Source organism: Pseudomonas sp. S2_F03, from assembly GCF_054668335.1.
In genome coordinates this window covers 6,197,702-6,378,265 of the sequence record NZ_CP162759.1, presented here as the reverse complement: position 1 = coordinate 6,378,265, position 180,564 = coordinate 6,197,702, and the positions used below count along the sequence as shown (strand labels likewise).

Genomic DNA, 180,564 nt, shown 5'->3' with positions numbered 1-180,564 from the left:
GTTTGCCCAATCGCGTCTTGCTGGCTGATCGCATCGAGCAGGCCATGTCCAAGGTCAAGGAGCAGGGTGGCTATTTTGCGCTGATGTTCATCGACCGGGACGGTTTCGAACCGGTCAACGATGCTTTTGGCCACCACATGGGCTGATCAGTTGTTGCGCGAAGTCGGCTTGCGCCTGCGTGAAGATTTCCGTAGCCAGGACATCGTTGGCGCGCATCGGCGGCGATGAATTTGTGCTGCTGGTACGGCTCGCCGAGCCGGATGACGCGCTCGGCCTGGCGGCGCGTCAGGGTGGGGTTGATCGCGCGCTCGTTCCGGGTGGCTGAAAATGACTTGCAGATTTCCGCCAGCGTCGGCATCGCGTTATACCCAGGTAACGGCCGGAACGCCCAGGATTTGCTGATGAACGCTGATGCGGCGATGTACCACGCCAAGGGCGCCGGTAAAAACGGCCACAGCTTCTTCGACGCGTCGATGAACAGCAACGCGCGCAAACAGCTGCAATTGTTGCAATACCTGCGCAATGCGCTCGATCAGGAACGAAACAGCCTCGATTACCAGCCCAGTTCGACGCCGGTAATGGCCGGCCGGTGAGCGCCGAAGAGCTGCTGCGGTGGGAACACCCGACACGGGGCATGATGCTGCCGGACACTTTTATTGATCTGGCGGAAAAGACCGGGCTGATCGTGCAGCTTGGCGAGTGGGTGCTCAACGAAGCCTGCCGTCAGATGCGCGAATGGTATGTGCAGGGTTACACCGACTGGCGGATCGCGGTGAACCTCTCGGCGTTGCAGTTCTGCCATGCAGGCCTGGTTCAAAGTGTGGCCGAGGCCCTGAGCTTGCACCGGCTGCCGGCCAATAGCCTCGACCCTGGAAATCACCGAAACCACCGCCATGAGCGATGCGGACGCCAGCATGCACGATGATGCAGGACTCTCAATCATGGGCGTCGACCTGTCCATCGATGATTTCGGGACGGGCAGTTCGAGCTCGATGCGCACTCTGCGCCTGCCTGCTAATGAGTGGAAGTTGGACCGTGGGTTTGTCCGTGACCTGAACACGACAGCGACGACGCGGCGATTGTCTCGGCGATTATCGTACTCGGTCAGGCCCTGGGCTTGCGGATCGTCGTCGAAGGTGTCGAAACCGGCGTGCAGCAGAACTTCCTGATCAAACTGGTGTGATTCGTTGCAAGGCTATCTGCTGGGGCACGCGCAGCCGGCCGACCGATTCATGGTGGACATCCGGCGCGCAGAGAAACTGTCGACGGCCTGAAGATCTCACTGTCTGTAATGAGCTGCCGAACGCCAGGCTGCGATGGGCGCGAAGCTGTCGTGAAATCTGGCGGCGCGGTAGTCTCAGAAAGACCGCGTGTATCTGGGGTTACGACTGCTGCGCAGCCGGACGCAGCCTCGCAGGCTCGGCAGCTGCTACGGACGGTAGTGTGGCGTGGTGTTGGTAATGTCTGGTTGATGTGTGACCATGCAAAAGCCGGGTATGACGGCTATCCGATTTCCGATTGCTTACGCTGGAATGGGGAACGCCTACATGGACAAAGTCATCGTCATCACCGGTGGCGGTCGCGGTATCGGTGCCGCTACTGCTCGGTTGGCCGCCAGGCAGGGATATCGGGTTGGTATAAAGCTACCAATCTGGACGAGACCGCCGCGCAAAGCGTGCTGGAGCGAGTTCGAGCACTGGCGCTCCGGGCCATTGCGGTGCGCGCAGATGTCAGCGTTGAAGATGAGCGATCGCGCTGTTCCACCGGGTGGACACCGAACTGGTCGTGGTTACGGCACTGGTGAACAACGCCGGCACAGTCGGGCTCAATCCCAATCGACGAAATGTCCGAATTCCGCATTCTCAAAATCCTCAAGACCAACGACCTGGCACCGATCCTTTGCGCCAAGCACGCGGTCCTGCGCATGTCACCCAAACACGGCGGACAGGGTGGCAGCATCGTTAACGTGTCTTCGGTGGCCTCGCGTTTGGGCTCGCCCAACGAGTACGTGGATTACGCCGCGTCCAAAGGTGCGCTGGACAGCTTCACCATCGGCTTGTCCAAGGAGATTGCGGGCGAGGGCATTCGCGTCACTGCCGTGCGGCCGGGCTTCATCTTCACCGACTTCCATGCCCTGAGCGGCGACCCGGACCGGATTGGCAAGCTGAATCGGCGATTCCGATGGCGCGCGGTGGACGCCCGGATGAAGTGGCTGAGGCGATTGTCTGGTTGTTGTCGGACAAGGCTTCTTATGCGACCGGGACGTTTGTTGATCTGGGGGGTGGAAGGTAGTAGCGAAAACCCGCAAAGTATCTTGCGGGTTTCCGCTTTATCTATTTTTGGATGCAATAATTTTTTTCACAAGTTCTTGTAGTCTTTCTGATAGGTCAAGAACAGTGAAGTCAGGTTCTGATTTACAGATAATTTTAGCAATGCGAACTTTATCAGCTTTTTTGAATAGTGTTCCGTCCTTTCTCTCGAAGTGTAAGATGTTAGAGAATTCGGATGTTGCGGGTCTTGGTGTTGAAAGGTGGTTTTGTAACAGTTCTTGATTGTACTGAGTATTGTAGGGTAAGGGATGTAGTTTTCAATTTCGCGACCGCGTGTGATCCAGCAAAGATTGCTGTTTTCAAGTCCGTTGATATTTTCTTCGATCTTGTTTTTTATTTTGGTTTTTGTGCTGTTGATTGTGTCGGAGTCGGACTGCATGTCACTGTCTATGATGAAGGCCAGGTTGCGATTTAGTGCCTTCACAGCGATCAATACATGACGTCTTCTTCGAAGTCTTCTGATTCATCTAGTGATAAATGACTGAGCAGGCGGCCTCCGTAAAACATAATTGAGTAGTCAATGCCTTCTTTTAATTTGTGTTTCGTGTCTTTTGTAAAGTTTGAGATCCAGTGGTTTAGGTAGATTCTGTCGGACGGACCTTCAACCCAAATGATAAAATTTGCTTGTAGTATGTCCGATGCTTTATATCCTAAATCTTGGACAAGGTTGGACTTTGAAGCCGAACAGAAGGCTGAGTTGATCGTTGTGCCTGTTTCGCTCTGTTTTACTTGAAATATTGCAGCGTCAGGCATGTCAATTATTGAGGCTGAGTGTGTTGCAATAAAATATTGATTTGTTGTTTCCTCTGCAAGATACCTCATTAGTCTGCGCTGCAAGGCGGGATGAAGATGGAGTTCCGGCTCTTCTATGCAAATGACACTGTTCTCAAGCAGAGTACAGGCTGCTGCCAAAATAATAATTTCGTGAATTCCAGTTGCCAGGGATTCCAGTGGCAACGTTTTCTTGTCCATAAATACAGATATTTCATTTTTATAGGATATCTGGATCCTGGCTGATCGTATTTTGCAACACGGAGCGTAAAAAGTTGTTTATTTTATCGAATGGTTCGTGTATGTCGATACCGAAACTGTTGGGATTCTGGAGTTCTGCTAGTTTTTTTATAAGTCCTGAGCCAGAGGACGTATCTGTAGCATCCTCCGTATTTATTTCTCTTATGGCAGGTATGAGGCATGCATCTTTTTTTATTGTGATTTTTGCGTGCGCCAAAAGAATTTGTATCCAGGAATCTAACGCATCTGAGGTCCGATTGTTTTTGGCTGCTGAACTCGTTTATCGTATTTGTTATTCTTTGAAGGTCGTCTCTTCGATAAGTTTTCGAAGGCGTCATTGAAGTTTTTATCAAGTAGTTGAATGCGACCTTTTTGAGTTCGGCGCGGTTTAGTCCAAATAAGGTCGTTTTCGTCAGCTAATGTTGTGAGTATGCTTTTGGAGAGCGCTCGAAACGCTTCGTGCGAGGCGATAGATGAGTTGTTTGCGTTGATTTCAGCTTCGATTAAGTCGTTTGCAGTAATGCAGCTCCCGATAGTGGGGATGGCGGATTTTGTTTCTATGTTTCTTTCTAGGTCGGCAATTGCAAACTCTGCTGCTTCTTCTCATGCTTTGCGTCGGTATTCAACTTTTCCAGGTATTTTGATATGAAGTATAAAACAGTGGATTTTCCTGAGTTGTTTGGGCCGACGAAAAAGTTGAACTGCTTGAATGGGCCTATTTTTTGAACGGTTGTACCGATGCCTTTGAAGTTGGAGAGTGCGACTCCTTTTAGGACTCTGTACTCCGGGCATGTTGATCTCTGGTGGTGTGTATAATGGCTGCTTAAGCTGTTAAGTAATAAATTGGCTTGGGCTAATTCTAAATGTACCGACTTTAATCTAGAGGTGCCACTGTTTTGATGGCGCTTTAAAACGACCGCACAATCCGCCCCAACGTCTCCATGGCTTTCTCCGCCGCCTCATTCCAAGGGCTGCCGTAATTCAAGCGGATGCAGTTGCGAAACCGCTGCGTCGGCGAAAAATCGGTCCCCGGCGCGATGCTGATGCCCTGCGCCAACGCCATCTGGAACAACTTCAGCGAATCCATCTGCGCCGGTAATTCCAGCTACAGGAAATAGCCGCCGGCCGTTTGGCTGACGCGGGTCTGTGCCGGAAAATAGCGGGCGATGGCGGCGAGCATGGCGTTTGCTGTTCTTCGAGGGCGTAACGCAGTTTGCGCAGGTGTCGGTCGTAACCACCGTGTTGCAGGTAATCGGCGATGGCTGCCTGCGCCGGCATCGAGGCGCACCAGTGAGGTCATGAGTTTCAAGCGTTCGATCTTCTGCGCATAACGCCCGGCCGCCACCCAACCGATGCGGTATCCGGGGGCCAGGCTTTTGGCGAACGAGCCGCAGTGCATCACCAACCCTTGCGTATCAAACGCCTTGGCCGGTTTCGGCGCCTGCTGACCGTAATACAGCTCGGCGTAGACATCATCTTCAATCAGCGGCACTTGATGACGGCGCAGCAACTCGACCAATTCCTGCTTTTTCGCCTCGGGCATGGTCGCGCCCATGGGGTTCTGGAAACTGGTCATGCACCAGCAGACTTTGATCGGATGACGTTCCAGCGTCTGAGCCAGCACACCCAGATCGATGCCGTCCCGAGGGTGCACCGGAATCTCCACGGCCTTGAGTTTCAACCGTTCCAGAATTTGCAGGCAGGCGTAGAACGCCGGCGCTTCAATGGCCACCAGGTCGCCGGGTTCAGTGACCGCTTGCAGGCACAGGTTCAAGGCTTCCAGCGCGCCGTTGGTAATCAACAGTTCTTCCATCGGCAGCATCAGCCCGCCGACCATGTAGCGCAGGGCGATTTGTCGACGCAATTGCGGGTTGCCCGGTGACATGTCGGTGACGACCATGCGCGGGTCCATTTCCCGGGGCAGCGCTGGCCAGCGAGCGCGACAGGCGTTGCAGCGGGAACAGGGAGGGGCTGGGAAAGGCGGAGCCGAACGCGACGGTATTGGGGTCCTTGATCGAGTCGAGCACCGAGAACACCAGTTCACTGACGTCGACTTCGGTGGACTCGTTGACCTGGCTGCTGATCACCGGCTCCGAAAACGGGCTCGGTGCGTGGGCGTTGACGAAGTAGCCGGAGCGCGGCCGGGCGCGGATCAGGCCTCAGCGTCTGGAGCAGGTAATAGGCCTGGAACACCGTGGACGGACTGACGCCGTAGGTTTGACTGGGCGTAGCGCACGGATGGCACGCGCTGGCCGGGACCGAGGACGCCGGAGCGGATCAGTTCGGCGATGTCGTCGGCGAATTTTTCGTAGCGTTTCATCTTGAGCCCGGATCGGTGTCATTTTTTGAAAGACCGCGGTGTCTTCATCGCGGGCAAGCCCGCTCCCACAGGTATTGCGATGTCCTTGTGGGGCGGGCATGCCCGCGAATGGCAGCTACCGCAGTCTAAGGATCAGCGGTTCATCGGCGCAACAAACCGGCTCTTCGCTTCGCTATAAATGTCCGGTTCATCACTGTCGACAACCCTGAACGTGATCGCCTGCGAGCTGCTGGCTGGCCGCTCCGTGGTCATCGCCACGCGACACCGGCACATCGACAATTTCGCCGGGCGCCAGGCTCAGCTGCGTTTTGCCCTGCAACTGAAAGCCGTCACCCTCGACCAGGGTCAAACGATAGTCCTGACGCTGCTGTGTTTTGTTGATGACCTTCAGGCTGTAAATGTTTTCGATCTGGCCCTGGCTGTTCTCGCGGAACAGCCCACGGTCCTTGCTCACGTCCAGCGACACCATTGGCCGCTCCACCAGCGCGAGGGCGAGGCGCCGATCATCACCAGCAGCACCGCCGTGTAACCGATCAGCCGTGGCCGTAGCAGGTGCGTCTTGCCACCCTGCAATTCATGCTCCGAGGTATAGCTGATCAGCCCGCGGGCGTAGCCCATTTTGTCCATGATCGAATCACAGGCGTCGATGCAGGCCGCGCAACCGATGCATTCCATCTGCAAGCCATCGCGAATGTCGATGCCGGTCGGGCAGACCTGCACGCACAACCTGACAATCGATGCAATCACCCAGGCCGACCTCGGCCGGTTTCACCTCACGTTTGCGCGGGCCACGATTTTCGCCTCGGGCAGCATCATAAGAAATGGTCAGGGTGTCCTTGTCGAACATCACGCTCTGGAACCGCGCATACGGACATGCATGTGCATGCACACGGCTTCACGCAACCAACCGGCGTTGATGTAAGTGGCGCCGGTAAAGAACAGCACCCAGAACAGGCTGACACCGCCCATATGCCAGGTCAGCAGTTCTTCGGCCAGCGGCCGGATCGGTGTGAAGTAGCCGACAAATGTCAGGCCGGTGAGCAGACTGATCGCCAGCCACAGCGTGTGCTTGGCTGAGCGGCGCAAGAGTTTGTTCAAGCCCCATGGCGCGGCTTGCAGCTTGATTCGCTGGTTGCGCTCGCCTTCGGTGATCTTCTCGCACCACATGAAGATCCAGGTCCAGGAACTCCTGCGGGCAGGTGTACCCGCACCAGACCCGGCCGGTGAACACGGTGATCGCAAACAGGCCGAATGCGGCGATGATCAGCAGGCGCCGAGAGCAGGATGAAATCCTGCGGCCAGAAGGTCGCGCCAAAGATGTGGAATTTGCTCCGGAAAGGTCCCAGAGCACCGCCTGGCGGTCGCCCCAGTTCAGCCACACCGTGCCGAAAAACAGTAAAAACAGAAAACCCGCACCGCTCAGGCGCAAGGTGCGGAACAGGCCGGTAAAACTGCGGGTATGGATCAAGTTGTCGCTGGACTTGGCCTTCAGCTGGACGCGAAGGCTCAAAGTCTGTACAGGGGCGCTTTCAACTAATCGGACGGGGATTCTATCGCTCATGGTCTGTCGCTCATCAGCCTCCATCAGGCCAGCGCACTATGAGCGTCGATCTGTTTGCATAACAGACTCAGGTATTGCAATAAAAAGCGGATCAGATGAGCGCTGACCCGCTACCTGCGACAACTTGAAGCACCTGCCACAGCAGGACGTGCATACGTAAATCAGACCGGCGCAGACGATGTTGATCAGCGTCAGTCCAAATCACCGAATCACTGTTGGTGGTCATCAAGTGCCGGCGACCGTCCACCGCGCCTGCTACGGTCAATGCATCGGCTTCTGCTTCGGTGATGTAGACGCGCTGTCCGTTCAGGTCGACGGCTGACATGGCTTTGTCCGAGTCAGTGATGATGGTGACGTCGGGGCACAGGCGAATTTCCTCGCCGTTTTCCAGGATAAAAAAGCAGGTCTGGTTTTCGATGCGCACGGTCATGGGGCAGGTCCTTTATTCAGCAGTACATGAACGTTAGGGCGCGCAGGACGACCATCGTTCGCTGCAACCGATTAGTGGTCAGCGCGGTCCACCCTCTAACAACTCAAAAGGACCACAGCATGAACGCCTGGTGGCATGAGGTTTGGGTGACGCTGCAAGCGGAGTTCGCCGACATCGGCGACGCCTCCCAACTGACGCGCATTAGCGTGCGCTTGCTGATGGCCGCTGTGCTGGGCGGCATCCTCGGCTTTGAGCGAGGCACAAGGGCAAGGCCGCCGGCGTCCGCACCCACATGCTGGTGGCGTTGGGGGCCGCGCTGTTCGTGCTGGTGCCGCAGATGTCCGGCGCCCAGGCCGACGCCATGAGCCGGGTGGTGCAGGGCGTCATTGCGCGGGATCGGTTTTCTGGGGGCTGGGACTATCCTGAAAAACACCGACGGCGACGAAGCCCACGTCAAAGGCCTCGACCACCGCCGCCGGGTTATGGATGACCGCCGCGATCGGCGTCTCGGCCGGTTTGGGACGTGAGGCGACGGCGCTGTTCAGTACGGTGTTGGCGTTGGCGATCTTTAGCGTGATGCCGAGGATTGTGCGGCTGATCGACAAGGATCACACCGGGTAATCATCGTTCCCACGCTCTGCGCGGGAACGATCACGGCTTCACAATCACCGGCGGCATTGTGCTCGGTGGTTCTTCCCGAGGCGGTGGCTGGGTGCCGGGTGGATCTTCCTCGGGTACTGGCTCCGGTTCGGTGGGTGGAATGACCGGGCTGTCGATGTTCGGATCAGGCGTTTCGGCGGGGATTGGAATACTCATTGTTGAAATCTCCGAGTGTCAGTCTGCGGTGGCACATGGCGTAACTCGTTAGCTTAAGTGGATTGACCTGCTGACGCGCGAATTGATTCCCCGGCAATCAGCCTGGGCAAATCACTCTGAACTTTTATCGAATCCGGTGGCTCCCAACCTAAGCGAATCCATTCAGGGAAACCCGGTACAAGAGCGTCCATGGGGCGTGAAGGAGCGATGCTCGATGACTGCGCAAAAACCGACAGAGCTGAACTACAACCCTCACATGCCGCTGTCGCAGGCGTTACTGCTGCCGCGAATCGCGATTGAAAACACCCAGCCGACCCTGGATGGCGGACAGTTCGCCGTCAAAGCCGTGGTGGGTCAGGACGTGGTGGTGTCCAGCAAAGTGTTTGCCGACGGTCACGACAAACTGGCGGTGCGGCTGCGCTGGCGCGCCGATGGCGATGACATCTGGCAAAGCGAAGTGATGGCCGACCAGGGCAACAATGGCTGGCAGGGCCAGTTCCGCGTCGAGCGTCAGGGGCGCTATCTGTTCTGCATCGAGGCCTGGATCGATCAGTTCGCCAGTTTCTGCTACGAACTGGAAAAGAAGCACGCAGCGCGAATCCCCGTCAGTCTTGAGTTGCAGGAAGGACGCACGCTGGTCCAGCAGGCCGCCGGGCGCAGCGAAGGCCTGTTAAGCGAACAATTGGCGGCGTTGCACCATGAGTTGTCCGGCCTGCTCGAAAACGAGCAGGTCGCGCTGTTTGTGCACCAACGTAGCGCCGAGCTGATGGCTCAGGCCGATCATCGCGCCTACGTGAGCCTGAGCCCGGAGTACCCGCTGGATGTCGAACGGGAGCTGGCGCAGTTCGCCAGTTGGTATGAGCTGTTCCCGCGCTCGATCACCGATGATCCGGCCCGACACGGCACGTTCAATGACGTGCACTCGCGGTTGCCGATGATTCAGGACATGGGATTCGACGTCCTGTATTTCCCGCCGATTCATCCCATCGGACGCAGCTACCGAAAAGGCCCGAACAACTCCCTGACTGCCGGTCCGGACGATCCGGGCAGTCCCTATGCCATCGGCAGCGAAGAGGGCGGGCATGAGGCGATTCACTCGCAACTGGGCACCCGCGAAGACTTCCGCCACCTGGTCGCCACGGCGGCGGACTACGGGATTGAAATCGCCCTCGATTTTGCGATTCAGTGTTCCCAGGACCACCCGTGGTTGCAGCAGCACCCGGGCTGGTTCAACTGGCGGCCGGACGGCACGATCAAATACGCCGAAAACCCGCCGAAGAAATACCAGGACATCGTTAACGTCGACTTCTACGCTAACGACGCCATCCCTAGCCTTTGGGTCGAACTGCGCGACATCGTGGTCGGTTGGGTTGAAGAGGGTGTGAAGATCTTTCGCGTCGACAACCCTCACACCAAACCGCTGCCGTTCTGGCAGTGGCTGATCGCCGATGTGCGGGCGCTGTACCCCGAGGTGATTTTCCTCGCGGAAGCCTTTACCACGCCGGCGATGATGGCGCGGCTGGGCAAGGTCGGCTATTCGCAGAGCTACACCTACTTCACCTGGCGCAATACCAAGCATGAGCTGGCGACGTATTTCACCGAGCTCAACGAGTCACCGTGGCGCGAATGCTACCGGCCGAATTTTTTCGTCAATACCCCGGACATCAACCCGTTTTTCCTGCATGAGTCGGGGCGCGCGGGCTTTCTGATCCGCGCGGCGCTGGCGACCATGGGGTCGGGTTTGTGGGGCATGTACTCGGGCTTCGAGTTGTGTGAGGCGGCATCAGTACCGGGCAAGAGAGGCTACCTCGACTCCGAGAAGTACGAAATCCGCCCGCGGGACTTCAATGCGCCGGGCAACATCATTGCCGAAATTGCCCAGCTCAACCGGATTCGTCGGCAAAACCCGGCGCTGCACACGCACCTGGGCTTAAAGGTCTATAACGCCTGGAACGACAACATTCTGTATTTCGGCAAACGCAGCGCGGACGGCGGCAACTTCATTTTGGTGGCGGTCAGCCTGGACCCACACAACGTTCCAGAAGCCACTTTCGAATTGCCGCTGTGGGAAATGGGCCTGCCCGATGACGCCAGCACCCAGGGCGAGGACTTGATGAACGGCCACCGCTGGACCTGGTATGGCAAGTACCAGTTCATGCGCATCGACTCCGGCGTATCAACCGTTCGGGATCTGGAGGATTACCGTCTAGCACGCAGAACCCTGTGGGAGCGAGCTTGCTCGCGATAGCAATTTGACAGACAGCACAGTTGTTGAATGTTCAATCGCCATCGCGAGCAGCTCGCTCCCACAGGTAATCATTGGGTTTGAGGCGGGTGATCGGCTCAGCGGCCTTTTCGAATTCAACAGGAGTTTCAAATGGCGAAGAAACCCAAGGCAGCCACGTTCATCAAAGACCCGCTCTGGTACAAGGACGCGGTGATCTATCAGGTTCACGTCAAATCGTTTTTCGACTCCAACAATGACGGGATCGGCGACTTTCCGGGCTTGATCGCCAAACTCGATTACATCGCCGACCTCGGCGTCAATACCATCTGGCTGTTGCCGTTCTACCCCTCGCCGCGCCGCGACGATGGCTACGACATCGCCGAGTACCGTGGCGTGCACGCCGATTACGGCACCATGGCCGACGCCAAACGCTTCATTGCCGAGGCGCACAAGCGTGGCCTGCGGGTGATTACCGAACTGGTCATCAACCACACCTCGGATCAGCACGCCTGGTTCCAGCGCGCACGCAAGGCCAAACCCGGCTCGGCGGCGCGAGGACTTCTACGTCTGGTCCGATGACGATCAAAAATACGACGGCACGCGCATCATCTTTCTCGACACCGAGAAATCCAACTGGACCTGGGACCCGGTCGCCGGCCAGTACTTCTGGCACCGTTCTACTCCACCAGCCCGACCTGAACTTCGATAACCCGCAAGTCATGAAAGCCGTGCTCTCGGTCATGCGCTACTGGCTCGACATGGGCATCGATGGTCTGCGCCTGGATGCCATCCCGTACCTGATCGAACGTGACGGCACCAACAACGAAAACCTCCCCGAAACCCATGATGTCTTAAAGCAGATTCGCGCCGAGATCGACGCCAATTACCCGGACCGCATGCTGTTGGCCGAAGCCAATCAATGGCCGGAAGACACCCAGTTGTATTTCGGCGACACCGACGCCAAGGGTTTGAACGGCGACGAGTGCCACATGGCCTTTCATTTTCCGTTGATGCCGCGCATGTACATGGCGCTGGCTCAGGAGGATCGCTTCCCGATCACCGACATCCTGCGCCAGACGCCGGAGATCCCGGCCAACTGTCAGTGGGCGATTTTCCTGCGCAATCACGATGAGCTGACCCTGGAAATGGTCACTGACAAGGAGCGCGATTACCTGTGGAATTACTACGCGGCCGACCGTCGGGCGCGGATCAACCTGGGGATTCGCCGGCGCCTCGCGCCCTTGGTGGAGCGCGATCGTCGTCGCGTGGAACTGCTCAACAGTTTGCTGCTGTCGATGCCGGGCACGCCGACCCTGTATTACGGCGATGAAATCGGCATGGGCGACAACATCTACCTCGGTGACCGTGACGGTGTGCGCACCCCCATGCAATGGTCGATCGACCGTAACGGCGGGTTTTCGCGCGCCGACCCGGCCAGCCTGGTGCTGCCGCCGATCATGGACCCGCAATACGGCTACCTGTCGGTCAACGTCGAATCTCAGGCGGGCGATCCGCACTCGTTGCTCAACTGGACCCGGCGCATGCTCGCCGTGCGCAAACAGTCCAAGGCGTTCGGGCGCGGTACGCTGAAAATGCTGTCGCCAAGCAATCGCCGGATTCTGGCCTACACCCGTGAATTCACCGGGGCCGATGGCAAACACGAAATCATCCTGTGTGTGGCCAACGTCTCGCGCAGCGCGCAAGCGGCAGAACTCGACCTGTCGGCCTACGTCGGCATGGTGCCGGTGGAGATGCTCGGCGGTAACGCCTTTCCACCGATTGGTCAGTTGAATTTCTTGCTGACGCTGGCTGCCTTACGACTTCTATTGGTTCGGGCTTGCAGCGGAAAACCAGATGCCGAGCTGGCACGTTGAACCGGCGCAGAGCCTGCCGGACTACACCACGCTGGTACTGAAGAAGCGCATGGAAGAACTGCTCGAGGCGCCGTCCCGTGGCACGCTGGAGCAAGGCATCCTGCCAAGCTGGCTGCAAAACCGCCGCTGGTTTGCCGGCAAGGACGCCGCCATCGAACAGGTCGGCCTGGCCTACGGCGTGCGTTTCGGCGATCCGCTGCACCCGGTGCTGCTGAGCGAAATCGAAGTGACGAGTGCCGGCCAGACCCATCTATCACGTTGCCGTTCGGCTTTATCCCCGAAGACCAGGTAGGGGCCGCGCTACCCCAGCAATTGGCCTTGTCGCGGGTGCGCGACGCCGGGCGCTAGGTGGGGTTGATCACCGACGCCTTTAGTCTTGAACACTTTGTCCGTGCAGTGTTGCGAGGCATGCACAACGACACAGTGCTGCCTTCGAGTGCGGGCGACATCCGGTTTGAACCGACCGCAGAGCTGGCGAAACTCGGTCTAACCGACGAATCCCCTGTGCGTTATCTGTCCGCCGAGCAATCCAACAGTTCGGTGGTGATCGGCAACAGCCTGGTGCTCAAACTGATCCGCAAACTCGCCTCGGGCGTGCACCGGAACTGGAAATGAGCGCGTACCTGACTAGACCGGGTTTGCAATATTTCGCCGTTGCTGGGCTCGGTGGTTCGCCGCGATGAACAAAGGCGAGGACACGTTGTTGATGATCGCTCAGGGCTATTTGAGCAATCAGGGCGATGCCTGGGAATGGACTCAGAACAACCTTGAACGCGCCTTGCGTGACGAGTTGGCCGACGCCGTGTCCGAGCAGGAGCAGCACTACAACGCACTCGGCGAGCTGAAGGATTTTGCCTGCATGCTCGGCCAGCGCCTCGGGGAATGCATCGGGTACTCGCGACCTCGACGAAAGACCCGGACTTCGCCCTTCCTGGTCACCACACAGAAAGAGGCGCTGGCCTCGGCCAAGGATGTGGCAGCGCAAATGGAACATGCACTGAAGTTGCTCAAGCGCCATCAAAATGAACTGAGCCCGGCGGACAAAGCCTTGGTCAGCCGTTTACTGGACAACAAAACCATCCTCGGCCATGTGCTGAACTCGGTAAAAAAGCCGCCGGTGGTTTGCGCATGCGTGTCCACGGTGATTTGCACCTGGGGCAGGTGCTGGTGATCAAGGGTGACGCCTACCTGATCGATTTCGAGGGCGAGCCGGCGCGGACGTTGCATGAACGTCGGGGTAAGCACAGCCATACAAGGATGTCAGTGGTGTGTTGCGCTCTTTCGATTACGCCGCTGCGATGACGATCAATGTGCACAACGTCGACAACACTGCGCAGGCACAGCTGCTGCTCGTCAACGGGTGGCCGAGCGCGACTTGATTGAAGCAAAACAGGCATTTGTCGACGCTTATCGGCTGGCGGCGAGCTAGTCTTCTTCATGCAGAAATGGCCAGATCCGGAAGGCGCGGACGCCGCGCTGGCGTTGTTCGGTCTGGAGAAGGCGGCCTGTGAAGTGGCGTATGAGGCCGAAAATCGACTCCACTTGGCTGCCGGTGCCCTTGCACGGCTCGTATGGATTATTGAGTGGAAGCCCAAACGCTTTTCCGATCTTGGTGGAGAGTAGTCATGAGTTTCTCGAACAAGGAACAGGGTCACGCCGCAGAAGGCGCTACTGTCCAGGTTACTCGGATATCGATGCGTTGGTGCGCGCCGAACATCGCGACCTCTTTGCAATTCTCGGTCCCCATGGCGACGGTGTCACGGCAGACATTCGCATTCGAGCCTATTTTGCCAGACGCGTTGAGCGTGCAGTGCTGTGGCCGGTGGGACAACGGGGAGGAACTCGGCAGCCTTGAAGCCACCCAGACCCCGGGATTGTTTGTCGGGCACTTCGACCGTGCGCAGGCGTACCTGTTGCGTACCCGCTGGGCCGGGGGCGAGAACAGGTGCGAGCGAAGACCCTACAGCTTCGGTTACATCGCTCGGCGAAATGGATTTGTACCTGTTCGCCGAAGGCAATCACCGTGACCTGGAGCAGCTGCCACGGTGCGCAGTAGAAACGGTCGATGGTGGCCGACGAAGCGTACCGTTCGCCGTGTGGGCCCAATGCCAAACGCGTTTCGGTGGTGGGTGATTTCAACAACTGGGATGGTCGCCGCTGCCGGATGCGCACTGCGTCATCCCACCGGGGTACCGGAGCTGTTGATTCCGCGTCTGCGAGCAGGCGAAGCCTACAAATACGAAATTCTCCACGGCACCCACGGTATCTACACTCAAGGCTGACGCCGATGGCGCTGCTACCACCTTGCCGCCAGACACCGCTTCGAAGGTCGCGTCACCACTGACCATCGACTGGCACGGATCAGGCGTGGATGCAGTAGCGGGGCGAACGTCAGCGCCCGACTGCGCCGCTGTCGATCTACGAATTGCACGCTGGTTCCTGGCAGTGAGACTGGATGATTTAGCGCAAGTCGCCCGCCAGTACACCCTGGCTCGAGTTGGGTGAGCGGCTGCAGTTCGCTATGTGAAGGATTTGGGGTTCACCCACATCGAGCTGATGCCGATCATGGAGCGACTCGTTCGGCGCGTTCGTGGGGTTATCAACTGCTTTCGCAATTCGCCCCGAGCGCGCGTGCATTGTTCACACCCGATGACTTTGCCGCGTTCGTCAACGCCTGCCATCTGGTTGAAAGCATGCGTTCTTCGATAAGGTGCCGGCCATTTTCCCACCGATGTCTATGGCCTGGCGCAGTTCGACGGCACGGCGCTGTACGAATACGGCAACCCGCTGGAAGGTTTTCATCAGGACTGGGACACGCTGATCTACAACCTGGGCCGCACCGAAGTGCACGGTTACATGCTGGCCTCCGGGAGGTTGCACTGGCTCAAGCATTTCCACGTCGATGGCCTGCGTGTCGATGTGCGGTGGCCTCTACGCTGGGACATCGCGACTACTCGCGCAAGGACGGCGAATGGGTGCCGAATTGCCATGGTGGTCGGGAAAACCTCGAAGCCATCGACTTTTGGCGCCATCTCAACGACGTGGTGGCACTGGAGGCGCCTGGGGCGCTGGTTATCGCCGAAGAATCCACGGCGTGGCCGGGTGTCAGCCAGAGTACGCAACAGGGCGGTTTGGGCTTTGCCTACAAGTGGAACATGGGCTGGATGCCGATTCGCTGCGTTACATCCAGCAGGATCCGGTGTACCGCGCGCATCACCACAACGAACTGAGTTTTGGCCTGGTGTACGCCTGGTCCGAGCGATCATCCTGCCGATTTCCACGACGAAGTGGTCCAGCGGCAAGCATTCGCTGATCGACAAGATGCCCGGTGATCGCTGGCAAAAGTTCGCCAATTTGCGCGCCTACTTGAGCTTCATGTGGACGCACCCTGGCAAGAAGCTGTTGTTCATGGGCTGTGAGTTCGGTCAGTGGCGCAGTGGAACCACGATCAGCAACTCGACTGGTACCTGCTGCAATACTCCGAGCACGGGGTGCAGAAACTGGTCGGCGACCTCAATCGGCTGTACCGCGAAGAACCGACGCTGCATGAGCAGGACGATGCCCTGAAGGCTTCCAGTGGCTGATTGGCGACGATGCGATCAACAGCGTCTACGCGTGGTTGCGCTGGAGCAAGGAGGGCAGGTGCCGGTGTTGGTCGTGGCCAACTTCACCCCGGTGCCGCGTGAGGGGTATCGCGTGGGCGTGCCGTTCGCCGGGCGCTGGACCGAAGTCATCAACAGCGATGCGGCGTTGTATGCCGGTTCCAACTACGGCAACAGTGGCGGGGCGTTCAGCGAGGAACACGCCGAGCCATGGGCAAGCACTGTCGTTGGTGTTGAACCTGCCACCGCTGGCGGTATTGATCTTGCGGCCGGAGGGTTGATCTGTCATCGCGGCAGCCACGCCGCAGGAGCGAGTTTGCCGTGATGAAGTACTTCAGTCGAAATCAAAGGTGACTGACATACCGCTATCGCGAGCAAGCTCGGTTCCTACAGGTGGTGACAGCCAAAACGACACAAACTTTTACCACCGCATCCGCACACCCAGACTCACAATCAACCCGTTCGAATCATTGTCATCCACATCACTGCTGTAATCGGCTGCCGACATAAAAGCTGACCGCAGGCGTGACTCTGGCCACCAGTCCCAAACCCACTTCGACCGTTGATGAATTTCGACTGCTGCTGATCTTGTCGACCTGGTCGAGCGTCACGGTATTGCCGGTGTACACGGTGTACCACAAGTTGGTTCGCACGTAGGGTTCGACGCTCCAGGCCGTTGATGTCGTAACTACCTCTCAATCGGGCGCCGACCCGACCGCTCCAGACGTCAGCTCGCTTGATGACGCATTGCCCGAGCCGGCGTACGGCGTATCCAGGTAATGCGCTGATTGATCAATTGCGCCTGCGGTTCAACCACCCAGTTCTCGGTCAAGCCAATCGGGAAGCCGCTTCCCACCGACAAGGTCATCCCGCTGCCTTCTCGTGGCTAGTCGTTCACCCTGTTCGTTGCGGCTGAAGCCGCTGACCCGGCCGCCGCTGGCAGTCAAATCCACATGCCAGCCTTGAGGGCCGATCAGGCTCCAGTAAGCGCCGAGGCTCTGGCCTTGCAGGTTAAGGGTGTCGTTGTTGGGGTCGGCCAGGGCTGGGCTGGTCAGCAAGCCGTTGCTGTCGCCTTGCAGGCGGGCTTGTGCCGCCGATCAGGCCGACTTCGGGTATGGCCGTTGCTGCTTGTGCAAGGTGAGGATCGCCGGGCCTTTGAGTTCAGGTGCTGCCTGGATCGAGAATCCCTGCGACAGGTAGTCGGTCTGCGCCTGCCGCGACGGTTTGCCATACACCTGATCCCAGGTTGAAGGGGCTACGTCTCTCGATGGTCAGGTGTGAGCTTGTTGTATCGGATGCGAGGCCGAAGTGGCCGGGATAGGACGACATGATGCTATTAGGCAAGGTCAGACACAGGAACTTCCTGGCGATACCACGGGGCGGTTTCTTGCCCGACCGGTCCCGCCTGGACCTCCAGGGTTGAGCACAGCAAGATAGAGCTGGAGGCAGTGCGAAAAGTGACTTTTATCTCTTGTTGGGTGAATGAAGTTTTCATGGGGGTCTACCTTGCAATCGCATGCGGTATCTCGCTGTGGCGTCTCTCCTACCCCCGAATGAGGGGCGACCGAGTGGATTGGGGCATGCGCTTTGGGCGCCCGGTTTGGCGGGTGTCTTGGGGATGCCCCTGATGGTACTTCGGGGTAGTAAGGTGTAGCTAAGAAGACCGTTGACAGTGCGTCAAGAAAATGGCCGATAAATTGTATGGGTATTTTGTGTGTTACAAGTGACTGATTTACGGCGCGTATCTAAGCGCTTGTTTGTTCGATAAACCGTCACAAACTCTCGTGTTGGCACTTTTTTGAGACACTCTGCCGGTTACCAACTGACCCTCGCACCTACGTTTACGGCCATCGCGCGCAGCTGATTGCTGTCGATGTTACTGCTGTAGTCTATGCCGCCATAAACGCTCACTGCTTTGGCGAGGGCTTAGACCATGCACGACTCCCAGGTCGGCCGAAGACGAACGCTGTTCAGTATCGATCCGTTCAGCACCGGCGAAGGTCACCGAGTCGGTGCCGGAAAAGGTGTGCCATAGATTGGCGCGCACACAAGGCTCCAGCGGTCGGCCACTGACTTCATAGCGCCCCTTGAATCTTGCACCGAGGCGACCGGTCCAGGCGTTGTCGGAATTGAATGAGACGTGGGAGACACCGTCATCCTGGCTGTCCAGCGAAACTTTGGTGGATGACTTGCGCCTGGGGTTCAATCACCCAATTACCCCCGATTGGAAAGGGGTAACCGGTTTCTGCTGATAACGTCAGCACATGACCGCGGTTATCCAACTTAAGACCCCGTTCGGAGTGCGCATCGCCGTCCAGCCGGGTGCCGCATGATGACGGTGTCGACGTACCAGCCCCGCAGGGTTAGTCAATGTCCAATACAGGCCATAACTGTCGCCTTCAACTTCTACGTTGCCAGCACGTTTGCCTTCGAACCCTTCGTTGAAACCGTCGACATCCCCCTGCAAACGCGTGTGACCGACAAAAAAACCTGGTGCGTTGGGACTGACCTCCGGGAGGTCTGCGAACTGTACCAGGTCGTTACCCACCTGGAAACCACTGAGCTGGCCGTGTCAGGCGTGGCGTCACGGTACCGGCCCGGGTCTGATCAAGGTTCTTGCCATAGGCTCGGCCCCAGCCAGCTGCCCAATGCCCCGGTTTCAGTGAGCAGCCGCTGATCACCTTGGCGATCATGGAAGGTGCCGAGTGCGCTCAGGGTCAGTTGTGCGGCGGCGGGCGGCAGTATCGACCAGACGGGAACTTCCTGGCGATAAAGCGGGATTGGTGCCGCACCCGATACAGCGGCTGGTAAAACCGGTAATGGAGGACTGCCCGCCGGTGCTTCGGCGGGCACGGGCGTTGCGACAACCGGAACGATGAGTTGCGGCAATGTCGGATCGGGGTTGGGTATGCGGCTATGGTGGCCGGGGCCACGACTGCCGAGCGCAAATACCAACTGTTTTCTGTGCCCGGTGTGACGCCGCCCTTGAACAGTCGGTAATCGAAGGCACCGGCCGACACCGAAGTCTTGAGCGCAAAGGCATCGGCGTTACTGACTGCCGTGCCGTGGGCCTGCACCAGTTGAATGCCGTTCTGTTGCGTCAGCCCACCGGTCCCGCCCAGGTTGCTGACAGTGATCAACGTGCTGCCGGTTATCGACCCATTGATTACCACCAGTTTGTCGCTGGGTGAACTGTCGTCACCCACCAAGCTTTGCAGCAGCATCTGGCCGCCGTTACCCGCGTAGCTGCCTTGCACGGTCAGCGTGTCATTGGTGCGGTTATTGCCGCTGCTCAGATCGAGGGTCCCTGCGTTATTCAACGTGGCAAGCTTTCCCGCGATAAAGGGCATCATGCTGCCTCTGAGCGGACGTCAGCGCTACTGCTGCTATCAATGTTGAACACGCCGGTGCCGCTGGCGCTGTCTCCCAGGACAAAAATGCCGGCAAGGTCCATTTTCGAACCGTTGCTCAGGTTGACCGACTCCCAGTTGGAGTAGCGCGCAGGGCCGGCGGTGGCGACGTGGTCGAAAGTCAGTACATCGTTGTCGTTGCCGCCATCGATTGCCGGGGTCAGGGCGAGGGTGCTTTCGGTCAGGTTGCGCAGGGTCACGCTGTCATTGCCGTCACCCATCAGGATGGCGGAACGGGATCCGCCGCCTTCCCAGAGCAGTTTGTCATTGCCGAAACTGGCGCGAACCTGGCCGACGATTTCCCCGCCTGTCACGGTAATGCTGTCATTGCCGCCGCTGACGCTGAGGTTGCCACCAATCCGCCCACCGGAAAGGATGATGGTGTCCTTGCCAAAACCGGTCACCAGATTGCCCAGGATCTGCCCACCCGACATGACATAGGTATTGTCGTCGAGCTTCATGTCGACCCGGCCGATGACTCCCCCGGTCATTTCTGCAAAGTCACCGTCACTTCGAACACGTCGACAATGGTGCCGCCGGTCATCAGGAATCGGTCGAACTCCGTCGCCTTGGCCAGGGACTTAATCCTGCCGCCATTCATGATGAACGTGTCAATGCCACTCTGTTGATGGACTTCGCCGGTAATTATCCCGTTGTCGATTTGCAGTGTATTGGCGCCAGTACCTTGATCGAGCACACCAGCAAGGGTGCCCGAGCGCATCAATACCTGAGTCACTACCTGCACCAAAGGTCACATTGCCATTAATGGTTCCAGTGCCATTGGCGGGAAGGTCAGGACGTTATTACCCGACAAATCGGTGAGTGGCCCGCTAATGCCACTGTCGCACACATAGTTGTCGTTGCCGGCGGTAGATATGAGTGAACAGGCCGCATCGGCGATTTGCGACCAGCCCACACATAGCCAGAACGTCAAGGCGCAGGCCGAATAACGGTAGTGGGTCGCTTCCATGTTCGTCTCCACGTATCGATCGGCGCCACGACACCGCTCACTGCGTGAGTGACAGCGTGTCAGGCGCCCTGGGCAGCGCGAATTGCGAGACGACATCGGTAATGCAGGGTCCGAACTGAAAAGTCTTTGGCAACAGTGGCTGCTACGGGTTGTGTATCCGAACGTGCAACGGATACGGATAGTTGCACCGTAACAACAGATGTTGAACGCCGCTACTGTCAGAAATAACAGGTAGGGGCGCGTATTTTCGTTCGAAGCAAGGACTTGAATGGAGCCCACCGGTCATTCAAAGGTGCACTTCCACCGCTAACGGCAGATGATCCGACAAATGCGTCCAGGGTTTGTTGCCGAGAATTCGTGGCTCATGGCTGCTGGCATTGCGCAGGTAAATCCGGTCCAGGCGCAGCAAGGGAAAGCGGGCGGGGTAGGTTTTGGCCGGGCGCCCATGGGCGCGTTCGAAGGCCTCATGCAAATAGTCGCGACGGGCGAGGGCGGCATTGCCTTGCAGCTGCCAGTCGTTGAAGTCGCCGGCGATGATCACCGGGGCCTGGTCGGGCAGGGACTCGAGCAATTGACACAGGAGCTGCAACTGCAACTGGCGATGGCTTTCGAGCAGGCTCAGGTGCACGCAAATCGCATGCACTTCTGCGTGCCCCGGCACTTCCAGCACGCAGTGCAACAACTCACGCGTCGTTCGGGGCCGGTGATCGATACGTCAAGGTTACGAAATTCACGGATCGGGTAATTCTGACAGCAATGGCATTGCCATGGTGGCCATTGGGGTAGACCGCATTGCGCCCATAGGCAAAGTCACTCCACATGCTGTCGGCGAGGAATTCGTATTGCGAGGTCTGCGGCCAGTTGTAGTAACGGGATGAATGCCGATCGTGTTCACCCACCACCTCCTGCAGGAACACAAGGTCGGCGCCTGTACTGCGCACCGCCTCGCGCAGCTCCGGGAGGATGAAACGCCGGTTGAGGGCGGTGAACCCCTTGTGAGTGTTGACCGTCAGCACCCTCAGGCGATGAATCGTCGGGGACGGGTGCAAGGCGGCCCGCTGCTCGGGATCGCTGGTCACGTTTGCTCCTCGAATCAGGACTGCTTATGCATGCGACTGATGTCGCTGCGGGCGTTCAGTGCCACTGCAATTTTGTAGCAGCTGTAGCAGGTGGCAGCAGGTGTAGCAGCTGTCGAGGCCTGCGAGGCTGCGTTCGGCTGCGTAGCGGTCGTAAAACCTGCACATGCGATCTTTATGAAACACCGCGCCGTCTGATTTCACGACTGCTTCGCAGCCGGACGCAGCCTCGCAGGCTCGACAGCTGCTACAGCTGCTACAGCTGCTACGGCTGCTACGGATTTCCAGATGAACACGATTTCGTAAGGCATACGTATGCGGTCCAGGATCACTCGGGGCAGCAGGGGGGCAATGCCCAGGGCCGGCTCGCCGTCGAGCTGGCTGGCATAGGCGTGGGTGGCGTGGCTTTTGCGCGCGACGGTCCAGGTGTCTAGGCGCACTTTGCGCGCTCGGTGCCAGGGCATCAGGCCGTGGTCGCGAGCCGGCCAGTGCCACGCCCAGACAGGCATTTCATGGAACGTCGCGCCGACCTGGCTCGCCGCGAGGGCACAGGCACGACCGACGGCGTTGTGATCAGACGTGCCGTCTTCGCGCCAGGTACTGAACACGACGTCGCCAGGGCGCAAGTAACGGGCAATGAATTGGGTCAGTTGCGTCTCGTGTTCGGGCCAGGGCGTTGTCGGTGAAGCCGCCACGAATCCATTTCAGGCTGTGCAACGGCAAGCCAAGCCGGCGCAAGGCTTCGACGCTTTCCTGACCACGAAACACGCTCAGGCGCTTCTCCGACCATTGTTGCGAACCCGGATGGGGAGCGCTGCCATCGGTGATCGAAATCAATTGCAGGGGATGTTCGAGGGTAGAGAGCAGTTGCAACAAGCCGCCACAGAAGACCACTTCATCGCCGGGATGCGGCGCGATCACCACGGCGCGGGCGCCGGTGGGGACTAGGGTCTGGGTGTTGATGACCGGGATATTGTCCAGCTGCAGCGCACTGTTCCAGATTTGTGCTGGCTGGCTGCTGTCGATGATGCAGACGGGTTTCATCGGGCCTACGTCCTTGTTCTGTTTGATGACAATTGTGCAACGCTCCGTACCCTGGATTGTCGGCAACAGAGTATTGCTCAAGTCACGCTGTTCGTCGCGTGACGGTTTCATCTAAGTCCGTTTATTTTTAGTCGACTTGTAGCCGATTGCGCAAAGGGTCGCCCAAACCTGCGCGTGCGTTACTCTTCGTCCTCATGCTGCAATTCGAACAGCAGCAGTGAGCGGGCGGTCACTGCAGTACTCGTGACCAGAACTCGAAACGTTCCTGCCCACGAATCGACGGTTGATTGGTATCGATCATGCAAGTCCAGAAGCCACCATCCGGCACTTCCGGTAATGTGAAGTTGACGATGTCGTGGTGCGCGTTGACCACCAGCAACAGGGTCACGTCCGCACCTTTTCGGCGGATGCCGGTTTCCTGGGCGCGGCCATCGAACAAGATCCCCAGGCACCGACCGTGGGCCTTCTCCCATTGTTCCTGGGACATTTCACCACCGTGCGGCGAGAGCCAGGTGACGTCCTTGACGCCAATGTCCTCGTTGTACTTGCCCACCAGGAAGCGCCCGCGACGCAGGATCGGGTAAGTCAGACGCAGCTTGATCAGGCGTTTGACGAATTTGAGCAAGGCCTTGCCGTCTTCGCTGAGGTCCAGTTGACCCAACCGATTTCGCTGTCCTGGCAATAGGCGTTGTTGTTGCCTTCCTGGGTCCGGGCGAATTCGTCGCCCGCGACCAACATCTCGGCGTGCCTTGGGACAGCAACAGCGTGGCGAAGAAATTGCGCATCTGTCGCTGGCGCAGCTCGTTGATCTCGGGGTCGTCGGTCGGGCCTTCAACGCCGTGATTCCAGGACAGGTTGTTGTTGCTGCCGTCCTGGTTATTCTCGTCGTTGGCTTCGTTGTGTTTGTCGTTGTACGACACCAGGTCGTTGAGGGTGAAACCGTCGTGGGCGTGATGAAGTTCAGCAGGAAACGGAGGGCGCCGGCCCCGCTGGTTGAACATCTCGCCCGAGGCGGTCATGCGGCTGGCGAAATCGGCGAGTTGGCCATCGTCACCTTTCCAGAACGCGCGCACGGTGTCGCGAAACTTGTCGTTCCATTCCACCAGCCCGGCGGAAAGTTGCCCACCTGATAGCCACCGGGGCCGCAGTCCCAGGGTTCGGCGATCATTTTCACCTGGCGCAGCACCGGATCCTGGCGGCAGGCCACGAGGAAACTGTGGCGCTCATCGAAACCGTCGTGGTAGCGACCGAGAATAGTCGCCAGGTCGAAGCGAAAGCCGTCGACGTGCATTTCCGAGGCCCAGTAGCGCAAGGAATCCGTGACCATTTGCAAGACGCACGGATGGCTCAGGTCCAGCGTGTTCCCGGTGCCGGAATCGTTGATGTAGAAGCGTTTGTCGTCGGGCTGCAAGCGGTAGTAGGGGACGTTGTCGATGCCGCGCATCGACAGGGTCGGCCCTTGTTCATTGCCCTCGGCGGTGTGGTTGTAGACCACGTCGAGGATCACTTCCAGATTGGCTGCGTGCAGGTGCGCGACCATTTCCTTGAACTCGGCAATCTTGCCGCTGGCCAGGTAGCGTGGGTCCGGGGCGAAGAAGGCAATGCTGTTGTAGCCCCCGTAATTGGTCATGCCTTTGTGCAGCAAGTGTTGATCGTTGACGAAGGCGTGGATCGGCAGCAATTCAACGGACGACACGCCGAGCTTGCGGATGTGCTCCAGCACATCATCGACCATCAACCCGGCAAAGGTACCGCGCACATTTTCGGGAACCGAGGGGTGTCGCATGCTGATGCCGCGCACGTAGGTTTCGTAGATGATCGTTTTATCCCACGGCACGCTCACGCGATGGTCGTGACCCCAGGTGTGCGCAGGGTCGATGACCTTGCATTTGGGCACAAAGGGCGCGCTGTCACGCTCATCGAAACTGAGGTCGGCGTCGGGGTGGCCGATGGTGTAGCCGAACAATGCTTCGGACCATTTCAACTGACCCGGACCAGTTGCTCGGCATACGGGTCGATCAGCCAGGCTATTGGGGTTGAAACGATGCCCATTGGCCGGGTCGTACGGGCCATAGACGCGATAGCCATAGATCAGCCCCGGATGGGCGTCGGGCAAGTAGCCATGGTAGATCTCATCGGTGTATTCAGGCAGCTCGATGCGTTCAAGTTCCACCTCGCCCGAGTCATCGAAAATGCACAGTTCGACCCTTGTGGCGTTGGCGGAAAACAACGCCGAAGTTGACCCCCAGACCATCCCAGGTTGCGCCCAGCGGGAAGGGCAGGCCTTCACGAATTCGCGAGGCCTCGGCGCGGGTTCTGGCGCGGCTTTCTTCTGGCGTGGTCATAGGTGCTCCTGCAAACGGGGATCAAGTTTTTCGAGGGACGAGCATGCCCAAAGTGGCGAGCGAACTCGCCACGTCATCGATCAAGGCAAAGCGCTTGGAACGTCAGGTGACCGGTGGCTTCTTCGACGCGCGAGGCTTCTTCTCCAGCGCTTTTTCTCCCGGCGGAATCACTTTCGACGCTGCAGCGGGCTTGGCCTTGGCTTTGGGTTTGGCATCGTTGGCTTTACCGCTCAGCGCGCCATTGGCCTTGCCGGCCGCAGGTTTCGCCGCGGCGGGTTTTGCCGCCGCGGGTTTCAGGTGATTTTCGGCACCGGGCTTCCGCTTCGGCCAGCTTGCGTGCCATCTCCCAGTGTCAGGCTTCTGGCTCCTCGGGTTTGCCCTCCGATTCCCAGATCTGATAGGCAGAATTCGCGAACGCGTTTATCGTCGGTACTCATCGCAATGCTCCTGAACTGAACTCAAGCTTGGGTAAAGAGTTGGATAAGAGATTGACCGGGACATCCCCCAGCGCGGCGCCGATGTTCAGCTCCTGTTTTTGTGACTGCGACGCTGGAAAAAGTCCCTTCAGATTTTCGTCAGAGCAGGCGAACGGCAATTTGACCCGTGTATCGCCCCACTGCGGCGCATCAATCCTGGGGTTGGGCACTGTTTTTCAGCAGTTCGGCGCAGCGTATCGGGCACGATCACGATGGCGCGTTTTCCTCCCCGCGCGGGCAAAGGCCAACACGCGATGAGCCTGGTTGCCGACCACTTCAGGAGGCTATGGTCCCTCGCGAAAACAGCTCGGCATCGGCCCGCAGGTTCAACACGTGGGCGATAAGTGTTTGCTTGATGCGCCCGTCACGCCAGTTCGCCAATAGTTCTGGCAGGTCCGCAGTTCGCTGAAGTGCTCCCTGAAGTGCCCGTTGACGGCTGCCGTAATCCACCGGCCGGCGGTTGTCCGGGTCGACCAGGGTAAAGTCCCAGAAGTCGTTGCCCTGATAGAGGTCCGGTACCCCCGGCACCGTCATTCGCAGCAAGGTTTGCGCCAATCCATTGAGTGCGCCGGATGTTGCAATCGCGTGAACCGCTTTATCGAGAGCCGCGCGCAGCCGTTCACCTTCGGGACGCCGAAAACAGACGCTGGATAAACACCTGCATGGCGTGTTCGTAGGTTCGTTCGGCGCGCTCCAGCTGCTTACGCAGCTTTGGCTTCGCGCAGGGCTTTTTGTTGCCACTGCCAGAGACGTTTCGCGTAGTCCTCCAGCGCCGGCTCATCGTCGCCGCGCAGGGTCAACGGCCAACTGCCGAGGATCGCCTGATAGAGGATTAATTCGTCGCCCGCCGTCGGCATCTGGTCGTCGTCGCGCAGTGGCCGGGCGAGCGTGCGCCACAGGGGACTTGGTCGGCATACCAGGTGCTGAGTTCGCTCAATACGGCCAGGCGAGCGCGGGTGTCTTCGCCGCGTTTGTGGTCGTGGGTGGCGGTGGCCAGCAAGTTGTCCGGGAAATCGGACAGGCGCTGGGTGCAGGCCGCGTGAAAGTCCGACACGGGGCGCTGAACTGTTCGGTGCTGAACCCTACGTCGTTGCGCGACAGCAGCACTGCCGAGCGATAAAACGCAGTGTCTTCGACCGCTTTGGCGGCGGCTGGTGACGTCAGTTGCTGAAAGCGCACGCAGGCGTGTTTGAGTATCTTGCGCTGACGCCCCACCGGACGCTTGCGCCAGGGCTCACCGCCGAGCCAGCGGGCCAGGCAATCGAGCACCGGGCCAATCGGCTTCGCTCAGGGTCGGCCGCGCGCCGTTCAGCGCCTGCTGGAAAAACACGTCGTCTTCAGTAGAGCGGCCACGGGGGCTTCGATATACGTGCGGTACACCGGGAAGTGCACGATCACCCTGCAACGCCCGGCGGATCGCACCGAGGGTCAGGTCGCGGGTCATCAGGTCGTCGCGGGCGACTTGCAGCAAGGCCTGGGCAACGCTTTCGAAATCACCGGCCAACGAACCATTGAGGATTTGCTGGCGCGCCAGTTGGGCCTCCTGGCCAAAGTCGGCGGGTCGTTCGCTGTAGCGCTGCCAGAGTTTGCCGAGGGAGAGGACGCCTTGCGGATCATGTTGTAGCAACGACACCTGGTTCATGAACTCATACCCGGTGGTGCCATCCACCGCCCAGTCGCGGTGCAGGTTTTCACCCTGGCCGAGGATTTTCTCGACGTAGATCGGCAGGTGTCGAGCCGGTGACAGGCGATTGACCCGACGTCGCAGTTTGCGCAGTAACCACGGGGATCGGCGAGGCCATCGATATGGTCGATGCGCAGGCCGTCAATCAGGCCTTGCGCCACCAGTTCGAAGATTTTCGCGTGGGTGGCCTCGAATACCGCCGGGCGCTCGACGCGCAAGCCGCCCAGTTCGTTGACATCGAAAAAGCGCCGCCAGTTGATGTCATCCGCCGCTGTGCGCCAGCTCGCCAGGCGATAGCTCTGGCGCTCAAGCAAGGCGTGCAAGCGCTGGAAGCCTTCGGGTGTGAGCGAGTCGTAGGCGCCGAGGTGTTGCTCGATCGACTGAAGCATCAGCGGGTCGCAGGCCAATTCGCGCAGCTCGGTTTTTAGCGGCACCGCCAGGCGATGAGCGTCGGTCTGGTAACTCAAAGTGGTAAAGCGTTCCGCCAACGATTTAAGCGGTTCGGCACCGGTTGTCAGTAGTTCGCCGAAGTGCATCGGGCAGATCCGGAAAGCGGTATCGTAATGCTGCACGTAAAAGCGGCCACCTTGCGCATCGAAACGCAGGGGCAGGGTGCCGTCCTGTAACGCGATGCCGTAGTCGCTGCCAAGGAAGGGCAGCAATAACTGGCCTTCCATCAATGGGTCCGGCGAGTGCCACTGAATGTCGAAGAACTCGCCGAATGGGCTCAAAGCGCCCCCATTCCAGCAAATCCAGCCACCAGGGATTATCCGCGCCACCCACGGCCATGTGGTTGGACACGATGTCGAGGATCAGCCCCATCCGCTGTGTGCGCAGGGCATCGACCAGACGCCGCAGCGCCGCCTCGCCACCCAGCTCGGGATTGACCGTTGTCGGGTCCACCACGTCGTAGCCATGCAGGGAGCCGGCGCGGGCGGCCAGCAAGGGCGAGGCATATACGTGGCTGATGCCCAGGCTGGCAAAGTACGGCACCAGCGGCACCGGCTTGATCCAGGGTGAAGCCTTTATGAAATTGCAGCCGCAGGGTTGCCCGCGGCGGTTGGATAAACACAGGCGTCATTGGTCACGCTCACCTGCCCGAGGCCGCGCACAGGCGAGCAGTTCCAGGCGCCGGGCCGCGTCCGGATCATCGAGCAGGGCCTCGCTGTCGCCGGGCAGGCGCCGTGACCAGTTCGGGTGAGTGTCGATAGTGCCGGGCAGGTTGGCCTGCTGTTCGATACCGAGGGCATCTTCCAGTGGCAGCAACACCAGTGGTGCGCGGGTATGCCCGAGAAACCGGATGCTGGCGTCGAGCACCTGATCGGTTTCGTAGGATTCTTCGCGAAGATTCTGCGGGTCTTGGCTCAACACCCGACGCAAGCCTTCACGTTCGCGCTCGCGATGTTGGCGCCACTCGATTTCGCCGTTGGCGTCGATCAGGCTGAGCCGGGCGTTCCAGTCAATGTCACGACCATGCCACCAGCCATTGAGCGTCGGCAAGTCATGGGTGCTGGTGGTCGCCAGCGCGTTGTCCGGCCAGTCGAGGATCGGCTTGAAGTGGGCGTTGTCCTGTTCGAACAGCAACACGCGCATGCCGAGGATAGAGCGCGCAATGAGTTTTTCCCGCAGGCCATCGGGCACGGTGCCGAGGTCTTCGCCCAGCACAATGGCTTGATGCCGATGGGATTCCAGCGTCAGGAGCCGCAGTAAATCGTCGACCGGGTAATACAGGTACGCGCCGTCGCTGGGGGGCGCGCCGTTGGGGATCACCCAGAGCCGTTGCAGGCCCATGATGTGGTCGATGCGCAAGCCGCCGGCGTGGGCGAAATTGGCGCGGAGCATTTCGATGAAGGCGCGAAACCCGTTGCGCACCAAGCCCTCGGGCGAAAACGCGGAGATGCCCCAGCCCTGGCCGGTACGGTTGAGGATGTCCGGCGGCGCACCCACGGTCAGCGAGGCGAGCAACTCGTCTCTGCCGGCTCCAGGCCTGACTGCCGCCGCCGTCGGCCCCCACCGCCAGGTCGGCGATCAGGCCAATGCTCATGCCGGCGCTCCGGGCGGCGGTTGGTGCGCGCTCCAGGCACCGGGTAATCAGCCACTGGCAGAAGGCGAAGAAGCCGATGCGTGCCGCGTTCCTCTTCAGCGAATTCGGCGAGGGCGGCGCTGCGCGGGTCGCGCCATTGCTCGGGCCACTCGCGCCAGTCGAGGCTTTCACCCAGGGCGGCGCGGTGCACTTGAAGGGCTTCGAAGCGACAGTGGTTTTCCAGCGCTTCGCCCGAGGCATGGCGAAAGCTGCTGAAGTCTTCATGCAGCGGGTGTTCGCCGTGGACAAAACCTTCGTACAACGCCAGCAATACACGATGCTTGGCTTGCGCGGCCACGGGCCAGTTAATCAGTGGCTGTTGTTCGAGCTGTTGCAGTTCGGTGGTCAGCCCGGTGGCGTCAATCGCCGCGCGCATCGCACGTTCACCGAGGACGGCTCCGGGTGCGGCGTACAGACTGTTGAGAAACAAGCGGCTGGACGGCGAATACGGGCTGTAGCGCTGGGTGTCGCTGCTGAACATGGCGTGCAACGGACTGATCGCCAACGCCTCGGCACCGCGTTCACCCGCCACCCGGGCGAGGTCCTCCAGCGCCTGGGTATCACCGAAACCGCCATCGCCGACACGGCGCAATGAGTACAGCTGCATAATCAGGCCCCAGGTACGTGGGATCGATTGTCGACGGCGTCGCCGACGCTGTAGCAACGGTCGGGCATCACCGCGAGGGTGAAGGATTGCCCGTCGATGCTGACGTGCTGGTAGCCGACCGGAATCAGCCCCGGCAGCACGGCCTGAGCGTCGAGTTTCAGGTAGATCCGCGAGCCGTCTTCGAGATGAATGTCGCAGGGCGTTTCGGCGCTCGAAGTACCGCGCCAGATCGAGGCCGCCACCGACGTCGACCGTCATCAGCGGCGGCGAGGTGGTGGGTTTGCTGGACGGTTTGCAGCTCTAGCAGGCTCGCATCGATTTCCTGGGCGCTGCCCGCCGGATGGCCGAGGTCAGTGAGGACCGCGCGCAACACCGACGGCGCTACTTTCTGTGGGCGACCATTGGCGTCGATCCAGTCGACGGCCAGGCCTGCGCGGCTGGCCAGTATTTCGGTTGCGCGTCGCTCATGGGCGCTCTCCATTCGAATCTGGCAAAGGGGCTGCGGCCGTGAGGCTGACGAGCGCGCAATACGGGGCAAGTTTGCCCTGGTGCAACAGGCCGGCCGAGTGAGGCGGGTGTTCGAACAGCAAGATCGTGTCGGCCTGTGGGTGTGGACCACCGGCGCGTCGCTGAGGTTCAGGTCAATGCGCAGCTCACTGCCATCGCCCAGTCGCCAGCGGGCGCTCACCGCCGCGTAGCCCAATACGTCGGTGCCTACTGCCTGGGTGCCGGGCAGGCGCGGGATGAGGTGCTGGTGGCGCAGCTGCAGCAGGCGCCGGTACAGCTCGTGGTGCTGGCAGTGCGCTGGCGCTTCGCTGCGGTTGCGAGGCTTGGAAGGTCTGCGGCGCATTGGGGTCGGGAATCTGTTCGCGCTGCTGCGGATCGGCAAAGGCACTGAACGCTGCGAATTCATTGCGCCGACCTTCGCGCACCTGTTCTGCAAGCTCGCCGTGGTGGCTGGTGAAAACAGGAACGGTGACTGTGCGCGAATTCGTCGCCCATGAACATCGGCGGGATCATCGGCGAGTCAGCGCAGCAGCAACACGGTGGCCGCATAAAGTGCATCAGGGGTGGGTCAATTGGTGCAAACCGTTCGCCTAACGCGCGGTTGCCGATCTGGTCATGGTTTTGCAGAAACAGCACATAGGCTGTCGGCGGCAAATGACTGTTGGGCTCGCCACGTGGCGTGCCGTGGCGGTTGATATGGCCCTGAAACACGAAGCCCTGGCTCAGGCAGCGAGCGAGTTGTTCGGTGGGTTGTTCAGCGTAATCGGCGTAGTAGGCGTCGGTTTCGCCGGTCAGCAACACATGCAGGGCGTTGTGGCCGTCATCGTTCCACTGTGCATCGAAGCCTTTTTCCAACAGGCTGGCCTGATTGTGTTCGTTTTCCACCATCAGCCACACATGGTGTGTGGGTTCGAGTTTGCTGGCGCACCCGTCGCGCCAGTTCTTCAAGGAAGTCCGGGCTTTCAATGGCGTGCACCGCGTCCAGGCGCAAACCGTCAAAGCGATATTCGAGCAGCCACATCAACGCGTTATCGATGAAAAAATCCCGCACCTCGTGCTGCCGAAAGTCGATCGCCGCGCCCCACGGTGTGTGCTTGTCGTCGCGGAAAAAGCCCCTGGCGTAATGATGCAGGTAATTGCCGTCCGGGCCGAAGTGGTTGTAGACCACGTCGAGAATCACCGCCAGGCCGAGGCCGTGGGCGGTGTCGATCAAGTGTTTGAGTTGCTCGGGCGAGCCATAGGACGCCTGGGCGGCGTAGAGGGAAACACCGTCGTACCCCAATTGAGCTCGCCGGGAAATCATGCGCCAATGGCATCAGTTCAATAGCCGTGATGCCGAGTTCAGCGAGGCGCGACAGGTGCTGCTCGACGGCGCTGTAACCGCCGAGTACACCGACGTGCAGCTGTAGATGATCGCTTCGTTCCATGGCCGACCTTGCCAGGTGTTGTGTTGCCATTGATAGGCCAGCGGATCGACCACCACGCTGTGGCTGTCGATATCGCCGGCCTGGGCGCGGGAGGCCGGGTCCGGCACCTCCAGCTCAGCCATCGATGTTGTAGCGGTAACGGGTGCCCGCGAGGCAGCGGGTCTTGATCACGAACCAACCATCCGCCTGAGGCAGCAGCGGCAAGGATTGTCCATTTTCCAGTTCGACACTGACGTAAAACGCATCAGGCGCCCACAAGGCAAAACGCGTGTGCTCTGCGTCCAGCATGATTGCGCCGGGCCAGGTCTCAAGGGTCCGTAACGGCATCGTTGAAAACCTCTTCTCTTATTGTCGGCCCGGATTTACCCAAGGCCTTCGCCACAAGCTGTTCGTAGAGTTCGGCGTAGGGTTCCACTGCCTTGCACCAGTTGAAGGGGCTGCCATCGCCCGGCAACGCATCGCATGCAGCAGGTCGGGGAAGGCGAACACCTTGAATGCACGGCTCAGGGCTTCCTGGTAACTCTCGACGGAGGATTCGTCGAACAGGAACCCGGTGACGCCGTTTTCAATGGTGTCGGCCAGGCCGCCGGTATTGCGCGCCACCGGTAACGAGCCGAAACGCTGGGCGTACATCTGGCTCAAGCCGCAGGGTTCATAACGCGAAGGCATCAGCAGGAAATCGCTGCCGGCGAACATGCGACGGGCGTCAGTTTCGTTGAAGCCGATGCGCACGCCGATCTGCCCCGGAAAACGCAAGGCCAGCTCACGCATGGCTTGTTCTTCTTCCGGTTCGCCACGGCCGATGATTGCAATCTGGCCGCCGGATTTGACGATGTATTCGGAGACCGCTTCGGTCAGGTCCAGGCCTTTTTGATAGACCAGCCGCGAGACCACCGCAAACAGCGGACCCTCGGAGTCTTCCAGGCCAAACAGTTCGCGGACGTGCGCAGCGTTGACCGCTTTGCCGTCCCAGTCGCCAATGCTGAACGGGCAGAACAGGTGGGCGTCGGTGGCCGCGTCCCAACTCTCATCGATACCGTTGGGAATGCCACTGAGCAGGCCTTGCTGGGTCTTGGCGGCAAGAAAACCATCGAGACCGCAGCCGAAGGCCGGCGTGGTGATTTCCTGGGCGTAAGTGGCGCTGACGGTGGTGATGTGGCTCGAATACGCCATGCCGGCCTTGAGGAACGACATCTTGCCGTAGAACTCCATGCCTTCCTGTTGCAGGGCGTGTGCGGGTATGCCGAGTTCAGGGCACGAACCCAGACTGGTCACGCCCTGGTAGGCCAGGTTATGGATGGTGAACAACGTTGGCGTACGCTGCCCGCGCCAGTGCATGTAGGCCGGCGCCAGGCCCGCAGGCCAGTCATGGGCGTGCACCAGATCCGGGCACCAGTGAATTTGCGCGAGATTGGCAGCGATATCGGCGGCGGCGAGGCCCAGGCGGGCGAAGCGAATGTGGTTATCTGGCCAGTCACGGCCATTGTTGGCGCCGTACGGCGAACCTTCGCGCTCGTAGAGCTCAGGGCAGATCAGCACATAAATGACCAGACCGTCCGGCATGTCCATGCGCCCGATCTTGCAGGGCGGCAGTGCGGCGTGCCCACCCAGTTCACCAATGATATGAATCGGGTTTTCGCTGTGCAGCACTTGCGGGTAACCGGGAATGAGTACCCGCACATCGTGCAGGTGCGACATGGCGCGAGGCAGCGCGGCGGAAACGTCGCCCAAGCCACCGGTTTTCACCAGATCGGCAATTTCGGAGGTGACGAACAACACTTTTTTTCTGTTTGGATTCTGACTGGCAGCTGGTGTCAGCGTCTTGGTCCCGGGGACGCTGATCGATTGCGCGCTCGGTGCATTGACGGCGCTCGATTCGCCGACCTGCTGATGAGCACGTTCTCCCTGAATATCTAAAGCCGCACTAATCATATGAATCTCCCGTGGTGTTGATCTAATGCTTAGGTCTGGCACAAAGGGGGTGGCCCTATCCTGTGGCCGGGCGCAAACGCGCACGCATCGTGGCAAATGCTGCCCAATGCGTTGAAGCAGATGGGTGGAGGGGCCGTTGCAAGGAATGCACCAGTCGCTGTAGCCCTACCTTTAACCTGACCCATGGCCAGGACCGAAAGTTTCGAGTTTTTTACAGCCAGATGACCGACCGGTTTTACCTCGCGAAAATGAGTCTAGGCCAGATCCTAGAGCGGGGCGGGTCAAGTGGTGAAATTGTTCGACAATCGGTTTCTAGAGGGTAAAAGAACAACGTCCGGAAGGGGCAAACGCACCGACGAAGTGCAGGTTTATTTTTGGGGGTGGGTCAAAACGGGACTGGTGAGTCACGGAAATGGGCGTGGGGGCGAGATGGTGCACTGTTGCGGTGCGTTCAGTTTGTATTTTTTATGTCGGTTTTTATGGCTTTCGCGGGCAAGCCCGCTCCCACACGATTTTGTGAACGCTACAAATCAATTGTGGGAGCGGGCTTGCCCGCGATGAACGATAACTCGGTCTCAGGTGAGCTGCCGGATTGGATTACCCACCGACCATGCCTGAACATCCTCGATCATCTGCGAAAAGAACAAATGGTAGTTCTGTCGGCTCACATACCCGACATGCGGCGTCGCCAGCACGTTCTCCAGGGTCCTGAACGGATGATGTTCAGGCAGTGGCTCCACTTCGAACACATCCAGTGCCGCCCCCGCCAACCGATTCTTCTGCAACGCCTTGATCAGCGCCGCCTCATCGACAATCGGCCCGCGCGCGGTGTTGACCAGCAGTGCCGTGGGTTTCATCCAGTCCAGCGCCTGTGCGTCGACCAGGCCCCGGCTGCGCTCACTGAGCACCAGATGCACCGACAACACATCCGCTTGTTCGAACAGTTCCTGCTTGCTGACATAGGTCACGCCGACTTCGGCTGCCGCGTCACTGGTCAGGTTCTCGCTCCAGGCAATCACCCGCATGCCGAACACTTGCCCGAACTGCGCGACGCGCTTGCCGATGCTGCCCAGTCCCAGGATTGCCAGGGTTTTGCCGTGCAAATCACCGCCGAGCCCTTGCTGCCATTGGCCGGCGCGCAAGGCGTTGGCTTCGACCACGAGGTTGCGAGTGGCGGCCATGATCAGCGCCCAGGTCAGTTCTGGCGCGGCATGTTTGTAGCTGTCCGTGCCGCAGACCTGAATCCCCAGCGCAGCCGCCGCTTTGAAATCCAGCGCCGCGTTGCGCATGCCGCCGGTTACCAGCAGTTTGAGTTTCGGCAGCCGCCGCAGCAGGTCTTCATCGAACCGGGTGCGTTCGCGCATCACGCAGATCACCTCATAGGCGCCCAGACGCTCGGCCAGGGTTTCATTGTCGGCCGGGTAGTCATGGACAAAACTCACCTCGCCGACGTTTTCCAGCACCGACCATTCCACCACTTCGCGAGCGACATCCTGCCAGTCATCGATCACCGCAATTTGCACAGTCATCCGCCTTACCTCATCAATGAACAGGGTTGGTTTTGTTCAGCCAGTCGAGCAAGGCCTTGTGGAATTGAGCCGGTTCTTCCATCTGCGGCGCGTGGCCCATGCCGGGAAATTCAATCAGGGTCGACTGCGGAATCAGTTTCGCCACTTCCTTGCCCAGTACGTCGTAGTGACCGAGTCTGGCCTTGACCTCTGGCGAGGCAATGTCACTGCCGATGGCGGTAGTGTCGGACGTCCCGATCAGCAACAGCGTGGGCATCTTCAGGTCTTTGAATTCGTAATACACCGGTTGGGTGAAGATCATGTCGTAGATCAGCGCCGAGTTCCACGCGACCTGTGTATGCCCCGGGCCTTTGTTCAGGCCGGCGAGCATGTCGACCCAGCGATCGAACTCTGGCTTCCAGCGGCCACCGTAGTAGGTGTTGCGCTCATAGGTGCGGATACCGTCGGCATTGAGCTGCAGTTCGCGCGCGTACCATTGATCGACCGTGCGGTAGGGCACGCCAAGGGCTTTCCAGTCTTCCAGGCCTATGGGATTGACCAGCGCCAGTTGTTCGACTTGATCGGGATATTGCAACGCATAGCGGGTGGCGAGCATGCCACCGGTGGAATGGCCGAGGAGACTGGCCTTCTGAATGCCCAGGGCCTTGAGCAGTTGTTGGGTGTTGGTTGCCAGTTGCTGGAAGCTGTACTGATAGTGATCGGGCTTGCTGGAGGTGCAGAAACCGATCTGGTCCGGTGCGATGACGCGATAGCCGGCCTCGCTGAGGGCTTTGATCGAACTGTCCCAGGTTGCGCCGCAGAAGTTCTTGCCGTGCATCAGGACGACGCTGCGCCCGTTGGCCTTGCCGTGGGCGGCGACGTCCATGTAGCCCATTTGCAGGGATTTGCCTTGGGACTCAAAGGCGAAATGCTTGACGGTGTAGGGGTATTCGAAGCCTTGCAATTCAGGGCCGTATTCCGGTCCTTCGGCATGGGCGGTAAGGGGCAGTGCGGCGGTCAACAGCAGGCTGGGCAGCCAGCGGGAGAGGGCGAGGGGCATGGGTGAACTCCGTAGAAAATCCGCCGATGCTGAATCGACATGATTAGCGCGACATTAAACACAGGCAATCGCCGCGCCTGATCGTTCAACCCACCCAGCCCAACGTGGCCAGGGCCAGCACGCCATAGCGGGCGCCTTTGGCCAGGGTCACGATCACCAGGAATCGCCCCAGGGGTTCACGCATGACGCCAGCCACCAGCGTCAGCGGGTCACCGATGATCGGGACCCAACTCAGCAACAAGGACCAATGGCCGTAACGCTGATAGTGTTTTCGTGCCTGTTCCAGATGACCAGGGCTGACCGGAAACCAGCGCCGGTCGCGAAAGCGTTCGATGCCGCGCCCCAGCCACCAGTTCACCAGCGAACCAAGCACATTGCCCAGTGTGGCGACGGCCAACAGCGACCAGAGCCAATAGCGGTCGCTGAGCAACAACCCCACCAGCACTGCCTCGGACTGCAACGGCAGCAGCGTCGCGGCACCGAACGCCGCGAAGAACAGCCCGAGGTAAGCCCCCGACATCAATGGGCGGGGTAATCCGCCACCACGACATCCGTGCCGTCCTTTTTCAGGCCGATCACTTGATAGGCATCGCTCATGCCGTCCATTTCCATCCCGGGCGAACCCATGGGCATGCCAGGGGCTGCAACACCGAGCAGATCGTCACGCTTGCTCAACGCCAGCACCTGATCCGCCGGGACATGGCCTTCGACGAACTTGCCGTTGATCAATGCGGTATGACACGACGCCAGACGCGGCGGCACACCGTGCTGTTGTTTGAATTCGCTCATGTTGGTTTCGACATGGTCTTCAACCTTGAACCCGTTGGCTTCAAGGTGGCTGATCCATTTTTTGCAACAGCCGCAGTTGGCGTCGCGGTGAACTTCGATGGGGATCAGGTCGGCGGCCTGGGCCAGGGAGGAGATGAGAAGGGCGCTCAGGGCGGCCAGACGCAGGTGGGTTCGCATGGGAGGGATCTCGACTCGGGTGACGGTCAAAAAAGACGCATTTTGACCAGTTTAGCCACGGATGAGGGAGGAGAGTGTTTCTAAGTAATGCAGAAATAACTGCACAGACAATGCAAAACCTGTAGGAGCCGAGCTTGCTCGCGATAGCGGTGTGTTGGCCAGCATAATTGTTGACTGACACACCGCTATCGCGAGCAAGCTCGGCTCCTACAGGTACAGGTACAGGTACAGGTACAGGTACAGGTTCGGGTTCGGGTTCAATTCAAGGTTCAGGCAATCACCGAACCTTGAACCGCCCCATGATCGAGCTCACCCGCGCATTGGCTTCCAGCAATTGCCGGGTATTGAGCTCGCTGGCCTGACCACTCTTCACCAGTTCTTCCACCATGTGGCGGATCTGCACCATGCTGCGGTTGATCTCTTCGGTGACCGCACTTTGTTGCGAGGCGGCGGTGGCGATCTGGGTGCTCAGGCTGTTGATGTGGCTGACGGAACCGGCCATTTCATCCAGGCCGGAGTTGACCCGTGCTGTCGCATCGGCGGCGGACTGGCAACTGGCCTGGGTGTTTTCCATCGCACTGACCGATGAGCTGACACCTTGGGTCAGGCGCGTCAGCATTTCATTGATCTGCGAGGTGCTGTCCTGGGTGCGGCCGGCGAGGGCGCGGACTTCATCGGCAACCACCGCAAAGCCCCGTCCTTGTTCACCGGCCCGCGCGGCTTCGATGGCCGCGTTGAGCGCCAGCAGGTTGGTTTGCCCGGCGATGGCACCAATGACCCCGAGAATCTCGGTGATGCGTTGGGCGTCCTGCTGCATGCTTTCAACCTTGTGGGTGGCGCTCGCCACCTCTTCGATCAATGCAATCACGCTGCTGGACGCTTCGCCGACCACTACCCGCGAACGGTCGGCGTTTTCGTTGGCGCGCTTGGTGAAAGCGGCCGTCTCGGCAGCGTTTTGCGCGACGCTTTCAGCGGTCGAACTCATTTCGGTGATGGCGGTGACGGTCTGATCGGTTTCCGAGGCATGACGCACCAGAATCTGACTGGTATGCGCCGAGGTACGTTGCAGATTGTCGAGGCTGGAAGCCATTGCGCCGGTGGCCTGGGTCACTTCACCGATCATGTTCTGCAAGTAGACAAGAAACGCGTTGACCGAATGACCGATGGCGCCCAGTTCGTCTTCGGCGCGAATGATGATGCGCTTGGTCAGGTCAGCGTCGCCGGTCGACAGCGCATCGATATTGCCCTTGAGGATTTTCAAGCGCTGGACCAGTTGGCGGATCGCGTAGATCTGCAGCATTGCCAGCAGGATCACCATCGGAATTTGCAACAGGCTCAATGTGCTCAGGACGTCATCGCGCTGGGCGGTGATCAGTTTGGTCGGCAAGGCCGTGGCGAGAAACCACGGCGAGCCTTCGATCGGGCGCATGAAGAAGGTGCTGTCTTCACCGTTGTTATCAAATTCGACGCGCTGCGACGGGTCGCGGTTTTGCAGGCCGGCTTTCACTAGGTTGGCGAACGGCGAGTTGCCTGCCAGTTCACTGATGTTTTTCAGGACAATCGGGCCGCTGATGCGCGAACTGTTGCTGATGATCTTGCCATCGGCTTCGACGATCAGCATTTCAGCGCCGAGGTCTTTCTCCTTGCGTGCGATCAGGTCGTTGAAGAAGCCCAGCGTCACGTCGATGGTCGAAACACCGTACGCCACGCCATTTTTCTGAATGGCCATGGCGCAGTTGGTGCGTGGCTCGGCGCTGGCGTCATCTTTGTAGGCTGCCGCCCAGGCGCATTGGCCTCGCGGTGTTTGCATGCCGCCCTTGTACCAGGCCTGGTCGTAATAGTTCGGCGCGGCGTCGCTGTTCCAGAAGGCATTGGCCGCCAGCTTGCCCGAGGCGTCGCGGTGCCAGAAAGTGCTGAACTTGTTTCGTCCGGCTTCGCGCTGGCCGGGCAATGGCCAGATCCCGCCACCGAACACTTTCAATTCACCGTACTGATCCACCAGGCCTGGCAACACCGTGTCAATGGCGGCGCTGTCGAGCAAAGGAATGGTTTGGGTAATGCTGCGCTGCTGGGCCTGAACCTTGTTCAGTTCACCCTGAATTTGCTGGGCGACTTCGGCGATGCGATTGAGGGCGACCTGTTCCTCGGTATGGCGCAGTTTAGGCGCAACCAACTGGCTGATGCCGGCCACCGTCAGGCCAAACAGCAGCAGGATAAACAGCACCAGAAATAGTGTGTAGCGACCCTGAATCGTACGGAATGGGGGCATGGGACCGGTCCTTGTGTGCAGCACTTTTATTATTGGGCTTGGATTAAGCGGCGGTGCTTCGTCGGGCTATCGGCCTGCGCAGGGATAGCTTTAGGTACGACCGTCCAAGGTTGGGAGGTGTGATAGCGAGGCGTCAGGCACTGAGCGTATCGAGTCTGAAATAAACGAACTAACCAAGACGTACAAAGAGCCTGTTCAGTTGTTCATACGCTTTATGGACAGTGTGTTTAGAGCAATAAAACTAAACACTTGATCGTTTGTATCTGAAATGTACGGAAATTGTAAAAATATGGAATAAGTTGTTGGTGTGGCCAGTTGCCACGCCGATACTCGCCGACTTTAAACTCGGTCGGACAAGGAGTTGTTTATGGTGACGCAGTCGGGAGTTCAGTCATGACTATCGGCTATACCGGGGGCTGGACGGCCAAGGCCGGTCTGCTGATTCAGAACACAGGTAGCAACGGCAAGCCTGTAGACGCAAAACGCCAGGGTCAAGCAGATGCTGGCATTGGTGGGCACCAATCCCAACGCGCTGAATACGGCGAAAATGGATGAACAAAAACTGCATAGAAACGTTAAAGGCTTCGACCCGGCCAATGTTTCGTCGAAACAACTGGGCAATCTCGCCGCCTTCTTACGAGGCAGAGGGCTTATTTCTGATATCACCTCGATGACATTGATGAACGCCGGTGACAAGTTTGACCGGTTCGGGGTACAGAACGACCCGGATGCGAAGTTTAATGCGCTGGAATACTTTGCCACCCAACTGGACACCATCCAGAACAACAGCATCAAAGGTGACAAGTACGCCGTTGGCCTGATCCCGGAATACAAGACGGCTATTTACGTGCTGCAGAACTTGCACACTTATGGCAAAGGCAACGGAACCACGGTCCCTACGGACAAGGGCGTCAACGCCAAGGCATGATCGGTTGCCGGCCCGTTCCGGACAACGAACGGGCCGGCAATGTTGTCAGCGGTCAAGCAACTTCATGACTTCCTCCGGGTAGCGCAAGCCTGCCGTCGCATTTGCCGGAAAGATTCCTTCCAGCGCTTGCAACTCGTCGCGGCTGAGTTTTACCTCCAGGGCGGCGACGTTTTCTTCAAGGTATTTACGCTGCTTGGTCCCTGGAATCGGAATCAGGTAGTCACCTTGCGCCAGTACCCAGGCCAACGCCAACTGACCGGCTGTCACGCCTTTGTCTGCCGCCAATGTCTGTACCTGCTGCACCAGCAACAGATTCTTCGCAAAGTTTTCGCCTTGGAAACGCGGACTGAAACGCCGGTAGTCGTCTGCCGCGAAGTCATCCGGGCTTTTTAACGCACCCGTCAGAAAGCCGCGCCCCAATGGACTGTAGGGCACAAACGCGACGCCCAATCGCTGGCACGCGGCCAGGCAACCGTTCTCTTCCTGATCGCGACTCCACAACGAATACTCACTTTGCAGCGCACTGATGGGATGCACCTTGTGCGCCCGTTCCAGCGTGGCGACCGAGGCCTCGCTCAAACCGAGGTAACGCACCTTGCCGGCCTTGACCAACTCGGCCATGGCGCCGACGGTTTCTTCGATGGCCACCTGCGGATCGATCCGGTGCTGGTAATACAAATCCAGGGTTTCCACGCCGAGGCGTTTGAGGGTGCCGTCGATAGACGTGCGAATGTATTCCGGCCGTCCATTGACGCCCCGTGCCGTGGGGTTGGACGGGTCGCGAACGATCCCGAATTTGCTCGCCAGAAACACCTGCTCGCGTTTGCCGACAATGGCTTTGCCAATCAATGCTTCGTTGGTGTGAGGGCCGTACATGTCGGCGGTGTCGAGCAGGTTGATCCCCAATTCGAGCGCACGATGCAGGGTGGCAGTGGCCTCACGGATGTCCACGCCCGTGGTGTAGAAATCGGTCATGCCCATGCAGCCGAGGCCAATGGCGGAGACTTGCGGGCCGTTTTTGCCCAATTGACGTGTTTGCATGAAATCAACTCCCTGTGGTGTGAGCGCACAGTGTCGACCTCGACAGAAACAAGATAAACCGGCTAAAACTGCTATCACTGTTCGTAAAATCTAAATAATCAGCAAGAGCGCCACAGCAATGGACCGTTTCAACGCCATGCGCGTATTTACCCGAATCGTCGAGCTCGGCGGGTTTGCCAAAGCGGCCGACAGCCTGCAATTACCCCGGGCATCGGTGACTGTTTTGATCAAGCAACTTGAAGCGCATCTCGGGGTGCAACTGCTGCAACGTACTACGCGACAGATCAGCCTGACCCTCGACGGTGCGGCGTATTACCCCCGTTGTGTGCGATTGTTGGCAGACCTTGAGGAAACCGAAGCGGTATTTTCCGCCGCACGGAACAACCCCAAAGGGCTGCTGCGTGTGGACATGCCGGCGGGGATAGGGCGCTTGATGGTGATTCCGAAGCTGCCCGAATTCACCCGCCGTTATCCGTTGATCGAACTGGAGCTCGGGTTGAACGACCGTCCCGTCGATCTGATTCGCGAAGGTGTCGATTGCGTGTTGCGCGGTGGCCAGGCACTGGACGATTCATTGGTGGCACGGCCATTGGTCATGCTGGATCAGGTCACGTGTGCCAGCCCGGACTATTTGCAACGCCACGGAACGCCTCAGTGTCTGGAAGACCTCGAAGGGCATCGGATGGTGGAGTACTTCTCCGCGAGCACCGGCAAGCGTTTCGGGCTCGAATTCCAGCTCGGCGATCAAGTACAGCTCATGGATTTACCCAAACAAGTGTCGGTGAACAGTGCCGACGGCTATCTGGCCTCCTGTGAGGCCGGGTATGGGCTGATTCAGACGCCGTATTACCACGTCGCCCGCCAACTCGAGGAAGGGCGACTGTGTGAAGTGCTCGCGAACGTGCCGCCACCGGTGATGCCGTTGACGGCGCTGTATCCGCCTCACCGCCAGTTGTCTCGGCGGGTGAGGGTGTTTGTCGACTGGCTGGTGGAGCTTTGCGCGCAGCCGGGGCTTAACGTTTACAAGAAGGACTCAAGCGGCTGAACACGCGGTGTCCAGTGCCCCGACGTTGCGCTGCAAGTCGTCGTGCAACTGTTGCATGTCCGGGCAATGCAGGCTGAGGTGGCGTGGCCTCGCCCCTCGATGAAACAGGGCGAACCATCCATGGTCGCCGGGAGCGGGCATCAACCCGGTGAAGGTGAAACCGAGCATCGTCATTCGCTGCAGGTCCTCGGTGAAGTGCTGTGACAACTGGAGTTTGGCGCAAATCAGCCAATGGCCGGGCAGCCGCCAGAGCTGGTCCAGCAGGCGCTCGTTCAAGCGGTGAATGACGATGACGTAGCGTTGATAGTGTTGCCGGATTTGCAACGGCATCGAAGGTGGCGATGCCATGAGCTGGCACGTCCCGAACACCGCGCTCAAACGCTGCATCAACCTGCGGCAACTCTCCGGCCATGCGAGGTCGGGAAGGGGGCGAGCGTGTTCTTCCACCGCGTAGCAACCGATCACGATGGTTTCCGGCAGAGGCGCGGTGAGTGGTGACGGCGCGTAGTCGGGAAGCAGTCCCGTGCTGTGAAAGCCAATGCCGAACGCCATGCGCTGCGTGTAGGGATGGTGCGTCACTTGTTTGATCAGGATGCGCTTGACCCCTTTGCTTGCGACAGGAACAGCAATTCCCGACTCAGATGTGTCGAGATTCCTCGCCCTTGCGCGGCCGGATGGACCACGCTGAGGGCCAGTTCAGTGGTATCTGAGAGCGTGTCATGGCATAACGCGGCGTGTCCCAGAACACGTTCGCCGTCCACCGCCAGCATGGATGTCCAGTGGCCGTCGGCGTTGTGCTGGCTGATCATGTTCGGCAGATAAACATCCGGTCGAGCGTAATGATCCCCGTAGACCTCGCGAAACAACTGGCTTACGGCGCTCCCATCACCGGGTTGGTAGCGGCGATAAACAAGCTTGAACATCACATACGCTCCGTAACGGGGGTGTCGTATACCCGCAGGTCCAGGACCCGCATCTGTTTGCCGGAGCGCGGGTGAAGTTTCAAATCAGTGACCGCGCAGGACAATACGCGCAAAGTCAGCAGCCCCGCGCGATTCAGTTCCTCAATGCCGGGATAGTGGGCGACCAGCGCTTCATACAGCGCGTTGCAGGTGGGGACGGTGGCGGTTGAATGCATGTCAGGTACCCACCTCACCGTCACGATATCCCTGCATTCTTCTTGCTCGATCACCAACTGCCATTGCTCACTGGAAGCGACACGCTGCAGGATCTGCAGGATTTCGTCGACCAGAAAGGTCAGCGAACCGACCCGAACCCGCTGACTGAGGGCGCTACGTCCCTTGAGTGCAAATTTGCGCATCGGCGTCGTGGCTGGCTCACGCCAACAAGCACGATCGCCCACCGGATAACGCAAAAGTGGCATGAGTCGGCGCGTCAGGTTGGTGACCACCAGCAAACCGGTGCGATCACATTCCTCAATGACTTCCCCGGTGAGTTCATCGACGATTTCCAGCAATGTGTGCGGTTCAAACGTCCGATGCTCACCCAAGGCGCAATCACGGGCGCTGGCCCCGATCAGGCCGGCATCGACGCTGGCGTAGCCGGCGGAGGCAATACGCACATTGGGAAGCACTGCCTCGAGCATGGCAATTTGCGAGGGAAACAGACTTTCGCCGGCATATAGCAACGTTTCAACCCCCGGCAGGACTCGATGATGCTGGTGCAGGTAGGCGGCAAATCGCAACAATTGCGCGGGTACGCCGGCCAACACGTTGATCCGGTGTTTATCAACCGCATCGGTCAGCACATCCATATCGACGTTTCCCGTGAAGGGGAACTCGCAGATGGATTTTTTGATGTGCGCGAGTGAGTCGTGGAAAAACACAAAGCTGGCGTAGAGGTCGCCGGAAAAGAACAGATTGGCGACGCGGTCACCGTTCTCCAGTTGGGCAGAAACACTGGCACCGAATGTGCTCACCAGCGTCTGCCATTCGCTGTTGGTATAAACACTCAGTTTGCCATGGCTGGTCGATCCACCGGTTTTGAATACCAGCCCGTCCTCGACTTTACCTGTCAGCACGCCCCAATGATTCAAATCGTTACTGTCTGCCCAATAATCAGCCGTATTGGTCAAGGGCAGGTTTTTTAACGTTATTTCTTGTGTCGGTAAGTGTTGCAGATATTTACGAAAAAAATTTGAGTGCTGCCTTACATATGGCACGAGTTGTTCAAGCGAATAAATTGAATTCACTGGGTTCTCTATCTATCAGGTGTTTCAGGATTAAAAGACATGCCGCTGTCAAATAGCGATCTATTTATGTTCGTTTATCAATGATCAACGGAGTTTTGCCACTGTGTGTGTTTCTTGTGAAGGCCGATTCAGCACACTCCGTGAACTTCCACCGTTAAAAATGAATCGTTCACCGCGTTAGCCAAAGATTCATCAGTCAACAGATTGTGTAGAACTTCATCGGTGTCTGAATTCACCAGAACGCGCAGCCGTTCCATACCGTCCGGCGCATGGTCCAGGATGATTTGAATCGGTCGGCCGACGCTGTCTTGCAACGCCTGCGGTGAAATGAATTGTGTGCCGATCCGCAGCAACTTGCCGTGGCGCTGAAGCAATCTCGAATCGCGGCGACTCGAGCCCGCAAGGGCAAGCTCCGGGTACCCAGCGACCGGTATCGCCCACGTCATACCGGTGCACATCCTGACCTTCCCGCGCCCGGGAAGTGAACAGTAAACGACCGACCTCATCGGCCCGAACCGGCACATCCTGTTCGATGTGTACGATCTCCAGGTGCTGGGTATCGCACATCAAATGAAACACCCCATTGGCCGTCGCGGCGCAGGCATGTCCAAGAGGGCCTGCGTCGACCGAGCCATAGATCGCCGAGCGAGTCTTTACCACCCCACAACTTTCCATCAGCCGCAGGCTGGCCTCCGCCGGGTGTTCGCCGCCGAGGAACACTTTGTCAATGCCGCCATAAGCCTGAAGAAGCTCCTGTTCATTGAAGAACAAGCGGTGCAAGGTGCTCGGCATGCCGATCAGCACGGTGACGTGGTGGTCCACGATCATCCGGGCTATTTCGCTGAAGTCGTCATTCGGCGGTGCCCCCATCGGGAAGTGGGTCACACCCATTTGTTCAAGAATCGTGGAAAAGCTGAAAAAACCGCCGTACAAGTTTCCCGCCGTAAAACAGGTTCATCACCCGGTCCGTAGCAGGATTTAGGCCTGCGGCAAACATGCCATCGGCGGCTGCGCGCATCTGTCGCTGGAAGTCGCGATAACTGAATCCCGCCAACGCCGGTGTGCCGCTGCTTCCTCCCGAACGAAAGTAAAGCTGTGCCGCGGCACTGACTGGCTGAGTCATGAACGCGTTTTTATCCATGATCGGGGCTTGGCGTATGTCGGGTTGCGCAGGTCGCGCGTCGAGTGTCGCCCGGCAGGTCGCCGCGTCCGGTGACAAGCTCACCGAGAGGCGACGACTCAGGCGCGACAGGGCGTAGACGCCGTCATGCGGCTCACCGGTGTAGCCATCGTGAATAAACCCGCAACGCGCAATGCGCGTGACCCCGGCGCTGACCAACGTGCGCACCAGAAGGGGAGTTTGTGTGGGAGAACATATCAATGCACAGCTCTGCAGCACGGTGCGCCACGGCAATAACGCCTCGGCGATCAAGTGTTGCGGCACCGGTTTAAGTAGCAGCGTGCGAAACAACGGCGACGGCGCCAACGTTTGATCGTGCTCCCAGATGATTCGCCATCCGGCGCCGGCCCAGACCTGACCGACCTTGTCAGCAAAGCACTGCTCCAGCCGGGCCATGGCGGTTCGGGTGATGATTTCCGAAGCTTCCTGATCTGTCGGTACCAGCGCCGGCCACTGCGGGGCGCGACGATTGAACGCTTCGACCAGTCGTTCACCCAGGTCCTGCAAGACACCCGGGTCGCAGCTGTCGACGAGCAACCATTGCGGGCTGGAGCAGGCCTGTTGATCCAGACTGCAACCTCGTCCACCAACGCATCCAGCATTGGAACAGTGGCCGCGTCTGGCGACAGGTAGGCGAAACTGATTCTGTGCCCCCAGTCGATCCAGCGACAGCCGGCGCGCAGGTGCTGGCGAATGGCCTGAAGGGCCATTTCACCCCCCAGGCCGACACACCATCAGCGTGAGCGCAAAGTTGAGGGATCTGCGCGGTGCTGACAGGCAAGACCGCAATGAAATCGGCCAGTTTGCCACTGTTGTCGCACTGCACCAGGGCGGCGAGCAGTCGCGCAGTCAATCCTTCATCACTGGCGCTGGGGCGCAGCCAGTTGATGTTGCCGGCCAGCAGGCTTTCGACGACCGCGCAGAACGCCAGCATCGGGGCATTGCCCGGTGTCACATGAACCACCAGCCCCAGTGGGTGCCAGCTTTCAAAACTCGTTTGCCGGTAGTCGATTCGGCGTAGCGAGCGTGGTTGAGCGCCCAGTTCTCGCTCAAGCTTTGTACTGAGATTTTCGCGTTGGCAGAAGTCGATTAGCCCTTGGTGTTGTTCTTCATCGAGGGGTAGATCAAGCCGAATGGTCTGTAATCGCAACGCAAAACGAGCGGCGGTTTCGATCACGGTGTCACTGTCGATCGGCCCACTCAGCAGGCGTGGCAGTTGTTGGTGTAGACGCTCAAGCGTTGACTCAAGGGGGACATCGTCACGCAGTTGGCCATTGATCAAATACATGTCACACCCCTCCAATAAGTTCGGACGCGGCCATCGCGCAGCTTCGGCTGGCAGAGGTTCCGGCGCGTCCATGCAGTTCAAACCAGTCGGTCGCCAGGCCGCACCCGCAGGTTACGCCGGGGTGTAGCGTTGCCAGATCGTTCATCACTGCGGCATGCGCCGGGCTTGAAGAAATGTACGGCGACACAAACCCAAGCAAGCCGCGCTGGCCATAAGGCTGGACGCTGAAATCAGTGGGGTTGCGTACGAAGACTTTTGAATACACCGGCACATGGAAGTGCTGGTGAGCACACTGGACGTAGGGCACGGCGTGTTCGACGGCACCAAAGCCATCCCGGCAGCGGGACAACTCGATACCCAGTTGGCAATTGATTCGCTCATACAGCTGTGACAGAGGAATCTGCTGTGCGGCCTGGGTTTTCCAGCCACCACCGAGAAACACCAATGACTCGGCTGGTAGTTTGAGGTCCGCGATGCCGGTGTCGATCATGTGTTGCAGCGCGTGGGCAGGAACGCCGGAAATCCGAGAATGCGCACGGGCAAACCTTCTTCGGCGAATTCCTGCAAGGCGCGGACGATGCCAAACAGATCAAACGCGTGGCCACTGCCAGTCAGGCGCAATCCGTAAACGACCCGGTTGGACGGGCGCATAACTGCATAAAAACTGATCGGTGTAGGCGGTTCCCAGACTGATGGTCGCTTCGGGTTCATAGCTCAAAAGCAAGTAGTTGCAGGGGCTGTCGGGGGTGTCCCAGCCGTAATGTCGGAAAATGTGGTTCACCATGCCTTGGGCTGCGGCCATGCTTCGCGTGTCATAGCGCATCCGGCTTTTTTGGCCGCTGGTGCCTGACGATGTCAGCTCCAGCGCGCCTTCGCCCGACGGTCCCAATAGTAAATGGCGTTTGAAGAAGTTGGCGAAAACCGGCGGCAGTCTTGACCAGTCATCCATCGACATTAACGCCTTGGCATCCAGTCCATTGGCGTGCAGCCAGCGTTCATAGCCAGGTGTGTGCTGGCAATGGAACAGACTGATTTCGCTCATCGCCCGATCGAACAGGCCGTCTGGCACCGAATCCAGACAATAGGGTTTCGTTAGCGCGCACAGCGCATCGGTGTGAGGTAAATGGATCATCAAAAGACCTTTGCTCAGGGATCAGGCGGCAATCGCGACAGCGTTGCGCCGGAAAAGAAATCGCAGGGGCCATAGGCACAGGAGCCCCGCGATACCCGCCATCAGGGAGAAGGATTCATGGCTGCTGCCAGGCGCCGGGCGGCTGCGAGAATTGACCCGCCGCTGCCCATGACCATGATCGAGAGCATGCCCACCATGGCCGAGACCAGGCCTTTGCTGTCGTCGCTGGTAAATAACGCCAGGCGATACAGTGCGGCATTGCTCATGCCCAGGCCGACGGCGTATAGCCCCAGGCACGCGATCAACCAGGGAGTCGACGCACCGAAGGCGCTGAGGATGACCAATGCGATGAGCCCTGCGCACAACGGCCAGAGCGCGTATCGAATCAACTGTGGGATGTCAGTCTTGGCGATCAATCGGTTGAGTATCAGGTTGCCGACAATGACGGCAGCAAATACCGGGATCTGCCACAGTCCGTATTCAAGCGGCGATAACCCCAGGTTCTGCATCAGCAACACCGGTGCCAGCCCTATCCAGGCAATCAAGGGCAGGCCTCATGATACCCAGCGCGACAGTGGCGTTCAGGAATCGCCGGTTGTTGAGCAACGCCGCATAGCGACGAACAGTGCCGCGCCATTCAAACGGCACAGCCACCAGGCGCACACCGTCATGGCGCAATGTGCCCACGGTTTCCGGCATGAACAGGTAAAGCCCCGACCAGACCATTACGCCACCGAATCCCAGCAGTAAAAACAGCTCCCGCCACGTCAGCCACTCTAATAACAGGCTGCCAAGCAACGGCCCAAGGAGGGGAGAAAGCAGTGCGACGTTGCCCAGCAGCGCCATGATTTTTACCGCGTCGGCTTCGCAGAACACTTCTTGCAAGGCGGGATAGCTGACAGCAATGACAAACCCCAGGCCCAGGCCCTGGATCAGGCGTAAACCGTTGAACGCATAAATGCTTTGCACACCGAAGGCAGCGCTACACGCCAGAGCGAATACCGCACAGCCGATGAGTAACATTTTGCGGCGACCGAAGTGGTCGGAGAGAGGCCCGATAAGCCATTGCAAAAGTATGCCTCCCGCCAAATACAGATTGAAGGCGAAAGGAACATGTCGGGCACTGGCGTTCAGTTCATGGGTGACGGTCAACATGGCGGGCATGATCATGTCACTGGCCATATAAGTGAGTAGTTCGAATAATGTTATTGCGAAGCAAAAGCCAAGCAAATGATGTGGACTTATATTTATCAATGGCTTGTCCATGGCTTTCCTGTTTTCGCTGCAAGTTGAATAGCGGACTATCGTTTTGCGCAATAAGAGTATCCAGCGAACAGGGGTACTTCCAATCAACGATTGAGACTTAAGGTTTCAAAAATTTTCACTATGTTGCAATGCGCGTTGCGAGGGGGTAGGGGTAAATAATTTGTACGAAAATGCCGCAATAAGGGCGGGCATTAGCTCGGCGATTATGGGAAGTTTCCTACATGTAAAATGAAAAAATGGATACCCTTCGAGCCAGTTGGAAGTTATCGATGTTGATAATAACCAGGTCCGCCACGGTCATAGTGGTGGTCGCCGTGCCAGCCACCATGGGGGAAAACGATGCAGCCACTCAAGGCCAGGAGTGCAAGCAGGGGAATCAGCTGTGTGATTCGACGAAACATTTCAAAATCCTCATGGTTACGCCGCTATGGAGCCAAAACTCGTCATCGGCTGTAACATGAGACTCCGTTTGCAGCGCATCATCCCCGCAGAAAGGTAGGGGGTTGGCATGCATTCGGATACAAAGTGGATACTTTTACAGGTTCAGGAACTGGCAATGACTCAATCGCAACGTTTGAAATACTCGATTTTGATCGCTCTGCTCGTGCTGGGGATCATGTTCGGCCTTTCGTATTTGCAAAATGAAGGTGTCATCACTGAGAAGGTGTTTCAGTACATCGCCATCGGCGTGGCGGTGATCGTGGTGGTGATGAATGGCGTGATGCGTCGCAAGGTCAAGCCTTGAGCGATGCATCTGGAGCTGAGGGCTCGCGATGGAGCATGGCTATGGCGTGCGGATGCAGGCTGTAGCTTTTGTCCGGATTGAGCATGATCACGCCTTCGCTGCACAATCGTTTCAACACTTCTCGCACACTGAGGAAGGACAGGGGAATATCCAGGTCCATCAACTGGCTGTGTACACCGCGCACGCCAAGGCTGCGTTCGTTTTCGGCGGCGACCAGCAAGGCGTCGATCACTTTCAGGCGAATCAGGCTGGTTCGCAGGCCAAAGCTTTTAAGCAGCAATCTGATCCGTTCATTGACATGGTGCTCACCGCGTTGCTCGAAAATTGCGGTGCCCATGGCAGGGCTTGTGGGCGCGTTGCTACCGTCCGTTGGCAGATGCGAGTTGTACATGCAAAAACTCCTTTTCCGAACCGGCCAGGAAATGTGATGGGTGCTTTCATTCATTGAGTTGAACGAGCCCGACAAATAATGAGGGCCGGAATGTAGAAAATTTGTCGGCAGTATGTGAGTGGCATGTGATGACGGTCATCTGGAATGCCGTTGCCGGGTCACTTTTTTGTCTTTTGTTTTCGCACGAGGATTCTGTGCCGCACTCCAAAAGTGCGCCTGGAGGGTCAACCCGGCGCGACCACACCTGCCACAGGATTGCGGCCTTCAGCTTTTGGGGGCTTGTTGCGGAATGGAATTGATGACCGGGTTACCGTCCTGGTTTCGGGTCAGGTAAACCGGTAGCACCTTGGGCAGAGATGCCACCAGGTTGTTCAGGTCCTTGATGTTGTAGATACCGCCAAGGCGGATCTGGCCGGTGCGGTGATCGGCCACCGTGACGGGTTTGCTCAGGTAACGATTGATCAGCGGCAAGACATCGATGAGCGCCAGATCATCGACGATGAGTTTGCCACTGCGCCAGGCCAGGGCATTATCGCCGGAAGAGGTTTGACTGATTTGCGGTGTGTAGTCGCCCTCGCTGTAGCGCGCTTGCATGGCGGGCCCCAGAGATAAACCATTGCCGGGAAGGTCATCGTTACTGGTGACCAGCAACGAACCTTCGATCAGGTTCACACGGACCTGATCTTCGTACATCCAGACATTGAATCGGGTGCCGGTCACCCGAACTCTGCCGCTGGCGGCCTTGACGACAAACGGGTGCACCGTGTCAGGGTGGACGCTGAAGAAGGCTTCGCCTTTTTTCAACGTCACCCGACGTTGATCCTTGTAGTGGCTGAACGTCAACTCACTGCCAAGGTTCAGTTCAACCTGGGTGCCGTCGCTCAGGGTGACCTGACGGACCGTGTCGCTGGCTTCAAAATGCTGGTACGAATCAGGGAACCACCCCAAGTTCCAGCCGCTGAAAGCCACGAGCGGCAGCACCACTGCGCAAAACGCGACGGCGATGCCGACACGGCGCCACGGCATGGCGGGTCTGGAGCGAGCAGCGGGGTCGTCCGCTTTGGAGCGCGGTAACTCCCCTGCGACCTCCCAGATCTCCAGCATGGCCTCGTACTCAATCGCATGCAGCGGATGAACGTCACGCCATTGTTCGAAGGCGACCCGCTCCTGGGCCGTGCAGTCGATAGCGTGCAGACGCAAGCACCAGTGCGCTGCGGCATCGGTGATCGCGTCATATTTGGCTGGCAGTGGAGAATTGTCGGTCATTGACTCGTCCTGATTTCCGGCATTCTAACTGCCGTCATGGCAATTAACTATCAATTGAGTTTTTCAGGTCAGGGGGCATTGACGTGAAGTTGTCGTCCCAAATGACCGATCAACCAGGCGATGCTGTCGGCGTTACTCAGCTGTACCTTAAGCCGGACCAGGGGATCTTTCTTGAAGGTATGACGGGCGCCGCTGAGGTTTTCTGCGCCGGTCAACTTTAAAACATGATCTTTGACCCGCCGAGTATCTTCATGAGACGTATTACCCAGTTCCTCCCACTCGCCGGTATCAGGGTCAGGGGTCATGAATAGCTGGGTATAGGGTGTCTTGACTGAAAGCCCGGTGCTTTGAGCCTCGGACAACGCGGTTTTGAGCATTTTGGCAATCGTGGTGGACGTCCCTATCAGATCCGCGAATGGACGGCTGACATCGAGGTAGGCAATGTCTTCAGCCTTGCAGGCGATGTGTGACAGCTCATGAATAATCGTCATCGCACGGCTATGCGCACCGATAGGGAATTGCCTGTCGCGCAGGTGCTGGCGGTAGTGTTCGAAGCCGGGACTGAAGAACTTTTCAACCAGGTGTAGCTTTCGCTTCGCATCCTTAGGCGCGATGAAGGCAAACGCATCCGTCGCGCCGACCATCCGGCCGACCACAAAACGATCGGAGTCGGGCTTCCTGAGCGTGGGGTCGAGCAAGGCTGCAAACACCTCGGTCACGGTTTTTTCCAACTGTTCCACGTGCGCGGGCAATACATGCTCTATGCCGATAAAGTCGGTGACGATCTGATGAACCGGGGTCTGGGTCTCTTCGGAATTCTTCAGCAAGTGCAGATTGCGAAAGCAGGTCCAGGCATAGGTAGTGGCCTGGTCCAGTGCCTCTTCGATCTGACGCGCCTTGTACGGAAACCTTTGTCGGATTTGCACCATTCCACTGGCGTCGATGTTCATGCCGCCCCACACCGCCATGGCCGTATCCAATCGGTCGAGAAGGCTGAAGTGGGGCTGTGACGTTTTCCGGTCAAGGCCCCATTGTTTCGCTGTGTTTTGGAGTAATAGAGGGCCACGGATCTGGTTACCTGCAATGCGCCAGCGAGTGCCATGCCTGGCGACCGCAAACACCTTTCCTTCAACGGGGGCGTAATGTTTTGCGGTTTTTGGATGGGTATAGAGTCCACGCGATGCGTCCAGGGTCAGTGAACCCAGGTCGACTTCGATGCTTTCATGGCGCTTCAAGTGCGTGCGTTCAGGGCCGGTGATGTCGACGTCATGCCATTTGAATTCGGGGGCGGGCGCCTGCGGCACAGTGGAATCCGGCGTCGAAGGTATCTTGCTTTGAAACGCCTGCGATTGCCGTAACGATGCCAGTTGAGCAATGCCGCTGATGAACGCTCTTATCGCCGCGCCCCACTTATGCGTCTGAAGGTCTTCAGCGGATTGCTTGATGTCGCGGTAACTGCGCCACACGGTGATGGGGTAAGTGAGTTTTCCCATGAAAAACGAGACGGTCTCGTGCAGGTCTTCGCTCAGCACGTGCTTGATGGTCGCCCATTCACCGTGTTTTTTGTCGTCGGCCTGACAACCGAGCAATCGACCCAACAGCGCCGCATTGTCATTGAACAACTGGCTGAACAGGTGCCCATTGATCGGATTGGACGCCAGTATTACCTCGCTGGTGCGGGGTTCGGAAGACGTTGCTGCTCGAGTGCCACGGTTGTGAGTGATTGCCATCCGGTATTCCAGCAGTGTCCGGTCGGGTTGCGGCAGGTGTGTGAGTAGCCAGTCGAGCAGCGGTCCCCGCGCTTTCAACTCCGCCAGCAGTTGCCCTTCGTTTTCATATTCCTTGATCCCGTGAAGAGGGCTGTGTGGCGCGACAAGGACTTGGGGCATTGCGCTATCTGTTGCCGAACCGATCAAGTAGACACCCGCAACCTTGATCGTCTGTGCCGGCTTGATCCCCAGGAATTCCAGCGGACGAATGATTGCGTGGGCACCGTCGACTGCCGCGCGGGCGATGGCGTCGGGCATGTCCATGATTTGCCGGACCAGATCAAATCCCGATTCACTCAGGCGTTCCTGCAGTTTTTCCGTGTGGGCGTAATGCATCAGTTGCCAGGGCAGTTGTCGGTAAAAGCGTTTTCTGCGATCGGCATTGGCCGGGGTATCTGCAAGGGCTTCGTTCAGTATTTTCTGCTGTTGCTCACCCGATTTCAGGTTTCGTATCAGTTCGTTGATGTAGCGCTCGTCCATCTCCTTGGGAATCACGGTGTTATCAAGCGATTCCAGATTGAATCGGGCCTGGTCCAGTTCCTTGAAAGGCGTCAATGCAAAGTCGGTGAGGGTTTGAGTACGGGGCGACGAAGTGGGGCGTGCGCTGATCCGGATCAGGACCTTGTCCGGGTCGATATTGAAATCGTCTGTCTTGAGTTGTTTTTCCAGTTCAGCGTGAGCCGTGCGCTGCAGTGACTGTAGGCCCGTGAGGTAATCCTGGTCGTCCTTGACGCAATCGAGGTATTGCTGCAGCAGTTCCCCGTGCAGCACCAGATCTTTAAGGGACGCCTTGGCCAGCCATGCCGGCAGTTTTTGTTGAGTCGTCAGTGACAGGGCAATCTCCGTCGCACGGCGCAATCCCGTCAGCGGCTGTCGTAACGCCACCAGGTTCAGCAGGTCGGTCAGTGGCGCGGAAGGGAGTGGCGTGGCCAGTGCGCGAGTGATAAACGTCTGGTCGAGATGGACATGGGGCTTTTGAAGGTGATCGAGAAAATGCCCGTGTATCTGCTGAAGTGGCGCCCGTGTGTAACGTCTGCCCGGTAATCGTTCGCTACGGCTGAGGTTCTCCAAAAGGGTCAAGCGCAACGTGTCGTCATTTAGGCGATGATCGAGCTCGGCATGTAATCGAGGCAGTGCCTCGAAGGCTTCGAATCCCAATGCCGGCGTCCACAAGATGGCCTTGCCCGAATGCTTCGGGTCCAGGCCACCGCGTTCGGTCAGCACAAAACAACTGGCCAGTTTCATAGGGGCGGCCACGCCGCTTACCTGCAGCGCCAGGGAAAACACCTGCGGCAAAAAACCGTTCAATGCGGCTCGCTGCAAATGCACCGGGCTGTCGAGCACGGTTTTGATGATGGCCTGTTCCGCCGATCCCAAGGTCCTTGCGACCGTGCGCAGGTTCAACTCAGTGCGCAACGCCGTTGACAGGGTCTGGGTAAAACTTGATTGCAAGTTCTCCACGGACGAACTGACAAGGCTCTGTACCTGGGTGAGGGTGCGCAGGCCTGGGGGAATGGCCGGATGCTTGTCCAGGAGTTGATCAAGCGCCTGCGCAACCGAATCAAGCCGCACCAGCCCTTCCTTGGCCGACTCGGCTCGTACGGTCACCGGTTGCGCACTCCAGCGCTGGTCGACCCGTGTACTCCAGCGGCCGGCAGCGTCGAAGGCCAGCAGGCGGTCGTCGATCAGACCACGGACATCCAGTGCACTATCGAGCAAGGCATAGGGCGACAGCGTGCCTTCGCTTTCACGGTAACGGCTCAAGGCATGACTGAGGTTGTCGCGTTGCTTGTCGATGATGGTGGTCATGATGTCTTCAAATGCCGGCTGCACGACGGGGGCGCCTTCAATCAAGCGTTCATCGGGCGGCAGGCCCAGAAACGTGGTGCGTTCCTCCAGCGACATGAAGTTGAGCAAGGTGTCTTCATATCCCTCGCTTTTGAGCATGTTCAGCACGATTTTTTTGACTGCCGACAGTGTGTCAGCGGCTTCAATGCCACGAGACGGGGTGTACAGAAAAGCCAATGTGTCGGCGCCTCCAATCATCAAGGCCGAGGCCAGTTCCACGTAATGCTTGAAGGGGGCGGTCACCCGCACTTTTTCAATGCTCAGAGCATCCGTGGGCGCGAGGCTGAGGTTCATCAGTTGCAGGTACTCCTGCGTCGTCAACGTGCCCTCCTGGCGCTGGAGTAGAAGCTTATGGTGGAACGTATCGCGCAAGCCTTCGCTGAAAAACGCCCGGCGCGACAGACCATTGCTCATGGCGGTGTTCCAGAACACATCGAGCTGGCTGTGCAAGTGAGGCGTGAAACTGTGGGCGATTTCTTTTACCGCGCTTTCCCACGCCAGGTTATCGGCATCGCTGCTCAGGCCGTGTCCGGGATGGGCAAAGAGCCTGGAGTCGCCCGCAGGCCACTGGTTGGCCAGGTAAAAGTGAAGGAGGGCGTCATTGAGCGATAGCGACGTTATCGTGTGCCGGGGTTCACGTTCGTCGAAGGCCGAAGGGGTACTGACAAAACTCTTCAGTCGCGTCAGACGCTGGTCCAGGGCCGGAAACGGTTTGTGCAACACGTTTTTCAAAGTGCCATCGAGCATTGATTGCAGCGTTGGCAGGTTGAGCAACTGGTCCATCATGGTCTGGATGTTCTGTTCCTGGTTGCGTTCAAGCCGGACCTGTTGGTCTTGAAACACCGCGCCCGGGATTTCTGTCGTGGAAATATCAGCTGCCGCGGTGGCAGATAGCGCGCGGCGTTGATCGATAGTGAGAAAGCGTAACAACTCACGTTTGCCAGGGTTCGACGCCAGCCATTCCTTGAGCTTGCTTTTGAGGTCGTCCATGTCCGCGAACTTGACCAACCCCTTTCCACGGCGTGTAAAGCGTGACTTCGCCATCATCCGGGCGACTCATGGCAAAAGTGCCAGCCAATGGAATATCCGGCGTGCCCGGCCTGTTCAGTAGCAGCAGGTAAACGTGCATAGGGTCTTTTTGCGCGATACGGGCGACCTCGGTCGCCAAATACACGCTCTTCAACCACTTCAGGTCGTCAAGGGTGAAGTTCAGTGCTTTTTCGCGGTCACCGGGCTGGCGGGCGGAGGAGGCGCGTTCTGCCTCGTCGAAAAAATAAGGGGCGGAGGGATCAATCATCGTTCTTCCTCGATTTGCCGCGATCGGTTGGCAATCGCTGACTATTGGCTGGAGGAAAACGATACGGTCAGTCGACAGGTTGCGTGCGGTACATATTGCTTGAACCAATCAGGTGGCCGAGGCTTGACAGGACGCCGGTACAGCAGCGCTTAATCGGCGACTCTTTTGGGTTGCCTTGCAACCTTGTTTCACCCTGTTGCCCGTACTCAATAATAAAACTGGAGCTTCAGATGACCGCATCGCCCGAAATGGCCGTCAGTTCGAACACCCAAACGCTCGATTTCGACGCGCTCGTTCAATTGCTCGAACAGATTTTTGTACGCCACGGCACCTCTGCCGAGGTCGCTGGAACCCTGGCTCGCAACTGCGCCGGCGCCGAGCGCGATGGTGCTCACAGTCACGGTGTGTTTCGTATTCCCGGTTATGTCTCGACCCTGAAAAGCGGTTGGGTCAATGGCCAGGCCGTGCCGGTGGTAGAAGACGTTGCCTCGGGGTTCGTCAGCGTCGATGCCGGCAATGGTTTTGCCCAACCGGCGCTGGCGGCGGCACGCGCACTGTTGGTGGAAAAGGCCCGCAGTGCCGGCATTGCGGTGCTGGCGATTCGCAACTCGCACCATTTCGCCGCCTTGTGGCCGGACGTCGAACCCTTTGCCTATGAAGGGCTGGTGGCGCTGAGCGTGGTCAACAGCATGACCTGCGTGGTGCCGCACGGCGCCGATCGTCCGCTGTTCGGCACCAACCCGATTGCGTTCGCCGCCCCCCGGGCCGATGGCGAGCCGATTGTCTTTGACCTTGCCACCAGTGCCATTGCCCATGGCGATGTGCAGATTGCAGCACGCAAGGGGGAGCGCTTGCCGGCGGGCATGGGCGTGGACAGTCTGGGCCAGCCGACACAGGACCCGAAAGCGATTCTCGAAGGCGGCGCATTGCTGCCCTTTGGCGGGCACAAAGGGTCGGCACTGTCGATGATGGTGGAACTGTTGGCGGCAGCGCTGACTGGCGGCAATTTTTCCTTTGAGTTCGATTGGTCTAATCACCCGGGCGCCAAGACTCCCTGGACTGGCCAATTGCTGATCGTGATCGATCCAAGCAAGTCGGCCGGGCAAAATTTTGCCGAACGCAGTCAGGAACTGGTGCGGCAGATGCACGGCGTGGGCCTCAAGCGCCTTCCGGGTGATCGACGCCACCAGCAACGGGCCAAGTCCGTTGCTCAAGGCATTTCGCTGGACGCCGAGACGCTGGCGAACCTGCGAGCACTCGCGCAGTAACAAGGAAACGACAATCCTGTAGCAAGCTGGCGAAGCCTGCGTCCGGCTGCGCAGCAGTCGTAAAATCAAACGATACGGTGTTTCAGGACATCCGCGTGTATAGGATTTACGACTGCTGCGCAGCCGGACGCAGGCTGCGCCAGCTGCTACAAACCTGTAAGGCAGGCATGAAAAAGGCGAGCGCAATGCTCGCCTTTTTGCTGTTTAACCCAGCACCGTTTAACGTCGACCCAACAACAATCCGACCACCAGCCCGAACCCGGCAGAGATGGCGACGGTTTGCCATGGGTGACCACCAATGTAGGTTTCGGTGGCGTCGACGGCGGGTTGGGCCCGGTCGCGCGCACGGCTGACGGAGTCCCGTGCCTGCTGAAGTTTCAAGGCGATTTGCTCACGCAGGGTCTCTGCGTCATCGCCGACCAGCGCGGCGCTGCTGTTGAGCAGCTTTTCCGACTCTTCGATCAGCGTTGCCAGCTCGCTGAATGCCAGGTCCTTGATTTGCTCTTCGGCCAATTGTGCGGCGGTTTTGCGAGCCATTGAGGTACTCCTTGCAGGTAAGTGGACAGTGAACAATGGAGTCTGGCGGCAACGAAAAAGTTGCAGTGAATGTTTCCGATGAGCCTACAGGATGGAAAATCCCGAGTCGGACATTTCGTCCTACAGTGTAAGATGTCGCCTATTTTACGCAGCAGGAAATTCCCATGAGCTTCAATCTGGCCGACAAACCCCTCGCCGAGCGCGCGGCGCTGGAAGATGAAAAGTCCCGTCTGTTCGACCTCTGGCAAAGCAACCTGGGCAAATCCAAGGGGAGGCGGCGCGGTTGTTCGGTGAGCGCGCCAAGCGTAAAGGCAAGTGGGCTGAGTGGGTCCGGGCCGAACTCGACGCAATGTCACCACCGGAATACGCCAACATGGTGCGCAGTGAAATCAACCGCCTCATGGCCGCCAACAAGTAAGGCCGTTTTTCAGGCAAAACACGCGACAATCGCCTCACGCACTTTCAACACCACCGGGTCGAGCTGAGTGCTAGTACGCCAGCCCAGTTCGATCGGGTAACGCGGCAACGCCAAAGGGCAGGGCAGCAACGCCAGGCCACTGAGCGCCGCGATGCTTTGCGCGGCGTGCGCCGGAATGGTCGCCACCGCCTGACTGCCCTTGAGCAGATGGGGCAACGCGGCAAAGTGCGTGGTCGACGCACACACCCGCCGACTGAGCCCCAGTGCCGCCAGCCCTTCATCGGTGATACCGATAAAACCACCGGACGACACCAGGATGTGATCGCGGGCAACAAACTCCTCAAGACTGATGATGGATTGCCCTTCGGTCAGGCTGGCGCGATCCACCAGGCACCTGTATCCGCCTTCACCCAATACCTGACGACTGAGCAACCGTTCGGCGAATCCACCGGCGGTGATCGCCAGATCGATGCTGCGTTCCATCAACGCATGGGCGACGATCTGGCTGTGGGTTTGCCGGAAGATCAGCCGCAGCTTCGGTGCGGTACGCGCCACTTCTTCGATCAATCGCCGGCCATAGGCGATTTCAAAATCATCCGACATCCCCACCGTTACGGAGCGACCTTCGTAATGATTGGCCGCCGGATCGACCATGGCCAGGCTCTGACGGCATTTGTTCAATGGCGTCGCTGACCACCGGTTTCAGTTGGTTGGCCTTGAGCGTCGGTGCCAGTCCACGTCCGGTGCGCACAAACAATGGATCGCCATACACCTCGCGTAGTCGACGCAACGCGGCACTGACCGCTGATTGCGTCACGCCCAGGCGTAAGGCCGCGCGGCTGGCGCTGGACTCCTCATGCAACGCTTCGAAGACTTTGAGCAAGTTGAGATCGACGGTGGCGATATTCATAGGGTTCATATCATTCAGCAGCGAATCGGGCTTTATTCATGATCCCGTGGCGCCGGAGAATGAGCAACACCTGATGCCAATGGAGTCACTGCGATGCCCAAGTCAATTGTTGCCGCGCTGCAAATCGGCTCCTTGCCCGGTGGCAAGGCCGACACCCTGGAGCAGATTCTTGCCTGGGAAAACGCCATTGCCGAATCCGGCGCCCAATTGGTGGTGATGCCCGAAGCATTGCTGGGTGGATACCCCAAGGGCGAAGGGTTTGGTACGCAACTGGGTTATCGGCTGCCGGAAGGTCGTGAAGCATTTGCCCGCTATTTCGCCAACGCCATCGATGTGCCTGGCGCCGAGACTGAAGCCCTGGCCGGTTTGTCGGCGCGTACCGGGGCCAATCTGGTGGTCGGCGTCATTGAACGCTCAGGCAGTACGCTGCATTGCACGGCGCTGTATTTCGACCCGCAGGCCGGGCTCGTGGCCAAACACCGCAAGTTGATGCCCACCGGCACCGAACGGCTGATCTGGGGCAAGGGCGATGGCTCGACGTTGCCGGTGATCGACAGTCAGGTCGGGCGCATTGGCGCGGTGGTGTGCTGGGAAAACATGATGCCGCTGCTGCGCACTGCGATGTACGCCAAAGGCATCGAGGTGTGGTGTGCGCCGACGGTAGACGAGCGCGAGATGTGGCAGGTCAGCATGCGTCACATCGCCCATGAAGGCCGCTGCTTTGTGGTCAGCGCTTGCCAGGTCCAGGATTCACCGCAAGCCTTGGGCGTGGACATCGCCAACTGGCCGGCGGATCGGCCACTGATTGCCGGTGGCAGCGTCATTGTCGGCCCGATGGGCGATATCCTGGCCGGGCCGCTGCGTGACGGCGCCGGTTTGCTCACGGCGCATATCGACACCGACGATTTGATCCGCGCGCGATATGACTACGACGTGGTCGGGCACTATGCGCGCCCGGATGTGTTTGAGCTCACCGTCGATGAACGACCTAAGCCCGGCGTACGCTTCACCTCGTAATATCGGGGTTTTCCATGACCTGAAGGATCGAGGCTTCCGGGTCGAAATCGTCTTCTTCCAGCTCGATGAACTCCTCGGGCAGGAAGATGTTCAACACGATGGCGCACAACGCCCCGACGGTAATCGGCGATTCAAAAATGTTATGCAACGCCATCGGTAACTCGCGCAACACCTCTGGCACCGCCGCCACACCCAGGCCCATGCCGAGGGAAATCGCCACGATCAGCATGTTGCGTCGATGTAGGCCGGCTTCGGCGAGAATCTTGATCCCGGCCACTGCCACGGTGCCGAACATCACCAGCTCGGCGCCGCCAAGCACGGGTTTTGGCATCAGTTGCAGCACCGCGCCGATCATCGGGAACAACCCCAGCAGCACCAGCAAACCGGCGATGAAAAACGCCACGTAACGACTGGCGACGCCGGTGAGCTGGATCACGCCGTTGTTCTGCGCAAACGTGACCATCGGCATGCTGTTGAACACCGCCGCCATGGCCGAGTTGAGGCCATCGGCGAGCAGGCCGGATTTGATCCGGCGAATGTAGACCGGGCCTTTGACCGGTTGCCGGGAAATCATCGAGTTGGCGGTCAGGTCACCGGCGGCCTCGAGGGGCGACACCAGGAAAATCACCGCAACCGGCACAAACGCGACCCAATCGAAGTTAAAACCGTACTTGAACGGCACCGGCACGCTCATCAGCGGAACATCGGGCAGGCTGGCGAAACTGACGTCGCCCATCAGCCAGGCCACGACATAGCCCAACGTCAGGCCGATGACGATCGCACCGAGGCGCAGGAACGGCACATCGACCCGGTTCAACAGCACAATTGTGCCGAGCACCAGCGCCGCCAGCGCCAAGTGGCTGGCCGCGCCGAGGTCCGGTGCACCGAAGCCGCCGGCGATGTCGGTCATGGCCACTTTGATCAGCGACAAGCCCATGAGGGTGATGATGGTGCCGGTCACCACCGGGGTGATGAGCATCCGCAGTTTGCCGATGAACTGGCTCAGCACCACTTCAATGAACGCCGCAAAAGCACACGCCAAAGATCGTCGAGAGGATTTCGTCGGTGCCGCCGCCCCGTGCCTTGACCATGAACCCGGCACTGAGAATCACACTGATGAACGAGAAACTGGTGCCTTGCAGGCACAGCAAGCCGGAGCCGATCGGGCCAAAGCGCCGTGCTTGGACAAAGGTGCCCAGGCCGGAAACGAACAGCGCCATGCTGATCAGGTAGGGCACTTCACTTTGCAGGCCGAGCGCACCGCCCATGATCAGGGTCGGGGTGATGATGCCGACAAAACTCGCCAACACATGTTGCAGGGCGGCGAATACCGTCGCGGTCAGGTGCGGGCGGTCGTTGAGGCCGTAGATCAGGTCGTTGTTGCGCAAGGCGGGGGCTTTTTCAGAGGCGGTCATGATGGTTTGCGTGCCAAAAGGCGGGCCGGGTCGGAAAATGGAGGCGCAGGATGCCAGCAGCGGACAGCGAGGGCAACGCACAATAACTGCCTGAAAGGTCGGGTTTTCTCGTTCCCATGCTCCGCGTGGGAACGATCATCGCTGGGAATTCATTCAAATGCAGCGAGCAGGTCTTCTTCAAAGGCCTTCTGCGCATCGCCCGGTACCACGGCGCGGTGACGGGCCAGGTGGAACGCCACCTCAAAGCTCAAATCACCTTCTCGCACGGCGCGAAGCAAACCTTTGTCTTCCCAGCTGCGGGCAAAGTGATCAGGCAAGTAGCCCACGTGTTTGCCCGACAGAATGAAGGCGAGGGTGCCTTCGACTTGCTCGGAGCGCGCCGAGCACAATTTGCCTTGAAACGGCTCGTCACTGCGCAAAACGGTAGGGGTGATCGACTCGGTCACAGGCGTGCAGGGCGTCGTCGCTCGGCGCGTCATCGGTGAACAACGGATGGCCGGCGGCGCAATACAAATGCTGGGTTTCAGTGAACATTTCGCGGTAGTCAAAGGCGCCCTGCACCTGTGAAAAATAGCCGATGGCCAGGTCAAGTCGTTGTTGTAGCAGCAGGCGTTCCATTTCGCCGGGCATGGCGCTGATCAACTCGATGCGCACCGATTCGTCTCGCTCACGAAAGCGTCGGATCGCATCGGCCACCCGCTGCAGCACCGATTGATCGAGGGCCTCGGACAGGCCCAGGCGCACTTCGCCGATCAATCGGCCCGCCACGCCATTGGATTGATGACGAAACGCTTCGATGGACTCAAACAACCCGCGCGTCGCGGTCAACAGCTGCTCACCCTTGGGCGTGATCTTGAACCCGCCCTTGCCACGACTGCACAAGCGATAACCGAGCCGGGTTTCGAGCCTGGCCATTTGCTGGCTGATGCTCGACTGGCTCAAACCCAGCTCACCTTGGGCCGCGCTGAAACCGCCGCACTCCACCACACGGACAAACAGGCGCAGCAGTTGCAGGTCGAGGTCGTGAAGTTGCCCGAGCATCAAACATTACTCCGCCATAAAGTCAGGTTAACAAACTTGGTATTTCGCCAATGTATCCGAGCGAGCACGCTGCATCCACTTCCCCTGGTCAGGTGCTCGTCATGGTTCCCGTCTTCAAGCTGTGTTTACCCGCGCTGTTCCTCGCCATGGCCGCCTCGGCCCAGGCCGAGGAAAAGACTCTCAATCTCTACAGTTGGGCCGATTACGTGGCGCCCGAAACCTTGCAGCGGTTCGAGCAGGAAACCGGTATTCACGTGCGCTACGACACCTTCGACTCCTCCGAAGTGCTGGAAACCAAGCTGCTGACCGGCGGCAGCGGTTATGACGTGGTGGTGCCATCGTCCAGCGTGCTGGCCCGTGGGCTGGCGGCAGGGGCGCTGAAGGAAATCCTCCATGAAGGCCTGAAGGGTTACGCCAACCTCGACCCCGATTTGCTGGAGAAACTCGCCGCCGTCGACCCCGGTAACCGCTACGGCGTGCCTTATACCTGGGGCACATTGGGTTTGAGGATGAACGTGCAAGCGGTCCAGCAGCGTTTGCCGAACGTGCCGCTCAATAGCCTGGACTTGCTGTTCAAACCGCAATACGCCAGCAAACTGAAAGACTGCGGCATCGCCATTCTCGATTCGCCGCAAGAGGTGATCGGCCTGGCGCTGCATTATCTGGGTAAAGATCCCTACAGCACCGACAAGGCGGATCTGGCTGCCGCCGAGGCGTTGCTGCATCAATTGCAACCGAATGTGCTGTACGTCGCCACCGGCCGGCAGATCAGCGATCTGGCCAATGGCAGCGTTTGCCTGGCGCTGACCTACAACGGTGATGCCAGCATGGCGGCCGATCAGGCGCACAAGGCCAACAAACCGTTCGAAGTGGTCTACCGGATTCCGAAGGAGGGCACGCTGGTCTGGCAGGACAACCTGGCGATCCCCAAGGACGCACCGCACCCCGAAGCTGCCCGGGCATTTATCGAGTTCATGTTGCGCCCCGAATCCGTCGCGGCGCTGACCAACACGCTGTTTTTCGCCACGGCCAACCAGGCGGCAACGCCGCTGGTGGATGAAGCCGTGCGCACCGACCCGGACATCTTTCCGTTGCCCGAGATGCGCGAACGCTTGTACGCCGACCAAAGCATGAGCCTCAAGGATCTGCGCCAGCGCACACGTCTGTGGACCACGTTCCGTAGCCATCAATAATAAAAAGGAGATCACCATGGACGTCCCGATGCAAAACGACCAGGCCATGACCCGCGACAGCCTCTATGGGACTGCCGCCGAAAGCACCTACGCCGGCATCACCAGTTACATGCGCCGTCGCTACAGCCGTGACTTGCGCGGTGTTGACGTCGCGGTCAGCGGTGTCCCGTTCGACACCGCCACCAGCAACCGTCCCGGCGCACGCTTCGGGCCACGCGGGATTCGGGCGGCCTCGACCGGGATTGCCTGGGAACGTCACTGGCCCTGGACGTTCGATCCGTTCGATCACTTGGCTGTCATCGACTACGGCGATTGCGACTTCGATTACGGCTCACCACACACGATCCCGGAAAGCATCGAGACCCACGCGGAGCACATATTGAACAGCGGCAGCGCGATGCTGACCTTTGGCGGGGACCACTTCATTACCTATCCGCTGCTCAAGGCCCATGCGCGCAAGCATGGTGCGTTGTCGCTGATCCATTTCGACGCCCACAGCGACACGTGGCCGGACGAGGACGGCAAGCGGGTCGACCACGGCACCATGTTCTGGCATGCGGCCAGGGAAGGGCTGGTGGATCCATCGCGCTCGGTGCAGATCGGTTTGCGCACCACCAACGACGATCACCAGGGTTTTCAGGTGCTGGATGCGCGTCAGGTGCATCGCCAGGGCTGCGAAGCGATCGTCGAGGCGATCCGGGCGAGGGTAGGGGATAACCCGGTGTACCTGACGTTCGATATCGATTGCCTCGACCCGGCGTTCGCCCCGGGCACCGGGACGCCGGTGTGCGGTGGCTTGAGCACGGTGCAAGCGCTGGAAATTCTGGGCGGGTTGCGCGGGATCAATCTGGTAGGAATGGACGTGGTGGAAGTCGCACCGGCCTACGATCACGCCGACATTACCTCACTGGCGGCGGCGACATTGGCGATGGAAATGCTGTGTTTGTATGCGGCCCGCCACAAGGTTGACCTGTAAACACAAATTGAAATGTGGGAGCGGGCTTGCTCGCGAAGGCAGAGTCTCAGCCGGTACAAATGCTGACTGACACACCGCCTTCGCGAGCAAGCCCGCTCCCACATTTAATCACTGTCAGGCCACCGGGATGATCGGCAGGTCGAGGGTTTGGTCACCGCTAAACCGTGAAAACGATCCGGCAAGTGTTTCGTGCGGCACACCTTTGGCCACATCGCTGACGCCATCCAGTCGCGCCAATTGATCCACGCTCAGTTGCACATTCAGCGCATCGAGCGTCGCGTCCAGTTGCTCACGGGTGCGCGACCCCAGAATCGGAATCAGCGCGGTAGTCGAACGCTGGGCTTTTGCGCGCAACCAGGCAATGGCTACGTGCGTCGGGTTGGCCTCCAGCTCGGCCGCAACGGCGAGCAACGTGTCAAGGAGGGCTGTTTCGCGGGCGCCTTTTTCCGCGTGGATCAGGATGCCGAGTTTGTTCCCGCGGTTGTCGCCATCGTTGGAGCGGTACTTGCCGGTGAGGAACCCGCCACCCAGCGGCGACCATAACGTCGCGGCCAGCCCCAAGGCTTCGGCCATCGGAAGTTGTTCACGCTCGGCGGTACGTTCGGCCAGGCTGTATTCCACTTGAATCGCCGTAATGGGTGCAAAACCGCGCACCTCGGCCAACACGTCGGCGCGGGCGATGCGCCATGCCGGAAAGTTTGACAGCCCGGCGTAATGGATCTTGCCGGCGCGCACCAGGTCGTCGAAGCCGCGCAGGATTTCTTCCATCGGTGTCACGCCATCGCTCATGTGCGCCCAGAACACGTCCAGGTGATCGGTTTTGAGCCGCTTCAGGCTTTCTTCGACGGCGCGAACCATGTTTTTGCGGTTGTTGCCAGTGTGGGAAATGCTCGCCGACGGTGTCGTCCCCAAGGTGTATTTGCTGGCGATGACCAGGCGATCGCGCTCTGCTGCGATAAATTCGCTGAGCATCACTTCAGATTGGCCGGCCTGATAGCCGTTGGCGGTGTCGATGAAATTGCCGCCGGCTTCCAGGTAGCCGTCGAAAATACGCTTGGCTTCGTCACGTTCCGCGCCATGCCCCCAACCGGTGCCGAAGTTACCGGCGCCCAGCGCCAGTTCCGAAACGCGCAAGCCGGTTTTGCGACCAAAAACTTTGTAATGCATGGGGTGACTCCTGAAGGAAAAACGCCGGGATTTAATATAGATGTTTTGCGACATGTATTAAATATGATGCCGATAATCTATGGCGTCAACACGCTTTTCCATGGAGGCCAAACAAGCGACCAACGGACCCACTCGCTGCTGCCACTTTCTGACAGGGGCCTCTGCTAAGCTCCGACAACTTTTTCAGAAAGAGCCTGCCCATCGTGTCGCGAACCACTCGTCTACTCACGTTGTTGCAAGTGCTGCGGGGCAAGAGTCGGCCGGTGACGGCGGCAACGCTCGCCAGCGAACTGGAGATTTCCGAGCGCACGCTGTACCGCGATATCGCCGAACTGACGGCGCTTGGCGCACCGATTTTCGGCGAAGCAGGGGTCGGTTATGTGCTGCGCAGCGGTCTGTTTCTGCCGCCCTTGATGCTCAATGCCGACGAAACCGAAGCCATCGTGCTGGGTTTGCGCTACGTCGATCAGCGCGGTGACGAGGTGTTGAGCAAAGCGGCAGCCGACGCCTTGGCCAAGATTGCCGCCGTACTGGCCCCTGAAGCCCAGGACGCGTTGCGCAACCCGACGGTGCTGCCGGGCCCGCCCGGTTATGGCTATCCGGAAAATGCCGTGCCGTTGGGCGTGTTTCGCCAGGCCATCCGCGACCAGTCCAAGCTGAGCATCGACTACGCAGACGCCAACAAGGTGCCTAGTCAACGGCTGATCTGGCCGCTGGCGTTGGGGTTTCTCAATGAAGTGCGGATCATTGTTGCCTGGTGCGAATTACGCAGTGCCTATCGGACCTTTCGCACCGACCGGATTTCGGCCGCCAATGAGCAGGGCGAGCGATATCCGGGGCGGCGTAGTGACTTGCTGCGTATCTGGCGCAAGCAGATGCAACTGGATGAGGCCGGGCGTTTCACTCCTGACAAGAACTGACACAGGCTTGTTTTAGCATGGCTCCAGAATCAACTGACAAGGAGCCGCAAACATGTCCAATCCCGCCTCTTCACTGGCGCCCGCCATCGCTGCTTACATTGCCGCCGCCAATGCGCATGACACCTCCAGGGTCGCCAGTTTTTTTGCCGAGGACGCCAATGTGTTCGATGAGGGTCAGCACCAGATCGGCACCCGCGCGATTGCCCAATGGATGGAAGACACCGCGCAGCGCTATCAACCCCGGGTCGAGGTGCTGGATGTGCAGCAGCGCACGGGCAAAGTGCTGGTACACAACCTGATCTCCGGTACGTTTCCCGGCAGCCCGCTTGAGTTGCGTTACGTGTTCCGCCTTAACGATCAGGGCAAGATCGCCCGGCTGGACATCTCTGTAGCAGCTGCCGAGTTTGCGTTCGTGCTGTAGCAGCTGCCGAGCCTGCGAGGCTGCGTTCGGCGACGCAGTCGTCGTAAACCCTGCGAATGCGGTTTTCCTGTTACACCGCAGAGCCTGATTTCACGACGACTGCGTCGCCGAACGCAGCCTCGCAGGCTCGGCAGCTGCTACAGCCCGTGTGCGGCGTTCGGCAGTGGTTACAGATCGGACGTATACTCCCGCGCATGAATGTCGACTCTCCGTTAAGCGCCTGGCAACACGCCGTTGAACACTTGGGTTTCGTCCAGGACGAAGCCCAGGAACACGCGGTGTGGGCGCTGCAAAAATGCCACGAAGCGTTGCTTGAAGGTCACACGCCAATCACTGGCGTCTACCTTTGGGGCCGGTCGGGCGCGGCAAAACCTGGTTGATGGATCAGTTCTATCAAAACCTGCGCGTGCCGGCCCGGCGTCAACACCTCCACCATTTCATGGGCTGGGTGCACCAGCGGTCGTTTCAACTGACTGGCACCGCCGACCCCTTGAAGGCGTTGGCGCGCGAGTTGAGCGAGGAAGTGCGGGTGCTGTGTTTTGACGAGCTGTTCGTCAACGATATCGGCGACGCGATCATTCTCGGGCGCTTGTTCCGAGTGATGTTCGAGCAAGGCATGGTGATGGTGTGTACGTCCAATCAGCCGCCGGATCAGCTCTATGCCGATGGCTTCAATCGTGACCGCTTCGTGCCCGCCATTGAGGCGATCAAGCAACACATGCAGGTGATCGCCGTGGAAGGCAGCGAAGATCATCGCCTGCATCCGGGCACCGCCTTGCAGCGTTACTGGGTGACCGATGCCGCGCATCCCGACGCGCTCGGCGACGTGGTTCAAGGCGTTGACCGTCGGCCAGACAGTGTCCAGCGAGCCGGTCACGGTTGGCTACCGTTGCGTCAATGTCGTTCAAGCCAGTGCCAGCGTGCTGTGGTGTCGTTATACCGACCTGTGCGAGCAGCCTTTTTCGGCGATGGACTTCATGGCGCTGCGAGACACCTACAGCGCTATCCTGTTGAGTGAAGTGCCGAACCTCAGCGCCCAAAAAACGTGAAGGACGTATCGCCCGAGGCACCGAAGACGGTGTCGAGCGCGTCGTGGCGGGGGACCGTGAGTTGCCGCAACTGTCAGTCAACGACGATGGCGTGCGGCGTTTCATTGCGCTGGTGGACGAGTGCTACGACCGCAAGGTGCCGCTGTACCTCGAAGCGCAGGTGCCGATGGAGGCCCTGTACACGCAGGGGTATCTGGAGTTCCCGTTCCGCCGCACCTTGAGCCGGTTACAGGAAATGCAGCTAAAGCGTTTTGCCGACGCTTGATACTTGGGAGCCGCGATCATGCATCAGCCCTTGTCTCATCACTTGCTGACCATGGCTTATCAAAATGCCTGGGCCAACCATCGACTCGCCAACGCTTGGCGTCAATTGAGTCCGGCGGAACTGGCGGCGCCACGCGTCAGCTTCTTCCCCAGTCTTATTGCCACCCTTAATCACATCCTGACGTGCGACTGGTTTTACGTGGATGCGCTGGAACGCGAATTGCGCGGTGACGATCCGCACCCCGATTGCGACGTGTTTTTCAAAGTGGATGAGCCGTTCACCCTCGGCGCAGATCTCAAGCGTGAGCAATCACTGGTGGACAATCGACTGATCGCTTACTGCGAGCAACTGCGCGATGCAGATTTGGGGCGAGTCGTGACCATTGCCCGGGACACACCGCAACACGACAGCCGTCTGCGCTTGTTGTCTCATCTGTTTGAACACCAGATTCATCATCGCGGCCAGGTCCATGCCATGCTCAGTGGCACCTCGGTCGCACCGCCTCAATTGGACGAGTTTTTCTGTGCCGGCGAGTCGGGGCTGAGAGCGGCGGACTTTGCCGAGTTGGGATGGGCCGAGACGCTGATATGGGGTGTTTGAGGCAGGTTCAGGTTGTCGATGATGACGACTCGCGATACTGTCCATCGACTTCGCGGCGCGAGTGACGCGCCGGAACCACTTGATGGGATAGCGACAATGGAAATGGAATCCGCAGACATTCTTGTACTTCAGGCCAGCTATACCAACCCGGTGCATGCCGAAGCCATTGGCGTGGTGCTCAATGCCTATGCCCAAGACCCGATGGGCGGAGGGCATTCGTTGCCCGAAGATATTCTGCAGCAGTTGCCGGGGGAGCTGGCCAAGCGTCCCCACGCCTTCAGTGTATTGGCCTTTGTCGACGGTGCACCGGCGGGGCTGGTCAACTGCTTCGAAGGCTTTTCGACCTTTGCCTGCCGACCGCTGGTCAACGTTCACGACGTGTCGGTGGTGCCGCAGTTTCGTGGCCTGGGCCTGAGCCAGAAAATGCTGCAAAAAGTTGAAGACATTGCCCGCCAGCGTGGCTGCTGCAAGATCACTCTGGAAGTTCTTGGAAGGTAACGCCGTCGCGCAAGCGTCTTACGGCAAGTTCGGTTTTGCCGCCGGCATGTTCGACCCGGCCCATGGCCGCATGCTGTTCTGGACCAAGAACCTTTAACCGGGGGGCACTTGAACGCGTTCGAGCAGGCATAAAAAGGGCGTCCATCAGGACGCCCGGCTGGCTTCGATTACTTCGGTCTGGTAGGATTCGGTCATTTGTGCGGTTTGATCGCTGGGAACGCGAAGTTCAATGTTTTTGACCTCAAAGCCATTTGCCTTTTGCTGCGCGAGATGCAAAGTCTCGTAGTAATACTGCATGCGTTCGGAGCCGTATTCTGCAAAGGCAGTGGCAGAGCCGAACGTCATCAGGCCAGCAACGATCAGGGTCGTATATTTCATGGGTGCCTCCCATTACGGGTTCAGGGCCTTTCGTCCATGAAGCTATGTCGCACGGACATTATCTGCCGATTCCGTCAAATGGGAATGAGCACGCCAGAGCCGGGCGCCCGTGATTGAAAAGGGGGAGGAGGAACTGCGCGATGCGCAACAAAAGGCCGGAACCGGCCCCTGAATGGATCTACTGTTTAACGACGGCTGGAGCCACTTTAGGCTTCATCAAACTGAAGTCGATCAGCGGACGGGCCTCACGCTCGTAAGGGTTGCCGATCATCAGTGGGCGCGGCTTGAAGCTGTCACTGACCAGGCTCTTGCTGCGGTCCAGTTCATCAGCACTCAACCCGGCCAGGTCGGCCCAGGTGTGAATCAGTTGCGAGCTGCTGTAAGGCCGGCTCAGGTCGGCGGCAAAGCTCCAGTCATGGTTTTCACGCCATTTCGGCGAAGCCCAGGCCATGAACGGAATGGTGTACATCGGTGCAGTCGGCTTGTTCTCGTTGCGCCCGAGGGTGCTGTGCCCCACGGAGTCAAACACATCTTCGCCGTGGTCGGAGAGGTACAGCAGGAAGCCGTTCGGGTCGGACTTGGCGTAGTCCTTGATCAGGCTCGATACGACGAAGTCGTTGTACAACACGGCATTGTCATAGCTGTTGTAGGTCGGCACCTGATCGTCGCGCACGCCGTCCGGCACGCCTTTGCGGTCGGTGAACTTGTCGAACGTCGGCGGGTAACGGTACTGGTAGCTCATGTGCGTACCGAGCAAATGCACAACGATCAGCTTGCGCGGTGCGGCATCGGCCAGGGCCTCTTGTTGAACGGCTCGATGACATCGCCGTCGTACTGGGCGGCGTTCTGATTGCGGTTGTTGTTCAGGTACACCTGCTCGTCGGCCTGCTCGGAGAAGGTTGTCAGCATGGTGTTGCGCTTGGTCATGGTCTGCTGGTTGGTGATCCAGAACGTCTTGTAGCCCGCCTGTTTCATCATGCTGACCAGCGACGGCGTAGACAGGTAAAGGTCCGGGTGTTCTTCGTCGGCGAAAGTCAGCACCTGCTGCAACGCCTCGATGGTGTAAGGGCGTGGGGTGATGACGTTGTCGAAGACCGCCAGTTGATCTTTAAGCTTGTCCAGCTCCGGCGTGGTCTCGCGCGGGTAACCGTAGAGGCTCATGCGCTGACGGTTGGTGGACTCGCCGATCACCAGCACCAGGGTCGCGGGCTGGTTGGCCATCGTGTCCGCCAGGTTTTTCAACGGGGGATCTTGCTTGCGCTGTGCAGCATGTCTTGCATGCCTGCCAGGGTTTCCAGGTAGCGGTGATAGGCCACGGCCATCTGCCAAGGCACGGCGGGCTCGATGCGGGTTTCGAACTTATCGAAACCTTCCGCGAAACTGCCGGTGCGCGCGGTCTGTTTGACCAGCGGGTAACCGACCACGGCGATCACGATCGCCGTCGCGGCAACCAGTGCCTGCCAGCGCGGCAGGACCACCGGGCGCAAGCGGGTCCACAGGAAATAAGCGAACAGCGTATGGGCAAGGAATGCCGCGACCATCCACCAGGCAAAATACTGGGTCATGTACTCGCCGGCTTCAGAGATGTTCGATTCGAACATGATGAAGATGACGCTCTGGGAAAATTCCTGTTGGTAGATAAAGAAATAACCCAGGCTGGCCATCGAACAGGCCCACAGCACGACGCCGATCACTGCCGCCATCACACGCGTCTGTTTAGGGAACAACAGCATCGGTGCAAGCCAGATGGCGCTCATCACAAAGGCCTGGCGAAACCCGGTAAAACCCGAGGTGCCGGTCAGTTGAATGAGTAATTGAGTGATACCGGAAAAATACCAGAAGAACAGGAATAACCAGAGAAGTCCTGCCCAATCGAAACCTATCGCAGACGTGTTGCTGCGTTTAAACAATGCCATTCAACGCTCCAGCCAGAAATCACTTCAACGTCGAACCATCCATTGCCGACGAACAGAAACCACCCGAAAACCGAGCGGCAATAAGGGGGCGGCAGTATCAATAGGCAAATGTGAAAAAATTGTGAAAAACGAGGAGCAAAACGAGATCGGAAACAGTTCGAGACTGTTTCCGAATCACCTGAACAGATCAGGCGTGGGGGGCGCGCTGGGTGACGGGCAGGGGTGGTGATTGGGTGCCTTGAGTCAACTGGCGCAGTTGCGCAAGTTCCTGCTTCAAGAGGTCGCGCTCTTCTTTCAACTGACGCAATTCATCACGACGGATCGTGACGTAAAGGGTTTGTGCTGGCCGTGCTGCGTGTACTGTGCCCATTGCTCACCTCGCAAATGGTTGACTCAACTGTAGAACCGCCCCTGCAATCAGGTGCTGATCTACTATCGGCGCTGATTTTGATTTCTTTTGCCCCTCAAGGGAACTTTTTTATTTTTCATGGTCGTTGTGTCTTCGGCGCGATTACCGACGTTATCCATCAGGATCGGGCACAATGCCCGGAAACTATGTGCCAACGCTCTGGACTAACCCCATGAGTCACGTTGGGCTATACCTTTGACACACTTTATTTGTAGTAGGGAGCATCAGCACATGCAACTCGGGATCATTGGACTGGGCCGCATGGGCGGCAATATTGCGCGGCGCCTGATGCTCAATGGGCATACCACTGTCGTTTACGACCGCAATACCGCCTTCATCGACACCTTGACTGCCGAGGGCGCCAAGGGCGCCGCAGACTTGCCAGCCCTGGTGGCTGGCCTGGCCAAACCACGAGCGGTCTGGGTCATGTTGCCGGCCGGCGCACCGACCGAAGACACCATCGACACCCTGAGCACCTTGCTCGAAGCCGGCGACACCATCATCGACGGCGGCAACACCTTCTATAAGGACGACATCCGCCGAGCGAAAACCTTGTCGGAAAAAGGCCTGCACTACATCGACGTTGGTACTTCCGGCGGCGTCTGGGGCCTGGAACGCGGCTACTGCATGATGATCGGCGGCGATGCCGAGGTGGTTAAGCGCCTTGATCCGCTGTTCGATACCCTGGCACCTGGCATGGGTGATATCCCGCGCACCAAGGACCGCAAGTCCGATGACGATCGCGCCGAACGTGGCTACATCCACGCCGGCCCCGCAGGTGCAGGGGCACTTCGTGAAGATGATCCACAACGGCATCGAGTACGGGATGATGCAGGCCTTCGCCGAAGGTTTCGATATCCTCAAAACCAAGTCCAGCACCAACCTGCCGGAAGATCAGCGCTTTGATCTGAACGTCGGCGACATCGCCGAAGTCTGGCGTCGTGGCAGCGTGGTGTCGTCCTGGCTGCTCGACCTGACGGCCGACGCGCTGGCCAGCGATCCGAAACTCGACGGTTTTTCCGGTTCCGTGGCTGACAGCGGTGAAGGTCGCTGGACCATCGAAGCCGCCATGGAGCAATCGGTGCCGGTGCCGGTACTGTCGAACTCGCTGTTCTCGCGCTACCGTTCGCGTGGGCAAGGCACCTTTGGTGACAAGATTCTCTCGGCCCAGCGCTTCGGCTTCGGCGGCCATGTGGAGACTGCGAAAAAATGACCCACGCGATCCGCAAGAAATCCAAGGCAGAACCCGCACCGCCCACCACGTTATTCCTGTTCGGTGCCCACGGTGACCTGGTCAAGCGCCTGCTGATGCCGGCGTTGTACAACCTGAGTCGCGATGGTTTTCTGGGGATGGCTTGCGGATCATCGGCGTGGATCACAACGCCATTACTGACGAAGCCTTCGCCCGCAAACTCGAAGATTTCATTCGAAGCGAAATGGCGGCCAAGTCGGGCAAGGGCGATCAAGCCCTTGACCCGCAGGTGTGGGCCAAACTGGCCAAAGGCATCAGCTACGTCCAGGGCGACTTCCTGGACGACAGCATTTATCAAGCGCTGGCGGCGAAAATCGCCGCCAGCGGCACTGGCAATGCGGTGTTCTACCTGGCCACCGCGCCACGTTTCTTCAGCGAAGTGGTGCGTCGCCTCGGCGCCGCAGGCTTGCTGGTGGAAACACCCGAAGCCTTCAGAAGGGTGGTCATCGAAAAGCCGTTCGGGTCCGATCTGCAAACCGCGCAAGCCTTGAATGCCTGCTTGCTCAAAGTGATGACGGAAAACCAGATCTACCGGATCGATCACTACCTGGGCAAGGAAACCGTACAGAACATTCTGATCAGCCGGTTTTCCAACAGCCTGTTCGAAGCGTTCTGGAACAATCATTACATCGACCACGTGCAAATCACTGCCGCCGAAACCGTCGGCGTGGAAACCCGTGGCAGTTTTTATGAACACACCGGCGCCCTGCGGGACATGGTGCCCAACCACCTGTTCCAGCTCCTGGCGATGGTGGCAATGGAACCGCCAGCGGCGTTTGGCGCCGATGCGGTACGCGGTGAAAAAGCCAAGTCGTGGGGGCCATTCGCCCCTGGTCTACCGAAGACGCCCGAGCCAATTCGATTCGCGGTCAATACGCCACGGGCGAAGTCGACGGCAAGCCGTTGCCGGGGTATCGCCAGGAAAACAACGTGGCGCCCGACAGCAACACCGAAACCTATGTCGCGCTCAAAGTCATGATCGACAACTGGCGCTGGGTCGGCGTGCCGTTCTACCTGCGCACGGGCAAACGCATGAGCGTGCGCGACACCGAGATTGTCATCTGTTTCAAACCGGCGCCGTATGCCCAATTTCGCGACACCGAGGTCGATGAGTTGCAACCGACCTATCTGCGGATCCAGATCCAGCCCAACGAAGGCATGTGGTTCGACCTGTTGGCCAAACGACCGGGCCCGGCCTTGAACATGGCCAATATCGAGCTGGGTTTTGCCTATAAGGATTTCTTCGAAATGCAGCCGTCCACCGGCTACGAAACGCTGATCTACGACTGCCTGACGGGCGATCAGACGCTGTTCCAGCGTGCCGACAATATCGAGAATGGCTGGCGCGCTGTGCAGCCGTTCCTCGATGCCTGGCAGCAGGACGCAACGGTCCAGAGTTACGCGGCCGGCGAAGACGGCCCGGCAGCCGCCGACGAGCTGCTGGCCCGTGACGGTCGCGTTTGGCACAGCCTCGGATGAAGGGGGAAACGCAGCAGCCCATCCGTTTTCTGCTCAGTGACATGGACGGCACCTTGCTGCTGCCTGATCACACGCTCAGCCAGCGCACCATTGCGGCGGTACGTTCGCTGCGCGAGGCGGGCGTGCTGTTCAGCCTGGCCACCGGGCGCCCGCCCAAAGCGATGTTGCAGCAGATCGAAGCGTTGGGTGTCGATCTGCCGACGGCGGCGTTCAATGGCGGCACGATCGTCAATCCGGACGGGAGTTTGCTGGTTGCCCATTACTTGCCGGCGACGGCTGCGCTCACCACATTGACGCTGTTCGCCGATCTGCCGGACATTGAGGTCTGGGTGTTCAGCGGCGGCGACTGGCTGCTGAAGGATGCAAACGGCCCCATGGTTCCCCGGGAACAGCATGGCCTAGGGTATCCGCCCGTAGTGGTGGAGAGTTTTGAACCTTGCCTGGAGCGCATCGACAAGATTGTCGCGGCGAGTAACAACACCGGGTTGCTGATCGAACTGGAAGCGCAATTGCTGGCCAATGTCGCAGGTCAGGCCCAGGTCTCGCGCTCACAACCGGTGTATCTGGACGTGACCGCGATGCAGGCGAACAAGGGTGCGGCGCTGGCGACACTGGCCGAACATCTCGGGGTGCCGCTGCAACAGACCGCCGCGCTGGGTGATGGCGGCAATGACCCGGCGATGTTTCCATCGCGCCGGGCTGTCGATTGCCATGGGGCAGGCAGAGGAGGCCGTCAAGCGCCAGGCTGACGTGGTCACCGGGCCTAACACCGAAGACGGTGCTGCCCAGGCGATCGAGCGCTATATCCTCCCTCGCTGACTGACTCCTACAGTTTTTGTTCTGTGTTACAGCCAGAAACTCACCGCATACCAGCCCAACACACCCATCACCACGGTGTACGGCAACGCCATCCACACCATGCAGCCGTACGACAGGCGAATCAGCGGGGCAATTGCCGAGGTCAGCAAAAACAGAAACGCGGCTTGTCCATTAGGCGTCGCCACGCTGGGCAGGTTCGTCCCGGTATTGATCGCAATGGCCAGTGTCTCGAATTGTTCACGGCTCATGTGGCCGGAGATGAACGCGCGTTTCACTTCGGTGATGTAAATGGTCGCCACAAACACGTTGTCACTGATGGCTGACAGCAAGCCATTGGCGATAAACAACATGCCCGGTTGCTGGTCGGCCGGCAGTGCCAGTACCCACTGGATCAGCGGGGTGAACAATTGCTGGTCGTGAATCACCGCGACCACCGCAAAAAACACCACCAGTAACGCGGTGAAGGGCATGGCGTCCTTGAAGCGCGTTGCCGATACGGTGCTCGTCGGTGATGCCGGTGAAGGCCGTGATCAACACGATCACCATCAAGCCGATCAGGCCGACTTCCGCGATGTGAAACGCCAACCCTGCAATCAGGATCAACGCGGCGGCACCTTGCACCAGTAAGGCGGCACGCTGGCGCGAAGTGCGCTCGGCGTTGTTTCGGCGGCAAAGTTGGCCAGCACCGCCCGAACGTTGTCCGGCAGCAGCGTGCCGTAGCCGAACCAGCGCAGTTTTTCCAGGAGCACGCAGGTCAACAAACCGGCGGCCAGTACCGGCAGTGAGACGGGGGCAACTTTCAAAAAGAAATCGGAGAAATGCCAGCCCATCTCATGGCCGATCAGCAGGTTCTGCGGTTCACCCACCAGTGTGCAGACACCGCCTAACGCCGGGCCGACGGCACCGTGCATCAAAAGACTGCGCAGAAAGGCACGGAACTGTTCGAGGTCGCCATGGTGAAGCGTGGGCAATTGCTGGTCATCGCTGTACTCGCTGTCCTGGCGAGGATCATTGCCCGAGGCAACGCGGTGATACACCGAATAAAACCCCACGGCCGCACTGATAATCACCGCGGTCACGGTCAATGCGTCAAAGAAGGCCGAGAGGAATGCCGAGAGAAAGCAGAACATCAACGACAACAGCGCCTTGAGCGAACCCCCAGCAACAAGCGCGAAAACAGAAACAGCAGCAGGTCTTTCATGAAGTAGATGCCGGCCACCATGAACATCAACAACAGGATGACCGGAAAGTTATGCACCAGTTCGTCATAAAGCGCCTGTGCCGTGGTCATTTTTAGCAGCAGGGCTTCAATCAGCAGCAACCCGCCGGGCATCAGCGGGTAACACTTGAGTGCCATGGCCAGGGTAAAGATGAACTCCAGCACCAGCAGCCAACCGGCCGCAACGGGGCCGACCGTCCACAGCACCAGTGCGTTGAGAATCAGGAAACCGAGAATGCTCGCCTTGTACCAGCGAGGTGAGTGGCCGAGAAAGTTGTGCGCGAACGCCTGGGCCATTGAACCGGACATCGGCTACTCCTTGTTTAAAGAAGCGCGCAACTTGCCGTAACAAGATGGGAATATCAAGTCCGGGAAAGGTAATGGATTACCCGAGATAGCGCACCACAACGGCCTTGTAGTTGCCATCCAGCGAATAACCGCCTACGACGATTCTTCCATCAGCTTGAACCGCTACCGACATAGCGGTATCCAGGCTGCGTCCCAGGCGGGTGCGAACCCAGCAGGTGCCTTCGGCGAAACCGGGGTCCAACTGCCCACCGGGTAAATACCGGGCTAAAGGAAGTCGGCTTCGACGCCGCCGTTAGTGGCGCCAACTGCCAGCACTCGACCATCACCCTGGTGCAGGGCAGCGGTCCATTGGCAACCGCTGCGACCGACTTTCAGTAGTTGTGGCTGGCCGCCGTTGCAGTGAACATCGGGGCGGCCATTGCTGTGTATTTTGAAGGCCAGGCAGTGCATCGGGTCGCGGCTGCTGCCAAAGCACAGCAGGTCGCCATTTTCCATCTCGATGATCTGGTTGACCTGAGCACCGCGCTCTTCAGCCCTGAACGACATAAAGCCATCCACGGCGAAAGAGTCATCCAGACGGCCATCGGGGAGGTAGCGCGCCAGTAAACCTTCAACGGGGAAATTAATCGATCCACCGACCATGATCCGGCCGTCTCGTTGCACCATGAGGCTACTGAGCCAGGAGTTCATCAGCAGGTGCCGGACGATGACAAAGCCGCGGCCATTGAAGGACGTATCCAATTGGCCATGGCGGGTAAGGCGTATCAACAGGCCGACATGATCGGCCAATTCAAAATGGTGGTTGGCAAGCAGCAGGATCCCGCCGTCAGCCAGCACTTGGACGTCGCAGGCTTCGGCGCCTGGAACGCCAGGGGGAAGCCAGACATCGCGGGTGCCCAGGGACAAGTTTCCCGGCAGGCGAATGACACTGATCCCATTGTCACCAAAATGCCTGACCGGGTGACCTTGGGAATCGAACAGCGCCAAGGCTGGAAGCGTTCGGTGAGTGTCTTCATAGTGCAGCCCGGCCACCAGAATGTGTCCGTTGGCCAACAGATGCACTTTGCCCGCCATGGCTTCGAAGCCGCGCTGGAACTGCCCGATAACGCTGCCGTTATGGCCAAATGCAAGGTCCGCCGAACCGTCTTCCAGTAAACGGGCCAGGCCAAAGCAGTTACCACCTCGCAGGCCAACCGTCGCCGCCACCAGCACGCGGCCACTGGCGTCAATTTCCACGCTGTTGGCGATACTTGACGTACTCCCGGCGAAATACACCTGGGCTTTACCGCGGGCGGCGAAACTATTATCGAGATCGCCAGCCATGTACCGCGATACAGGTAGGGCAAAAGCAGTCTGGTGTGGCATGCGCGCCTCTCCTTGCGAGCTGTCCGAAACCCGGGGGCGGGAGGGCAACTGCCTGTGTGAAACATTCAATCCCTGAATGGGTAATCACACAACTGTCATAACTAACAGGCGGAGGGTCGCACTGTGCCAGAACAGTGTCTTTTCGAACCAAAGACAAGTGCGCCAAGTAATTCGAGGCGAAAAAGTTAGAGTGTTGGATGCGCTGTAACTGTTAAAACAGCCAACTAAAAGAAGGCAGGGGGCGGACTACGTTGAAGTAGTCCGCAGAGACCCTTAGTGCGGCATGGACCATGATTGCAGCTGATAACCTTTCTCGCTCAACTCGGCGCGGGCCTGCTGCAGCAGGTGTTCGAGTTGCGCAGGGTCGGAATACTCGCTGCTAGGGATTTGGGCGCGGCTAATGTGGGTGTTGGTGCGGTCGATGATGGTGATGCTGAGCTCACCATTGCCGTCTTGTGGGGCCCAGGCCACGCATTGGAAAGGTTTAAAAGCGCGGTCGGCAATCAAAAGAGCTTCGTTGATACGGAGCGGGGCGGTCATAGGATTTTCTCTCTGTGTGCCCAATCAAGTGATCTGCCGTCGGTTGGGCTTACCGTTCGGCTGGTTACTTGTACTGATGCCCCCAACATGGGGTCAGGTCACACACAAACAAAAGAAATTTCAACTTTCTTTCATATACTCAATGCAGGGGTATTGATTTGAAAGCTGAATGAAAGGTTCAACTCGTTAGGTCACTAACCAAGTCGTTCTTATAACTGTTTAAGCAGCCTCTCTATAGTCAATCGATACAAGGGTGTGTCAAATTCTTGCTAATGTTACAGCCAAGTCCGCCAAATGACTGTTTTTACTAATATTTCCTAAAATTTGGCGCCAAGGAACAGTCATGATCGAAGCGCCTGCGTTACGACGTCTGTTAGTAGTAGACCCCTGTGACGACTGCCATCGTCTGTTACCGGGTTTGCGCTCGGTGGGGTGGGATGTTGATAGCTGTTCCCTGGAGAACGCCGCCGATAGAACCTGCGACGTCGGCCTGTTGCGATTACAGCCCTTTCATCTGGAACGTCCCGAAGCCGTCAAAGAACTGATCAGCCGCAGCGGCACCGAGTGGATTGCGGTCCTTAACCAGGAAGTCCTGCGCTTGCAGAATGTCGGGGACTTCGTGTGCGAATGGTTTTTCGACTTCCATACTTTGCCCTTTGACGTCTCTCGGGTTCAGGTCACGCTGGGGCGGGCATTCGGCATGGCGCGCCTGCGTGGGCAGGGCACGATTCACATCGATCAGCCAGAACACGAACTACTGGGCGACAGCAAACCGATTCGCGAACTTCGCAAGTTGCTGAGCAAATTGGCGCCGACCGAATCACCGGTTTTGATCCGCGGTGAAAGCGGCACGGGCAAGGAGTTGGTCGCGCGCACGCTGCACCGACAGTCCCAGCGTCACAGCAAACCCTTTGTGGCGATCAACTGCGGTGCGATTCCAGAACATTTGATCCAGTCCGAGTTGTTTGGCCATGAAAAAGGCGCCTTCACCGGCGCTCACCAGCGCAAGGTCGGGCGGATAGAAGCCGCGAACGGCGGCACGTTATTCCTTGATGAAATCGGCGATTTACCGCTGGAACTGCAAGCCAATCTGTTGCGTTTCCTACAGGAAAAACACATCGAACGCGTAGGTGGGAGTCAGCCGATTCCGGTGGATGTGCGGGTTTTGGCGGCGACGCACGTCGACCTTGAGGCCGCCATTGAGAAGAAGCGTTTTCGTGAAGATTTATATTACCGCCTGAACGTCCTGCAAGTGGTGACGGCACCTCTGCGTGAACGTCACGGCGACCTGTCGATGCTGGCCAACCACTTTTCCCATTTCTACAGCCACGAAACCGGCCGACGGCCTCGCAGTTTCAGCGAAGACGCACTGATTGCCATGGGCAAACATGATTGGCCGGGCAATGTCCGTGAACTGGCCAATCGGGTGCGCCGCGGGTTGGTACTCGCCGAGGGGCGGCAGATCGAAGCGCGAGACTTGGGGTTGATCAGCCAGCAAGCCTTTGCCACCCCCATGGGCACCCTCGAAGACTACAAGACCCGTGCCGAGCGCCAGGCACTGTGCGATGTACTCAATCGGCACAGTGACAACCTGAGCGTTGCCGCCAGGGTCCTGGGCGTTTCCAGACCGACTTTCTACCGATTGCTGCACAAGCACCAGATCCGCTAGGGCGCGGTGAAACGAAAAGGCCCGCTGCGATTGACGTCGCAGCGGGCCTTTTCCTTGGGCTTGAAACAGTTAGAAGTAGTAAGGGAATTTCAGGCTGAACTGGAAGTCCGGGGCATCGTCCGTCATGCCCATGGACAGGTTGGGTACGATGGTCAGGTTGTCGGTAGCCGCAATGGTCATGCCGATGTTGAAATAACCGGCGTTGGCATCGCTGGCGACCACGGATTCCCAGTCACCCCCATCCTGTTTCAGCTTGCTTCTGCGTTGCACCAGGTCAGACACCGAGAACGACATACTCATCTTTTCGTTCAGCGCGAACGCAATACCGGCGCCGATCTGGAAGCTGTCGCCGATTTGTACTTTGCCTGGCGTTTTCTGGTTGACGGTAGCGCTGATGTCGTCGAAGGACTCTTCGAAGTTGTGGGTGTAAGACAAGCTGCCGAACAACACCGCCGGATCGAAGGTTTTGACCAGCGAAATACCCGGGGTGACCGACCAGACGCCGTTGCCGGTTGGCAGGGTGTCAGGCACGAACAGGTTGGTGTTGGCATCGGTCTGACGCAGCTTGATCCCGAACGGGTCCTTGCCTGTCGGCGCCTTGACCCGCAAGGTGACAACGGCATCCGGGGTATTCACCGATTCGTCCAAGAACTTGTAGGCAATCCCGAAGTTCACGTCGCCAATCGTCGGGTCTCTGGTGACAGTGTCTTCGGTTGTAACGTTGGCCGCGCCCTGGTTGCCGCCGCCGGACTGGTAAGTCGACTCGCGGTAAATCACCGGCACGTTCAGGTCGAACTGCCAGCGGTTGTTGTAGTTGTAGCGACCGGTGAGATCGAGTGTCCAGGTATCGGCCTTGATCCGGTCGAGGTTGATGTTGCCCAGGAAGATCGAGTCCAGTGCCAGGAAACCGTTGAGGATCAGCTGGCGGGTGTCGTATCGGGAGTAAGTGATCCCGGTCTCGACGCTGAATTTGCCGCCGCCAAAGAACCCGCTGGCTTCGTCATACAGGTTGGACACACTCTGTGCCGGTTGTGAATCGTCGGCCAGCGACTGGCCATAAGAACTGCCGCTGCCCCCGGCTGCACCCCCCGATGCCGCTGCTGCGCCGGTCCCTGCGGCCACCGCGTTCCCTCTCATGTCGGCTGGCGACTTGGCCAGACGTTTCGGTGGGGAGCTGCGGGTTGATCCTCTACCTGGCGAACCCGTTGTTCGAGTACCGCCAGGGCTTTTTGTTGTACTTCGTATCGTTGCTTTAACTCCAGAAGTTCCTGCTTCAGGGCCTCTACGTCCGCGTTGGGTGCCGCTTGAAGCATGGCGGCCGGAAATAGAGCACTCAGACAAACTACTGCACGCAGTGATACTGATCGATACATGAATAAGCCGTCCCTTTAAACCCAATGATCGAGACTGAGCGTAGTTCAATATCCCCCCAAGGTACGGAGGGCGTTAAGTTGGGTCAGGTTGCAGTCCAATGCGCCAGCACTCGGGCCATTATTATTGAGTACTACGTTGAGTTGGGTAAGGTTGTTGACCAGGTTGCTGTTGCCCAGCAGCCGGGTGTTTTGTAGTAATCCTCCCTGGGCCACTTGCTGCAAAGCGTTGCCTTGATTGTTGTTGGCAGTGATGGCCATTTGAACGCCACCCCCAGTGGCAGTCACTGCCACGCTACCGGCGGCGTTGCTGCCGCTGATCGTTTGCCCGGCCAGCAAAGCCTGGCCCTGCCCCGGTACAAGCGCCGGTGCCTGGTTAGCTTCCTTCACATCGATCGAAACGTTGTTGTAAGCGGTGTTGCTATCGCCAGCTGCACGCACGCTTTGGGTAATGCCCTGGCTGGTGGCGAGTCCCGCGCCGCCGACTACATTGCCGGTGCCTTGTTCAGGTGTACCACCAGGACCGGAATTACCTGATTGTTTGATGGTTGATACATAGAATTCGGGTTTGATCGTTGCTGCCTGGATCTGCATGGACGTCGCCGCCCCGATGACGTCACCACTGGCATTGCGCCAGGTACTGCTCATTACAACGCCGAAGCTGATAATACGGCCCGGCATCACATAACGACCGCGCAACTGGGCGAGTTCCTGATCCTTTATTTCGATGGGCTTGAATCCATTGGCATAGCCTGATGCGCTCGCTGCCAGACAAACAGCGGCCAGCCAGTATGAGGTTTTCATCTGCTGCTCCCGGAGCATCCTGCTCCAATATCATCATTTGGCGATTAGAAGAAGTCGCTCTGTATGAAACCAAAATCCATCAACTCAGCATCTCTGACAGGGTTGAAGGTATCCAGCTTGTTCTTGGCTGTCAGCGGTACCGGTGGACTGCGTAATGCATTTGTTTTGTCGTAACCGGGACCTACGATAGCGAAGACTATGCCGTTCCAACCTTTGACAAAGTCATCATGGGAGTAGCGTTTGTGTCCGAGTACCGGGTCGCCGATGTAGACCCATTGCTTGTCCGCACGCTGCATCACCACGAAATGCTTGTATCCGCGAATTTCCATCAGTACCACCACCGGAATCGTTACTGCATCGAGCTTTTCAGGTGGGATCTTGTAGCCTCTGGCGCGCATGCCGATGCTTTCTATGTAGCGCTTCATGTCCAGCATGGAGAAACCTTGAGTACGAACAAGGTTCTGGTCAGCGTTGACCAGCATGCCTTTGATGATGTGCTCCTCATCGACGTCGAGCCAATAAGCCTGGCGTAACACCGTGGCCAGTGCGGCGGCGCCGCAGCTGAAATCGGTTTTCTGTTCGACGATGTCGGCAAACTTGCGCTCACGCAAACTCTGTACCTGCTTATAGACCAGCACGCCACCAGGCAGGGCGGCCACTGGCATCTGTGCGGCCTGAGTCAGGCCAGACAGGCAGAGTAGGGCGAAAAGGGCAGTCTTGCGCATGATCGATTACGCCTTTGCGGACTGTGGAAAAGCCCCGTTTCCGGGGCTTTCATTGCGATCGCGATTACAGGCAGGCTTTGCAACCTGCGGCGATGGACAGCGAGTTGCTTTGTTGGTTGCCGTTACCGGCCGATACGTTGGCTCCGCCATTACCGGAGAAGTTGTTCATCGAGTTGGTCATTGCAGCATTGTTGGTCACAGGGTTTTTCCAGCCGTCTGGGGTCAGCACTTGTTGAGTGGTAACACCGGCCAGGCCGAATACGCCGACTGCAACGAAGTCAGATTTGACTGTGCCATCGTCGTGACCGCCACCATGACCGCCCCCTCTGTTGTCATTACCATGGCCATGATCATGATCATCATCAGCAGGTTTAGACACTGCTTTGCCTGCTGCTACAAACCCGCCAGCAGCATGGAAGGTGCCTTTGAGCTCGTCTTTCTTGTAGGTCTGAGTGCCATAGTTAGACACGGAAAGACCACTGGAGGGTTGGTTAGCTTCAGCGGCTGCTGCGGCTACACGACCGCCGGATACAGCAATGGCCAGGTTGTTTTTCTGTTGGTTGAAATCGCCGGCGGTTACGTTGATGCCGATGTTGCCGGAACCACTGTTGCCTGCGTTGTTCAGGTTTGCGTTGTTGGTATTAGAGTAGTTGAGAACGGTGTTGCCGGTGTTGTTTTGAGTCGCGCTGGAAATAGCGACTGCGGAGCCGAAGATAAAGCTTTCGTCAGCAGTGGCCAAAGCGGCGGCGTTGTCTTGTTGGTTGCCGTCACCGGCTGCAACGTTGGCGCCCATGTTGCCGTTGGAGTTATTCAACGAGCTGTCAGCTCTAGCGTCGTTTTTGGTGCCTTGGTTCAATACCCCGTTGTCACTGCTGTCCTGTTGGTCCATCACAGTGGCGCCGGCACCGGCAGAGATTGAAAGCATTTCTTCAAAAGTAGGGTGCTTAGGCTGATGGTTGTTATGCCCGTTGCCGTGACCGTTGCCATGACCGTGATCATCATCACGACCGCCTGCTTGTGCTGCGATTGCCATCACTGCTGCGAGAGCGAAAACCAGTGGTTTTAAGGCCATTGTAGGTTTCATGGTGTTTCTCCGTGCTTATTAGTTGGTTAAGTGTTGGTACTTTCTAATCGCACTGCGTTTGGGTCAGTCAGCGACCCGGATGCTGAGGGTGTTAGCCATTCGGTTCCCCACCCCAGCACTCTGGTTCACCTGGATAATCCCCCGGCTGCCGGTGAAGGCCTGGTCGCTGGTAACGACCTGGCGACTGCCGGTTTGGGGTCCAGTTGCTCCTGAGTTTGGTAACAACGCCACGTTCTGCTGGGACAGGGCGCTATCGTCGACGCTCTGCGGTGCAGCACTGATGCTGACGCGCATTGCGTTGGCCATTTGGTTGTTGGCCCCGGCGCTCTGGTTAACGCCCAGTACACCGTTGCCATTACTGAAAGAGGTGCCACCGATCGTGGATGTAGCGTTCATCGAAGGGTTGGCGGGGGGTATCGATTTTCTGGTTGATGTGGGTGGACGCGCCGGCATTGGTGCCGATGGCGATAGCCCGGGTGTTGGTTTGTTGCAACTGATCCCCGGCCGCCTGGTTGACGTTGAAGTTGCCTTTGTACTGGACGCCGGAATCCTGGATGTTGGCGTTGTTCATGCTGGCGACGCCGGAGTCGGCCATGGCGCTTGCGCTGGCGAACAGGGCGAGGAAAATGAGGCTGCGATTCATGTCATTGACCTCCGGCCATTCTGGTCAGTGGGGCCAGGCCGGAGCTCATTGCCCGATTGATGGTTCCGGAAATCGCGGCACCACTGCCACCACCGTGACCGGCGCTCATACCAGGCATGCCGTTGGGGTTGGTGACGACGTTAAGGCCAGGCATGCTGTTCGTGGTTGGATTGATGTTGCCGCGAATGGATGAACCACTGGCCACGCTGGCGAACTCACCGTCGCTCAACTCAGTGTTGGTCATGGTTGTATTGATGCGTTCCGAAGGGTTGGCATTGACCGTGGTTGGATAGGGGTCTTTGCCGCCGTTACGGCCAATGGGGATAGGCTGGACATCGCGCTTGAGAGTAATGACGCCATTGCCATCGGCCTGAGCGTTCAGGCTGAGTACCGAACTGGCGGCACATCCGATCAGCAACAGGTATGAAATGCCTTTATTGAATGTCCCCACGGCAGCAATTCCTTCTTTTGTGGGCTGGCCCTAGTCAGCGTTGGGAAGGAGAGAGCGAAAGCTGTGCCGCTTTTTAATTGTTGTTTTAATTCAATGAGTTAGTCGTTTTTGAGAAGTGAGCGATACGTTTGCTGTTTCATGCGTGAGACAGCCAGGGCGAGGTTTTACTGACTAATCCCGACGCAAAGCTCTAGCACGGGGGTTTGCGCTGATGTGTTTCAACGGTTTAACAAGCACCATGACAAGATGATGAAGAGCGCTGAAACAGCCTGTTTGCGGGCAGATGAGTGTTTCAGGAGTGGACACCTTTTCCCCAAAACAGGGGGAATCACTGGGGAAATCACCCCAATGAAGGCTCAGCAATCCAGCAGGTGGCTCACCGCTTCAATCGCCTGAAACCGCCGTTGTGTCCAGCTTCCCTGAATAATCTGAAACGGCTGGCAGTGTTGTTCGAGCCAGGTCTGGGTCGACGTGAAAAATGCCAGGCGCTCACTCAGTTCGGGCTGACAACGCTGGCCGTCGTCCGTCCACTCGACCTGCTCCGGTGACAGCAGCAGGTGCAGATCGTAATGGCGGGCCAGCAACGCGGGCTCAAGCCATGCAGGGCAGTCGCCAAACAAGGTGTTGCTCCACAGGATATTGCTCAGCAAATGGGTGTCGAGAATTAAAAGTCGAGGCTGTCGGGAACGTGCTTCATCTTCCCATTGCAACTGGCCACGGGCGATCTCAGCAATATCGCCCAGGCAGGTGTCGCGGGGATTTTGTTCGATGAACCAACGCACGAATTCATCGACTCGCACGCCGCCAAAATGACCTTGTAACTCGGCCGCCAGCCAGCTCTTGCCGCTGGATTCGGGCCCCGTCAGCACCAGCACCTTCATGTGCGTAGCGCCGGGTCGGCCCGCCATTCACGCCAGCCTTGCACTGCCAGCAGCAGGAACAGTGCATAGAGGGCACAGGTGATGTACATGCCTTTGTAGATAAACAGCCCGACGAAAACCACATCGACGGCAATCCACAGTGGCCAGCATTGCACGCGTTTTTGCGCCATCCACATCTGTGCAACCAGACTGAAGCCGGTCAGTGCGGCGTCGAGCCAAGGCTGGGCGGCATCGGTCCAGTGCGCCATGGCGGCGCCCAACAGCGCACTGCCCAGCGCGCCGACCGCAAGGCCAAGGGCTACCGACTTGCCATCGAGGCGACTGACCTGCCGACCAGTTTTCGCCTCGCCTGCGCGGGTCCATTGCCACCAGCCATAGAGTTGCAGCGCGGCGTAGATCACTTGCAGGAGCATGTCCGAATACAGCTTTACCTCAAAAAAGATCCAGCTATAAAGCAGCACCATGACCAGACCGATCGGCCAGCACCAGGGGTTCTGTTTGACGGTCAGCCAGACGGCGATTACACCGAGGGCAGCGGCAAACAGTTCAAGCCCGGACATGGAGGTTCCTTGGGAAAGCGAAGTGGGGGCGGATTGTACCGGCACCCGCCGCCAAGTAGAACCAGCGCTGTAGCAGCTGTCGAGCAGCGCGAGGCTGCGTCCGGGGCCCCACGACGTGTCAGGACAGCCGCGTTCGCAGGTTTACGACGACTTCGTCACCGCCCGCAGCCGCCCGCAGCCGCCCGCAGCCTCGCGCTGCTCGATAGCTGCTACAGGGGGGTTACACGCGAAATTGCTTGAGCAACCCGTTCAACTGTTCGCTCAGGTCTTTCAATCGCACACTGGCCACGCTCGATTGTTGCGCCGCCAGCGCGGTGCTGTGGGACAACTGTGCAGCCTGGGTCACGTTCTGATTGATGTCTTCCACCACATGGGCTTGCTGCAACGTCGCACTGGCGATCGATGCGTTCAACCCGTTGAGGTTACGTAATGCCTGGCCGATTGCCGTTAAACTCGCACCGGCCAGCCCGGCCTGTTCAATGGTCAGTTGCGATGCCCGGCTACTGTCGCCGATAACCTTGACCGCCGCTTCCGAGTGGTTTTGCAGGCGCTCGATCATCGACTGGATCTCCGCTGTCGACTTCTGCGTGCGCTGGGCCAACAGGCGCACTTCATCGGCCGCCACCGCAAAACCACGCCCCTGTTCACCGGCCCGCGCAGCCTCGATGGCAGCGTTGAGGGCGAGCAGGTTGGTTTGTTCGGCGATGGAACGGATCACCTCCAGGACGCTGCCGATCTGCGTGCTTTCTGTGGCCAGGGTACGAATCACTTCCACGGCTTGATCGATGGTGCCGGACAGTTTGTCGATCTGCTGCAAGCTTCCGTCAATGTTGATCTGTCCCTGCTGCGCCTGAGACTCGGCATCGCGCATCTCGCTGGCCGCATGCTCGGCGTTCTTGGCCACATCCTGTACGCCGTAGGTCACTTCGTTGATCGCTGTGGCCACCAGCTCCATTTGCTGTGATTGCTGCTGACTGCGCTGCTGGGCCTGGGTGGCGTCATTGCCCAAGTCACTGGACGATTGCCCCAGGTCACTGGCGGACACCTGCAATTGGGTAATGACCTGGCGCAACTTGCTGGTAAAGGCATTGAAGTGTCGCGCCAATTGCGCCACCTCGTCGTTGCCATGGGTTTCTAGGCTGCGGGTCAGGTCACTTTCCCCGCTGGCGATATTGGCCATGGCATTCACCGTTTCCTGGAGCGGACGCACGATACTGCGCGCAATCAGCATGACCAGCAGGGCCATCACCAGGGCAATCACCACGCCGAGGGACGTCGCCTTCCAGACCTGGCCATAAAACTCCGCCTGCATGTCATCGATGTACACGCCCGACCCAATCACCCAGCCCCAGGGTTCGAAGAGTTTGACGTAGGAGGTTTTTTCTACCGGAGCACTGGCGCCTGGTTTCGGCCAGCGGTAATTGACCACGCCGGCGCCCTTAGCTTTGGCCACGGCGACCATTTCGTTAAACACCGCGAATCCGTCCGGGTCACGAATGGCCGACAGGTTCTGACCGTCGAGTTTGGGATTGGCCGGGTGCATGATCATCACCGGCGTCAGGTCGTTGATCCAGAAGTAGTCATTCTGGTCATAGCGCAACCCGCGAACCGCCGTCAGCGCCTGCTTTTGGGCGGCCTCACGGGTGAGGGTGCCCGCAGTCTCCAGGTCATGGTAGTAATTCAGAATGCCGCTGGCGGTCTGCACGACGTGCTGGGTTTTCTGGGCCTTGGCCTGATAAAGGTCGTCGTGAATCTGCTTGAGCATCAGCATGCCCAATGTCAGTAGCATCACCACCGACACGATCAAGATGAGCCACAAGCGCCGGCTGATCGACACACTGCGTAAGCTGTTCATAACGCTGTCACTCCGATTTCTTTTTCTTGTAATAAACGATTGCCAGCATCCAACCACGCTTTGCCGGTCGGGCATATGCGACCCAAGTCCTATTCCGCGGCAGCGTTATAAAGGCATGTCTGATAGGATTTCGGCCCCGCGCGGAAAAACCTGAATCCTTGCAGCTTTTCACGGAATTTTTACGGTTTCGTCTGGATCCTGTGCGCGCGGAACTTCAACTACGCTCAGCGCAATGAACGTTTTAAAAAACTAACGGGGCATGCCTGGGGGCATCGCTTCTTGGGGGATTGATGGATCTTTGGACCGCCTTTCAGGCATTGATACTTGGCGTAGTAGAAGGGCTGACGGAGTTTCTGCCCATTTCCAGTACCGGGCACCAAATCATCGTGGCCGACTTGCTCGACTTCGGTGGTGAACGCGCTATCGCGTTCAACATCATTATTCAATTGGGCGCGATCCTGGCGGTGGTGTGGGAATTTCGCCGCAAGATTCTCGATGTGGTCACGGGGTTGCCGACCCAACCGAGCGCTCGTCGATTCACGGCCAATCTGCTGATCGCATTCATGCCAGCCGTGGTGTTGGGGGTGATTTTCTCCGACTTGATTCACCACTACCTGTTCAACCCGATTACTGTCGCCACCGCGCTGGTTGTGGGCGGGATCATCATGTTGTGGGCCGAGAAGCGCCAACACGAAGTGCACGCCGAAACCGTTGACGAGATTACTTGGCAAGATGCGTTGAAAGTCGGTTTCGCTCAGTGCCTGGCAATGATTCCAGGTACATCGCGTTCCGGGTCGACCATCATCGGCGGGTTGCTGTTTGGCCTGTCGCGCAAGACCGCTACCGAGTTCTCGTTTTTCCTGGCGATGCCGACCATGGTCGCTGCGGCGGTGTACTCGGGCTTCAAATACCGTCACCTGTTCGTGCCTGCGGATTTCCCGGTGTTCGCGATTGGTTTCGTCACGGCGTTCATCTTCGCCATGATCGCGGTCCGTGGCTTGCTCAAGTTCATCGCCAGCCACAGCTACGCGGCGTTCGCCTGGTATCGCATCGTGTTCGGCCTGATCATTCTGGCCACTTGGCAATTTGGTTGGGTCGACTGGTCCGCGGCCAAGCCGCATGAGTGACGCCGGCACGCGCCACAACCCCGGGCGCAGGTCCGGGGGCGAGCACATTCAGCATCTACGACTCCAGCTGCTGGTTTTTGCAGCGCTGTGCGCGTTGCCGTTGGCAGGGTCGGTTTTGCTCTGGCTGCGCGGGGTGTCATTGATTCCGCTGGCGGCGTATGGGGGCGTCAGTGTGCTGGCGTTTTTCCTGTACTGGAGTGACAAGCGCAAGGCCCGCGCCGATACCTGGCGCACGCCGGAAAACGTCTTGCATGCGGTCGAACTGGCCGGCGGCTGGCCTGGCGCGTTGCTGGCTCAGCAAGTGTTCCGGCACAAGACTCGCAAAGTCTCGTTTCAGCTGTTGTTCTGGCTGATTGTGCTGTTGCATCAGGTGTTCTGGATCGATCAGCTGTTCCTCGGCGCCCACCTGTTGGCACTGTTTTAAAGCAGCAATCCAACCTGGGTACGCTTGGGCAACTTGCTCACCACCAGTTGGTGGGAACGTTGCAACAAGCCCTGCAGCTCTTCGGCGCCCAGCGGGTAGGGTGTTTGCATGATGATCCACTGGGCTCTCGCCAGATAGGGAGCCGGGTGGATGCCCGGTCGGTCGCAATGCCCCAGGAACAGGTCCTTGTCGACCTTGAAGGCCAGGGAGTCGCCGCGCAGGTTCTGCAACGCGAACATTTTGTTTCCGGCAATCGAAAACACCCGCACACCACCCCATTTATAGTCTTCCCGCGCACCCGGCAGCGCGAGACAGAACTGCGCGACATCCTCTTCGCTCATACGTCCAGCCTTCATATCAGTCGGTCCCCACAGGCTGTTGAATGATTCGATCAAATGGTCGAGCCAGGCGCGAACCGCCGGCATCACCCGCGCCGATGAGGGTAGACCGCTTGTAGCCAGCCGCCAGGCGATGACCAGTCGGGCAGCAATTGGACTAGCGAACCGGCTTCCAGCTCTTGCTCGCAATACATCATGGGCAGCAGGGTAAAGCCCTGGCCGGCGAGGGTGCAGGCCTTGCGCACTATGAAGTCATCGATACCCAATCGCGCTTCCAGGCTCAGCTCGACGCTTTTTCCCTGGAGATCGAGCAGGCGGATATGCACCATGCGGTCGGCTTCGAGGGCGCCCAGCACCGGCAGGTTTCTGAGGTCTTCGGGCTGGTTGATTTCACGTCCGTGCAAAAAATCCGGGGTGGCGACCATGGCCATTTGTGCCTGGCGCAGGCGACGGGTCACCAGCAACGGATCTTCGTCGCCCAGTTCACGCACGCGCAAGGCGACATCGACGCCTTCAGTCACCAGGTCGACCCGGCGATTGAGCAGCATGACTTCCAGTTGTACCTGCGGGTATTTGTCCAGAAATCGGGCAATGACCGTCGGCAGCATTTCATGCGCCAGGCCGACGGGACAGGACACCCGCAACCGCCCGCGCGGTTCGCTGGACATGCTGGCGACCGCTTCATCGGCCATTTCGGCTTCCAGCAGCATCGCCTGACAGTGGCGCAAGTAACGCTCGCCCACCGCCGTCAGCTTGAGTTGCCGAGTGGTGCGTTGCAGCAGGCGCGCGCCCAGGCGTTCTTCCAGCTCGGCAATCCGGCGCGACAAGCGGGATTTGGGAATCCCGAGCACGCGACCTGCCGCCGCGAAGCCGCCGGCTTCAACCACCTTGGCAAAATAGTAGAGATCATTGAGGTCTTGCATGACAGTTGCTCGACTGTTCTATCAGTGGGACGAACTATCGCATTGTTGCAGTCTAATCAGCTATTGGTTTCGCCTGTAGGATTCTCTCCATCAGATCGCCCCGTGGCGATCCTCACCTGGAGATCCCACATGAAACTGTTGCATATCGATTCAAGCATTCTTGGTGACAACTCGGCTTCCCGTCTGCTGAGCAGCGAAGTCGTTAAAGCCTGGCAAACTGCAGAGCCCAACGCCGTGGTCACCTACCGCGACCTGGCCGCCGATGCCATCAGCCATTTCTCCGCCACGACCCTGGTCGCCGCCGGTACTACCGCTGAACTGCGCAACGCCGCGCAACAGCACGAAGCCGAGCTGAGCGCCAAGACCCTGGCCGAATTCCTCGCCGCAGATGCCGTCGTGATCGCCGCGCCGATGTACAACTTCACCGTTCCGACCCAACTCAAGGCCTGGATCGATCGCATCGCCGTTGCCGGTCAGACCTTCCGTTACACCGAAGCCGGCCCTGAAGGCCTGTGCGGTGGCAAGAAGAGTCGTGATCGTTTCCACTTCCGGTGGCATGCATGCCGGTCAGGCCACGGGTGTGGCTCACGAAGAGTACTTGAAAGTGCTGTTCGGCTTCATCGGCATCACCGACATCGAGTTTGTCCGCGCCCACGGCCTGGCCTACGGTGACGAAGTTCGCACCAAAGCCATGAGCGATGCTCAAGCGCAAATCAGCGAGCAATTGTTCGCCGCCGCGTAAGCTTGCGTAAAGGCAGCAAACTGCTCAGGCAATACCCCAAAAAACTCTGTATTCTGGTCGCGCAAGTGCCAGATACGGAGTTTTTTGTTTCTGGCCGTTTCAGGTTGTGGCCCAGGTTATGCAATAACGGGTTAACGTTCCCGTTCTGCAATGACCTTGTTGGCCGCAAATGCTGGTACAAGGCCGCTGCCTCGATGATCCGAGGAGAACGGGCTTTCCGGTCAAGTAACAAAATGGTGGGGCATCCTTATGGTGCGTCTTTGTGCAACGTTACTGTTTTGCCTGCTCAGCAGCCTGAATTCAGTGCACGCCGCGCCTGCGCCACATCCTCACTGGAGCGTCGGCTTCCATGAGATGAGTTTTCTCGACCCCCTCGATTTGCAACCGATGCACGCCATCGCGTTCTATCCCTCCAGTGACAGGGAGCACACCAGTAAAATCGAGGGTTACACCGTCGAAGCCGGCGAAGACAGCGCTGTTGCCATCGGGCGCTTCCCGATGCTGATGCTGTCCCACGGCAACACCGGAACCCCGCTGGCCCTGCACGACCTCGCCACCTCGTTGGCGCGCAAGGTTTTGTGGTGGTCGCGGTGATCCATCCTGGCGACAACTCCAAAGACCACAGCCGCCTCGGTACGCTGAGTAACCTTTACGGCCGACCCATCCAGATTTCCGAAGCCATCACCGCTACCTTGGGTGATCGCATGCTCGCGCCATTCGTCAATGCCAATCAGGTCGGGGTGATTGGCTATTCGGCGGGCGGTGAGACGGCATTGATCCTGTCCGGCGCCACGCCTGACCTGGATCGACTGCGCCGTTATTGCCAGGAGCGCCCGGACGACCGCGATGCCTGCAACACCCAGGGCGAATTGATCGTCGACCGCGATGACCTTCAACCCGTGGCCGACCCGCGCGTGCATGCGTTGCTATTGATGGCGCCGCTGAGCTTGAAGTTCGGCCGTCACACCCTGGCCGATGTGCATGTGCCGGTGCTGCTTTACAGCGGCGACGGCGACAAACTGGTCGCGTTCGACAAGAACGCAGCGGCGCTTGCGCGCAAGTTGCCGATTGCCCCCGACTTCAAGTTGTTGGCCGGCGCGGGGCATTTCGTGTTCATGGCCCCGTGCAACGAAGAGCAGATCATTGCCATGCCAGCACTGTGTACCGACGCCGATGGGGTCGACCGCGAAGGCATCCATCGCGACATGATTTCCGAAGCCGGGCGATTCTTCTCCCGCACCCTGGGCATCGCAACCCGCGCAGGTCTGCAAACCGCGGATCAGTGAACACCGCAACCCCTGTAGCAGCTGGCGAAGCCTGCGTCCGGCTGCGTAGCAGTCGTAAAATCAGCCGCTAAGGTGTTTCAGGTAGACCGCGTTGTCAGGGTTTGCGACTGCTACGCAGCCGGACGCAGGCTTCGCCAGCTGCTACAGGATTGAGTGTTGGCTAGGCCATTGCGCGGCGTTTGAGTAGCAGCGTTAGACCCAACCCGGTTACCGACAACAACGCCGCGCTAAAGAATATCCACGTATACCCCAGGTTCAACGCCACCGCGCCCATCAATGGCCCGGCGATGGCCAGTGCCAGATCAAAAAACACCGCATAAGCACTCAAACCCGCGCCGCGACTGGAGTTGGGCACCTGTTTGATCGCTTCAACCCCCAGCGCCGGATAGACCAGCGACAAGCCAAAACCGGTCAGGCCCGCGCCGATCAGCGCATAGCCCGTCGAAGGCGCCAGCCACAGCAGCACCAGGCCCACGGTTTCAATGCTCATGCAGGCAATGGCCGAGGTGAATCCGCCGAAACGGCTGATGCTGGAGATGAACAACAGCCGCGCCAAAATAAAGCAGACACCGAACACGGTGAGGCAATACGCAGCACCGGCCCAACCACGGCTGACGTAATACAGGGTAATAAAGGTGGTCAGCGTGCCATAACCGATGGACGCCAGACTCAGGCTCGCACCAAACGGTGCGATGCGCCCGAACACCGCCCAAAAGGGCAGCCGCTCGCCACGAATCACCGGCACCGACGGTTTGTTGCGGATCAGCAGCAGCGCAGCGAGCGCCAACAGCGACAGCGCGATCCCCAAACTGGCGAAACCATACTCGGCGACCATCACCACCCCCAACGGCGCGCCGATGGCGATGGCACCGTAGGAGGCGATGCCGTTCCAGGAGATGGAGCGGGCGGTGTGCTCCGCCTGACCTGGCCCATGCACCAACTGATGGTGCCGACACCGATCAGGCCCTGGGCGATCCCAAGCAGCAAGCGACCGGCGATCAGGATCAACAGACTCACCAGCGGCATGCTCTGCAGCAACGTCGAAATCAGCGTCAACACGCCGCTCAGCACAATCCCCGACAACCCATAGACAATCGCCCGCTTGGTGCCAATGCTGTCCGACATTCGCCCAGCCATCGGCCGGCTGAGCAGGGTGGCCAGGTATTGCGAGCCAATGGTCAGCCCCGCGATGATCGCGCTGAAACCCAGTTGTTCATGAACATAGCCCGGCAACACCGCAATCGGCAGGCCGATGCAGAGGAAGGCAATAAAGGTATAAAAAACGATGGAGACGATCTGCAGGGTGATCGCCAGGGAGCTTTGCGGGGGTTGTTGCTGCGCGAGACATGGGGGCTCGTTCGCGGGCGGCGGTGGGAGAGCTGCATCATGGCGTGGGCTGCGAATAAAAGGAAGCAGGCTAACTATTTTGCCTGGCTTTTTTTACTTGTCTTTTCGGGCCCCTTCGCGAGCAAGCCCGCTCCCACATTTGACCGGGTTCTCCCTTTAAGAATGCGGACAAATGTGGGAGCGGGCTTACTCGCTGAAAGTTTCAGCACCAGAAAAATCCCCGGCCATGAAATGCAAAAAGCCCCGTCACAAGGACAGGGCTTTCAGTTGAAGCAGGGCAGCTATTTAGAACACTACACCCTGGCTGCGCAGGTAATCGTCATAGGTGCCGCTGAAATCGATCACGCCGCTAGGGCTGAGTTCGATAATGCGGGTCGCCAACGACGATACAAACTCACGGTCGTGGCTGACGAAGATCAGCGTGCCCGGGTAGTTCTCTAGCGCCAGGTTCAGCGCCTCGATGGATTCCATGTCCAAGTGGTTGGTCGGTTCGTCCATGATCAGCACGTTCGGCTTTTGCAGGATCAGCTTGCCGAACAGCATGCGACCTTGCTCACCACCGGAGATGACCTTGACCGACTTGAGGATCTCGTCGTTGGAGAACAGCATGCGACCGAGGGTGCCGCGAACGATTTGCTCGCCGCCCTGAGTCCACTGGCCCATCCAGTCGAACAGGTTGCAGTCGTCTTCGAAGTCGTGCGCGTGGTCTTGGGCGTAGTAGCCCAGTTCCGCGGCATCGGTCCACTTCACCAGTACCGGCATCCAGGGTCAGTTCGTTGACCAGGGTGCGCAGCAGGGTGGTTTTACCGATACCGTTCGGGCCGATGATCGCTACGCGCTCGCCCGCTTCAACCTGGAAGCTGAAGTCCTTGAACAGGGGCTTGCCGTCGAAGCCTTTGGCCATGCGCTCGACGATGACTGCTTGACGGTGCAGCTTCTTGGTTTGTTCAGGAAACGGATGAACGGGCTCACACGGCTCGAAGGCTTGACCTCGGCCAGCTGGATCTTGTCGATTGCCTTGGCGCGGGAGGTGGCCTGCTTGGCTTTCGAGGCGTTGGCCGAGAAGCGGCTGACGAACGATTGCAGTTCCGAGATCTGCGCCTTCTTCTTGGCGTTGTCCGACAGCAGTTGCTCGCGGGACTGGGTCGCTACGGTCATGTACTCGTCGTAGTTGCCCGGGAACAGACGCAGCTCGCCGTAATCCAGGTCAGCCATGTGGGTGCACACGCTGTTCAGGAAGTGACGGTCGTGAGAGATGATGATCATCAGGCTGGAGCGCTGGGTCAGAATGTTTTCCAGCCAGCGGATGGTGTTGATGTCCAGGTGGTTGGTCGGTTCGTCGAGCAACAGCACTTCAGGATCGGAGAACAGCGCCTGAGCCAGCAATACACGCAGTTTCCAGCCCTGGGGAAACCTCGCTCATCGGGCCAAAGTGTTGCTCGATGCCGATACCCAGGCCCAGCAACAGCTCGCCGGCACGGGATTCGGCGGTGTAGCCGTCCATTTCGGCGAATTCGGTTTCCAGCTCGGCCACGGCCATGCCGTCTTCTTCGGTCATTTCCGGCAGCGAGTAGATGCGATCGCGCTCGGCCTTGACCTTCCACAGCTCTTCGTGACCCATGATCACGGTATCGATCACGGTGAATTCTTCGTAGGCGAACTGGTCCTGGCGCAATTTACCCAGACGCACGTTCGGCTCGAGCATGACCTGGCCGCCGGACGGCTCGAGGTCGCCACCGAGGATTTTCATGAAAGTCGACTTGCCGCAACCGTTGGCGCCGATCAGGCCGTAGCGGTTACCCGCGCCGAACTTGACCGAAACGTTTTCGAATAGCGGCTTGGCGCCGAACTGCATCGTGATGTTAGCTGTAGAGATCAAAGGTTTTTCCTGCGAAGCATTCAGAGTAGCTAGGGTTGCGGCAGTACCGATTCAGTACCCGTTTCCGGTATTCAAACCACGGGAAATGCATCCCGGTCAGAAGCGGAAGGTCCATCTGGCAATAAGTGGACAGCAGCATATGGAGCGCTTGGCCCGAGTCGAAGTGCGCTGAGACGGGGTTCATTCCCGTCATCAACCAAGGGGGGCGCGTAATGTTTGGCGGCGATTGTACTGGTCTGGCTCTTTAAACGATAGGGCGTTGAGCCCGCTCGATCGCATTGACGGTATCCACCAACAGATTTTCACCGCTGGAAGCTAACTTTTTGTGACGACCAGTGGCTAAAATGCAATTTTTCAACACGATAACGACAGCCGGTACATGCCTGGCGACGATGCTACCAGGGCCGCCGTTTCGTTTTCACGTCCAACGTGTGATGGTTTTTGTGAAACTGATCATTGCCTTTATTTACCTGGTTTCCATTGCGTACGTGCACTTGCGTGGACGCGTGCGCCACAGGTTGGGCCGCCAGTTGAGTGATCACTCTTCGTTTCTGGCGCCACTCAATTGCTTTTTGTATCTGTTTTCGAAAATCCCCACCAAGCCGTATCTGGATCCAGCTGATTTCCCTGATCTGAGCCCGTTGCAGGCGCATTGGCAAGACATCCGCGCCGAAGGCCAGAACCTGTTGAAAGCCGGAGAGATCAAACGCTCTGATCAATACAACGACGTCGGCTTCAACTCGTTCTTCAAATCGGGCTGGAAACGTTTTTACCTGAAATGGTACGGCGACAGCCATCCTTCGGCGATGAAGCTCTGCCCGCGCACCACCGAATTGGTCCAGGGCATCGCTTCGATCAAGGCCGCGATGTTCGCAGAACTGCCACCGGGTTCCAGGCTGGTCCGTCATCGCGATCCTTATGCCGGTTCCTACCGTTATCACTTGGGCCTGGAAACGCCGAACGAAGCCGGTTGCTACATCAATGTCGACGGCCAGAACTACCATTGGCGCGATGGCGAAGCGGTGATGTTCGACGAAACCTTCATTCATTACGCCGAAAACACCACGCAGAAAAACCGCATCATTCTGTTTTGCGACATCGAGCGCCCGATGAAGTATCGCTGGGCGGCAGTGTTCAACGACTGGTTTAGCCGGACCGTGATGTCGGCGGCCGGTGCGCCAAACGATGCGGGTGACAGGACCGGCGGCATCAACCGCCTGTTCGACCGGATCTACATAATCCGCCTGCGTGGCAAAGCGTTGAAAAAGCGCAACCGCAAGCGTTACTACCTGGAAAAGTGGGCGATTTTTGCTGGGTTGCTCGTGCTGATTTTTCTGATCTGAAGGCCTGGCTAACCACGAGAAGTCCTAGTGGCTTTTTTCGGCGCCGTCGGTTTGGCTTTGGCGCTGCCCTTGCTACCCAGGCTACGTTTAAGCAATTCGGTCAGATCAATCACATCCGCTGTTTTGCGCGCCTCTTCACCGGTCGCTGTCTCGACATCCTCGATCTTGCCTTCATTGGCCTTTTTCTCGACCAGCGCCATGATCTTGTCTTCGAAGCTGTCGCGGTAGTCCTCAGGTTTCCAGTCGGCGCTCATGTCTTGCACCAGGCGTTTGGCCATATCGAGTTCACCCTTGGCCAGTTCGGGCTTGGTCACCTCGCTGCCCAGCTCGAGCGTATCGAGGCTGCGCACTTCGGCGGGCCAACGCAACATCACCAATACCATTGCCGACTCCAGCGGCATCAACGCCGCCAGGTGCTGACGTGTGTGCAGCACTACATGGGCGAGGGCGACTTTATTGGTTTTGCTCAACGTTTCGCGCAACAGCGCGTACACCTTGCCACCGCGTTTATCAGGGGCGAGGTAGTAGGGCGTATCGATGTTTTGCAGGGGGATCTGCTCACGGTCGACAAAGGAAAAGATGTCGATGGTTTGGGTGGATAAAGGGTGCGCCGATTTGATTTCCTCTTCGCTGAGGACCACGTACCGACCTTTTTCGTATTGCACACCTTTGACAATGTGCTCCTTGGTGACTTCTTTGCCGTTGACCTTGTTCACACGCTTGTACCCGACCGGCTCCATGCTGCGGCTGTCGAGCCAGTCGAAATCCACCCCTTGGGAGGATGTCGCCGAGACCAACGCCACAGGGATATGCACCAGCCCGAAACTGATTGCGCCTTTCCAGATTGCCCGTGCCATGGTCGTCTTCCCGAAAGTGATAATCAGGTGACCGGCGGCCTCACGCAAAAGTTTCAGCCGGTTGTGTGGCCCTGGCCGGGCGGCGTGGTCAACTCGTGTTACACCTTGTGAAGGAGGTTTTAGTTAACAAATCCGAACCTCGGGCGTAGCGTGCTATCGAAGACACTATCCACGTCGAGAGGCTCCCTCCATGAACAGATATGTGCTCGGCTGCACCACCCTGACGCTGAGTTGTTTGCTGAGCAGTCTGGCGTACGCATCGCCAGAGCAATCGTCATCATTGCTCCTGGCGCAAAGCCCGACGGGGGCTTCCAGCAATCCCTATAACAGCCCCATTCGCCGAGCCAACCCGAATAGCATGCAAGGCTCGCAATCCAGTGCCCCGGCCATTCGCGGGCCAAACACCATGCCGGTGCCACGGCCTCCGAGCCTGGATAACGGCGGCATCGGCAACCGTTATCCTTCGACCCCATCAACGCCCTCCAGCCCGCCGACATTCATTCCCAATCCACCTCCGCGCGATACAGGCACCAGTAACCGTTGAACCGGAACGATAAAAAAGGAAGCGTGCATGTTGCGTAAAACCCTACTGGCCACCTTGTGCGTCAGCGCCCTCATCACCGCTGCGGCCCCCGTGTTCGCGGCCACGACTCAGGATCTGCAAAGCGAGCAGGGCACCCTGCAAGTCACCACGCTCGCCAAGGGGCTGGAGCATCCATGGTCGCTGGCATTCCTGCCGGATCGCACGGGCATGCTGGTGACCGAGCGGCCCGGTCATCTGCGCGTCGTCAGCGTTGACGGGAAAATCTCCGACCCGATTGATGGTGTACCGAAGGTCTGGGCCAAGGGCCAGGGCGGCTTGCTGGATGTGGTGCTGTCCCCCGACTTCAAGCAAGACCGCACGGTTTACCTGTCGTATGCCGAAGGGGGCGGGGCGGGGGACAAGGCTGGCACGGCGGTAGGCCGGGGGCAATTGTCCGAAGACCTGAAAACCCTGAGGAATTTCCAGGTGATCTTCCGCCAGGAGCCGAAGCTTTCTGTCGGCAACCACTTCGGCTCACGATTGGTGTTCGACCGTGATGGCTATCTGTTCATCACGCTCGGTGAAAACAATGACCGGCCAACGGCTCAGGACCTCGACAAGCTGCAAGGCAAAGTCGTACGGATTTACCCGGACGGCAAAGTGCCGGACGACAATCCCTTTGTCGGTCAGGCAGGCGTACGTCCGGAAATCTGGTCCTATGGCCAGCGTAACCCGCAAGGCGCAGCGCTCAATCCATGGACCGGCGTTCTCTGGGAGAACGAACACGGACCTCAGGGCGGTGATGAATTGAACATCATCGAACGCGGGAAAAACTACGGCTGGCCGCTGGCAACCCACGGCATCAACTATTCGGGCCAGCCGATCCCCGAAGCCAAAGGCAAGTCCGCCGAAGGCACGGTGGCGCCGCATCATGTCTGGGAGAAGTCCCCGGGGTTGAGCGGACTGGCGTTCTACGACAGTGATCGATTCAAGGCCTGGCAGCACAACGCGTTCATCGGGGCGCTGGTCAGCCAGGAACTGATTCGCTTGCAGTTCGATGGCGACAAAGTGGTTCACGAAGAGCGATTGCTCGGTGAACTCAAGGCGCGAATCCGCGATGTGCGCCAAGGCCCGGATGGGTACTTGTATGTGTTGACCGATGAGGACAATGGCGCGCTGTACAAGGTGGGCCTGAAATAACCCCGGTGGTCGCACCGGCCCCTGTAGCAGCTGGCGCAGCCTGCGCCGGCCGGTCCGTGCTCGGGCGCAGCAGTCCTACAATCATCCAGACGAAAATTGGCCATTGACTTGCCATCAACCCAAGGCTAATTTCCAGCCATGACTTCCACCGTATTGCGCTGCCAGCCAAGCATTATTACCGCCATTCCTTATCTGGCGGGCTAGCTCACGACTGCAGCACCCAACCCGCCCTAGAGGCGGGTTTTTTACTTTCTGTCTCTCGGGCCCCGAACAACGCCAGGAGACGACCATGACCAGCACGCACGCCCAACAGACCTTGCTTGAGCACTATGTAAAAAAGATCCTCGCCGCGCCGGTGTACGAACTGGCGGTGCGCACGCCGTTGCAAGCGGCACCGGGGTTGTCCGAAGCCTTGGGCAATCAGGTCCTGCTCAAGCGCGAGGATTTGCAACCGACGTTCTCCTTCAAGATCCGGGGCGCCTACAACAAACTGGTTCAGCTCAGTGATGAGCAAAAAGCGCGTGGCGTGATCACCGCCTCGGCAGGCAATCATGCGCAAGGTGTGGCGCTGGCAGCGCGGGAGTTGGGGATTGCCGCGACCATCGTCATGCCGCGCACCACGCCGGAACTGAAAGTGCTCGGGGTTCGCAGTCGTGGGGCAGAGGCGGTGTTGCACGGTGAGAGTTTTCCGTTCGCCCTCGATCATGCGCTGGGCCTGGCCGAGCAAACCGGTCGCACCTTTGTTTCGCCCTTCGACGACCCGGATGTCATTGCCGGGCAAGGCACGGTGGCGATGGAGATCCTGCGCCAGCATCAAGGCCCGCTGGATGCGATCTTTGTGCCGGTGGGCGGTGGAGGTTTAATCGCCGGCATCGCCGCGTACGTCAAGTACCTGCGCCCTGAAGTGCGCATCATCGGCGTCGAGTCAGAACATTCGGCGTGTCTGGCCGCTGCACTGCAAGCAGATGAGCGAGTGGTCCTGCCGAATGTCGGCACCTTCGCCGATGGCGTGGCGGTGGCACAGATCGGCGCCTATGGCTTCGAAGTCTGCCGATTTTGCGTCGATGAGGTGATGACGGTCAGCAATGATGAGCTTTGCGCCGCGATCAAGAACATCTACGACGATACCCGCTCGATCACCGAACCGTCCGGCGCGCTGGCCGTCGCCGGGATCAAGAAGTACGTGGCGCAAACCGGTGCCCGGGGTCAAACGCTGGTGGCGATCGACTCGGGGGCCAACATCAACTTCGACAGTTTGCGCCACGTGGCCGAGCGTGCGGCATTGAGTGCCACACCGGCGTGAGGCCGGGTGTGGTTACTCCTGAACGGCGTTCTCGACCTTGCTCGACGCCGACCAGATCCGATAGCGGACTTCGATGTCTTTCGGCACGTAAAGCACGATCGGCAGCTTGCTGTTGTAACGCAACATGAAGCCGTCACCGACCACCGGCACGAAGTCTTTTTTGCTCTTGCCGTCAGGGCAGGCCATCAACGTGCTCATCGGCCCGATGACGTTTTCCAGTCGGTAGAACGGGTACCCCCAGCCTTCAAGGTTTTTTTCCTCAAGCATCCCGCCCAGCCGTTGGCGATTGCAGTCCACGGTCAGGGTTTTGCCGGCGAGGATTTCAACCTGAAAGTCGTCCTCTTTGGCTTGCGGGGCGAGGTGAATGACCTGGCGGGTAAAACCGCTTTCGGGTTTGGAAACGGAGCGACGGTTTCAAGCTTCGCGGCATGTGCCACGGTTGACAGTCCGGCAACGATTAGCCCGACAGCCGAAGTGAACGTCAAAGAACCCATGATGCCTCCTTGCTGGTGATGAAGTACGTGGCGGCATTCTTACTGCGCTCAAGGGTTAATGCAAACCCGTGGCGGCTTGTGTGCAGATTGCATGAGCGCCTTGGGTGCTTCTTGCGAATTGCACGGCGGTTTTTATAAGCCCTGGCGCTAAATCATTGATTTACCGATGAGCTGCACGGCGAAATTCGAGGCATGTTTTATGCTTCAGCTGTTGTTAAGCTGGCCGGGATGACACATGAGTCAGCGTCGATCGTTATTGGCAGTCTCACAAAGGAGAGGGTCGCCATGTTTCTTTCTGCCTTGGAACTTCGCAACATCATCGAAAGCAGTTTTTTACCTAAACGCTGCCAATGCACGCTGTCCCCAGAGTTGTTGATGACCGTCAAGGTGTATGCGGACGGTCAAACCGACGCGCTTGACCTGCACGTGACCGGGATCGATGCTTCGGCGCTTAATGGTTGTCGGGAAATCAACGAACTGATCGCCGAACTGCGCACCAAACAACAGTCCGTGGAAATCCCGCACAGAGTAAGCAGCGCTCTTTAGCCCACGGTTTCGAGTTCTACCGACAGGCGCCGGGTCTGAAGAAAGCCCAGGCCCAGCGCCAGCTCAACCAGGACCGCCAGCAATATGCCCGGCCCGGCGTGGCCATTGAGCCATTCACCGAAACCCAATGCGGCCAAACCGAAACAACCCACCATAAAACCGCTGCACAGCGCGCTGCGAGTCACCGACGGCGCCTCGTTTCGAACCCAATAGAAAATCAACCCCAGCGCCGCAAACACCACCGCGCTGCGCCGGGCGACAAGGCCTGTCGCCGTTGAATATTCAATTCCCCAGATCGCCAGCAACTCGTCCGGCATCAAGCCCCAGATCAACGCTAGCAATAGACACAAAGCGGCGGTGAACATCGACAACGTACGAAACGACAACTGCATGGCGAATCCTTGCGGCAGTGAGGGAGGCGCTAGAGCATAACGCCAGAACCCTCACAGTAAAACCGCCAGGTTTCGAATCAGAACTGTTCCGTCAGTTTTGATAACTGCACGCGTCGGAAAGCTTCCTGTAGGTGATTTCTTCAGGCTTGCCGGACGTGTCGATGTACTTCATATCAGCGGTGATCACTTTGCATTCGTCGGTCGTCGGCTCTGTCAGGGCCACGACTTTGCCCACGTTCAGCGGCATGCCGTAGTGATAGGGCACGGCTTGGGAAGAGGGTGTGTCGTTGGCCTGGGCAAGCCCGGCAAACGCAGTGCAGGTGAGGGCGGTGGCAATAATCAGAGCGCGGGTGTTCATGAGGCGATCTCCAGAGCGGGCGGAAAATCAGCTCGACATCAAGGCGTCGAACCTGCCGCACTGGGCATCAGAAGCGTCTGAGGGCGTGCGGTCGTGTTGAGTTTTAACCACGGCGTTAAGCGATGGTTAACCCACCTGAACGCCGCCTGTCGCGCGGGGTGTTTCTGTCGGATGTTTCGCCGGGTAATAAAGCGACGGCAGCTTCGGCTGGGTCCTACAAGCGTAGGTGACTTATCGACTTTCGCCTGCCGGGTGGGAGCGATTACTGTTTGGGCTCGCTGCAAAATCAGCGGTCGGGTTTGGTCACCTGAAGCAACGCACTTAAGTGTGCCATTATTCGCCCTGCGGACATCTACGTCCTCATGTCGAGTAGTTATGGCGGCTGTGTGCCGGACGCTTTCGAGCGAGCCGATGGTTGTTTCGGTTGACCAAGCCTGTACACAGTCCGCCTCCCACCGTTTGGTCACGGTGTTAGCGGTTTTTTTACAAACAACCGAGTAATTACTATGCCAACGTTCAAACCGTTTCCAGATCGTTATCGTTCACTCAACAGCGGTGTTACCGATTCAAGTCCTTTGGTAATCGACACCGAAGCCAACCCCCAAGACATTCTCGAAGCCGCGCTACAGCGAGTAAGAGCCTCCACTCAGCTACTTGAAACGCTTCATTGTCTATGTTTCAAACACAGCGATGTTCAAGATATTCCGCACATTACTCACGCGCTTTATCTGCTGACGCAGGATGGGTTTGACCTGTTAGCGGTTGCGCAGCAGCGGATGATGGGGTGGAAGGCGCCGGTCTGATCTTTACAGCAAAATCCAGCGCTTGTAGGCGCTGGATTTTTTCGTTTTGGATGGGAACTCAGTGATCACACTTAAGCGTCATTGGCGCCAAGCCTCAATACTCCCAAGGTGGTTCGTGAAAGCTATTCATTAAACTGTTGTCGCTCTTTCACTTCCAAGAGTCATAGGGCACACCAAACTTTTCGACGTAGGCTTTTGATTCATTGGAGAGTGACTCGTACTCACCGCCAGACTTACCTTCATACGGCCCACGTGGATCTATCACAGCTTTTACCGTAGTCACTTCGATCGGTGTCATGCACGGACCACCTACCCAGACTTTGGCAATACCTCCGGGGACCAGCCTTATACCGATTGACTGACGATAGCCAGTGATCCATTTCCCATCGGCAGCGCAGAAAACCTTTTCACCCTTAAGCATAATCTCCCGAGTAACCTCAGGGATTTTAATCACCATCAGGTAGGTTTGCGGTTCGACCAACGATTGCCAGCGGACATAGATCTGTTGGGGCAAGTCCGCCCCTGTCACACGTTTTCCGCCTCCGGCAGGCCCTCTTTTCGGCCAACCACGTGGATTGCCGGCGTTGTTGGGAGGCGATTGCATTGACGCGAAACCACTCGCAGCACGTGGAAACACATGGTTCTGAATGTCGGCGACATCGGCTGTTTCGATCCTGACCTCCATGTAATCAGGAGCCGAGAACCCCAGAGTCCATGCTTTGTAGGGCATTGAGCTGCTGCTAGCAAATGTGCAGCCACTGAGCAATAACGCGCAGAAGGTAGGTCGTAAATAATTAATCATTAGAGCGTCACCGCTCTGTCACTTCCAAGAATCATAGGGCACACCAAACATTTCGACGTAGGCTTTGGATTGGTCGGATAGCTTGTCGTACTTACCGCCAGACTTACCTTCATATGGGCCGCGTGGATCAACTACGGCTTTTACCTTGGTCACTTCTATCGCTGGCAGACACGACCCCATCACCCATATTTTGGCCATCCCGCCGGGCGCCAAATTGATAACCAACGCGTTGCGGTAGTCTGTAATCCACTTACCATCAAATGCGCAAAAAGCCTTTTCTTCCTTGCGCATGATCGCCCTTGTCGACTCGGGTACGTTGATCACCATTTGGTAAGTTTGCGGTTCGACAAGAGACTGCCAGCGTACATAAATCTTTTTTGGTAAGTCCGCCCCAGTTACATTCTTACCTTTGCCGATTCCTGGCTTTTCGGGCCACCCTCTAGGGTCGCCAGTGTTGTTAGGAGGTGTCTGTATGGCAGCAGTGCCACTCATCGCTCGCGGATAAACCTGCTCTTTGATATCGACTACATCGGCCGACTCGATCCACACTTCCATGTAATTCGGCGCCGAAAAGCCCAAGCGCCAGGATTTGTAAGGCAATGATTGGCTTTCGGCGAGCGCGCATCCGCTGAGCAGAAAAGCGGCGATAACCACACGTATAAAATTACTCATTAGGGTGCACCGTGCGCACGGAGTTTATGTCTGGTCGGTTGATGAAAACGATGTTCAGGTCGCTATTGTTTCGATTTTTAGCGGCGTTCCAGTTATCTGACAAATGAACGTAACGCCGGAACAACAGTTCTTCCTCCTGCGGAGTCAGTCCTGTTGTTTTACTTTTTCCCTGAGCATATGCCATCAGTTTTTCGGAAATGGGGACGAGTTCGGCAGGTAGCGCAAGCCTTGGATCGTCCTCTGGGATTTGTCGAAAAGGCACTCCATTTTTCACTGCCAACTCGCGCATTATTCGATAGTAAATTAAGGATAGATCGCTGCGAACTTCCCGTTGGCTGCTAACGGCGGCATAAACGTATTTCATATCTTTTCGGTTTTCTTTGCCCGTGGAACGAAACGGCACTTCCCACGTACGGATCTCCAACGGAAGGTTATATTGGGCCAATTGATCCTGAAGCCGCCTCAAGTCCTCTTGGGCAACCTTGTAACTGTTAGCTTCAACAAAAGGTGTCTTTTCGTCGACTGGGCTTTTACGCGGTTTGCTGAGCAGTATCCGTTCAATCGCTTTGGGTAAATAGCCGCCCCCCAGGTCCGAGTGCACGCCCGGCAAGCTAATATCGGCCGCCCCAAGACTGTTCAGGGCAAAGTTGTAACGCCGTTCATTTCGAGCAACCAATTGGACGACCTTTTTAGCCGCGTCTGGCGCCACAAAGATATTGATCCCGGGGTTATAGGCATTATTACCATTCAAGTCGCCAACCAGCGGATTGGCAATGGCGGCTACGGTGTCGTAAACGCCAATGAAATTTATAGAGACATCAGTATGCGGCTTCCAAGTAAAGCTATCCGCTAATCCGGCAGTACCGGTGGGAATTGCTTGGGCCAAAATACTTTTCTCACCCTTTAACACTTCGTTGGCAAAGTCCCTTGCCGCTGCGGAGCCACGACTGAACCCGAAGATATCGAACTCGATTTTCGCCACGCGCTTATCGGGATTGTTCTCTTGAAAGGGGCGAATCACCTCAGCAGTAGCGCCGGAGTTTCTTCAACTCGCGCCCTGACGCCTTGTGCGCCTAAGCCAGTGCCTTGAGAAAAAGTGGAGTCTTCTGCGGTACTGCTGGTACCGATCCCATCCACATAAATCGACAAATTCGCCTTTTGTGCATCGATAGGCAGCGAGTCATCTATTTGGTTATCGTAAAGGTCATACAGCCTGGCTACGTTGCTGACGTCATTCCCGTAACTGTTATCCGGCGAACTCCCCTTACCGTCATACCCATGAGCCGCACAGAACTTACGAATATCCTCAGCCGATTCCTCCAGGTTCACATCCGGCGCAAAGCAGCCAAACACTCGTTCGCTATTACTGCGGTTGTTCCCCGTACCATCAAAGAACACCCCAATCCGCAACGTAATATCTTCTAGCTCGACCTCTTCTTCCTCTTCCTCAAGTTCCTCTTCAGGATCATCCCCTGCAGCCGTTTTCACTGTCTTGGGCACGGAATCAGCAACAGCATTGAACTTGCCAACCGGCGGAGCACTCAGCACTTTCCCTGCCGCGGCGGCCGCAGCTGCGGCCGGTGTGATCGGCGCAAGAATCTGAATCCCGCTCCCCGCACCCGGCGCACCACCGGAGTTGGTCTTGACCTCAGCCCCGCTGATCGTCACACCCCCCGCATCCACCTTGACGAAACTCCCACCAGCCGTGGCCGTCAGTTCCATCCCGCCCTCAACCACAACCTTTTCCCCGGCGTTGTAGTGAATCTCCTCACCGGCCTCGACAAACTGCGCCGTCCCGACCTTCACATGCTGGGTCACGGCGACGGTCAGGTGGTCATCGGCTCGCGCTTCGGTCTTGCGGTCGAGGTGGGTGATGCGGTGTTCTTGAACTTTGAACTCGCTGTAAACATTGGCCTCAACCGTGTCGTGCCGCTCGTTGCCGATGCGGATTTTCTGGTCGTGCTCGATGTTTTCGTCCCAGTCGCGCTGGGCGTGGAGGTAGATCTGTTCCGCGCCTTTTTTGTCTTCGATGCGAAATTCGTTGTAGCCCTTGCCGCCCGGTGAGCTCAGGGTTTTGAAGGTGCTGCGGGTTTTGTTCGCCGGCAGGTCGTAGGGGACAACGTTTTCCTTGTGGTACAGGCAGCCGGTCACCAGCGGTTGGTCGGGGTCGCCTTCGAAGAAGCTGACCAGCACTTCCATGCCGACGCGCGGGATGGCGATGCCGCCGTAGGCACTGCCGGCCCAACCGGTGGCGACGCGCAGCCAGCAAGTGGTTTTATCGTTGGCCTGGCCGTCGCGGTCCCAGTGGAACTGGACTTTGACGCGACCGTATTCGTCGCAATGGATTTCTTCACCCGGCGGGCCGGTGACGATGGCGGTCTGGCTGCCCAGGACTTTCGGTTTCGGGTGTTCGAGGGCAGGGCGGTAGTGCGCGTCCCAGGGCGTGGCGAGGAAGCGGTTGCGGTAGCCCTGATGGAAATCGTCTTTGTTGTGGGTGACGTCGCTGGTGACGTTCTCGCCGAGTACCTGCGGCTGTTTGCCTTCATGGACGACTTCCAGCAGCAGCCAGAGGTCGTTCCACTCGGCGCGCGGGTGTTCGCTGAGGGCCATGAAGTGGCCGCTGACCAACGTGGGTTCGTCACCTTTGCCTTCGGCGAGTGCGTAGTCGCTGCGATGGCGTTCCAGGGCGCGGGTCGCCAGCTGTTTGCCACGCTCGCGGGTGAGGAAGAGGCCGGGGTAATCGTAGTCTTCGAGGTCCGGGGCGAACGCGGTCTTGGCGGCGCCCTCGGGCAGGATGCGCGGTTTTTCGAAGTCGTAGTCGCGGCGGCTGACGCGGGTGGTCCGGGTTTCCAGACGCAGGTTGAAACGTTTGATCACCGGTTTATCGGCGGCCATGCCAGAGTCTTGCTGGTAGGCCACGGGCGCCAGTTTGCGGAACACGGTCTGGTCATCGCCGAACACCAGTTTGTGGCCGCTGGCGCTGTGCTGGAAGTGGAAGTGAATGCCTTCTTCTTCGCACAGGCGCTGGATGAAATGCAGGTCCGACTCGTCGTACTGCACGCAGTAGTCGCGGTCGGGGTAGATCGCGCCGAGCTGGAAACTGTACGCGTCAGCCAGAATGCCGCGCGCTTCCAGCACCTGCGCGATGATCTTCGGCACGCTCAGTTGCTGGAAGATTTGCTGGTCGTGGTTGTGGCGCAGGTACGCCAGTTGCGGGCACAGGCTGATGCTGTAGCGGGTCAGTTTTTTACCCGAGTCGCCTTGCTCGATGCGATAGACCAGACCGTGGATGATGCCTTTGCCGGTCGCGCCGAAAGTCAGGCAGCCGGGCTTGTGCAGGATATCTTCGAGTTTCAGGTCGGGGCGGTTGCTGACCAGTTCGATGTCGAAACAGAACGGTTGGTTGAGGGCTTCGCGACCGACGAAACTGAGGACTTGCAGGTCGGCAGAAACGCCTTCCAGCGTGAGGGAAATATGGGTTGCGTTAGCGTCCAGCATGCCTTGAATTCCGTCCTTTGAATTAGCTGGGGCGGATGGTGCAGGATTAAACGGCCTCGTTCAAGGCGCAAATGGCGTAGGCGAGCGGCTCTCCAACCATCGGGAAAACCCTTAGTGGCACGGTTTGGACCAGTGAATCCGGGAGGTTTTTCGTTATGTTTTACTAGGATTTCTGGTGTCACAGTCTTGACGTGGCGACGAACCGAGAGGAGGCGGTGTGAGTGACACCGCCATCGCAAGCCCGCTCCCACATTGGGATTGTCGCCGACCACGAAAACTGTGCTCACCGCAAATCCCCTGTGGGAGCGGGCTTGCCCGCGATGCGGCCATCAGCTACGGCGAAGATCCAGTTGATGCCGATACGGCAAATCCGGCCCGGTCTTACTGCACGTCAACGCCGCCGCCTGCACTGCAAACTTCAGCATCGCATCAATCTGCTCGTGCCCAAGCTGCTTCAAACCCTCAATCGAATCCAGCTGCTGCTCGGTCAACCAGGTAATCAACGCCGCCTGGAACGTATCGCCAGCCCCCACCGTGTCAGCAATCTTCACGGTACTGGCCGGTACCGACCACGAACCATGAACACGGCTAAACACCGTTGCCCCTTCACCGCCCCGTGTCAGGAACACCAACTGACAGCGATGCTGCAACCAGCCTTCGATCACCCGTTGCGGATCTTCCTCGGGGTACAACAGACTCAAATCCTCATCGCTGACTTTGATCAGGTCCGCATACTCGACCAGCGTCGCGATCCGCGAACGCCACAGGTCGATGTTCGGTTCAGGATTGAGCCGCACGTTCGGGTCAAGGCTGATCAGGCGTTGACCGCTTTCGCGTTGCACCAGCGCCAGCAGCGTGTCGGCAATCGGCTGCACCACCAGCGAGAATGAGCCAACGTGCAAGCCGCGCACCTCGGGCCCCAGCGCCGGCAGGTGTTCGAGTGTCAATTGCCGATCCGCGCAACCTTCACCTCGAAAGCTGTAGTGCGGCGAGCCATTGGCGCCGACGGCAACCATTGCCAGCGTGCTTGGCGCGGCGAAATCCACCAGGTAATCGGCGCGTACGCCTTCACCCTGCAGCACTTGCTGCAAGCGTCGGCCGAGGTAGTCGGTGGACAGCCCGGCAAACAACGCCGACTCCACACCCAAACGGCGCAAACCGACCGCCACGTTGAACGGCGAACCGCCGGCAATCGCCTTGAAATTCACTTTTGAAGCCAGGCCGCTGGCGTCCTCTTCACTGAAGAAATCGAACAGCGCTTCGCCACACACCAAGTACATAGTTACTCACTCTTTAAAGGGTTGCGACATGCTGTCGATAGCGTTCATAGGCCTGCTCAAAGGCCTGCACATTGGTGGCAATCGGCAAGGTTTCGCTGGCCAGATCAAGCGTTACGCAGCGCTCGCACAGGTCGGCCAGGCTGTCCTCGTGCCCGTTTGCCCGGGATTTGCACCACGCCACCTGAATCGCCGCGCCAAGGGCGGCGGCTTCGCTTTGTTCGGTGCAGATGACAGGGGTGTTCATGATGTCGGCGACGATCTGTCGCCACACCGGACTCTTCGAGCCGCCGCCGATCAGGCAGATGCTGCGGCTTTGTAAGCCATTGTGCCGCAACAGGTCCAGTCCATAACGCAATCCGAAGGTCGTGCCTTCCACTACGGCACGGCACAGGTTTGCCTGGGTCAGGTTAGTCATCGTCAAGCCCAGCAGGCTGCCGGTGGCGTGGGGCAGGGCGGGGACGCGTTCGCCGTTAAGGAATGGCAGCATGCACACGCCTTCGGCTCCGATGGGGGCCTGCGCGACCCAATCGTTGAACTGTTGGATATCCAGGTCGAACAACTCGCGAATAGCACCCGTCGCGTTGGTCAGGTTCATGGTGCAAATCAACGGCAACCAACCACCGCTGGAAGAACAGAAGGTGGCGACCGAGGCGTCCGCGCTGACTTTGGGCTGATCGGCATAAGCGCACACCGTGCCCGATGAGCCGAGGCTCATGGTGATCGCGCCGGGCTTGATGTTGCCGGTACCAATCGCGCCCATCATGTTGTCGCCGCCACCGCTTGAAACCAGCGCTTGCGGGTTGATGCCCAAGTGTTCGGCGATGCTCGGCAACAACGTGCCGACGGCCTGGTGGGCGTCGATCAACTCCGGCAACGCGGCTTGCAGGCGGCCGCTGGGATCGATATCGCGCAGCAATTGCAAATCCCACTGACGGGTGCGTACGTTGAAATAACCGGTGCCGGAGGCGTCGCCGTATTCACTGCAACTGCGGCCGGTGAGCCAGAAGTTGAGGTAGTCGTGGGGCAGCAGGATGCGGGCGATGCGGGCGAACACGTGCGGGTGTTGCTCCTTGGTCCAGAGCAGCTTTGACACGGTGTAACCGGGTGCGATGACGACGCCGAGGCGCTCAAGCGAACCCTTTTCACCACCGAGATGCGCCAGCAGGCGATCGTTTTCCGGAGTGGATTCGGTGTCGCACCAGAGTTTGGCCGGACGCAGCACCTGGCCTTGATCGTCGAGCAGGACCAGACCATGTTGCTGGCCGGAAACGCCGATGCCGAGGATGTCCTGGCCGTCGACATTGGCTTCGCGCAGCGCATTTCGGGTGGCCAGGGTGAAGGCATGCAGCCACTGGCGGGTGTCTTGCTCACGGCGACCGTTGGCGTCGCTGATCAGGCTGTGGGCGGCGGCACCCTGACCCAGCACCTGGCCGCTGACCGAGTCGAGGACAATGGCTTTAGTGCCTTGGGTGCCGCAGTCGATGCCGAGAAATAATTGTTGATTTGCCATGAATGCCCCCTACAGATCGTCAAGCCAACACCCGCTCCAACGTCCGCGTCACACCCACGTCGCGCAAGCTGTTGCAACACCACTCGAATGCCGCCACAAACTCGGCCGAATGCGGGATCGCCGTGCCAAAAATCTCCTCGACCGCGAGCAATCGTTGGGTGATCAACACATCATCCGCTACCAGTGCCTGACAGAACGCCGCCCGTGGATCAGGGATCGAATAGGTATCGCCATTCTCATCCACACCCTTCAAATACAGGGCCCACGCCGCCACGACCAGCGCGGCCTGTTTGGTTTCGCGACCATCAGCAATCAAGCGGTTGATGGTCGGGAGGGTGAACTTGGGAAACTTCGACGAACCGTCCGAGCACACCCGCTCCAGTTGATCGGCAATGGCCTGGTTGGAGAAGCGCTGCACCAGCGTGTCTTTGTAGTCCGTCAGGTTAATCCCTGGCACGGGCGACAGCTGCGGGGTCACGTCCAGGTCCATGTAGGCGCGCATATAGCGCACGAACAGCGGGTCGTTCATGGTTTCGTGGACAAAACGGTAACCCTTGAGAAACCCCAGATAGGTCAGTGCCAGATGGCTGCCGTTGAGCAGTTTGATCTTCATCTCTTCATAAGGCGTGACGTCATCGGTGAACTGCACGCCGACCTTTTCCCACGCGGGGCGACCGTTGACGAACTTGTCTTCCAGCACCCATTGCACAAAGGGTTCGCAGACCACCGGCCAGGCATCGTCGACCGCGTGTTTGTCGGCCAGCTGCAGACGATGTGCGGTGCTGGTCATCGGCGTAATGCGGTCGACCATGGCGTTGGGAAAGCTCACATTGCGCTCGATCCAGTCGCGCAGATCGGCGTCGCGCAACGCGGCGAAGGCCAACAGAGCCTTGCGGGTGACCGCGCCGTTGTGGGGCAGGTTATCGCAGGACATCAGCGTGAACGCCGGCGTGCCGGCCGCTCTGCGCTGGGCCAGCGCCGCACACAGGAAGCCGAAGACGGTCGTCGGCGAATCCGGGTGCGCCAGGTCGTGCTGGATCTGCGGCAGATCGGCCATGAACTCGCCGGTACTGTCGTCGATGCAATAACCGCCCTCGGTGATGGTCAGCGAGACAATGCGGATGTCGGGGCTGGCGAGTTTATCGATCAGCGTTTGCGCACCGTCTTCAGCCAGCAGCATGTCGCGGATCGCACCGATGACCCGGACTTCGGTGTCATCGGTATCGCCCAGCTCAAACAGGGTGAACAGGTAGTCCTGCTCGTTGAGATCGTCCCGGGCGCGGCGGTCTTCGGCGCGCAGGCCGACCCCGCAAATGGCCCAGTCCAGCGCTTCGCCAGTATTCATCAACGCGTCGGTGTAATACGCCTGATGCGCGCGGTGGAAACCACCCACGCCAATGTGCGCGATGCCTTGGCGCGTGTCGCTCAGTGCATAGGCGGGCAGACCCACCCTCAGGCTTGAGGCGATGCAGATTCTGATTATTGAGTTTCATCACATAGTCTCGGGATCAGGCGGCGGCGCGCAGTGGGCGAGTGAGCGCCACGCCGTCGGCATCGAATAAATGGCAGTGTTCAGCGTCCAGGTGCAGGTTCAGGGTTTCGCCATAACGGCTGGCGAGGTCGCCACGCACGCGCAGGGTCAGGGCTTCACCGGACGTGGTCACGACGTGGCAGAAGGTGTCGCTGCCCAGGCGCTCGCTGACGTCGGCGGTGACCTGCAGCGTGCAGTCGCCGGTCTGCGCCAGTTCCAGATGTTCCGGACGAATGCCCAATGTCACAGCGCTGCCGACGCTGAGGGTCGCCGCGCTCAATGGCAGGCTGATGCGGGTTCCGGCGTCCAGCAGCACTTCGGTGTGCTGGCCCTCGATGTGGGTCACTTTGCCCTTGAGGAAGCCCATTTTCGGCGTGCCCAGGAACCCGGCGACAAACAGGTTGGCCGGCTGGTGATACAGGTCCAGCGGCGAGCCGACCTGTTCGATTTTGCCGCCATTGAGCACGACCACCTTGTCGGCCATGGTCATGGCCTCAACCTGGTCGTGGGTCACGTAAATCATCGTGGCTTGCAGTTCTTTGTGCAGGCGCAACAGTTCCAGGCGCATCTGCACCCGCAGGGCGGCGTCGAGGTTGGACAGCGGTTCGTCGAACAGGAATATTTTCGGGTTGCGCACAATCGCCCGGCCGATGGCCACGCGCTGACGCTGGCCGCCAGACAGCTGTTTCGGCTTGCGTTCGAGCATCGGCCCCAGTTCCAGGATGCGCGCCGCTTCGCCGACTTTCTTCTCGACTTCCGCTTTTGGCACGCCGGCCAGATCGAGGGCGAACGACATGTTTTTGCGCACGCTCATGTGCGGGTACAGGGCGTAGGTCTGAAACACCATCGCCAGGTCACGCTTGGCCGGGCTGACTTCGGTGATGTCGCGGCCATCGAGCTCTATGGTTCCGCCGCTGACTTCTTCCAGGCCGGCGATCAGCCGCAGCAGCGTGGACTTGCCGCAACCCGACGGACCGACGAACACCACGAACTCCTTGTCGTTCACTTCCAGGTCGATGCCTTTGATGATGGAAAAGCCTTCGAAGCCTTTTTGCAGATTCTTGATTTTCAGGTTGGCCATGGTGGCGCTCCTTTTGTGCTTATTCTTTGAGGGCTATTTCACGGCGCCGAACGACAGGCCGCGGACCAATTGTTTCTGGCTGATCCAGCCGAAAATCAGGATCGGCGCACAGGCCAGCGTCGACACCGCCGACAACTTGGCCCAGAACAACCCTTCGGGACTTGAGTACGAGGCGATCAATGCAGTCAGTGGCGCGGCTTTCGACGAGGTCAGGTTCAGCGACCAGAACGCCTCGTTCCAACACAGGATCAGCGACAGCAAAACGGTCGACGCCAGGCCACCCTTGGCGATGGGCAGCAGCACCCGGACCATTTCCTGCCACAGCGTGGCGCCGTCCAGGCGTGCGGCTTCGAGGATGTCTTTGGGGATGTCTTTGAAGTAGGTGTAAATCATCCAGACCACGATGGGCAGGTTGATCAGCGTGTAAATGACGATCAGCGCAATGCGCGTATCGAGCAGGCCAAAGCTTTTGGCCAGCAGGTAGATCGGCATCAACACGCCCACCGGCGGCAGCATTTTGGTGGAGAGCATCCACAGCAGCGTGCCTTTGGTGCGTTGGGTTTCATAGAACGCCATCGAGTAGGCCGCCGGCACCGCAATCAGCAGGCACAACGCGGTGGCGCTGAACGAAATCACCACCGAATTCCAGGCAAAGCTGAAGTAGTCACTGCGCTCATTGATGTGCAGGTAATTCTCCAGCGTCGGCGTGAAAATGAACTGCGGCGGTGTGGCAAATGCATCGATTTCGGTTTTGAAACTGGTCAGCACCATCCAGAAAATCGGGAAGAAGACCAGGATGGCGATGGCCCAGGCCAGGGTGCCGAGCAGCAGGCTTTGCAGGCGGCGGGATTGTTGAAGGGTCATGGCGCAGGCCTCAGGCTTTGTCTGTCAGGTTTTTGCCGATCATGCGCACCAGTACGATGGCCGCGATGTTGGCGATCACCACGGCGATCAAACCACCCGCCGAGGCCATGCCGACGTCGAACTGCACCAGCGCCTGGTTGTAGATCAGGTAGGCGAGGTTGGTCGAGGCGTAGCCGGGGCCGCCGTTGGTGGTGGTGAAAATTTCGGCGAACACCGAGAGCAGGAAGATGGTTTCGATCATCACCACCACCGCAATCGGTCGCGCCAGATGCGGCAGGGTCAGGTGCCAGAAGATCGCAATCGGCCCGGCACCGTCGAGGCGCGCCGCTTCTTTCTGTTCCTGATCGAGGGACTGCATGGCGGTCATCAGGATCAGGATCGCGAACGGCAGCCATTGCCACGACACAATGATGATGATCGACAGCAACGGGTAATGCGCCAGCCAGTCCACCGGTTGCGCGCCGAACAGTTTCCAGACGTAGGCGAGGATCCCCGACACCGGATGGAAAATCAGGTTCTTCCAGATCAGCGCACCGACGGTGGGCATGATGAAGAACGGCGAAATCAGCATCACCCGCACGATGCCGCGGCCCATGAATTCCGAGGCCTCAAGCAGTGCACCGATCAGCACGCCGAACACCACGCTGATCAGCAAGACGCTGCCTACCAGCAACAACGTATTGGTAGCGCCGGGCAGGAAGCCCGAATCCGTCAGGAAGTAAGTAAAGTTCTCCAGCCCGACGAACTCGTTTTCACCCGGACTAAGCAGGTTGTAGCGAATCGTCGAGAAGTAGACGGTCATGCCCAGCGGCACAATCATCCACAACAGCAACAAGGCCACTGAAGGGCTGACCAAAAACCAGCCGGGATTGGTCAACCGGCTTTTACGCACCGGTTGGGGCAGGTCCATGTGAGCTTTGGCAGTTGAAATATTCATGGCATTAAACCGATTAGTAACAGACATACGAAGATCGAAATGTGGGAGCGGGCTTGCTCGCGAAAGCGGTGTTCCAGTCGTTGAAGTAGCATCGGATGTACCGGCCTCTTCGCGAGCAAGCCCGCTCCCACATTTGATTGCGTCTAACCTGTAGGAGCGCAGCTTGCCCGCGATGGCGGCAACCCGGCGTCCCGACAATCAGGACATGACTACTTGGGATAACCAGCGCGCTTCATCTCGCGTTCGGTGGTTTGCTGGGCGGCAGCCAGGGCTTGATCAACGGTGGTTTGACCGATCAGCGCCGCTGAGAACGCCTTGCCAACCTGGGTGCCGATGCCTTGGAACTCAGGAATGGTCACCAACTGAATGCCGATATAAGGCACTGGTTTGAGCGTCGGTTTGCTCGGGTCCGCGGCCTTGAGCGATTCCAGCGTGATCTTGGCGAACGGCGCGGCGTTCATGTAGGACTCGCTGTAGGTCGAGGCTCGAGTGCCGGGCGGCACGTTGGCAATTCCGTCTTTTTCCGCGACCAGCGCGCCATATTCCTTGGAGGTGGCCCAGGCACTAAAGGTCTTCGCGGCGTCCTTGGCCTTGGAACTGGTCGGGATCGCCAGTGCCCATGAGTAAAGCCAGGCCGAGCCCTTGTCGGTGGTTTCATGCGGGGCATAAGTGAATCCGACGTGGTCAGCCACTTTGCTTTGCGTTTTGTCGGTGACGAAAGACCCGGCGACGCTGGCATCGACCCAGATCGCACACTTGCCGCTGTTGAACAGCGCCAGGTTTTCGTTGAAACCGTTACTGGAAGCACCCGGAGGGCCGGATTGCTTCATGGTTTCGACGTAGAAATTCAGGGCGTTTTTCCACTCAGGGCCGGTAAATTCCGGCTGCCACTTCTCATCAAACCAGCGTGCGCCATAGGCGTTGGCGACGGTGGTGATCAGCGCCATGTTCTCGCCCCAACCGGCCTTGCCGCGCAGGCAGATGCCGTACTGTTCTTTATCCTTGTTGGTGAGTTTGCTGGCGAATTCGCCGATCTGGGTCCAGGTCGGGTGCTCGGGCATGGTCAACCCGGCGTCCTTGAACAGGTCAGTGCGGTAATAAGTGATCGAGCTTTCGGCGTAGAACGGCAGGGCATACAGCGAGCCCTTGACCGACAGGCCTTCACGCACTGACGGGAAGACATCGTCGAGTGCATAGCCGGCCGGCAAATCCTTCATCGGCTCCAGCCAACCCTTGGCACCCCACAGTGCGGCTTCGTACATGCCGATGGTCAGCACGTCGAACTGCCCGCCCTGTGTCGCGATGTCGGTGGTCAGGCGTTGGCGCAGAACGTTTTCTTCGAGCACCACCCAATTGAGCTTGATGTCCGGGTGCTCGGCTTCGAAGGTTTTCGACAGCTTTTGCATGCGGATCATGTCGCTGTTGTTGACGGTGGCGATTGTCAGGGTCTGAGCGCCGAAGCTGACGCTGCTGAGGGTCATGCAGGTGAGGGCAAGCAGAGCTTTTACAGAAGGTTGCATCGAGCACTCCTTTTCTGCACCTCGAGGGTTACAGAAGGACAGTTATTGTTTTTGTGTCTTCCTGAGCAGGGAAGAATGTGCGCTGATTACAGCCTTCAATCGATGGAGTGACAAATCATCCATCGCACTTGAATTGATACTATTTTGCACTGGGATCTGGAAAGGAAGAATTCCGCACCAAGCGCCCTGTAGCAGCTGCCGAAGGCTGCGTTCGAGTGCGCAACACTCGTTAGGGCAGAGTACACGGTGTTACTGGAGGACCAGAGTTGCAGGTTTTGCGCCTGCTTTGCAGTCGAACGCAGCCTTCGGCAGCTGCTACAGGTCGGAACGTCAGTGCTGATTTTGCTCAGTAAGGCGTTGCACCGCCAACCGCCGGTAGTGCGACGGCGTCATGCCCTTCAGTTGCTGAAAACGTCGATTGAAGTTGGAAATATTGTTGAAACCCGACTCGAAGCACACATCGGTCACCGGTTTGTCGCCATCGGCCAGCAGCTCGCAGGATTTGCTGATACGCAGCCGATTGACGAATTCGATGAAGCAGCGCCCGGTGGCTTGTTTGAACACCCTGCTGAAGTACGTCGGCTTCATGCCCAGATGCTCGGCAACTTCCTCAAGCGGCAGCTCCCGGGCGTAATGGGCAAAAATGTAATCGACGGCGCGGTTGGTGCGATCGATGTTGTGTTCATCGGCCAATTGCGGTGTCGTTGCGCCCGACAGTAATTGATAGTCGTCGCATGCCGCCAGCAGCTCCAGCAGAATAAAAAAATGCCCGAGGCGAGTGACGCCTTGGGTGTCGGCAATGCGTTGCATCAGGGTCATGGCCTGGCGGATGGTGCGCTTGCCACGAAACTCGATACCGTACTGCGCGCGCTCCAGCAATGGCGCGAGGGTCTTGAGCTCGGCGAATACCTGATGGCCGCTTTCGAACAGTTCGTCCGTGAAGTTGACCAGCATGTCGCGTTTGGGCACCACTTCGTCTTCCGCGACCTGGCTGATCCAGTTGTGAGGCAGGTTGGGGCCGGTGAGGAATAGTGTCTCGGGATAGAAATTACCGATGTAGTCGCCGATGAACACCTTGCCGGAGCTGGCGACGATCAGGTGCAACTCGTATTCCTTGTGAAAATGCCAGCGCACCAGCGGGCAGGGGAAGCCGTGCTGACGATAGATGATGGACAGCCCGTTGTGGTCGTCCATCAATTCGTAGGAGGGGTCGGTCACGCGGGCTGTTCTGGTCATGTTTGGTTGCTTTTTTGTTATCGCGTTTCGGATCATGCCTCGTTTGCTGCCTGCGGTGCCAGCGTGGCGCGACGTTCGCTTATGCGGGTGTATGCAACCGGTGTCCGTAAACTGCCTTCATGCTGGTGGCGCCCCAGCAATAGCGAACGATATCCGTCTCTTCAAAGAAATCCAGTGCTGATGATGCTGCACCGGGTGACCCAATTGCCGGTGGTGTGGAACCAGTCATTGATTTGGTTTTTGATGTGCTGCGGGCCACCCAACAGCGAATAGCAGGTCGCCGGCAACGACCAAAGAAATGACTCGTAAGGTGCTTGCGCAAGGGTCGTTTCGATATGCGTTTGCAGTTCGCCGATGTCGGTGAACACCTTGCCGTTCCACTTGTGACGGATGTGCGGCCAGAAATACTCGCTGTTCAGCCCGGGATTTGCTTGAGCCGCCATGACGATGCGCCGCTGCGAGCTGGCGTGCTTGAGCTGTTCCACGGTACTGAAAGCATCCGCAGAACGGATCAAGCGCGTCCCCAGTCGTCGCATCAGCAAATCATTGAATTGTTGATAATCAAAAAGCTTTGAATCATCGCCCAATTGATGGAAGTCGAAAATGATGAACTCGTCCGGATTTTGAGTGAGGAACGTCGTCACCGCCTCGATCAACTCATCAAGAATGCGGTGGGACTGATAGCCGTTGTGGTGAAAGTAGTAGACCGGTGCTTGCGGGCCGGCGGTGCAGCCAAGGCGAATATCGAACGCCCGTGCGCCGTTGGCCAGTTGCCAGGCAAATGTGTCGGTCTGGCAGGTTGTCCAGTTGCCGAGTACCACTTCGTAGTTTGGCGCCCGTTCGTCCATCCCGGCATTATGCGTGCCGGGCCAAATAATATCGGTCAGCTTCAATCGACCTACATCCAGTACGTTGCTCATCCATTGTTTTTTGTCGAGTGGGGTTGCCGTGTTGCGGGTCATGAGAGTTCCTTGTTGTGGAGTCGCCCCATCCATGGGAAGACTTTCATGACCCAGCGTAGGAGTGCTTGGCCGCATTGCCAGTCACTGAAACAACTGCACAAAAATAGCCATTTAATGGCACTGCAACTAAGGCGTCCGGTTGCCAGCTTTTGTCAGGTTGACGGTTCGGCAATAAGAAACCAGTTGTGATTCGTCAAAGAAGTCGACATTGATAATGCTGCACTTTATCGCCCAGTCGCTGTTCTTTGGGTCAAACCAGGAATCAAGTTTTTCATGAATATCCACCGGGCCGCCAAGCGCACTGTAACTGGTGGCGGAAAGCGACCAGGGCGCCCAGGTTCCCGGTGGAAACTTCAGCACATCAACAATATGCTTTTCCAGTTCTGCGACATTGGTAATTGCGTTGCCAGTCCATTTGTGCTGTATCTGTTCGAGAAACACATCTTTATCAAGTGCCCTGTGCCAGGGTGCCGCGACTAACACGCGTTGTGCCGGACTGATGTTTTTAAGTTGAGCCAGACTCTTGGACCGGTTTTGGGTAGGGATGATGCGATCGCCGAGAAACCGTATCACCATGTCGTTGAAGTAAGCGAAATCAAAGTCATCGCCATCCAATGCATGGAAATCGAGGATGATGAATTCGTTGGGATTCTCTATAAGGAAACGCCTCACGTCAGTGACAAGATTGCCCAGGTTACGATTATTGCGGATACCATTGTGATGAAAGCGGAATTTCCCCAGCCCAGGGGCAGCGGCTTCGTAAATCAAGCGGATGTCGAGCGCCCGGGCGCCGTGGTTCAACTGGGTGTAAAACGATTCGTGCTGACAGGCCAGCCAGTGCGCTGGAAGCGGAAACCACGACGCTTTCCAGTCACTGCCCGCGTTATGGCTGCCCGGCAACGTTAATTGACTGAGCGACAAAGTATCAATAGCCGGCGTCGCGGACATCCAGTTTTTAAGTGCGTAGTTATTCTGAGCGATAGTATCCATTCAATGCATCCGTGCATAAGTTTGTTAGTTGGTTGGTTGTGCCGAACATCACTAATAAAGTTGATGTTCGGTCGCGCATTTATAGAGGGCGTGTCGGGCGCGGTCAATAAGGCGGGTTATGCAAAATGTTTGTTACTGGCAAAAATACTAAGATGGATTGCGGTTCTTGGCTTCAATCCATTGAGACATGTATTGGGTACTTTTATGGTGGTGATGGCGCAACATGCTGCCTATGAAGTTGTCGCGCCTAAGTTGAACCAGGTGCTGTTGGCAGTACAGCAACTTTTCGATGAGTGCGGGGCCATGTTCCGACTGTCGATAACGATCGGACAACAGCGTTTGCCCCTGGGATTGGGCGTCTGTCCAAAGCGCTTCGTCCTGGTACAGTCGAACCGCGCAATCGGCGAACGCCTGCGCTGTGCGGGTCACCGCGCCGGGCCAGCGGTGTTCGCCGTGCATGGCCTCGGCTCCGATTGGTGTAGTGATCGTCGGGGTTCCACATAACATGGCGTCGACAATCTTGCCTTTGATGCCTGCACCGAAGCGCAGGGCGCCAGGCAAATCCGCGCCGCCGACATGACTTTCAAGGCATCTGGCGCCCAGTTCATCACATGAAATCCTTGGGCGGCGTTGTGCAGCGCGGTCGCTTTGGGCGGGGTGTAGGCACCGTAAATGTGTAGTTGAGCCGTGGGCAGTTGCGCGCGGATCAGCGGCCAGATGGTGGTTTTCATCCAGAGCACTGCATCCCAATTCGGCGCGTGGCGAAAGTTACCGATACTCAAAAAGTGCGCACGGTCTGCAAGGGCACCGGTGGTGCACTGGGCAGATCGACCATCAACGGGCACCAGTGCAACACCTTGCGTGGCAGCTTGAACTGCTCGACCAGCAACTCGATTTCCACTTCGGAGATCATCAGGTTCAAGTCGCAACGATACAGCGCCGCGATCTCGCGTTTGGCCAGGTCGGTATCCGCCATCAGTTCGAACTCTTCACGCAGTGCCGGGGCAAACAATTCGCTGAAGTCATTGGCGTCATCGCGCTCTTTCAAACGCTCTTTAAGCCGCTGGTGCCGGGCGTGTCGCAGACTTTGCAAGTCCGAAGTCTCAAGTACTCGCAACGCGTTGGGGCAGTGCTTTTCAACACGCCAGCCAAATTGTTCTTCAATCATGAACTGGTCGAACAACACGATATCTGGTGCCAGTTCACTGATGAACGCGTCGAAACTGCTGTTGTTCAACTCGATGTCCACTTCGCGAATACCCAACGCAGTCAGGTCCGCGCGGTGTTCACCGGTACCGGCGGGGCTGCTGAAGGTAATGTCCCAGCCTTGCTGCAAGAATGTATCGAGGATTTGCATCACATGACCACTGGCCGCAGAAGAACGCGGCTCGGGCCAGACGTAACCAATGACCAGGACTTTGGTTGCGCGGGGCTGACTCATTAACGGGTATTCCTTGGTGCGGGTAAAGGGAAGGGGGGGCGAGACAATCAAGCCTGGCAGGCGAGTATGGATTTGACCTTGTCGCGCAACTGATCGATCGAGAACGGTTTTCCGATCATATGCATGCCATCAGGCACGTCGATGTTTTCGGCATAACCGCTGGCGAACAGGATTGGCAACTGCGGGCGCAGCTTACGCGCCTCATTGGCCAATTCCCGGCCGTCCATTACCGGCAAGCCGACATCGGTCATCATCAAATCAATGTATTGGTCTTCGTCGTTGAGAAATTCCAGGGCCTGTTCGCTGCCATCCGCCTCGAGCACGTTGAATTCCAGCTCCTCCAGCACGTCAACGATCAGCATGCGCACGATCGCATCGTCTTCGACGACTAAAATGATGGATGCCTTGGCGGACATAATGTGTGCTCTCAAAAGATGAGTTCAGGGGGCGCCGGTGGAAAGAAATCGTCGGGCTCATGCATGAGTAAGTGGCGGATCCCGACAAGTTCCCTACGCTGTGCAAAAAGAATAGCTGCGCGGCGGCCGGCAAGGATAACCGGTCCCTTTTAGGCTCGCGCAGCTAAATGCGGGGATTGCGCTTGATTCATGGCATATAGTTGGATCAATACGCCTTTTTGGGGCAAACTCCCTGATTTCGAACAGTTCGACAAGGCCTCCCCATGACCACTGCGTCTTCGGTTGATGAGCAACGATTCCGCAAACTCCTGAGCCGCAACGTCAGCCTGCCATTGGGTGTCGGTGTCATCAGTGCGGTGTTTTTTGTCTCACTGATCACTTATTTGTTGTCAGTGATCCAATGGGTCGATCACACCGACCGGGTGATCAATAACGCCAATGAAGCGGTAAAGCTGACAGTCGATCTGGAAACCGGTATGCGGGGTTACTTGCTCACCGGCGACGAGCATTTCCTCGACCCCTACGAGACAGCCAAGCCGAAAATCACGGTTGCGCTCAACACCTTGCTCGAACTCACGGCCGATAACCCGGTGCAGACCGATCGCTTGCGCCGGCTTCAAGCGTTGCAAACTGAATGGGCGAGCTATGCCCAGTCGATAATTGATTTGCAGCGTTCCAGTGGCGATTACCGCAGCGTGGTCAAGGCCGGTCGTGGCAAGCGACTGACCGACGAGATTCGCAAACAGTTCGAAGACGTGATCGACTCGGAGCAGCAATTGCGCACCGCGCGCAACGAAGAGGTGAGTAGAGCCACGATCTGGAGCATCTCCCTTTATCTGATATTCATCGCGACGATCAGCGGTTTGCTGGCTTACATCGGTCGTCGGGATTTGCTTGGCCTGTCGCAAAGTTACGCCGCGAATCTGGCCGCACAACACGCCAGCGCCCAGCGCCTGGAGCAGCAAGCCTGGCTGCGCAATGGCCAGACAGAACTTGCCGAGCAAGTACTGGGGCAGTTGAGCCTCAATCTGTTGGGTCGCAATATTCTGCAGTTCTGCGCGCAGTACCTGGGCACCGCCGTGGCCGCCATTTATGTGCGTGAAGATCATGGCGCGCTCAAGCGCATAGCCTCCTACGGTTTCTCTCGCGAGCAAGAAGAGCGAGATCAGCAGATTTACAGCGATGAAGGGATTGTCGGCCAGGTCGCCAACCAGGCTCGCCTGATTCGTCTGGATGACGTGCCGAGCAACTATTTCAAGGTCAGCTCCGGTCTGGGCGAAGGCTTGCCACACAGTGTGCTCGTGGTGCCGACCAGTGACGACGACCGGGTCAACGGTGTCATTGAACTGGGCTTCCTGCGACCGCTGACTGATCGTGACATCGAGTTGCTGGAGTTGATCGCTGGCAACATTGGCACCTCCATCGAGGCGGCTCGCTATCGCCAACGATTGCAGGAAGTGCTGGCCGAAGCCCAACAACTGAATGAAGAGCTGCAAGTCCAGCAAGAAGAGCTGAAATCCGCCAACGAAGAACTCGAAGAACAGTCACGGATTCTCAAGGAGTCCCAGGCCCACCTGGAAACCCAGCAGGTTGAACTGGAGCAGACCAACGAGCAACTGGCCGAGCAAGCGCAAATCCTCGCCGATCAGCGCGACGCCATGGACCAGAAAAACACCGAGCTGAACCAGGTGCAAGTCCAGCTTGAAGACCGCGCCGAAGAGCTGCAACGCTCCAGCAAGTACAAGTCCGAGTTTCTCGCCAACATGTCCCACGAACTGCGCACGCCGTTGAACAGCTCGTTGATCCTGGCCAAATTGCTCGCCGAAAATCCCCAGGAAAACCTGACTGTCGAGCAGGTGAAGTTTGCCGAGTCGATCTATTCCGCCGGTAATGACTTGCTCAATCTGATCAACGACATCCTCGACATTTCCAAAGTCGAGGCTGGCAAGCTGGAAATACGTCCCGAGAACACCAGTGTCGAGCGCCTCGTCGACGGCTTGCGCGGGATGTTCGAGCCGGTGGCGATGGACAAGGCGCTCGCGTTTCATGTCGAGTTGCAGCCCGGTTCGCCAAAGATGCTTTTCACCGACCGCCAGCGCCTGGAGCAAGTGATCAAGAACCTGCTGTCGAACGCTGTGAAATTTACGGAGAAAGGCTCGGTCAGCCTGTGCGTCGCGCCGCAGCCCAATAACGGCGTTGCCTTCGTCATTCGCGATTCAGGTATCGGTATCGCCGATGAACAGCAGGAAAGCATTTCTCGAGGCGTTCCGCCAGGCTGACGGCACCACCAATCGGCGTTACGGCGGCACAGGCCTGGGCTTGTCGATTTCAAGGGATCTGGCCGCGTTGCTCGGCGGCTCCATCAGCGTGGCCAGCGAACCGGGGCAGGGCAGCGTGTTCACGCTGGTCTTGCCTCAACAATACGTCGAGCCGACCGGGGAACCGGTTGAGCCCCTTAGGGCTTCAGCCGTTGCCATCGCCCACCGCGTGGCGCCAGCAGCACCGGTACCGGTGGCTGCCGTGGTTGATATTCCTCGCTTCAACGATGACCGCACCCAGGCGCCTTTCACGACTCGATGCATTCTGGTGGTGGAAGATGAGCCGAGCTTTGCGCACATCCTCTACGATCTCGCGCACGAACTGGGCTATCAATGCCTGGTCGCCCACGGTGCCGATGAGGGGTATGACCTGGCCAGGGAGTTCATTCCCGACGCCATTCTGCTGGACATGCGCCTGCCGGATCATTCCGGGCTGACCGTGTTGCAACGCTTGAAGGAACACGCCGAGACCCGCCACATTCCGGTTCACGTGATTTCGGTTGAAGACCGGGTCGAAGCCGCGATGCACATGGGTGCCATCGGTTACGCGGTCAAGCCGACTACCCGCGAAGAACTCAAGGATGTATTCGCCCGCCTCGAAGCCAAGCTGACCCAGAAGGTCAAGCGGGTGCTGCTGGTCGAAGACGACGATTTACAGCGCGACAGCATTGCCCTCCTGATTGGCGATGAAGACATCGAAATCACCGCCGTTGGCCTGGCTCAGGATGCGCTGGACCTGCTGCGCACGACGATTTTCGATTGCATGATCATCGACCTGAAGCTGCCGGACATGCTCGGCAACGATTTGCTCAAGCGCATGTCCACCGAGGACATCTGCTCGTTCCCGCCGGTGATTGTCTACACAGGGCGCAACCTGACCCGCGATGAAGAGGCTGAACTGCGCAAGTATTCGCGCTCGATCATCATCAAGGGTGCGCGCTCGCCCGAACGCTTGCTGGATGAGGTCACACTCTTTCTGCACAAGTCGAATCGAAGTTGTCCCATGAGCGGCAGAGGATGCTCAAGACCGCGCGCAGCCGCGACAAGGTCTTTGAGGGTCGCAAGGTGCTGCTGGTGGACGACGATGTTCGCAACATCTTTGCCCTCACCAGTGCGCTGGAGCAAAAGGGCGCCGTCGTGGTCATTGGCCGCAACGGTCATGAAGCCATTGAGAGACTGAATGAAGTCGAGGACATCGATCTGGTGTTGATGGACGTGATGATGCCGGAGATGGATGGCTTTGAAGCCACGATCGAGATCCGCAAGGACCCGCGCTGGCGCAAGTTGCCGATCATTGCGGTGACGGCCAAGGCCATGAAGGACGATCAGGAGCGCTGCTTGCAGGCGGGTGCTAACGATTATCTGGCCAAGCCCATCGACCTCGATCGGCTGTTCTCGCTGATTCGCGTGTGGTTACCGAAGATGGAACGCATTTAGTGGAACGCATTTATTCCGTGGAGCGAAACAGCGAAATCGAATTGCGCTTGTTGATCGAGGCGATTTACCTCAAGTACAGCTACGATTTTCGCGATTACTCCGGTGCTTCGATCAAGCGTCGGGTGAATCATGCGCTGGCACAATTTGAGTGCACTACCATCTCGGCCCTGCAAGAAAAGGTGCTGCACGACCCGAACGCGTTCATGCAGTTGCTGCAGTTGCTGACGATCCCGGTCAGCGAAATGTTTCGTGACCCATCGCATTTCCTGGCGATCCGCAAGGAAGTGGTGCCACTGCTCAAGACCTATCCCTCGATCAAGATCTGGATCGCGGGTTGCAGCACCGGTGAAGAGGTCTATTCGATGGCGATTCTGCTGCGCGAAGAAGGCCTGCTTGAGCGCACCATCATCTATGCCACCGACATCAACCCGCGCTCGCTGGAGAAGGCCAAGCAGGGGATTTTCTCCATGGAAAATGTCCGGGCCTACACTGCTAATTATCAGCAGGCAGGTGGCCAGCGTTCATTTGCCGATTACTACACGGCGGCCTATGGTTACGCCATTTTCGACAAGAGCCTGTGTGAGAACGTGACCTTTGCCGATCACAGCCTGGCGACGGACAGTGTCTTTTCAGAAACTCAATTAATTTCGTGTCGTAATGTATTGATTTATTTCAATAAAAAACTTCAGGATCGTGCATTCGGGTTGTTCCATGATTCCCTGTGCCATCGTGGCTTCCTGGTGCTGGGCAGCAAGGAAACACCGGATTTTTCGGCTTTCGGCCACCAGTTCGAGCCGCTGGTCAAACAAGAACGGATCTACCGCAAATCATGAAAAAGGCTGCAGTGTTTCCTTCCATCGAGGCCATCGTCATTGGCGCGTCGGCTGGCGGCGTGGAGGCGTTGCTCACGTTGCTCAGCCCGCTGCGTAAAGGTTTCGCGTTGCCGATCATCGTGGTGCTGCACTTGCCCGACGAACGCCGCAGCCTGTTGTCCGAGGTGTTTGCGCGCCGGGTTTCGATGCCCGTCGAAGAAGCCACCGATAAAACCCGGGTCAAATCCGGCACGCTGTATTTCGCCACACCCGGTTACCACTTGTCGGTAGAACAAGACCGCAGTTTTTCGTTGAGCCTGGAAGATCGCGTGCACCATTCGCGGCCCGCCATTGATTACTTGTTCGAGTCTGCTGCTGACGCCTACGGTCCGACCCTGGCCGCGGTGTTGCTGACGGGCGCCAATCGCGACGGAGCGGTTGGCCTGTCTCACGTTAAATATCACGGTGGGCTGACCATCGTGCAGGACCCGAATGAGGCGCAGGTAGCGACCATGCCCCAGGCTGCGCTGGATATTCAGCAGCCCGACCACATTCTCTCTATTGGCGGCATCGGCCGTCTGCTTGTCGAGCTGGAACCGAATAGCATGCTAAGTAACATCCAAGCCAAACTGCTGATCGTCGACGATCTGCCGGAGAACCTGTTGGCACTCGAAGCGCTGATCAAGCGTGAAGACCGGGTGGTCTATAAAGCCTTGTCTGCCGATGAAGCGTTGTCGCTGTTGTTGCAGCATGAATTCGCCGTGGCCATTCTCGATGTTCAGATGCCGGGCATGAATGGTTTCGAGTTGGCCGAGTTGATGCGCGGCACGGAGAAAACCAAAAACATTCCGATTGTGTTTGTCAGCGCTGCAGGTCGAGAACTGAACTACGCGTTCAAAGGCTACGAAAGCGGTGCCGTGGACTTCTTGCACAAGCCGTTGGACATTCACGCGGTCAAGAGCAAGGTCAATGTGTTTGTCGACCTGTATCGCCAGAGCAAGGCGATGAAACAGCAGGTCGAAGCGCTGGAGCAAAGCCGCCGCGAGCAGGAAGAACTGCTCAAACAGTTACAGCATACGCAGTTGAGATTGGAGCAAGCGGTGCGCATGCGCGATGACTTCATGTCTATCGTCGCCCATGAAGTGCGTACGCCGCTCAATGGCCTGATTCTCGAAACTCAGCTGCGCAAGATGCACCTGGCTCGGGACAACGCGTCGGCGTTCACCCTGGACAAGATGCACGCCATGGTCGACCGCGACGAGCGCCAGATCAAAAGCCTGATCCGCCTGATCGAAGACATGCTCGATGTGTCACGTATCCGCACTGGCAAGCTGTCGATCCGCCCGACAAAATTCGACCTGGTGCAACTGGTGGGCAATGTGTTGAAAAACTTTGCGCCGCAGGTCGATTCCGCCGAGTGTTCCACGCACTTTACGGCCGGGCAGCCAGTGGTCGGCAACTGGGATGAATTTCGTATCGAGCAAGTCATTTCAAATTTACTGACCAACGCCTTGCGTTATGGTGGCAAAAGCCAGATTGATGTGCGGGTTTATGCACAAGACGGTCAGGCGCGGGTTGAGGTGCAGGATCGAGGGATCGGTATCAGTGAAGAAAACCAGAAGCGTATTTTTCAGCAGTTCGAGCGTGTTTCAGCCAAGACCGTGGTCGCGGGGCTGGGGCTTGGGCTGTTTATTTCCGAACAAATTGTCGCCGCACATGGCGGCTCCATCGCCGTCGAGAGCAAAATCAACGAAGGCGCCTTATTTCGCGTTTGTCTGCCGCTTTAGGAAATGAGCCAGATAAACGCAACCTCTGAGCGACCCCAGGGTCGTATCAGCAGCTATTGACCGAACAAAGGCTTCCCATGAGTGAAGATGCACAAGACGTCGTACTGATCGTCGAAGATGATCCGTCTATTTTGATGGTCCTTTCGGCGTATTTGTCGGGCGAGGGTTACCGGGTACTGCAAGCGGAAAACGGCGAGCAGGCCTTTGAAATTCTGGCCAGCAAACCGCACCTGGACATGATGATCACCGACTTCCGCCTGCCGGGCGGGATTACCGGCGTACAGGTCGCGGAACCTGCGGTCAAGCTGCGCCCGGAGCTCAAGGTGATCTTTATCAGCGGCTATGCACAGGAAGTCCGCGAGACGGACAGCCCGATCACCAAAAAAGCGCCGATTCTGGACAAGCCGTTTGATCTGGATGTATTGCAAGAGCTCATGCAACAAATGCTTTCCTGAGCACCTTGCCATCGGCGGTCACGGTAGGGATCAGATGCTGATCATCTCCCGAACCTTGGCCGTCAGCAGATCAAAGGTAAAAGGTTTGGTGATCATCTGCATGCCAGGGTCCAGAAACCCTCCACGCACGGCCGCGTGTTCGGCATAGCCGGTGATGAACAGCACTTTTAGATCAGGTCGGTACTGCCGACCGATTTCCGCCAGTTGCCGGCCATTCATGCCCGGCAGCCCGACGTCACTGATCAACAGATCAATGCGTTGCGCCGAGTCGAGAATCGGCACCGCACTGTCGGCGTCGCCGGCTTCTACATAGGCGTAGCCCAATTCACTCAACACGGCACTGACCAGCACCCGGACCGCCGGATCGTCTTCGACAATCAGCACGGTTTCACCGTCCAGGGCGTGAGGGGCATGCTGGATGTCGATCAGGTTTTCCTCAGCCAGATCCCCGCTGTAACGCGGTAGAAACAGACTCACCGAGGTGCCGTGACCGACTTCGCTGTCGATCGTGACGTGACCGTGGGATTGTTTGCTGAATCCGTAAATCATCGACAACCCCAAACCGGTGCCCTGGCCAATCGGCTTGGTCGTAAAGAAAGGGTCAAAGGCCCGGCTGATGGTGCTTTCGGGCATGCCGCAACCGGTGTCGGTGACGCGCAACAACACGTAATCACCCGGTAGCAGATTGCCGTGAGCTGCAACGAACCGCGAGTCCAGTTGCTGATTTGAGGTGTTGACGATCAACGTGCCGCCTTCAGGCATGGCATCGCGGGCGTTGAGCACAAGGTTGAGCAGGGCACTTTCGAGTTGATTGGGATCGGCCTCGGCCACCCACAGGTCTTCGCTCAGTTGTATGTCCAGTTCAATGCTTTCGTTGATGCTGCGTTGCAGCAATTCGCCCATGGACGCTACGAGGGTGTTCATTTCAACGGGCTTGGAGTCCAGCGATTGGCGCCGCGAGAACGCCAGCAATCGATGGGTCAAACCGGCGGCGCGGTTGGCGGATGTCACGCCAAGGTCGATTAACCCGTCCAGGTCTTCGGTGCGCCCCCTCGCAAGGCGCCGACGCAGCAATTCAAGACTGCCGATGATGCCGGTCAGCATGTTATTGAAGTCATGGGCGATGCCGCCGGTAAGCTGTCCGACCGCTTCCATTTTCTGTGATTGCCTGAGAGCTTCTTCGTTGTGGCGCAGCTGTGCGGTGCGTTCCTCGACCTGTTGCTCAAGGGTTTCCAGGGTTGTTTGCAGGCGCAGCTCGCTTTGGCTCAGGTCAATCAAGCGGTCCCTGGCTTCATACTGTCGTCGTCGCCCGCGCAAGGCGGTGGCGACCAGGCTGATCAGGGTCACGGGATGGAAGGGGCGCTCCAGAAACGTTACGTTGCCCAGCTGCGCGCCCAGCCGAGAGGCGGGGTTTTGCTCCGGGCCGCCGTGGTGGGTCAGCAGTACGATCGGCAGGTCCGACCAGGCGGGTTGATGGTCGATCAAGCCCAGAAGGGGGTCAAGATCAGAGTCCAGCAAGGCTTCGGATGCAATCAGCAACAGCCCGGCGCCTTGCTCAAGTTCGTCGCACAGTGTGATCAAGTTGCGGGTGACGAGCCCTTCAAACCCGGCTTCATTGAGCATCATCAGGGCTATCTGGCTGTCGCGTCCCAGTGGCGCGAGGATGATCGCGCGCTCGGACATCGCCTCGATGGCCGTCACTTTTGATCTTCCCTGAGCAACGGGTTGCTGGCGCCCAGATAAGTGGGCACGCCACGCAACACGCCTTGAAACGCGTCCAGCGGTTCACCGATGGTCATGCCAAGGCTGCTGATGCGGTATTCGCGGATGGTCGACTCGTGGCTACCCGTACGTTTCTTGATGATCGAGATCGCCCGGCGAACCTTGCCCAGCGCTTCGAAATAGCGCAGCAGAATCACCGTGTCCGCCAGGTAAGTGATGTCGACCGGCGCCTGCATGTCGCCGACCAGCCCGTGTTGGGCCACCGTCATGAACGTCGCCGCACCCTGGCGATTGAGGTACAGCAGCAACTCGTGCATGTGCAGCACCAGCGCATTTTCCCCGGGCATCGCAGCCTGATAGCCGTTGATGCTGTCGATGACCACGGTTTTGATATGGCCTTCGTCGACGCAGCAGCGAACCCGGTGGGAGAACTCTCCGGGAGACAACTCGGCTGCATCCACTTGTTCGATCAGTAAATTGCCGGTGTCTTGCAGGGCCTGCAAATCAATACCCATGTTTTTCATGCGCTCGAACAACAGCCCCATTTCTTCATCGAATATGAACAACGCGGCTTTTTCACCGCGCGCCACGGCGGCGGCGGCGAAGATCATCGAAATCAGCGATTTGCCGGTACCGGCCGGGCCAAGGATCAGCGTGCTGGAGCCGGTTTCTATTCCGCCACCGAGCAGGGCGTCCATTTCCTTGATGCCGCTGGTCAACTGTTGCCGGGTGTAACGCCCGCGGTGCTCGGCGGCCACGAGGCGCGGGAACACATGCACGCCATCGCCCATGATGGTGAAGTCATGAAAACCGCCACGGTATTTTTGACCGCGATACTTCACCACGCGGATGCGACGGCGTTCGGCGCCGTAGTTGGGTGTCAGCTCTTCCAGGCGAATCACGCCGTGGGCGACGCTGTGTACGGTTTTATCGAGGGACTCGGTGGTCAAGTCATCCAGCAACAGCACCGTGGCGTCGTACCGCACAAAGTAGTGCTTGATCGCCAGAATCTGTCGGCGGTAACGCAACGAGCTTTGAGCCAGCAGGCGGATTTCAGACAGGCTGTCGAGCACCACGCGGGTCGGTTTGATCCGTTCAACCACTTCGAAAATCTGCTTGGTGGCTTCGCCCAGCTCAAGGTCCGAGGAGTACAACAGGCTTTGCTGCTGCTCGGCACTGAGCAGGCTTTCCGGTGGGGTCAGCTCGAAGATGTGGATGTTCTCATCCAGCTCCCAGCCGTGGGAACGCGCACCTTGGCGCAGTTCGCGCTCGGTTTCCGACAGCGTGATGTACAACGAGCGCTCGCCCGCCAGGGCGCCGGCTAACAAAAAATGCAAAGCGACGGTGGTTTTGCCGGTTCCGGGCTCACCCTCCAGCAAAAAAACATGCCCGCGGGACAAGCCACCGGCCAGGATGTCATCCAGGCCTTCGATGCCGGTGGCGGCTTTTGCACTGATGAACTCGTTAGATGTAGACAAAAAGAACCTCTCATAAACAGGGGAAGTGAGGCGCCAGGCTGAAGTGCCTGAACGGGCTGCCTGATCACTTGACCGCTGGCCGTGATGACGGTTCAACGTAATTTCGTGAGGGTTAAAGCCCTTGCTGCAACGCGGGATCATCCGGGTTGAGTTGTTCCAGTTGTGCCAGCAGGATTTGCACGTTCTGCAACTGTCCGCTTTCCTTCCAGTAGTTGATCAGCAGCACTCGCGCCTTGCGATCGGACGGGTGACGCTGGACGATTTCCTGTAACTGTTTTTGCGCAGCCTCCAGCTCTTGCTCAAGGTGCAAAGTGGTCGCCAGGTCGTAGCGATATTCCTTGTTGTCAGGCTCCAGCTCTACGGCTTTGGAGAGGCCGAGGAGGGCGAACTCACTCTGTCCGTGGTGCAGCAACCACAGCCCCAGGGCGTGTTGCAGATACGCTGAGTCGGGTTGCGCCTTTAACTGTTTCGCCAACAACTGGCGCGCGGCATCGCTTTGGCCTTGCCGGTCGAGCACGTCGATTTGCATCACCAGCGCCGGCAAATTGCCGGGTTCCAGCTGCAACGTGCGGTCCAGCGCCTCTTGTGCCTCTTTCAATTCGGCGTTGTGCAGGTGCAAGCGCGCCAATTGGTATTGGTTCTGCGCGCTGGGTGGCTGACTTTGAAGGGCCAATTCCCAGGCGTCGATGGCTTGCTCCAGCGGTCCGAAATACAACCCCAGCTCATCCGGCGACAGCCCCAGCAGGGTGTTGACGGCTGCAAAACGCACGCTTGGCTCGCTGTCGTCGAGCAACGGGCCGATCAGCAGGCTGCGTTGCCCCGCGGACACCAGGCCGCTAATGCTTTTGATCGCGGCGATCCGCACGTCTTCATTGGCATTTTGCAGGTCCGCATCCGCCAGTTTCAGGGCTTGCGGGCTTGGGTAATTGGGCAGTTCGGCATGCAGCCAGATACGCCGCTTGGCGGACAGGTCAGGGCGTGCCAGTTGTTGGTATAGCACCCGTGCGGCTCCCGGTTGACCGGTACGTGCCTGAGTCAGCGCTTCGCTGTAACCACGCTTGATCGCCTCCGGGACCTCAGGTGTGGTGCTGCGCAGGAGTAACCAGGCAATAAAGACGGTAAACAGCACACAGAGGCTGATAAGCAAATAGCGGCGGGGCTGGGGCATGCAGGAATCCAGGAGCTGGCAAGCTTTTGCAAAGCTGTCAGCTTCGGTCAGGTCGGGCTGTGAGTCAAACGCTGACTTGGCCCGGTGTCGACGATTTAGCCTACAGGGTACGTCGACATTGAAACCTGTCGAGGCTCTGAAGCAGTGACTACGCTTGCTAGAGATGACTCGACGAGTGTTCCCATGCAACCGCTGCTCCAATACTTCAAGGCAATGCTCAATCCCGGGCAAGCGGTGCTGCTGTTTGCCTTGAGAACCATCGCGGCCGGGTTGTTGACCCTGTATCTGGCGTTCCTGTTCGACCTCGACCAACCCAAGTGGTCGATCATGGCGGTGGTCATCGTCAGCCAACCTCTGGGTGGCATGGCACTGGCCCGCAGTTTCGGCCAGGTCATCGGCACCACAATGGGCGCTGCGGTGGCCGTCCTGATCATGGCGATCTTTCCCCAGGCGCCGCTGCCTTTCATCATTACCCTGGCCCTGTGGCTGGCGCTGTGCACCGCCGGTGGCACCTTGTTGCGCTACACCAGCTCCCAGGCATTTGTACTCAGTGGTTACACGGCTGTGGTGGTGGCGCTGTTGGCCATACCGGATCAGGACGGCACCTTTCTGCTGGCGATTACCCGTGTTACCGAGACGCTGCTGGCGGTGGCGTGCGTCTGCGTCGTCAGCCTGTTGACCGCGCGACCGGAGGCCGTAGCCCGGAGTTATTTCACCAAGATCGATCAAGTGATCAAATTACTGGCGACACACGCCGCAGCGGCGATTCGAACCGAAGAATCCGAAGCTGATTTCCACCGCCGGCAAATGCAGTTATTAGGCGAAATCAGCGCCCTGGAGGGATTGCGCCGGCACCTTTATTTCGACGCCCCCCGACTGCGTAGCGCCGATGGCCTGGTGCAACTGCTGGGAAACCAATTAGTGTTGCTTACCTCCCGGCTGACGGCCCTGCGTCACCAGCGTCAACTGCTGGCTGAGCGCTGGAAAGGTGATTTGCCCGAAGAAATACAGCGTTTGCGCGCCGAAGAACTTGCATTTCTTGATGAGCTGGCCCTCAAGGGACGCTCGCTTGCGCCCGATGATCGCCATCATTTTTCGGCATTGCAGCAGCGATTTGATGATCAGGCCTACAAGGCTGAACAACTGACTGAAGCCATGCCGGCGACGCTGCGCTCATTGGCGTGGGCGCTGCGCTGGGAGCAGGCGCGGATGCTGCAGCAACTGGAGCAGATTCTGGAGTTGAGCGACGCCATTCAGGAGGAACGCCAGGCCAGTTGCGTGTTTCGCGGGCAGGAAAACCCATTGCATCTGGATTACACCCTGGCAGCGATGAACGCGACCCGGGCATTTACCGCGTTGCTGGTCGCCGGGCTGATCTGGATCGAGACCGGTTGGGACGGTACGCGGGGCGCGATGATCCTGGTGGGGATCCTTTGCTCCCTGATGGCAACGTTCCCCAGGCCGCTCCTGGCGGCGCAAAGCTATGCAAGGGGGCTGGGCCTGGCGTTGGTGGTGTCGGCGCTCTATCAATTCATGCTGATACCCATGATCAGTGATTTCCAGCTATTGGCATTGCTGTTGGTACCGTTGTTGTATGCCGTTGCGGTGGGGCTTGCCACGCCTGCCACCACCGGGACAGGCATCGGTCTTGGGCTGACGACATTTCTGTTGTTTGGACCGCAAAACGTCGGGATAGGCCAGAACAGTGCGATCCAGTGGTTCGAGTTTGCCGGCGCATACATCAGCGCAACCGTCCTGGCCTTGAGCGTCTTCGCGTTGATTTTTCCGTTCAGGCCTGACTTACGGATTCGTCGGCTGTTCAAGGGGAATTGCGAGCAGGTCCACGCCTTGATGAAAACATCGGCCGCCGACGAACATCAATTTGCCTTCGAAAGCCGTATGGTCGATCGATTGACCATGATGTTGGGATTATTGCCGGCCACCAGCGACAAGTCTTCCGGGGAACTGTTTCAGGTCAGTCTCGGGTGCATGGCTTTGGGCGTTGCACTGAACCAACTCCGGCAGCAGGGGCAGGGCAACACGTTGTTGAGTTCGGAGCAACAGCAACGGTTGCTGACTGCGGTGCGCGATTGCGGAAGGTGGGTTGCCGGGCGGCCGGGGATAGACCTCAACCGGCTACTGGGGGATTTGCACACCTTGGGCGACGAGATGGACGATCTGCATCTGGTGGTTCACGAACAGCTGTGGTCGGTGTTCCGAATGCGCGTGGCACTGCTGATCGTCGAGTCGTTCATCCAGCGATATCGCGAGTACTTCCAACCTGTGGACACAGTAGGAGCGCCAGCCCTTGCCCATTGATTTTGAACTGGGTGGCGTGTATTTGCCGCCTATCGCTCAGGCACTGCTGTTGGCGCTGCCGATATTTCTGGCGCTGGATTGGGGCTTGCGTCGCCTCGGCGTGCTGCGTTTCGTCTGGCATGAAGCGTTGTTCGAGGGCGCGCTGTATGTCTGCGTATGCGCAACGTTGATTTTGCTGATGGGAGCCTGATGCCTTGAAGAAAAACCTTGCCCGATTCGCAACACTGGCTGTTGTACTGTTGGCCTTTCTACTGGGCTGGTTTGCCTGGCAGCATTACACCCGATCCCCCTGGACCCGGGATGCACGGGTTCGTGCTGATGTGGTGACCTTGTCTGCCGACGTGTCAGGGCGCATCGTCAAGTTGGCCGTTCAAGACAACCAGCATGTTGAAAAAGGCCAGTTGCTGCTGGAAATCGACCCGGCTCGCTACACCCTCGCGGTGGAGCATGCCAAACGGTCTGTGGAAGTAGCGAAGGCTTCGCTGGGGCAATCACAGGCGACGATTTCCGCCAGCGAGTCGCTGCTCAGGCAGCGACAGAGTGAGGAGCGTCGGCGCCGTACGCTAAAGGACCGCTCGGCGATCTCAGGGGAGGAGTGGGAAAAAGCCAACACCGACGTATCCGTGGCCGAGGCCGATCTACTGCGTAACCAGGCCAATCTGATTTTGGCCCAGGCTAACGTGCAACTGGCGATCGCGGCGTCGACTCAGTCTGAACTGGACTTGCAACGCACCCGGGTGGAATCGCCCGTCACGGGCTATGTCACCAACCTGCTGACCCGTCAGGGCGACTATGCGTCTGCTGGCGGCCCACTGTTGGCGCTGGTGGACAGCAATTCGTTTTATGTCAGCGGTTATTTTGAAGAGACCAAATTGCCACGGATCCGGCTGGGCGACCGGGTCAACATCGAATTGATGAGCGGCGAAGCCTTTGGCGGCACGGTGCAAAGCATTGCTTTCGCCATCGCCGACCGGGAAAACCTGCCCGGCGGGCGCTTGCTGGCCAACATTAACCCCAGTTACACCTGGGTCAAACTGGCGCAACGGGTGCCAGTGCGAATTGAGATTGACGCCGACTATCCCGGTAAAAACCTCCTGCGCGCGGGGACGACGGCCACGGTGAGCGTTCTGGAAAACCGCGAAGCCCGGGATCATCGGTAATCCTTGAAGCAAAAAAAAGCCCTGCGACCGAATGAGGCGCAGGGCTAAAAAATGGTTGATTGTGACCAACCAATGGAGCTCTTCAAAAAGCTTACTTGCTGGCGACCGTCTCGGGTTGCCAGCCACCGCCAAGGGCTTTGTAAATTGCGACAATGCCGCGATACAGATCGGTTTCGGCCAGGGCCTGGGAGTCTTCGGCCGCCAGTCGCTCGCGTTGGGCATCCAGCAGGACGAGGAAGTCGGTACCGCCTTCGCGGTAGCGAATTTCGGCCAGGTCGGCGGCGGCACGGCTCGATTCGCTTTGACGAATCAGTGAGATCAACCGCTGCTGAAGTTTGCCGTAATCGCTGAACGCATTTTCCGACTCTTCCAGCGCCAACAGCACTTGCTGCTCGTAAGTCGCCAGCGCGCCTTCGGCATCCGCATCGGCACCGCGCAAACGGGCCTTCACACTGCCCAGGTCAAACGCGGCCCAGGTGATGCTTGGGCCCAGCGCCCAGGCGTTGGCCGCCGAGGAACCGATTTGCGACCCGCGCCCGGCGGTAAAGCCGAGGAAACCGCTGAGGCTGACCCGGGGGAACAAATCAGCCTTGGCCACGCCGATGCGGGCGGTGGCAGACGCCAGTTTGCGCTCGGCGCTCAGGATGTCCGGGCGACGTTGCAGCAGTTCACCCGGATCACCAATCGGCAGCGCTTTGGCAATGGCCGGCAAATCTTTCGGGCTCAGGTCGACTGTCAGCTTTTCCGGACGCTCACCCAGCAGGGTGGCGATGCGGTTTTTCTGGCGAACCTGTTCGGCCTGCAGTTGCGGCACGCTGGCTTCGACGGACGCCAAACGTGCGTCGGCACGCTCCACGTCGAGCTGATCGCCGACGCCGGCATCACGCAGGCTGATGGTGATTTTGCGCGACTCTTGCTGGTTTTCCAGGTTGGCCAGGGCGATCTTTTCACGCAATTGCGCACCGCGCAGTCGACCGTAGGAATCCACCAGTTCGGCAATCATGGTGACTTGCAGTTGGTACAAATCGGCTTCGAACGCCTGTTGTTCCGCGTTGGCGGATTCCAGGTTGCGCTGGATCCGGCCAAACAGGTCGATCTCCCACGCCATGTCCAGGCCAAGGTCGTAGCGCTCACTGTTAACCCGGTCAGTGGTTTGGCCCGGGATTTGCCCCTTGCCCAGGTCACTGCTGACTCGGCTGGTGATGGTCGGCATCGCGTTGTTGCTGACATCATCGCGAATCGCCCGAGCCGCTTTCCAGCGTGCGAACGCCACGCGCAAATCCCGGTTGCCTTGAAGTGATTGTGTGACCAACTGGTTCAGGGTCGGGTCCTCGAACTGCTGCCACCAAATGCCTTCGAAGTGCGAGCGGTCGAAGTTTTTCTGACCGGCAGCACCATCGGTGGCGGCGGTGATGTTGGCCGGCTCCGTGGCTGGGGTCTTATAGTCCGGGCCGACCGCACAAGCACTCAGGGCCAGTGCCAGCAGGCTCGGCAGGAAAGCTTTAAAACTCATTGATGCGACTCCAGTTTCAGGGCCTTGGCCGCTTTGCGCGCTTCACCGCGTTCCACAAAGTTGCGAATCAATACGTAGAACACAGGCGTCAGCAACAGACCGAAGAAGGTCACCCCGAGCATCCCGGAGAACACCGCCACACCCATGGCGTGACGCATTTCGGCACCGGCACCGCTGGAGAACACCAGCGGCACAACACCCATGATGAACGCGAAGGAGGTCATCAGGATCGGACGCAGACGCAGACGGCAAGCTTCCAGCACCGCCGCGAGCGGGTTGAGGCCTTCCAGCTGTTTGTCCTTGGCAAACTCGACGATCAGAATCGCGTTCTTACAGGCCAGCCCCACCAGTACGATCAAGCCGATCTGGGTGAAGATGTTGTTGTCGCCGCCCGACGCGATCACACCGGTAATGGCCGACAGCAACGTCATTGGTACGATCAGGATCACCGCCAGTGGCAGGCTCCAGCTTTCGTACTGCGCCGCGAGTACCAGGAACGCCAGCAATACGCAGAGCGGGAACACGAACAGCGCAGTGTTGCCGGACAGAATCTGCTGGTAGGTCAGGTCGGTCCATTCGTAGGTCATGCCGTTTGGAAGTTCTTCCTTGAGCAGTTTCTCGATGGCTTTTTCCGCCTGGCCGGAGCTGTAGCCGGGGGCTGCCGCACCGTTGATTTCAGCGGTGATGAAGCCGTTGTAGTGCATCACGCGGTCTGGGCCCGAGGTGTCGCTGACCTTGATGAAGGTCGCCAGCGGGATCATCTCGCCTTTGTTGTTACGCACTTTCAGCTGGCCGATCTGGTCGGATTCGAGGCGGAACTGTTGCTCAGCCTGAACGTTGACCTGATAGGTACGACCGAAACGGTTGAAGTCGTTGGCATACAGCGAACCCAGGTAGATCTGCAGGGTGTCGAAGATGTCACTGACGGCGACGCCGTGGGTCTTGGCTTTTTCGCGGTCGATGGCAGCATCGACCTGGGGCACGTTCACGGTGTAGCTGGTGAACAGGCCGGCCAGTTCCGGCACGTTGTGGCTTTTGTTGATGATGTTCATGGTTTCTTTGTACAGCTCTTCGTAGCCCAGGTTGCCCCGGTCTTCGATTTGCAGGCGGAAACCACCGATGGTGCCCAGGCCTTGTACTGGTGGCGGCGGGAAGATCGCCATGTAGGCTTCTTGAATCCCGGCGAACTGACCGTTCAAGGCTCCGGCGATTGCACCCGCGGACATGCTCGGGTCTTTGCGCTCGTCGAAAGGTTTCAGGGTCACGAACACGATGCCGGCGTTAGGACTGTTGGTGAAGCCGTTGATCGACAGGCCCGGGAAGGCCACCGCACTTTCCACGCCAGGCTGTTTCAGGGCCAGGTCGGACATGCGCTTGATCACGTCTTCGGTACGGTCCAGGCTCGAGGCATCCGGTAGTTGAGCGAAGGCCACCAGGTATTGCTTGTCCTGGCCGGGTACGAAACCGGTCGGGGTGTTGGCGAAACCGAAGAAGGTCAACACCATCAGGCCCGCGTACAACAGCAGGGCGATGCCGCTGCTGCGGATAACCCGGCCCACCGTGCCGACGTAACCATGGCTGGCCTTCTCGAAGAAGCGATTGAACGGACGGAACAACCAGCCACCGAAGATCTTGTCGAGGACCTTGGAGAAACGGTCTTTCGGCGCGTCATGACTTTTCAGCAAGACGGCAGCCAGTGCTGGCGACAGGGTCAGCGAGTTGAACGCCGAGATCACGGTCGAGATCGCAATGGTCAAGGCGAATTGCTTGTAGAACTGGCCAGTGAGGCCCGAAATGAACGCGGCCGGGATAAACACAGCACACAGCACCAGCGCCGTGGCAATGATCGGACCGGTCACTTCACGCATGGCACGCTTGGTTGCTTCGACCGGCGTCAGTCCGAGTTCGATATTTCGCTCGACGTTCTCCACCACCACGATCGCATCGTCCACCACGATACCGATGGCCAGTACCAGGCCGAACAGCGACAGAGCGTTCAACGAGAAGCCGAACAGGTGCATGACGGCAAACGTACCAATCAGCGAAACCGGCACCGCTACCAACGGGATAATCGAGGCGCGCCAGGTTTGCAGGAACAGGATCACCACCAGCACCACGAGGATCAGCGCTTCGAAGAGGGTATGAACCACCGCTTCGATGGAACCGCGCACGAAGATCGTCGGGTCATAGACGATGCTGAAATCCATGCCTTCAGGGAAGTTCTTCTTCAGCTCGGCCATTTTTGCCCGAACTTCATTGGAAATTTCGATGGCGTTGGAGCCTGGACGCTGGAAGATCGGGATCGCCACGGCCGGTTGGTTGTTCAGCAAGGAACGCAGGGCGTACTGACTGGAACCCAGTTCGACGCGAGCAATGTCTTTGAGGCGAGTGATTTCACCGTTATCGCCGGAGCGAATGATGATGTTCTCGAACTCTTCCTCAGAAACCAGGCGACCTTGAGTGTTGACCGACAACTGGAAGGCGGTGGCATTCGGCGCAGGCGGCGCGCCCAGTGCACCGGCGGCCACTTGGCGGTTCTGTTCACGAATCGCGCTCACCACGTCGGTTGCCGTCAGGTTGCGCGAGGCGGTCTTGTTCGGATCGAGCCAGACCCGCAGCGAGTAATCGCCCATACCGAACAATTGCACGTCACCGACACCCCCCAGGCGCGCCAGCTCATCCTTGATGTTGAGCAGGGCGTAGTTGGAGAGGTAGAGCATGTCGTAGCGTTTGTCCGGCGAGGTCAAGTGCACAACCATCGTCAGGTCGGGCGAAGCCTTGTCGACGGTGATACCGATGCGCGTCACTTCTTCTGGAAGTTTGGGCTCGGTGCGGGTTACGCGGTTCTGCACCTGCACTTGCGCGTTGTCCAGGTCAGTGCCCAGCGCGAAGGTGATGGTGAGGGTGATTTTGCCATCGGCGGTGGACTGCGAGGACATGTACAGCATGTTCTCGACGCCGGTAATGGCTTGCTCCAACGGAGCGGCCACGGTTTCACCAATGACTTTAGGGTTGGCGCCCGGGAAGTTGGCACGGACCACAACGGTGGGCGGCACGACTTCCGGGTATTCGCTGATCGGCAACTGGAACAGCGAGATGGCGCCGGCGATCAGGATCAGCAGCGACAGCACCGCTGCGAAGATCGGCCGTGAAATGAAGAATTGAGAAAAATTCATCGGAGTTTTTGTCCCTTAACCGCGTGGGGTCGCAGCAGCCAGTTTCACAACCGAACCCGGCGCGACCTTGGCAGGTGCGACTTGGGGCAGGTTGCTGGCTTCCAGCGCTTGTCGTTGTTGAGCCAGGGCGGCGATGGTTTGTTCGCTGGCCATCGGGATCACTTCAGGGGTGACCGGCGAGCCAGGGCGAACCCGTTGCAGGCCCTTGACGATGACCGTGTCGTCCTTGTTCAGACCGCTACGCACGATGCGCAAACCTTCGATCTTCGGACCCAGTTCGATGGCGCGGTAGGCCGTTTTGTTGTCGGCATCCATCACCAGCACGAACTTTTTACCCAAGTCGGTACCCACTGCTTCGTCATTGATCAGCACGGCGGAATACGTGCCGCTGCCCACCAGTTTCAGGCGCGCATAAAGGCCCGGGGTGTAGCTGCCGTCGGTGTTGTCGAATACAGCGCGACCGCGGATGGTCCCGGTTTTCGGGTTGACCTGGTTGTCGATGAAGTTCATCACGCCCTGATGCGGGTTGCCGTCTTCGTTGGACAGGCCCATGTAAACCGGGGTGGTGGCGCCGCGTTTGCCTTGGCGGGCAAGCTGGGTGTACTTGAGGAATACGCGCTCGTCTGCGTCGAAGTAGGCGTAGACCTTATCGGTGGACACGACGCTGGTCAGCGGTGTGGTATCGGCGGTCACCAGGTTGCCGGCGGTGATTTCGGCACGGCTGACACGACCACTGATCGGGGCGGTGACGCGGGTGAAACTCAGGTTCAGTTTGGCCAGGTCCAGTTGCGCCTGAAGGGCACCGACGGCGGCGCGGGCTTCTTGAGCGGCACTGGTACGCGAATCGGCCAGTTCGGCAGAGATCGCGTTGCTGGTGCGCAGGCGTTCACCGCGCTGGGCTTCGTTTTCACTGCGAGTCGCATTGGCGCGGGATTGGGCGACCAGGGCTTCGAGGCGGCGGACCTCAGCCTGGAACGGACGCGGGTCGATCTGGAACAGCAAGTCGCCTTTCTTGACCAGTGCGCCTTCAGTGAACGCCACTTCATCAATCTGCCCGGAGACTCGTGGGCGAATTTCTACCGTTTCCGGGGCTTCCAGGCGCCCGGTAAATTCGTCCCACTCGTTGATCGGTTGTTCCAGCACCTTGGCGACACTGACTTTGGCCGCGGGCATGGTGGCGGCAGACTCCGGAGCCTTGCCGCAAGCGCTCATCACCACCACGGCCAGCAGGGCCAACGGGAAGCGCAAATGTTTGAGTGACTGTTCCATGGATGCATCCGCCAATGTATTGAGATGGGCGGATGATGAGCGGCGAGGGTGTATCTCACGAATCGAATGAAGCGAAGGTAACTATCATTCGGAATGATATGAGGCTCGGGCGAGCTCTCTAGCTTGCACCTTGCGTTGGTGAGCTATCAACGGGCTTGATGGAAATTCTGTGTTGCTGGAAAAGCATCAATCAGTCTTGAAACCGAGGTGAGGCTATCGCGGGCAAGCCTGGCTCCTACATATCGTGCAATGGCCCTGTAGGAGCAAGGCTTGCCTGCGATAGCGTCGGCGACATTCATACGTATGTCACGCCAGGCTGTCCGGATCCCCAAAAAACATCTGAATCCGTGAACGCAACCAGCGCTCGCCCGGGTCATTGTCCTGCGAGCCGCGCCAGGCCATGTGCAATTCAAAACTGCGCACCGGCAGCGGCGGATCTTCAGCCCGAACACCACCGGCAGCCGTCAGCGCGTCGGCCGTGTAGTCGGGCACTGTCGCGACGATATCCGTCCCGCTCAGCAGCGTGCTCAGGCCGTTGAACTGCGGCACCGCCAGTACGACATGCCGTTTGCGCCCGAGCTTTTCCAGTTCTTCATCTATAAAGCCGCTCAGGTCGCCAGCGAACGACACCAGCGCATGCGGTCGTGCACAGAAATCATCCAGGCTCAACGGCCCCGGCACTGTGTCGGCCCGCAACAGCTTCGGCATGCTGCGACGTAGTACTTTGCGCTTGGCGTTGGCCGGCAGGTCGGCGGTGTAGCTGACACCAATGGAGATCTCGCCCGAGGCCAGCAGGCTTGGCATCAGGATGTAATTGGCCCGGCGCACCACCAGGACGATGCCCGGTGCTTCGGCCCGCAGGCGCTTGAGCAGCATCGGCAGCAGGGCGAACTCGACATCGTCCGAAAGGCCGATGCGAAACACCGCGGTGCTGGTGGCCGGGTCGAATTCCGCCGCACGACTGACCGCGGTGGAAATCGAATCCAGTGCAGGGGAGAGCAGGGCGAAAATTTCTACCGCCCGGGCGGACGGCTCCATGCTGCGACCGGTGCGCACGAACAACGGATCATCGAACAGCCCACGCAGGCGCGAGAGCGCCGCACTGATGGCCGGCTGGCCGAGAAACAGTTTCTCTGCAGCGCGGGTTACGCTGCGTTCGTGCATCAATGTTTCGAAAACGATCAACAGGTTCAGGTCGACACGACGCAGGTCATTACGATTCATCTGGAGTCCTGGCAGAGTCATCAAGCTTGACGAGAGCGGCCATATGAGAACAATGGCCGGCATGAATCTTACGGGGAAAGGCTGCTACTCTGCACCGTGTAATTCAGTTTTTCCCGAAAGGCCGCTTCGATTTTCACGACATTTGACAATGTCGCCGGTGCTGCGGAATCAATGACAGGCATGTCGACTATTAATAGCCACTGATAGTCTTGGGTAGAAAGCCCGGATAGAGTTCATGGCATTAGAGGTTACTTTGACGAGGTTTGCGATGTCCCGCACGATCCGTTTTCACAAGTTTGGTCCAGCCGAGGTGCTCAAATGCGAAGAGCATGCGGCAGTGCTTCCTGCTCCGGGCGAAGTGCAGGTGCGCGTCGAGGCGATTGGCATCAGCTGGTATGACACGCTTTGGCGCCAGAATCTGGCCTCGTCCCACGCTCGTCTGCCTTCGGGCCTGGGCCAGGAAATGTCCGGCGTCGTTACGGCGCTCGGCGAGGGCGTGGATGACCTGGCAGTGGGTGACAAGGTCGCTAGCTTCCCGTCGCAAAGCCCGAACGATTATCCGGTGTACGGCGAGCAAATTGTTCTGCCTCGCTCGGCGCTGACCCGCTATCCCGATGTGCTGAACCCGATCGAAGCGGCCGTGCATTACACGCCGTTGCTGATTGCTTACTTTGCTTACGTCGATCTGTCACGCGTCAAGCCCGGGCAATTCGTCCTGGTGACCGACGCCAGCCATTGTGCCGGACCTTCGTTCGTCCAGCTTGGCAAGGCCTTGGGTGTACGCGTGATTGCTGCCACCAAAACGGCGGATGAGCGTGAGTACCTGTTGTCGCTCGGTGCCGAGAAAGTGATCGTCACCGAAGAAGAAGATCTGCTCATGCGGATCAACAAAATCACGGACAACCGCGGTGTGGATGTGGTGTTCGATGGTTTGGGCGGTCCGCAGATGTCGCTGCTCGGTGATGTGCTCGCCCCGCGTGGAAGCCTGGTGTTGTATGGCCTGCAGGGGGGCAACCAGACGCCGTTCCCGGCCTGTGCAGCGTTCCAGAAGAACATTCAGTTCTTTGTGCACTGTATCGGCAATTTCACCGGCAAGCCGGAACTGGGCATCATCCAGGACCAGGTCGCGCTGCAACGTGCCTTGCGTGACATCAACCAGTTGACCGCGGACCGCGTGCTGCTGCCGCTCAAGACTCGGGTCTTTCCGTTTTCCGAGTTTGTCGAAGCACATCGCTACATGGACGAATGCCCGTGCCGCGAGCGGGTGGCCCTCCAGGTCGAGCCTGTGTAACTCCCCGTTAAAAGTCCGTGCTTGCACGGACTTTTTCATTCCCTTGTCGAAAGCATGAGGCGTCCTGTCAATCCATGACGGGGCCGTTCAGCAACTGAACTGGTTTTTGCCCTCAATCGGTATCTTCTAATCATCATATAAGCCTTGATAATTGAATGATTACTTTCATCTCAAGGAATGAGCTATGGCTGTTTATCGGGGCTCCGTAATACACGCTCAACAATTAGTGTGTTTTCGAAAAGTTGAGGAAGTGCGCAGGGTAACTTCTTTCTTTATTTGTCGTACTACCTGTCTGTGGGAAGTTGTCGGATATTTCCTAGGATGTCTCGTGCCCTCGCCAGAGGCCCGCCCTGCATGGGTTGAAGGCTCGCGGCGGCACGGCGCATCATTGGTTGCGTCTAATCATTTCAAATAATGACTAAAAACCAAGTGTTAATATTTCATATCAACTCCAGCACTCTAATCATGACAGGTGACCGATTGCATCATGCATGACGTTGTTTGTGTGACATCGACTCTATGAGTAACAGGTAAACGAAGATGACCAATACCCATGATCAGGCAATGAACTATGTTTATCAGCAAGTACTGCAACGATTGCTGAGTTTTTTCTCACGGGCTGAACGTACGGCTTTGCAACTGATGATTCAGCGCATCGTGGTCGCAGCCGGTGGCATGGAACGTATCGGCGAATACAAGGTGCTGACGATCCAGTCCGGCACCCGAGACAATTGCTACACCCTTGCTCTGCTGCGCGCCGCACAATTGAGTATTGCCGGCCGGGCCCCGGCGACATTCCAGCTGCGGGTGGCGACCTTGCGATCGAACGGGGTGGTGTCGGCGGCCCTTGAAAATATCCATCGCAGTTGCAGCGCATTGTTTCTTTACGATGATCCTCGCGTTGAAGTGTTGATGGTCGATAACCGCGAGGTCCTGCCGTTCAATCATGCAGTAGCAATCTCCGAAGCCGGACGGGAGTCAAATCGCCTCAATCTTTTGATGGTGGGTCACCGTCGAACCTGGAACGGCCCCCTCGACCTTTGGGATGACGCCTACCTGGCAACCGGCGAGTTCTACGGGCAGATAGCCCGTTGGGATCGCGGTGTCGATGCCTTGGTCAGCAGCGATTCGCCTCGTCAGCAAAAGCAGTTACTGGAGGGGTTGAACCGTGCTGCGGCGAAGGCCGGTTTCAAGGCCCCGGATCAACCGGAAACCAGCTATGAGCAGCTCTTTGCTCGACTCGATGAACTGGGCAGCGATTGCTATCGCGAGTTTTATCCAGATCACGAACAAGCCGCGTGGCGCCCCGCAGAAGGTTTTGAGGCGTGTCGCCGTGCGACCTACATCGATATTCACGACATGTTGGTCAGCAACCTGGAAGAGCGCTGGCCGCTGCTCACTGAGTTCCTGAAGTTTCAACCTGACGGGCTGACGACTCAATTGGGCGATTACGAATTCGTCAGCCTTTCGATTGCCGCACACCTGCGGGGGCTGCAAGCCTGCTTCGTGCAGGGTCGCGCGTATGAGGCCGGTGTTGCCGACTATGTGCAGCGGGTATTGGTGATGATGCGCCGCAAGCACCTTCCTGAGCATGCGTGTGAACAGGCATTACAGGCGTTTTGTGCCCCGGCAATCCTGTCCGATCAGCGGGAATTGGCGGCGATAGAGGCTCAAAGGACCTTGGGTCTGAATGAAGCTCAGTTGGTGTGTTTGCTGTTCGCTCCTTTTGTCGAGCATGGCGCATCGCTTGAATACTTTCTGCGCCAGTGTCATCCCGGCATGCTCGTGGCGTTGCCGGACCTGCATCGGGCCATGCAGGGCATGCCTGCACCCGAGCAGGTTTTGCAATGGATGGTTGACGTCAGCGGGTTACCCGTCAGCCTGATTGGTACGCTTTATCGCATGGGGCCGGTGGTCAGCGGCGAACCTGCGGACGTGGGGCAGAGCGCAGATACAAGGGAGATTGACGTTGTGACGAGCGAACGGTCAGCGGGACGTTGAAGGTGCCCGGCTTGGTAACGTCCGCTCAGCGGCTTTGGGCCGTGTTCAGCGTGTTCGGTCATTGCTCATGAAAGGACCCCGAGAAACCGATTTCGCTTATCAGGCGGTGTACCGCTACCTGACCCACCTCATCAGCGAGCCGGCCAGCGATACGCGCGTGCGCCTTCCTTCGTTACGACAGTTGGCGGAACGCCTGAGCGTATCGATTTCCACCATTCAGTACGCTTACTCGCTGCTGGAAAAGGAGGGGCGAGTCTATTCGGTCGCCAAATCCGGTTACTACGCATTGCCCGTGTCCTTCATCCGGCCGCCGTGCAGCGGCAATGACCTGCTGGAGACGGTTTATGTCAATGCCAGGCGCCCGGGAATGCTGGTGTTGAGTACCGATGAACCTGCGCTGTTGCAGCCGTTGGACAGCCCACTGTTGCTGCTGGAGCGAGAGCTGTTGCGCCAGTATCCGCGCCAGCCGCAATCGAGTGTTCAACCTTGCGGCGAACGGGAACTGCGCGCGGCCCTGGCGGCACGCTATACCTCCTCGCCAGCACGTTGTTGGCACGCCGACGATGTCTACATCGGCGCCGATCTGCGGGGCGTACTGGAAATATTGATCGCGGTGCTTTGTCTCAAGGACGCAACGGTCGTGGTGGAGTCGCCCTGCGACTGGTCGATCTTGCGCTTGTTTGACGCCTGCGATGTAAACGTTGTCGAGGTGGCATTGCAAGCCGATGGTGGGCTGGATCACGACCATCTGCAGTTGTTGCTGGAGTCCGAGCCGGTGAGGCTGGTGATGCTGTCGTCCGGCCTGAACATGCCGCGTGGCAGTGTGGCCTGCGACAGCAACAGACAGAAGACCGCACAGTTGCTGGAGCGACACGGTAGTTGGGTGTTGGAGAATGACTGTTACGGCGAACTTGAATATGAACCCGGCCGTCCACGGTTTCGCGATTTACTGGACCCGGACAGATTGATCGTATTTTCCACGTTCGAGAAAGTCATCGGGCCAGAAGCGCCTTATGGTTATCTGCTTTCGCGGCAACTGCGCAGTGAACTGCAGCGGCACTTTCTGCTGCGCTCGTTCCGCTTGTCGCCGATCCGCCAGAAAGCCATCGCGCGCCTGTACAACAATGGGCGGATCGACCAGCACTTGTTGGTGCTGCGACGACTGCTCAAGGAGCGCAAAGTGCAAATGACCCAGTTGCTTGAGGAGCGCCTGGCGGATGCGTTGCACTATGTCGACCCCAAGGGCGGAGCGACGGTCTGGGTTCGTTCGTTGCGTCGGGTCGATGTGCGCGGCGTGTTCCACCGCCTGCTCAAGCAACAAGTGGTGGTGGCGCCGGGGGAATTGTTCAGTTTGCGCGGGCTGCATGCGCAACATTTACGATTGAGCCATACCTTTGGCGGTGAGCATGATCTTGGCGTTGCACTGGGCTTGCTGGGGGATGCCTTGCGTCTGGAGGCGGTCGATTGAACGAGGTTATAAAACATCCTCGATCTTCCTGGATCGATAACATCGCGTTGCGGTCAAACTGCCAGTAAACTGCGATCCAATTCCTGAACCACTCTATTTCAGAGGTTTTGCATGACACTCAGTCCTTTTGCGGGCAAACCGGCACCGGCAGAATTGTTGGTCGATATCCCGCGACTGGTAACGGCCTATTACACCGGCCAGCCTGACGCCGCCATCTCAACCCAGCGTGTAGCATTTGGCACGTCCGGGCACCGAGGCAGCTCGTTCGACCTGAGTTTCAACGAGTGGCACGTTCTGGCTATCAGCCAGGCGATCTGCCTGTATCGCGAAGCCCAGGGCATCGACGGCCCGTTGTTCGTCGGGATCGACACCCACGCACTGTCCACGCCGGCGGGTGCCAGCGCCCTGGAAGTGTTGGCGGCGAACGGCGTCACCGTGATGATCGCCGAAGGTGATGAATACACGCCGACCCCGGCCATTTCCCATGCCATTCTCTGCTACAACCGTGGTCGCACGTCGGGGCTGGCGGACGGTATCGTCATCACGCCGTCCCACAACCCGCCGCAAAGCGGTGGCTACAAGTACAACCCCACCAACGGTGGTCCGGCCGATACCCATATCACCAAGTGGATCGAGGCCAAGGCCAACGAACTGCTGGCTGCCAAGCTCGCTGGCGTCAAGCGCATCAGCTATGAGCTGGCGCTGAAAGCCAGCACGACTCACCGTCACGATTACCTCAATACCTACGTTGCCGATCTGATCAACGTGATCGACTTCGACGCCATCCGTGATGCCAAGCTGCGTCTGGGCGTTGATCCGTTGGGCGGAGCAGGGGTGCGCTACTGGTCGGCTATTGCCGAGCACTACCGTCTGGACCTCGACGTGGTCAACAAACAGGTTGATCCGACGTTCCGGTTCATGACCGTCGACTGGGACGGCCAGATCCGCATGGACCCATCGTCCAGCCACGCGATGCAAGGCCTGATCGGCCTCAAAGAGCGCTTTGATGTCGCGTTTGCCTGCGACCCGGATCATGACCGTCATGGCATCGTTACGCCGTCCGGTGGTTTGCTTGCACCGAACAATTACCTGGCGGTATCGATCGACTACCTGTTTCAGAACCGCCCGCAGTGGCGCGCCGATGCAGCCGTGGGCAAGACCGTGGTCAGCAGCGGCTTGATTGATCGCGTTGCCAAGCGCCTGGGGCGTCGATTGTACGAAGTGCCCGTCGGCTTCAAATGGTTTGCTGACGGTCTGTTCGACGGTTCGCTGGGTTTCGGCGGCGAAGAAAGTGCTGGCGCCTCGTTCCTGCGCAAGGATGGCGGTGTCTGGTGCACCGACAAGGATGGCTTGATCCCGGCACTGCTGGCAGCAGAAATGACTGCTCGCACAGGCCGCGATCCGAGTCAGGCCTATCGCGCATTGACCGACGAACTCGGCGAGCCGTTCTCGGTACGCGTGGATGCCAAGGCCAACCCTGAACAGAAAGCCTTGCTGAGCAAGCTGTCGCCGGATCAGGTCACCTCGACCGAGCTGGCGGGCGAAGCCATCCAAAGCATCCTCAGCCATGCGCCGGGTAATGATCAGGCCATCGGCGGCCTGAAGGTCATGACTGAAAACGGCTGGTTCGCGGCGCGCCCATCGGGCACGGAAGACATCTACAAGATCTACGCCGAAAGCTTTGTGAGTGATGACCACCTCAAGCAATTGGTGGCAGAAGCACAAACACTGGTGGATGGCGCAATCGCTGCGAAGTGATTGAAGACCCTATCGAGGGCAAGCCCGGCTCCCACAGTGTCAGTGTCGAACACAAAATCTGTGATCACCACTGAACCTGTGGGAGCGAGCTTGCTCGCGATGGCTTCAGTCCAGGCACCAAAATTCCAAAAAAAAAGGGGCGACCATAACGGTCGCCCCTTTTTTTGTCCGGAGTTTTTTACTCGATCAAGCCAGGTCGACCAGGACGATTTCACTGTCCTCGATCGCTGTCACTCGCAACACCTGCTCATCGGCCACGGCAACACCGTCTCGAGCTTGTGCACGCAAGCCGTTGACTTCAATGACACCGGTGGCTGGCACCAGGTAAGCGCGACGACCGCTGTCCAGGCGATATTCAGCCGATTCACCGGCCTTCAGGTTGGCCGCCACCAGGCGCGCATCGGCACGGATTCGCAAACTTTGATCATCACCGGATTTGCCGCTGGCCAGAGTCACGAAGCCTTCACGCTCACCTTTCGGGAACGGCTTGGCGCCCCAGGACGGTGCAAGGCCGGACTCGTTCGGGATAATCCAGATCTGGAAAATCTTGGTCGGTGTCGCCTCCAGGTTGTATTCGCTGTGTGCGATCCCGGTGCCGGCGCTCATCACCTGAACATCACCTGCTTCGGTGCGGCCCTTGTTGCCAAGGTTGTCCTGGTGAGTAATCGCGCCTTCACGAACATAGGTAATGATTTCCATGTCCCGATGCGGGTGTTGTAGAAACCCGGTGCCAGGGGCGATCACGTCATCGTTCCACACCCGCAGGTTGCCCCAGTTCATGCGCTTGGGGTCATAGTACTCAGCGAACGAAAAGTGATGATGGGCATCCAACCAGCCGTGATGGGCGCCACCCAAAGAGCTAAAGGATCTGAGTTCGAGCATGATCGTTTCCTGAAAGGGGTTAATGGCGAGCATCATCTATCAGGCACTCATCGATAAAAAGCGTAAAAAATGCCTCATTACCATCGAATTAGTTGATGCAAAATAACCTCAAAACGTTCTCATCCAGCCTTCACTTCATCGCATAAGCCAATGACCTGTAAGCATTTCACTAGAACTGAACAGCAAATGCAGACACCATAGCCCTCAACAGCCTCACACCCTGGAGTCAGCCCGCGTGCCGCAACACACCCCCGATCTTCCTCCCGAACTTCGTCCCTTGACCGAGATGCCGCTGCTCAAACGCCTGGCCGCCCGATTCTTCGGTCATGGCTTGACCCGCCTGCGCGCCCAACACCGCGCCTCCTGGTTGCATGGGCAGGCCGACGGTTTTCGCAGCGGTCACAGCGCGGGGTTCGACTACGGCTACAAAGAAGGCCGGGTCGAAGGGTTGGAAGAAGGCCGGCAGGTGTTGCTGATCCGCGACTCGCGTTCAACCGAACATCGGCCACCCAACGTGGATGACAATCTGTTTGACGATTGGCGACTGCCATTGAGCGCTGAACTGAAGAGGCGCATGAAGGCTGATGTGGCCAGTCTGATGCCATCGCATGCCCAGCCGAGCGCTGCCCAGTGGAAGATGATTTTCAGCGATACGCCGTCAACGTCAGTGATTGCCGGGGCGGGCGCAGGCAAATCGACCACGCTGGTGCTGCGCATCCTGCTGCTGACTCACTACCTGGGTTTCGAGCTGGATTCGATGACCGTAGTGACGTTCACTCGCGAGTCACGTAAAGACTTCATTAACAAGCTGATCGAACTGTTTGCGTTGTGGGACCGTGCGCTGAGCCTCAAAGAGGCGCGCAATCTGGTGCGCACTTTCCACTCTCGTATCCTGCCGATGGTACGCAGCCTGCCGGGATTCGAGCGTTTGCAAGCGTTCGAAAACCTCAGTGATCGCGCGCAAAACGGCGACGAGGAGGTCGACAGTAATCCGTTCGACTTGCGTATCAATGATGCCCAGCGACAGCGGCTCAACGCCTGTTATCACCAGTTGCATACCCGTGACGAACGCTTTCGCGAGTTAATCAAGCCGTTGTCCCGTCACGCCTTGCAACTCAAGGAGCTGGAGCGCGACCACCCGGATGTACAAAAACGCGTGGCCGTGACCGAATTGGCCGCCAAGCGCGATGAAGAGTTATGTGATGCCATTGAAGACCTGTGGTTTCGCGCTGGCGCCTGGCCCATCAAGGGCATTGAGCCGAAACGCCAGACTTTCGATATCAATGGCTCGACGTTCCATTGCCACGGTTACATCCCGAGTCTGGATGCGTGGGTCGTGCTGGGGTTCGATCCCCGGGAAAACCCGCAGGTCTGCCGTCCGAATGCCAAGCTAACGGTCCGTGCAGAATGGGCGGTTAAGCGCACCCTGTTTCAAGCTTTCTGTCGTAAGTCATTGATATGGCTTGATAGTTACGAGTCATCAAAGCGCATTTTGACCTCGTTGGCAGGCGATGCCAGTGCGGGGCCGGGCTTTGATTACAAGGTAAAAGGAGAGCTGGCGTCAGCCCCCTTGCTGGATTGTTTTGTCGCGGCGGCCGGGTTCATAGAAAACCTCGGCCTGGATGTTCCGGGCGCAGTTGGTCAGATGAGTTTCGCCAAGGATGACCCCGACCGGTTCTTCTTCGAGGCGTTGAGTCTGTTCTGGCGGGCGCTGGAAGATCACCTGCTCGATCAAAAGCCCCCGGTGATGACCTACAACCGAATGTTCGCGCTGTTCAGTGAGCACTCTCCGGAAAACCTGAAACTGCTCAGTGACGAGCTGCTGCGGCCACTGTCACACCTGATGATTGACGAATTTCAGGACGTATCGCCACAAATCGTCTCCTGGATTCGCGCAAGCCTGGCGGAAATCCGCAGTCGCGGTCCGGCGATGCACATTGGTCGGGGGGCGCAGCGTTCATCCTTGCTGTGCGTCGGCGATGACTGGCAGTCCATTTACGGCTGGCGCGGCAGTTCGCCGACGTATTTCATGGAGTTCAATAAAGAATTCCCGTCACCAGGCACTACCAAAGTTATGCTCGGCGACAACTATCGCAGCCATCAATACATCATCGACGCTGCCGAGCATATCGTCCGTGCGGCGCCGGCTATCGCAGGCAAGAAAGCCAAGGCTTGTGGCGAGCCCAAAGCGTTGTTGCCGGTAAACGTTCTGGATCGAGACGATCAGGGCATGGCACAGCGCCTGATGGAACACTACCGGCAGGGTGATTCAATCTTGATGTTGTATCGAAAAAGCAGCGATAAGTTATTGATAGAAAAACATATTCAGTCGGTTGTTAATGTTGATTCTAGCTTGCCTTATGACGAGCGCCGACTCAAACAGCTCACCTATCACAGCGCCAAAGGCTTGCAGGCTGACGCAGTATTTTTGCTGGGCGATTGTCAGCATTTGACCCAGTCACCGTACAAGAACCAGGTTTACCAGATGGCGGGCCTTGGCAAGGCAGGCGACAGTGAGCCGTACGACAGCGCGCAAAAGGACGAAATCCTGCGACTGGCGTACGTCGGCATCACCCGGGCAGTGAGTCATTGCTACTGGTATGTGGAGGGGCAGGACTCATCCGCGGTGAACATGCCCAAGGCGTCCGACCGGATCGGCAGCGGCAAAGCGTTTTTTGCCGATCATCGCCATAGTGCAAAGTCAGCGTAATCCTTGTGGGAGCGGGCTTGCCCGCGAAGGCGTCGTGTCAGTCGAAATCGGCATCAGTTGAAAGGCCGCTTTCGCGAGCAGGTCGAATCGTCGCACCATCGCTCCCACATTGGATTTCATTGCATCTGAACAATGTGGCCAACCACAAAAAAAGCCCACATGACGTGGGCTTTTTACTGGGTGTTCAGCCATCAGGCATAGCTTCTGAGGGCCACAGGTGGGATGAACGCCTCAAGTTCATCCTCGACAGCTTCAATGATTCGCTCGACATCCGCAGCGTTCATGACGGTTGCGCAAGGAATACCGGCAATGGCGATCATGGTCTCGCCACTGGCGCGATCAAACAGCCGCGCAATCATGCTGCCCGGCGCGTCCATGCTCGCCTCGAATCCCATGGGATGAAAATGCCAGCGCATCAGCTGGCAGGCGTTTGGAAACGTGACTTTGCTGAAAGACCCTTTATTCATATGTTGCCCGCCTTCTTCATCGAGCGCTTCCTTTAGCTCAGTTTAGGAGGGGTAGAGCCTTCAATGGCTCAACCGGTGACTGCATTTAAAAGTAGCACCGGTATGTGAAAACGATGTGATTTTTTTCGGTTCTATTGAGCGCTTCGTCGATTTTTTTGTAAGGGGGTCGCGCTGGGTTTTCGCGGGGCATTTTTGCAGCCATTGAAGCCTTCGCCGAACTTGGGCAAGCTCGGCGTTTTCGCCCTGGGTTTTTTATGCACACCGATGATGATGGGCCGCAGCAGACCCGGGTCACGGGCGAGACGGTCATGCGCTACCACTTGTGCTGGAAGCACCGCGATCTGGATGGCGTGATGGCGCTTTATCACCCTGAGATCCAGTACCACGACTTTTTCCAGAATCGGGTGATGGGGCTCGATGAACTGCGTGAGTACGTGCGCGTCAGCATGCCTCGCAACCCGGGCGAAGCGCTGGAACATTCGGACCGGATTCGCCTCGACGGTAACACCGCGTTTATTCAGTACCGGATGACCTTGCGTGGCGGTGAGGGGCTGGTGTCCTTCCACACCAGTGAGGCAATCATGGTACGTGATGGCTTGATTTGGCGGGTCAACGAATACGCCACGCTGGTCCACGAGCAGGCAGACAACAAGGCGAGCAAGGCGCTGCGCCCGGCCGTCAGTCGTCTGGGGTTGTCGCCGAGACAATTGAGTTTCATGGCCGATGACTTGCAGCAGTATTTCCTGCGTCAGCAACCGTACCTGGACCCCGAGCTCGACCTGCAACGGGTAGCGAAGGAGTGTGGCTACAGTCGCAACCAGATTTCCTACTTGCTGAATCAGGTGCTGGGCCAGAGCTTCTATCGCTACGTTAACCAGGCGCGCTTGCAACATCTGCTCAGCGCACTGGACGCTGCCACGCCGCCATTGCGTATCGACGAGCTGGCGTTTGCCGCGGGTTTCAATTCGCTGTCGGCGTTCTACAACTGTTTTCGCCAGCACACCGGTCTGTCCCCCAAGGCCTATGCAAAACAAATTTCTTTGCGTGCACGCGCGCAAGACAGTCCCTGAGCCCACGCACTAGGATCGACGCCATCGAAGTTTGAGTGGCGGAGTCTTGCATGTCGGCGTGGCGCACTATCAGTTTATGGATGGATCAGCTCGACGAGCCGTTATTGGCTCGTCCGGCGCTGGAGCACGACCTGGACGTCGACGTCGCAATCATCGGCGCCGGCTATACCGGGCTCTGGACGGCGTATTACCTCAAGCGTCTGGCACCGGGCCTGGACATCGCTATTGTCGAAGCACAAACCGCCGGTTTTGGCGCCTCGGGCCGTAATGGCGGCTGGTTGATGGGCAATATCCTGGGTGAAGACCGTTTGCTCGCCGGCTTGTCGCCGGAACAACGCCGCGCGTCATTCGACCTGCTGCACGCCATTCCTGATGAAGTGGAAGTCGTCCTTGAGCGTGAGGGCATCGCCTGCGATTACCGCAAAGGTGGGGTGCTTTACTGCGCCGCACGCTACCCCGAGCAGGAAGTCAGCCTGCGCCGCTATCTGGACGACCTTTACCGCCAGGGCCTGACCGAAAGTGATTACCGCTGGCTCAGTCCCGAGCAACTGGCGCAACAGATCAGAATTGCGAAGCCCTATGGCGGTATCTATGCACCGCACGTCGCGACCCTCCATCCGGCAAAGTTGGTGCGAGGTTTAGCACGAACGGTGGAAAACATGGGGGTCAAGATCTATGAAAACAGCCCGGTCACGCAGTGGCAGTCGGGGAGTTTGCACACGGCCAAGGCACAGGTTCGCAGCCGCTGGATTGTCCCGGCAGTAGAAGGCTACGCAACCACCTTGCCGCCGCTGGGTCGGTATCAACTGCCGGTGCAAAGCCTGATCGTTGCCACGGAGCCGCTGTCGGCTGCGGACTGGGACGAAATCGGTCTGAATCAAGGCCAGGCGTTCAGCGAGAGCAGCCGCCAGGTGACCTATGGCCAGCGTACTGCCGACAACCGCTTGGTATTTGGTGCGAGGGGCGGGTACCAATTTGCCGGCAAATTACGCCACGACTTTGACCTGACAACCCACGAAGTGGAGCTACGGCGCTATCTGTTCGGCGAGCTCTTCCCTCAGATGAAGAACACACGGATTACCCACGCCTGGGGCGGCAACCTTGGCATGTCGCGGCGCTTCAAACCGCACATGTTGTGTGATCACGCCAGTGGCATTGCCTTGTCCGGTGGTTATGGCGGGGAGGGTGTCGGTGCCAGCAACCTGGGCGGACGTACCCTTGCTGATCTGATTCTTGAGCGCGATACGGAGTTGGTACACCAGCCTTGGGTCATGCCGGGTGGGCTCGACACACTCAAGGCCTGGGAGCCGGAACCCTGCCGCTGGCTCGGTTACAACGCGATCATCCGCAGCTTTGTCCACGAAGACCAGACCCTGGCCAACCCGGCTACCGCACCCTGGCGCCGCAAGCTGGCCAGCGGGGTCGCGGGGTTCATGGAAGGCTTCATGCAGTAAACAGCGCTTTCTCCCTCGACAGGTACGCCCATGAGCATTACGCAGTTCAAGAACACCGCCACCTTGCAGCTGGAAGAATCCAATCCGGTCGCTGTGCCACTGGGGACCCCCGTGGCGGTGGCCTCGACCACCAGCGTCGAACGCGACGACGGCGTCGAAACCGGGGTCTGGGAATGCACGCCCGGACGCTGGCGCCGACAAATCGTTGCCCAGGAGTTCTGTCACTTCATCCAGGGGCGCTGCACTTTCACCCCGGACGACGGTGAAACCCTGCACATAGAAGCTGGCGATGCATTGATGTTGCCAGCCAACAGTCTCGGTATCTGGGATATCCAGGAAACCGTGCGCAAGACCTACGTTTTGATTTTTTGATCTTCTGATTGCCTGCCAATAACAAAAGCCCCTACAGGAATCGACTCATGATCCGAAAGACACTGACACTGGCGCCACTTGCACTCGTCGCAACCCTCAGCCAGGCGGCCGAGACGGTTAAAATCTACAACTGGTCGGACTACATCGCCCCGGATACCACGAAAAACTTCCAGAAAGAAACCGGCATCGCCTTCACCTATGACGTCTATGACAGCAACGAAACCCTCGACGGCAAATTGATGACTGGTAAATCCGGGTATGACGTGGTGTTTCCGTCCAACCACTTCATGGCGCGGCAGATTGAGGGGGGAGCGCTGAAGAAGCTCGACAAGAGCCAGTTGCCAAACTGGCAGAACCTCAATCCGGTGCTACTAAAGGCCTTGCAAACCAACGATCCGGGTAACGAGCACGGTTTCCCGTACCTATGGGGCAGCACGGGTATCGGCTACAACATCGCCAAGGTCAAGGCTGCGCTGGGCGACAACGCGCCGGTCGATTCCTGGGACCTGATCTTCAAACCCGAGAACATGAAAAAGCTGCAAAAGTGCGGCGTCGCCATCCTCGACAACGGCCCGGAACTGCTGCCTGCGGCGCTGAATTACCTGGGGTTGCCACCCCACAGTAAAAATCCGGAAGACTATAAAAAGGCCGAAGCACTGCTGCTGAAAGTTCGGCCGTATGTCAGCTATTTCCATTCGTCCAAGTACACCAGCGACCTCGCCAACGGTGACATCTGCGTGGCCGTCGGTTTCTCCGGCGACATCCTGCAAGCGGAGAATCGCGCCAAGGAGGCCAAGAATGGCATCGACATCGGCTACTCCATTCCCAAGGAGGGCGCCGCCATCTGGTTCGACATGGTCGCGATGCCCGTCGACGCGCCGGACGAGAAAGCTGGCTATGCCTTCATGAATTACCTGCTGCGCCCGGACGTCATGGCCGATGTCAGCAATTACGTGCACTACGCCAATGGCAACGAACAGGCAGACAAGCTGATCGAGCCGACAATCAAGAACGACACCAAGATTTATCCGAGCCCCGAGATGATGGGCAAGCTGTTCGCGCTGGAGGCGATGCCGCTGAACATTGACCGGGTTCGCACGCGCGTGTGGAACAAGATTCGGACGGGGAGTTGAGGGTTCATGTTTTGTGTGATTTGCGCTCAGTGATTCGGCTGGCAATACGGTAGATTCCAGGCCTCCTTTTTATTGATCAGGAGGCAATGGAATGCCACTCGATTCAAAAGCCGGTCAGCTGCGTATTGGGCGTTTTTCCGAATCTGGGCGCATTTACTTATTGACGGTTGTCGTTCACCAGCGGCAGCCGTTTTTTGTTGATTGGCGTTTGGGAGGGTCGGTTGTTCAGCAATTGCGCTTGGCGCAGGAGGACGGTTGGGCCGATTTTTTGACGTGGGTGGTGATGCCAGATCATATGCATTGCCTGGTGCGGTTGCAGGACAAGACGCTGGCGGAGCTGATGTGCCGGATAAAGTCACGCAGCAGCCTGGCAGTCAATCAGGCGTTAGGGCGGCGAGGGCGGTTGTGGCAGAAGGGTTATCACGATCGCGCGGTTCGGCGGGACGAAGACGTGAAGGATCTTGCGCGCTATGTCGTGGCCAACCCGATACGGGCGGGGTTGGTGACGCGTGTTCATGATTATCCGCTTTGGGATGCGTGTTGGTTGTGATGATTTGACGACTGCTGCGCAGCCGGACGCAGGCTGCGCCAGCTGCTACAAGGATTGCGGTGTACATGAACTCTGTAGCAGCTGCCGAAGGCTGCGTCCGGCTGCGCAGCAGTCGTAAATTCTCAAATCCAACACAAATTTAACTGATATCAACGCACTGGCACTTATATTAATAAGTCCAGAAGATCGAGGCGCCTTCGACAAAAAAACTTACTTATATTTAATATTTAAATAGCGAATTGTCAGACGATTTGCGCAAACGCACAGATGCAAAACAATCTTTAGCCAGCGCACGCATTGTTTACGGGCATATGCCGGAACAGAACAATTTGACGTCAAAAAAACACTAGACGTTTGATTTCAAATTGTGTCAGTTTTCTTTCGCCTTCATTGGGCGAGTGATAGGACGATCTCGCCAGGGATTGTCGCTATCTGACAAAAACTGTTCCATAGCTAAACAAGGAAGTGTGTTTATGTCGAATGTAAAAACCAGCGCTATTGATCATGCCGAACAGGCCTCTGCATCCTCGCAAGCATTGGCTGCACCCAGTTCAGCGTATAACCAGATCGACAGTTTCAGCCATGAATATGACCGAGGCGGCAGTCTCACGGTCAATGGCAAACCGTCCTACTCCGTCGATCAGGCCGCCATCCAGTTACTGCGCGACGGAGCTGCCTACCAGGATAAGGACGGCAGCGGCAAAATCGAACTGACCTACACGTTCCTGACCTCGGCATCGTCGAGCACCATGAACAAGCACGGAATTACCGGCTTCAGTCAGTTCAGCAGCCAACAAAAAGCCCAGGCCGTGCTTGCCATGCAATCCTGGGCCGATGTGGCCAACGTGACCTTCACCGAGAAGTCCACGGGCGGTGACGGTCATATGACCTTCGGCAACTACAGTGGTGGCCAGGATGGCGCCGCGGCATTTGCCTATCTGCCGGGCACGGGCGCGGGTTATGACGGTACGTCCTGGTACCTGACCAACAGCAGCTACACGCCGAACAAGACGCCGGACCTGAACAATTACGGCCGTCAAACGCTGACCCACGAGATCGGGCACACCTTGGGCCTGGCGCATCCTGGCGACTACAACGCCGGCGAAGGCGCACCGACTTACAATGACGCCACTTACGGGCAAGACACCCGCGGTTACAGCGTCATGAGTTACTGGAGCGAAAGCAATACCGACCAGAACTTCAGCAAGGGCGGCGTCGAAGCGTATGCGTCCGGCCCGCTGATGGACGATATTGCCGCCATCCAGAAACTCTACGGTGCCAATACGAGCACCCGTACCGGCGACACGACCTACGGCTTCAACTCCAACACCGGTCGCGACTTCCTCAGTGCGTCTTCGTCGTCGGACAAGGTCGTGTTCTCGGTGTGGGACGCAGGCGGCAAGGACACCCTGGACTTCTCGGGTTTCACCCAAAACCAGAAGATCAACCTCAATGAGGCTTCGTTCTCCGACGTCGGTGGCTTGGTCGGCAACGTTTCCATTGCCAAGGGTGCAGTCATCGAGAATGCGATCGGCGGTTCGGGCAGCGATCTGTTGATCGGTAACGGTGCCGCCAACGAATTGAAGGGCGGTGCCGGCAACGACATTCTCTTCGGCGCGGGTGGTGCTGACAAGCTATGGGGCGGTACCGGTTCGGACACGTTTGTGTTCGCTGCCAGCAGCGACTCCAAGCCAGGTGTGGCCGACCAGATCCTCGACTTTGTCAGCGGCCTGGACAAGATCGACCTGACCGGCATTACCAAAGGCGCAGGCCTGCACTTCGTGAGCGCGTTCACCGGTGCGGTCGGCGATGCCGTATTGACCACCTCGGGCGCCAATAGCCTGTTGTCGGTGGACTTCTCCGGGCATGGTGTGGCTGATTTCCTGGTCAACACCGTCGGCCAGGCGGCGTTCTCGGACATCGTGGCTTGATTCAGGGCTAAAAAGGAGCGCGGCGCTTGATAGGCCGCGCTCTGTCCTGGCCTCGATGCATCCCGGAGTGAAACGTCGTATGACCGCTAACGCCTTAACCTGCACAATGACCGCGTGGCTGTTGGCAACGCTGATAATGTTTCCTGGAGATACAACCATGGCAAGCAGCCTGAAATTAGCAGACCCCGCTGAACTCGCCGGACAATGGCAAGCCACCCTGGTCGCCAAACAAGACTCGCCCGAGTCGTTGGCAATGCAGGACGAACCATCGAATGTTTGCCTTGTTGACCTTCTATCCACCCAGACGCTGGGCGAGGGTGCCGAGTGCCTCGGTGCCTGGCTGACAGAACCAGCAACCGGCTGGTTCCCCGAGCCAGACGGTATCGCGATTACCGGCAAAGAAGGCTCAAGAATTTTCTTTTTCAGCCGACAGCATGATGGGTTTTATCAAGGTAATTTGAAGTCAGGCCTGACCATCACGCTCAAGCGCCCCACGGATTAAGCAAATAAGGTGACAGGCCGGTGCAAGTTTAAATATAAATCCCGGCATTGAAGTTGTAAGTGACAGATCAATACGCTGACTCATTGTCGAGTATGGAAAACGGGTTGTTAATTTGTAAGCGTTAACTGACAAAGAATGTCTGGAACTGCGAACAAACAGTTAATTGAAACCTCGCCAAAACAGGGCGATGAATATCATCTCAGGAAAAATCAATGAAGATGGCTAAGGCCCCAGCCACCCCACCGTTGTTCAAGGCGTTGGGCGACTATAAAAGCATCTTGATCAGCGTCGGTTGTTTTACCGCATTGATCAATGTGCTGATGCTGGTCCCGTCCATCTATATGCTGCAAGTCTATGACCGAGTGTTGTCTTCGCAAAACGAAACGACCTTGGCCATGTTGTCGCTGATGGTCGTCGGGTTCTTTGCGTTCATCGGGCTTCTCGAAATTATCCGCAGCTTCATCGTGATCCGCATTGGCAGCCAACTGGAGCGACGTTTCAACCTGCGGGTTTATCAGGCTGCGTTCGAGCGCAACCTGTTCAAAGGCGAGGGCAATGCCGGGCAGTCCCTGGGGGACCTGACGCACATTCGTCAGTTTGTCACCGGTCCTGCGCTGTTTGCCTTCTTCGACGCACCCTGGTTTCCGGTCTATCTGTTCGTGATCTACCTGTTCAATATCTGGCTCGGTGTGTTCGCGACTGTAGGCGCGCTGGTACTGATTGGCCTTGCCTGCCTCAACGAAATGATGACCAAGAAGCCATTGGGTGAGGCTGCCGGTTTTTCCCAGAAATCCAGCCAATTGGCGACGAGTCACCTGCACAACGCTGAAACCATCCAGGCGATGGGCATGCTCGGCGTGTTGCGCAAACGCTGGTTCCAGGTGCATTCGCGCTTTCTCAGCTTGCAGAACCAGGCCAGCGACACCGGCGCCGTCATCAGTTCCCTGAGCAAAACCTTGCGGCTGTGCCTGCAATCTCTGGTTCTGGGCCTTGGCGCCTTGCTGGTCATCAAAGGCGACATGACGGCCGGGATGATGATTGCCGGTTCGATTCTGATGGGCCGCGTCCTGAGCCCCATCGATCAGTTGATTGCCGTATGGAAACAGTGGAGCGGTGCCAAGCTCGCCTACCGCCGTCTTGATGCATTGCTGCAAGCCTTCCCACCGACGGACGAGGCCATGACCCTGCCTGCGCCGAAAGGGCAGATCACTTTCGAGCAGGTCAGCGCTGGCCCACCTGGGCAACGTACGGCAACACTGCACATGGTCAATTTCAACCTGGGTGCCGGGGAGGTGCTGGGCGTGCTCGGCGCCTCCGGTTCAGGCAAATCGACATTGGCCCGAGTGCTCGTCGGCGTCTGGCCAACCCTTGGCGGCACGGTTCGACTGGACGGTGCGGACATTCATCGCTGGAACCGCGATGACCTGGGCCCCTATATCGGTTATCTGCCCCAAGACATCGAATTGTTCAGCGGCAGCATTGCTGAAAACATCGCCCGGTTTCGTGAAACCGATCCACAAAAGGTCGTCGAAGCTGCACAGCAGGCGGGGGTCCATGAACTGATCCTGCGCATGCCGCAGGGCTACGACACGGTGCTGGGTGAAGACGGCGGCGGCCTGTCCGGTGGCCAGAAACAACGTGTGGCACTGGCCCGTGCGTTGTACGGAAAGCCGAGCCTGGTGGTGTTGGACGAGCCTAATTCCAACCTCGATACCGTGGGCGAAGCCGCGCTGGCCGGCGCCATTGCGCAAATGAAAGCTCAGGGCACCAGTGTGATTCTGGTCACTCACCGTTCTTCGGCATTGGCCCAGGCTGACAAATTGCTGGTGCTCAATGAGGGGCGATTGCAGGCATTTGGGCCAAGCCAGGACGTGCTCAAGGCGCTCTCCGGTGCTCAGGATCAACAACGTGAGAAAGCGCCGCAAGCAGCGGGCGGGCTCAGCATGAGCCGGCAGTATCAGCCCACGACAAGGAATTCGGGTGTATGAGCAGCGCACGCATGAACACCGAAAGCGAAGCGACGATGGAACACGATTACCTCACTGAACGTCCCGAGCGCGATGCGCGTTTTTTTGCCCGCATGGGCTGGATGCTGGCCATCGTCGGTGCCGGCAGTTTCTTCACTTGGGCCAGCCTCGCCCCACTTGATCAGGGCATTGCAGTGCAGGGCACCGTTGTGGTGTCTGGCAAGCGCAAAGCCGTGCAATCGATGAGTCCCGGTGTGGTCAGCCGGATTCTGGTGCGCGAGGGGCAAGTGGTGAAGCTGGGCCAGCCGCTGTTCCAGCTCGACCAGACCCAGGTCGCGGCCGATGTCGATTCGTTGCAGGCGCAATACCGCATGGCCTGGGCCAGCGTTGCGCGCTGGGAAAGTGAACGGGACAACCTCAAGCAAGTGAACTTCCCGGCCGAACTGATCAAGGATGCGGATCCTCGATTGGCATTGGTGCTCGAAGGTCAGCGGCAATTGTTCAGCAGCCGCCGCGAAGCCTACTTCCGCGAGCAGGGCGGGTTGCGCGCCAACATGGAAGGCGCCAGCGCGCAGTTGGCCGGCATGCGCCGTGCCCGCACCGACCTGACGGCCCAGGCCAACTCTGTTGCAACAACAACTGAGCAACCTTCAGCCCTTGGCGGACAACGGCTACATCCCGCGTAACCGTCTACTGGAATACCAGCGCCAGCTGTCGCAGGTGCAGCAACAATTGGCCGAAAACACCGGCGAAAGCGGTCGCGTGGAGCAGGGCATCCTCGAAGCGAAACTCAAGCTGCAACAGCACATCGAGGAGTATCAGAAAGAAGTCCGCACCCAACTGGCCGACGCGCAACTCAAGAGTGTGACCCTCAAGGAGCAACTGACCTCTGCCGGGTTCAACCTGCAACACAGCGAGATCATCGCGACCGCCGATGGCATCGCGGTCAACCTCGGGGTGCATACCGAGGGCGCCGTGGTGCGCCAGGGTGAAATCTTGCTGGAAATCGTGCCGCAGGGCACCCGCCTGGAAGTGGAAGGGCACTTGCCGATCAACCTGATCGACAAGGTTGGCACCCATTTGCCGGTGGACATTCTCTTCACCGCCTTCAACCAAAGCCGCACGCCACGGGTACCCGGCGAGGTTAGCCTGGTTTCCGCCGACCAAATGGTCGACGAGAAAACCGGCGCGCCGTACTACGTGTTGCGCAGCAGCGTCAGCGACCAGGCCATGGAAAAACTCAACGGGCTGGTGATCAAGCCGGGCATGCCGGCGGAAATGTTCGTGCGGACCGGTGAACGTTCACTCCTCAACTATCTGTTCAAACCGCTGCTCGACCGGGCAGGTTCCGCGTTGACCGAGGAATAAGGATGTTCGGCTGTATGAATAAGCTTTCCCTGCTCGCGGCAACCCTGGTGTTGCTGACGTGCAACAGTGTGATGGCCATGGGGCCGTTCGCTATTTACGAACAAGCGTTGCGCAATGACCCGGTGTTCCTTGGCGCGATCAAGGAACGCGATGCGGGCCTTGAAAACCGCCTTATTGGCCGTGCTGGCCTGCTGCCAAAGCTGGCTTACAACTACAACAAGGGACGCAACACCTCCAAGGTCACCTACCTTGATGAGCGTCGGCAAAATCAGACCGATGACCGCAATTACAGCAGTTACGGCTCGACCTTGACCCTGCAACAACCCTTGCTCGATTACGAAGCTTACGCGGCGTATCGCAAAGGCGTGGCGCAGTCGTTGTTTGCCGATGAGGCCTTTCGCGGCAAGAGCCAGGAGCTGTTGGTGCGGGTGTTGGAGAACTACACCAAGGCACTGTTTGCCCAGGATCAGATCGACATTGCGCAGGCGCGGAAAAAGGCCTACGAGCAGCAGTTCCAGCAGAACGAGCAGATGTTCCGCCAGGGCGAGGGCACGCGCACCGATACGCTTGAGTCGGAGTCCCGTTACGAACTGGCGACCGCTGAAGAAATCGAGGCGCGCAACGAGCAGGATGCGTCCTTGCGTGAGCTGGGTGCGCTGATTGGCGTCCCGACGATCGACATCGCCGACCTGGCGCCGCTGGACCAGCACTTCCAGACCTTCATCCTGCAACCGGCCAACTACGACACCTGGCACGAAATGGCGGTGGCCAATAACCCGAGCCTGGCCTCCCAGCGTCAGGCCGTGGAAGTGGCGCGTTATGAAGTGGAACGCAACCGCGCGGGCCACCTGCCCAAAGTCAGTGCCTATGCCTCGGCGCGCCAGAACGAATCGGAAAGCGGCAACACCTATAACCAGCGTTACGACACCAACACCATTGGCATCGAAGTCAATGTGCCGCTGTATGCCGGTGGCGGGGTATCGGCGTCCACCCGCCAGGCCAGTCGCAACATGGAACAGGCCGAGTACGAACTGGATGGCAAGACCCGGGAAACCATGATCCAGCTGCGCCGACAGTTCAGCGCCTGCCTGTCGGGCGTCAACAAGCTGCGCGCCTATCAAAAAGCCCTGGTGTCTGCCGAAGCGCTGGTGGTGTCGACCAAGCAAAGCATCCTGGGTGGCGAGCGCGTCAACCTGGATGCGCTGAACGCAGAACAACAACTCTTTACCACTCGCCGGGATTTGGCTCAGACACGCTATGACTACTTGATGGCCTGGACCAAGTTGCATTACTACGCGGGGACCTTGAGCGAACAGGATCTGGCCAAGGTAGACGAGGCGTTCGGCCAAGGTCCGACAACCCAATGAGTTGAACCTGTAGCCGCTGGCGTAGCCTGCGTCGGGCTGAAACCTGTCGGCGCCAGGCATCACGTTTGCGTAAAGGCTGCATGCACTAAAGGCTCCGGGGCGCTTCGTGATCGAGGCGTCCTGGTTGTGAGCCATCTCTGACAATTCCAACAAAGAGAGGCAATACCAATGGGTGTGTACGACTACAAAAACTTCAACACGGCAGACTCCAAGGCGTTGTTCACAGACGCCATGGCCATCACGTTGTATTCCTATCACAACCTCGACAACGGCTTTGCCACCGGCTATCAGCACAACGGTTTCGGCCTGGGTTTGCCCGCGACATTGGTCACCGCGTTGCTGGGCGGCACCGATTCACAGGGCGTCATCCCCGGCATTCCCTGGAACCCGGATTCGGAAAAAGCCGCACTGGACGCGGTGCAAAAAGCCGGCTGGACACCGATCACCGCTACGCAGTTGGGCTATGACGGCAAGGTTGACGCTCGCGGAACGTTCTTCGGCGAAAAGGCCGGTTACACCAGTGCGCAAGTCGAGATCCTCGGCAAGTACGATGCTCAGGGACACTTGACCGAAATCGGCATCGCCTTTCGCGGCACCAGCGGCCCACGAGAAACCCTGATCAGCGATTCCATTGGTGACGTGATCAACGATCTGCTGGCGGCGTTGGGCCCCAAGGATTATGCAAAAAACTATGTCGGCGAAGCCTTCGGCAACCTGCTCGGCGACGTGGCGGCGTTCGCCCAGGCCAATGGCCTGTCGGGTAAAAACATTGTGGTCAGCGGCCATAGCCTCGGCGGCTTGGCGGTCAACAGCCTGGCGGACTTGAGCACGGATAAGTGGGGCGGGTTTTTCGCGGACTCCAACTACATCGCCTACGCGTCGCCGACTCAAAGTGGCACCGACAAAGTACTCAACGTCGGCTATGAAAACGATCCTGTGTTCCGGGCCCTCGACGGTTCATCGTTCAACCTGTCATCGGTGGGTGTGCACGATGCCGCCAAGGAGTCGGCGACCGACAACATCGTCAGCTTCAACGATCACTACGCGTCGACGGCGTGGAATGTGCTGCCGTATTCCATTCTCAACATCCCGACCTGGATCTCGCATTTGCCCACCGCTTACGGCGACGGCATGAACCGGGTGATTGAATCGAAGTTCTACGACCTCACCAGCAAAGACTCGACGATCATCGTCGCCAACCTGTCGGACCCGGCGCGTGCCAATACCTGGGTTCAGGACCTCAACCGTAATGCCGAAACCCACAAGGGCAGCACGTTCATCATCGGCAGCGACGCCAACGACCTGATTCAGGGCGGGCAAGGCACCGACTACCTGGAGGGCCGCGACGGTAACGACACCTTCCGCGATGGCGGCGGCTACAACATCCTGTTGGGCGGCAAGGGCAATAACATGCTGGAGTTGCAGCAGTCGGTGAAAACCGTCGAGTTTGCCAATGACGGCGCCGGCACTTTGTACCTGCGCGATGCCAATGGCGGCATCAGCATTACCCGCGACATCGGCAGCATTGTCAGCAAGGAACCGGGATTCCTGTGGGGGCTGTTCAAGGACGATGTGACCCACAGCGTGACGGCCAACGGGCTAGTGACCGGCAACAACGTGACCGCATACGCCTCATCGGTGAAGGGTGGCGCCGGGGCCGATACGCTCAAGGCGCAGGCCACGGGCGATTGGTTGTTTGGCCTGGACGGTAACGATCAACTGATCGGAGGCAAAGGCAACGATGTCTTTGTTGGCGGGGCGGGGAATGACCTGATGGAGTCGGGAGGCGGGGTCGATACGTTCCTGTTCAGTGGCGCCTTTGGCCAGGACCGGGTCGTGGGCTATCAGGCAAACGACAAACTGGTGTTTCTCGGGGTTCAGGGCGTGGCGCCCATCGATGATTTTCGGGCACATGCCACCACCGTCGGGCATGACACGGTGCTGACATTGGGTGGGGATTCGGTGACGTTGGTGGGGGTTGGACTGGACAGTTTGTCCGGTTCGGGGATTGTGATTGCCTGACAGTGTTGGGGGCCGGTAAGGCCCCCTTCGCGGTCCTCAGTCTTCCGGGCGCACCGTGGCCACATCCTTGGAGTTGACCTTGATTTTGGTGCCGGAAATATCTTCAAATTCGTAGAATCCGTCCTTGGTCTTGGTTTTCGGCATGTCCTTGGTCAAATACTGAGTGCCGTTTTGCAGGGTCACGACCGTCGGTGTCGAGCAGCCGGCCAGGGCTAACAAGGCTGCTGCGGCCAGTGGTAGACCCAAGGTTTTGATGTTCATGTTCACCTCATGCAATGCTGTAAAAAACCTCTATGTCGGTTGGTGCCATCGATTGGCAGAAAGTTCGATGCCTGCCCGAAAATGACTGAATAACGCCGCCGCTTATCCTTTTCCGTTTGCACCGTACCGCGGGGAACTGTTATCTGTACGCATAACCAGTACTCGCTTGCCATGGCGCTTTTCCCTGTGACTGCAAACCCCCTCGACGATCCGTTCTATTACCTCAACAACTTCATGCAAGTGCTTGACTGGCTTGAACATCGTTATGCCGATGTATTAAGTGTAGAAGAACACGCCTTCATCCGTGATTTCGCCCGGCTGCCTCGGGAGTCGCGGGCGCTGCTGGTCAGAATGGTGATGCGCAAGGGCGTGCATTTTCGGGCCGGTAAACTCAGTTACGTCGAGATCGGTGACATCGCCAGTGCTGTCGCACCGTTGTTGGCGGCGGGCTGGATTGATGAGACGACGCCCTTGCACATCGAGGAATTATTCGAGGTGCTGCTCAAGGGCGAAATTCTTCAATGCTTCGGCGCGCTGATCGATCAACCGAAGGGCAAAAAGGCCGATTGGCTCGCACAGTTGAGTGAACAGTTTCCCGAGGCACAACGCTTTGCCCAATGGTGTCCGGCACTGCATGACCGGCTGTTCACCTTGACCATCATGGACCTGTGCGACCGGTTTCGGCTGATGTTCTTTGGCAACCTGTATCAGGACTGGTCGGAGTTCGTGCTGGCCGATCTGGGCATTTTCACCTATGAAAAAGTCGAGTTCAGCCTCGAATCCAGGGGCCTGCACAGTCGCCAGGATGTGGACGCCTGTGTGTTCCTGCATCAATGCCAGCAGCATTTCGAGGCGGGCGAACCGGTGGCGTCCATCGTCGAGCGGATCAACGGCCTGACACTTGGTAATCCATGGCTGCAGCGACGTCGCGACAAGTTGTTGTTTCAGATAGGTCAGCATTGCGAGCGCATCGCCGATTTCGCCGGTGCGCTGACGATTTACCGCGACTGTGCCTTTCCCGGCGCCCGCGTGCGGTTGATTCGCGTGCTGGAGCGTTGTGGTGACTATCAACTCGCCCTGGACCTGGCGACGCATGCCGAGCAATCGCCGCAAAGCGCCTCCGAGCATCAGCATTTGCTACGAGTATTGCCCAGGCTGCGACGCAAACTGGGAGGTCCGGCGCTCAAACGGTCAGCCCCCGGCCAATGGAACGCCTGGACCTGCAACTGCCAAGAACCGATCTGGCGTTATCGGTGGAAGGTTACGTTCAGGCCCACCTCGCCGAAGAACTGGCGCCGGTGCATTACGTCGAGAACAGCCTGATCAACTCACTGTTCGGATTGTTGTGCTGGCCGGCCATTTTCGCGCCAGTGCCGGGGGCGTTCTTTCACCCGTTCCAGCGTGGGCCGGCTGACCTGCTGCATGAAGACTTTTCAGCGCGCCGGGCCGAGTTGTTCGACGCCTGCCTGGCTGAGCTCGATGACGGCCGTTACCGGCAGACGATTCGTGAGCGGTTTGCCGCAAAGTGGGGCGTTCAGTCGCCCTTTGTATTTTGGGGGCTGAGCGAAACGTTGCTGGACCAGGCACTCGATTGCCTGCCGGCCGAACACCTCAAGCACTGGTTCAACAGACTGTTGCTGGATATCAAGGCCAACCGCGCCGGCATGCCGGACTTGATTCAGTTCTGGCCCCAGCACAAGACCTACCGCATGATCGAAGTCAAAGGCCCCGGCGACCGGCTGCAAGACAACCAACTGCGCTGGCTGGAGTTCTGTCACGAGCATCAAATGCCCATTGCCGTCTGCTACGTGCAATGGGCGGAGCCGGGCGCTTGAGCTACAGCATCGCGGTACGGGCATTGTGCGAATTTACCGCCAAGGTCGGCGACCTCGACCTGCGTTTCACCCCGTCGCCGACGGCGCTGGAAGGCATCGTCGGGCACCGTACCGTCGCGTCCCGGCGCAGTGACGGTTATCAAAGCGAAATCGCCCTTGAAGGCGTGCACAAAACCCTGAAGGTAAAGGGCAGGGCGGATGGCTATGACCTTGGGCAAAACTGCCTGGAAGAAGTCAAAACCTATCGCGGTGACTTGAGCAAACAACCGCCCAATCACCGACAACTGCATTGGGCGCAGGCGAAGATCTACGGCTGGTTGATGTGTCAAAAACTGGAGCTGACACAGATCAACCTGGCGCTGGTGTATTTCGACATCGTCAGCGAAAAGGAAACTTGCCTGGTCGAGGCGTTCAGCGCAGTACACCTGCAGCAGTTCTTCGAGCATCACTGCGAGCTGTTCTTGCAGTGGGCCGAGCAGGAAATGGCCCATCGCGAGGCGCGCAATCAAGCGGCGCAGCAAGTGGCTTTTCCCCATGCCGGGTTTCGTCCTGGGCAACGGCATTTGGCTGAATCGGTGTTCAAGGCCGTCAGTACCGGTCGCTGTCTGATGGCGCAGGCGCCGACAGGCATCGGCAAAACCGTGGGCACACTGTTTCCGATGCTCAAGGCCCTGGCGCCGCAGCAACTGGACAAAGTGTTCTTCCTCACCGCCAAAACGCCGGGGCGAAAGCTTGCGCTGGACGCTGCCCAGGTCATTCAACAAAGCGCCGATGCGCCGCCACTGCGTGTGCTGGAAATGATCGCCCGGGACAAGGCCTGCGAGCATCCGGACAAGGCCTGTCATGGCGAATCCTGTCCGTTGGCGCGGGGTTTCTACGATCGTTTGCCTGCCGCTCGTCAAGCTGCCAGCCACCTGAGCCTGTTGAATCAGGCTGCATTGCGCCAAGTCGCCCTGGATCATGAGGTTTGCCCGTATTACCTGAGCCAGGAAATGGCCCGCTGGGCAGACGTGGTGGTCGCTGACTACAACTATTACTTCGATTTCAGTGCACTGTTGTTCGGGCTCGCCCAAGCCAATAACTGGACCGTCGCGGTGCTGGTCGACGAAGCCCACAACCTGGTGGAGCGCGGCCGGCAGATGTACAGCGCCAGCCTTGATCAATCGACTCTGCGTGACATACGCAAAACCGCGCCCGAAGCATTGAAAAAGGCTTTGCAGCGGGTCAATCGGGAGTGGAATGCCCTGCATAACCGGCAACTCGGTGCCTATCAGGCGTACAACAAAGCACCGGAAAAGCTGCTTCAGGCCTTGTTTTCGTGCAGCGCGAGTATCGGTGACTACTTGAACGATCACCCGCAGGGACTGGACAGCGCCCTGCAAAATTTCTACTTCGAGATGCTGCAATTTTGCCGGGTGGCCGAATGCTTCGATGAACAGTTCCTGTTCGACATCAGCAAGCGCGACCTCGACCGCCAGCGGCCATTGTCCCAGCTATGCCTGCGCAACGTAGTGCCGGCCGGCTTCATCCGCCCGCGCCTGACCGCTGCGCGCAGCACGGTCTTGTTCTCTGCAACCCTCAGTCCAAAGCACTATTACGCCGACCTTCTGGGTACGCCTGAAAATACGGTGTGGATTGATGTCGAGTCGCCGTTTCAGGCGGATCAGTTACAAGTGCACATCGTCAGTCAGATCTCGACACGTTTCGTCCACCGGCAGGCGTCGCTTGAGCCGATTGTCGAGCTGATCGCCCGGCAATTTGGCGAGCGTCCCGGGAACTATCTGGCGTTCTTCAGCAGCTTCGATTATCTGCAGCAAGTGGCGCAGTTACTGGCCGAGCGTCATCCGCACATCACACGGTGGTCGCAGTCCCGGGGAATGGGGGAGGCACAGCGTCAGGACTTTCTCGACCAGTTCACCACGCACAGCCAAGGGGTTGGCTTTGCGGTGTTGGGCGGTGCGTTTGGTGAAGGCATCGATTTGCCTGGCGCACGCTTGATCGGCGCCTTCATCGCCACGCTGGGCCTTGCGCAACTCAATCCGGTCAATGAACAGCTGAAACACCGCATGGCCGCCCTGTTTGGTGCCGGGTATGACTACACCTACCTGTTCCCAGGCGTGCAGAAAGTGGTGCAAGCGGCAGGGCGAGTGATCCGTACCCAGCAGGACCAAGGGGTCGTCATGCTGATTGACGACCGGTTTGGCGACAGCAAGGTTAAACAGCTATTGCCACGCTGGTGGGCGTTTGAACCGACGAATCTTCGCGCTTTCGAGTAGGACTTTTTACGTTATAGAACAGCGACATATCTTGAAAGACACGCCGATTTGAACAAACGCCCGATCACCGCTTTATTCAAAGGGCAGGTAATCACTTTCAAGCGAATCTTTGATAAGGAAATCAAGGTATGTCAGTTGCACCGAATTACGCTTACACCCCGGCGCAGGTCACGGCTGCATTCAATGAAATCAAGACCTCGTTGTTCAGCGGGATCATCGCCCAGGCCACCCCAAAGGTATTGATTGTTGCGGGGCTGCAAGGCTCCGGCAAAACCTACCTACTGGAAAACCACCTCTTACCCACCCAGCGCTACGAGCAATTCGTTCGTCTTTACGTGCCCGAATACCGACAAAAACACCCCCAGTATGCCGAGATGATCAAGCTCGGCGTCCTGCATGCCTATGAGCACACGGAAACCTTCGTTCGAGAACTCAGTACCAAGATCTTCACCGAAGCCTTCACCCTCAAATACAACATCATTGTGGAGTGCGCCTTCGACAGCATCGATTTCGCCGCATTTCCTCCGCTGGCAACCGCTGCCGGTTACCAGTTCGAGACGCACATCGTAGGTTGCAATCAAGCGTTCGCCCACCTGTCCAGTATCAAGAGAGCACTCAAGAGCCTGGAAAACAGGGAGCTCGAACGGTTTGTCACGGTGTCGGCGCTGGAAGCCGGCATGAGTAACGCACAAGCAATCATCCTGGCCTTCGAGACCGCCTCGAAAGCAGTCAGCGGCTCACAGATCACGGTGTATGAACGTGGGCTGGGTGGATTGAAAGAGCGGGTTTCGCGTTTCCAGAAAATCTATTCCAACGCCGCCACCGATGTCGTTTCTCCTACGGCCCCAACCGCTTACAGCACCTATGGCAACATCATCAACAACCACATCTACACCAAGAGGGAACGTGACGAGATGGTTAAGGAATGCCACCTGGCACTGCTCAAAACCCAGGCACACGCAGCGCAAGTGCCTGACTTTGTCTACAACGACCTGCAGGCTTACATCGTCAAATACGTGTACCGATAAGTCGTAGCCATTCGGCGGCGAAGCGATGACAGTCTCCCGGCCAGCGAGCGGTCAGTAGCTGGCCATCGCGCACGACGAAGCCTCGTTGTGGCTGGTCTGCTGAATCACGTACGGCGAGAGAGGGGCCCCGCAGGAAATCTGCGGGGCTGGAAAGGGCGGCGGTGACTTCCGCCTCGACAGTCTGCGGGTAGGTTCGGTAATAACGCCCAAGCCAGGCAGCGGTCATTACCCAGGCCGGCAATTCCATGGTGTTGGCCACCAGTGCAGTGACCTTGCGCCCTTGTAACACTGAAAGCCCGGTGTCGGGATCAACCGTGCGGGCGAGCAGCAAAACACCGTGACACACCGCGGCCACCGGTTTGTCGGCCTTGAAAAAGTGCAGGGCAATTTGTTGTGCCTGAGTGGATTCCAACACGCTGCGCATGCCCTTGGCATGGCCGCCAGGAATCAGCAGGCCCTCGAACTGGCTTGGGTCGACATCGGCGTAGGACAGCGGTTTACGAAAGGCCGTGTCTTCGATCATCTGCCTGTAGCTGTCAAGATCAGGCTCGCGCGTCATCAATAAAGGGTTCAGCGGGCCAAAACCGATATCCACCAACCGCGAATCGGCGTAGGCAGGCAATCCTGAGGGCGTGGCAAAGCACACATCGATCCCGGCTCTGTGCATCGCTTGCCAAGGCACGCTGCTCTCGGTCGGGTCGTAGTCAGAAGTCGGCAACAGAATCAGGATCATGGGGGCGCCTTTTGTCAGCCAGAAATGGCCATTGGCATCGAGCATAGGGGGTCTGGTGCCAGTACTCCACCGAACATGCACCTTGCGGCTTTCCAAACCCATGGTTTACCGCATACTCCATAAAAATGTTAATCCCGGGTGTAGTCGATGAGTGAGAAGTCGTCCAAAGTAAACTCCATCGAGGAAATGCGCTTTCGCCTGTTGATTGATGCAGTGGTGGACTATGCGATCTACATGATCGATCCGGATGGCATCATCACCAGCTGGAACTCTGGCGCCCGGCGATTCAAGGGTTATGAGGAAGCGGAGATTCTCGGCCAGCATTTTTCAAGGTTCTATACCGAAGAAGATCGACGTGCCGGTTTGCCCCAGCGGGCGCTGGACACGGCAAATCGGGAAGGGCGATTCGAAGGCGAAGGCTGGCGGGTGCGCAAGGACGGCACGCACTTCTGGTCGCACGTAGTCATCGACCCGATTGTCGACCCGAGCGGCAAATTGCTGGGGTATGCCAAGATCACCCGGGACCTGACCGACCGGAAAATCGCCGAGGAAACCCTCAAGCAAAGCGAGCAACAGTTTCGGTTGCTGGTTCAAAGCGTCACCGACTACGCCATTTATATGCTCGACCCCGAGGGACGCCTGACTAACTGGAACCCTGGCGCCCAGCGCATCAAGGGCTACCGGCCCGAAGAAGTGATCGGCCAGCACTTCTCGATGTTCTATACCCCTGAAGACCGCGCAGCCGGTGAGCCGCAGCGGGCCCTGGCGATTGCCACACAGGAGGGGCGATTCGAAAACAAGGCCTGGCGGGTGCGTAAGGACGGCACGCGGTTTCTGGCCCATGTGGTGGTCGATCCGATATGGGGCGAGACCGGCAGGTTGCTTGGTTTCGCCAAGATCACCCGTGATATCACCGAAGCCACCCAGGCACAGCAAGCCCTGGAGCAGACCCGCGAAGCGCTGTTCCAGGCGCAGAAGATGCAGGCCATCGGCCAATTGAGCGGCGGGATCGCCCACGATTTCAACAATTTGTTGACGGTCATCCTCGGCAATCTCGAAATCGTCCGCAAACGGGTAGGGGACGACCCGAAATTGACTCGTTTGGTCGACAACGCCCGGCAGGGTGCCTTGCGCGGTGTGACCCTGACTCAGCGCATGCTGGCCTTTGCCAGACGTCAGGAACTCAAGTCCGAATCCGTGGGAATACCCGCGTTGGTGGAAGGCATCAGTGGGTTGTTACGCAGTTCTCTGGGGCCTTCCGTAGCGCTCGATATGCAGTTTTCAACAGAACTCAAACCGGTCATGGCGGACGTCAACCAGCTCGAACTGGCGGTTTTGAACCTGGTCACCAATGCCCGGGACGCCATGCCCGACGGCGGTAAAATCATCATCTCGGCCAAGTCCTCCGAGCTTTGCGACCAAGCCGCGTTATCGCTTGATAACGGTCCGTATGTCTGCTTGAGCGTGACCGATACCGGCGAAGGCATGGACGCTGACACCCTGGCTTCAGCGATGGATCCGTTTTTCACCACTAAAGGCGTCGGTAAAGGTACGGGCCTGGGGCTGTCGATGGTGCATGGCTTTATCGAACAACTGGGCGGGCGGTTCATTCTCAGGAGTCACAAGAACATCGGCACCACTGCCGAATTATGGATTCCTGTTGCTACGACCACGTCAGTAATCAAGGCGGCCATCGAAGAAGAACAATCAGAACCGGTGGCCCGGTTGTGTGTATTGGTAGTCGACGACGACAGCCTTGTGTTGACCAGTACCGGCCTGCTGTTGGAAGACCTCGGTCACCGGGTGATCAGTGCGGCCTCAGGTGCTCAGGCGCTCGAATTGTTCGACAGTGAGCAGAACATCGACCTGGTGATTACCGACATGGCCATGCCTCATATGAATGGCGCGCAACTGTCACAGGCCATTCGGCTGAAGAAGCCGGAAATGCCGATTGTCCTCGCTACCGGATACGCCGAGCGTCTGGAGGGTTTTGCGGTCGAACTGCCGCGCTTGTCCAAACCCTTCACTCAACTCAATCTGGTGGAAGTCATTGCCCAGGCCATGAAGTGATTGCCGCCCTGCAAAATCCCCGGCGTTTGGGCAAACGCCGGGCTTTCCTGATGTTGGTATCTCAAGATCAAGCGGCGAGGTTACCGTCGCCCAGTTCTTTTTTGTATTGCGCCTTCAACGTTTCCATCTGTGCGCCTAACTCTTCCAGGGTCGCTTTCCCCAGCAGCTTTTTCGCTTGAGGGGAACATCTCCGTTTCTTCCTCTTCGATGTGGTGTTCCAGCAACTCCTTGACCACTTTGACTCGACCTGCAAACTCGGGAGTGGAAGGATCGGTCACTTTCAGGTCCGGTAGCACCAATGAGTCCACGGTGCGGTGTTCTTCCTTGGCTTCGTAATACATCACGTCCTGCTCCTTGCCTCCGGCCTTTTTATAAGCCGGGTACAGGACTTCTTCCTCAAGCCGGGTATGAATGCTGATTTCCATTTCCAGTTTGGCCAACAACTCTGCGCGTTTTTTAATACCGCGTTCGGTGGACTCACTTAATTGGCTCAGGATGCCTTTTACACGTTCATGGTCAGCTTTCAACAGATCAATGGCGTTCATGGTCAGTCTCTCAAATCAACGTGGGGGTAGCGAACGGACTCATTGGCCGACAGTCGCTTGAGGTGATTGAGCATAAGGCGTGCCGCCATTCAGCCTGATCAAGATTCCATAAAAATCAATCACATAAACGCCGGTGTGGTTCGCTGCGGTCGTGCAGGCTGCATGAGTCCAGGATTTGGCCCATGCAGTTCGCAGTGCAATACGACCAAGCGCTGCAACGTGTCTACGTCTTACCGTTTCAAACATGAATTTGGAGTCAAAAAAAACCCGGCAATTGCCGGGTTTTTTTCGACGCTCAGGCCCGCTCTTCAAGCTGTTCGCGCAACTGATGAGACTGATTGGCCGACCTCGGAATGGGCGGAAAATCTTCGTTGAGCAGGCGCAGATGCTCAATCGCTTCCTGAAACTTCACATCAGCTTTTCGACGCAGGGCTTGATAGCGATCAAACTGCTCTGCGTCCAGATCGTCGCCCTCCAGCAACTCAAAAGCACTACGGCTTAACGCTTGGGCTTCTTCGAACATCTGACGATTGCGTTCCAGAGCGAACGCACGGCAGGCTTTGATTTGATCGGAGGAAGAACACTGGATCATGACCGGCACCTTGTTTTTATGTGGGGTCCCTTATAAAAAACGTCTTCGCCGCAGGGGGACCAGACCTGCCAGGCCCGCCAGA

The 180,564-nt window shown here is 58.3% G+C and carries 101 protein-coding genes and 52 pseudogenes; 61 read left to right on the top strand and 92 right to left on the bottom strand.

What is annotated here, in order from left to right; all coding sequences use genetic code 11:
- Together AB4N76_RS29885 and AB4N76_RS29880 are read left to right on the top strand one after the other, a co-directional pair.
- Positions 1–1,274, top strand: a pseudogene (locus tag AB4N76_RS29885) (putative bifunctional diguanylate cyclase/phosphodiesterase); the annotation flags it as partial.
- Positions 1,275–1,547: 273 nt separating this feature from the next.
- Positions 1,548–2,292 (top strand): annotated as a pseudogene (locus AB4N76_RS29880) (SDR family oxidoreductase).
- 467 nt (positions 2,293–2,759) lie between these two features.
- Here AB4N76_RS29880 and AB4N76_RS29875 read toward each other — a convergent pair.
- From AB4N76_RS29875 to AB4N76_RS29860, 4 genes and pseudogenes are all read right to left on the bottom strand, one after another.
- A complete protein-coding gene (locus AB4N76_RS29875) occupies positions 2,760–3,302 on the bottom strand; it encodes an ATP-dependent nuclease (RefSeq protein ID WP_460163945.1) in 543 nt (180 codons plus the stop codon).
- A gap of 946 nt (positions 3,303–4,248) precedes the next feature.
- Positions 4,249–5,661, bottom strand: a pseudogene (mapR, locus tag AB4N76_RS29870) (GntR family transcriptional regulator MpaR).
- 132 nt (positions 5,662–5,793) lie between these two features.
- Positions 5,794–7,222: pseudogene (gene ccoG, locus AB4N76_RS29865) on the bottom strand (cytochrome c oxidase accessory protein CcoG).
- Positions 7,223–7,421: 199 nt separating this feature from the next.
- Positions 7,422–7,652: pseudogene (locus AB4N76_RS29860) on the bottom strand (DUF3203 family protein); the annotation flags it as partial.
- Positions 7,653–7,771: 119 nt separating this feature from the next.
- On the opposite strand from AB4N76_RS29860, the pseudogene AB4N76_RS29855 reads away from it, so the two are divergent.
- Positions 7,772–8,273 (top strand): annotated as a pseudogene (locus AB4N76_RS29855) (MgtC/SapB family protein).
- 30 nt (positions 8,274–8,303) lie between these two features.
- Here AB4N76_RS29855 and AB4N76_RS29850 read toward each other — a convergent pair.
- Positions 8,304–8,468 (bottom strand): hypothetical protein, encoded by a 165-nt coding sequence (locus AB4N76_RS29850; protein ID WP_175648999.1) that lies wholly within the window; start codon positions 8,466–8,468, stop codon positions 8,304–8,306.
- 214 nt (positions 8,469–8,682) lie between these two features.
- Between AB4N76_RS29850 and AB4N76_RS29845 the strand changes: the two are divergent.
- The 3 pseudogenes from AB4N76_RS29845 to glgB all read left to right on the top strand — a co-directional run bounded on the left by AB4N76_RS29845 (position 8,683) and on the right by glgB (position 16,452).
- Positions 8,683–10,678: pseudogene (locus AB4N76_RS29845) on the top strand (alpha-1,4-glucan--maltose-1-phosphate maltosyltransferase).
- Between the two features lie 167 nt (positions 10,679–10,845).
- A pseudogene (treS, locus tag AB4N76_RS29840) lies at positions 10,846–14,192 on the top strand (maltose alpha-D-glucosyltransferase).
- 67 nt (positions 14,193–14,259) lie between these two features.
- A pseudogene (gene glgB / locus AB4N76_RS29835) lies at positions 14,260–16,452 on the top strand (1,4-alpha-glucan branching protein GlgB).
- A 140-nt stretch (positions 16,453–16,592) separates the two neighbouring features.
- Here glgB and AB4N76_RS29830 read toward each other — a convergent pair.
- From AB4N76_RS29830 to AB4N76_RS29735, 20 genes and pseudogenes are all read right to left on the bottom strand, one after another.
- A pseudogene (locus AB4N76_RS29830) lies at positions 16,593–17,666 on the bottom strand (autotransporter domain-containing protein).
- A gap of 381 nt (positions 17,667–18,047) precedes the next feature.
- A complete protein-coding gene (locus AB4N76_RS29825) occupies positions 18,048–18,377 on the bottom strand; it encodes an autotransporter domain-containing protein (RefSeq protein ID WP_460163944.1) in 330 nt (109 codons plus the stop codon).
- A complete protein-coding gene (locus AB4N76_RS29820) occupies positions 18,325–18,435 on the bottom strand; it encodes an autotransporter domain-containing protein (RefSeq protein WP_460164655.1) in 111 nt (36 codons plus the stop codon). Before AB4N76_RS29820 ends, AB4N76_RS29825 begins: the two co-directional genes overlap by 53 nt.
- Positions 18,436–18,888: 453 nt before the next feature.
- Positions 18,889–19,524 (bottom strand): hypothetical protein, encoded by a 636-nt coding sequence (locus AB4N76_RS29815; RefSeq protein WP_460163943.1) that lies wholly within the window; start codon positions 19,522–19,524, stop codon positions 18,889–18,891.
- Entirely contained in the window at positions 19,521–20,072 is a 552-nt protein-coding gene (locus AB4N76_RS29810; RefSeq protein WP_460163942.1) for a hypothetical protein, read from the bottom strand. Before AB4N76_RS29810 ends, AB4N76_RS29815 begins: the two co-directional genes overlap by 4 nt.
- Positions 20,069–20,317 carry a hypothetical protein gene (locus AB4N76_RS29805; protein ID WP_460163941.1) on the bottom strand — a complete coding sequence of 83 codons (249 nt, stop codon included), beginning with the start codon at positions 20,315–20,317 and terminating at the stop codon, positions 20,069–20,071. The genes AB4N76_RS29810 and AB4N76_RS29805 overlap by 4 nt, the downstream gene beginning before the upstream one ends.
- A gap of 15 nt (positions 20,318–20,332) precedes the next feature.
- Positions 20,333–20,551 carry a hypothetical protein gene (locus AB4N76_RS29800; RefSeq protein WP_460163940.1) on the bottom strand — a complete coding sequence of 73 codons (219 nt, stop codon included), beginning with the start codon at positions 20,549–20,551 and terminating at the stop codon, positions 20,333–20,335.
- A 286-nt stretch (positions 20,552–20,837) separates the two neighbouring features.
- Positions 20,838–21,630 (bottom strand): annotated as a pseudogene (locus AB4N76_RS29795) (endonuclease/exonuclease/phosphatase family protein).
- A 284-nt stretch (positions 21,631–21,914) separates the two neighbouring features.
- Positions 21,915–22,671: pseudogene (locus AB4N76_RS29790) on the bottom strand (PIG-L deacetylase family protein); the annotation flags it as partial.
- A gap of 179 nt (positions 22,672–22,850) precedes the next feature.
- Positions 22,851–25,016, bottom strand: a pseudogene (glgX, locus tag AB4N76_RS29785) (glycogen debranching protein GlgX).
- 102 nt (positions 25,017–25,118) lie between these two features.
- Positions 25,119–25,453 (bottom strand): annotated as a pseudogene (locus AB4N76_RS29780) (DUF2934 domain-containing protein).
- A pseudogene (locus tag AB4N76_RS29775) lies at positions 25,450–28,257 on the bottom strand (malto-oligosyltrehalose synthase). Before AB4N76_RS29775 ends, AB4N76_RS29780 begins: the two co-directional pseudogenes overlap by 4 nt.
- Positions 28,254–30,334: pseudogene (gene malQ / locus AB4N76_RS29770) on the bottom strand (4-alpha-glucanotransferase). Before malQ ends, AB4N76_RS29775 begins: the two co-directional pseudogenes overlap by 4 nt.
- A pseudogene (gene treZ, locus AB4N76_RS29765) lies at positions 30,331–32,127 on the bottom strand (malto-oligosyltrehalose trehalohydrolase). The pseudogenes malQ and treZ overlap by 4 nt, the downstream one beginning before the upstream one ends.
- Positions 32,108–33,732: pseudogene (gene glgA / locus AB4N76_RS29760) on the bottom strand (glycogen synthase GlgA). Before glgA ends, treZ begins: the two co-directional pseudogenes overlap by 20 nt.
- Positions 33,733–34,307: 575 nt before the next feature.
- On the bottom strand, positions 34,308–35,261 hold the full coding sequence (locus AB4N76_RS29755; protein ID WP_460163939.1) for a D-2-hydroxyacid dehydrogenase family protein: 954 nt from the start codon (positions 35,259–35,261) through the stop codon (positions 34,308–34,310).
- A gap of 13 nt (positions 35,262–35,274) precedes the next feature.
- Positions 35,275–36,300: an alpha/beta fold hydrolase gene (locus AB4N76_RS29750; RefSeq protein ID WP_460163938.1), complete on the bottom strand. Its 1,026-nt coding sequence runs from the start codon at positions 36,298–36,300 to the stop codon at positions 35,275–35,277.
- A gap of 85 nt (positions 36,301–36,385) precedes the next feature.
- A complete protein-coding gene (locus tag AB4N76_RS29745; protein ID WP_046032206.1) occupies positions 36,386–36,820 on the bottom strand; it encodes a YqaA family protein in 435 nt (144 codons plus the stop codon).
- On the bottom strand, positions 36,820–37,266 hold the full coding sequence (locus tag AB4N76_RS29740) for a DUF411 domain-containing protein (RefSeq protein ID WP_046032207.1): 447 nt from the start codon (positions 37,264–37,266) through the stop codon (positions 36,820–36,822). Before AB4N76_RS29740 ends, AB4N76_RS29745 begins: the two co-directional genes overlap by 1 nt.
- Before the next feature lie 277 nt (positions 37,267–37,543).
- Positions 37,544–39,535 (bottom strand): methyl-accepting chemotaxis protein, encoded by a 1,992-nt coding sequence (locus AB4N76_RS29735; RefSeq protein WP_460163937.1) that lies wholly within the window; start codon positions 39,533–39,535, stop codon positions 37,544–37,546.
- A gap of 393 nt (positions 39,536–39,928) precedes the next feature.
- On the opposite strand from AB4N76_RS29735, the pseudogene AB4N76_RS29730 reads away from it, so the two are divergent.
- Positions 39,929–40,463 (top strand): annotated as a pseudogene (locus AB4N76_RS29730) (hypothetical protein).
- 45 nt (positions 40,464–40,508) lie between these two features.
- Here the strand turns inward: AB4N76_RS29730 and AB4N76_RS29725 are convergent.
- The gene (locus tag AB4N76_RS29725) at positions 40,509–41,504 is read right to left on the bottom strand and encodes an aldo/keto reductase (RefSeq protein WP_077432106.1); all 996 of its coding nucleotides are present in this window, start codon (positions 41,502–41,504) and stop codon (positions 40,509–40,511) included.
- 118 nt (positions 41,505–41,622) lie between these two features.
- On the opposite strand from AB4N76_RS29725, the gene AB4N76_RS29720 reads away from it, so the two are divergent.
- Positions 41,623–42,549: a LysR family transcriptional regulator gene (locus AB4N76_RS29720; RefSeq protein WP_046033061.1), complete on the top strand. Its 927-nt coding sequence runs from the start codon at positions 41,623–41,625 to the stop codon at positions 42,547–42,549.
- Here the strand turns inward: AB4N76_RS29720 and AB4N76_RS29715 are convergent.
- The 6 genes and pseudogenes from AB4N76_RS29715 to AB4N76_RS29690 all read right to left on the bottom strand — a co-directional run bounded on the left by AB4N76_RS29715 (position 42,538) and on the right by AB4N76_RS29690 (position 49,627).
- On the bottom strand, positions 42,538–43,128 hold the full coding sequence (locus tag AB4N76_RS29715; protein ID WP_460163936.1) for a hypothetical protein: 591 nt from the start codon (positions 43,126–43,128) through the stop codon (positions 42,538–42,540). The genes AB4N76_RS29720 and AB4N76_RS29715 overlap by 12 nt on opposite strands.
- Before the next feature lie 8 nt (positions 43,129–43,136).
- On the bottom strand, positions 43,137–43,472 hold the full coding sequence (locus tag AB4N76_RS29710) for a GNAT family N-acetyltransferase (RefSeq protein WP_460163935.1): 336 nt from the start codon (positions 43,470–43,472) through the stop codon (positions 43,137–43,139).
- On the bottom strand, positions 43,472–44,761 hold the full coding sequence (locus AB4N76_RS29705; RefSeq protein ID WP_460163934.1) for a phenylacetate--CoA ligase family protein: 1,290 nt from the start codon (positions 44,759–44,761) through the stop codon (positions 43,472–43,474). Before AB4N76_RS29705 ends, AB4N76_RS29710 begins: the two co-directional genes overlap by 1 nt.
- Positions 44,762–44,825: 64 nt before the next feature.
- Positions 44,826–47,229 (bottom strand): annotated as a pseudogene (locus AB4N76_RS29700) (acyl-CoA reductase).
- Between the two features lies 1 nt (position 47,230).
- Positions 47,231–48,361, bottom strand: a pseudogene (locus tag AB4N76_RS29695) (LuxE/PaaK family acyltransferase).
- Positions 48,362–48,382: 21 nt separating this feature from the next.
- Positions 48,383–49,627: pseudogene (locus AB4N76_RS29690) on the bottom strand (MFS transporter).
- Between the two features lie 556 nt (positions 49,628–50,183).
- Here AB4N76_RS29690 and AB4N76_RS29685 point away from each other — a divergent pair.
- Complete coding sequence (locus AB4N76_RS29685) at positions 50,184–50,372, top strand: hypothetical protein (RefSeq protein ID WP_460163933.1); 189 nt, start codon at positions 50,184–50,186, stop codon at positions 50,370–50,372.
- On the opposite strand, the gene AB4N76_RS29680 is transcribed toward AB4N76_RS29685, so the two are convergent.
- The 3 genes and pseudogenes from AB4N76_RS29680 to AB4N76_RS29670 all read right to left on the bottom strand — a co-directional run bounded on the left by AB4N76_RS29680 (position 50,362) and on the right by AB4N76_RS29670 (position 56,943).
- Positions 50,362–50,763 (bottom strand): fe2+ zn2+ uptake regulation protein, encoded by a 402-nt coding sequence (locus tag AB4N76_RS29680; protein ID WP_460163932.1) that lies wholly within the window; start codon positions 50,761–50,763, stop codon positions 50,362–50,364. The genes AB4N76_RS29685 and AB4N76_RS29680 overlap by 11 nt on opposite strands.
- 264 nt (positions 50,764–51,027) lie before the next feature.
- Positions 51,028–52,029: a FecR family protein gene (locus tag AB4N76_RS29675; protein WP_460163931.1), complete on the bottom strand. Its 1,002-nt coding sequence runs from the start codon at positions 52,027–52,029 to the stop codon at positions 51,028–51,030.
- A 68-nt stretch (positions 52,030–52,097) separates the two neighbouring features.
- A pseudogene (locus AB4N76_RS29670) lies at positions 52,098–56,943 on the bottom strand (dermonecrotic toxin domain-containing protein).
- A 230-nt stretch (positions 56,944–57,173) separates the two neighbouring features.
- Between AB4N76_RS29670 and AB4N76_RS29665 the strand changes: the two are divergent.
- A complete protein-coding gene (locus AB4N76_RS29665; RefSeq protein WP_046033072.1) occupies positions 57,174–58,211 on the top strand; it encodes an Ldh family oxidoreductase in 1,038 nt (345 codons plus the stop codon).
- Positions 58,212–58,430: 219 nt separating this feature from the next.
- On the opposite strand, the gene AB4N76_RS29660 is transcribed toward AB4N76_RS29665, so the two are convergent.
- Positions 58,431–58,748: an ElaB/YgaM/YqjD family protein gene (locus tag AB4N76_RS29660; protein WP_046033073.1), complete on the bottom strand. Its 318-nt coding sequence runs from the start codon at positions 58,746–58,748 to the stop codon at positions 58,431–58,433.
- A 164-nt stretch (positions 58,749–58,912) separates the two neighbouring features.
- Here AB4N76_RS29660 and AB4N76_RS29655 point away from each other — a divergent pair.
- A pseudogene (locus AB4N76_RS29655) lies at positions 58,913–59,166 on the top strand (hypothetical protein).
- A gap of 9 nt (positions 59,167–59,175) precedes the next feature.
- Here AB4N76_RS29655 and AB4N76_RS29650 read toward each other — a convergent pair.
- A pseudogene (locus AB4N76_RS29650) lies at positions 59,176–60,085 on the bottom strand (LysR family transcriptional regulator).
- 84 nt (positions 60,086–60,169) lie between these two features.
- Between AB4N76_RS29650 and AB4N76_RS29645 the strand changes: the two are divergent.
- Positions 60,170–61,093 carry a carbon-nitrogen hydrolase family protein gene (locus AB4N76_RS29645; protein WP_258665817.1) on the top strand — a complete coding sequence of 308 codons (924 nt, stop codon included), beginning with the start codon at positions 60,170–60,172 and terminating at the stop codon, positions 61,091–61,093.
- Here AB4N76_RS29645 and AB4N76_RS29640 read toward each other — a convergent pair.
- Together AB4N76_RS29640 and AB4N76_RS29635 are read right to left on the bottom strand one after the other, a co-directional pair.
- Positions 61,083–62,508: pseudogene (locus tag AB4N76_RS29640) on the bottom strand (nucleobase:cation symporter-2 family protein). The gene AB4N76_RS29645 and the pseudogene AB4N76_RS29640 sit on opposite strands and share 11 nt — an antisense overlap.
- A gap of 149 nt (positions 62,509–62,657) precedes the next feature.
- Positions 62,658–63,549 (bottom strand): annotated as a pseudogene (locus AB4N76_RS29635) (LysR family transcriptional regulator).
- A 101-nt stretch (positions 63,550–63,650) separates the two neighbouring features.
- On the opposite strand from AB4N76_RS29635, the gene AB4N76_RS29630 reads away from it, so the two are divergent.
- Together AB4N76_RS29630 and speB are read left to right on the top strand one after the other, a co-directional pair.
- The gene (locus AB4N76_RS29630) at positions 63,651–64,742 is read left to right on the top strand and encodes a polyamine ABC transporter substrate-binding protein (protein WP_460163930.1); all 1,092 of its coding nucleotides are present in this window, start codon (positions 63,651–63,653) and stop codon (positions 64,740–64,742) included.
- Between the two features lie 16 nt (positions 64,743–64,758).
- Positions 64,759–65,718: an agmatinase gene (gene speB, locus AB4N76_RS29625; RefSeq protein ID WP_460163929.1), complete on the top strand. Its 960-nt coding sequence runs from the start codon at positions 64,759–64,761 to the stop codon at positions 65,716–65,718.
- Positions 65,719–65,832: 114 nt separating this feature from the next.
- On the opposite strand, the gene AB4N76_RS29620 is transcribed toward speB, so the two are convergent.
- Positions 65,833–66,885, bottom strand: coding sequence for an aldo/keto reductase (locus tag AB4N76_RS29620; protein WP_460163928.1), 1,053 nt, complete (start codon positions 66,883–66,885; stop codon positions 65,833–65,835).
- A 203-nt stretch (positions 66,886–67,088) separates the two neighbouring features.
- On the opposite strand from AB4N76_RS29620, the gene AB4N76_RS29615 reads away from it, so the two are divergent.
- The 5 genes and pseudogenes from AB4N76_RS29615 to AB4N76_RS29595 all read left to right on the top strand — a co-directional run bounded on the left by AB4N76_RS29615 (position 67,089) and on the right by AB4N76_RS29595 (position 70,735).
- A complete protein-coding gene (locus AB4N76_RS29615; protein ID WP_046033082.1) occupies positions 67,089–67,805 on the top strand; it encodes a helix-turn-helix transcriptional regulator in 717 nt (238 codons plus the stop codon).
- A gap of 52 nt (positions 67,806–67,857) precedes the next feature.
- Positions 67,858–68,226 carry a nuclear transport factor 2 family protein gene (locus tag AB4N76_RS29610; RefSeq protein WP_460163927.1) on the top strand — a complete coding sequence of 123 codons (369 nt, stop codon included), beginning with the start codon at positions 67,858–67,860 and terminating at the stop codon, positions 68,224–68,226.
- A gap of 194 nt (positions 68,227–68,420) precedes the next feature.
- Positions 68,421–69,540 (top strand): annotated as a pseudogene (gene zapE / locus AB4N76_RS29605) (cell division protein ZapE).
- 18 nt (positions 69,541–69,558) lie between these two features.
- Positions 69,559–70,140 carry a DinB family protein gene (locus tag AB4N76_RS29600; protein ID WP_046033085.1) on the top strand — a complete coding sequence of 194 codons (582 nt, stop codon included), beginning with the start codon at positions 69,559–69,561 and terminating at the stop codon, positions 70,138–70,140.
- Positions 70,141–70,242: 102 nt separating this feature from the next.
- A pseudogene (locus AB4N76_RS29595) lies at positions 70,243–70,735 on the top strand (GNAT family N-acetyltransferase).
- A gap of 47 nt (positions 70,736–70,782) precedes the next feature.
- On the opposite strand, the gene AB4N76_RS29590 reads toward AB4N76_RS29595, so the two are convergent.
- From AB4N76_RS29590 to AB4N76_RS29580, 3 genes and pseudogenes are all read right to left on the bottom strand, one after another.
- Positions 70,783–71,016, bottom strand: a complete 234-nt coding sequence (locus tag AB4N76_RS29590) for a hypothetical protein (protein ID WP_460163926.1) — start codon at positions 71,014–71,016, stop codon at positions 70,783–70,785.
- Between the two features lie 178 nt (positions 71,017–71,194).
- Positions 71,195–72,932: pseudogene (locus AB4N76_RS29585) on the bottom strand (phosphoethanolamine transferase CptA).
- A gap of 187 nt (positions 72,933–73,119) precedes the next feature.
- Complete coding sequence (locus tag AB4N76_RS29580; RefSeq protein ID WP_046033088.1) at positions 73,120–73,302, bottom strand: DUF6026 family protein; 183 nt, start codon at positions 73,300–73,302, stop codon at positions 73,120–73,122.
- A gap of 270 nt (positions 73,303–73,572) precedes the next feature.
- On the opposite strand from AB4N76_RS29580, the pseudogene gnd reads away from it, so the two are divergent.
- From gnd to AB4N76_RS29565, 3 pseudogenes are all read left to right on the top strand, one after another.
- Positions 73,573–74,554: pseudogene (gnd, locus tag AB4N76_RS29575) on the top strand (phosphogluconate dehydrogenase (NAD(+)-dependent, decarboxylating)).
- A pseudogene (gene zwf, locus AB4N76_RS29570) lies at positions 74,551–76,072 on the top strand (glucose-6-phosphate dehydrogenase). The pseudogenes gnd and zwf overlap by 4 nt, the downstream one beginning before the upstream one ends.
- Positions 76,069–76,891: pseudogene (locus tag AB4N76_RS29565) on the top strand (HAD family hydrolase). Before zwf ends, AB4N76_RS29565 begins: the two co-directional pseudogenes overlap by 4 nt.
- Positions 76,892–76,917: 26 nt before the next feature.
- Here AB4N76_RS29565 and nhaB read toward each other — a convergent pair.
- From nhaB to AB4N76_RS29550, 3 genes and pseudogenes are all read right to left on the bottom strand, one after another.
- A pseudogene (gene nhaB / locus AB4N76_RS29560) lies at positions 76,918–78,419 on the bottom strand (sodium/proton antiporter NhaB).
- A gap of 76 nt (positions 78,420–78,495) precedes the next feature.
- Positions 78,496–79,784 (bottom strand): annotated as a pseudogene (locus AB4N76_RS29555) (hypothetical protein).
- A gap of 273 nt (positions 79,785–80,057) precedes the next feature.
- Complete coding sequence (locus AB4N76_RS29550) at positions 80,058–80,324, bottom strand: hypothetical protein (protein WP_046033094.1); 267 nt, start codon at positions 80,322–80,324, stop codon at positions 80,058–80,060.
- A gap of 343 nt (positions 80,325–80,667) precedes the next feature.
- On the opposite strand from AB4N76_RS29550, the gene AB4N76_RS29545 reads away from it, so the two are divergent.
- A complete protein-coding gene (locus AB4N76_RS29545; protein ID WP_046033095.1) occupies positions 80,668–81,993 on the top strand; it encodes a sigma-54 dependent transcriptional regulator in 1,326 nt (441 codons plus the stop codon).
- Between the two features lie 69 nt (positions 81,994–82,062).
- Here the strand turns inward: AB4N76_RS29545 and AB4N76_RS29540 are convergent.
- From AB4N76_RS29540 to AB4N76_RS29500, 9 genes and pseudogenes are all read right to left on the bottom strand, one after another.
- Positions 82,063–83,366: pseudogene (locus AB4N76_RS29540) on the bottom strand (hypothetical protein).
- A gap of 45 nt (positions 83,367–83,411) precedes the next feature.
- Positions 83,412–84,185 (bottom strand): hypothetical protein, encoded by a 774-nt coding sequence (locus tag AB4N76_RS29535; RefSeq protein WP_460163925.1) that lies wholly within the window; start codon positions 84,183–84,185, stop codon positions 83,412–83,414.
- Positions 84,186–84,211: 26 nt separating this feature from the next.
- Positions 84,212–84,892, bottom strand: coding sequence for a C39 family peptidase (locus AB4N76_RS29530; RefSeq protein WP_046033098.1), 681 nt, complete (start codon positions 84,890–84,892; stop codon positions 84,212–84,214).
- Positions 84,893–84,956: 64 nt separating this feature from the next.
- Complete coding sequence (locus AB4N76_RS29525) at positions 84,957–85,976, bottom strand: heme utilization protein (RefSeq protein WP_460163924.1); 1,020 nt, start codon at positions 85,974–85,976, stop codon at positions 84,957–84,959.
- A 63-nt stretch (positions 85,977–86,039) separates the two neighbouring features.
- Positions 86,040–86,619: pseudogene (locus AB4N76_RS29520) on the bottom strand (adhesin).
- A gap of 1 nt (position 86,620) precedes the next feature.
- The gene (locus AB4N76_RS29515) at positions 86,621–87,070 is read right to left on the bottom strand and encodes a hypothetical protein (protein WP_046033101.1); all 450 of its coding nucleotides are present in this window, start codon (positions 87,068–87,070) and stop codon (positions 86,621–86,623) included.
- Between the two features lie 356 nt (positions 87,071–87,426).
- Positions 87,427–87,951 carry an AAA family ATPase gene (locus AB4N76_RS29510; RefSeq protein ID WP_046033102.1) on the bottom strand — a complete coding sequence of 175 codons (525 nt, stop codon included), beginning with the start codon at positions 87,949–87,951 and terminating at the stop codon, positions 87,427–87,429.
- On the bottom strand, positions 87,948–88,511 hold the full coding sequence (pnuC, locus tag AB4N76_RS29505; RefSeq protein WP_046033103.1) for a nicotinamide riboside transporter PnuC: 564 nt from the start codon (positions 88,509–88,511) through the stop codon (positions 87,948–87,950). Before pnuC ends, AB4N76_RS29510 begins: the two co-directional genes overlap by 4 nt.
- Before the next feature lie 220 nt (positions 88,512–88,731).
- Entirely contained in the window at positions 88,732–90,366 is a 1,635-nt protein-coding gene (locus AB4N76_RS29500) for a methyl-accepting chemotaxis protein (RefSeq protein ID WP_460163923.1), read from the bottom strand.
- A gap of 290 nt (positions 90,367–90,656) precedes the next feature.
- On the opposite strand from AB4N76_RS29500, the gene AB4N76_RS29495 reads away from it, so the two are divergent.
- Both AB4N76_RS29495 and AB4N76_RS29490 read left to right on the top strand, forming a co-directional pair.
- On the top strand, positions 90,657–91,493 hold the full coding sequence (locus tag AB4N76_RS29495; protein ID WP_460163922.1) for an undecaprenyl-diphosphate phosphatase: 837 nt from the start codon (positions 90,657–90,659) through the stop codon (positions 91,491–91,493).
- Complete coding sequence (locus AB4N76_RS29490; RefSeq protein WP_460163921.1) at positions 91,486–91,917, top strand: DUF1294 domain-containing protein; 432 nt, start codon at positions 91,486–91,488, stop codon at positions 91,915–91,917. Before AB4N76_RS29495 ends, AB4N76_RS29490 begins: the two co-directional genes overlap by 8 nt.
- Here the strand turns inward: AB4N76_RS29490 and AB4N76_RS29485 are convergent.
- Positions 91,914–92,273 carry an MmcQ/YjbR family DNA-binding protein gene (locus tag AB4N76_RS29485; RefSeq protein ID WP_046033107.1) on the bottom strand — a complete coding sequence of 120 codons (360 nt, stop codon included), beginning with the start codon at positions 92,271–92,273 and terminating at the stop codon, positions 91,914–91,916. The genes AB4N76_RS29490 and AB4N76_RS29485 overlap by 4 nt on opposite strands.
- A pseudogene (locus AB4N76_RS29480) lies at positions 92,270–93,178 on the bottom strand (LysR substrate-binding domain-containing protein). Before AB4N76_RS29480 ends, AB4N76_RS29485 begins: the two are co-directional and overlap by 4 nt.
- A gap of 129 nt (positions 93,179–93,307) precedes the next feature.
- On the opposite strand from AB4N76_RS29480, the pseudogene AB4N76_RS29475 reads away from it, so the two are divergent.
- A pseudogene (locus AB4N76_RS29475) lies at positions 93,308–93,920 on the top strand (FMN-dependent NADH-azoreductase).
- Between the two features lie 249 nt (positions 93,921–94,169).
- A pseudogene (locus AB4N76_RS29470) lies at positions 94,170–95,206 on the top strand (alpha/beta hydrolase family protein).
- Between the two features lie 160 nt (positions 95,207–95,366).
- Here the strand turns inward: AB4N76_RS29470 and AB4N76_RS29465 are convergent.
- A pseudogene (locus tag AB4N76_RS29465) lies at positions 95,367–96,520 on the bottom strand (MFS transporter).
- A 318-nt stretch (positions 96,521–96,838) separates the two neighbouring features.
- Positions 96,839–98,432 (bottom strand): annotated as a pseudogene (locus tag AB4N76_RS29460) (ABC-F family ATPase).
- 443 nt (positions 98,433–98,875) lie between these two features.
- Here AB4N76_RS29460 and lpxO point away from each other — a divergent pair.
- Complete coding sequence (gene lpxO, locus AB4N76_RS29455) at positions 98,876–99,775, top strand: lipid A hydroxylase LpxO (RefSeq protein ID WP_460163920.1); 900 nt, start codon at positions 98,876–98,878, stop codon at positions 99,773–99,775.
- An 8-nt stretch (positions 99,776–99,783) separates the two neighbouring features.
- Here lpxO and ku read toward each other — a convergent pair whose 3' ends face one another.
- A complete protein-coding gene (gene ku, locus AB4N76_RS29450; RefSeq protein WP_460163919.1) occupies positions 99,784–100,632 on the bottom strand; it encodes a non-homologous end joining protein Ku in 849 nt (282 codons plus the stop codon).
- 190 nt (positions 100,633–100,822) lie between these two features.
- Here ku and AB4N76_RS29445 point away from each other — a divergent pair, with 190 nt between their 5' ends.
- The 3 genes and pseudogenes from AB4N76_RS29445 to ilvA all read left to right on the top strand — a co-directional run.
- Entirely contained in the window at positions 100,823–101,176 is a 354-nt protein-coding gene (locus AB4N76_RS29445; protein WP_077432121.1) for a hypothetical protein, read from the top strand.
- Positions 101,177–101,203: 27 nt separating this feature from the next.
- A complete protein-coding gene (locus AB4N76_RS29440) occupies positions 101,204–102,355 on the top strand; it encodes a PQQ-dependent sugar dehydrogenase (protein WP_046033114.1) in 1,152 nt (383 codons plus the stop codon).
- A gap of 289 nt (positions 102,356–102,644) precedes the next feature.
- Positions 102,645–103,640: pseudogene (gene ilvA, locus AB4N76_RS29435) on the top strand (threonine ammonia-lyase, biosynthetic); the annotation flags it as partial.
- Positions 103,641–103,670: 30 nt separating this feature from the next.
- Here ilvA and eco read toward each other — a convergent pair.
- Positions 103,671–104,152: pseudogene (gene eco / locus AB4N76_RS29430) on the bottom strand (serine protease inhibitor ecotin).
- A gap of 285 nt (positions 104,153–104,437) precedes the next feature.
- Here eco and AB4N76_RS29425 point away from each other — a divergent pair.
- Entirely contained in the window at positions 104,438–104,698 is a 261-nt protein-coding gene (locus tag AB4N76_RS29425; protein WP_046033116.1) for a DUF1652 domain-containing protein, read from the top strand.
- Here the strand turns inward: AB4N76_RS29425 and AB4N76_RS29420 are convergent.
- Both AB4N76_RS29420 and AB4N76_RS29415 read right to left on the bottom strand, forming a co-directional pair.
- A complete protein-coding gene (locus tag AB4N76_RS29420; protein ID WP_046033117.1) occupies positions 104,695–105,090 on the bottom strand; it encodes a hypothetical protein in 396 nt (131 codons plus the stop codon). The two genes, AB4N76_RS29425 and AB4N76_RS29420, sit on opposite strands and share 4 nt — an antisense overlap.
- Before the next feature lie 91 nt (positions 105,091–105,181).
- Positions 105,182–105,448 carry a DUF2790 domain-containing protein gene (locus tag AB4N76_RS29415; RefSeq protein ID WP_046033118.1) on the bottom strand — a complete coding sequence of 89 codons (267 nt, stop codon included), beginning with the start codon at positions 105,446–105,448 and terminating at the stop codon, positions 105,182–105,184.
- 506 nt (positions 105,449–105,954) lie between these two features.
- Here AB4N76_RS29415 and AB4N76_RS29410 point away from each other — a divergent pair.
- Positions 105,955–106,251 carry a hypothetical protein gene (locus AB4N76_RS29410; RefSeq protein WP_046033119.1) on the top strand — a complete coding sequence of 99 codons (297 nt, stop codon included), beginning with the start codon at positions 105,955–105,957 and terminating at the stop codon, positions 106,249–106,251.
- A 148-nt stretch (positions 106,252–106,399) separates the two neighbouring features.
- On the opposite strand, the gene AB4N76_RS29405 is transcribed toward AB4N76_RS29410, so the two are convergent.
- From AB4N76_RS29405 to AB4N76_RS29330, 16 genes and pseudogenes are all read right to left on the bottom strand, one after another.
- Positions 106,400–107,053, bottom strand: coding sequence for a DUF2931 family protein (locus AB4N76_RS29405; protein ID WP_046033120.1), 654 nt, complete (start codon positions 107,051–107,053; stop codon positions 106,400–106,402).
- Between the two features lie 18 nt (positions 107,054–107,071).
- On the bottom strand, positions 107,072–107,725 hold the full coding sequence (locus AB4N76_RS29400; RefSeq protein WP_046033121.1) for a DUF2931 family protein: 654 nt from the start codon (positions 107,723–107,725) through the stop codon (positions 107,072–107,074).
- Positions 107,718–108,746, bottom strand: coding sequence for a phospholipase effector Tle1 domain-containing protein (locus AB4N76_RS29395; protein ID WP_460163918.1), 1,029 nt, complete (start codon positions 108,744–108,746; stop codon positions 107,718–107,720). The genes AB4N76_RS29400 and AB4N76_RS29395 overlap by 8 nt, the downstream gene beginning before the upstream one ends.
- Entirely contained in the window at positions 108,743–111,223 is a 2,481-nt protein-coding gene (locus tag AB4N76_RS29390; RefSeq protein ID WP_460163917.1) for a type VI secretion system Vgr family protein, read from the bottom strand. Before AB4N76_RS29390 ends, AB4N76_RS29395 begins: the two co-directional genes overlap by 4 nt.
- Positions 111,224–111,552: 329 nt before the next feature.
- The gene (locus AB4N76_RS29385; protein ID WP_046033123.1) at positions 111,553–112,503 is read right to left on the bottom strand and encodes a carbohydrate kinase family protein; all 951 of its coding nucleotides are present in this window, start codon (positions 112,501–112,503) and stop codon (positions 111,553–111,555) included.
- Positions 112,504–112,516: 13 nt separating this feature from the next.
- The gene (gene xylB, locus AB4N76_RS29380; RefSeq protein ID WP_460163916.1) at positions 112,517–114,013 is read right to left on the bottom strand and encodes a xylulokinase; all 1,497 of its coding nucleotides are present in this window, start codon (positions 114,011–114,013) and stop codon (positions 112,517–112,519) included.
- Positions 114,014–114,032: 19 nt separating this feature from the next.
- Positions 114,033–115,506: pseudogene (locus AB4N76_RS29375) on the bottom strand (mannitol dehydrogenase family protein).
- A 15-nt stretch (positions 115,507–115,521) separates the two neighbouring features.
- Positions 115,522–116,625: an ABC transporter ATP-binding protein gene (locus AB4N76_RS29370; protein ID WP_046033126.1), complete on the bottom strand. Its 1,104-nt coding sequence runs from the start codon at positions 116,623–116,625 to the stop codon at positions 115,522–115,524.
- A 33-nt stretch (positions 116,626–116,658) separates the two neighbouring features.
- Positions 116,659–117,489: a carbohydrate ABC transporter permease gene (locus tag AB4N76_RS29365; protein ID WP_223525538.1), complete on the bottom strand. Its 831-nt coding sequence runs from the start codon at positions 117,487–117,489 to the stop codon at positions 116,659–116,661.
- Positions 117,490–117,499: 10 nt separating this feature from the next.
- A complete protein-coding gene (locus AB4N76_RS29360; RefSeq protein ID WP_460163915.1) occupies positions 117,500–118,426 on the bottom strand; it encodes a carbohydrate ABC transporter permease in 927 nt (308 codons plus the stop codon).
- Between the two features lie 209 nt (positions 118,427–118,635).
- Positions 118,636–119,946: an ABC transporter substrate-binding protein gene (locus tag AB4N76_RS29355; protein ID WP_046033129.1), complete on the bottom strand. Its 1,311-nt coding sequence runs from the start codon at positions 119,944–119,946 to the stop codon at positions 118,636–118,638.
- A gap of 330 nt (positions 119,947–120,276) precedes the next feature.
- Entirely contained in the window at positions 120,277–121,182 is a 906-nt protein-coding gene (locus AB4N76_RS29350) for an AraC family transcriptional regulator (RefSeq protein WP_046033130.1), read from the bottom strand.
- Between the two features lie 79 nt (positions 121,183–121,261).
- Positions 121,262–122,144: pseudogene (locus AB4N76_RS29345) on the bottom strand (phospholipase).
- Positions 122,145–122,270: 126 nt separating this feature from the next.
- Positions 122,271–123,134, bottom strand: coding sequence for a PI-PLC domain-containing protein (locus tag AB4N76_RS29340; protein WP_077432133.1), 864 nt, complete (start codon positions 123,132–123,134; stop codon positions 122,271–122,273).
- 147 nt (positions 123,135–123,281) lie between these two features.
- Positions 123,282–124,575 (bottom strand): annotated as a pseudogene (locus AB4N76_RS29335) (glycosyltransferase).
- A 47-nt stretch (positions 124,576–124,622) separates the two neighbouring features.
- On the bottom strand, positions 124,623–124,991 hold the full coding sequence (locus tag AB4N76_RS29330) for a response regulator (protein WP_046033134.1): 369 nt from the start codon (positions 124,989–124,991) through the stop codon (positions 124,623–124,625).
- Between the two features lie 263 nt (positions 124,992–125,254).
- On the opposite strand from AB4N76_RS29330, the pseudogene AB4N76_RS29325 reads away from it, so the two are divergent.
- The 5 genes and pseudogenes from AB4N76_RS29325 (at position 125,255) to AB4N76_RS29305 (ending at position 131,800) form a co-directional block, all read left to right on the top strand.
- Positions 125,255–128,746 (top strand): annotated as a pseudogene (locus AB4N76_RS29325) (response regulator).
- Positions 128,746–129,579 carry a CheR family methyltransferase gene (locus AB4N76_RS29320; RefSeq protein WP_046033136.1) on the top strand — a complete coding sequence of 278 codons (834 nt, stop codon included), beginning with the start codon at positions 128,746–128,748 and terminating at the stop codon, positions 129,577–129,579. The pseudogene AB4N76_RS29325 and the gene AB4N76_RS29320 overlap by 1 nt, the downstream one beginning before the upstream one ends.
- A pseudogene (locus AB4N76_RS29315) lies at positions 129,576–130,076 on the top strand (chemotaxis protein CheB); the annotation flags it as partial. The gene AB4N76_RS29320 and the pseudogene AB4N76_RS29315, both read left to right, overlap by 4 nt.
- An 87-nt stretch (positions 130,077–130,163) precedes the next feature.
- Complete coding sequence (locus AB4N76_RS29310) at positions 130,164–131,345, top strand: hybrid sensor histidine kinase/response regulator (protein ID WP_460164654.1); 1,182 nt, start codon at positions 130,164–130,166, stop codon at positions 131,343–131,345.
- 77 nt (positions 131,346–131,422) lie between these two features.
- Positions 131,423–131,800 (top strand): response regulator, encoded by a 378-nt coding sequence (locus tag AB4N76_RS29305; protein WP_046033139.1) that lies wholly within the window; start codon positions 131,423–131,425, stop codon positions 131,798–131,800.
- Positions 131,801–131,830: 30 nt separating this feature from the next.
- Here AB4N76_RS29305 and AB4N76_RS29300 read toward each other — a convergent pair whose 3' ends face one another.
- The 3 genes from AB4N76_RS29300 to AB4N76_RS29290 all read right to left on the bottom strand — a co-directional run bounded on the left by AB4N76_RS29300 (position 131,831) and on the right by AB4N76_RS29290 (position 136,168).
- Positions 131,831–133,501, bottom strand: a complete 1,671-nt coding sequence (locus AB4N76_RS29300) for an ATP-binding protein (RefSeq protein WP_460163914.1) — start codon at positions 133,499–133,501, stop codon at positions 131,831–131,833.
- Complete coding sequence (locus AB4N76_RS29295) at positions 133,498–135,000, bottom strand: ATPase domain-containing protein (RefSeq protein WP_460163913.1); 1,503 nt, start codon at positions 134,998–135,000, stop codon at positions 133,498–133,500. The genes AB4N76_RS29300 and AB4N76_RS29295 overlap by 4 nt, the downstream gene beginning before the upstream one ends.
- Positions 135,001–135,112: 112 nt before the next feature.
- Positions 135,113–136,168 (bottom strand): tetratricopeptide repeat protein, encoded by a 1,056-nt coding sequence (locus tag AB4N76_RS29290; RefSeq protein WP_460163912.1) that lies wholly within the window; start codon positions 136,166–136,168, stop codon positions 135,113–135,115.
- Positions 136,169–136,351: 183 nt separating this feature from the next.
- Between AB4N76_RS29290 and AB4N76_RS29285 the strand changes: the two genes are divergently transcribed.
- Genes AB4N76_RS29285 through AB4N76_RS29275 form a run of 3 tightly spaced genes read left to right on the top strand, consistent with a single transcriptional unit; the run spans position 136,352 to position 139,647 of the window.
- Entirely contained in the window at positions 136,352–138,487 is a 2,136-nt protein-coding gene (locus AB4N76_RS29285) for an FUSC family protein (protein WP_077432136.1), read from the top strand.
- A complete protein-coding gene (locus AB4N76_RS29280) occupies positions 138,477–138,677 on the top strand; it encodes a DUF1656 domain-containing protein (protein ID WP_046033144.1) in 201 nt (66 codons plus the stop codon). The genes AB4N76_RS29285 and AB4N76_RS29280 overlap by 11 nt, the downstream gene beginning before the upstream one ends.
- Positions 138,678–138,681: 4 nt before the next feature.
- Positions 138,682–139,647, top strand: coding sequence for an HlyD family efflux transporter periplasmic adaptor subunit (locus tag AB4N76_RS29275; RefSeq protein ID WP_223525546.1), 966 nt, complete (start codon positions 138,682–138,684; stop codon positions 139,645–139,647).
- A gap of 91 nt (positions 139,648–139,738) precedes the next feature.
- Here AB4N76_RS29275 and AB4N76_RS29270 read toward each other — a convergent pair whose 3' ends face one another.
- The 4 genes from AB4N76_RS29270 to AB4N76_RS29255 form a co-directional block, all read right to left on the bottom strand.
- A complete protein-coding gene (locus tag AB4N76_RS29270; protein ID WP_077432138.1) occupies positions 139,739–141,160 on the bottom strand; it encodes an efflux transporter outer membrane subunit in 1,422 nt (473 codons plus the stop codon).
- Positions 141,157–144,336: an efflux RND transporter permease subunit gene (locus AB4N76_RS29265; RefSeq protein WP_046033147.1), complete on the bottom strand. Its 3,180-nt coding sequence runs from the start codon at positions 144,334–144,336 to the stop codon at positions 141,157–141,159. Before AB4N76_RS29265 ends, AB4N76_RS29270 begins: the two co-directional genes overlap by 4 nt.
- Positions 144,337–144,351: 15 nt before the next feature.
- Positions 144,352–145,605 carry a multidrug efflux RND transporter periplasmic adaptor subunit MexE gene (mexE, locus tag AB4N76_RS29260; protein ID WP_077432139.1) on the bottom strand — a complete coding sequence of 418 codons (1,254 nt, stop codon included), beginning with the start codon at positions 145,603–145,605 and terminating at the stop codon, positions 144,352–144,354.
- A gap of 306 nt (positions 145,606–145,911) precedes the next feature.
- Positions 145,912–146,829, bottom strand: a complete 918-nt coding sequence (locus AB4N76_RS29255; RefSeq protein ID WP_046033149.1) for a LysR family transcriptional regulator — start codon at positions 146,827–146,829, stop codon at positions 145,912–145,914.
- 268 nt (positions 146,830–147,097) lie between these two features.
- On the opposite strand from AB4N76_RS29255, the gene AB4N76_RS29250 reads away from it, so the two are divergent.
- From AB4N76_RS29250 to pgm, 4 genes are all read left to right on the top strand, one after another.
- Positions 147,098–148,120 carry a zinc-dependent alcohol dehydrogenase family protein gene (locus AB4N76_RS29250; RefSeq protein WP_046033150.1) on the top strand — a complete coding sequence of 341 codons (1,023 nt, stop codon included), beginning with the start codon at positions 147,098–147,100 and terminating at the stop codon, positions 148,118–148,120.
- 540 nt (positions 148,121–148,660) lie between these two features.
- A complete protein-coding gene (locus tag AB4N76_RS29245) occupies positions 148,661–150,121 on the top strand; it encodes a hypothetical protein (protein ID WP_046033151.1) in 1,461 nt (486 codons plus the stop codon).
- 67 nt (positions 150,122–150,188) lie between these two features.
- A complete protein-coding gene (locus AB4N76_RS29240; RefSeq protein ID WP_109786945.1) occupies positions 150,189–151,589 on the top strand; it encodes an aminotransferase-like domain-containing protein in 1,401 nt (466 codons plus the stop codon).
- 111 nt (positions 151,590–151,700) lie between these two features.
- The gene (pgm, locus tag AB4N76_RS29235; RefSeq protein WP_460163911.1) at positions 151,701–153,347 is read left to right on the top strand and encodes a phosphoglucomutase (alpha-D-glucose-1,6-bisphosphate-dependent); all 1,647 of its coding nucleotides are present in this window, start codon (positions 151,701–151,703) and stop codon (positions 153,345–153,347) included.
- A gap of 186 nt (positions 153,348–153,533) precedes the next feature.
- Here the strand turns inward: pgm and AB4N76_RS29230 are convergent, their stop codons facing one another.
- Complete coding sequence (locus AB4N76_RS29230) at positions 153,534–154,229, bottom strand: pirin family protein (protein WP_460163910.1); 696 nt, start codon at positions 154,227–154,229, stop codon at positions 153,534–153,536.
- A 235-nt stretch (positions 154,230–154,464) separates the two neighbouring features.
- Here AB4N76_RS29230 and AB4N76_RS29225 point away from each other — a divergent pair, with 235 nt between their 5' ends.
- Complete coding sequence (locus AB4N76_RS29225; RefSeq protein ID WP_460163909.1) at positions 154,465–156,939, top strand: UvrD-helicase domain-containing protein; 2,475 nt, start codon at positions 154,465–154,467, stop codon at positions 156,937–156,939.
- 191 nt (positions 156,940–157,130) lie between these two features.
- Here the strand turns inward: AB4N76_RS29225 and AB4N76_RS29220 are convergent, their stop codons facing one another.
- Positions 157,131–157,406 carry a DUF1652 domain-containing protein gene (locus AB4N76_RS29220; protein ID WP_027923219.1) on the bottom strand — a complete coding sequence of 92 codons (276 nt, stop codon included), beginning with the start codon at positions 157,404–157,406 and terminating at the stop codon, positions 157,131–157,133.
- Positions 157,407–157,660: 254 nt separating this feature from the next.
- On the opposite strand from AB4N76_RS29220, the gene AB4N76_RS29215 reads away from it, so the two are divergent.
- The 11 genes and pseudogenes from AB4N76_RS29215 to AB4N76_RS29165 all read left to right on the top strand — a co-directional run bounded on the left by AB4N76_RS29215 (position 157,661) and on the right by AB4N76_RS29165 (position 171,142).
- The gene (locus tag AB4N76_RS29215) at positions 157,661–158,476 is read left to right on the top strand and encodes a helix-turn-helix domain-containing protein (protein WP_077432142.1); all 816 of its coding nucleotides are present in this window, start codon (positions 157,661–157,663) and stop codon (positions 158,474–158,476) included.
- A 50-nt stretch (positions 158,477–158,526) separates the two neighbouring features.
- Complete coding sequence (locus AB4N76_RS29210; RefSeq protein ID WP_460163908.1) at positions 158,527–159,930, top strand: NAD(P)/FAD-dependent oxidoreductase; 1,404 nt, start codon at positions 158,527–158,529, stop codon at positions 159,928–159,930.
- A gap of 30 nt (positions 159,931–159,960) precedes the next feature.
- On the top strand, positions 159,961–160,302 hold the full coding sequence (locus AB4N76_RS29205; RefSeq protein WP_046033157.1) for a cupin domain-containing protein: 342 nt from the start codon (positions 159,961–159,963) through the stop codon (positions 160,300–160,302).
- A 47-nt stretch (positions 160,303–160,349) separates the two neighbouring features.
- A complete protein-coding gene (locus tag AB4N76_RS29200) occupies positions 160,350–161,435 on the top strand; it encodes a polyamine ABC transporter substrate-binding protein (protein ID WP_046033158.1) in 1,086 nt (361 codons plus the stop codon).
- Between the two features lie 91 nt (positions 161,436–161,526).
- The gene (locus tag AB4N76_RS29195; protein WP_046033159.1) at positions 161,527–161,985 is read left to right on the top strand and encodes an REP-associated tyrosine transposase; all 459 of its coding nucleotides are present in this window, start codon (positions 161,527–161,529) and stop codon (positions 161,983–161,985) included.
- Between the two features lie 473 nt (positions 161,986–162,458).
- Positions 162,459–163,916 carry a serralysin family metalloprotease gene (locus AB4N76_RS29190; protein ID WP_460163907.1) on the top strand — a complete coding sequence of 486 codons (1,458 nt, stop codon included), beginning with the start codon at positions 162,459–162,461 and terminating at the stop codon, positions 163,914–163,916.
- A 79-nt stretch (positions 163,917–163,995) separates the two neighbouring features.
- Positions 163,996–164,418, top strand: a complete 423-nt coding sequence (locus AB4N76_RS29185) for an AprI/Inh family metalloprotease inhibitor (protein ID WP_077432146.1) — start codon at positions 163,996–163,998, stop codon at positions 164,416–164,418.
- A gap of 212 nt (positions 164,419–164,630) precedes the next feature.
- Positions 164,631–166,406 carry a type I secretion system permease/ATPase gene (locus tag AB4N76_RS29180; protein ID WP_460163906.1) on the top strand — a complete coding sequence of 592 codons (1,776 nt, stop codon included), beginning with the start codon at positions 164,631–164,633 and terminating at the stop codon, positions 166,404–166,406.
- Positions 166,403–167,753, top strand: a pseudogene (locus AB4N76_RS29175) (HlyD family type I secretion periplasmic adaptor subunit). The gene AB4N76_RS29180 and the pseudogene AB4N76_RS29175 overlap by 4 nt, the downstream one beginning before the upstream one ends.
- 2 nt (positions 167,754–167,755) lie before the next feature.
- The gene (locus AB4N76_RS29170) at positions 167,756–169,120 is read left to right on the top strand and encodes a TolC family outer membrane protein (protein WP_046033164.1); all 1,365 of its coding nucleotides are present in this window, start codon (positions 167,756–167,758) and stop codon (positions 169,118–169,120) included.
- 168 nt (positions 169,121–169,288) lie between these two features.
- Complete coding sequence (locus AB4N76_RS29165; protein WP_046033165.1) at positions 169,289–171,142, top strand: polyurethane esterase; 1,854 nt, start codon at positions 169,289–169,291, stop codon at positions 171,140–171,142.
- Between the two features lie 36 nt (positions 171,143–171,178).
- Here the strand turns inward: AB4N76_RS29165 and AB4N76_RS29160 are convergent, their stop codons facing one another.
- Positions 171,179–171,403, bottom strand: a complete 225-nt coding sequence (locus AB4N76_RS29160) for a YgdI/YgdR family lipoprotein (RefSeq protein ID WP_046033166.1) — start codon at positions 171,401–171,403, stop codon at positions 171,179–171,181.
- 171 nt (positions 171,404–171,574) lie between these two features.
- Between AB4N76_RS29160 and AB4N76_RS29155 the strand changes: the two are divergent.
- The 3 genes and pseudogenes from AB4N76_RS29155 to AB4N76_RS29145 all read left to right on the top strand — a co-directional run bounded on the left by AB4N76_RS29155 (position 171,575) and on the right by AB4N76_RS29145 (position 176,542).
- A pseudogene (locus AB4N76_RS29155) lies at positions 171,575–173,238 on the top strand (VRR-NUC domain-containing protein).
- Entirely contained in the window at positions 173,235–175,514 is a 2,280-nt protein-coding gene (locus tag AB4N76_RS29150; RefSeq protein ID WP_460163905.1) for an ATP-dependent DNA helicase, read from the top strand. Before AB4N76_RS29155 ends, AB4N76_RS29150 begins: the two are co-directional and overlap by 4 nt.
- Positions 175,515–175,642: 128 nt before the next feature.
- Positions 175,643–176,542, top strand: coding sequence for a zeta toxin family protein (locus AB4N76_RS29145; RefSeq protein WP_046033167.1), 900 nt, complete (start codon positions 175,643–175,645; stop codon positions 176,540–176,542).
- Here AB4N76_RS29145 and AB4N76_RS29140 read toward each other — a convergent pair.
- Positions 176,523–177,275: a DJ-1/PfpI family protein gene (locus tag AB4N76_RS29140; protein WP_460163904.1), complete on the bottom strand. Its 753-nt coding sequence runs from the start codon at positions 177,273–177,275 to the stop codon at positions 176,523–176,525. The two genes, AB4N76_RS29145 and AB4N76_RS29140, sit on opposite strands and share 20 nt — an antisense overlap.
- Before the next feature lie 147 nt (positions 177,276–177,422).
- Between AB4N76_RS29140 and AB4N76_RS29135 the strand changes: the two genes are divergently transcribed.
- Positions 177,423–179,345 carry a hybrid sensor histidine kinase/response regulator gene (locus tag AB4N76_RS29135; RefSeq protein WP_046033168.1) on the top strand — a complete coding sequence of 641 codons (1,923 nt, stop codon included), beginning with the start codon at positions 177,423–177,425 and terminating at the stop codon, positions 179,343–179,345.
- 67 nt (positions 179,346–179,412) lie between these two features.
- Here the strand turns inward: AB4N76_RS29135 and AB4N76_RS29130 are convergent.
- Positions 179,413–179,890: pseudogene (locus tag AB4N76_RS29130) on the bottom strand (hemerythrin domain-containing protein).
- A 295-nt stretch (positions 179,891–180,185) separates the two neighbouring features.
- Positions 180,186–180,413 (bottom strand): hypothetical protein, encoded by a 228-nt coding sequence (locus AB4N76_RS29125; protein WP_223525560.1) that lies wholly within the window; start codon positions 180,411–180,413, stop codon positions 180,186–180,188.
- Positions 180,414–180,564: the final 151 nt, after the last annotated feature.

What these genes read in the sequence shown, in the direction of transcription:
- AB4N76_RS29350 (WP_046033130.1), bottom strand. Translation starts at nt 121,182, where the DNA reads ATGACCAGAACAGCCCGCGTGACCGACCCCTCCTACGAATTGATGGAC.
- AB4N76_RS29600 (WP_046033085.1), top strand. Translation starts at nt 69,559, where the DNA reads ATGCATCAGCCCTTGTCTCATCACTTGCTGACCATGGCTTATCAAAAT.
- AB4N76_RS29735 (WP_460163937.1), bottom strand. Translation starts at nt 39,535, where the DNA reads ATGCCCCCATTCCGTACGATTCAGGGTCGCTACACACTATTTCTGGTG.
- AB4N76_RS29135 (WP_046033168.1), top strand. Translation starts at nt 177,423, where the DNA reads ATGAGTGAGAAGTCGTCCAAAGTAAACTCCATCGAGGAAATGCGCTTT.
- AB4N76_RS29210 (WP_460163908.1), top strand. Translation starts at nt 158,527, where the DNA reads ATGTCGGCGTGGCGCACTATCAGTTTATGGATGGATCAGCTCGACGAG.
- AB4N76_RS29190 (WP_460163907.1), top strand. Translation starts at nt 162,459, where the DNA reads ATGTCGAATGTAAAAACCAGCGCTATTGATCATGCCGAACAGGCCTCT.
- AB4N76_RS29800 (WP_460163940.1), bottom strand. Translation starts at nt 20,551, where the DNA reads ATGGAAGCGACCCACTACCGTTATTCGGCCTGCGCCTTGACGTTCTGG.
- AB4N76_RS29550 (WP_046033094.1), bottom strand. Translation starts at nt 80,324, where the DNA reads ATGACCGCCCCGCTCCGTATCAACGAAGCTCTTTTGATTGCCGACCGC.
- AB4N76_RS29815 (WP_460163943.1), bottom strand. Translation starts at nt 19,524, where the DNA reads ATGATGCCCTTTATCGCGGGAAAGCTTGCCACGTTGAATAACGCAGGG.
- AB4N76_RS29290 (WP_460163912.1), bottom strand. Translation starts at nt 136,168, where the DNA reads ATGCCCCAGCCCCGCCGCTATTTGCTTATCAGCCTCTGTGTGCTGTTT.
- AB4N76_RS29850 (WP_175648999.1), bottom strand. Translation starts at nt 8,468, where the DNA reads ATGAGTATTCCAATCCCCGCCGAAACGCCTGATCCGAACATCGACAGC.
- AB4N76_RS29355 (WP_046033129.1), bottom strand. Translation starts at nt 119,946, where the DNA reads ATGCAACCTTCTGTAAAAGCTCTGCTTGCCCTCACCTGCATGACCCTC.
- AB4N76_RS29165 (WP_046033165.1), top strand. Translation starts at nt 169,289, where the DNA reads ATGGGTGTGTACGACTACAAAAACTTCAACACGGCAGACTCCAAGGCG.
- AB4N76_RS29180 (WP_460163906.1), top strand. Translation starts at nt 164,631, where the DNA reads ATGAAGATGGCTAAGGCCCCAGCCACCCCACCGTTGTTCAAGGCGTTG.
- AB4N76_RS29215 (WP_077432142.1), top strand. Translation starts at nt 157,661, where the DNA reads ATGCACACCGATGATGATGGGCCGCAGCAGACCCGGGTCACGGGCGAG.
- AB4N76_RS29745 (WP_046032206.1), bottom strand. Translation starts at nt 36,820, where the DNA reads ATGTCGGGGGCTTACCTCGGGCTGTTCTTCGCGGCGTTCGGTGCCGCG.
- AB4N76_RS29660 (WP_046033073.1), bottom strand. Translation starts at nt 58,748, where the DNA reads ATGGCTCGCAAAACCGCCGCACAATTGGCCGAAGAGCAAATCAAGGAC.
- AB4N76_RS29160 (WP_046033166.1), bottom strand. Translation starts at nt 171,403, where the DNA reads ATGAACATCAAAACCTTGGGTCTACCACTGGCCGCAGCAGCCTTGTTA.
- AB4N76_RS29685 (WP_460163933.1), top strand. Translation starts at nt 50,184, where the DNA reads ATGACTCAATCGCAACGTTTGAAATACTCGATTTTGATCGCTCTGCTC.
- AB4N76_RS29675 (WP_460163931.1), bottom strand. Translation starts at nt 52,029, where the DNA reads ATGACCGACAATTCTCCACTGCCAGCCAAATATGACGCGATCACCGAT.
- AB4N76_RS29140 (WP_460163904.1), bottom strand. Translation starts at nt 177,275, where the DNA reads ATGATCCTGATTCTGTTGCCGACTTCTGACTACGACCCGACCGAGAGC.
- AB4N76_RS29270 (WP_077432138.1), bottom strand. Translation starts at nt 141,160, where the DNA reads ATGAGTTTTAAAGCTTTCCTGCCGAGCCTGCTGGCACTGGCCCTGAGT.
- AB4N76_RS29145 (WP_046033167.1), top strand. Translation starts at nt 175,643, where the DNA reads ATGTCAGTTGCACCGAATTACGCTTACACCCCGGCGCAGGTCACGGCT.
- AB4N76_RS29245 (WP_046033151.1), top strand. Translation starts at nt 148,661, where the DNA reads ATGACCAATACCCATGATCAGGCAATGAACTATGTTTATCAGCAAGTA.
- pnuC (WP_046033103.1), bottom strand. Translation starts at nt 88,511, where the DNA reads ATGTCCGGGCTTGAACTGTTTGCCGCTGCCCTCGGTGTAATCGCCGTC.
- AB4N76_RS29420 (WP_046033117.1), bottom strand. Translation starts at nt 105,090, where the DNA reads ATGCAGTTGTCGTTTCGTACGTTGTCGATGTTCACCGCCGCTTTGTGT.
- AB4N76_RS29485 (WP_046033107.1), bottom strand. Translation starts at nt 92,273, where the DNA reads ATGAAGGCTGGACGTATGAGCGAAGAGGATGTCGCGCAGTTCTGTCTC.
- AB4N76_RS29530 (WP_046033098.1), bottom strand. Translation starts at nt 84,892, where the DNA reads ATGCGCAAGACTGCCCTTTTCGCCCTACTCTGCCTGTCTGGCCTGACT.
- AB4N76_RS29125 (WP_223525560.1), bottom strand. Translation starts at nt 180,413, where the DNA reads ATGTTCGAAGAAGCCCAAGCGTTAAGCCGTAGTGCTTTTGAGTTGCTG.
- AB4N76_RS29810 (WP_460163942.1), bottom strand. Translation starts at nt 20,072, where the DNA reads ATGACCGGGGGAGTCATCGGCCGGGTCGACATGAAGCTCGACGACAAT.
- AB4N76_RS29205 (WP_046033157.1), top strand. Translation starts at nt 159,961, where the DNA reads ATGAGCATTACGCAGTTCAAGAACACCGCCACCTTGCAGCTGGAAGAA.
- AB4N76_RS29170 (WP_046033164.1), top strand. Translation starts at nt 167,756, where the DNA reads ATGTTCGGCTGTATGAATAAGCTTTCCCTGCTCGCGGCAACCCTGGTG.
- AB4N76_RS29510 (WP_046033102.1), bottom strand. Translation starts at nt 87,951, where the DNA reads ATGAAGGTGCTGGTGCTGACGGGGCCCGAATCCAGCGGCAAGAGCTGG.
- AB4N76_RS29725 (WP_077432106.1), bottom strand. Translation starts at nt 41,504, where the DNA reads ATGCAAACACGTCAATTGGGCAAAAACGGCCCGCAAGTCTCCGCCATT.
- AB4N76_RS29590 (WP_460163926.1), bottom strand. Translation starts at nt 71,016, where the DNA reads ATGAAATATACGACCCTGATCGTTGCTGGCCTGATGACGTTCGGCTCT.
- AB4N76_RS29370 (WP_046033126.1), bottom strand. Translation starts at nt 116,625, where the DNA reads ATGGCCAACCTGAAAATCAAGAATCTGCAAAAAGGCTTCGAAGGCTTT.
- AB4N76_RS29755 (WP_460163939.1), bottom strand. Translation starts at nt 35,261, where the DNA reads ATGACTGTGCAAATTGCGGTGATCGATGACTGGCAGGATGTCGCTCGC.
- AB4N76_RS29750 (WP_460163938.1), bottom strand. Translation starts at nt 36,300, where the DNA reads ATGCCCCTCGCCCTCTCCCGCTGGCTGCCCAGCCTGCTGTTGACCGCC.
- AB4N76_RS29220 (WP_027923219.1), bottom strand. Translation starts at nt 157,406, where the DNA reads ATGAATAAAGGGTCTTTCAGCAAAGTCACGTTTCCAAACGCCTGCCAG.
- AB4N76_RS29365 (WP_223525538.1), bottom strand. Translation starts at nt 117,489, where the DNA reads ATGACCCTTCAACAATCCCGCCGCCTGCAAAGCCTGCTGCTCGGCACC.
- AB4N76_RS29620 (WP_460163928.1), bottom strand. Translation starts at nt 66,885, where the DNA reads ATGCATTACAAAGTTTTTGGTCGCAAAACCGGCTTGCGCGTTTCGGAA.
- AB4N76_RS29580 (WP_046033088.1), bottom strand. Translation starts at nt 73,302, where the DNA reads ATGGGCACAGTACACGCAGCACGGCCAGCACAAACCCTTTACGTCACG.
- AB4N76_RS29535 (WP_460163925.1), bottom strand. Translation starts at nt 84,185, where the DNA reads ATGCTCCGGGAGCAGCAGATGAAAACCTCATACTGGCTGGCCGCTGTT.
- AB4N76_RS29330 (WP_046033134.1), bottom strand. Translation starts at nt 124,991, where the DNA reads ATGTCCGCCAAGGCATCCATCATTTTAGTCGTCGAAGACGATGCGATC.
- AB4N76_RS29710 (WP_460163935.1), bottom strand. Translation starts at nt 43,472, where the DNA reads ATGTTCAAGCTTGTTTATCGCCGCTACCAACCCGGTGATGGGAGCGCC.
- xylB (WP_460163916.1), bottom strand. Translation starts at nt 114,013, where the DNA reads ATGGCAAATCAACAATTATTTCTCGGCATCGACTGCGGCACCCAAGGC.
- AB4N76_RS29400 (WP_046033121.1), bottom strand. Translation starts at nt 107,725, where the DNA reads ATGAGTAATTTTATACGTGTGGTTATCGCCGCTTTTCTGCTCAGCGGA.
- AB4N76_RS29500 (WP_460163923.1), bottom strand. Translation starts at nt 90,366, where the DNA reads ATGAACAGCTTACGCAGTGTGTCGATCAGCCGGCGCTTGTGGCTCATC.
- AB4N76_RS29385 (WP_046033123.1), bottom strand. Translation starts at nt 112,503, where the DNA reads ATGTACTTGGTGTGTGGCGAAGCGCTGTTCGATTTCTTCAGTGAAGAG.
- AB4N76_RS29285 (WP_077432136.1), top strand. Translation starts at nt 136,352, where the DNA reads ATGCAACCGCTGCTCCAATACTTCAAGGCAATGCTCAATCCCGGGCAA.
- AB4N76_RS29200 (WP_046033158.1), top strand. Translation starts at nt 160,350, where the DNA reads ATGATCCGAAAGACACTGACACTGGCGCCACTTGCACTCGTCGCAACC.
- pgm (WP_460163911.1), top strand. Translation starts at nt 151,701, where the DNA reads ATGACACTCAGTCCTTTTGCGGGCAAACCGGCACCGGCAGAATTGTTG.
- AB4N76_RS29195 (WP_046033159.1), top strand. Translation starts at nt 161,527, where the DNA reads ATGCCACTCGATTCAAAAGCCGGTCAGCTGCGTATTGGGCGTTTTTCC.
- AB4N76_RS29230 (WP_460163910.1), bottom strand. Translation starts at nt 154,229, where the DNA reads ATGCTCGAACTCAGATCCTTTAGCTCTTTGGGTGGCGCCCATCACGGC.
- AB4N76_RS29410 (WP_046033119.1), top strand. Translation starts at nt 105,955, where the DNA reads ATGCCAACGTTCAAACCGTTTCCAGATCGTTATCGTTCACTCAACAGC.
- speB (WP_460163929.1), top strand. Translation starts at nt 64,759, where the DNA reads ATGGACGTCCCGATGCAAAACGACCAGGCCATGACCCGCGACAGCCTC.
- AB4N76_RS29495 (WP_460163922.1), top strand. Translation starts at nt 90,657, where the DNA reads ATGGATCTTTGGACCGCCTTTCAGGCATTGATACTTGGCGTAGTAGAA.
- AB4N76_RS29445 (WP_077432121.1), top strand. Translation starts at nt 100,823, where the DNA reads ATGAACAGATATGTGCTCGGCTGCACCACCCTGACGCTGAGTTGTTTG.
- AB4N76_RS29265 (WP_046033147.1), bottom strand. Translation starts at nt 144,336, where the DNA reads ATGAATTTTTCTCAATTCTTCATTTCACGGCCGATCTTCGCAGCGGTG.
- AB4N76_RS29720 (WP_046033061.1), top strand. Translation starts at nt 41,623, where the DNA reads ATGGACCGTTTCAACGCCATGCGCGTATTTACCCGAATCGTCGAGCTC.
- AB4N76_RS29645 (WP_258665817.1), top strand. Translation starts at nt 60,170, where the DNA reads ATGCCCAAGTCAATTGTTGCCGCGCTGCAAATCGGCTCCTTGCCCGGT.
- AB4N76_RS29340 (WP_077432133.1), bottom strand. Translation starts at nt 123,134, where the DNA reads ATGGATACTATCGCTCAGAATAACTACGCACTTAAAAACTGGATGTCC.
- AB4N76_RS29305 (WP_046033139.1), top strand. Translation starts at nt 131,423, where the DNA reads ATGAGTGAAGATGCACAAGACGTCGTACTGATCGTCGAAGATGATCCG.
- AB4N76_RS29250 (WP_046033150.1), top strand. Translation starts at nt 147,098, where the DNA reads ATGTCCCGCACGATCCGTTTTCACAAGTTTGGTCCAGCCGAGGTGCTC.
- AB4N76_RS29680 (WP_460163932.1), bottom strand. Translation starts at nt 50,763, where the DNA reads ATGTACAACTCGCATCTGCCAACGGACGGTAGCAACGCGCCCACAAGC.
- AB4N76_RS29545 (WP_046033095.1), top strand. Translation starts at nt 80,668, where the DNA reads ATGATCGAAGCGCCTGCGTTACGACGTCTGTTAGTAGTAGACCCCTGT.
- AB4N76_RS29440 (WP_046033114.1), top strand. Translation starts at nt 101,204, where the DNA reads ATGTTGCGTAAAACCCTACTGGCCACCTTGTGCGTCAGCGCCCTCATC.
- AB4N76_RS29240 (WP_109786945.1), top strand. Translation starts at nt 150,189, where the DNA reads ATGAAAGGACCCCGAGAAACCGATTTCGCTTATCAGGCGGTGTACCGC.
- AB4N76_RS29425 (WP_046033116.1), top strand. Translation starts at nt 104,438, where the DNA reads ATGTTTCTTTCTGCCTTGGAACTTCGCAACATCATCGAAAGCAGTTTT.
- AB4N76_RS29630 (WP_460163930.1), top strand. Translation starts at nt 63,651, where the DNA reads ATGGTTCCCGTCTTCAAGCTGTGTTTACCCGCGCTGTTCCTCGCCATG.
- AB4N76_RS29255 (WP_046033149.1), bottom strand. Translation starts at nt 146,829, where the DNA reads ATGAATCGTAATGACCTGCGTCGTGTCGACCTGAACCTGTTGATCGTT.
- AB4N76_RS29415 (WP_046033118.1), bottom strand. Translation starts at nt 105,448, where the DNA reads ATGAACACCCGCGCTCTGATTATTGCCACCGCCCTCACCTGCACTGCG.
- AB4N76_RS29875 (WP_460163945.1), bottom strand. Translation starts at nt 3,302, where the DNA reads ATGGACAAGAAAACGTTGCCACTGGAATCCCTGGCAACTGGAATTCAC.
- ku (WP_460163919.1), bottom strand. Translation starts at nt 100,632, where the DNA reads ATGGCACGGGCAATCTGGAAAGGCGCAATCAGTTTCGGGCTGGTGCAT.
- AB4N76_RS29360 (WP_460163915.1), bottom strand. Translation starts at nt 118,426, where the DNA reads ATGAATATTTCAACTGCCAAAGCTCACATGGACCTGCCCCAACCGGTG.
- AB4N76_RS29610 (WP_460163927.1), top strand. Translation starts at nt 67,858, where the DNA reads ATGTCCAATCCCGCCTCTTCACTGGCGCCCGCCATCGCTGCTTACATT.
- AB4N76_RS29310 (WP_460164654.1), top strand. Translation starts at nt 130,164, where the DNA reads ATGCTAAGTAACATCCAAGCCAAACTGCTGATCGTCGACGATCTGCCG.
- AB4N76_RS29525 (WP_460163924.1), bottom strand. Translation starts at nt 85,976, where the DNA reads ATGAAACCTACAATGGCCTTAAAACCACTGGTTTTCGCTCTCGCAGCA.
- AB4N76_RS29740 (WP_046032207.1), bottom strand. Translation starts at nt 37,266, where the DNA reads ATGCGAACCCACCTGCGTCTGGCCGCCCTGAGCGCCCTTCTCATCTCC.
- AB4N76_RS29665 (WP_046033072.1), top strand. Translation starts at nt 57,174, where the DNA reads ATGACCGCATCGCCCGAAATGGCCGTCAGTTCGAACACCCAAACGCTC.
- AB4N76_RS29405 (WP_046033120.1), bottom strand. Translation starts at nt 107,053, where the DNA reads ATGATTAATTATTTACGACCTACCTTCTGCGCGTTATTGCTCAGTGGC.
- AB4N76_RS29390 (WP_460163917.1), bottom strand. Translation starts at nt 111,223, where the DNA reads ATGCTGGACGCTAACGCAACCCATATTTCCCTCACGCTGGAAGGCGTT.
- AB4N76_RS29185 (WP_077432146.1), top strand. Translation starts at nt 163,996, where the DNA reads ATGACCGCTAACGCCTTAACCTGCACAATGACCGCGTGGCTGTTGGCA.
- AB4N76_RS29490 (WP_460163921.1), top strand. Translation starts at nt 91,486, where the DNA reads ATGAGTGACGCCGGCACGCGCCACAACCCCGGGCGCAGGTCCGGGGGC.
- mexE (WP_077432139.1), bottom strand. Translation starts at nt 145,605, where the DNA reads ATGGAACAGTCACTCAAACATTTGCGCTTCCCGTTGGCCCTGCTGGCC.